The following is a 230,686-nucleotide window of genomic DNA, read 5'->3' as shown; positions in this document are numbered from 1 at the left end:
TATGAAATGCCTTGTTGGGCAAGTGTATCCGCAAGGCCGGCGGAGGGCCTGCCCGCCGCGAACAGCCGCTGCACCGAGTCGAGCGCGCGGATGGTTTCCGGTGGCGTCAGCGGAATCGAGTCACGCACACCCCACGGGCTGCTGCCGAGCACCTGCAGGGGTTCGTCGTGGCTGTTGCCCCACACCTGGGTCGCGAACGGGGCACCGGGCGCCACCAAAACGCGACCCCGATCGGTGTTGTGTTCGTCGAGCCAGTCGGCGGTCTGGTGCCAGTACTGCGGGATCGCGTCGAACGCGCCGGGTGGTGTGAGCCTGCCGGTCCACGCCAGCGACGTGCCTGCCGCCAGCGCTACCAGCACCACCACGCCGACCGCCACCCGCTTGTCGCGTTCAGGGTGCGCGAACGCGTACACCCATTCCCTGCGGGGTGCGCTGCCCGGCAACGGGATTCGGCCGAGCAGATGGGCGAGGCCGAGCGCCAGCGGTAACCGCAGCAACGGCTCGAGTTTGTGGATGTTGCGCAGCGGGGTGCCGTCGGCGTCCAGGAACGCCTGAACATGTTGCGCGACAGGCGATCCCAGCCCGCCCGAGTAGCCGAGCGCCAGCAGCACGACGCCGGTGAGCATGATGACGATGAGCCGGCTGCGCGCCGGCATCGTGCGCATCGCGAGGCCTGCCATGCCCGCGGCCGCCACCAACGTCGTCGCCAGCACCGCGACCGACCCTGTCACCAGCGAGGCGCCCGCCGTCGCGTTCGGCGCGACGTACGGCGTCCACGCGTCGGTGCCGCGCAGCATCTCGGTCAGCGACATCCATTGTGTGGTGACGCCGGAGGACTCGATGAAATCGAGGAACGGCGGGCTGATCCGGCCCAGCATGACCAGCGCGATCACCCACCACAACACGGCGAGCACGATGCAGACCGCCCACCACGCGGTGAAGCGCCACCACAACCGGTTCGGCCGGTGGCAGGCCAGCCAGATGGCGGCGGCCAGGCAGGCCGTCAGCGTCGCGACCGCGTTCACCGCACCCATCAGGGCGATGGCCACCGCGGACCGCGCGGCCAACACCCGCACCGAGGACTGCCCCCGCAGCGCCAGGATGACCGGCAGCAGCACCCACGGCGCCAGCATCATCGGCAGCGTCTCCGACGAGATCGCGCCCAATGTGGTCAGCACCCGGGGGGACAACGCGAACGCGGTCGCGGCGATCAGGCGCGACGTCGGGCTGCCGATGCCGAGCGCCTCGGCGACCCGCAGCAGCCCCCAGAATCCGACGGTCAGCAGCAGCGCCCACCACAGTCGCTGGGTCACCCACCCCGGCACGCCGAGCACGTCGCCGGCCAGAAAGAACGCACCGTGCGGAAACAGGTAGCCGTATGCCTGGTTCTGCGCCTGCCCGAACGGCAACTCGCTGTTCCACAGATTGAACGCCCGAGCCAGGAACCGCATCGGGTTCGCGGTCAGGTCGAGCTTGGTGTCGGGCGAGATCTTTCCCGGCGACTGGGCGAACGTCAGGATGAGCGCCGCAACCGCGACTACCGACAGCCAGCGCCGCGAGAGCGGCGCCCTCATCTACGTCCTGTCGCCGTACTCAACCCTGTTGAGCACTGACGATGCGGGATCGCCTGGCTGCAGCGGCGGCTTGGTGTCCTGCTGCACCATCAGGGTCACCCCGAAAATGGCGGCCGCTCCCAGCAGCAGCCCCACAACGACGCTGGCTGCGGCGGGAACGATGAACCGATCCATGCGGCCAAAGTAGCAGACGATGTTTTGCGTGCCCGCCGGCCGACGAGTCTTCTGGCGCCCTCACCTGCACGGTTGGGTTCTGCACCTAACGGGTGACGTGTTCGGCCACCCACGCGTCGACCCCGGTCCACGTCCGCTCGAGCCAGGGACCCAGTTGATCGGATGGGGGCAGGTCGGCAGCGGGCACCAACTCCGTGCGGACCAGCAGCCGACGGTTCATCGGCAGCCGCCACCACGCCCGGGCGCGGCCGTCGGGCGAGAAGCCGGTGTGGGTGAGCACCAGGACGTTGGCGTGCGGCGCTCCCGACAACGCCGCGGCGGTGCCGCCGGTGCGCGGGGGCAGCGTGTAGGTCTGACGCCAGGCCCGTCGTGCTTCGCGCAGCCGGCCGGTCGATCGAAGCCGCACGATCGCCTCCCGCCACCGCGCCCAGGTGAAGTTCCCGCCTTCGGGGAACAGCAGCAGCGCCTGCCCGCCGACCAACGACGCGGTGAGATCGCGAATCTGCTTGCGCGCCTTGCTGCCTCGGTGTTTCAGGAAGCACAGGCAACCCAGATCGTCGGCGAAATCGAGGACGGGTTCGCACCGCAGCAGTGACTTGAGCACGATCCGCAGCTGCAGCCCGTAATGAATGCTGAGCAGCCAGGCCACCAGCAGGGTGTCGCCCGGTCCGCAATGCCGCGCCAGCACGATCACCGGTCGGTCGCGCGGGAGTTGTTCTGGCGTGAGCGAGGCGTCGTCGAGTTGTACGTCGAGATGTAGAGTTCGGCGCCCGACGGTGTGGGCCCGTTCCAGCACGTCGCGCATGAAGTCGTCGCAGTCGAGGCCGCCGCGCATCAGCTGCCACAGCGCCCGCAGTTCGAGCAGCGCGTACGCCATCAGCACGCCCAGTGTCCGCACCGGAAGACTCGACCTGCCGATCAGTCCTGCGACGCCGCCGATGACCAGCAGCAGCGGCCACACCGCGAGGATGCCGATCATCACGACGGTCGCCAGCGGCACGGTGATCGCCCGGCGCAGCCACTTCATCGCAACGCCTCCAGATAGTCCTTGGTCGCTTGGTAGGCCAACTCGGCCCGGCGTGCGATGCGCCGGGTGTCGCGGTAGCGCAGGTTGGACCACGTCGCGGCCTGGCGCTGCGGTAAGCCGCTCGGAAGAACGTGGACGGTGACCCCGGGACCGACCCGCTCGAGATCGCTGTGGAACCGGTGCCTGCGGGAGATCTCGAACGCGGTGAAGCCGACCTCCCACAGAAACCGCGGCGGCGCGAGGGCCTCTTCGAGCCGGCCGACGTGCAACACCCAGATGGTGTCCGCACCGTGCTGCACCGCCCGGTCCAGCGGAATGCTGTTGACGAGGCCGCCGTCGAAGAAGTGCTCGTCGCCGATCCGCACCGGCGGGAAAACGCCGGGCAGCGCGCAGGAGGCCAGCACCGGTTCGATCAGGTCGCCGCTGTTGAACCAGTGCTCGCGCGCGGCCTCGATGCTGGCGGCGACGCATTCGAACGGCACGGCGAGCTCTTCGAAGGTGCGGGCGGGCAGGTATTCGTGCAGCAGCCGGCGGAGTTCACCGTTGCCGTGCAGCGACGTCCTGCGGCGCACCACCTCGGCGGCCCGTCGCAGCACCGATCCGTCGAGGGCGCCCTCGTTCGGCAATGCCGCCCAGAACGCCATCAACTGCTGCGCGCCGGCCGGTGTGGGATCCGCGGCGATGGCCGCACCGTTGATCGCGCCGACCGAGGTGCCGCACACCACGTCGGGCCGCACACCCGCATCCAGCAGCGCACTGGCCATGCCTGCCTCGGCGGCGCCGAGTAGACCACCCCCGCCCAGCACAAACGCCTGGCACGACATGCGTGGTGAATACCCACGAAGCGGCCGCTTGGCGCACATGACAGCATGGCGACATGGCTTTGCCCCGTCGACTTTCGGTCCTGGCTGCGCTGTCCTTGATTGTGGCGGCCTGCTCGACGCCCGCGGAGCAGCCCGCCAAACCGTCGGCGACATCCGCTCCGACCATGGCCGCGACCGTCGCCCCTGCACCCGCTGCCGATCCCGCCACACCGGCCTGCGGCAACGGGCCCGCGCTGCTGGCCAGCATGACGAACCGCGACAAACTCGCCCAACTGCTGATGGTCGGCGTCACCGGCGCGGCCGACGCCCGCGCGGTGGTGGAGAACCACCACGTCGGCGGCATCTTCATCGGAAGCTGGACCGATCTGTCGATGCTCTCGGACGGGACGTTGGCCAGCATCGAGCAGACGGGTCCGCTGCCGCTCGCCGTCAGCGTCGACGAGGAGGGCGGCCGGGTGTCGCGGCTTTCCTCGTTGATCGGCACTCAGCCGTCGGCGCGGGTGCTGGCCGCCACCCACACCCCAGACGAGGTGTACAACATCGCGCTCACCCGCGGCCAGGCGATGCGCAAGCTCGGCATCACCATCGACTTCGCCCCGGTCGCCGACGTCACCAACGCCCCCGACGACACCGTGATCGGCGACCGCTCGTTCGGCGCCGACCCGACCGTCGTGACCGACTACGCGGGCGCGTACGCGCGCGGCCTGCGCGACGCCGGACTGCTGCCGGTGCTCAAGCACTTCCCGGGCCACGGCCATGGATCCGGGGACCCCCACACCGGCAGCGTGACCACCCCGCCGCTCGCGGACCTGCAGGCCAACGACCTGATCCCGTACCGCACGCTGACCACCCAAGGCCCGGTCGGCGTGATGGTCGGCCACCTCCAGGTGCCCGGCCTCACCGGCAGCGACCCGGCCAGCCTGAGCCCGGCGGCGTACGCGCTGCTGCGGTCGGGCGACTACGGCGGCCCGCCGTTCGGCGGCCCGGTGTTCACCGACGACCTGTCGAGCATGCAGGCGATCAGCGACCGGATGGGCGTCGCCGAGGCGGCGCTGCGCGGGTTGCAGGCCGGCGCCGACGTCGCGCTGTGGGTGACCACCGACGAAGTCCCCGCGGTGCTGGACCGGCTGGAGAAGGCGCTGTCCGCCGGTGAGTTGACGCAGGCGCAGGTGGATGGGTCGGTGCTGCGGATGGCGGCGCTGAAGGGACCCAATGCGCGCTGCTGACGCTGAATCGTCGGCTATTGCTTACTCTTGAGTAATGGCCGGAGGCACCAAGCGTTTGCCGCGCGCCGTGCGCGAACAGCAGATGCTCGACGCCGCGGTGCAGATCTTCTCTGTCAACGGCTATCACGAGACGTCGATGGACGCGATCGCCGCCGAGGCCGAGATCTCCAAACCGATGCTGTATCTGTACTACGGGTCGAAGGAAGAACTGTTCGGCGCGTGCCTTGACCGCGAGTTGACGCGGTTCGTCGAAGATGTGCGAAGCAAGATCGACTTCTCGCAGAGTCCAAAGGATCTGCTGCGCAACGCTGTTCTCGCGTTCCTGACCTACATCGACTCGAACCGGGCGTCGTGGATGGTGCTCTACAACCAGGCCACCAGTTCGCAGGCGTTCGCCCACACCGTGCGCGAGGGTCGCGAACGCATCATCGATCTGGTCGGCAGGTTGCTGCGGTCGGGCACCCGCCATCCGGAACCGGACACCGATTTCGACATGATGGCCGTCGCGTTGGTGGGTGCCGGTGAGGCGGTGGCCACCAGGGTCAGCACCGGCGACGCCGACGTGAACGAGGCCGCCGAGTTGATGATCAACCTGTTCTGGCGCGGCTTGAAGGGCACGCCGTCCGATAAGGACACGCAGGCGGTGGCGTCAAACTAGGCTCGCCGAGTGGTGTGGCGCAGCCTGGGCCTGTTGCGGTCGGTGCGTGGCCTGATCGTGGCCCTGCTGGTTCTCGGTGTGATCGCCTCGGCGCTGCCGTACATCACGGCGGCTGCGTTCGGGCCCATGATGCAGGTCGTCGCCGACGCGGGTGCCAGTGGAAACCTCAGCGGGGTATGGGATTTGCGGGGGCCGTTGGTCGCCCGCGAGGACGGTCTGCTGGCCGCGCTGGCGGGTCCGGTGCCGTTCGCGGTGCTGCTCGCGACGTGGGGCGCCTCGCTGCTGCTCACCCAGTTCATGTATCTGGTGAACGCTGCGGTGCGGGTGAGGGCGCAACGAATACTCGTCACCGACATCCGGCAGCGGGTGCACGACCACATCCAGACGCTGTCGCTGGACTTCTTCGCCGGGTCGAGCAGCGGTGCGCTGATACCGCGGGTGACGGTGGAATCGGCTGGCGTGCAACGGCTTTTGATGGACTGCCTGCTGGCTCCGCTGATCGATGCGCTGGTGTTGGTGGTGGCGGTGGCTTATCTGCTGGCCATCTCGTGGCAGATGACGATCGCCGCGCTGGTGCTCACGCCGTTGGCGTTGGTGACGCTGAGGTTCGCGGGCCGTCATGTGCAGAGCGCGATACAGCGGGTGATCAACGCGGACCGGCTGATGTCCGCTGAACTCGAGCAGACGGTGAATGGGATCGCCGAGATCCAGACGTTCAATGCGGAGCCCATCCGCAGCAGGCGATTCCGCGAGGCGTCGGAGGCGGCGGCGGCCAGCGACGCGTCGAGTGTGGTCTGGATGCAGGCCACCGCCAACGGGTCTCAGGTGTTCGTCGCGCTCAGCACTGTGGTGGTGTTGCTTGTCGGCGTGGGCTTCAGTGCGGGCTTCGGGTTGACGTTCGCGGGCCTGATGGTGTTCGCGGGGATGGTCCCGACGATGTTCGGTGCGGCGCAACGGGTGATGGGCGCGTACACGACTTACCAGTCGGTGCTGCCGAGTGCGGCCTCGACGTACGAGTTGCTCGACACCCGCCCGAGCGTTTCGGACCGTGCCGGCGCCACCCCGATCGGTGAGGTACACGGCAATGTCGTGTTCGAGGACGTGACGTTCGGTTATGCCCCGGAACATGCCGTGCTTCAAGGGTTGTCGTTCTCGATCAGCGAGGGTGAGACGGTGGCGCTCGTGGGTGGCATCGGGTCGGGCAAGTCGACGGTGTTCAACCTGCTGCTGCGATTCCTGGATCCGCAGGGCGGACGGATACTGCTCGACGGGCACGACGTCACCGGTGTGACCATCGCGTCGCTGCGTGACCAGGTGTCCAAGCTCGCGCAGTTTCCGTTCTTCACCAAAGACACGATTCGGGAGAACATTCGACTGGCACGTCCGGACGCGACCGACGCCGATGTCGAGGAGGCCTGCAGGCAGGCGCATGTGCACGAGGTCATCACCGATCCGACGAAGATGCGCGACGGCTATGACACGGTGATGGATGTGCAGGTGCCGTCCGGTGGGCAGAAGCGGTTGATCGCGCTGGCGCGCTGCCTGTTACGCAAACCCGAGGTGTTGCTGCTGGACGAGCCGACAGAGAATCTCGACGCCGATCAACGGGCCAGGCTGACCAGTGTGATTCGAGATTATGCCCGCGACCGCACGTGCGTGGTGATCAGCCACGACATGGATTTCATTGCCGCGGTTGCGGATCGGATCCTGGTGCTCGAGAACGGGCGGATCGCGCAGGTGGGCGATCACCGCACGCTGATGGCGGCGGGCGGGCTGTACAAGCGGTTGTACGACGCGCAGAACGTCGACCCCGATCTGGTGTACCGATGAACGTCATCTGTATGGGGGCGCACATCCTCGATGTGCTGGTGCGTCCGGTCACGGATATACCGCCGGGGCAGGACACGGCGTTGGTCGAGCAGATACGGATGACGGCGGCGGGCACGGCCGCGGGCACTGCCTTGACGTTCGCCAAACTGGGTGCGGCGGTGAGTACGGCTGGCGCGATCGGCGAGGATCCTGCGGGTGACCTGCTGCTGTCGCTGCTCGCCCGCGCGGGTGTCGACACTCAGCTGGTGGTGCGCAAACCGGATGTGGCGACGTCGATGTCGGTGCTGCCGATCCGGCCAAACGGCGAACGACCGGCGCTGCATCTGCTCGGCGCCAACCTCACCTATGGTCTGGACGACGTAGGCTGGGGTGCTATCTCAGCGGCAGACCATGTCCACCTCGGGGGTGTGGAAATGCTCGGCTCGGACTTCGCGGCGCGAGTTCTGCAGCACGCCAAGGAAAATGGGGTCACGACGTCGCTGGATCTGATCGCGCCTGGCGGTATGGGAACGTTCGATCTGATCGCACGGGCGTTGGCGCACACCGACTATCTGTTGCCCAACGAGGATCAGGTGCTCGGGTTCACCGGTGCCACGGACCTCGACGAGGGTTGTCGGCGCCTGCTCGACGCGGGGGTGGGGTTGTTGGCGGTCACATGTGGAGCCGACGGGGTGCTGGTGGTCAGTCGGGAAGGCATGCAACAGGTTCCGGCGTTCGCGGTCGAGGCCGTGGACACGACGGGCTGCGGGGACGCGTTCTCGGCGGGCTTCGTGTGCGGCATGAGCTTGGGCAGGACGCCGGGTGAGGCCGCGGTGCTCGGTAGCGCGGTCGCGGCGCTTGTTGCGCAGGGCTTGGGTAGTGATCACGGCGAGTTCGACTTGGCGGCCGCGGACGCCTTTGCGGCTCCCACGGCCCGGGGGTGGATCGGCGAAATGCCCACGTACTGAGCGACAACTGACCGACAGCTGGTGTTGTCGCTCGCTCTGGCTGGGGTTGTGTGGTTTCCGCGGCCAGGGGGGTGGGTCGGCGAAATGCCCACGTACTGAGCGACAACTGACCGACACCTGGCGTTGTCGCTGTGTACGTGGGCAAAATGACAAGTGCCTTTCCTCGGGCCGTGCGGTGGAAGCGTTCGGGAAGGTCCCGTTCGGTACGGCGGCGTTGTCGCTGTGTACGTGGGCAAAACGACAAGTGCCTTTCGCCTCGCCGTCGAATCGTTATCGGAGCTTGCCTTCAGTGACACGTCGCGTCGCAAGAATGCGACGGAAGCTGGTTGGCGGACGAGAGGAAGCAGTGACCGACAAGGACCTGTACAGCGCGATCCTTAGCGTATTGCAGTCGCATTTCGACAGCACCGGGCAGCCAAGGTCGGCATCACAAGCCGTGCAAGCTCACCAGATCGGCCAAGACGCCATCAACGACTGGTTATCGGCGAAGATGCCGCCCTTGTGAGGTTCGCCAAGACACTGTGGCTGGGACTGGCAATGCTCAGCCTTCCCCTTGCCGCGCCCGCGGCAGCGGATCCCGCAGGCCAACCCGCCCAGTGGATCGTCGTCGGCGTGCCAGCGGCACACGCCACCACGGGAACTCTGACCGCCTACCAACGCGTCAGTCAGCAGTGGAAGGTGGTGCTGGGCCCGGTGCCCGCCAAAGTCGGTGAGCTCGGTGTCGGCGCTCCTGCCGACGGTGTGCATCGCACGCCCGTCGGGACGTTCAGATTCGACCAGGCCTTCGGCCGACAACCCAACCCCGGCACCAAGATGCCCTACTTCCAAGCCACCCAACAGGATTGGTGGGACGAGGACGCCCGATCACCCAGCTACAACACCCACGTGCGCCGCTCCGGCAGTCCCTCGTCGATCGCCGAGAACCTCTACGACTCCGGACCTGTCTACGACTACGCGGTCAACATCGCGGTGAATCCGCAACGCATTCCGGGCCGCGTCTCCGGAATCTTCTTGCACGTCACCGACGGCAGCCCGACCTGGGGTTGCGTGGCCATCAACCGCGACGACATGCGCAGCGTGTTGAACTGGCTCGACCCGTCGGCGTCGCCGGTCATCACCATCGGCGTCGGAAGCCCGACGCTATAGCGCCGTCACCGTTCCCGTCAGGTGCGGATCGCCCTTCTTCAGGTTGCGCAGCGTCAACTGCCACCCGTCGGAGATGCGGTCGACATGCAGACCGGCCTGTGCGGGCAGCACCACCGGCTTGGCGAACCGCACCGAATACTTCACCGCATCCGGCAGCTGCCCCTCGATGTTCGCCAAAACCGCTGCAGCGGTGAACATTCCGTGCGCGATCACCGTCGGGAATCCGAACAGCTTCGCGGCGATCGGGTTGGTGTGGATCGGGTTGTGATCCCCTCCGACCGACGCGTAGTGCCGGATCTGCCCCGGCGTGATGCGAAGCACCGCGTTCGGCGGACCGGGCTTGGGCTGCTTCTGCGGCGGCGGCTTCGGCTCGTCGGACAGGCTCGTCTTCTGCTGATGCAGAAATGTGGTCACCTGATGCCACGCCTGCTCGTTGCCGACCTTGATATCGGTGACGATGTCCACCAGTAGCCCGCGCCGGTGCTCACGAAGATTCTCGGCGTGCACCTGCGCGGACATGGTATCGGTCACCAGGATCGGCCGGTACTGCGTGATGTGGTTCTCGATGTGCACCGAACCCATTGCGGCGAACGGAAAGTCGAACCCGGTCACCAGCGCCATCACCGTCGGGAACGTCAACGCGAACGGATAGGTCAGCGGCACCGCATCACCGAACCGCAACCCCGTCACGTTCGCATACGCCGCGACGTTGGCCGCATCGATGCCCAACTCGTCGACCGTCAACGTGCGCTCCGGCAGCGTGTCGCCGCGCGGCACCAGCGGCAGCGCACCTGCCGCCGCGCGCACCAGGTTCATCAAGCCAGACGGTTGCGTCATGTCATGCACCCAACCATGCCTGGCCACACACCCGAATCGTATTGCCGGTCACGGCATTCGACGCGGGACTCGCGAAGTAGGCGATGGTCTCGGCAACGTCGACCGGCTGACCGCCCTGATACAGCGAGTTGAGGCGCCTGCCCACCTCACGGGTGGCCAGCGGAATCGCCTCCGTCATCTTCGTTTCGATGAAGCCGGGCGCGACCGCGTTGACAGTGATGCCCTTCGACGCGTACGCCTCGGACAACGTGTCGGTCAGCCCGATCATGCCTGCCTTGGTGGCCGCGTAGTTCGTCTGGCCGCGGTTGCCCGCGATGCCCGCCATCGACGACAGCCCGACGACCCTGCCGCCATCGGCGAGGCTTCCGTTCTCCACCAGCCCTTCGGTGAGCCGAAGCGGCGCAAGCAGATTCACCGCGATCACCGAATCCCAGCGCGCCTCGTCCATGTTGGCCAGCAGCTTGTCCCGGGTGATTCCCGCGTTGTTGACCAGGATGTCGGCGCGACCGTCATGCACCTCACGCAGATGCTCAGTGATCTTGTCGACGGCATCCTCGGCGGTGACGTCCAGCGTCAGCGCCGTGCCGCCCACCTTGGACGCGGTGTTACCGAGAGCATCGGCGGCGCTCTCGACATCGATGCACACCACCTTCGCCCCGTCCCGCGCGAAGACCTCCGCGATCGTCGCGCCGATGCCACGCGCCGCACCCGTCACGATCGCCACCTTGCCGTCCAGCGGCTTGTCCCAATTGGCGGGCGGCGCTGAATCGGCCGCGCCCACCCGGAACACCTGCCCGTCGACGTAGGCCGACTTACCGGACAGGATGAACCGCACCGTCGACTCCAGCCCCGTCGCCGCGGGCTTGGCCTCCGGCGACAGGTACACCAGGTTCACCGTGGCGCCGCGCCGCATCTCCTTGGCCAGCGACCGGGTGAACCCCTCGAGCGCCCGCTGCGCCACCCGCTCGTGCCCGCCGACGTCCTCGGGCGTCGTCCCGATCACGACGATGCGCCCGGACGGCCCGAGGTTGCGCAGCAGCGGCGTGAAGAACTTGTACAGCGCCTTCAGCCCGGCGGGGTCGGTGATGCCGGTGGCGTCGAACACCAGCCCGCCGAACGAATCGGCCCAGCGGCCGCCGAGGTTGTCCGACACCACGTCGTAGTCCTCGGCCAGCGCGACGCGCAACGGTTCGACGACGCGACCCTCACCGCCGATCAGCAGGGTGCCCGTCAGCGGCTGGTCGCCGGGCTTGTACCGGCGCAGCGTCTCCGGCTGCGGGATGCCGAGCTGCTTGGCGAGGAACGATCCGGGCGCCGAGTGGACGATTTGCGAATACAGATCGGTAGCCATGATGACGAACTTACTCCAGAGTAAGAAGGGTGCGTAGTATGGGGCTCATGGCTAGTGATACCCACCGACGCGTCGCCATCCTCGGCGGCAACAGGATTCCGTTTGCACGGTCGGACGGCGCGTATGCCAACGCCTCCAACCAGGACATGTTCACCGCGGCGCTGGGCGGACTGATCGACCGCTTCAACCTCGACGGCGAGACGCTGGGCGCGGTGATCGGCGGTGCGGTGCTCAAGCACAGCCGCGACTTCAACCTGATGCGGGAGTGCGTGCTCGGCAGCTCGCTGTCGTCCTACACGCCCGCGTTCGACATCCAGCAGGCCTGCGGCACCGGTCTGCAGGCCACCATCGCCGCCGCCGACGGCATCGCCGCAGGCCGCTACGACGTCGCCGCCGCGGGTGGCGTGGACACCGCCTCCGACGCGCCCATCGCGTTCGGTGACGACCTGCGCCGCGTGATGCTCGGACTGCGCCGCTCCAAGTCCAACCTCGAGCGGCTCAAGCTGGTCGGCAAACTGCCCGCCTCACTGGGCATCCAGATTCCCGTCAACAGCGAACCGCGCACCGGTCTGTCGATGGGCGAGCATCAGGCCATCACGGCCAAGCAGATGGGCATCAAGCGCGTCGATCAGGACGAGCTGGCCGCCGCCAGCCACCGCAACATGGCCGCCGCCTACGACCGCGGATTCTTCGACGACCTGGTCACCCCGTTCCTCGGGCTGTACCGGGACAACAACCTGCGCGCGGACTCGTCGCCGGAGAAGCTCGCCAAACTCAAGCCGGTGTTCGGCGTGAAGAACGGTGACGCCACCATGACGGCGGGCAACTCGACGCCGCTGACCGACGGCGCGTCGGTGTCGCTGCTCGCCACCCCGGACTGGGCCGCACAGCACGGCATCGAGCCGCTGGCGTACTACGTCGACGCCGAGACCGCGGCGGTCGACTACGTCAACGGCAAGGACGGTCTGCTGATGGCGCCCACCTACGCCGTGCCGCGGCTGTTGGCCCGAAACGGCTTGAGCCTCGGCGATTTCGACTTCTACGAGATCCACGAGGCGTTCGCGTCGGTGGTGCTCGCGCACCTGCAGGCGTGGGAGTCCGAGGAGTACTGCAAGGAACGGCTCGGCTTGGACAAGGCGCTCGGCTCGATCGACCGGTCGAAGCTCAACGTCAACGGTTCGTCGCTGGCCGCGGGGCACCCGTTCGCCGCGACCGGCGGGCGGATCGTGGCGCAGCTCGCCAAGCAACTCGCGGAGAAGAAGAAGGAGACCGGCCAACCGGTCCGCGGCCTCATCTCGATCTGCGCGGCCGGCGGCCAGGGCGTCGCCGCCATTCTGGAAGCCTAGGAAAAAACTTCCGCAGGGTTGTAACGGGCCGCAGCGGGCATTCGATACACCTCATAGCTCCGTATTGCCGTCTGACCCCCCGACCCGACGGTAATACGGGGCTCTTAATTTTCAGTGTCGAGTGCTTCGATGGTCAGCATGCAGATCAGCCTGACCCTCGTCGGATTACTCAACGACCCCGCCGGCGGTCCGCCCGTCGATTCCCTGGTGACGAACCTCGCGCAGCTACGCGACGAGGGGTTCCGGCGGGTGTGGATGGCTCAGCTGCCGTTCGACCCGGACCTGACCACCCTCCTCGCCGTCGCACTGCACGAGGTGGACACCATCGAGGTCGGCTCCGGCGTCATCCCGATCCAGGTGCAGCATCCGACGCAGCTGGCGCAGCGCGCGCTGACCTTGAACATGATCTCGGGCGGGCGCTTCACGCTGGGCATCGGCATGAGCCACCGGATGGTCACCGAACAGATGTGGGGCGTGTCCTGGGACAGGCCCGTCCGCCAGATGCGCGAATACCTCGACGGGCTGCAGCCGCTGCTGGCCGGACAGGCCGCCGACGCCACCGGCGAGTTCTGGACGACGCGAGGCGCGCTGCACATTCCCGGTGCGCCGACGCCGCAGGTGTACATCGCCGCGCTCGGCCCGCAGATGCTGCGACTGGCCGGACGGCGCACTGCGGGCACGCTGACGTGGATGACCGGGCCCAAGACGCTGGCCGAACATGTGGGCCCGACGCTTCGTCAGGCCGCCACGGAGGCGGGCCGACCCGAGACTGCGGTGCGGGTCGCGGCGTCGTTGCCGGTGGCCGTCACCGACGACGTGGAGGGTCTGCGGGCGCGGGCGGCCGAGGAGTTCGCCATCTACGGCCAGCTGCCGTCGTACCGGGCGATGCTCGACCGCGAGGGCTATCAGGGGCCCGAGGACGCCGCGATCATCGGCGACGAGAACACCGTCGGGAAGCGCCTCGACGAGCTGGCCGCCGCGGGTGTCGACGAGTTCGCGGGCGTCACGTTCGACCCCTCCGCGGAGGGGCGTGCGCGCACCCGCGCGCTGCTGCGGACGAAGGACAAATAGCGCCGAAAAGACTCTGGTGTGACCGCAATCACAAGCGTACGATCGAGCGCACGACGGGTTCGGGAGTGACCAGTCCAAAGTGCCGGTAAGAGGTGAAAGCCGGACGCGCGAGAATTAAATGAGACGCCCTCAAATGTCCTCCCGAACCCGCCCTATTTTTGTGTGAAGGTGTGGCTAGCCCCACCGAACATCCGCCTGACACCACCATGGAGTGCCAGCCCGGCGACGGGCCACGATGGTGACGTGACGACGACTGCTGTTGTGACCCAGTCCGATTGGTCCAGGACCTTGCTGACGCCCCTGCGTGCGCCTGCCTGGCGGGCCTATTTGTACTTCGTCCTGGCCAGCGTTCTGGCGATCGTAGGCGTGGCGTTCGTGTTCTTCGCCGGCCTCGGTTCGGGACTGCTGCTGCTCACCCTCATCGGCATCCCCCTGGGGGCCGGTGTGGTGCTGACCGGCAGGCTGTGGAACCGGTTGTATCGATCGCTGGCCCGGCTACTCGACGTGGACATCGATGCCCCGCCGCCGTTCGTGCGTCCGGCAGGGCGCTTGCAGACGATCCCCGCAGCGCTGACCGACGCCGTCGGCTGGCGCAGCCTCGGGTTTCTGGCGTTACAGGCGGTGCTGATGACGCCGGTCGGATACCTCGTCATCGTCGGTGTTGCGATGTCCGGCGCGCTGGTGATCTCGCCGGTGGCCTGGTTGGCGATGGGGGAGCCGTTCGTGACGCTCGGCGAGCCGGTGGATTCGCTCGGCGCATACCTGCTGTTGTCCCTCGGCGGCCTTGTCGCGCTCTACCTGTTGGGCTGGTTGATGCTGGGGCTCACTCGTGCACACGTGGGGCTGGCCCGCGCACTGCTCGCCCCGACCGAGCGGGAGCGGCGCGTCGGTCAACTGCAGCGCGCCCGTGCGGGTGTCGTCGATGACGCGGCCACCACGCTGCGCCGCGTCGAACGGGACCTGCACGACGGCACCCAGGCAAGGCTCATCACCGTCGCGATGGCGCTGGCACGCGCCGAGGAGCACTTCGCGTCGTCCAACGTCACCCGCGGCCGCGAACTGGTGTCCGACGCCCTCGCCAACACCAAGGACACCCTCGCCGAGCTTCGCGACCTCGTCCGCGGAATCCGGCCCCCGGCACTGGATCTCGGCCTCGGCGAGGCGGTGCAGACGCTGGCGGCTCGCAACCCCATCCCTGTCGACGTCGCGGTCCGCCTCGACGCGAAGCCGTCGATCGGTGTGGAGACCATGGCCTATTTCTGCGTAGCCGAACTGCTGGCCAACGTCTCAAGGCACTCGGGTGCCAGCCATGCCGCGGTGAGAATCAGCGGCGACCCCGCCGAGCTACGAATCAGTGTGGAGGACAACGGCTCCGGCGGCGCGACGATCGGCACCGGCTCGGGATTGACGGGATTGCGCGACCGGCTGGCGATGCTCGACGGCCGATTGCAGATCGACAGCCCACCGGGTGGGCCCACCGTCGTGACCGTGACGGTGCCATCTGGACGCGAACAGTGACCCGCGTCGTCGTCGCCGAGGACTCTGCGATTCTGCGTGAAGGCCTGGTGCAACTGCTCGTCGAACGCGGCCACGACGTGGTGGCCAAGATCGGCAATGCCGACGAGTTGCTCTCCGCCGTCGATGAATTCACCCCGGATGTCGCCGTCGTCGACATCCGCATGCCGCCGACGTTCACCGACGAAGGCCTGGTGGCGGCGGTGTCGTTACGACGGTCGCATCCCGACGTCGGCGTCCTGGTGTTTTCGCAGTGGGTCGAAACCCGGTACGCCACCGAACTGTTGGCGGGCAGACCGGAAGGCGTCGGCTACCTGCTGAAGGACCGGGTGACCGACATCGCGGAATTCGACGATGCGTTGCGCCGGGTGGCTGCGGGCGGCACCGCCCTGGACCCGGAGGTGGTGCGTCAGCTGATCGGCGGCAACCGCAAGGCGTCGGTGCTGGACCGGCTCACCCCGCGTGAGCGCGAAGTGCTCGAGCTGATGGCCGAAGGACATTCGAACAACGCCCTGGCTCAACATCTTTCGATCACCGAACGGGCTGTCGAGAAGCACGTTTCGGCGATCTTCACCAAGCTGGAACTGCCGCCGTCGCAGGCGCACCACCGCCGCGTGCTTGCGGTGGTCACCTATCTCAATTCTGATTCACCCGTGTAGCTACGCCAGCAACGGCGCCAGTTCGCTTCGGGGCACCGAGACCTGGTGGGGTCCGTCGTTGTCGGCGACGATCTCGTCTTCGCCGAAGAAGAAGATCACCGCGTCGTCGGTGATCGCGAAGTTCCGGTATGTGGTGGCGTCGAGACCGTCCAATTTGCGTCCGACAATCGAGTTGAGCACGGGAACGGGGTCGGTGCCCGGCTTGAACAGCGTGTCGACGGTGATCGGTACGTGCTTGGCCGCGTCGTAGTTGAACGCCTGGTATGTGGTGCCGGGGTGATCCTCGTGTCCGAGGCCGGTGTCGTCGTGGACGGTCAGCACCAGGGATTGCGTACCCGAGGACTGGTACTTCTCGGCGGTGACGTCGTGCAGGTATCGGCGATGACCACCACCGAACTCGGCGACCCAAGAAAGGAAATCGGCACGGCTCTGCTCGAGGTAGCCGGCCACGGCCTGCTCGTCGGGATAGCCCAGCGGGAAATCGATGTCCATCGAGTACGCCGCCGCGGTGGAGTGCACGTGACAGACCTGGTCGACGTCGACCGTCCCTCCGAGCTCCGCACACGTCAATTGCGCACTGGCTGAGGGCATTCCGGCGATCAACGCCGCACCCGCGACCGCTGTGATCAGTGCACTCTTCACGGTCGCCTACTCGTGTCCGGGGTAGAGTCGCGCGCTGCTCACACCGCCACCGTTGATCGGCGGTCCGAGCAGCACGGTGGAGGTGTTGGCGATCGGGTCAAAGATCAGCAGCGACGTCGTGCCACCGCATCCCACCTTGGCGAGCAGCACCAGCTTGTCTCCTGTCGCACCCACCAGTTCGCTGCTGTTCGAAACACCGGGGATGTCGACCCGGGTGGTGTGCATGTCAGGTGTCAAGCGGGACAAGAAGATCGAACCGCAGGCGCCCTGCGACTGAAGAAACGTCCCACTGGGCAGTTGGAAGGCGATCCCGTCGTCGAGGTCACCGCCGAAGCCGGGGTCGTCCTGCTGGCTCGAGTTGACGGCGGTGAGCGCAGTTGCAGCCCCACCGTCGACGGGAATCTCCCAAAGCTGTTTTCCCGCGTTGTTTCCGCAGTGCGCGAGGATCACGGTTGGAGTCCACCACCGCACAGGTTCGCATTCTGCGTCGGACATCGGCGATGGCAGCGTGCGGATGACCTTGCCGTCACTGTTCACCATGACCATGTCGCTGCCCGACGTCGTCGCGCCGGGACTGCCGATGGTCGTGGTCCCGAGGACGAGCTGCGTCCCGTCCGCCGATTGGAGATAGTGCCCGTTGAAATGACTTGCGCCGGCCGACGAATCCGCCTGGTAGGTCTGCTGCTCATGTCCGGAGAGATCGATGCGCGTCAACGTCGCCGGTTTGTCCACGCCATTGTCGGTCGACACCAGCAACGCGTTACCGTCTGGATGCGTATAGCGGGCGTAGCCCTTGACGGGAATCGTCGTCTGCGCACCGGTGTGCAGATCGATCGAGAGAACGGACGGTGATCTGTATCCCTGCGGCTCGATCAGAGCGTGGCTGCCATCGCCGGACCAGTCGATCAACTCGGGCTCAGCGCCGGGGCCGAAGGTCGTTATCGGATAGCGATTGCCCTGCGGGTCAACCAGATACAGCGTCGTGGTGGCCGCATCGCTCGTGGGATGGTCCGGGACCGGTGCCTCGCCCGGCCTGGTCGGCGTCACCGGGTTCCACATGGCGAGCATCCACCCAGCACCGACCTTCGACCAGGGCACACCGCTGGTCGCTGGCATCCGCCCCGCGTGCGGCGGCGGGCGGTGCTGGCGCCGCGGTGGGTGAACCGTTCGGCGACGAGCATCCGGCCAGCATCACTGCCGACACCGCGGCCAGTCCAATCGCAGTTCTGATTCGTTTCACGTTGTTTCCTTTGCGAATCTCATTGAGAGGTTGCGAGTTTCACGACACGCGCGTTACCGCTGTCGGTGACGTAGACCGCACCGGCGTTGTCAACGGCCACCGCTTGGGGACTGTTGAGTCCGGTGAAGGGCAGCGCGGAGACGGAACTCGACTCCGCGGCGATCCTCACCACACGGTTGTTACCGCGGTCAGCGACATAGACATCGCCTGCGGCGTCGACCGCGACACCGGCGGGGCTGTTCAACTCGGCCAATGCCAGCACCGTTGCGGCGCTCGATCCCGCGGCGAGCCTGAGCACCCGGTTGTTGCCGCTATCGACGACGTAGACGTCGCCTGCGGTATCGACTGCTACGCCCTGCGGGTCGCGAAGACCGCTGAACGGCAGCATGATCGGACTCTGCGCGCCGGTGACCAGCTTCCACACCCGATTCCCGGCCCAATCGGCGACATACAGGTTGCCCGCCTTGTCTACGGCCACAGCGGCCGGGTGCTCGATCCCCTTGAGCAGCAATGGAACTGGGTTGCTCGCTCCGGGCGCAAGCTTCAGCACCTGATGGTGGTCGAAGTCCGCGACATAGAGGTTGCCCGACGAATCGACGGCGGCGCCGACGGGATCGGCCTTGGCGCTGAAGGGCAGCGGTGCCGGCGTGTCTGCGCCTGCCGCGAGTTTCCACGCCCGGTTTTCGCCCTGGCCGGTGACGTACACGGTGCCCGCGCCGTCGACCGCCACACCGTTGGGGTACACCAGGTCGGTGAACGAGACGGTCGTGGTCATGCGAGCCCCAGGCTCCAGGCGCATCACCTTGCGCTCGCCGAAGTCGGTCACGACGAGTGTGCCGCGAGAGTCCACCGCCAACCCGGCGGCCTTGCTGCCGACGTAGATCGGCAGCGGCGCGGGAGTCGCCGCACCGGCGGCGAGCTTCAGCACCGGGTCGGGGTTCATCTGCAGCACATAGACGTTGTCAACGGCATCCACTGCTACCGCGGTCGGGTGGTGCAGCGAGCCGAAGGGCAGCATGACCGGCTGGCTCGCACCCGCCGCGAGCTTCAGCACCAGGTTGGCCGCGTTGTCCGTGACGTAGACGTTGTGCGCGGTGTCCACCGCCACGCCGACCGGGCCGCGCAGCGTGCCGAACGGCAGCACCGACGCGGAGGTTGTCCCCGCGGCGAGCTTCAACACCCTTCGGTTGCTGTAGTCGGTGACGTACACGTTGCGCTCGGCGTCGACGGCCACGCCATCGGGGTCCTCGAGGCCATCGAACGGCAGCGCGGTCAGATTGTCTGTGCCCGCCGCGAGCTCCCACACCTTGTCGGCGCCGTTGTCGGTGACATAGACGTTGCCAGCGCCGTCGACCGCCACACCTGTCGGATTCGAAAGGCCCTCTGACGGAAGAGGAGTCGGCGCGCTGGCGCCCGCCGTCAGTTTCATCAGCTGGTGGGAGGAATGGTCGGCGATGTACAGATTCCCTGCCCCGTCGACGGCCGCACCCCAGGGCTGACCGAGGCGCGTGAACGGCAGCACGTCCTGCGAGGTGTACGACACCGCTGAGTCGCGCGCCGGGTGTTGGGAGGCCATCGCCTTGATGCTGACGCCTGCCGCAGTCGCGACGATCACCAGCAGGCCGAACAACAGCGCGAGCGCCACGCCGCGGCTTGCACGCCCCACAGGCGGCGAAACAATTGTCATTGCAAGGGCCTTCCATCACTGACGCGTTGTTGCGATCAGCGTGCAGAAGCGACCTTGGCGATTTCTTGGTTACCCAACGCAAAAGGCCCCGGGAAGAGACCGGGGCCTGTCGCGTACGAAGGGGTTCCTTTAGAACGCCGCCTCGTCCAGTTCCATCACCTCGTTGTCGAGGTTCTCAATGATGCTGCGGGTGCTGGTCAGCATCGGCAGGAAGTTCTTCGCGAAGAACGACGCCACCGCGATCTTGCCCTCGTAGAAGGCGCGGTCGTCACCACTGGCACCGCCGTCGAGCGCCTCGATGGCCACCGCCGCCTGCTGGGCCAGCAGCCAGCCGAGAACCAGGTCGCCGACGCTCATCAGGAAGCGCACCGAACCCAGGCCCACCTTGTACAGCTCGGCGGGGTTCTCCTGCGCGGCCATCAGGTAGCCGGTCAGCGACGCGGCCATGGCCTGGACATCCTCCAGCGCGGTGGCCAGCAGCGCGCGCTCAGCCTTGAGCCTGCCGTTGCCCGCCTCGTTCTTGACGAACGACTCGACCTGGCCTGCCACATACGCCAGCGCCTGGCCCTTGTCGCGGACGATCTTGCGGAAGAAGAAGTCCTGCGCCTGGATGGCCGTGGTGCCCTCGTACAGCGAGTCGATCTTGGCGTCACGGATGTACTGCTCGATCGGGTAGTCCTGCAGGAAGCCGGACCCACCGAAGGTCTGCAGGCTCTCGGTCAGCTTGGCGTAGGCCTGCTCCGAGCCGACACCCTTGACGATCGGCAGCATCAGGTCGTTGACCCGCACGGCCAGTTCGGCGTCCACATCGTGCAGCGCCTTGGCGACCGCCGAATCCTGGAACGTCGCGGTGTACAGGTACAGCGCGCGCAGCCCCTCGGCGTATGCCTTCTGCGTCATCAGCGAGCGACGCACGTCCGGGTGGTGCGTGATGGTCACACGCGGCGCGGTCTTGTCGGTCATCTGGGTCAGGTCGGCACCCTGCACACGCTCCTTGGCGTACTCCAGGGCGTTCAGGTAGCCGGTGGACAGCGTGGCAATTGCCTTGGTGCCCACCATCATTCGAGCCTGCTCGATGACGTCGAACATCTGCGCGATGCCGTCGTGCACCTCGCCGACCAGCCAGCCGACAGCGGGAACGCCGTGCTGTCCCAGCGACAGCTCGCAGGTGGCCGAAACCTTAAGGCCCATCTTGTGCTCGACGTTGGTGACGAACACGCCGTTGCGCTCACCGGGCTCACCGGTCTCGGGGTCGAAGTGGAACTTCGGCACGAAGAACAGCGACAGCCCCTTGGTGCCCGGGCCTGCGCCCTCGGGGCGGGCCAGCACCAGATGCATGATGTTCTCGCCCAGGTCATCGGCGTCACCCGAGGTGATGAAGCGCTTCACACCGTCGATGTGCCAGGTGCCGTCGGGCTGCTGGGTGGCCTTGGTCCGGCCGGCGCCGACGTCAGAACCCGCGTCGGGCTCGGTCAGCACCATGGTGGCGGTCCAGCCACGCTCGGAGGCCAGTACGGCCCACTTCTTCTGCTCCTCGGTGCCGAGGTTGTAGAGGATCTGCGCCATGCCGGGACCCATCGCGTACATGTACGCGGCGGGGTTGGCGCCGAGCACATGCTCGATCAGGGCCCACTGCAGCGCGCGGGGCATCGGCATGCCACCGAGCTCCTCGACGAGGCCGATCTTGTCCCAGCCGCCGTCGAACAGCGCACGCATGGACTTCTTGAACGGCTCCGGCAGTGTCACCGAATGGGTCTTGGGGTCGAAGACCGGCGGGTTGCGGTCGGAGTCGGCGAAGGACTCTGCGATCGGACCCTCGGCCAGCCGGGCGATCTCTCCCAGCATCTCGGTCGCCGTGTCGGTGTCCAGGTCGGTGAAAGCACCCTCACCGAACGCCTTGTCCACGCCGAACACCTCGAACAGGTTGAATACCTGGTCGCGGACGTTGCTCTTGTAGTGGCTCACGGTTCCTCCTCGTCGAGTTAGCCACATGTGGTTGGGTACTTTGGACTAAGTTACCCACCAGTAACTCGCCCGAACTATACCCATCAGTAACTACAACTCAAACCCCCGCGGAGACATTTCCCCTGCCTAAGTAACCGGGTGGTTGGTCGGGAGCTCAAAACCGCAGTTGACAGGTGTCTGAGCAGGCGGTTTGACCCATTGTGAGGTTGATCACGCGGCCCGCCGATAGGGTGTCCGGATGCTTCGGGTGGCGGTGTGGGGAACAGGCAATATGGGGTCCACGGCAATCAGGTCGGCGGTGGCGTTTCCGGGTCTACGGCTGGCGGGTGTCATCACGTCCGCCGCCGACAAGGACGGTAAGGACGCCGCGACGTTCGCGCGCCTCGACGCGGACACCGGCGTCACGGCCAGCACCGACGTCGACGCGGTCCTGGCCGACTGCGACGCGGTGGCCTACATGGCGTCCGGCGACATCAGGCCCGACGACGCCGTCGCCGACATCGTCCGCTGCCTGCGCGCGGGTAAGCACGTCGTCACCCCGTCGCTGTACTCGCTCTACGACCCGCGGTCGGCGCCTGACGAATGGGTGCATCGGCTGGCCGCGGCCGCGGACGAGGGCGGAGGCTCGCTGCTCGTCAGCGGGGTGGACCCCGGCTGGGGCAACGACGCGCTGGCCGTCATCGCCGCGGGGCTGTGCACCCGGATCAAGACCATCCACTGCCAGGAGATCTTCGACTACTCCACCTACGACCAGCCGTACGCGGTCAAGGTGTCGTGTGGCTTCGGAACGGCCATGGGCCCAGAAGATCCTGTGCCGATGATGCTGCTGCCCTCGATCCCGACCATGGTGTGGGGCGGCAACATCCGGCTGATCGGCCGCGGCCTCGGCATCGAGATCGACGAGATCACCGAGGAGGTCGAGCGGCTGCCGCTTCAGCAGTCCGTCGACACCGTCATGGGGCGCTTCGAGAAGGGCACGCAGGGCGCGTTCTGGCTCAAGGTGATCGGCAAGTCGAAGGGCCGCGAACGCGTCGTCATCGACCACATCACCCGCATCCACGCGTCCTGCGCGCCGGACTGGCCCTATCCCGACGACGCCGATCGGGGTGGCGTCGGCGACCACCGGGTGTTCATCGACGGCGATCCGCAGCTGACCATCGTCAGCCGCGCCGACGTGCCCGGCGGTACCCGCGCCGACGGCGGCAACACCACCGCCGCCAACCGGCTGCTCGGCGCGCTGAACTGGCTGGCCGACCAGAAGCCAGGCATCTACGACGGCCTCGACGTGCCGATGCAGTCCGTGCTACCGCCCGAGGTGGAAGCTAGCCGGTGGGCTGACTGACCTCCGCGGGCTGCGCTTCCTCCGGCTGTTCCGCGTCGGGCAGCTGGTTCACCAGATACTCGGCGAGCCCACCGATGGTCGGGTAGTCGAACACCGCGGTCGCATTGATCGTGAACGCGCCGCCGAACTGGCTGTGCAGCCGGTTGCGGAGTTCGATCGCCATCAGCGAGTCCGTGCCGAGGTCCAGGAACCGACTGCTCGCGGCCGGCGGCTGCGCGAGTCGCAGGAAGTTCTGCACCTCGCGCTGAAGGAACTCGGTGACGAAGGCGGCGCGCTGCGGCACGGGGATCTCCTGCAACTGCTTGAGCAACTCGCTGTCCCCGGTCACCTCGCCGGCCGCACTCGGCAGCACCAGGTCGAGGATCGGCGGCCGCGAACTGCCGAGCACCTTGGCGGCGCGCTGCCAGTTGGCCTTGAGCACCGTGGCCTGTCCGGTGCCGTTGGCCACCACCTCGGCGAGTGCGCTGAGTGCGGCCGACGGATCCAGCGGTACCAGGCCCTGGGCACTGATGTTGGCGGTCGCGGCGTCCGACGACGCCATACCGCCCTGGCCCCACGGACCGAAGTTGATGCCCGTGGCGGGCAGCCCTTTGGCCCGTCGCTGCGCGACAAGGCCGTCGAGCAGCGCGTTGGCGGCCGCGTAGTTGGCCTGGCCCGGTGAACCGAACAAACTCGACACCGACGACGACACGATGAAGAAGTCCAGCGCGTCGTCCTTGGTGAGGCGATCCAGGTGATAGGCACCGAATGCCTTGGGCGCCAACGTCGTCCGGAACCGCTCCACGCTCTGCGTGGACAGCAACGCATCGTCGAGCACACCGGCCAGATGCACCACACCCGCCAGCGGTGGCAACTCAGCGCGGATCTTCTCCAACAGTGCCGCCACTTCGGACTCGTCGCCGACATCGGCGGAGCGCACGTGGATTCGGCACTTGTAGCGTTCGGTGATGTCGTCGATCGTCCGTTGCGCCTCGGCGTCGGGCGCCCGCCTGCTGGTCAACACGATGTCGCCTGCGCCGAGTTGGGCCAGATACGACGCCGTGTGCAGTCCGATCGCGCCGAGTCCGCCGGTGATCAGGTAGCTCCGATCCGGCCGCGGCTGAAGCGGATTGGGGATCTGCACCACGATCTTGCCGATGTGCCGCGCCTGCTGCATGCGGCGGAACGCGGTCCTGGCCTCCGTCAGCGGGTAGATCTCGACCGGCAGCGGCGTCCACTGGCCGTTCCCGAGTCCCTCCGACACCTCGATGAGCAGGTCGCGAATGCGGTCGGGATCGGTGAACATCACCGTGTCCAGTGCGACGATCTCGTAGGCGATGTCGGGACGGACCGCGGCCATCTGCTCCGGTGTCCAGATATCGCGTTTGGCGATCTCGGCGAAGCGGCCGTTCTTCGCGGTCGCCCTCAGCGTCGCCTCGATGAAACCCTCGCCGGTCAGGCTGTTGAGCACCACGTCCACACCGGCGCCGTCGGTGTCCGCCAGGATCTGGTCGGCGAAATCCGTTGTGCGCGAGTCGTACACGTGCTGAACACCGAGCTTGCGCAGCGTCGCGCGCTTGAAGGTGCTTGCCGTGGCGAACACCTCAGCCCCACACTCCTGGGCCATCTGGACGGCGGCCAGGCCCACACCGCCGCTGGCGGCGTGAATGAGCACTTTGTCACCCGGCTTGAGCTGCGCCCAGTCGAACGACAGCCGCACCGTCAGCGCCGCGGCGGGGATCGTCGCGGCCTCGACCGCGCTCACCCCGTCCGGGATCGGCGCCAGGAACTGGGCAGGCACGTTGAACCGGCTGGCGAACGCACCCTGCATGGAGCCGTAGACGCGCTGGCCCACCTCGAGCTTGACTCCATCCCGTCGCTCCGCTCGCCCCGAACCGACGCCCTCACCCAATTGCGTGACGACACCGGCGAAGTCGCCGCCGATCGGGCCCGGATCGCCCGGGTACAACCCGAGGACGTTGAGCACGTCCCGGAAGTTGAGGCCGGCGGCCTCGACCCGGACCTGCACGTAGCCCTCGTTGGGCGGCGCGACGTCCCGTTCGGTCAGCCGCAGGTTGTCGATCGCACCGCGCTCGGTGGGCGCCAGCGCGAAATCACCTGCACGCGGCACAGTGAGGTTGCCGCTGCGCGCCCACGGCAGCAGCCGCGACGCCAGCAACTTCCCTTGGCGCAGAGCCAGTTCCGGCTCGTCGACGGGCGTGCCCAGCAGATTGGACAGCAACTGCACGGCCTCCGGTGACCCGTCGCAGTCGACGAGCTTGGCGCGCAGCGCCGGTTCCTCGTTGATCGCCGTGCGTCCGAAGCCCCACAGCGCCGCCTGCACCGGGTCGACCGGCTCGCCGGACTCGGTGGCCACCGCCCGTTCGGTGACGATCCACAGGCCGCCGGGCAGTTTCAGGCCGCCCTGCACCGTGTGCACGGCGCTGAGCAGGTTGGCGATCTCGGCCTCCAGTCGGGCGGTGGCATCGGCGGTCGACTCGTCGGGGGTGGGTGCGCTGCTGCGCCAGACCACGCCGGAGAAGCCCATACCGCGCTCGTGCGCCTGCGCCAGCACCTGTCCCAGCGACTCCGTGTCGACGTTGCGATCGAACGGGATGCAGCCGGACACCTTGGCGGCCAACTCGTCGAACCCGGCGATCAGCCACGTGCCGTTCGCCGCGGCGGGCTCGTCGCCCGCCACCGGCACCTCGTGCCAGCCCAGGGTGTACAGCAGCCGGGTGGTGTCCCCGCCGAGGCCACGCAGCAATGCCTCGCGGGGTGCGCGTTTCACCGTGAACTCGCGAATCCCGCCCAGCTGCTTGCCGTTTCGGTCGAGATAGTCGATGTCGAAGACCTGGGTCTCGTTGTCCAGCGCGCTCTCGTGCCACCGGGCCCGGCAGTAGAACCGCCTCGGCATCTTCTCGCGCAGCGTCACCTGCCCGTACCGCAACGGCAGGAACAGATCGCTCACGCCCTGCTCGGCGGCGAGCAGCGCCGGGAACGCCGGGAAGGCGACGCCGGTGCACAGGTCCATCAGCACCGGGTGCATCGGCTCGGTGCCCAGTTGCTCCGCGAGTTCCTCGCCGACGAGGATGTCGCCGATCGCCTCACCCTCACCGAGCCACAGCGACTTCAGCGAACCGGACCACGTCGGCCCCCACGCCAATTCCAAATCGGCGAAGGTCTCGAACAGTTCCTGCGGGCGCATGCGTTCCAGGCGTTCGACGGCTTCGTCGACTGGCTCGTTCTCCGCCGGCTGCTCGTTCTCCGCGCCGGAGACGACGGTGCCTTCGGCGTTCAACGACCACTCCGCGCCGCGCTCACCGTACGGGCGGCTGTGCACCTGGAAGCGCAACTCGCCGTCGTGCTCCAGCGGATGCAGCGTCAGCTGCACCTCGCGAGAACTCTTCTCCGGCAGGATGATCGGCTCGTAGAAGAAGACGTCCTTGGCGTGGGCGGGGGTGCCGACCGCGGCCAGCGCCATCGCGGCATACGTCGCACCAGGTACCACGACGGTGCCGTAGATGACGTGGTCGGACAGCCACGGCTGCGACTTGACCGACAACCTGCTGGTGTAGACGGTGTCGCCGGAGGCCAGGTCTTTACCGGAGCCGAGGATCCCCGACGCCTCACCGACACCGCCCGTCACGGACATGCCTGCCGACTTCGGCCAGAACCGGCGGCGCTGGAATGGATACGTGGGCAGTTCGAGCGCGCGGCGCGAACCACGGTGCAGCGCAGCGAAATCCGGTCGGTGACCGCCGACGTAGGCCGCGGCCAGCGCATCGGCGATCTGACGTCGGTCGCCGACGCCCTTGCGCAGCGAGACGATCGCCCGCGGCGCGGCCAGATGCTCCGGCCACACCTGGACTGCCGCCCCGGTCAGCACCGGTTGCGGACCGATCTCCATCAACACCGTGCAGCCAAGCGCCGCCGCGGTGCGCACGCTTTCGGCGAACTGCACGGGCTGGCGCGAATGCCGCCGCCAGTACTGCGCATCCATCGGCGTCTGCGGTGTGAGCACGGCCCCGGTGCGGTTGCAGACCAGCGGCAGTGTGGGGGTGGCGAACTTGAATTGCGCCGCGTACGACTCGAACTCGTCGAGCACCGGGTCCAGCAGTTCGGAGTGGAAGGCGTGGCTGGTCTGCAGCCACGTGCAGCGAATCGCCTCCTCCTCGAACCGGGTGACGACCTTCTGCAGGTCCTCGCCTGGCCCGGAGAGCACGGTGTTGGGCCCGTTGTAGGCGCCCACCGAGATCCGCGGGAACTCGCTGGCGACCTCCTCGACGCGCGTGGGGTCGGCGAACACCGCCACCATGCGCCCGCCCTCTGGCAGGCTGCCGAACAACCGACCGCGCTCGGCGATCAGTCGGGCGCCGTCTTCGAGGCTGAACACGCCGGCCACACACGCGGCCGCGTACTGGCCGACGCTGTGACCGAGCACCACGTCGGGCTCGATGCTCCACGACTGCCAGAGCCGGGCGAGGCCCATCTCGACGGCGAACAGCGCGGGCTGCGCAAACGACGTGTCCCGCAAGGCATCTGACGCCTTACCCGCGGTCTCGCGATCCGTTGCGAACATCACGTCGAGCAACGGCCGCGGCAGGATGTCGTCGACGGCCTCCGCGCAGCGGGTCACGGTTTCGGCGAACACTGGTTCGGCGGCGAACAATTCGCGCGCCATGCCCGGATACTGGCTGCCCTGACCGGTGAACAACCAGGCGGTCGTCGGGCGGTTGGTGTGCTCGCCGCGGACGACGCCGGGCCGCAGGCGGTTCTCCGCCAGATCGGCCAGACCTCCGCGCGCGCTTTCGATCGAATCCACCACCAGCGCGGCGCGATGCTCGAAGTGCGAGCGGCCCGTGCCGGCGGTCAGGCACACGTCGGCCAGGTCGACATCCGGATGGGCGGCCAACCACGTCTCGTACCGTCGCGCCAACTCGGCCAACGCTTCCGGCGAACGGGCGGACAACGTCAGCACGTTGACGGGCTGCTGCGGTGTCTGCGGTTCCTCGTCGGCGACCGCGGGTTGCGGCGGTGCCTCCTCGATCAGCACGTGCGCGTTGGTTCCGGTGAACCCGAACGAACTCACACCTGCGCGGCGGGGCCGACCGTTGGTCTGCCACGGCGTGGCCTCGCTGACCACCTGCACCGGCAGCGAGTCCCACGGAATGTGCGGTGACGGGGTGTCGAAGTGCAGGCTCTGCGGCAACAACTCGTGCTGCAGCGATAGCACCACCTTGATCAGACCCGCTGCGCCCGAAGCGGATTCGGTGTGCCCGATGTTGGTCTTCACCGAACCCATCAGCAGCGGCGCCGCACGCGAGTCGCCGTAGGCGGCGGCGGCCGCCTGCACCTCGATCGGATCACCCAGCGGGGTGCCGGTCCCGTGCGCCTCGAGGTAGTCGACGTCGCCGCCGGTCAGGCCTGCGCGGGCCAGCGCCGTGGAGATCAGCCGCTGCTGCGCGCCGCCGTTGGGCACCGTCAAACCGCTGGACGCGCCGTCCTGGTTGACCGCGCTGCTCGAGATGACCGCGCAGATCCGATCGCCGTCGCGCTGGGCGTCGCTGAGCCTCTTGAGCACCAGGATGCCGCAGCCCTCGCTGCGGACGTAGCCGTCGGCGGAGGCGTCGAAGGTCTTGCACCGCCCGACCGGCGAAAGCATTCTGGCCCGCGAGGCGGCGATCACCGTCACCGGCGACAGCAGCACGTTCACACCGCCCGCCAGCGCCAGATCGCAGTCTCCTACGTGCAGCGCCTGACATGCCTGATGGACCGCGACCAACGCGGAACTGCACGCCGTGTCGACCGCCACCGCGGGCCCTTCGAGGCCGAGCGCGAACGCGACCCGGCCGGAGATCGCGTTGAGCGCGTTGCCGGTGATGAAGTAGGGCTCGATCTTGTCGACCGACTCCGACGACAGCAGGTGGGCGTACTCGTTGGCGGCCACGCCGGCGAAGACGCCGGTCCGGCTGCCGCGCAGTTCCGCAGGTGAGTAGCCGGCCCTTTCCAGCCCCTCCCATACGGTTTCGAGCATCAACCGCTGTTGCGGTTCGATCCAGACGGCCTCACGCGGGGAGATGCCGAAGAACTCGGGATCGAAGCCGTCGACTGCGTCGAGGAATCCGCCGAACCGGGTGTAGGTCTTGCCGGCAGTTTCCGGGTCCGGGTCGTAGAACTCGTCGATGTCGAACCGGTCCTCGGGCACTTCGCGGATCGCGTCGACACCGCCGGCGAGCAGGTCCCAGAACGCTTCCGGATCGGGCGCGCCGGGGAATCGGCAGGACACCGCGACGATGGCGATGGGTTCGTCGGTGCGGGTGGTCACCACCGACGCACGCGCGGGCGCGGACGCCTGCTCGCCGAGGCCGAGCACGTCGTGCAGCAGATAGTCGGCCGCGTCGGACAACCGCGGGTGATCCATCACCAGGGTGACCGGGATCTCCTTGCCGACGGCCTGTTCGATGCGGCGCCGCAGTTCGACCGCCATCAACGAGTCCATGCCGAGGTCGAAGAACCCGGCGTCCTCGCGGATCTCGTTGGCGTCGACCCGCGTCACCTGTGCGACCGCGTCACGCAAGTGGTCGGTCATCAGCTTCTTGCGTTGCTGCACAGGCGCATTCGACAGCCGCTGCACGAAGTCCGTCTTTCCTGACGGTGTCATCGCCGGGACCGCCTCGGGCACCTCGTGTTCCAGCTCGGCGAGGAACGCGCGCCTGCCTGCCTGCTGGTACAGCGGCAGGAAGCGAGCCCAGTCAACCCGCGCGACCACGCCCTGCGCAGACGAACCCGACGCCAGGATGTCGGCCAGGCCCGCCAGTGCGTCGGCAGGGGAGAGCGTGTGTATTCCGCGCTTGTCCAGTCGTGCGCGCGATTGGACGTCGGCCATCCCCGCCGACCATGGACCGAAGTTGACGCTGATGCCGGGGATGCCCTGTTCGCGCAGTCGCCAGGCCAGCCCGTCGAGGAAGGCGTTGGCCGCACCGTAGGCGGTCTGGCCGAAACCACCCCACACCGAGGCGATCGACGACGTGCAGACGAAGAAGTCCAGGTTCAGATCGTTGGCCGCCTCGGCCAGATGCCATGCACCCCAGACCTTTCCGGCGAACACCCGATCGAGTTCGCTGTCGTCCAGGTCGCTCAGCGGCGTGGTGCCGATCTCGCCCGCGGCGTGGACGATGCCTGCCAACGGTGGCAATTCGGCCTGCACCGTGGTGAGCAGGCGGGCCACGTCGTGGGCGTCGGCGACATCGGCGGAGACCACGCGGACTTCGCAGCCGTGCTGTTCACCCAACGCGGCGATGCGCTGCTGCGCGGCGTCGCCGGGCGTTCTGCGGCTGGTCAGCACCAGATGCCTGGCGCCGCGGGCGGCCAGGTAGCCGGCGATCTCCAGGCCGACGGAGCCGAGGCCGCCGGTGACCAGATAGGTTGCGTCCTGGCGCAATTGCACCGGCGTACCGCTGGGCGCCGCGTCCCGCCGGACCAGCCGGGGCACGTAGATGTGCTGACCGCGAAGCGCGATCTGGTCTTCTCTGGCCGTCGTGTCACGCGGCGTGTTGATCAGGTCGACGAGCCGGGACCATTCGTCGGTGCCGCCGTCCGCCAGGTCGGCCAGCCCGCCCCACACCTGCGGAAGCTCCAGCGACGCGGCGCGACCGAAGCCCCACAGGCAACTCTGATCCGGCGCCACGGTGTCGGCGTCGGTGACTTTCTGTGCGCCGCGGGTCACCACCCAGATGGGTCCGCCCGCTTCCGCGGCGGTCGCGGCGCGAAGCAGCCGCCGCGTGCCGCCAAGGACGCGATGCTGCATGCGCAGCAGCGACCGCATCGACGGTGCCGTGCCGACGTCGAGCGCGCCGACGTGCACAATGCGCAGCGTCGAGTCCACCGCCGCAGCGCGTAACGCGTCGGCAAGCTTCTCCTCGTCGGGATCCGACATCGGCAATCCGAGGATCCGGTGCTGGTGCCCCCGCGCCGTCAGCACGTCGACAAGGGGACGTATCGCGTCGGTGTCCTCGCCGATCAGGATCCAGGTGGATTCTGCGCCGTCCGCGCCGATCGGCGCACCGCTGGGCTCCCATCGGAATTCGTAGCGGTCGTCGGCGATCGATTGACTCGTTCGTTGCTGATTGTGTTGCGCGGCAAGCCTGGTCAGCACATCGATCGTCTGGCTGTCACCATCACCGAGCAGGGTGGCGAGTTCGTCGATGCGGCCGTCTTCGAGCAGGCGCACGGCGTGGGTGCGGGTGGCATCGGGCCGGGTTTGGCCGGGCCGGTCGGCGGCGAGGTTGTCGCGGAACCAGTACTGACGCCGCTCGAATGGATAGGTGGGCAGGTCGACCTTGCGCGCCTGCGGGTGTCCAAGAGCGGCGAAGTCAGGCCGATGCCCCATCACATATGCGTCGGCGACGGCTTCGGTGATCTGCCGTTGGTCGGCGATGCTCGGCCGCAGCGATGCGATCACCCGCGGTGCGGTCACCTGGTCGGGCCATGCGCCGAGGGCCGCGGCGGTCAGCACCGGTCGGGGGCCGATCTCGAGCAGCACCTTGCAGTTCAGATCGGCAAGCGTGCGCACACTCTTGGCGAACTCGACGGGTTGGCGCGCGTGCCGTCGCCAATAGGCACCGTCGAGTTTGACGCTCCTGCCCAGCGCGGCACCCGTGCGGTTGTCGATCAACAACCGTTGCGGCGCACGGTAAGAGAATCGGTCCGCATACGACTCGAACTCGTCGAGAATCGGATCGAGCAGCGCCGAGTGGAACGCGTGGCTGGTTTCCAGCCAGTCGCAGCGGACACCGTCGGCGGCCAGCGCCGCCACCGCTTTCTCCAAATCCGCTGCGGGACCTGACAATACGGTGTTCGCACCGTTGTAGGCGGCCACCGAGAGGCTCGGGAACTCGTCGGTCATCGCCTCGACGCGCTCGGCGTCGGCGAACACCGCGGCCATCCGCCCGCCTGCGGGCAAGCTGCCGAACAGCCGACCGCGTTCGGCTATCAGCAGCGCACCGTCTTCGAGACTGAACACGCCTGCCACGCAGGCCGCCGCATACTGACCGACGCTGTGGCCGAGCACCACGTCGGGCTCGAGGCCCCACGACTGCCAGAGCCGGGCCAGGCCCATCTCGACCGCGAACAGCGCGGGCTGCGCGTGCGCGGTCTGCCGCAGCGTGGCATCGCTGTCCGGGCCGTCCACCTCGAAAATCAAGTCCAGCAGCGGCTTTTCGAGAGCATCGGCGACCGCCGCCCCGCACCGGTCCACCGTCTCGGCGAACACCGGCTCGCTGTCGTACAACTCCTTGGCCATCCCCGGGTATTGGCTGCCCTGGCCGGTGAACAGCCACGCCGTCTTCGGCGTGTCGTGGGTTTCGCCCCGCACCAGGCCCGGTGCGGGCCGATCGTCGGCGAGCGCACCCAGTAGCTCGATGGCTGATTCCCTCGAGTTGACCACCAGCGCGGCCCGGTGCTCCAGATGCGCGCGCGCCGCGCCCGCGGTGAAGCAGACGTCCGCCAGCGTGGCCTCCGGGTGCGCGTCCATCCAGCCGCGGTAGTCGTCAGCGAGTTGCGCCAACGCGGCGGGCGTGCGGGCCGAGATGGGGAGCACGTGCAACCGGCGGTCCTCGGGTGCCGGGGTGTGCGGCGCAGTCCGCTCGGGTGCCTCTTCCAGGATCACGTGCGCGTTCGTCCCCGCGAATCCGAACGAACTGATCCCGGCGATGCGGGGCCTGCCGTTGCGTTCCCACGGTGTGGGCTCCTTGACGACGTCCACCGCCAGCCGGTCCCACGGAATGTGGGGCGACGGGTTCTCGAAGTGCAGGTGCTGCGGCAACAGCTCGTGTTCCAGCGACAGGACGACCTTGATGACGCCCGCGATACCGGCGGCGGCCTCCAGGTGCCCGATGTTCGTCTTGACCGAGCCCATGAGCAGCGGCTCGCTGGGATCGCGGCCCGCGCCGAGCACCTCCCCGGCGGCCTGGGCCTCGATCGGGTCGCCAAGCGATGTTCCGGTGCCGTGCGCCTCCAGGTACCCGACGTCACTGGGCCGCAGCCCAGCGCGCTTCAGCGCGTCGGCGATGACCCGTTGCTGCGCAACACCATTCGGTACCGTCAGGCCGCCGGATGCGCCGTCCTGGTTGATCGCACTGCCGCGGATCACGGCGCGGATCCGGTCGCCGTCGCGGATCGCATCCTCGAGGCGCTTGACGACGATGACGCCGCACCCCTCGCCGCGGACATAGCCGTCGGCGGCCGCGTCGAACGTCTTGCACCGGCCATCGGGCGCGAGCATCTGCGCGCTGGAGAACGTGATCATGGTCGCCGGAGTCAGCAGCACGTTCGCACCGCCCGCCAGCGCGAGGTCACATTCGCCGAGGCGCAGCGCTTGGCAGGCCTGGTGGATTGCCACCAGCGACGAGCTGCACGCCGTGTCAACGGCGACTGAGGGCCCCTGCAGGCCCAACCGGTAGCTGATCCGGCCTGCGGCCGCGGCATTCGACGTCCCGATGGCCATGTAGGCCTCGATCTCGGGATAGGTCAGCTCGTCAGATGCCATCCCCAGGTAGTCGTGGGTGGCCAGGCCGACGAACACCCCGGTGTTGGTCTCGGCCAGCGCGGTCGGCGCGATACCCGCGTGCTCGATGGCGCGCCATGCGGTCTCCAGCAAAATCCGATGCTGCGGGTCCATCAACCTGACCTCGCGCGTCGACATGCCGAAGAAGGGTGCGTCGAACCCGGTCACGTCGTCGACGAACCCGGCCCGGCGGGTCACCACCTTGCCGGGGGCACCGGGTTCCGGATCGAAGAACTCGTCGACGTCCCAGCGGTCCTTCGGGACCTCCGATATCGCGTCGCGGCCCTCGCGCAACACGTCCCAGAACTCATCGGCGTCGCGGGCGCCTGGCAAACGAGCCGCGTAGCCGATGATCGCGAAACGGGTGGCCGGCTCGAACGGATACCCGGCAGATCCCATGCCGTTGTCCTCCCTGCATCAGCGGTTGGAGGTGCCTCCTGTGGGACATCTGTCCCGCAGGAAAAAGGCCTATCCCCGACAAGTCTGTCGTCTCCTCGACCGACCACTATTGCATGCGCGCCTGAGGCATGCGCGTTGTCGCCGCCCGACCGGCAACCGGCGCGGGGCGTCGTTCGGGGACCGAGGGTATGTTGGCGCAGCAACGGGTGCTGCCGGACCCGAAACCTGGCCGAATAGGAGGACCGAACTTTGCGAATCGGGAAAGTCACGGTTGGCGCACTTGATGAATGGTCGTTGAATTCGGGCTCGGTCACCTCATGGCATCCGACGGCGGAGGCCGCCGAAAAAGCGCGCCGAGCCCCGGTGAGTTCCGTGCCGGTGAGCTATATGCAGCGCCAACATCTGCGCAACTACTGCGACCGCACCGACGCAGGGCTGACCTTTTCCCGGCAAATCATCGCCAGCTGCGAAGTACCCGGACAATGCGATATCACGGCGATGGATCACGCGGTCAACGCGTACCTGCGCCGGCACGACACCTTCCGCAGTTGGTTCGAACGAACCGATGACGGTGACTTCATCCGGCATGCCATCGAGGACCCGGCGGACATCGAATTCGTGCCGGTCGATCAGGGCCATCTGACGGTCGACGAAATCCGCGCCCACGCCGTGGACATACCGAATCCGTTGGAGTGGGGTTGCTTCACGTTCGGCATCATCCAGAACGAGAACCACTTCACCTTCTTCGCCGCCATGGACCACGTGCACGGCGATGCGACGCTGATCGGCACCACGATGCTGGAAGCCAACGGAATGTACTCGGCGCTCAGCGCGGGAGGTCAGGCCCTCACGCTTCCCGACGCGGGCAGTTTCGACGACTTCTGTGTACGCGAGCGTGAGCACACATCGGCGTTGACGCTGGACTCGCCCGGCGTGCGCGCATGGATTGAATTTGCTGAGAACAACACCGACGGGTTTCCTGAATTCCCGCTTCCGCTGGGTAATCCGCAGGAGTCCAACAGCAGTGGCATGACGTCGGAAATTCTGATGGATGCCGCACAGACGGAGCGCTTCGAATCGGCTTGTACGGCGGCGGGCGCACGTTTCGTCGGCGGCCTGTTCGCCTGTCTCGGGTTGGTGGAGTACGAATTCACCGGTGCGCTCACGTATTACGGTCTGACGCCGCGGGATTCGCGGACCGCCAGCGACAATTTCATGACGCAGGGATGGTTTACCGGTTTGATCCCGATCACCGTTCCGATAGCGGCGACCTCGTTCAGCGACGCCGCCGCGGCGGCGCAGGTGTCATTCGATTCCGGGCTCGACATGGCGCGCGTCCCATATTACCGCGTATTGGAGTTGGCGCCGTGGCTGAACTGGCCGCAGCCCAATTTCCCGGTGTCGAATTTCCTGCACGGCGGCGCCGCGCCCCTGAACGCCATTCTCGCGGCCGCCGATATGGGGTTGGCGAACAATATCGGCATTTACCCCGACGGCCGGTTCTCTTATCAATTGACCATTTACATATTCCGGTACAACGAGGGCACCTTGATGGCGATCATGCATCCCGACAATCCCATCGCCGACAAGTCGGTGACCCGCTACATGGAGGCGATGAAGTCGGTGACGGTACGTGTCGCCGAGAGCGGGGACTGGGGACGCGTCGCGTAGTGATGCGCGATTCGCGGACGAGGGTGAGGGCAATATGCGACGGCTAGCCGATCTTGTGGTGCGGTGGCCCTGGGTGGTGGTGGGGGTGTGGGTCGCGATAGCGGTCGCGCTCCCACTGACCCTCCCCAGCCTCAACGAGATGGCGCAGCGGCATCCGCTGGCCATCCTGCCCAACGACGCCCCGTCGAGCGTCGCCGCCAGGGAGATGACCGAGGCGTTTCACGAGTCGGGCTCGGAAAACCTTCTCGTCGTTGCCTTCATCAACCAATCCGGGCTCAAACAGGGCGACGAGGCCACCTACCGCAAGGTGGTCGACGCGTTGCGCGACGACGTCACCGACGTCGTGATGGTGCAGGACTTCTTCACCACGCCCCAACTTCGTCCGTTCCTGACGAGCAAGGACAAGACGACGTGGGTGCTACCCGTCGGCCTTGCGGGCGAGTTGGGCACACCGCGCGCCTACGACGCCTACAACCGGGTCGCCGACATCGTCAAGCACAACGCCGCGGGCAGTTCCCTCGACGTTCAGGTGACCGGGCCTGCGGCCACCGTCGCCGACCTGACCATCGCCGGCCAACACGATCGGCTGCCGATCGAGATCGCGATCGGCGTGCTGGTCCTTCTGGTCCTGCTGGTGGTGTACCGCAACCCGATCACGATGCTGCTGCCGCTCGCGGCGATCGGGGCGTCGTTGGTGACGGCGCAGGCCGTGGTGGCCGGGGTCTCGGATCTGTTCGGGATCGGGGTCTCCAACCAGTCGGTGATCTTCCTGAGCGCGATGATCGCGGGCGCAGGCACCGATTACGCGGTGTTCCTCATCAGCCGCTACCACGACTATCTGCGTCAGGGCGCCGATCTAAACGACGCCGTGCGGCGGGCGCTGATCTCGATCGGCAAGGTGATCACCGCATCGGCCGCGACCGTCGGAATCACGTTCCTCGGAATCAGTTTCGCCAAGATGGGGGTGTTCTCCACCGTCGGCGTGGCGTGCGCGATCGGCGTCGCGGTGGCGTACCTCGCCGCAATCACCCTGCTCCCGGCCATCCTGGTGCTGGCTGGGCCGCGCGGCTGGGTCAAGCCACGCCGCGAGTTGACCAGCCGGTTGTGGCGCCGGTCGGGGGTACGCATCGTGCGGCGCCCCAAGGCCCATCTGGTCGGCAGCCTGCTCGTCCTGGCGCTGCTCGCCAGTTGCGCCACGCTGGCGAAGTACAACTACGACGATCGCAAGGCCCTCGGGCCGTCGGCGCCCAGTTCGATCGGCTATGCGGCGCTCGAGCGACATTTCCCGATCAGTCAGGCCGTGCCCGAATACATCCTGATCAAATCGCCGCGCGATCTGCGCACCCCGCAGGCACTCGCGGATCTCGAGCAGATGGCGCAGCGGGTCAGCCAGCTGCCGAACATCGGTCTGGTCAGCGGCCTGACCCGCCCCACAGGTGAAGTGCCGCAAGAGTTTCGGGCCACCTACCAGGCGGGCATCGTCGGTGATCGGATGGCCACCGGTTCGGCGGTGATCAGTGACAACTCCAAGGATCTCAACCGCCTGACGGACGGTGCGGGCACACTGGCCGCCAGCCTCGGCGACGTGCGAACCCAGATCAACAAGATCGCGCCAAGCATGCAGCGGCTGATCGACGCGTTCTCGTCGATGCGAACCAACCTCGGCGGCGACAAGCTGGTCAAGGACGTCGAGACCGCGGCCAAGCTGGTGCAGAGCGTCAACCAGTTGGGCAACGCGATGGGCGTCAACTTCAGCACCGTCAAGGACATGTTCGCCTGGGTCGGTCCGGTGCTGACCGCATTGAACGGCAACGTCGTCTGCGACGCCAACCCGTCGTGCGCCGATACCCGCGCCCAGTTCCAGAAGCTGGTCGCCGCGCGGGACGACGGCCGCCTCGACGAGATCAACACGCTGGCCGGGCAACTGCAGGGATTCGGCGACAAGGAGTCCCTCAACGCGACGGTGAAACAACTCAACGACGCGATGGCGAACTTCAGTTCGGCGGTGCGGTCGATGGGCCTCGATCGGCCCGGCGGGCTGCAGGCGGGCCTGACGAAGGTCAAGCAGGACGCCAATCGGCTCGCCGACGGCAGCAAGCAGGTGGCAGGCGGAGTGGACCAACTCGTCGACCAGGTCAAGCTGATGGGCGCCGGACTCGACGAGGCGGCGGCGTTCCTGTTGGCGATGCGCCACGACGCGGCGGATTCGTCGATGGCGGGATTCAACCTGCCCGCCCAGATCCTGCAACTCGACGACTTCAAGAAGGCCGCGAAGATCTTCATCTCACCCGACGGCCACACCGCCCGGTACCTGGTGCAGACGAAGCTCAATCCGTTCAGCGCCGAGGCGATGGACCAGGTGAACCAGATCCTCGACACCGCCAAGGGCGCGCAACCGAACACCCAATTGGCCGACGCCCAGATTTCCATGGGCGGATTTCCTGCCGCGTTGCGCGACACCCGTGACTACTACGAACACGACATCCGGTTCATCATCATCATGACCCTGATCGTCGTTCTGCTGATTCTGATGGTGCTGTTGCGGGCGATCATCGCACCGCTGTATTTGGTTGGCTCCGTGGTCATCTCGTACTTCGCCGCGCTCGGGATAACCGTGCTGACCTTCCAGTACCTGCTCGGCCAGCAACTGCATTGGAGTGTGCCGCCACTGGCCTTCGTGGTGTTGGTCGCGGTGGGCGCGGACTACAACCTGCTGTTCGTATCGCGAATGCGCGACGAGTCGCCGCACGGCATGCGTTACGGCGTCATCCGCACGCTGACCTCGACCGGCGGGGTGATCACCGCGGCCGGTCTGATCTTCGCCGCCTCGATGTCCGGTCTGCTGTTCTCCAGCATCACCACCGTGGTCCAGGGTGGCTTCCTGATCGGCGTCGGCGTCCTGCTGGACACCTTCCTGGTGCGCACGGTCACGGTGCCCGCCATCGCCACGCTGGTGGGCCGGGCGAACTGGTGGCCGTCACGACTGAGCGCACCGCCCGTGGCACGGGCAACCGCAGGGAAGGCGGAGTAATGTCGCCGCAGTACGCAGGGGCAGTCAGCGAGGTGAAAACAGGAATGCGGAAACTACTCGCAGTGGCCACTGCGCTGGTATCCGTCGGCGCCGCAGGGTCTTTCGGCTCCGGGATCGCCGCAGCCGACGACTCGCAAGCCGGCTGGACACCGGACCACGGCGCACCAAGCGCCGGGCCGCCGCCGATCGGAACGCCGGGCAGGGGGTACGCCCTTGGCGGCGCGCACGTGCTTGGCATTCCCTACGACGAGTACATCAAGCGCACCGGCGCCGACTGGTTCCCCGGACTGAACCGGCAGATCGTCAACTATCCCGCCGGTCAGGTCCAGGGCCACACCCTGGAACGGTTGTTCCCCGGCATCGGCAGGCTGGACGACGGGTTCCCCGGCCTCGGTCTCGACGGCCCCAGCATCGGCGAATCGGTCGACGAGGGCGAGGGCAACCTGGAAACCGCGATCCGCGACGGTGGCCCCGGCACCGCGATCGGGTTGTCCGAAGGCGCGATGGTGCTCGACGCCGTTCAGGCCAAACTGGCGAACGATCCGACCGCGCCGCCGCCGAACACGCTGAGCTTCGCCACGTACGGCGACCCGTTGGCCACGCACGCGTTCGGTGCGAGCTTCCTGCGGCAGATGTTCCCCGTCGGCAGCGTCGTGCCCTCACTCGACTTCCGCATGCCCGCTCCGGTGGAAAGCCAGTACGACACTTATCAATTCGTGTCCGCCTACGACAGCATCGCGGACTGGCCGGACAGGCCGGACAACTGGATGTCGCTGTTGAACGCGGTGGTCGGCCTTGCGACCGGGCACACCGCGGTGGCGTTCACCAATCCCAAGAACGTGCCGCCGCAGAACATCAGGACGACCGTCAACTCCAAGGGCGCGAAGACGACGACGTACCTGATTCCCGAGCAGCACCTTCCGCTGGTGCTGCCCTTCAAATACCTCGGAGTGGACGAGGGCACCCTGGACCGGCTCGACGGCGTGCTGAAGCCGATGGTGGACGCGGGCTATTCCCGCAACGACGATCCACTGACCGCTCCGATCACGGTGGATCCGGTGCACGGGTACGACCCGGCGGCGGTCACGGCGCCGGCCACCCAGGCCGCCTTCGGCGGCGGCTCCGACCCGGTGTCGCAGCTGCTGTCCGGCTTCCAGTACGTGATGAACCACCGCGGCGGCTGACCACAACCTTGCGCCGACGAATACGAGTTACTACGGACGTGATGTGACGCCTTCGACTCAGTCGACCATTCTCTCGATGTTGCACGGACGCGCCAGCATGCGTCCGGACGACGTCGCATTCACCTTCACCGATTACACCGACGACTTCGCGGGCGTCTCCGAGAACCTGACCTGGTCGCAATTGTCGCGTCGCACAACGAATGTGGCGCGCGAGCTGAGCAGGCACGGGTCGGCGGCGGACCGCGCGGTGATCCTGGCTCCGCAGGGCCTGGACTACATCGCGGCGTTTCTGGGCGCCATGGAGGCCGGGCTGATCGCGGTGCCGCTGCCGCTGCCGCACCGCGGTGCGAGTCACGAGCGGGTGAGCGCGGTCCTCGTCGACACGTCACCCGCCGTGGTGCTGACCACGTCGGCAGCCGCCGCGGACGTCGCCGACTACGTCGACAAGGCGGCCCTCGAGGCGGTGCCGAAGGTCGTCGAGATCGATGCGCTGAACCTGGATGCAGTCGGCGAACCCCTCTCGCGGACAACCGATCTGCCCAACACCGCCTACCTGCAGTACAGCTCGGGTTCGACGCGAACGCCGACCGGCGTGATGATCTCGCACCGCAACCTGGCGGCCAACTTCGAACAGTTGATGCGCAGCTACTTCGTCGAGTCGCATCTCAAGGGTCAGTCGATCGACACGATCGTGTCCTGGCTGCCGTTCTACCACGACATGGGCTTGGTGCTGGGGGTGTGCGCGCCGATTCTGGGTGGCTTCCGCGGCGAACTGACTTCTCCGGTAGCCTTTTTGGAGCGCCCGGCGAGGTGGGTCCGTGCGCTGGCCGAAAACTCCCGGGTGTGGTCCGCGGCGCCCAACTTCGCATTCGACCTGGCCGCCCGCAAAACCACCGACGACGACCTGGCCGGACTCGACCTCGGCGGGGTGCTCGGCATCATCAGCGGTGCCGAACGGGTTCAGCCCGCCACCTTGCAGCGTTTCGTTGACCGCTTCGCGCACTTCAACTTTCGTGACAACATGGTGCGCCCGTCGTATGGGCTTGCGGAGGCGACGGTGTTCGTCGCAAGCGGCACTTGGAGCGAGGCATCGGAAGTGGCCCGCTTCGATCCCGACGAGTTGTCGGAGGGCCGCGTCAAACGGTGTGCGGCGGGTGCAGGCACCGAACTGGTGAAATACAAAGTGCCGCAATCGCCGACGCTGCGGATCGTCGATTCCGAGAGCTGCCGGGAAAGTCCCGACGATCGGGTCGGCGAGATCTGGGTGCACGGCGCCAATGTGGCAGAAGGCTATTGGCGCAAACCGCCGGAGGGGCAAGGGTTGTTCGGGGCGACGCTCGTCGATCCGTCCCCGGGAACACCGGACGGCCCGTGGCTGCGAACCGGTGATCTCGGCTTCATCTCCGGCGGCGAGCTTTTCATCGTCGGCAGAATCAAGGACCTGCTGATCATCCGCGGCCGCAACCACTATCCGGAGGACATCGAAGCGACGGTTCAGCAGATCACCGGTGGCCGGGTCGCGGCAATCTCGGTGCAGGTGAACAGCACTGAGGAGTTGGTCACCGTCATCGAACTGAAGAAGCGCGGCGACTCCGACGAGGAAGCGATGCGTTGGCTCAGCGGTGTCAGGAGCGACGTCACCTCCGCAATATCGAATCTGCACGGCTTGAGTGTCGGGGACCTGGTTTTCGTCGCACCCGGGTCGATTCCCACGACGACGAGCGGCAAGATCCGACGTGCCGTGTGCGTCGAGCAGTACCGGCAGGACCAATTCGCCCGGCTGGACGGCTAATCCGGCGGGTGCGCGTTTCCAGGAGATACCGATGTTGGTGACTGTCCTGGTGATGGCCCTTGCCGTCAGCGTCGAACCATTCCGGATCGGGATGACCGTGCTGATGCTGAACCGGCCGAGACCGGCCCTGCAACTGCTCGCATTCCTGTGCGGCGGTTTCGCGATGGGGTTGACGGTCGGCCTGGTGATCCTGTTCCTGTTCCGGCCGGTATTGCTGGGCACCCGCCACTTCACCCTGCCGAACGTTCAGATCCTGATCGGGGTGGTGGCGCTGCTGGCTGCGGTGTTCGTCGCGGTGCCCAGGCTGTGGAACTTGCGGCCGACGAGGCTGGCGAGGCCGGCCAGACAACTGCTGAGCGGACCATCGCTCGCGGTGGCGGGCGTCGCCGGTCTGGGAATCGCGTTGCCGTCCATCGACTATCTCGCCGCGCTGGCGGTCATTCTGGCTTCGGGTGCGGCGGCCATGACGCAAGTCGCGGTGCTGTTGATGTTCAACGTCGTTGCCTTCGCGTTCATCGAGATTCCCCTGCTGGCCTATCTGCTGGCGCCGGAGGCCACCGTCAGGCGGGTGGATGCGTTCAACACCTGGATCCGGGCGCGGCGCCGGGTCGAGGTGGCGGTACTGCTGGCAGTGGTTGGCGGTGTGGCCCTGGTGGCGGGCGTGGCCGGACTGTGAACGGCTTTTGCGCTCATCGAGATTTCATTGCTTCCGGCGCGCAGACCGGGCTACGGGCCGACGACCTGCCCGTGCGCAACCCGTGCCGCGTGTGAAGATGGAAGCGATGGCATCCAACGATCTGAGCCCCACCAGCCTGCGGGAGGCGTTCGGGTATTTCCCGGCAGGCGTCATCGCCATAGCCGCAGAAGTCGACGGTGTCCGGGTGGGGCTGGCGGCCAGCACCTTCGTCCCGGTGTCGCTGGACCCGCCGCTGGTTTCGTTCTGTGTACAGAACACCTCGGAGACGTGGCCCAAACTCAAGGGCCTGCCTGCGCTGGGCATCAGCGTGCTCGGCGAAGCCCACGACGAAGCCGCCCGCACACTGGCCGCCAAGACGGGTGACCGGTTCGCGGGTCTGGACACGGTGTCCAGGGATTCCGGCGCAGTGTTCGTCACGGGCACCAGCGTGTGGCTGGAAAGCGCCATCGAACAGCTGGTGCCCGCGGGCGATCACACGATTGTCATTTTGCGGGTCAGCGACATCACGGTGCACGCAGATGTGCCGCCCATTGTCTTCCACCGCAGCACATTCCGTCGGCTCGGCGCCTAGTCACGGGCGGGCGGCAAGCTCCTCGCGATAGCCCTGAATACGCCGCTCGAGTTCCTCGGCGTCCGCTGGCCTGCCCTCTTTGCGCGCCAACTCCGCCCGCGCGCTGAGCTCACGGATCGCCGTACGAATGTCGTTGATGCTGTGGGTCATACTGCTGCCTCTCGTCCTCGCGTTGATTGGCCGCTGTATGCAGGTTACCCGCGCTCAGCGCTCATCGGCGGAACAGTTTGCTTCCCAGCCACACCACGGGGTCGTACTTGCGGTCGGCAGCACGCTCCTTGAGTGGGATCAGCGCGTTGTCGGTGATCTTGATGTGTTCCGGGCACACCTCGGTGCAGCACTTGGTGATGTTGCAGTAGCCGAGGCCGTGCTCCTCCTGTGCCTGCACGGCACGGCGGTCATGCGTGTCCAGCGGATGCATGTCCAGTTCGGTCTGCCGCATCAGGTACCGCGGCCCGGCGAACGCCTTCTTGTTCTCCTCGTGGTCGCGGATCACGTGGCAGGTGTTCTGGCACAGGAAGCACTCGATGCACTTGCGGAACTCCTGAGACCGGTTCACGTCCTCCTGCATCATCCGGTACTCGCCGGGCTGCAGATCCTTCGGCGGCGTGAACGACGGGATCTCCCTGGCCTTTTCGTAGTTGAACGACACATCGGTGACGAGGTCGCGGATGACGGGGAACGTCCGCAGCGGGGTGATCGTGATGGTCTCGGTCGGGTCGAACGTCGACATCCGGGTCATGCACATCAGCTTCGGTCGGCCGTTGATCTCGGCTGAACACGAACCGCACTTACCCGCCTTGCAGTTCCACCGCACCGCGAGGTCACCGGCCTGGGTCTGCTGCAGGCGGTGGATGATGTCGAGCACCACCTCGCCCTCGTTGACGTCGACGGCGAAATCCTGCAGTGCGCCGCCGTCCTCGTCGCCCCGCCACACCCGCAGCTTCGCTTGATAGGCCATTCAGCTTCTCCTTGCCGGGTGGTTGACGAGCTCTTCAGCAGTGAAGTACTTCTCGAGTTCCTCGATGTCGACGAGTTCGAGCAGATCGTCCCGCATGGGCACCTGGTCCTCGCGGGTGATGGTGACATCGGGCACCACCTGGTCGCCCTCCGCGCGGCAGACCAGCAGCGTCTTGCGCCACGACGCGTCCATCGACGGATAGTCGTCGCGGGTGTGCCCGCCGCGGCTTTCGGTGCGCTCCAGCGCGGCCTTGGCGATGCATTCGCTGACCAGCAGCATGTTGCGCAGGTCGATGGCCAGATGCCAGCCCGGGTTGAACTGCCGGTGCCCTTCGACCTGGACCTTCTTGTAGCGCTCCCGCAACTCGGTCAACTTCTCCAGCGCCTCGGTCACCTCGTCGGCCTTGCGGATGATGCCGACCAGGGTGTTCATCGTGTCCTGCAGGTCGAGTTGCAGCGTGTACGGGTTCTCCGCGCGGTCGCCGTTGGTCGGCCCGTCGAACGGCGCCAGCGCCAGCTTGGCGGCATCCGCCAGTGCGTCCTCGGACACCTTCGGCCGCTCGGGCAGCGCCCTGACGTAGTCGGAGGCACCCAGCCCCGCGCGGCGGCCGAACACCAACAGGTCCGACAGCGAGTTGCCGCCCAGCCGGTTGGAACCGTGCATACCGCCGGAGCACTCACCTGCGGCGAACAGACCTGGCGTCTTCGCCGCGCCGGTGTCCGGGTCGACCTCGATGCCGCCCATCACGTAGTGACAGGTCGGACCGACTTCCATCGGCTCCTTGGTGATGTCGACCTCGGCCAGCTCCATGAACTGGTGATACATCGACGGCAGCCTGCGCTTGATCTCCTCGGCGGGCAGCCGCGACGCGATGTCGAGGAACACGCCGCCGTGCGGTGAGTTACGCCCGGCCTTCACCTCGGAGTTGATGGCGCGGGCCACCTCGTCGCGGGGCAGCAGATCGGGGGTGCGCCGCGCGGAGTCGTTGTCCTTGAGCCACTGGTCGGCCTCTTCGATGCTCTCCGCGTACTGGCCTTTGAACACCGGCGGGATGTAATCGAACATGAACCGGGTGCCCTCGGAGTTCTTCAGCACCCCGCCGTCGCCGCGCACACCCTCGGTGACGAGGATGCCCTTCACGCTGGGCGGCCACACCATCCCGGTCGGGTGGAACTGGACGAACTCCATGTTGATCAGCGTCGCGCCCGCCCGCAGCGCCAGTGCGTGCCCGTCGCCGGTGTACTCCCACGAGTTCGATGTGACCTTGTAGGACTTGCCGATTCCGCCGGTGGCCATCACCACCGCGGGCGTCTCGAACAGGATGAAGCGGCCGCTTTCCCGCCAGTAGCCGAAGGCCCCCGCGATGCGGTCACCATCCTTGATCAGGTCGGTGATGGTGCACTCGTGGAACACCTTGATGCGGGCTTCGTAGTCGCCGAATTCGGCCTTGTCCTCCTGCTGCAGCGAGACGATCTTCTGCTGCAGGGTGCGGATGATCTCAAGGCCGGTGCGGTCGCCGACGTGCGCCAACCGGGGGTAGGTGTGGCCGCCGAAGTTGCGCTGGCTGATCCGGCCGTCCTTCGTGCGGTCGAACAGGGCGCCGTAGGTCTCCAGCTCCCAGACGCGGTCGGGTGCCTCCTTGGCGTGCAACTCGGCCATCCGCCAGTTGTTCAGGAACTTGCCGCCGCGCATGGTGTCCTTGAAGTGGACCTGCCAGTTGTCCTTCGGATTGGCATTGCCCATCGCGGCCGCGCAGCCGCCTTCGGCCATCACGGTGTGCGCCTTGCCGAACAACGACTTACAGACCACCGCGACCTTCAAACCGCGTTCGCGTGCCTCGATGACCGCACGCAAACCCGCGCCGCCGGCACCGATGACGACGACGTCATAGGAGTGCCGCTCAACTTCCGCCATTAATGAACCTCACTATTGCTTTCGGAAAACCTTGTCAGCCAATGAATCTCAGGTCAGAGATGGTGCCGCTGGCCACCAGCATGATGTAGAAGTCGGTCACCATCAGCGTGCCGAGCGTGACCCACGCATACAGCTTGTGCCGGGTGTTCAACGCGCTCACCTGTGTCCAGAACCAGTAGCGGACCGGGTGCTTGGAGAAGTGCTTGAGGCGGCCGCCGACGACGTGACGGCAGGAGTGGCACGACAGCGTGTAGATCCACAGCATCACCACGTTGCCGACGAGAATGAGGTTGCCCAAACCGAATCCGAAGCCGGATGGCGATTGGAAGGCGACGATCGCGTCGTAGGTGTTGATCACCGAGATGATCATGGCGATGTAGAAGAAGTACCGGTGGGTGTTCTGGATGATCAGCGGAAAGCGTGTCTCGCCAGTGTATTTCGCGTGCGGTTCGGCCACCGCGCATGCGGTCGGCGACTGCCACACCGAGCGGTAGTAAGCGCCGCGGTAGTAGTAGCAGGTCAGCCGGAACAACAGCAGGAACGGCAGCGACAGCGCGGCGTAGGGCAGCCACCACACGTCGGGCAGGAACTGACCGAAGTGACTGGCCTCAGGGGTGCAACCGGTGCTGACGCAGGGCGAGTAGAACGGCGTCAGGTAGTGGTATTCGGGCACGTAGTAGTTGTTCTGCAGGAACGCCCGCACCGTCGCATAGATGACGAACGCGGCGAAGCCCAGGTCGACGATCAGCGGCGACTGCCACCACCGGTCGGTGCGAAGGGTGCGTTGCGGAATTTGGGCACGGCTCGGTGAAAAGACGCCGGTCGCTTTGCGGTCGGCGGTGGGTGCGCTCACTTTTCCCTTTCGGTGTGGTTATGTCCCGCTGAGAAGGCCGCGGCGCTAGCCGGCGACTCCTCTGTCGTCTTCATCGCCCCAGAAGGCGGTGTCGTAGGGGGTGTCGGGGATGGTGATCTTCTCGGCGCCGGGTTGGTGGCGGGTCACGCCCCTGGTCAGTTCGAGCTCTTCGGCGTCGATGTCGAGGCGGTCGATGTCGTTGAGGATGCGTTCGGCATCGTTGACAATCCGGCGGGTGGCAGGGCTGTCGCCATACTTCGATGCCAGCGAAGTGACGCACCGCCGCAGGCTTCCGATTAGCTCGTGCAACTCGGTAAGTTCGGTAGTGCTCGACATTTGACCTCCTTGGGCTGAAGGGTGTCTCGAATCACAGTACGACACCCGATGTTAGTTGCATCAGGGGGTTTGGAGTGAGACAGATCACGTCGCAGAAGCGGAGGTAGGTCCATGTCCAGCCAGGTTCTCGCGGAGCGTGCAGAGACATTGCTGGGGCTGCACCGGCCGGGCGATCCGGTGGTCCTCCCTACGGTCTGGGACGCGTGGTCGGCGCGGATGGCGACCGACGCCGGCTTCGTTGCGCTGACCGTCGGCAGCCACCCGATGGCCGATTCGATCGGCAAGGCCGATCAGGAGGGCATGACGTTCGACGACGTGGTCACTCGAGTCGGCCAGATCACCGCGGCCGTCGACGTGCCGGTGTCGGTCGACCTCGAATCGGGTTATGCGCAGTCGCCAGCCCGCCTGATCGAGGGTCTGCTGGAGGCAGGCGCGGTCGGCCTCAACATCGAGGACACCGTGCACTCCGACGGTGGGCGGTTGCGGTCGTCGGCCGAGCACGCCGAACTCGTCGGCGCGTTGCGCCAGGCGGCCGACGCTGCCGGGGTACATGTGGTGATCAACGCGCGCACCGATCTGTTTCTTCGTCAGGACGGCGACGAGGCCGACCGGGTCGACCGTGCCATCGCGCGCCTGAAGGAGGCCGCGGCCGCAGGCGCCGACTCGTTGTACCCGATCGGTCGGCTTGATCCGGATACGTTGCGGCGCTTGGCTTCTGAGTTGCCGCTGCCCATCAACGCGGTCGCGCTACCGGATCAGGACGACCCCGCGTCGTTTGGACCGCTCGGCGTCGCGCGGATCAGCTTCGGTCCGTTCTGGCAGTACGCACTCGCCGCCTACTCCAAAGAGATGTTGGCGCGTTGGGCTTAGCATTCCGCCGTGAGTCCTGACGACGACGGCAGTTGGCACAATCAGCAGTCGGTGATCGTGGCCGCGGGGGTGGCGGCAGTCGTGCTGATCGCGATCCTGGTGTGGGCGGTGCTGCGCACGGCCGATGATTCGTCGCGGCCACCGGCGCCCGCCGAGTTGCCTGCGTCGTCGGCGACGGCGTCGACGTACACCACCAGTTCGACGTCGAGCACGACTTACCCCATGCCGAGCGTGCAGACCAGCCAGGACAACCCGTCATTGACGGGTCCGGCCCCGTCGGCGCCGTCCGACGACGGCCCCGGCGGCGACGCGACCGACTCCACGGAGTCGAGCACCGCGACCAACGCTGGCCAGATCTGATCAGTCGACGTTTCGTACCGGTTCGAGTAACCGGTGCGGTCGGCTCAGCGCCCGGCTTACGGCGTCGGCGCGCTTCCGCGGCCTGCGCGGCGGATGGACGACGAGGTCGGCAGGCCCGGGCTGCTGACCACACCTGGAGCAGATCGCGTCGGCGCGGATGGTTCCGCCGCATCCGGCGTGCTTGAACGCGCGCCGGACCGGGCGCTCCAAGTAGTTCTCGTTGCCCCAGGCGATCAGGGACCACAGCGTCGGCCACAGTCGCCTGCCCTTGGGAGTCAGCACGTATTCGTCGCGGCGGCTGGCGGCCCCGACTCGCGCCAGCACGCCCTCGTCGACGAGTAGCGAGAGCCGTTGCGCCAAGACCGCCTTCGGAATTGCGAGGTGTTCGGCGAAGTCGCTGAACCGTCGGACACCGTAGAAGGCGTCACGCACGATCAGCAACGTCCATCGCTCGCCGACGATCTCGAGGGACCGCGCGATCGGGCAGCTTTCGGCGGCGTACTCGCGGGGCAGCGGCATGGAATGAAGTATCGCATTCGGACGGTTCAATGATTGAACCGTAGGAAAGGGATCGCCGATGACCGGACCATTCACAAGGCACGACCACACGATGACGCGGGTGGACGTGTCCACCGGTGTCGGCTTCGAGGAATTCCTCGCCGCGTTCGAAGCCGCGGCGCCGCCGTCTGATTCGGCGCGCGTTGCACAGATCGTCGGGTCCGGCGGCAGCTGGGACGACGTGCTCGCCCAGGCGGCAGGCAACGCGCCCAACGACCTGATGGTGTACGCCAAGCTGGACGCCACTGCAGTGATGCGGGCGGCGGGCCACGACGTCAAGGCCGTGGAGTACCTGCTCGGCAACCACACCATCGCGGAAACCATGTTCCGCCACGACCCGCGGGCGATGCTGTACGCACCACTGCGGGTGCTCGTGTACAGCGACCCCGACGGCAACGCCGTGTTCTCGATGGACCAGCCCGGTCCCGCGTTCGGCAGCCTCGGCATCGCCGACGTCACCGAGGTGGGCGTGGGCCTGGACCGCAAGGTGGCAAACCTGTTGCGGGTCATCGGAGTTGACCCGGGGGATGCCTTCGGTGCCTAGTAGGGTCGAGCAATGCAATCGTCGAAACTCCGCGCTGGCGCTGTCGCGCTGCTCGTCGCTACGGCGGGCATCGCCGCAAGCTTCACCGGCGCCGCGGCGTCCTCAGGTGGGCCCACCTTCGTGCCGTTCTCCAGCCTGTTCCGCACCTGCAGCCACGACCAGACGCACTGGGTGTCGGCCACCGGCTACGGCAGCGGCGGCGCGGAGATCGGCGTGGGCCCCGGCGGCGTCACCGCCGACGTTCGACTTGCCACCGCCCAACCCAACACGCGGTACACGGTCCGGCTGATCCAGGTGCCCAGGCCTTCGGAGCGCACATGCACCGCGGGCGACCCTGGAGTTGTTGTCGGCGACCTGTTCACCGACGCCAGCGGAAGCGGCACCACCAGGCTGGCCGGACCGGTCGCCGACGGAGCAACCGGCGCATGGGTGTCCGTCGACGGCCCGCCGAAACCCGGAAGGGTGATCGGCGACTTCTACACCTCGGAGTTCGTCGCGCCGCTGGGCTAGACGACAAATCCGGTGGAACCGCTTTGGTCCCACCGGATTTGGTCGCGAGGGTGTTACTTGCTCTCGATCGCGATGCGCTGCGCCTCGGCGCTCTTGTGCGCACCGGCGATGCGTACGCTCAGCACGCCGGCGTCATAGGACGCCGAGATCGCATCGCTGGTCACGTGGCCGGGCAGCTTGAACGACCGCCGGAACGATCCGTACCGGACCTCGCTGAGCGTGCGCCCGTCCTTCTCCTCCGAGTACTCGTCGCGGCGCTCGCCGCGGATCACCAGCTGGCCCCTGTCGACCTCGACGGTGACGTCCTTCGCCACGTCCACGCCCGGCAGTTCCAGGCGTACGACGGCGTCGTCCCCGTCCTTGACGACTTCGGCGGCCGGGCTGAAACCGGTGAACACACCCGGCTTGATCCAACGGTCGATCTCCCAGGTAGGCCTGGCCCACAACGTCACTTGGCTCATCGTTGACTCTCCTTCGTCACGCCGTGACCGGCACCACGCCGGTCGACTACCTGTAAGAACTTGAGTCACCTCCGCTCATGTTCCAGCTGGGCGTTCGCCGTTGGCGAACGGCTCACAGAGCGGCGCAAACATCGGTGAGAAGTCCGTGATGGGCGCTTCACACGAGGCGACATTGCGGCAATATCCGCTGCATAACCTCGGCGTCATGCGCTCTTCATCTCGCGTCGTGGTCGTCGGCCACGGCATGGTCGGTCACCGGTTCGTCGACGCGTTGCGGTCACGCGACGCCGAGGGCGAGTGGCGGGTGACGGTACTGGCCGAGGAGGCGGACGCCGCCTACGACAGGGTCGGCCTGACCGGCTACACCGAGCACTGGGACCGCGCGCAACTCGCACTTCCCGGTAACGACTACGCCGGCGACGACCACGTCGAGTTGCGGCTGGGCAGTCGGGTCACCGAAATCGACCGGGCGGCCAAGACGGTGTTGACAGAGGCCGGCGACCGCATCGGCTACGACGCCCTGGTGCTCGCCACCGGTTCGTACGCGTTCGTCCCGCCGGTGCCCGGCCACGATCTGCCGTCCTGTCACGTGTACCGCACCCTGGATGATCTCGATGCGATCCGCGCCGATGCGACCCGCGCCATGCAGGCAGGCGGCACCCCGACGGGTGTCGTGATCGGCGGCGGACTGCTCGGGCTCGAGGCGGCGAATGCGTTGCGGCAGTTCGGCCTTGCCACCCACGTCGTCGAGATGGCGCCGCGGCTGATGGCCCAGCAACTCGACGAAGCGGGCGGAGCGCTGCTCGGCCGGATGATCGGTGAACTCGGTATCACCGTGCACACCGGCGTCGGCACCGACAACATCGCGCCCTCGCAACGCAACCGGCCCGTGCGGCGCTCCGCCGAGACCGACTCGGTGCGGGTGACGCTGAGTGACGGCACGGTCATCGACGCGGGAGTCGTCGTCTTCGCGGCAGGCGTCCGTCCGCGCGACGAACTCGCTCGCGCCGCGGAGCTGCCGCTCGCCGACCGGGGTGGCGTGCTCACCGATCTGTCCTGTGGCACAAGGGATCCCAACGTCTACGCGATCGGCGAGGTGGCCGCGATCGAGGGCCGCTGCTACGGCCTTGTCGGTCCCGGCTACACCAGCGCGGAGGTGGTCGCCGACCGCCTGCTCGGCGGCACCGCGGAATTCCCCGAGGCCGACATGTCGACCAAACTGAAGCTGCTCGGCGTCGACGTCGCCAGCTTCGGCGACGCGATGGGCAGCACGCCGAAGTGTCTCGAGGTGGTCGTCAACGACGCGGTCAACCAGACCTACGCGAAGCTGGTGCTGTCCGACGACGCCAAGACACTGCTCGGCGGCATCCTGGTGGGCGACGCCTCCTCGTACGGCGTGCTGCGGCCCATGGTCGGTGAACCGTTGCCCGGTGATCCGATGGCACTGATCGCGCCGGCCGGATCCGACGGGGGCGCAACGGGACTCGGTGTCGGAGCACTGCCTGCCGCCGCGCAGATCTGCTCGTGCAACAACGTCACCAAGGGCGACCTGTGCGACGCCATCGCAGGCGGTTGCAGCGATGTCCCCGCACTCAAGGACTGCACCAAGGCCGGCACCTCCTGCGGTTCCTGCGTCCCTCTGCTCAAGCAACTGCTGGAGGCCGAGGGCGTCGAACAGTCCAAGGCGCTGTGCGAGCACTTCAGCCAGTCGCGGGCCGAACTGTTCTCGATCATCTCCGCGACGTCGATCCGGACGTTCACCGGGCTGATCGAACGGTTCGGCACCGGAAAGGGTTGCGACATCTGCAAACCGGTGGTCGCCTCGATTCTGGCGTCGACCAGTTCGGAGCACATCCTCGACGGTGAGCAGGCCTCGCTGCAGGATTCCAACGACCACTTCCTGGCCAACATCCAGAAGAACGGCAGCTACTCGGTGGTGCCGCGGTCACCCGGCGGCGAGATCACGCCGGAGCAGTTGATCCTGATCGGTGAGATCGCACGGGATTTCAACCTCTACACCAAGATCACCGGCGGCCAGCGCATCGACATGTTCGGCGCGCGGGTCGACCAGCTTCCGGAGATCTGGCGCAGGCTTGTCGACGGCGGCATGGAATCGGGGCACGCCTACGGCAAGGCGCTGCGCACGGTGAAGAGTTGCGTCGGCAGCACCTGGTGCCGGTACGGCCAACAGGACTCGGTCGAGATGGCGGTCAACATCGAGAAGCGCTACCGCGGCCTGCGTGCACCGCACAAGATCAAGATGGCCGTATCGGGGTGCGCGCGGGAATGCGCGGAAGCGCAGAGCAAAGACGTCGGTGTCATCGCGACCGAAAAGGGTTGGAATCTCTACGTGTGCGGCAACGGCGGTATGTCGCCGCGCCACGCGCAATTGTTGGCCAGCGACCTGGACGACGAGACGCTGATCCGCTACATCGACCGGTTCCTGATGTTCTACATCCGCACCGCCGACCGGTTACAGCGGACGGCGCCGTGGCTGGAGGCGATGGACGTCCCCGACAAGTCAGGCCTGGATCACCTGCGTGAGGTCGTGTGCAACGACTCACTGGGCCTGGCAGAGGAATTCGAGGAGGCGATCGCCCGCCACGTCGAGGGCTACGCCTGCGAATGGAAGGGCGTCCTCGAAGACCCGGACAAGCTGTCGCGATTCGTGTCGTTCGTCAACGCGCCCGACGTCGCGGACCCCACCGTCGAGTTCACCCACCAGTCGGGTCGTATCGTGCCCGTCGGAATGCCTAAGGTGCCGCAAAGATGACTCTTGCCAACGACATCGAGGTCTGGACGACCGCATGCGCGTATGACTTCCTGATCCCGAACCGCGGGGTGGGGGTGCTGCTGCCCGACGGTGCGCAGGCCGCGTTGTTCCGCCTCGACGACGGGTCGTTGCACGCGGTCGGCAACATCGACCCGTTCTCCGGGGCCGCGGTGATGTCACGAGGCATCGTCGGCGACCGGGGTGGCCGCGCGACGGTGCAGACGCCGATCAAGAAGCAGGCGTTCGCCCTGGACGACGGCACCTGCCTCGATGATCCCGAAGTCGCGTTGCCGGTATTCGCCACCCGCGTCGTGGACGGTCAGGTGCAGGTCGGCGCCGAGCTTTCCAGCGCGAGCAGACGCAGAATGTCACGAAATGCCGCGTTGCCGGGCCCTTCTGTGTCTGCTCGCCGCGGGAACTAGGGACTTTTGGCCCACGACTTCGCGTGCAGGTGTTACTTACAGTTACACCTATGACCTATGTGATCGGTAGCGCATGCGTCGACGTGATGGACAAATCGTGCGTCGAAGACTGCCCGGTTGACTGCATCTACGAGGGCGATCGCATGCTCTACATCAATCCCGACGAATGTGTGGACTGCGGTGCGTGCGCCTTCATCTGCCGGATGGACGCGATCTACTACGAGACCGATCTGCCCGCTGATCAACAGCAGTTCCTCGCCGACAACGCCGCCTTCTTCAGCGAGGTGCTGCCCGGGCGTGACGCCCCACTGGGTTCGCCCTGCGGCGCGGCGCAGCTAGGACGCGTCGGAGTCGACACCCCCTACGTGGCCGGGCTGCCACCCAACGAGGGTCACGGCTAGCCGGGAGGCGCGGTCGTCGTCACCGTTGCTTCCGTTGTGCTGGTGGTGGTCGTCGTCGCGCTGGGACTGGTCGTCGTCGTGGCCGTCGTCGGCGAGGTCGTCTCGGTGACCGTTGCGGGCGGGGCGGGCGGGGCGAGGCTGGGGGGGACGGTCGACGTCGGGATCGACGTGGGGACCGGTGTGCCGGGGGGGGGTGCCGGACGTGGCCCGCCCGCGGCGGGGGGGTGGGGGGGCCCCGCGTGGAGACCGATGTGCCGGTGGCGGTCGCCGGACTGAGCACGCCGCAGGCGATGCGTTGGTCGGACTCCGCGGTCTCGTGCAGCACGATGGACGAGCCCTGCGGGCCCTTGAGCTGATCCTGGGTGAAGCCGTCGGTGGTGGCGACGAGTTTGCCCGCGCCGTCGGAACGCACCAGCAGTGGTGGCAGGTCGCCGCTGGCGGGCTGGCCGGTGTGTCCGGGGGCTTGGAAGTGCTCCCCTGCAGACGCGAAGTCGCCCTCGCACGTGCCGACCGCGTGGATGTGCAACCCGTGGAATCCGGGCGTAAGCGCACCGTCGGCGGCGGTCTCGACGGTCACCGTGGCGTACCCGCCGGTGAAGTCGATGGTGGCGTTCGCGACGTGCCTACCGTCGGCCGTATTGAGCTGGGTCGTCAGCGCTTGGGCGTTGGGTGCCGAAGTCGTCGTCGTTGACGGATTTTCGGTCGACTGGTTGGCGCAACCACTTGCAACGGCGACCGGTGCGGCGAGCACGGCAACGGCAGCGACGAATTTCAACATGGGCGCGGCGTACCCCGCCGACCCCCGTGACAAACGGTCAGTTTGCGAAGCTTCAGGCCGCGGCCGCATACCGGGCGCGGCTGAACCGGTTCGCGATCAACCGGACCAGGCCGGGGTGGGTGCCGAGTGGCTCGGTCACCACGTCGGCGCCGCAGTCGCGCAGACGATCCTGAAACAGGCCCTCGGACAACAGGTACGACGCGACCACAACCCTGGTGGCGCCGCGTCGCCGTAGCGAGTCGACCGCGTCACCGACGCGTGGTGTGCCGGTCGCGGCGAACGCGAGTTCCACACGAGAGCTGGTGAGCGCCGACAACCAGGTCGCCATCATGTGCAGGTCACGCTGCGCACCAGGATCGGATGTACCCGCCGCCGCCAGGATCACCGAATCGTCTGGCCGCCAACCGGATTCGAACAGCCGGTCGGCCAGCACCCGCACCAGTTGCGGACCCGGACCCAGCGCCTGCGTCACCGTGACGTCGAGATGTCTGCTCGCGTCGACGTGCGCTGGGATGTCGCTGGTGACGTGATATCCGCGGGAGAGGAACGCGGGCACGACGATTGCCGATCCGGTCATCGACGCCAGCACCTCGGACGGCGTCGGGCCGAGCACGTCGACGAACGACACGTGCACCGTCTGCCCGAGTGTCTGCGACACCCGCTGCGCGAGCTCACCCACCATTGTGACGCCCTGTCGCTTGCGGGTGCCGTGCGCGACCAGCAATAGGCTCATTGCGTGTGCGCCAAATCGTCGTCGACCGCCAGTCGGTAGCCGCGTTTGACCACCGTCGACACGATGTTCTTGTCGCCCAACGCGGTTCGCAGCCGCAGCACCGCGGTCTCGACGGCGTGCGTGTCGGTGCCGGTGCCGGGCAGCGCCCCGAGCAGATCGAACCGTGACACCACCGCGCCGGGATGATGCGCCAGCGCGCGGATGGTCGCCATCCCGGCAGGCGAAACCGCCTTCACCACACCGTCGACCATCACGCAGGTGCCCCGGATCTCGAGGATGTGGCCGGCCACCCGCAGCGTGCGCGACTGCAGCAGCGGTAGTTCGTCGGTGATGTGGCGGGCCAACGCGCCCAACCGCATCCGCTCCGGTGACGACGTCGGGACACCCAGGCGGACCAGCGGCCGCGCGGTCACCGGTCCGACGCACATCGCGTGCACGTCAGTTCGCAACGACGACAACACCTTGTCCTCGATACCAAGCTCCACCGCACGCATCAGCACCGATGCGACGGCAGGCGCCGAGGTGAAGCTGACGGCGTCGAACTTGCCCTCCGCGATGCCCGCGACCAGTTGGTCGAAGTCGCCGTTGCGGGGTGCGGGGTGCCAGCGGTACACCCGGATCGGCACGACTTCCGCACCGGCGGAGCGCAATTCGTCCAGGAACTCAGGGAACGGGTCCCATTCGTCGGTGGCGCCGTGCAACTGCACCGCAATGCGTTTACCCGCGATACCGCCATCGACCAGATAGTGCAGCACTTCCCGCGACGACTCGGATTCCGGCGACCACTCCTCCGGCAATCCCGCCGCCCGCAATGCCCCGGTCGCCTTGGGGCCTCGTGACACGATGCGCGCGTTGCCAAGTGCGCGCAGCAGATCGTCCGAAAGGCCCCAACCGTCGGCGGCGGCGAACCAGCCGCGGAACCCGATCCCCGTGGTGGCCACCACGATGTCGGGCGGTTCGGCGATCAACGATTGAGTGTTCGCCCGCAACTGCTCGTCGTCGGGCAGTGGCACCATCGCGATCGCGGCCGCGCATGTCACGGTGGCGCCGCGGCGCTCCAGCAGGGCGGCCAGTTCGTCGGCGCGGCGGGCGGAGGTCACCGCCACCCGAAAACCGGTGAGCGGTGCCCATTCGGGCTCACTCATGCGCCATGTCTACGTAGGTCATGTTTCCGCCCCGTTACTCAGCCATTGCCGAGCGGTCACGCCCTGGCGAGGTCGGTGGCAGGCTCGGCGCTGCCGACCGGCGCCGAGACCGGCCTGCGCACGTACATCGCCCAGGTCACCGCGCACGCCACCACATAGAACGCCAGGAAGATCCAGAACGCCGCGGTCGCGGAGTGACTGCTCAGATACGACTGCCGCAGCGCCATGTTGATGCCGACGCCGCCGAGTGCGCCGATCGCGCCCGCGAAGCCGATCAGCGCCCCCGACATCGCGCGTGACCAGGCCACTCGGTCGGCCTCGGGGACTGTCAGGGAGCGACTGCGGGCCTCGAAGATGGACGGGATCATCTTGTAGACCGACCCGTTGCCGATGCCCGACAACAGGAACAGCACGATGAAGCCGACGACGTAGCCGGTCATCATGGCGCCCGTCGCGGCGCCCTTGGTGTGGTCGTCCAGGGTGCTGACGGCGACCAGGATCCCGGCGCCGAAGATCATGCCCGCGAACACCGCCAGAGTGACCCGACCCCCGCCGACACGGTCGGCCAGTTTGCCGCCGTACACCCGTGACAGCGACCCGAGCAGCGGTCCGACGAACGCGATCTGCGCGGCGTGCAGCGAGGCCGAAGCCGCGCTCTGACCGCCGGCCGCGAAGTTGATCTGCAGCACCTGGGCGAAGGCGAACGCGAAACCGATGAACGAGCCGAAGGTGCCGATGTAGAGCAGCGAAATCACCCAGGTATCACGCACTTTGAGGATCGCGCCCATGGCCGTCAGGTCGATCTTGTGCTGTTCGAGATTGTCCATGTACAGCGCCGCACCGATGCCGGCCACGGCCAGCGCCACCAGGTACACCGCGCACACCCAATACGGCTGACGGTTTCCGAGGGTGGCGATGACGAGCAGGCCGACGATCTGGACCATCGGCACGCCGATGTTTCCGCCGCCGGCGTTGATGCCCAGCGCCCAGCCCTTCAGACGTTGCGGGTAGAACGCGTTGATGTTCGTCATCGAGGACGCGAAGTTGCCGCCGCCGAGGCCCGTCAGCGCCGCGCACACCAGATACGGCCACAGCGGCAGCCCGGGGTGGGCCAGCAGCCACATGGTGCCGACGGTCGGGATCAGCAGGACGAATGCCGAGAACACCGTCCAGTTGCGGCCGCCGAACGTCGCGGTGGCCAGTGTGTACGGAATGCGAAGGCACGCGCCGACAAGGGTCGCGGTGGCGCCGAGCAGGAACTTGTCGCCCGCGGAGAAGTGGTAGACCGATTCGGGCATGAACAGCACCATCACCGACCAGAGGGACCACACCGAGAAGCCGATGTGCTCGGCCACCACGGACCAGATCAGGTTGCGACGCGCGACGTACTTGTTACCGGCTTCCCAGGCTGCGACGTCCTCGGGATCCCAGTCTGTGATGCGTTTCGACATGGCGCCAACGCTAGGAACGCTTTATTGCGCACAAACGCCCCGCGATAACCCCGCCGTGAACTTCCGCTCACGTGCTGTCCGGCCAGGGTGTGAGATCTACCAGACGTCGCCTTCGCGCCAATCGCAGGTGATTTCCGCCGAGGTGTCCAGGTCGACGCTGATCGGCAGCACGAACAACCCGTTGTCGTCGTCGGGGGTGCGGGTCAGACCCGCGGGCGCCAGCACCGACGTCGGCCCGCGCCACGGCAACCAGCCTCGCGAGGTGTACATGTGCCTGCCCGCCTCCGAGGCGCTCAGCGCGCCCAGTTGGTAGGCACCGCGCAGCACTTGTTCGGCCGCGTCCATCAATGCGTGCGCCAGTCCCTGCCCGCGCCAATCTTCGCGCACCGCCACACCTTCGATGTAGCCGCAGCGCAGCGCGGTGCCGCGGTACAGCAGTCGGCGCTGCACCACGGCGGCGTGTGCGATCAGCGCGCCGTGGTGACAGATCAGGGCGTGCATGCCGCCGAGCGCGTGCTCCCAGTCGGCGTCGGTGAACTCACCGCCGAACGCCTCGATGACCATTCGGCGGGCATCCTCGCGGGTCTCGTTGTCGAGGTCGGAGGTGTGGACCAGGCGAGCGGTGTGGACTGCGCGGGTGCGAGGTTCCTGCGTGTGCACACTGCCTGTCTACCAGGATCGCGCCCTCCCCGGCTCGTCGAGTGTGAAGTTATTGCACAGTTTTCGGCCTCAGGTTCAAGGGGTGATTGCAACGGCTCCTAGCTGAGGAGTTGTTGATGCGTCCGTCGCGTTATGCCTGTGTTGGTCGTCAGTTCTGGGGTCATGTCGGCGATGGCACGTCGGTGGTGGAGGCGGCGCAGGCAGTCGGTGTGTCGGTGCGCACCGGCTGGCGCTGGTTTGCCGATGCTGGCGGGGTGAGACCCAAATTTCCTGATGAGACCGGTGTGCGGAAGTGGTCGCGGCTGGGCGAAGACGAACGTAACGAAATTCAAGACGGCATTGCCAGAGGGGAAAGCATTCGGCAGATCGGCAGGCGGCTGGGCCGCCCGGCCTCGACGGTCATGCGTGAGATCGACCGAAACGCGTTCTGCCGTGGACGATATCGTTCGCGGTACCGGTTCGGGGCGCAACGGCACGGCGGCTGGGATGCCACGCCGAGGTATCGGGCCGGCGTCGCACAGGCGCGTGCTCACGCGCGGGCTCGACGCCCGAAACCGCGCAAGCTGGCCACCAATGAACGGTTGCACCTTGAGGTGCAGAATCGGCTGCTAGACGACCACAGTCCTCAACAGATCGCCAACCGGCTGCCGATCGAATTTCCCGACGATGCGGAGATGCGGGTGTCCCACGAGACCATCTATCAGTCGATCTACGTGCAGGGTAAAGGAAATCTGCGCCGTGAGCTGCACAAATGTCTACGCACTGGGCGGGCGTTGCGCAAGCCTCAACGACGCGGTAACCAGCGCCGAGGGCAAATCCGCGACATGGTCAACATCAGCGAGCGTCCACCGTAGGTCGAAGACCGTGCCGTACCCGGCCACTGGGAAGGCGACCTGATCATGGGTAGCACCGCATCGGGTTCGGCGATCGGCACCGTGGTCGAACGCATGACTCGGTTCGTGCTGCTGCTGCATCTGCCTGACGACCACGGTGCCCTGGCAGTGCAAGAGGCCATCGTCGCGAAAATGGCTCAGCTGCCGGCGATTCTGCGTAAGACACTGACCTGGGATCAAGGCAAAGAGATGGCCAATCACGCCGCTATCGCCGCAGCGACGGAATTAGATATCTACTTCTGTGATCCGCACTCACCATGGCAGCGCGGGACCAACGAGAACACCAACGGACTGCTGCGCCAATACTTTGCTAAAGGCACCGACTTGTCGATCTTCCCGGCAGACTATCTGGACTACGTCGCCGCCAAGCTCAACAACCGGCCCCGGCAAACCCTGAGCTGGAAGACCCCAGCCGAAACCCTCGACGAACTACTCTCAAACCCGTCAAAACCACCCGCTGTTGCAATCACAGCGTGAAACCGCCGGCTCAATGCGTGTCATAAGTTCACACTCGCCGAGGGCTACTCCTCGAAGGGCTTGCGCGGGCGCGACCAGTGCAGTCGCACGGTCTGCCCTGGCCGGATCTGGGCCACTTTGTCGATGTCGTCGTCGGTGACGACGCCGATCACCGGGTAGCCGCCGGTGACCGGGTGGTCGGGTCCGAGGATCACCGGAAAACCGTTCGGCGGCACCTGAATTGCGCCGCGGGTCGCGCCTTCGCTCGGCAGCTGGCGATCGGGCCAGCGGTACTCCAGCGGCATGCCGATCAGGCGCATGCCCACCCGGTCGGTCCGGTTGGTCACCTGCCAGTTGGTTCGGATCAGGATGTCCGGGTCGACGAACCAGTCGTCGCGCGGGCCCGGCACCACCCGCAATTCGAGCACCTCGTCCTCGATGGCGGCCACCGGCGCCTGGTCGAGTTCCGGGAGCTCGCCGCTGTGCTCGCCGACCGGCAGCACGTCGCCGGGTTGCAGCGGCAGCGGACCGATCGCCGACATCACGTCGTACGACCGGGAGCCCAGCACGGGCGAGACGTCGATGCCACCGCGCACCGCGAGGTAGGTCCGCAGACCGGTGCGTGGCGCGCCGAGCGAGATCACTTCGCCGTCGTGAGCGTAGTGAATGCTGTTGGTGCCGAACAGTTTCCCGCTCACCGACGGGTCGGTGTCCGCACCCGTCACCGCGATCGCGACGTCACCGCCGCGGACCCGCGCGGAGAACCCGCCGAACGTCACCTCAATGGTGGCGTGGTCGTTGGGGTTGGCCACCAGCCGGTTGGCCAGCTGGTGGGAGCGACGGTCGGCCGCCCCGGAGTGGGACACGCCCATGTGCGCGAGGCCCGGCCTGCCGAGGTCCTCGATCAGCGCCAGCGGCCCGGTGCGCAGCACCTCGAGTGTGACGCTCATGACCGCACCTCCCGGAACTGGACCCACATCCCGGGCTGCAGCAGCGCCGGGGGTTCGGAATCGATGTCCCACAACGCGGGCACGTCGTCGGTGATCCGCCCGATCAGCTGCCAACCGCCTGGCGATTCCCGCGGATAGATGGCGCTGAACTCCCCGGCCAGCGCAACCGATCCGGCAGGCACTCTGGTCCGCGGCTCGGACTGGCGCGGCACGTTGAGCCGTTCGTCCCCGCCGATCAGATACGCGAAACCCGGTGCGAAGCCGCCGAAGCCGACGCGCCACGGGGTGGCGGTGTGGGCGGCGATCACCTGGTCGGTGCTCAGCCCGGTCAGCCGGGCCACCTCGTCGAGGTCGGCGCCGTCGTACACCACGCCGATCTCGATGTCGGCACGCCCGTCCGCCGGCGTCGCCGCGGCCAGCGCCTCGGCCGTCACCCGCAGCTTGCCAAGCCGCTGCCGGGTCGGCGCCTGATAGCGCGGGCCTGCCAGTTTCAGCAGCACCGTGCGCGACGCCGGGACGATGTCCAGCACGCCGAGCAGTTCGGCCTCGCGCAGCGTGTCTGCCCACGCCAACACCTCGGCGGTGCTGTCGAATTCGAGCAGCAGCGCCTGGTCGCCATAGTCACGTACGGCGCCGAGTGCACGTACGTCCATCACATCCGCGGTCACGCTCATATAGTGGAACTTACCCGTGGGTAGCTAAGCAGGAACCAGCTCTATGAGCCTTGCCAGAGAAGGCTTAGCGATAGCTCATATTGCCGCGCCGTACGTCGGTTCGTGGCGCTTGACGTACGCGATCACCCGGTAGGTCACCGGAAGCATGAAAACCTCGACGGCGGTCTTGTAGAACCAGCCCAGCGCCGTGTAGGTGACGAAGTCGGCGAACGTGCTGATGCCGATCGCACCTGCCGCGATACTGCAGAACACCAGCGTGTCCCCAAGTTGGCCCGCGAAAGTCGAACCGACCAACCGGGCCCATAGGTGCTTCTCTTTGGTCTTCTCCTTGATCCGGACCACCACCCACGCGTTGATGGTCTGGCCGACGATGAAGCCGGCGAGGCCCGCGATGATCAACTGGGTGTAGGCGTGCACAACGTTCTCGAAGTGCTCCTGATTGGTGTAGAAATCCGCCGCGGGCAGATAGATGGTGATCCAGAACGTGAGGGCGGCCAACCCGTTCATAGCAAACCCGAGGAAGATCGCCCGCCGAGCCGCTTTGAACCCGTAGACCTCGGACAGGACGTCGCCGATCACGTAGGTCAGCGGGAAGACGATGAACCCACCGTCGGTGATGATCGGCCCGAACGCGACGCCCTTGGTGGCGGTCACGTTGGAGATGATCACCAGCGCCGTGAAGACCGCGACGAAGATCGGATAGTACTTCGACCCCACCTGCGCGAAAGCTGCGTGCTGTGCTTCGGTCGTGGTTTGGTCGCTTGTCACCCGGTAATTAGATCAGGACAGCGCCTTCGAGATCAGCGCCGGCAGTCGGTCGGCCACCACCGGATACGACAGCGTCGATGCGAACGCGATCGCCCCCGACAATTCCTTGCCGGTGAAGACGTTGCGGTTGCCCACGGTGGCTCGCAGCTTTGCGACGAGCGGGTCGGCAAGGAGGGCGGCCTGCTCGTCGTCGCTCTCGGTGGTCCAGATCAACACATCCGCGTCGTCGAGCACCGACGCCATCTTGTCCCGCTTCACCAGAGTGGCGCCGGGATCGGGATCGGTGAACCCCATCTTGGTGAGGAACTCGGTGCGCCAACCGGGTGTGGTGATGCGCACGCTGTCGTCGTAGAACGTGCCGCCGAGCAATAGCGCCTTCTTACCGGCGAACTGCGGGTTGTTCTTCGCGACGGCCGCGAACTTCTCGTCGACGGCGGCCACCAGTTTGGCCATCTCGTCGGCCTTGAACACGGCCTGGCCGATCAGCGTGGCCTGGTCCTTCCACGGTTCGAAGAATGCATCCGGACCGGACTGCGCGATGGTGGGCGCGATCGCCGACAGTTTGGTGTAGGTGTCCTGGTCCAGTCCGGCGTTCGTGGCGACGATCAGGTCGGGTTTCAACGACGCGATCTGGTCCACCTGGATGCCGTCGTTGAGGTTGAGTACCACCGGCTGTGCGTTACCCAATTTCGGTTGCGCCCATGGCCATACGCCGAACGGCTCGCCGCCGAACCAGTCGGTGATCGCGACTGGGACGACCCCGACCGCCAACAGGTCGTCCTGTTCGGTGAAGCCCGCGCTGACGACACGCTTGGGCGGACCGGGGATCTTGGTTTCGCCGAAGATGTGCTTGACCGTCACCGAGCCGTCCTTGGCGATGGTGCCCGGCTTGGGTGAACTGCAGGCCGCGACCAGTGCCGCGCTCGCAGTCATGGTGAGGAAACCCCGGCGGGACAAGGCAGCTCGCACGCCGCGAGCCTAGTCGCTAACCGATTCCGAAGTTACCGAACAACACGCTGGCCAGGCCAAACGCAACGACGATGTTCACCACCGTCGCCGAGGCGAACACCGCGACCGGCCGCCAGCCCGCCTCTTTCAGCCCCTTCAGCGAAAACTCCAAGCCGATTGCGACGAACGCGAAGATCAAAAACCACGTGCGCAGATCGTTGACGGTCGCGATCTCCGCTTTACCGCTGGGCACCCACTGCAGATACAGGGTGCCGATCACCGAGGCGGCGATGAAGCCGAGCACGAACTTCGGGAAGCGTTCCCAGAACTGGCCGATCGTGGGCCTGGCTTCGGCGGCGGATTTGCGTTCGATCTTCAGCGCGAAGTAGGCGGTCAGCGCGATCGCCACGACGCCGATCAGGGCGTTCTGCGTGGTCTTGACGATGGTCGCGATCTGCAGGGCCTCCTCGCCTGCGATCGCACCCGATGCCGCGACGGCGGCGGTGGTGTCGATGTTGCCGCCGATCCAGGCGCCTGCCACCGCATCCGACAGGTGGAACACGTCGGCGAGCCACGGCAGCAGGAAGATCGACGGCAGCGCGAAGGCGATGACAAGCGACGCGGCGTAGGCCAGTTGTTCGCGCTTGGCCTGCACCGCACCCGCGGCCGCGATCGCTGCGCTCACCCCGCAGATGGACACCGCCGAGGCGAGCAGGGCGCGCAACTTGTCCTCGAGCCCGAGTCGGCCACCGAACCACCAGGTGAAGCCGAACACGGCGGAGATCAGCAGCAGCGCCTGCAGGATCGCCGGGCCGGCCGCGGTGACGAGCACTTTCAGGTTGATCGACGCACCGAGCAGAACCAGGCCGGTCTTGATGAAGAACTCGGTGCGGAATCCCCTCGCGAGTGCGTCGCGCAGCGCCAGCTTGCTCAGTACCGCGTTGCCGATCAGGCCCAAAGCGATTGCGTAGAACGGGAATTCGATCGACTTGGCGACTTTCGCGAACGGCGTGCCCGCCGCCCACACCGGCACCTGGTGCTCCAGGAACCGGGTGGCCGCGCCGAGCGCGACCACCACGAGCACCCCGGCGACGGCGTAGCCGATTCCGCCGGAGCGCGCCTCGTCGCGCCGGGTTTCGGTCTCGGTCACGGGACCAGGCTTCCCGGAATCGCGCCGACGAGCACGAGCGCCAGCAGCGCGAGGCCGACGATGACGGCCAGCCAATCCTCGTTGATCACGCCCGCAACATATGTACAGCGACTTCTCAGGTCACCAGTTGCGATCAGTGCGAACCGAACATCGGATTGTGGTGCCATAGAGCATGGCCTTCTCCAGACTCGCGCCAAGCGTCAGACCCGGCGAGCACGGTGAGGAGCTGAACGTGGGTGCGTTCCGGTTCTGGTTCGTCGGCCAGCGTTGGGAGTGGTCCGACGAGGTCGCCCGCATGCACGGCTATGAACCCGGCACCGTCGAGCCGACCACCGAGTTGCTGCTGTCGCACAAACACCCCGACGACCGCCAGCACGTGCAGGACCTCCTCGACCAAGCGCTCCATCAGGGCGGGTCGTTCTCCAGCAGGCATCGGTTCGTCGACACGTCGGGTCGCGAACACACGGTGCTCGTCCTCGCCGACCGGATGTACAACGACCAGGGGGCGGTCGTCGGAACGGAAGGCTTCTACGTCGACCTGAGCGACTCCGTCGATCAGACTCGGCGCAAGGTGCTCGACGCTGTGCTGCCCGAATTGTTTGAGGCCCGCGCGGCCATCGAACAGGCCAAGGGCGCCTTGATGGTGGTGTACGGGGTCGACGCCGACCAGGCGTTCGCGATGTTGCAGTGGCGCTCTCAGCAGACGAATACGAAGTTGCGTGCGCTCGCGGTGCAGATCGTCGCGGAACTCGGCACGCTGCAACACCAACCGGACGCGTTGCGCCGTGAATTCGATCATCTTCTACTCAGCGTGCACCAAAGGGTGGTGCGCTGAGCCCCGGTGAAACGGGGTGGCGTCGAAGTAGGGGACCGGATCAGCAGTGCCAAATCTGGAAATCACGCAGGATGTGCGCGACTCAGCGGTCGTCGTCACGGTGGCGGGTGATATCGACACCGCCACGGTCGACACACTGGCCCGCGATCTCGAGGCCGCGATGCACGTGGCGTCGACGCGAGCGCACAAACTGCTCGTCGTGGATCTCGGCGACGTGACGTATTTCGGCAGCGCCGCTCTGAACGCCGTGCTCGGGTGCTACGAAGCGGGGGCGGCCAACGGCGTCACGGTGCGGTTGGTGGCCAACGCCGCTGAAGTGCTGCGCCCCCTGCAAGTGACGCAACTCGACTCGGTGCTCCGGCCGTATGCGACGGTGCCGGACGCGCTCGCCGACGCCGCCGACGACGGCGGTTGACGGCAGCCGAGGATGGGTATATCGCGTCTTGCAATCGCCGCTGCCCCACTGTCTTCGGGGCCAGCACACTGACGGGAGTGACGATGGGGGCGGACGACATCACGCAAGACCCGTCGCAGGCGGTGTTCAACGCGGACCCGGAGATCGGCCGTGACCTGGCGGCCGTCGATTGGGCGCGCACCCCACTCGGAGCGCCGGCAGCGTGGCCGCAGAGTCTGCAGACCGCGGTCAGCATTCTGCTGTCGTCGCGGTTCTCGATGTGGATGGCGTGGGGTCCGGAGCTGACGTTCTTCTGCAACGCCGCCTATCGCCGTGACACGCTCGGCCGCAAATATCCGTGGGCGCTCGGCCGACCCGCCGGTGAGGTGTGGGCGGAGATATGGCCCGATATCGGTCCACGCATCGACGGCGTGCTGGCCACCGGACGCGCCACGTGGGACTCTGCGCTGCTGCTCTTCCTCGAGCGGTCGGGTTATCAGGAGGAGTCGTATCACACGTTCTCCTACAGCCCGCTGCGCGACGAACTCGGACACGTGGTGGGCATGCTGTGCGTCGTCAGCGAGGACACCGAACGGGTGATCGCGCAGCGCAGGATCACGACGTTGCGCGACCTTGGCTCGGATCCCAGCGTCGTGCGCACCGAAGACGAAACTCTGGCGCACGCCGCACGTCAACTCAGCCACAATCCGCGCGATCTTCCGTTCACGTTGACCTACCTGTTCGACGACGACGGTGGCGCGCGGTTGGCGTCCGCGAGCGGCATCGAACCCGGCCATCCGGCCGCGCCCCCGAGCCTGTCGCCAGACGGCGGCGCACTGTGGCCGTTGACCGAAAGTGCCGGCGGGGAACAGGTTCTCGTCGAACTGGACGGTGACCGGTATCCGGAGCTGCCGACCGGCGACTGGCATGAGCCGCCTACTCAGGCGTTGGTGACCCCGCTGGTGCAGCAGGGTGGCGCACCGGCAGGATTTCTGGTCACGGCGATCAACCGCTACCGCGCGCTCGACGAGCACTACCGCGACTTCGTGACCCTGGTGGCCGGGCACATCGCCGCCGGAATCGGCAGTGCGCGTAGTTACGCCGCGCAGCAGCGACGTGCAGAGGAACTCGCCGAGCTGGACCGTGCCAAGACGACTTTCTTCTCCAACATCAGCCACGAGTTCCGCACCCCGCTGACGCTGATCATGGCGCCGGTGGCTGAAATGCGTAGCGCCACATCGGGACTCGACGAGGTCGCACGCCAGGAACTCGAGGTCGTCTACCGTAACTCGCTGCGACTGGCCAAGCTGGTCAACACGTTGCTCGACTTCTCCCGTATCGAAGCGGGCCGCGCGCAGGCCCGATATGAACCGGTCGACTTGTCCGCGGTGACCGCCGAACTGGCCAGTGTGTTCCGGTCTGCGATCGAACGGGCGGGGCTGGCATTCGAGGTGGACTGCCCGCCGCTGGATGAACCGGTGTACGTCGATCGGGACATGTGGGAGAAGGTGGTGCTGAACCTGCTGTCCAACGCGCTGAAGTACACCTTCGACGGGAGCGTGTCGATCAGCGTTCGCCAGCAGGACGGCAACGCCGTTGTCACCGTGCGCGACACCGGCATTGGGGTGTCGGCCGACGAGATCGGCCGGCTGTTCGAGCGATTCCATCGGATCGAAGCCACCCGTGCCCGCTCCAACGAGGGCAGCGGAATCGGCTTGGCACTCGTCAAGGAACTGGTCTCGCTGCACGGTGGAACCATCGAGGCGCACAGCAGTGAAGGGCAGGGCACCACCTTCACCGTTTGCCTGCCGTTCGGGTCCGCGCACCTGCCTGCCGAGGAAGTCGTCACGCTGGCGCGCGAACCGGCGCCGTCCGGCCTGGCCGAACCCTATGTGGCCGAGGCGCTGCGGTGGCTGCCTGACGGATCCGACACTGCCGACCTCACTCAGGGGGTGGTGACCGCCGATACGGAAGTCGGTACGACGTTCGCCGCATCGGGGCCGCCCGCGCGGGTGTTGATCGCCGATGACAACGCCGATATGCGCCAGTATCTTTCGCGTCTGCTGCGCAGCGCAGGTTACGTCGTCGACGCGGTGACCGACGGTCTACTGGCTCTGGAGAAGGTCCGCGAGAACGTGCCTGACCTGGTGGTCAGCGACGTGATGATGCCCCGCATGGACGGCCTCGCGCTCGTCGCGGCGTTGCGGACGGAGACACGCACCGCGGCCGTACCCGTCCTGTTGCTGTCGGCGCGTGCGGGTCAGGAAGCCTCCATCGAAGGCCTGCAGGCCGGGGCGGACGATTACCTGGTCAAACCGTTCGCCGCCGCGGAACTGCTCGCCCGGGTGCGTGCCAACGTCGAGCTGTCCCGGCTGCGCAACCATCATTCGCGTTGGCGCACAGCACTTGTCGATGCGTTGCAGGAGGCGTTCTTCGTCTGCGACGAGCGCGGCGCTGTCATCGAGATCAACAGGACGTTCACCGACATCCTCGGGTATGGGCCGGAACAACTGCCGTACGAACCGATCCATCCCTGGTGGCCGGACGAGAGCACCGACCCGGACGGTTACCGGCGGGTGCAAGCTGCGTTCGACACACTGTTCACTGACGGCAGCGGGGCGGGCACCATCCCCGTCATCCACCGGGATGGCCATCGGCTCTGGATCCGCTTCAGCTTCAACCAGACCGAGGACCCGGACACCGGACGTCGTGTGATCGTCGGTTCCTTCCGCGACGTCACCGCGGAACGTTACGCCCTGCAACGTGATACCGCCCTGGCCGAGCTCACTGAGCGACTCGCACAGGCCGACACTCTCGATGACGCGGTCGCCGCGGCCACGGAGGAGTTACGAAGACTCTGGCACGCCCGCACGGTGTTGGCCGCCACGTTCGCCGTGTCGTCGACGGATTCCGGCCAGGACGCGCCGCGGATCCACTCGGCGGGATCCTCGACACAGTGGTCGGACATCTCCGAACTTATCCGCCGCCGACTGGCCGCGGTGCGTGACGGCGACCTGCTGGTCAGCGACACGACAACACCGGGGACGGCGGCCATTGCGCTGCAACATCCGCACGGAATCCTCGTGCTGTACCTCGAGTTGGCCGAGCGGCGGCCGTTCACCACCGAAGACAGCACCCTGCTCACTGTGCTCGCCAGCCGGCTCGGTCAGGGCCTGCAACGGGTGTATCACCTTGACCAGCAACGGGAAACCGCATTGGCTTTGCAGACCGCCATTCTCGGACCTGCCGTGCTGCCGGGCGGATTCGCTGCGCGGTACCAACCCGCGACAAGGCCGCTGCAAGTCGGCGGCGATTGGTACGACGTCGTCGATCTCGACGACGGCCGCATCGGGCTGGTGGTCGGTGACTGCGTCGGTCACGGCCTCGGTGCCGCCACCGTCATGGGGCAGCTCAAAAGCGCATGCCGGGCGCTGCTGCTGGAACAGCCAAGCCCGTGCGCTGTGCTGACCGCGTTGGACCGGTTTGCCGGCCGGCTGCCTGGCGCGCGAACCACCACGGCGTTCTGCGCGGTGCTGAATCAGGACACCGGCGAGTTGGTGTATGCGAGTGCAGGCCATCCCCCGCCGGTGGTGGTGCACGCCGACCGAAGCGTCGAACTGCTCGACGGCGGCCGCGCCATTCCGCTCGGTCTGGGATTCAGCGGCGTCCGCACCGAGGCTCGTCGGATGCTGCCGTTCCGGTCGACGCTGCTGCTCTACACCGATGGCCTCGTCGAGCGGCGGCGTGAACCGCTGGATCGCGGAATCAACCGGGCTGCGGATCTGGTTGTCGACAACCGTGAGGCAGCTCTCGACGAACTCGCCGACTCGATCATGTCGCGCATCACGCCGGGCGACGGCTACCAGGACGACGTCGCCATGCTGCTGTACCGGCACCCGCCGCCGTTGAGCATCGCGATCCCTGCCGAAGCCGACCAGTTGGCACCGATCCGCACGGCGCTGCGCAGGTGGCTGACCCAGGCGGGGGTCAGCCAGGATCAGGCGGTCAATGTGCTGGTGGCGACCGGCGAAGCGCTGGCTAACTCCATCGAACACGGGCACCGTGACGACCAGGAGGGAGTGGTGCGCCTGCATGCCACAGCGTCGGGAGACAGTCTGCACGTGACCGTCGCCGATGCCGGATCGTGGAAGACGCCGCAGCCCGCGGCCAACCCCGACCGGGGGCGCGGCATCATGCTGATGCGCGGATTGATGCACACCGTGGACATCTCGCCCGGCGTCGAGGGCACCACGGTGGCGATGAACATGAGGATCGCGTGATGGCCACGCCAATGACGGTGTCCACCAGCCGCGGCCCGGACGGCCAGATCGTCGTCACCGCAACGGGTGAGTTGGACATGAGCAACCTGGACCGGTTCAACGACGCGCTCACCGGCGCGCTGGCGCAAGCGGACGGCCAGCCGGTGAGCCTGGATCTGCAAGGCATCGAATATCTGGACAGTGGCGCGATCAACGCGCTGTTCGCGTGCGGCGATCGCGTTCGCGTGGTGGTCAATCCGATCCTGATGCCGGTGCTCAAGATCAGTGGAATCGCCGACGTGATGAGCGTCGAGGTGGGTGGCTGACGCTCAGACGATGAACGGCGACTCGCCGGACCCAGTGAGCACCGAACCGCGGTCGAGTAGTGCCTTGTCGACATCTCGGAAGAGCACGCCGATGCTGTCGACGCGCGCGTCGAGTTTGCCGTCGATCCGCACGGTGTCGCCGACACGCAGGACACCGCTTTCCACCCGGCCCGTCGCGACAGTGCCGCGGTTGCGGATGACGAACACGTCCTCGACTGTCATTCGGAACATGTCAGGAGTGTGCCAGTCGCTTGTTGGCCAGCCGGATCACCCACGCCGGGGAGAATCGGGAAGCCGCGGCCATCATCTTGGTCTGCGAGCCGACCGGAAAATGGACCTGGTGGATGGCTCGGCGCAGCCGGGACGGCGTAACGGCCTTGGCGATCGCGTCGGCGACGTCCTGCGCGGTGAGCCGGATGCCGAGCGATTCCGTTGTGCCGGTTCGGATGTGGTCCGTCATCGCGGTCTGCACGTACAGCGGCCACATCGAGATCACCCGGATGCCGTGGCGCTGCCATTCGAGGTCGAGGGCCTCGGTGATGCCACGGACGAAGAACTTGGTGGCGCTGTAGTTGGCCAACTCGGCCTGACCGTAGATCGCTGACGCGGACGCGAGGTTGACGACGACCGAGTCGGCGGTGTCACGCAGGTACGGAAACGCGGCATGTAGCCCGTTCACGACACCTTTGGTGTTGATGTCGATCTCTTTGAGATGTCTGCTGACGTCGATCTCCTCGAACCGTCCTGCCAGCAGGATGCCAGCGTTGTTGATCATCACGTCGAGTCGACCGCCTGCGGCGTCGACGAATTCGTCCACCCGCTGCGCCATTTCGGCCGGGTCGGTGACGTCGAGGTGGCCGACGACGGCGGTACCGCCCAGGCCCTCGATCTCGTCGGCCAAGGCTTTCAGACCGACCTCGTCGATGTCGTAGCCACCGACGGTGTAGCCCTTCTTGGCGAAGGTCAGCGCGGTCGCGCGGCCGATGCCTGCGGCGGCTCCGGTGATGAATACGGTTCTATTCGGCATGAGCCATCATCGCCCATCGGCGTCACTTCATGACCGCCAGGTTGCGCCACAGGTTGCGCAGGCTGTCGGTGCCGCCGAACAGCGTGGTGAAGTGCGTCGAGTCGATCAGCACGATGTCGCCCGCGCGCTGACCGCTCGGCGGCATCCAGATCAGCGCGTTGAATTCGGTCTCGCCTGCCTCGGTGAACGGGTGCGGCCTGTTCGGGTCGACCCGCTGACGGCCGAGTACCTGAACATCCTTGCCTTCCGGTGCCGTCAACTCGTAGTGCGGCAGGTGGGGATGGAAGTTGAAGGTGGTGACGTTGTCGAGCAGTCGCGGGGTGTCGAGGTCGCGAAAGCCGGTGAGCGGCGCGATCTCCTTGCTGCCCTCGACAACGGCAGGACGCAGCCCCCAGATGTTGTGCACAGGGACGTCGAGCGCCTGCATCAGGGACCTGGTGTACTGGCCGAACCGCTGCTGGCGTGGAACCAGTCGGTCACCGTGGTGTTCGTATTCGATCTGCTGCTGGGCGGGATCGTCGGTGAAGCCGACGTCATGGTGGGGCGCCAGCAGCAGGCAGGTGCCTTCCCGCTCGAGCCATGCCTTGATGGCGGCGATCTCTTCAGGCGCGGCTTCTTGCTGGGACAGCAGATGGTCGAGCCCGAACACCATCAGCGTGTCGGTGTCGGCGAGGATGCGCTCGTCGATCGGCAGCTGGTAGCCGGCCTGGTCGATGCGCTGGAACACGGCCACCGGGTGGCCGGTGGCCTCCTCGGCCAGTTCCTGGAACGACAGCGTCGAGCGGTGGAACAGTTCGAGTGTGCCCGCGATGCCCTGGAGGAAGTTCGCGGCGTCGTACTCGGGCGTCTCGTAGGCAGGCCATGCCACGCTGCGCACTTCGGTCATGGTGGAGAACCGGTTGTAGATGACCGCCGGATCCCGTTGCGACTCCCAGGGATAGCTCCACGTCCAGTAGATGCTGATGCGCCTGCGTCCGTCGTGGCTGCGTGCGACGTGGCTCTGGTTGTAGGTGCGTGCCCGCATGATCGGTCCTTCTAGAGCGTGGCGAGATAACGGATGGCGTTGATGCCTGGTAGGAAGAAGTACGCGCCACCCCTGAGCGTGGTGAACGCTGGAATTCCCTTGTGTACCTTGCGGATCGGCCGCTTGGGCACGGTGTAGTCCAGCGTGCCGTCCTGGGTGCCGCAGATCGGGTCGTGCTCGTTGCCCAGTTCGTGGAACGTTTTGTCGTTGATCCAGACGTTCTGCGCGAACTCGAACTGTCGCACCAGGTCGGCGCAGATGATGAATGCGGCGATGCCGCGGTCGACGCCGTCGTCGGGCGCGCCCTCAGGCAGCGCTGGCCCGTAGGTGGCGCCACGCCGGATCATCCGGCGCCGGTTCATGTAGTGCGCGGTATCGCGTGGATTGAGCCTGCGGGCATGTGATCCCAGTGGACAGGCATATCCGAAGGGGTCCATCTCTTTGTAGTTGTAGTCGTTGTTGCGCATCGGATCTGCGCCGAGTTCGGGATCGTCCTTGTCCGGGGCGAGCACCAGCGGCGCGCCGCTTCGCCAGCGGCCCATGAACTTGGCGGCCAGTAGTTCCTGCGCTTCCGGGGTGTCGGCGTTGGCGCGCAGGTAGTCCCGGAACGTTGCGACGTGCTCCTGCAACCGGCGGTACGCCATGTAGCTTCCGTTGCGGGACAACGCGGCTGGTTCGGGAAGATTGGCGACGGGGCCGTTCTCGTCGGGGTATCCCAGGATGAACTCGCCCGGTTCGAGCGGATCCCCGGAACCCGGCGTGGGTTGTTCACCGGAGCCCTTGATCACGGGCTGTGACAGCCGGTCGCGGAAGCCGAAATGGTCGTGGGCGTAGTTGAACGGGGGAGTGGCGTTGAGGTCGAGATACGACAGTGAGCGCACACCGTCGGTCCGCGCCAACAGCTTGTCGTGTTCTTCGATGGAGCGCTGGCACTGTTCGTCGGTGCGGGAGAACAAGATCGCGATCGCGTGCAGGTCGTCACCGGCCAGCCCGCCGACCCAGTGTTCGGGCGCGGCTGGGCCGGTGTCGCCGAGGATGCTGGCGCGCGCAGCCATCCCTTCGCGAAACTCTTCGGGGAAGGTGGCCAGCGATTCCTCAGGCACGCCAAGGGCTTTGAGCCCGTTCCAGGTGAATGCCAGGGTGACCCAGCGGTCCGACGCATCCATCGTCGCCTGCACGTCGGCGGCCGACTGCACCTTGTCCTGCAACTCGGACAGCCAGGCTCGGCCGCCTTCCGGGGAGTCGAACGTCAGGAACTCGTAACGTCCTGTGATCGCAGGCGTGCGGGTCAGCAGGATGTGTTGGATGTCGTCGAACTCGAGCACTGCTACTGCTTGCCCTTCGTCCACGCCCATGCCGCAATGCGCCAGCCGTCAGACCGCTGGTGAAGCGCCACCGTGAAGAACGCTCCGGTCTGGGTGATCCTGTTGCCTTTCGCGGTGAACGTCATGGTCGCGGGAACCGCCACATAGGCGCTGTCTGCGGTGATGTTCTCGTGCAGCGGGTCGCCGAGCGTCACGAAGTAATCGGAAGCATCGTGCGACTGGCCCTCGATCAGCACATCTCGGTACCAATCCTGAGCGGCCGTCGGTCCCTGCCACACGTGTGGTGGCATTCCGTCGAGGATCGAACCGGGGACGTCGAAGGCCGCCGCCATCGCCTCGGCATCACCGTTGTTGAAGCCGTCGATGTACCGCTTCACGGCGTCCAGCGGCGTCGACGTCATTGCATCTGGTCGAGCATGGTCGAGAACGCCGCCTTCAGGCGCAGCGCCTTCTTGATCTCGTCGGCGGTGACGTACGGGTACTCGCCGTACTCGAGAAAACTCGGGCACTGGTGATCGCGTACGAACTTGATGAACGCCTCCGGGTTCTCCTGCCAATCCTCCGGAAAACCTTCAAGATTCGTGAAGACGGTGGTCACTCCGGTGGCGGTGAACAACTGCACCGCGTCTTCGGTGTACTTGTCGAAATCGGTGTCGAAGATGCCCTGATATTGAAAGTGCAAACCCGACCCGACGTCGAACAGCACCCACCGCAGATAGTGCAGGCGCAGCGGCGCCAAGGCCTCCGGGCTCTTCGCGATCGTCTCCTCGATCGTTTTCCCGTAGGCCCGGACGGCCTCCTCTCGACCCTCCTTGACTTTGGCGATGATCGAGAAACCGTGACAGGCCGGTGTGCGCGGGAAAATCGGGCCGTACCGACCGCGTTCCAGCTCGAAGTACCCCTCCTTGGGGATCGCCATCGCCGCGGGTTTTGTCCAATCTTGATTCGGCATTTTGAGCCTCGATTCAGCCGTCCGATGAGGCGAACGTACACCGGCTACCGCGGCGGAAATCGTCGTTTGACCGGACGTGAGACGAAATCGAGTCGTCCGGACAGCGAAGCTAAGTTGTTGATCGTGATCGTTCTTGAAATATGCCGATAACCGCTCGCAACGCCGTCAGGAGATTTACGCTTCGCGGATAGGTTCCGGTCGTCGGGGGGAGTTACCGTGCGAAGAATCAAGCGCTACCTGGTGTTGGGGTTGGCATTGTCGGCGGTCCCCTTCGGCATTGTCTCCGCCGCGCCGGCCTTGGCGGATTGCACGAACGCCGGCAATGCCACCGTGTGCGCGCAGGGCACCGTCCGCGGCGGTGGGCCCAGTGCGCCGTCGGCGGGACCGTACTACCCGTCCTACTGTGCCGACCCGTGGTACTGCGACGACGGTTGGGACGTCGATGTGATCCTGCCGCCTATCCGCCCCGGCCGGCCTGGTGGTGGCGGCGGCATCGGCGGTGGCGGCGGTATCGGGCCGCGTTGAGCACAGTTTGTCAATCACTTACGGAAGCAAGGAGTTTCATATGTTGATCCGCAGCTTGATCGGCGCCGGAGTGATCGCCGGGTCGATGCTCGTCGGCACCGCGGCAACCGCGGCGGCCGATCCACCGAACTGCACCGCCGCCGACCTCGCGGGCGTCATGTCCGGTGTGAACGCAGGGATGTCCAGCTACCTGTTCACCCATCCGGACGTGAACGCGTTCTTCACCGGGCTCAAAGGCAAGCCCAGGGACGAAATGCGGACCGAGATCACGAACTACTTCGACGCCAACCCACAGGTGGCCGACGAGATAAGGGGCGTCCGGCAGGCCGCCTCCGATTTCCGCGACCGGTGCAACGCACCCATGCCGGAAGGACCTATGGGTTAGACACCCGCACGGTCCGAAGGCGCCGGCTGAAGCCTTACTTCGCGGCGTCTTCGGACCGGGATTCCTTGTCCGCCTTCTTGGTTCCTGCCTTCTTGGTTTCGCGCTTGTGTGAATCGCCGCTCTTCTTGCCGGCATCGGCCTTCGGCGACTCACTGGCGTTTTGATCGGGCTTCGTTGAGTCGTCCTTGTGCTCTTTCGCGGCCGACTTGCGCGTGGTTTTCGGGCCGGCTTCGGCGCTCGCCGATTCCTTCTTCTTCTCGGTCGACTGGTCGACGGCGACCATGGTCGTCTTGCGGGACAGATCGGGGACGTCGGTCGCCTCAGTGCGGAACGCGGTAGCCGACGTCGCGGGCTTGGCGGCGAGTGCGGTCGCGATCGTCTTCTGTGCGAACACGATTGAGTCAACGATGTCTTGACCGCCGTCGACCAGCGACCCGGCCACCAGCTGGGTGCCGCCGACCACGGCGTTGACCAGATTGCCCAGATTCGGTGGCAGTAGCGCGTCCACGACCCCTTGTCCGGCGATGATCGATGCGCGCAGCACACCGTCGACCGCGACGAAGACTCCGGTGCCCAGCCCGATGAGGGCCGTCGGGAAGGCTGCCTGCATCGCCTCGCTCACCGCGAGCACGCGCTGGCGTCGTTCGATGATCGCGGCCAGGGTCGGTTCGCCAACGGCGACAAGGCTTCCCACCAGATAGGTTTCGACGGTGGTGAGCGCGCCGAGCAGGTCACCGGTGAGCACCTGCTGTGTGGTCGTCACCAGTGTCGAGGGAATCGCGGCGATTGATTGGCCCAATCCTGCTGCGGATCCTGCCAATCCGAGGCCGAGGGTGACCGCGTCGTCGATCTGATTGAGGACGAACTGCTGAAAGGCGGGGAACGTGAAGATCTCGGCGATCGACGCCGTCAACTGCACCTGCGGCAACTGCACTTCGGGAATGTGCACCTGCGGGGTGAGTTCCTGGGGCGTCACGGCGACAGGCGTCACCGCAATAGCGCTGGCGCCTACCAATGCAACGCCGGCCGTGGCCAGTGGACGAATGGCTGCGTGCATGATGCCCCCCGATCGACAGTTGTCTGCCTAGGAAACTACCTGACGCACGCGTAAATCGATTGAAATAACCAGAGTTTGGTCAGGATCGTCCGTCGACTGACCTCAACGGCATACCGGCTTCCATAAAGTCGAGTGCCCGGAACATGCGGTCGGCTACACCGGATGCCTGGTCGATGACCGCCATCAATCCGCCCGCCAATGCCCCGACGAACACGCGCACCTCGAAATCATCGGGTTCGCGACCGGTCCGTCGGCAGTCGGCCTCGGTGAGCGCCGCGACGGTGCGGCGGTATTCGTCGAACTGTGCCGCCTTGAGTTCGGGTATGGACAGCACCGTCCGAAGTCGTGCCCGTTCGAACTGCCACTCGTCTTCGGACAGCGTCGCCATCGTGATCTCGAGTGCGCGGCGAAAAGCCTGCAGTGACGGGAGTTCCGGGGGCTGCTGGGCGAGCGCGTCGATGGTGACTTGGTCCAGATCGTTGGCCATCAGGACCATTTCCTTGGACGGGAAGTACCGGAAGAAGGTGCTGGGCGACACCTCGGCGGCCTCCGCGATCTGCTCGATCGTGGTGTTGGCGTAGCCGTTCTCTTCGATCAGCCGCAGGGCTTCACGGCGGATGGTGTCGCGCGTCTTGATCTTTTTGCGATCCCGCAGTCCAAGGATCTGGTCGGTGACCCCCATGGGGTCATTGTGTCGACGAGAAACTGTCAGGACAAGGCCAATGACGCTCCGAGTCCGATCATCATGACCGCGATCAGGCCGTCGAGGATGCGCCATGTCAACGGGGTGGCGAACAATCCGGCCAGCCGTCGCGCGCCGAAGCCGAGGCTGACGAACCAGACCGCGCTGGCGGTGACGGCGCCGACGCCGAACAGCCAGCGCTCGTTCTGGTGCTCGTTGGCCAGCGTGCCGAGCAGCACGACGGTGTCGAGGTAGACGTGCGGGTTGAGGAATGTCATCGCAGCGCAGGTGAGGAGCACGTCGAGCAACCGGGCGGGTGCGGCTTCGGCGGGCGTCAGCGCAGACGGCCGCAGGGCGCGGCGCGCGGCCAGCAGGCCGTAGCCGGTGAGGAACAGCGCGCCGCCGAATTTGGCGATGGCCAGCGCGCTGGGGTGCGCGCTGATCACGGTCCCGACACCGGCTATGCCCGCCGCGATCAACACGATGTCGGACACCGTGCACAGCGCGACGACGGGCACCACGTGCTCGCGTCGGATGCCCTGGCGCAGCACGAAGGCGTTCTGCGCGCCGATCGCGGCGATCAGCGTAAAGGAGGCGATGAAACCGACGATCAGGGGCGAGCTCATGAAGGCGACGCTAGAAGCCGGCGCTAGATCAGTCCAACTAATGGTTCTTCAGTAGCATTAGCATTCCTAATGTGAACCTGGACGGTCAGCAGCTTGCCGCGTTCGCCGCGGTGGTGGAGTTGGGCAGTTTTGATGCGGCGGCGGAGCGGTTGCATGTGACGCCGTCGGCGGTCAGTCAGCGGATCAAGGCGCTCGAGCAGCGGGTGGGTCAGGTGTTGGTGCTGCGGGCGAAGCCGTGTCGTGCCACTGCGGCGGGGGTGCCGTTGTTGCGGTTGGCGGCGCAGGTGGCGTTGTTGGAGGGGGAGGTGCTGGCGGAGATGGGTGGCAGCGACGGTGTCGCGCCGCGGGTCGCGATCGCGGTCAACGCCGATTCGATGGCGACCTGGTTCACCACGGTGTTCGGGGCGGTCGGTGAGGTGTTGTTCGACGTTCGCATCGAGGATCAGGACCACTCGACGCGGCTGTTGCGCGAGGGTGTGGTGATGGGGGCGGTGAGCACCGAGCGTCATCCGGTGCCGGGGTGTCGGGTGCAGCCGCTGGGGGTGATGCGTTATCTGCCGGTGGCCACGCCGGCGTATCGAAAACGCTATCTGGCAGGCGGGTTCACCGCGCACGCGGCGGCCAGTGCGCCGTCGCTGGCCTGGAATCGTGACGATGCGTTACAGGATATGTTGGTGCGTAAGGTTTTTCGTCGTGACATCGTGAGGCCGCAGCATTTTGTGCCGACGGCGGAGGGTTTCGGCGCTGCGGTGCACGCCGGGTTGGGGTGGGGCATGTTCCCCGAGCAGTTGGCGGCGAGGCCGCTTGCCGATGGTTCGGTGGTGCGCATCTGCGATGCCCATCTCGATGTGCCGCTGTATTGGCAGTGTTGGAAGCTCAACAGCCCGATGATCACCCACATCAGCGACGCCGTGCGCTCAGCCGCATCGGGTCTGCGGTCGCGAGTCCAGTGACACCGCCGGTAACGTCGTTGATGTCCTCCGCAAAGAACCAGTAGATCGAGACGTGACCACAGACACCCCGGCAGACGTAGTCGAGTCCGTCGACCGCCCGCGGCGACGGTGGCGGCGCATGGCCGTCGTCACAGGCGTCTTGTTGCTGTTGTTCGGTGTGCCCTGGTGGGCGTTGTTGTGTTCGGGTGCGGCTTGGCCGCTGCCCGTTTTCATCGGCGGCACAACGGTTTTCGTGGTCATGCTCATTGCGCTGCCGGTGCTGCTGAGGCTGGGCCACGGCCACCGGCATCTCGACTGGGCCGCCGCCACCGGACACGCTCTGCTCGGCCTGGCGTGGGTGCTGTTCACCTGTTCGGTGCTCGGCCAGATCGTGCAATTGGCGTTGCTGTTCGCGGGGTTCGACAACCCGTTGCGGTCCCGGGTGGTCGCGGCGACGGTCGTGGTCATCGCGGCGGGACTTCTGATCTGGGGCTATGCCGAGGCGATGCGCGTCCCACGGGTCAAGAAGGTCGACGTCGCCATAGCCGGACTCGGCGCTGGCCTTGACGGTCTGCGGGTGGTGCTGATCACCGACACCCACTACGGGCCGATCGACCGCTCCCGATGGTCAGCAGCCGTCGCCGCGCGGGTGAACACGCTCGACGCCGACGTCGTCGGCCATGTCGGCGACATCGCCGACGGCACCGTCGACATCCGCGAGACGCAGGCCAGCCCGCTGGCGTCGGTGCGCGCCACCTCGGCTCGGGTGTACGTCACGGGTAACCATGAATACTTCAACGAGGCGCAGGGCTGGCTGGACTACATGGACAGCATCGGCTGGACGCCCCTGCACAACCGGCACGTCGTGGTCGAACGCGGCGGTGACCGACTGATCGTCGCAGGCGTCGACGACGCGACCGCGCAGAGGTCCGGTGTGCACGGGCACGGCGCGAATCTGGACGCCGCCCTCGCGGGGGCCGACCGCACCTTGCCGGTGTTACTGCTTGCGCACCAACCCAAACAGGTCGCCCACGCCGTTCACGCCGGCGTCGACCTCCAGGTGTCGGGCCACACCCACGGCGGACAGATCTGGCCGTTCCATCTGCTGGTCCGCCTCGAGCAACCGGCGGTACAGGGGCTCAGCCGACACGGCGGACGGACCCAGCTCTACACGAGTCGGGGAACCGGCTTCTGGGGCCCGCCTTTTCGCGTGTTCGCGCCCAGTGAGATCACCCTGCTGACGCTGCGGACCGCCCGGAGTCGACCTCAGGCCGCGGACTGATCACCTCGACGATGTACAACAGGTCTGGTCAGCTCGTCTGCATTGCGACGCAACGGCTTTACTTCGGCCGTGGCAGCGACTGAGCGGTTGCGCCGTTGGCGGCGCTCGTCACGCGCGAAGCGGCGGTTGAGGATTCGTTCCTCACGGCTTGTCAGCGAGCGGCCTTTCTCGGCCAGCAGGTCCAGCTGTTGCCAGCTGAGCCCGTCGAGATCGCCGTCAGAATCATGAGTGGCGACAACGACGTGGCCACGCAACAACGGGACCGTCCGCGCGGTGAAGGACGTCGTGGCCAGCAGCAGTTCAGTGGCGATCCGGTTGGCGCGGCGTTGGCAGCGGCGCGTCGAGGAGGTGAACCAGAAGTCGTACTGCCGGTCGGTGCTGGTCAGGCACTGCAGACCGTGGTTGTTGACGAGTTCGGCGATGTCCGCGGTGGTGTACGCGCGGGTCTCATAAGCGGACCCGCTGGGGCTGAAGTACAGGACAGTGTTCATTGCGATGTTCCATTCATCTCTTTCTTCGCTGTGGACGGTGATGTGCCACCACACCACTGGTACCACTGTTACCCAAGTGACAACTGAGACAAACCTGAATAACAATCGAGAAACGTTCCACCCGAGCCGTTGAGGAGACCGATGACGCACGAATCCGACGAACCGCTTTCCAGCCAGTTGTGGACTGCCAGCGCCGATTTGGCCGCCGACGTGCTGGCCCATCCGTTCGTCCGCGGCATCGGCGACGGCTCGCTGCCGCGGGCGCTGTTCGCCGGCTACGTGGCGCAGGACGCATTCTTCCTCGAATCCTTCGCCCGCGCATACGCGATGGCGTTGGTCCGCAGCAAGGACACCGCGACGCTGCTCACCTTGGCGGATCTGGTCGCGGGCGTGCGTACCGAACTGGGCCTGCACTCCTCCTACGCGGCGCAGTGGGGGATCGACATGGCAGACGTCACGCCTGCGGCCGCGACGCTCGCGTACACGGAATTCCTGCTCGCCACCGCGTGCAGTCGAGGGCTGGACGAGATCTTCGCGGCGATGACGCCGTGCATGCGGTTGTACGCATGGCTGGGGTCGTCACTGGACGCGAGCACGGCCGGGCCGTACGCCGAATGGGTGCAGACCTACGCCGATCCGGCATTCGAGGACATCGCGCGATCGTTGGAACGACTGCTCGACGAACAGGGCGGCGACACCCCTGGCGTGCGCACCGCGTACCGCCGCGCCATGGAACTCGAACTCGCGTTCTTCCAGGCGGCGTACGCACCCGAAAGCTGACATGTTCTTCGTCGTCCTCGTCGCGGTCCTTGCGCTGATCCATGCGTATCTGTGGATGCGTCTGGTCAAGGACACGACGCGACCCGGACGCACGCGGTGGGCGTTGACGGCCGCGCTGATGGCAGCCGCAGCGCTATTAGTCGCAGCGCTCGTGCTGCCGCGCGCCATCGGCCCCACCGACGCGGCGTGGGTCGCCTGGCCCGGCTACCTCTGGTTCGGCCTGGCCGCCTACCTGTTCCTGATCCTGCTCGCGACGGAACCGGTCCGGCTCGCACTGTCGTGGCGGCGACGGCGCACGACTGCCGAGCAGGCGATGAGCCGACGGCTGTTTCTCGCCAGGACGACGGCGGCAGCGGCCGGGGCGGCGTCGGTGGGCCTGATCGGTGTGGGCGCTCGCATCGCGTTGGGTCCACCTGAACTGCTGGCTGTGCCGGTGCGACTGCGCCGCCTCGACCCGGGTTTCGCCGGTTTCCGGATCGCGGTCGTATCGGACATCCACCTCGGCCCGATGGCGGGTCGCGCGCACACCGAGCGGATCGTCAGGATGATCAACGAATCCGCACCGGACCTCGTCGCCATCGTCGGCGATCTGGTGGACGGCACGGTCGAGGAACTCGGCTCGGCGGCAGAGCCGTTGGCCGACTTGGTTTCTCGCGAGGGTGCCTACTTCGTCACCGGCAACCACGAGTACTTCGTCGACGACACCTCGGCGTGGCTGCGCGAGCTGGAGCGGCTCGGAGTACGGCCGCTACACAATGAGAACACCGCGATCCGGCGGGGCGCGGCGGCGTTCGATCTGGTCGGCGTCAACGACGTCGCAGGCGGGAAACACGCGGACGGGCCCGATTTCGATCGCGCCATGACCGGAACGGACTCGTCGCGTCCGACCGTGCTACTCGCCCATCAACCGGTGCTGGTCCGAGAAGCCGCCGCCCGCGACGTCGATCTGCAACTATCCGGACACACCCACGGAGGCCAGATCTGGCCGTTCCACTACGTGGTCCGGGCGGCGCAGCCCAGCCTCGCGGGGCTGTCCACGGTGGACGGCACCCAGTTGTACGTCACGCGCGGCGCCGGATTCTGGGGTCCGCCCGTACGGATCGGCGCGCCGCCCGACATCACCGTGCTGACACTTCAGGCGGGCCGCTGAGGCGCCGTGGTGCTGGGCAAACCTGTCCCTCCGGTACGGTTGTTATGCAGTTCAGCGCCGGAAAGAAGTGATGTACGCGTGACCGATCGGGATCAGAGCAGCGGCCCTGCGGTCGATGTTGCGACGCAGCGCGCCTTCGGCCGCCCAGACGGGGTGGACAGCTCCTTCCTGCCCGCCGATGACCGCGACCAGGGCGAGTACACGCCGACCAACCAGCCGCCGCAACCGGTGCTGGCCGAGGCCTTCGGCCCATCGCTGACCGCCGACCCCGACGACGACGAACCGGTGCAGGCCGGCGAGGCGGTGCCAGAGCCAGTCGCGGCAGAACCGCCGCCCGCGCCGCCGCCGCCGTCGTTCCCGACGCAGAAGCTCGGCGTGCGCGACATTCTCTTCGGCGGCAGGGTTTCCCGGCCCGCGCTGGTGATGCTGGCGGTCGTCGCGATACTGATCGGCCTCGTCGGCGGCTGGATGGGCCGCAAGACCGCGGAGGTCATCGAGGCCTTCACCATCCCGAAGGTCACCCTCAACACCACGGACACCGACCACCTGCCGACCGGGCAGATGGCCAAAGTCGCTGCGGTTATTGGTGATTCGGTGGTGACGATCCAGGCGATCAGCGACACCGAGGGGTCGCAGGGCTCCGGAGTGGTCATCGACGGCCGCGGCTACATCATCACCAACAACCACGTGATCTCGGAGGCCGCGGCCAGTCCGGACAAGTTCAAGCTGTCGGTCATCTTCAACGACGGCAAGCAGGCGCCTGCCAATCTCGTCGGACGCGATCCCGAGACCGACCTGGCCGTGCTCAAGGTCGACAACATCGACAAGTTGTCGGTGGCGCGCTTGGGTGACTCCGACAAGCTGCGGGTCGGCGATCAGGTGATGGCCGCAGGCGCACCGCTCGGCCTGCGCAGCACCGACACCCAGGGCATCATCAGCGCTCTGCACCGAGCGATCCCGCTGTCCGGTGAGGGGTCGGACACCAAGACCGTGATCGACGCCGTGCAGACGGACGCGTCGATCAACCACGGCAACTCGGGCGGACCGCTGGTCAACATGAACTCCGAAGTGATCGGCATCAACACGGCCAGCAAGTCGCTATCCGACAGCGCCAGCGGACTCGGCTTCGCGATCCCGATCAACGAGGCCAGGGACGTCGTCGAGACGCTGATCCGCGACGGCAAGATCGCGCACGCGACGCTGGGCATCACCGCCGAGTCGGTGAACGACAGCGGAACCGGCGGCGCGCGGGTCACCAAGGTGAACCCGAACAGCCCGGCCCAGCGCGCAGGCCTCGCTGAGAAGGACGTCATCGTCAAGATCGGCGACCGCAAGATCAACAGCCTCGACGAGCTATCCGTCGGGGTTCGGCAACTCAAGGTCGGTCAGGACGCGCCGATCGAGGTGCTGCGCGACGGCAAGACGATCACGCTGACCATCAAGCCGGACGCCAAGAAGTCGTCGTAGTCACCGCTGCGTGAGCGCGACGAACATCGCGTCCAGCGAGCGCAACAAGCGCTTGTGGCTGTACTCGTCGGGAGCCACCAATAGCAGTCGCCCCGATTCCCACAGCGCGGCCACCAGGTGGTGGGCCAACAGTTCGCGGTCGGCCTGTCTGCCGCCCGCGCGTGACTTACGCAGCGCCGCTTCGCAATCCCGCACCATGTGCGCACGGATCCTGGCGATGCTCCTACTCAGCGTGGGCGTCCAACTCGGGGCGATCATGAAGATCGACCGCCATCGCTGCGGCGCTTCGGCGACCGCGGTCAAATATGCGTCGAACAGGCGGTGAAACGCCTCGGCGGTGTCCGCACCGTCGCCGGGCATGGCGTCCAGAATCTGCGCCAGGGCCCGCTGTTCCTCGCGGTCGAGGCAGGCGCGCAACATCGCGTTGGCATCGGTGAATTGGCCGTACACCACCGGTCGGGTGACGCCTGCGCGGCGGGCGACCGCATCCATGCTGACCGCGCCGACACCTTCGGTGTCGATCACGTCGAGCACGATGTCCAGCAGTTGTTCGCGGCGTTGCTGGGGCGACAGTCGGGGGGCGTAGGGCCGATTGCGCCGTTGCGCGGCCTGGGCCATCGGCACCTCCTTGACAGTCGCCCTGCCAGTGAAGCTACAGTGCCGTAGCTTTAAGCTACAGCAGTGTAGCTCTCGGAGAGGTCGTGGACAGTTGGACATTCACGGGCGTGCCCGACAGATCGCCGATATGGCAGCCGGTTTGGGGCCGCAGATCGATGCCGAGCGCCGGTTGCCCGCCGAACTCGTCGACGCGTTGCGCGACGCGGGCCTGCTGCGGGCAGGCGCCCCCGTCGAAGTGGACGGTCCCGAGTTGGACCCGGGCACCGCGCTGCGTTGCGCCGAACAGATCGCCCGCGGCGACACCTCGGCCGGGTGGTGCGTCTCGATTGCAACGACGGCAAGCCTGCTGGTCGCGTACCTGCCGTCGACCAGTCGGGAGGAGTACTTCGGCGGCGGACGTGGCGTGGCGGCGGGAGTGTGGGCGCCGCAAGGCAAGGCCCACAGGGTGTCCGGCGGCGTGGTGGTGTCGGGGCGGTGGGCGTTCTGCAGCGGAATCACCCACGCCGACATCCTCTTCGCCGGATGTGTGCTCGACGACCGGCCCGCTGTGGTCGCATTGCCCACCGCGCAACTGCAGGTGCTCGACACGTGGCACACCCTCGGCCTGCGGGGCACCGGAAGTCACGACGCGGTGGCCGACGACGTGTTCGTTCCGGATGACCGGGTGCTGTCGTTGTTCGACGGGCCGGTGATCGACCGGCCGTTGTACCGGTTCCCGCCCTTCGGATTCTTCGCGGCGTGCATCACCGCGGCCGCGATGGGCAACGCCCGCGCCGCCATCGACGACTTCGTCGTGTTGGCCGGAGCCAAGAAGGCGCAGGCTTCCGCCCGCACGCTCGCCGAACGTCCGACCATCCAGGCCGCTGTCGCCGGGACCGAGGCGGATCTGGAGAGCGCGCGGGCGCTCTACTACCAGGCAGTCGAAACAGCTTGGCAGGCAAGCGAAGCAGGCCCATCGGTGCCGGTGGAGGCGCGCACCCGGTTGCGGCTGGCCGCCACCCACGGGGTCCGCGCGGCGGCCGATGTGGTGCGCACCATGTACGACCTGGCCGGCGGCAGCGCGATCTACGACGGAGCACCGCTGCAACGCCGGTTCCGCGATGCGTTCACCGCCACCGCGCATTTCCAGGTGAACCTGGCCTCACGTGAACTCCCTGGCCGGGTTCTGCTGGGGCAGCCGACGGAAACGGCGATGTTGTGAGGGCCTCGATCGAAGCGGTGCTTCCGTTCTGGCTGGACCGTCCCGACGGGGAGGCGGTCGACATCGCGCAGGCCGTCAACAACGCTGGGCTGAAACGCCTTTGGATCGGGGAGATGGTCAGCTTCGACGCGTTCGCGCTCGCTACTGCCATTGGCCTGCGGGCACCGGGCATCCGACTGGCCTTGGGGCCCTTACCGATCAGCGTGCGGACCCCGGCCGCCATAGCGCTGGGGGCGAGTTCGGTCGCAACGTTGAGCGGCTGTGCCGTCGACGTGGCCCTCGGCGCTTCCAGCCCGGCCATCGTCGCCGGGTGGCACGACCGGGACTGGCGGCACAGCGCCGCCCGGATGCGCGACACCATCGACTGCCTGCGCCCTATACTGCGCGGCGAGCGCACCGACTTCGACGGACGCCACGTCCGCAGTCACGGATTTCGACTCCGTCAGGCGTTGCCGCACAGCAGCATTGGCGTCGGGCCGTTCGGCCCGGCGATGACCCGGTTGGCGGCGCAGACCGCCGACGAGGTGGTGCTGAACCTGGCCACACCGGAGCGCGTCGCCAACGTCCGGGAAAAGGTGAACGCGGACGCCGCCGCGGTGGATCGCGAACCGCCCCGCCTGACGGTGTGGGTGCCCGCCGCCCTGCGGCCAGGCGAGGCGGCGGTGCGACAGGCTGCCGGGCAGTTGGCCGTCTATCTCGGGCCGCCCGGATACGGTGAGATGTTCGCCGGTCTCGGCTATGCGGACCTGGTCGACAAAGCCCGTGCGGGCGTGCGCCGTGCGGAGTTGGCGGCCGCGATTCCGCTCGACCTCCTCGAGCAAGTCGGCGCGTTCGGCGACCGCAAAGAAGTCACGGCGCGACTGCAGGCCTACCTGAGCGCAGGTGCCGACACGGTGGCGGTGGTTCCGGTTACCGCCGAAGACCCCGCGGGCCAAACGGTCCTGGACTGCGCCGCCGCCACCAACCGACAGCTGTCGACGATTCAGGAGCCGAGCCAGTGAAAACCGCCAACACCCAATGCCGACTCGCCGCCCGCCCGACGGGGCCGATCAAACCCGGCGACTTCACCTTCGTCGAGGAACCTGTTCCGGCTGCCGGTGAAGGCCAGTTCGTGGTCGCGGTCGACTACCTCTCGATCGATCCGGCGATGCGCACATGGATGAACGCCGGACGCTCCTATGTACCGCCGGTGGCCGTCGGAGACGTGATGCGCGCCTTGGCAATCGGGCGCGTCGTCGAGTCGCGTCATCAGGATTACGCAGTGGGAGACGTGGTATCGGGCCTGTTCGGTGTTCAGGACTTCGCCGTCTCCGACGGGGCGGGTGTCAGCAAGGTCGACACCTCGTTGGCGCCGCCGAGCACGCATCTGGCGGCGCTGGGTATCAGCGGCCTGACCGCCTACTTCGGCCTGCTCGACATCGGCAAGCCGGCGCAGGGCCAGACGGTGTTGGTGTCCGGGGCGGCCGGGTCGGTGGGCAACGTCGTCGGGCAGATCGCGCGGATCGCGGGCTGCCGAGTGGTCGGCATCGCAGGCGGCGAGCAGAAGTGTCGGTGGCTGGTCGACGAGGTCGGATTCGACGCCGCGATCGACTACAAGACCGCTGACCTGCGCGCCGAGTTGAAAACCCATGCGCCCGACGGCGTCGACGTTTTCTTCGACAATGTCGGCGGTGTCACCTTGGAGGCCGCGCTCAACAGGCTGGCGCACGGGGCCCGGATCGTGCTCTGCGGCGCGGTATCGCAATACAACGACGCCCCGCGCGGCCCCGCGAACTACATGCAGTTACTGGTTGCCAGGGCGTCGATGACCGGCTTCGTGATCTTCGACTACGCCGGCAGATACCCCGAAGGTATTGAGCGCCTTGCGGATTGGTTGTCCACGGGCCAACTCACGTCCTACGAGGACGTCGAAACCGGTGCCGTCACCGACTTCCCTGAAACGCTCCAGGCCCTGTTCAACGGCGAGAACACCGGGAAACTGATCCTGGCGGTCTGACCGCTGCAATATTTGCTGGTCGGCGGAACAGCCCGCTGTTATTCTCGACCTATGACCGGTTTCGGCCACGACCACGCCTTGCTCACCGGGACGCCCGCGTCCGCGGTGGTGTTGTCGTGCGGCCAAACGCGCGGCGCGATAGCCGCAGTCCGGAATTCGAAGCGTCGCGCCTCGAGGCGACCCGGTTGCTTCCGGCTGTCCAGCCGATCTTCCGTCACATCTGTTGGCGTGCGCCCCGGCCGGAAGCACGGGCCCGAAGAAAAGTCTCATAGAAATCTCAACGTCGCTGTTGTCCCAGCCAGGAACGTCAACTGACATTCCTGTAGCGGATTACGCCTGATTACGTTGCAGCACAGCGGTTCTGATCGAAATACGGTGCACCGTTCTTAACGCGGTGCACACTGAAATCGTCTGTACCGCCGGAATGTTCAGAACTGCACACTGGTGTCATCTGCGCTCGGATCCCGCGCCGTTAGCTGAGTTGGCATAGCACCAGATTCTTAATCTGGGGACGGGGGTTCGAAACCCTCACGGCGCACCCTTGCGATTTGTGTGCGTTTTCGAGCGCTCAGCGCGCCTCAAGGCACACAAACCACCCCAAAGCCCTTGTAGCACAACGGATAGCGCGCTGGTTTCCGGGACCAGGGGTTGCAGGTTCGAGTCCTGCCAAGGGCGCACACCCCTGTAGTTCAACGGACAGAACGCCAGTTTACGGAGCTGGGGGTGGGAGTTCGATTCTTCCCAGGGGTACTCGCAGATGTCTTGCCTCCGTAGCTCAACGGACCGAGCAGCGAGCTTCTACCTCGCCGGTGTGCGGGTTCGAATCCCGCCGGAGGCTCCGAGCATGACGTACTAGCTTGATGAAATGCGTTCCGTTGCCTTCCGTAGCTGTGCGGTTGCTGTGACCACCGCGCTGGCCCTGGCCGGGTGCACCGCCGACGAACACACAGGCGCCGCACAGTTTCCCGGTCATGCCGGACGTGGGCCCTGCGCTGTCACCAAACAGTCCGACGTGCCGGCCACGATGCGCGACGGCACCGTCCTGCGCGCCGACGTCTACCGACCGCGGACCACCGACCCGGTACCGGTGATCCTGATGCGCACCCAGTACGGAAAATCGGATGCGCAGGCGGGAAACCGCTACCAGCCACCGGATTGGTTCGCGTCGCACTGCTATCTGGTGGTCATCCAGGACGTGCGCGGCCAAGGCGCCTCAGGCGGCACCTTCAACGAGTTCACCCACGAGATGTCCGACGGCTACGACACCGTCGAGTGGGCGGCCGGGTTGCCGGGGTCCAACGGCAAGGTCGGGATGTACGGCTCGTCATACGTCGGCGCCACACAATGGCTGGCCGCGGTGGCCGCGCCGCCCCACCTCGTCACGATCGTGCCCGCCAACACCGCCTCGGACTACTACGATGGCTGGACATACGAGGGCGGCGAGTTCCGCCTGGCGTTCGTCGAACCGTGGGCCGTCGGAATCGCCAACACGGCCGCGCAGAACCGCAACGACCAACCCGCAGTCGCGCAACTCACCGCAGCGCACGCCGACCCCACGCGATGGATGGATTTCCGTCCCTACCAAGACCTGCCGCCGATGCAACCCCGGAATCCGGCCGTTGCCCCGTGGTACTTCGACTGGCTCAAACACTCCAGCCGCGACGGCTTCTGGCAACAGATCAGCATCAGGGACCGCTACCCCTCGGTGCAGGTGCCGGTACTCGACTTCGAGGGGTGGTACGACGCGTTCCTTGCCGGCGGCACAGAAAATTTCGCAGGCATGGTCGCCCACGGCGGCACCGACCTCGCGCGCACCAATCAACGTCTGGTCATCGGCCCGTGGGACCACGTCGACTGGGGGCGACCGGACGCCACGCCTGCGCCTCTGCTCAAGACGATCGGCGCCGTCGGCGACAGCCCGATCAACGACTTGATGCTGGCATGGTTCGACCACTTCCTCAAAGGCGAGAAGAACGATGTCGCGGGAAAACCGCGGGTCGACTACTTCGTCATGGGTGCCGACAAGTGGAAGTCGGCAGCCAGTTGGCCGCTGCCACAGACGAAGTGGACGACGTTCTATCTGTCGGGGCCCGGCGGTATCGAGGATCGCAAGGGCGAGTTGACGACTGCTCCGCCTGCCGCGCAGCAACCGGACGTCTACACCTATGATCCGGCATTTCCGGCACCGAGCCTGGGTGGTCACTCCTGCTGCGACGCACAATCCGGGCCGCAGGGGCCTTACGACCAAACCCCCGTCGAGCAACGCTCCGACGTATTGGTGTACACCAGTTCGCAACTCGACCACGACACGGAGGTGACCGGTCCGATCTCGGTTCGCCTGTGGGCCCAATCCACCGCACCCGATACCGATTTCACCGCGAAGGTGGCGGTGGTCAAACCCGACGGCGAAGTCATCAACCTGAACAACGGCATCGTGCGCACGTCGTTCCGTGACTCGTTGGCGCAGCCGACACCGACGACACCCGATCACCCGTATGAGTATCGAATCCAGGTGTGGCCAACGAGTTACGAATTCGGCAAAGGTGATCGCATCCGGTTGGAGATCTCCAGCAGCGACTATCCGCAGTTTGCTCCAAACCCCAACACCGGTGCGCCGTTTGGCACCGACGCGGCCACCCGGCCTGCGTCACAGACCATCCTGCACGACGCGCAGCATCCGTCTGCGGTGACGCTTCCCGAGATCCCTGACTGAATTCGGGTTTAAAAGTCATTCCTGTGGCGCACTCTATGAGGTGGCGTCGATCACAGGAGGTCACTCGATGGGTGTTGGAAACGACGGCGTAGTAGGCACGGCGCAACTGGATCCGAATCATCGACAAGTTCAAGTTCGGCGCGCGGCGATGGCCAGCGCGATCGGCACCACCATCGAGTGGTACGACTTCTTCCTCTACAACACCGCTGCCGCACTGGTGTTTCCGCACCTGTTCTTTCCCGAGTCCAGCACCTACGCCGGCGCGATGCAGTCCTTCGCCACCTACTTCGTCGGGTTCGCCGCCCGCCCGATCGGTGCGGCCATCTTCGGACACTGGGGCGACCGAATCGGCCGCAAGACCACGTTGATCATCACGCTGCTGGTGATGGGCCTCGCGTCCGCCGTCATCGGCATCATGCCCGGCACCGAAGCCATCGGCGTCGCCGCGCCGCTGCTGCTCGTCACGCTTCGTGTGCTGCAGGGCATCGCTGTCGGCGGCGAGTGGAGCGGTTCTGTGTTGTTGACGATGGAGTGGGGCGATCAGAAGCGGCGCGGTCTGCTCGGCAGTTTCGCTCAGGTCGGCGTCCCGGTCGGGCTGGTGTTGGGCACGGGCGGCATGACGCTGCTGTCCGCCACGATGTCGGACGAGGCGTTCAACTCCTGGGGCTGGCGAGTGCCGTTCCTGGCAAGCCTGGTGCTGGTCGCTATCGGCCTGGTCATCCGGCTGAAGATCCTCGAGACGCCGATGTTCAGCAAGGTCCTCGACGAAGGCAAGACTGCGAGCACGCCGGTCGCGGAAGTGGTCCGCAGGCACTGGCGGGAGATCCTGCTGTCCGCGGGCCTGCGGTTCGCCGAGCAGATGCCTTTCTACCTGTTCACCACATTCGTCTTGACCTACGTCGTGCAGCGCCACCACTACGGCAAGACCTTCGTGCTGACCGCGGTGCTCGTCGGCGCCACGGTCGAACTCGCGACGATCCCGTTCTTCTCGCATCTTTCGGATGTGGTTGGCCGAAAACGGGTTTACCTGGCCGGGGCGGTTGCTGCCGGCGTCGGCGCGTTCCCGTATTTCATGGTGCTGACGCACGGCGGGCAGGTGTCGATCTTCCTGGCGGTCGTGTTGTCGATGGTGGTGCACTCGATGATGTACGGGCCGCAGGCAGCGCTCATCGGGGAAAGCTTCCCCACACATCTGCGCTACGGCGGCGCGGGCCTCGGCTACCAACTGGCGTCGGTATTCGCGGGTGGACCGGCCCCGCTGCTGGCCACGTGGCTGCTCCACGAAACCGGCACGCCCTACTCGATCTCGATCTACATCGTCGTCGCGGCCGTCATCACCGTGCTCTGTTGTGTTGCCCTGCCTGACCGTTCGCGTGCCGACATCGACGATGCGGCGATCTACAGCCGCGCGGCGGTGTGAGACCTTCGTTGCAGCCGGGAAACACAGTGACATCAATGGGGAAACGCCGGCGTCATTCACTGGCCGCATGGCAACCATCTACACCCAGATCGGCGGACACGAGGCGCTCGAGGCCGTCGTCGCCGACTTCTACGAACGCGTCCTGGCCGATGCTGCGCTGGCGAGTTTCTTCACCGGTGTCAACATGGCTCGGCTGCGGGGCAAACAGGTCGAGTTCTTCGCTGCCGCACTAGGCGGGCCTGACCCGTACACCGGCGCCCCGATGCGCCAGGTGCATCAGGGCCGCGGCATCACCACCCATCACTTCACCCTGGTGGCCGCGCACCTGGCCGACAGCTTGGCCGCCGCAGGTGTGCCCGCTGACACCATCCACGAGATCCTCGCGGCGATCGCGCCGCTGCAAGACGAGATCGCAACCGCCAGTCCCGTGTAGCTGCGCTCGGAACCCTTATCGAACACGACCGTCTACGGAGAACCAAGAGCGGCGGGAGGCGCCGTTTACGGAATGCCATGGAGTCCCGGATGTTGGCCGGGCCGGACTGTCGGTGCTGCGGGCGCGTGAATGCGCGGCGTGAACAGGTTGCCTCCGGTGGGATTGGCGTCTTTGGCGGTGGGAGTCGGTGGCGGTGGCGCGGACGGGCGCGACGGCGGGGTGGGTGGTGTTGTGGTCGACGTCGTGGTGGGCGTTGTTGGTGTGGTGGTTGGCGGTTGTTCGCCGCTGCTTTGGCAGCCGGCAGCGAAAATGACAGCGATGGTCACGGTTGCGGCGAGGGTCGTGATGTGCCGCTTGGTGCGGTTGGCCATGACCACTCCTCGGGTTCGGTCGGTCTAACGCGTTGTCGCTAACGCATTTTCGGTATGGGCACGAACCTCTGGGGTGTCGCGGTAGGCCTCCAACAGCTTCAGCCAGATTTCGCTGATGGTGGGGAAGCAAGGTACGGCGTGCCAGAGGCGTTCGACGTGTATCTGGGCGGCTACGGCGATGGTGGCCGAGTGCAGTAGTTCGGCGACGCCGGGTCCGACGAAGGTGACCCCGAGGAGGTGGCCGTGGTCGAGGTCGACGATCATGCGGGCGTGGCCGGTGTAGCCGTCGGCGTAAAAGTTCGCGCCGGGGACGGTTTCGCCCATGTCGACGTCGACGATCTTGATGCGGTGGCCTTCGCGCTCGGCCTGTGCGGCGGTCAGGCCGACGGATCCGGCTTCGGGATCGGTGAAGAAGACCTGGGGCACAGCGTGGGTGTCGGCGGTAGTGACGTGGGCGCCCCATGGTGCGGTATCCAGTGGTTTCCCGTGGGCGCGGGCGGTGATGGCGTTGGCGGCCATGCGTGCTTGGTATTTGCCTTGGTGGGTCAGTAGGGCTCGGTGGTTGGCGTCACCCATGGTGTAGAGCCAGTTGTCTTCGACGCCGCGTACCAGACAGGTGTCGTCGACGTCGAGCCAGGAGCCTGGTGTGAGGCCGATGGTTTCCAGGCCGATGTCGGCGGTATTCGGTGTTCGTCCGATCGCGAAGAGGATCTCGTCGGCTTCGATTTTGTCACCGTTGTCGAGCTCGACGGTGACTGGGCCGTTACTGCAGGGGCGGTGCAGTTCATTCACCGTGACGCCTGTGCGGACGTCGACGCTGGCCTGGGTGAGCCCACGGATGACGTGTTCGCCGACGAAGGGCTCCATGCGGGGCAGCAGCGATGAGGTGCGTGCCAGCAGTGTCACGTCGGCGCCCAGACCGTTCCATGCGGTGGCCATTTCCACGCCGACTCCGCCTGCACCGACGACGACAAGTCGTGGTGGTACGGCGCTGCTGTCGGTGGCTTTTCGGTTGGTCCATGGGTTCGTTTCGGCTACGCCGGGGATGTCGGGAACTGTTGCTGTGCTGCCGGTGCAGATCGCGACTGCGTGGCGTGCGGTGAGCAGAACGATGTCGTCGTCGGTGGTGATCGCGACGCGGCGGGGGCCGTCGAGGCGAGCGTGACCCCGGTAGAGGGCCGCGCCGAGTCCGTCGATGAACGCGGCTTGGCCGGCGTCGTCCCAGTTGGTCACGTAGCGGTCTCGGCGTCCGAATACCCCGGTAGCGTCGATGGGGCGGCCAATGGCTTGGCGGGCGCCGTCGATGCGGTCCACGTCGGCCAGGGCGATCACCGGACGTAGCAGTGACTTGCTCGGGATGCAGCCCCAGTATGAGCATTCTCCGCCGACGAGTTCGCGTTCGACGACCGCGACGGTGAGGTCTGCGGCGCGGCAGCGCGCCGCGACGTTTTGGCCGACCGGGCCGGCGCCGAGGACGATGACATCGAAGGTTTCGGGCATTGTCGTTATTTCCCTTCGTGGTTCGGTTGTGATGACAGTTATGGGGCGATGGCAACCGCACCGCCGGTGGCGTGCAGCACCGCGCCGTTGATGTAGCTGGCAGCTGGCGAGGCGAGAAACGCTACTGCTGCGGCGATTTCCTCGGCGTCTGCGGCTCGCCCCAGAGCGGTCGTCTCGGCGAGGGCATCGACAAGCCGGGGCATTGTCCGTGTGCCGGGGGTGACGGTGGGTCCGGCGGCCACGGCGTTGATGCGGACCCCGGAAGGTCCGAACTCATCAGCCCAAACCTTGGTGAGCAGCTCCAGTCCAGCCTTGGTGGCTCCGTAAACTCCGGCGGTGCGCGCGGGGGTGGAGGCGGCGACGGTACTGAGGTTCACCACCGCGCCGCAGCCTCGTGCGGCCATGTCCGGAACGAGCTGCTGGACGAGGATGTAGGGGGCTCGCAGGTTGATGTTGACGTGATCGTCGAAGAACGTGTCGTCGGTTGAGGCGGTGGCTGCGAACCCGTACACGCCGGCGTTGTTGATGAGGATGTCGATGGGTCCTGCTTGTTGCGCCAGCTGACGAACGCCATCCGGCCGGGCCAGGTCGGCTGCGACGAATCGTGCTGATACGCCGAGTGATTCGACATCTCGAATCACCTCGGTACCGCGATCGGCGCTGCGGCCGTGGACCACGATTCCCGCGCCTAGGACGGCCAACTGCCAAGCGATCGCTCGACCGATTCCTGAGGTGGAGCCGGTGACGAGGGCGGTGCACCCGGTCAAAGCTGTTGTCATGGTGCTCTGTTCCGATCGTTCGGCAGTTTCTGTGCGCGCCACGGGGAAATGTCACGCCGGAGTCTGGGCAACTGATGGTGGCTGCTACGGCGACTGTGTCGCCGAAGGACAGGGCGTGGTTTGATCTCTTGGCGGTGCCACATCGCCAGTGACGCGGCCGCTGTCAGTATGCACGCGCGGAAGGGGCACGGTGTGTGGATATGCTTATGGCCGTCATTGACTGAACTTATTAATGAGCCGGTCGTTGCTGATGGTAGTAACTGTGTACCAGTGCAATTGGGTACTCGGCGAGAATACGGCGACGGTTTGTGAGAGCCAGGGTTCAACGATACCGCGGTGTGCACCATGGCCGCCGTGCCGAACAAGATTGGTTGTCAGTTGTGAAATATCGTTGCGGGCCGCTGCGTGCATGCGAGGCGCCGGCTTGTACCCACTCTTCATCAAAGAGCAATGCCGTGAATGGTTTTCGCCACTCGACGGTAATCGTGCACGTCTCCCACGCCATGTCCAACGCCAGCGCAACCGCTGACGAAAATTTTGGATCGGCCAGGCCGCGTGCCGTCTCTGGAACGGCCGTTGATTGGCCCTCTGGCTAGACGACTCTTGGCGCAGAGCGCGATGACGTTGTGCCGCAGGGTGATAGAGGATGACCGGGGCGTGCTGACCGGACGCCGCTGCTTAGGCGGGAGTTGACTTCTGCCATTGAACGATCAATTGCCGCCAGCTGAAATTTTGGCCCGCGCGGGTTGGTTACAGCTGACAGACCGGCGCGAACAGTTTCCTCTGGCCGGTAGTGCGTCCCAACATTCAGTCGAAGGAAGTGATCTTCATGAAGAAATTCGGAGTAGCCACCATGATTGCCAGTGGCGTCGTCGGCGCGCTGGTGGGGCTGGCGGCGCCCGCCGCGGCCGCCACTTCTGACCAGGCTCCCGCGGGGATCTCTTCAGTCACCATTGCAGCTGACCACCATGGCGGCTGGATCTGGATCTTTCCGATCCAACCGCACGTGTACGTTCCACACGTCAGTACCGAGGTTCATCAGAGCCGCTGAGTAGACCGCCATTTCCACAAGAGGGGCTGCCTTATCGGGAGCCCCTCTTGTGGTGTGCAGCACTCGATCGAGGCGAATGTCGCTACTCTGCCGCCAGGATCCTCACGACCCGGCGGTAGATGCGCCAACTGTCGTTATCGTCTCGTACGAAGATGTCATGCAGCAGAGTATGGGCAGCCGGCATGCCGAAGCGCTCTGGGCCCAGTGTGGACACTTGAATCAATGTCTCCATCTCGGCGATGTCCGCGGACACCAGCCGGAATGAAGCCTCAGCCGGAAAATGCCTACGCTGGACGCCGGCGGATCCGCGTCCGCTCATGGCTTCAGCCAGTGTGGCGCCACGGAAGGTTCTCCCGGCGGCAATCAGCAGTCCGTCTGGAGTGAAAAGCTCCAATGTCTTTGAGGCCTGGCCGCTGTCGACGAGTAGAAAGAATCGTGTGACGACATCAAGACACGCCGCCCGCGCCTGAACGACAGCGAGGTTGGGTTCGCTACCGGTCGCCGATACTGCTCGTGGGAAGGTCACCATGTGCGACCCGCCGGTTTCGCGTCGTCGCCCCGAATTCCGTCGAGACACCGCCAGGGCACGAACCGTGGCGCACCGGGCCGGTACGCGTACCAGGCCGCTACGGAGGTCCCAGCGTGGCCGACGAACGCGGATGCGTGTTGTCCTTGGTTGCTACGCGGCGCTGCGCACGTCAGATCCACCTTGAAAATCATTGCTTTCTTTAACCTTTCGATGCCGCCGCAGGGGTCGGTGAGTGTTTTCCGCAGGTCTCGCGGGGCGTCCTCTGGTCTAGGCCCAGTGCCGCCCTCGCGGTAACAGTCCCGCGGGAATCGACTCTGTATGGCTGCGGACGTGGTCATCGGCGACCTCGCAAGCCTCGCGTGCGACGCACTGCGGCAACGCGTTGTTGTTGGCGCGCACAGTGGAATCGTGCTGCAATCACCGTTCGGATTCAGAGCCGACAGTGATGGTCAGGTTCGGCGCCTCGTCGTTCCCGAATCGGCGCGGTCAGGCCCGCCAGGCGTGCAGTCGGAGGTCGTCGGGGCGAAATCCGTTGTCCGGAGCGGGCTGAGCCGGGAAGTCAGTTACTGCAGGGCCATCATCGACAGCTTCACTCGGCGGTGGTGCGTCTCGGTCGGCAGCCTCGAGGATGAGTTCGGTGAGCGACAATGGCATCGACAGCTGGGGTAGGTGGCCCGAAGGTAGGTGCCGGCGGTAGGACGCGCGTCTCGCGAAAAGGTCCTGGCCATGTGGGATCGCTCTGTCACGTTCGGCCACAATGTATGTGGACGGGACCGTGTGCCAGGCGGCGGCGGTGAGTGCTTGGTTGGTCGCTTTCAGCGTGAACGGTTTGAGGCGGGCGATCGCCTGTGCGGCGAGCTCGTGCGCCACATCGTGGAAAAACAGCTTCAGGGGATCTTTCGGGGTGACGATGTCGTCGTCGATGAGCCACCAGTTCGGGGCGGCACCCACGACGCCGAGGATGGACTCGCCCACATCGAGTTGGAAGGCGCAAACATAGATCAAGTGGACCACGTTGGGCAGGCCAGCGGCGGCTTGGCTGACGACCGCGCCGCCGTAGGAGTGCCCGACGACGACCACAGGTCCGTCGATCTGCTGGAGTTTGGTGCGCAGGTGCGCGGCGTCGTCGAAAAGATCGAAGCGAGGTTTGGCACGGTAGGCGACGCTGGGCAGGTCGACGGTGCGAACCTCCCACTCGGCGGCGGCGAGCCGCATCCGGACTGCCTCCCAACTCCATGAGCCAAACCAAGATCCGTGGACAAGCACCAGTGTTGGTCTCGGTGGATTCATACTTGGCGTTTTGCTCACAGACCGGGTTCCTCTCGTGTTCAACTCCGGACGATGCTAACGGCGAGCAATCCGTCGGAGTTATTGGAAGATTCGATTCCGGTCATAAGTTGACTGCCGTAAAGCACTGTGGGACAAGGCAGTACGCTCAGGTTGGGTATTCAGGTGCGCCGTGCGGGTGGCGGGCGGTGTACACCGCTATGCCTGGCCGCTAACCGGTTCTTCCTTGCATGATATGGGCGAGTTCGGCGCGCGACCTCACGCGTAGCTTCGCGAAGATGTTGCGGACGTGGGTTTTGACAGTGTGCGGTGACAGGTGCAGTCTGTCGGCGACATTTCGGGTGGTGGCTCCGTCTTGGGTGATGAGATGTGCGATTTTGATTTCGGTGTCTGTCAAACTGTCCCAGCCGGTTCGTGCGTGTCGGCGGACCGGCAGCCGCCGAGTGACGCCCAGCCCGCGCAACTCGCGACCGACCAGGCGCGCGTCGGCGACTGCGCCGCGGTCAGCGAGGGTATCGAAGGCGGCTTTGAGCGCCTCGACGGCTTCGGGGGTGCGGCCGGCATGTTTGAGCTCACGGGCCGCATCCTGTGCCGCGCATGCGTACAGCAAGGGTCGTCCGTGCGTGTTGATCTGCTGGCCGGCTGCCAAGACGGTGTCCGGATCGCGGTCCAAGATCGCCTGCGCGTACTGGCACACCGCGGCGACGAGCGGCAGGCGGGGTCGCTCACGGCTCAACGTGTCGAGGGCTGCAAGTACGCGCGCTCGGAGGCCAGCATCGCCGGCTGCCGAGGCTATCCGCGCCGACAGAATCAAATGGTCGTGGAAGTAGGAAAGCACCGGCGCCGTCAACAGGGGGGTGTCACCTGCCAGCCACCGCATCGCGTCATGAAGATCGCCTCGGTTCCACGCGGCAAGCGCCAGGATGGCAGCGGCATCCCGGCGCGTGGCCGGCGAGCTGCTCTCGGTCGCTGCCCTGGCCCGGATCAGCATCTGTTGAAGGAGTTTGTGATCACCGACGCGCCCGGCAATGTCGGCGACGATGACAGTGCGGGCGATTCCGAGCACGGTTGTCGCCGGCCGGTCCGGGGGCGGCGCCATTTCGATGGCTGTCTGCGCCTGCGAGATTTCTCCTGCGGCCATGCGGGAAAGCGCAGCCTGTGTGGTCGCAATCTGCAGCAACATGTCGTTGCGCTCGTCAGCGAGACTGTGTATCGCGTGGTCGGTGACGGCAAGGGACTCCTGGACACGCCCAGCGAACGTGAGCAGGTTAGCTGTGTGGTAGGCGGCGATATCGTCTGCGGGAGTGGCCTCTGCGCGGCTGGTGACCTGGTGTAGCTGTTTCATTCGGCGTACCGCGCGACCGGGATAGCCGGCGGCGCATTCGAGCACCGAGCGGGTGGTCTCGCACAAGATTGTGCTTTCGCGGTCCTCGACAGCCATCGTCGCTGCCGTGGCCTCCTCCAGCGCGTTGTTGTTCTGCGGGTCTTGGCCGTGAATGGCTTCGTTGTACGCGAGCCAGGACAGGTTGCGCGCTTTCATGACGTCGCTGATGTCCGTGAGCGCGAGCACGCGACGGTTGTCGTTGATTCGTTGTTGGGTCGTGTCTCTGGTGATGGCCACGAGCCGAAGGCGAATCGCAGCCTCCTCCTCGGCAGGTAGCGCGGCCGAAAGCGTATACGCCGCGAGCGTGCGGGCTTCGTCATAGCGTGCCGCGCGGTTGAGCAGCACCACCGTCTCGGCGACCAGCGTTCCGCGCTCGGGGTCCTGGGTGCCAAGAAGATCCAGAACTTGCATACTGAGATCGGCCGCGGTGCTGGGGTCGGCGTCGGCCACGGCGTAGACGGCCTGACGCAGAGCGGCGATGGCGGTGCGGTCGCCGACTTCTGCGCTTCGCGCCAACTGCGTCGCCACTTCCTGCGGTGCGGCTCCAGCGTCGAGCATTGCGCTGACCGCTTGACGCTCCATGGCGCGGCGCAACGATTGCGGCATGGACTGCCGAGTGGCCTCGCGAAGCAGGTGATGTCGGAATCGGAGCCGGTCATCGTCCTCTACCAGCAGGTCAGAACGCACTGCCTGGTCGATTGCGGACGCGAGAGTGGTTGGCGGGCGACCGATCACAGCGGCCAGCGTTGTTGCCGAGAATCTGTCCGGCAGAACCGACGCGATCCGAACGACTTCGCGTGCGGCATCGGAGAGTTCGTCGAGGCGTTGTTGCATGCCGATCGTGAGCCGTCGTGGCAGGGCGTTGCCGGTAACCGTGACCTGGCCGGCCGACAGGATCAGTCGATGTTCGTCGTGCAAGCCGCGAAGCAGTTCCATCAACAAGAACGGGTTGCCATGGGTCTTCGCGGCAAGATCGAGAAGCGCCGGCGCGGCCCGTGCCTGTACCGCGTCTTCGGTGATGTCGGCGATCGCGCGCTCAGTTACTGCATCCAGGCGCACAATCATCGCGCCGTCGCGCTCGAACGCCGTGAGTGTCTCACTCACGGCCCGGCCGCCGACCCCGGTGCGTGCGCTGATGACCCAGAGCACCCGTGACCTGAGTCGTGCAGTCATCGTTCGAAGGGCCAACAGCGTGGCGTTATCAGCCCAGTGAATGTCTTCCAGGAGAAGCGCCAGTGGTTGGTACCGCGACGCCGCCTCGATCGCAGCATGCAGTTCGTGCATCACCCAGTATCGAACGTCGGTCGAAGTGCCAAGGCTACGAAGGGATTCCGCATCAACAATTGGCGGACTGGCCTGCACTGTTGCCATCATCAGGGTGTAGAAGGGCACGGTCCGCTGATACTCGAACGCCTGACCAAAAAGGGTACGCACCTCGGCGGTGCGGGCGAGAAGGCCGACTTCTTCGAGCAGGCGGCTCTTGCCGATACCCGGCGGCCCTTCGATCACCACGACACCGCCACACCCGCGCTCAAGGCCGTCGACAAGCGAGCTGACAAGTGCGAGTTCCGCGGCCCTGCCGCGCAGAGCAGGCGGTTGTAAACGCGCGCCTTGACCATGAAACCGGCTATCAGAAGGTTTCACAGCGAGAGTCTACGCCGTCCTGTGACCGAGGCTGCTTCGAAGATCCTCGCGCAGCCGTTGTTTGTGCAAAACACGCCACCTTTGCGCGACGTCGGCTGCGCCGGTACGTCTCATCAACAGCGTCACGAACACGGCGGAGTTGGGTCGCGTGGCTTCGGCATACCACTGCCATTGGCTCGAAAATCCCTCGATGGGCGATGGTGCGGCGGATCTGCAGGGTGCGAACGTAAGAGTCAATGAGTGGCTCGGGAAGCGGCGTGGGCCAGGTAGATCCATGAGGCTGCGAAGGAGACTGTGATGGCAACCGCTGATCGTGGGAAATGGCAAGGAGCCCGGCACAGCTTCTTCTTCACACCAACCAAACTCGAGGTTTTCCTTGTCGTCGCTGAAGAAGGCGGGTTCTCGGCCGCAGCACGTCGGCTGTCTATGAGCCAGCCAGCCCTGTCCCAGACCATCAACTCCATCGAACGCCGACTCGGCTTGAAAGTGTTCGTCCGCAGCACGACCGGTGTCACGTGTACCGAGGCAGGCCGGGCGCTGCTCGATGAGGCGCGGGCAATCCTGGGAAGCTACAGACGCCTGCTACCGGCGATGGCTCGGTACCGCGGCGAGGGAGAGGGCGTCATCCGCCTCGGCGTGCCGCATGAGCTCGGATCCGAAGTGTTGCGGGGGCTGGCGGCGTTCGCCGCGGATTTTCCAGAAATCACGCTGCAGCCCCGCCACTTGCCCATGGCCGAGCAGCTAACCGCCCTACGCATCGGAGGGCTCCAGGCGAGCTTGATGCTCCAAGTGCCACCCGGCAACGACGTGGAAAGCATGCTGGTGGCGCGAGAAGAACTCGGCGTGCTCGTCTCCGACACAGTGGCAGCGCGATTCGCCGATGGTCACGGCGTACGGCTGGATGCGCTGTCCGGGCTGAACTGGATGATGTTTCCTCGGTCCGACAGTCCCGCATGGTTTGACGAACTCGCCGCGATCCTGCGCACGCACGGCGTCGATGTCGCACCGACCGATCGAGCTCAAAGCCCGGTTCTGTCAGAGTTTTTCACTGCACTTAGTTTCGGAACCGCCTTCGCGCTCACGCCGCAGCAGCCGTCGTATCCCGCCATCGATTCCCTGGTGTGGAGACCGCTGGCCGACCGCCCGATCATTCGCCACACCTGGGCGGTATGGCCTGCGGGCTCGCGGCGACGCGACGTCGCGCGGCTCATCGCCGCCTTTGACCAACCCGACGGCGCGGATAACACAATCGACTTCCCGATCAAGATCGCATGCTCGCGCTGAGCACACCGACGAGCTACACCGCGCCACGGTTGACTGCGCCGTAGGTCCCCGCGCGGTCAGCGGCCGCAGGAGTGGCGCACCCGTGCGTTACCGAGGATCCGATGCGTGACGAGATGCCTCGAAGGTGGCAATGAGTTGCCCGATATCGCGCCTGCGGGTCCGACCATGCCAAATCACCCACGTCCGCCGCACCACCGGGTTTCCTACCAGTGGCGAAAACACCACTGATGGGGGTAGCCGGGCAGCGAGGTGGACCGGAGCGAGTGCGAACGCCCGGTTGGCTGCGACAGCAGCGAACTTGATCGCAGCAATGAGCTCGAGTTCGTCATGCGCCGGTAGCCCAATGTCTATGCCGTGGCTGCGAAGCGTGGCAGTCAGTTCGTCAAACCACGCCGGGCTATCACCGCGGGGAAAGGCCACCCATTTCAGACCACGTAGCCGCTCCAAGCGTACTCCATCAGGGCCTACGCGCTCTGCGGCGATATCGGCAGCCAGGAGGGCGCCGAGGTTCTCTTGTGCGACCAGGACGGCGTCGACGTCCGCCTGCTTCGGCAGTTCGCGCACGAGGCCTATATCCAACCGTCCGCCTAGCAGCGCATCGATCTGGGCGGCAGATGACAGCCGGCGCGGAACCAGTTGTGTCTCAGGAAGTCCTACTGAGAAGGCAGTCAGACTTTCGGTCAGGAAGTCGAAATCGATCTCCCGGGGAACACCGATACGGATGACGCCGGCGGTGCTGGTGCTGAACTCAGACAGTGCCCGCACAGCCTGGTCGCGCCGAGCCAGGACGGCGCGTGCTTCCTGAGCCAACAACAGTCCTGCCTCGGTCGGCTGGACCCCAGAAGTGCTACGCACGAAAAGCTGGACCCCGAGCTCGCGTTCGAGGGCGGTCACGGTTTGGGACAAAGCGGGCTGGCTTACGTGGAGTCGCCGGGCAGCCGCTGAGATTCCGCCTTCCTCCACCACGGTCACCAACGCGGCCAGCTCGCGAAGCTCCATATCCTATAACCACCAATGCAATCTGACTGAGCAAGACGGAACAACATCGAGCACCAAGGCATCGCTGCCGAGCGCTTCGTCGTGGGATGTGACCTCGTGACGACACCCCAGACTTCGATGCTTGTCTGCTCGGACATAAGGGGAACCGGTAGCGCCCATTGACATTCCGCATACCCGTGCCGATGTGAGCTGGCCGCACGCGTTGTGTGTCAACGGATCTGCACTCGTTGAGATCCATCGATGCCGACCACCGGTGCGGCTCTCGGGCACGCCGACCGGCCGCACCGGCCACTGTAGGGAGATTTCTTCGCGTTCGAACCACGTTCGAGTGGACCAACTGTCATGCGTAGGTGGTTCACGGGTGCAACGTCCTCGTGGATGCTGAGTTCTGTATGGGGAGACGACTGAGAAGTAGGCCCGTGCGGCTAGGGAATTGGCACACAGGCCTACTTCTCAGGCTCTGCCGATTTCTGCTGAGAAATGGCAGTGCGGGCCGACTTTCGCTGTCAACACGCTCCGTCGGCCGATGCAGACACTAACCGTGGATGCCATCTTTGTCGAACTCATTTGTCCCTGACTTGACCCCAAGTCAGGACTCGATATGGTGTATACCGAACCACCGCAAGGGTTTACAGGAGACCGCAAGGAGTAACGGTGTAGCCACGATACGTGCATCACTGGTCGCAGCAGTCTCGTCGTCACTGCAGGTCAGCGTCGGCACGAAATACCAGACCCCGCAACGACATACCAGGTGGACCCGGGGCCCCGGCATCCCGGGAACGCACGACTTTGCGACGAACGGACCAACGGCTAACCGATCCTCGAATAACGGATATATCAGATTGTTCTAGCCGCAAAGCACTTGCGAGCCCCTGTCTGCCTTAGCACAAGTTGCGTTAAGAGAATTTTCTGCCTCGGTGGACTGCATGCACGCAGTGGGATCGATTGCGTGTCCGTTCTCATGGTTCTCCAGCGGCAACGCGTCAGAAATGTCCCTTCGCGGTCCCGTCAATGGAGTCAAATATCCACAGGGACAACTCATTTCAGTCATTGACGAATGCGACTACGGCCTGAGCTAGGCCAGCATCGCGATCTTTGACGATCGGAGCCACGAAGCTGGCCCCAGCGATAGCGGTGCTGGGGGCGACATTTCGGCGGGCAACCTGTTGCACGCCCCGACACGAGTAGGGATTTATGAGGGTTTTCAATCGAGTGTTGGCCTCGCTCCTTGCCGCAGGTGCACCACTGTTCCTCGGGCCGGGAACCGCGCACGCTGGCCTGGACAACGAGATGAGCCAGCCAGACCACCAGGGACGTACACTGACGATTCAGCAGTGGAACACGCAGCTTCAAGATGTTCCTGCGCTCGATCGCAACGCACTAACCCGGGAATGGTTTCACTCTGGCAAAGCCGCCTACGCCGTGTCCGGTAACGGGGCGGATGACTTTGCGGGCAAGTTGGAACTGGGCTACCAGATCGGATTTCCTTGGACGCTGAGTGTGGACATCAAGTTCACCTACAGCACGCCGAACATTCTGCTCGACGATGCAGATACCAACCCGTTACGTGACGAGTTCAACCCGCTCGGCTCGGTGGTCTCGACCGACGTCATCCCGCATGCCTCGATCGACGTAGACCTTGGCAACGGTCCACAGGTCGAGGAAGTGGCAACCTTCTCCGTCGAGGTTTCAGGGGCAAAGGGCAGCGTGGCCGTGTCCAACGCTCACGGCACCGTCACCGGTATCGCCGGCGGCTTGCTACTCCGGCCGTACGCCCGTCTGACCTCCAACGACGGCGACAGCGTCACCACCTATGGCGAGCCTCGGCATATGGACTAGATACACCGGCGCCCACCCAATGGCCCGGCTTCGCCACAATGGGGCCGCCCCACCGAATTTCCACGCGCTTGTAGGATGGATTCGCAACTAACCGGGTGGCGTCACGGCTTCACGTGATAACGGGCCGTCGGTGAGAACGCCGAGACTAGGTACCCCTGCGCATGTCAACATCGACATCGCGCTTGTCGTCTGATAAGAGTGCTCAATTGATGACAAGGTTACTGCGGTCATGAGGCCTCACAAGCAAGTGCCGTTGCCTCGCGGTGGGCGTCGAGCCGCGATTGTGACCGTCGCCGCAGATCTCTTCGCCGCCAAACCTTACGACGAGATTTTCATCAGCGACATCGCCAAGGCGGCCGGTGTCGCACATGGCCTTCTGTTCTATCACTTCACGGACAAGCGCGGCCTGTACTTGGAGGTCCTCCGGCAGGTGCTCGACGACGCGGTCGAGCTGCACGAAGCCAGACCCGACGAGACCTCCAAGGCGCAACGACTCAAGGGTGCGATCCGCCGTCAGATCGAGTACCGCCGAGACCATGCGCAGACATCACTTGTGCTGATGCGTCCCGCAGGAGCCGACCCTGACATCGATGCAATCTTCGAACAAGCGCGCCAAAGTGGGGCCGAGTTCCTGCTGGACCTGCTCGAGATCGCCAGCAACGAGGTCGATCCCGCCTTGCGCGCCGCCATTCGCGGATGCATGGGGCTGACCGACGAGATGGTCATCGACTGGCTCAACCATGGCTGCGACCTACCGATTGAGCAGCTCGTCGACCTCAGTTACACGACAACGATTGCGGTGCTGGCGAGCATCGCTGCTGAGTATCCGACCGTGCGCAGCGCCGTACGCAAGCTACGCAACGGCCGGCGATAACGTCGTATGCGTCGGCCCTGCCGACAGTGATTCGACCTTCTGGTTCCAACCCACGCGTGCGGGCATGCCCGGGCGCCGAGTTGGTGCGGTGGTCACTCCCTGGGCCGTCGATGCAGGTTCAAGCTGCCACGCCCGACCGCGCTACGTCGAGAGCGGTTGCCCACCAGTGTAATTCGTCGATCATCGAGTCCAGTGCCGAATTCAGCGGTGCGAACAACCCGGGGTTATAGGCTTCCGCCCTCATCGCCGGCACCATGACGTCGGGCAGAACGTGGACGGCTGGACGGATCGGCGCCATGCCGAGTTCGATCGACACCGTCCGCAACTGCTCGATCGCCCGCGCTCCGCCGACGTTGCCCCATCCCACAAACGCCACGGGCTTGCGATCCCACTCCACATAAAAGTGGTCGAGGGCGTTCTTGAACACGCCGGTGTAGCCGTGGTTGTACTCGGCGGTGAGGACCACGAAGCCGTCGGCGGCGTCGATTCGTCGACCGAGCGCGGCGATGGCGTCGGTCGGGTATTGGCGGGGGGGGTGAAAGGGGGGGGGGGGGGCCGGGGTGGGGGGGGCGGGGGGGCGGACGGCCGGTTGTTCGGGCTCCCCCCCCTTCCCACGCCAGCGGGGGGTGTCCCACGCGGGCGGGCGATCGGGGAGGCGCTGTGGGGGGGGGCTGGGGCGGGGTGTAAATGGGGGCGGGGGCGTCGAAGCTGGGCAGGTCGTGGTCGCGCATGTCGATTTCGTCGACCTCCACCCCTTCACGACGCAATCGGTCGGTGACCCACGCAGCCGGACGATCGGCGAAGCGCTTGGTGCGGGTGCTGGTGAGAACGACGGCGATTCGGGTCATGTTTACACTCCTAGTGGGGAAGATTCCCCGTTTATGGCGGACGTTAGCATCTAACGGGGACAGTTCCCCGGGTATTCCCGATCGGCGGGAGAGGGGTTGGCATTGGTGCGTACTGACGCGCAGCGGAACCGCTCAGCGGTCTTGGCGGCGGCGGCCTCGGTGTTCGCCGAGCATGGTCTCGACGTGTCGCTCAACGAGATCGCACGCCGAGCCGAGGTGGGCAACGCAACGTTGTATCGCCATTTCCCCACACGCGAGGCGCTCGTTGCCGAAGTGTTCGCCAACCAGTTGGAGCATTATTTGGGCGTCGCCGAGCGGGCAGCCGCCGCCGAGGATCCGCTGGTCGCCTTCTGCGAGTGCATCGCCGCCACGTGCGAGCTGCAGAGGCCCAACCGTGCGCTCGCCGACCTGCTGGTGTCGCTACACCCGGTGTCACCTCGGGTCGATGAGTTGAGAGACCGCCACTACGAAGCGATCAGCACCGTGATTGAGCGTGCCGTGGATGCTGGGGTGGTTTGGGCCGATCTTCGACCCGCTGACGTCGCCGTGCTGTTGATGGCCAACGCCGGCCTGGTGCGGCGGACAATTGACGACGCGCCCGGGGCGAGCGCTCGAATGGTCGCCGTGTGGCTAGCCGGCGCTACGAGGCCAGATGCGCAAATGGGTCCACCGGCGCCGAGCGAGCGTGAGGTTGCGCAGGCGTTGCTGCGTCAATGACCCAAGAACTCAGGCAGCTCACCGATCTGGTCGGCGACATTCTGCCCAGCTGCCGGATCCGCTACGCGTTCTGACGCCTCAGCTGACTTGTTGGACCGCTTCGAGTTCGAGGCCGGTGCTGCGCGGCCCGAGCAGCCCGACGTCGAGGCAGAGTAGGACGATCAGCACCGCCGACCCCGAGAACACGGCAACCGGTCCCAGCGCCGCCAACGCGGGCACGGCGATGAACGGCAGCACGGTCGAGGTGGCGCGGGACAGCGAGTAGCAGATGCCGCTCGCGGTGCTGCGGATCGCCGTCGGGAAGATCTCGGCTTGATAGATGTGGAACGCGTTGGAGAAGATGTTCGAAATGGCGGTGAGCAGGAATCCCGCCACCACGATCAGCACCACGTTCTCCGCCGCGGCAAACACTATGCCGCACACGCCGATTCCGAGTGCCGAGTAGATGATCAAGAACTTGCGCTCGAAGCGCTCGACCAGCGGCACCGAGATCAGCGATCCCAGCGGATAGCCCGCAAACGTCAGCGCCGCGTAGCCGAGCGACTGCGTCACTTCAAAACCCTTGCTCACTAGCACAAGTGGGGCCAGGGTGCCGAAACCGTAATACGCCACCGTCTGCAGCACCTGAAAGTTCACCAGCATCACCGTCCGTTTGCGGTAATCCCGGAACGCGATCCGCAGCACGTCACGGACGGTGCGCGCATCGTCTTCGCCGAGGGCCGTGTCGGCCTGGCTCGGCGGCAACGCGGTGCCCGGTGCGACCTTGGCGACGATCGATGCCACCAGTGCGCTTGCCTCTGCGTTGCGGCCGCGGCTTTCCAGCCACCGCGGCGACTCCGGCAGCATCGTCCGTACCGCCAGCACGAACACCGCGCCCAGCGCGCCGAACACCAGCAGCCACCGCCACCCGTCGATGCCGAACAGGTGACGCTGCGCGACGAGCTTGCCCCCGAGCAGCGCCGCAAGCGGGACGCCGACGAACCCCAGCGTGTAGGCCCACGCCGTCAGCCTGCCGCGGACCCTGGCTGGCACGAACTCGGCCAGGTAGGTGTCGACGAGCACCAGTTCGGCGCCGAGTCCGATGCCGGCAAGAAAGCGCAGCACCAGAAACGTCTCGATATTCGGTGAGAACGCCGCCATCAGTGAAAACAGCGAATAGACAAGCAGATTGAGGATGAACACGCGTCGGCGTCCGAGCCGGTCGGCGACGATCGACAACACGCTCGCGCCGACGAACATGCCGGCGAACCCGCTCGAGATCACCATCGCCTTGCCTGCGGTGCCGAGGTGGAACTCACCTGCCAGCACGGGTGCCAGCACGGCGCCGAGGAAGACCTCGTACAGGTCGAAGAAGGTGCCGAGCCCGACGATTACCACCAGCCGCCAATGCCAGCGGGTGACGGGCAGCCGTTCCAACACCGACGTTGCCGCCGTCACTTCGGTACCGGTCACGGACTCCTCCTCGCCGCCCTGGCGCGGCGCTTCCCTTCGTGCATGGCGGCCACCCTGGCGACAGGAATCGTACGGCCGAACTCGATGAGGTCGCGCGGCAGGCGTTGTGGCGCAGGCATCGCGTGTGCCCACGGGTCGCGCCCGCAAAGCGCGTCGACCGCCGTGTGCAACGTGAAATCGGCGGGCGTGACGGCGTCGAGGTTCGCCCAGTCCACTGGAAAGGACACCGGTGTGCCCGCGCGAAGGCGCGGACTGTAGGCGGCGACGATCGTCGCACCGCCTGCCCGAGTCGAATCGACGAACACCTTCCCCTCGCGGTCCTCGACGATGAAAGCCGTTGTGGCGATGGCAGGGTCCAGCGCCTCGGCCTGCGCGGCCAGTGCCCGGGTGGCCGCCGCGACGTCGTCGCCCGGCGCGCTGTCGTCGACGGGAACGAAGATGTGCAGTCCCTTCGCGCCGCTGGTCTTGACGGCACCGGAAAGGCCGTTGTCTGCCAGGGCTTGCCGCACCAGCTTGGCGACAGCAACGACAGCGCGAAAAGCGTTGTCGCCAGGCGGATCCAGATCGAGCACCAGATGCGTCGGCCGATACATGTTGTCGGCCAGCCCCAGCGACGGGTGATATTCGACGGCACGCTGGTTGGCCAGCCACAGCAGAGTGCGCCGATCGTTGCACAGCGGATAGTGCACTTCGCGTCGGGACGCCTCAGCCCAGATCGAGACGGTCTTCACCCAGTCGGGGGTGTACTTCGGCGCGTTCTTCTGCATGAACGGCGCCTGCCCACGCAACACCCGCATCACGGTCAGTGGCCGGTAGGCCAGGCCGGGCAGCATCCGGTCGGCGACCGCATCCAGATAGTCGACCAGATCACGCTTGGTCGCGTTCGACACCGGGCTCAGCGGCTGATCGAGATTGGTCAGCGCTACTCCGGCGCGCTGCTCTGCGCCGCTCATATTCCGACCCTATCCGCGTTTGGATCGCGCGCGACTGGCTAACCCGGGTGGACCGCCAACCAAGAACGAGAGGTTTTCACGTGGCTGTTCCAGGATCACAAGGCACTCCGGTTGCAGCGCCCACGGCGCGGCGCGCCCCGGTCCAGTGGGCGGCGCTCGCGATGGGCGCGGTGTTCCTGCTCGTCGGGGTGCTGGGCTTCATACCGGGCATCACGACGAACTACGACATGCTGACGTTCGCAGGCCACCATTCCGACGCGCAGTTGCTTGGCATCTTCAACGTTTCGGTGCTGCACAACATCGTCCACCTGGCCTTCGGCGTGGCGGGACTGGCGCTGGCACGAACCTTCAACGGCGCCAAGGGCTACTTGATCGGCGGCGGAATCATCTACGCGGTGCTGTTCCTGTACGGGCTGCTGATCGACCACGGTTCAGGAGCCAACTTCGTGCCCGTCAACTCGGCGGACAACTGGCTGCATTTCGCGTTGGCCGTGGTGATGCTCGCGCTGGGGTTCCTGCTGGGCCGCACCGATGCACCCGACTTTCCCGCACGTCGTTGATCGACGTCAGTGTCGGACACCACATCGGGTTTTGGCCCGCCCGATACGAGGAATGCGTGCGAGTAACCGATGAAGGAGGGGAACTGGGATGACCGATTCCGGAAAAGCCGACCAGGCTCGTAAGGGCTTGATCGACTCCGTGAAAGGTAAGGCCAAGGAAGTCGTCGGCGCGGTGACCGGTAACGATTCGCTGACCGCCGAGGGTCAACTCGAGCAGACCGAGGCGCAGCAGCGCAAGGAGGCCAGCAAGGTCGAGGCCATCGCCGACGCCGAGGCGCGCGAGGCGCGCGCCCAAGCTGTCGAGGCCAAGCGCGAAGGCGCCGCGGAGCGCAGCGCCGTGCACGCCGAAGCGGCGGCTGAGGAAACCGAGATCCGCGCGGATCAGGCCGCGCAAAAGCAAGCCGCGGAGCAGGCCGCACATCAGGACCTGGTGAAGCAGAAGGCCGACGCGGAACGCGACGCACAGCAGCGGATCGAGCAGGCCAAGGCAGAGCAGCGGGAGGCCACCCAGGCCGCGGACGAGGAAGTCGCCGACGCGCTCGACGACCACAAGGATGCGGTCCGCGAGTCCGCCAGGGCGCGTGCTGAGGCGGACCGACTCAGGGCACAGGCCGAAACGAGGAGTGACCGATGAGCATCACCGATATCCCGTTCGCAGTCCTCAAGATGCAGTACCGGCTGGCGCGCTTGCCGCTGCAGTTGGTCGACGAGCGGGTGTTCAGCCGGATGGAGTCTGACGCGCCGGCGCGGCTGTTCTTCGAACGTTCACTCGGCATGCTGGACATGACCGTCGGGAATGCGCTGCGTGTCCCGGAACTCGAACAGCGCGGCGCCGAACTGGTCGAACGCAGCGACGCGCTGCGGCAGGCGGCCAAACTCGACGAGGCCGCAAGCGAGAACATCAAGGCCGCCGGGGCCAATGTCAGGGCCAGCCGCGAGAAAGCGGCCCAGGAACGCGAACAAGCGCGGGCCGAGGAGGAGTCCGAAGCCAAGAACGCGCGCGCGGCGGCTCAGAACCGCAAACGCGCCGCGGTCGACAGCGCCGAAAAGCGCATCGCCACAGGCCACAAGCGGGCCGACGAGGCCGCAGCACAGCGCGAAGGCGCGGCCGAAGCGGCCAAACGCGAAGAAGAGGCGATGATCCGGGCGGCCGAGCAAAGCGCAGTGGCGGCAGCCGATGCGAAGCTTGACGACGCCAAGGACAAACGTGACACCGCGGCCAACAAGGTCACGCGCGCCGACCGGTTGGAGGAACTGGCCGACACCGAGAAGCAACGGCGCCGAAGCTAACGATTTTGTTGTGATTCGGCGTCGACGCTCGCGTTAAAACGCCCCGCCGTGCTGTCGTGAGAATCGATGACGTCTCCGAGAGCGCGGACAGCGCGACTGGCCTTCGCCACGGCGGCATGCGTGGCATGTGCGGTGCTGCCGTCGGCTGCCGCCGCGCCGTCGACCGACAGTCAGGGCTACGTCGACTCCACCGCGCGGTGCGCCTCGCCCAGCACGGCCGTCCTCTACGGCAGCACCGATACCTCGCGGGTGGCGATCTGCAAGACGCCGGACGGGCGGTACGAGTACCGGGGCGTGCGGGTGCGCGACGGCGCCAAGCTGATCCTGCCCGCTGCGCAGTCCGGTGACGGCTACGTCGTCGACAACGACGGCATCACCTACACCGTCACCGCGGAGTCGCTGGTGATCAGCCAGGGCGACAACGTGATTCGCAAAGAGCAGTTGGTGGACACCTACCGCGCTGACGCACCCGCAGGCCCCGGCCCCGGCCCGGCACCTGACACGCCTACACCGACGACGCCGTTGCCGCCACCGCTACCCGCCGAGGTGGGCGGCAACAAGCGGTAGCGGCAACCGGCCTACGAGGCCTGCTTGGTCGGCATGATCGTCAGCTGCTGAATGTTCACCCGCGCCGGCTGTACGGCCAGGAAGTTGACGGCCTCGGCGACGTCGGCAGGCGCCAGCCAATCAATCTGACCCCTGGTGCTTTCCAGCCACTCCTGCGCTCCCGCGTCGGTCACGTGACCTTGTAGCTCGGTCTCCACGATGCCCGGCTCGATGGCCGAGACGCGGACGTTCTTGGCGCCGAGTTCGGCACGCAGTGTTCGCGACATGTGGGTGACGTACGCCTTGGTGCCCGAGTACACCGCGAAGTTCGGGAAGATGTTCTGCGCGGCGATCGACGACGTGTTGATCAGATCGGCGACGCCCTTCTCAGCGGCCGCCGCAATCAGCTGCGGCACGAACGCGGCGATCGCGTTCATCAACCCGCCGACGTTGATGTCGATCTGGCGCTGCCACTGCTCGATCGGCAACTCGTCGACGGGGGCGGGCAGCATGACGCCTGCGTTGTTGAAAAGCAGGTCCACGGTGCCCAATTCGGTCGCGATCCGGTCGGCCGCGGCGCGCAGCGCTTCGGCGTCGGTCACGTCGGCGGCGATGGCGAGCGCCGTCCCGCCGGATTCCTCGATCTCGTTGACGAGCTTCTCCAGACGGTCGGCGCGCCGCGCGAGCACGGCAACCTTCGCGCCGGATGCGGCGAGCCGCTTCGCGGTGGCTTCACCGATGCCACTGGACGCACCGGCCACCACGGCGACGCGGCCTGCCAGCTGAGCTGCGGTGTCGATCGAACTGGTCATCTGTGCACTCTCCTTGTTGTGTCGGTAGCGGCGGTGGTGCCGCGTATTCGAGACAACAAGGGAAAACCGGTCCACGACGTCCCTAAATCGGGCCGCGCTCAACCTAGGTCCAGCAGACCTACGTTTAGCTGGGCACGAAACCACTGCTGCCCTCAGACTGGGGAGGTGGAGCAGAACGCGGAACTCAGGGAGTTCCTGCGCACCCGGCGTGCGCGTCTGAGCGTCGACGATGTCGAGGTCGGCGGCACGGGGCGCACCCGTCGGGTGCCCGGACTGAGGCGCGAAGAGGTCGCCCAACTGGCCGGCGTGAGCGTCGACTACTACAGCCGGTTGGAGCAGGGCCGTCATCTCAACGTCTCCGACGAGGTGCTCGACGCTGTGGCCCGCGCGCTGCGACTGGACGACACCGAACGCGCCTACCTGTTCGAGATCGCGCGCAGGAATCGTCGCGCCCGTCGCCGCCCGCCTGCGCCTGCGCAGCGGGTCCGGCCGGGAGTGCAGCGCATCCTCGAGACACTCGACGACATCACACCCGCGTTTGTGTTCGGTCGGCGGATGGACGTGCTCGCCGCCAACCGGCTGGCCCGCGCGTTGATGGCCGACTTCGATGCGATGCCACCGCGTGACCGAAACCTGTTGCGGTACACGTTTCTTGACGAATCTACCCGCGAGCTGTTCGTCGACTGGGAAGAGGTGGCACGCGACAACGTCGCGATCCTGCGCCTCGACGCAGGACGCCACCCCGACGATCCGCAGCTTGTCGAGTTGGTGGGTGAACTGTCGGTCAAGAGCCAGGAGTTCCGTCGGTGGTGGGCCGATCACAACGTGCGCGAGCGCACCAACGGAATCAAGCGATACCACCATCCGGTCGTCGGCGATCTGACCGTCAACTACGAATCCGTTGCGGTGCTTGGTGATCCAGATCAGACGTTGTGCATCTACACCGCGGACGCGGGCTCACCGTCGGAGACGGCGCTGCAGTTGCTCGCCAACTGGACCGTCACAACCCGATGAGGGTTTCGATCCACCCGCGCGCGAAATAGAGGACGAAGCCGGCCGCCACCACCCACAGCAGGGGGCTGATCTCACGTGCCTTGCCCGCCGCGGAGCGCAGCACCACCCATGCGATGAAGCCGACGCCGATGCCGTTGGCGATCGAGTAGGAGAACGGCATCACCGCGACGGTGAGCACCACCGGCACCGCCACCGAGAATTCGGAGATGTCGATGTGGCGCAACTGCGACATCATCATCACGCCGACGATGACCAGCGCCGCCGCCGCCACCTCCGTCGGCACGATCGACGCCAGCGGTGAGACGAACATGGCGGCCAGAAACAGCACGCCCGTAACAAGACTCGCCAGCCCGGTGCGTGCGCCCTCCTCGATGCCCGCACCCGATTCGATGAACACCGTGTTGGACGACGACGACGTCGCACCGCCCACCACCGCGCCCGCGCCCTCGACGATCAGCGCCGACCGCAGCCGAGGGAAGGTGCCTTGCGCGTCGGCCAGGCCCGCCTCGCGTGCCAATCCGGTGAACGTGCCCATTGCGTCGAAGAAGTTCGCGAACACCAGCGTGAAGACCAGCATGACGGCGGCCAGCACGCCGATACGGCCGAAGCTGCCGAAGCTGAAGTCGCCTGCGAGCGACAGGTCGGGAAGCGCGAACGGCGAACCCGACAGAGTCGGCACCGAAAGGCTCCATCCGCCGGGATGTTCGGTCGCCGAGCCGAGGTGCCAGATCGCCTCGATGGCGACCGCGAGCAGCGTGCCGATCACGAGTCCGATCAGAATTCCGCCGCGCACCCGACGCACGACGAGGATGCCGGTGACAAGAAGGGTGAACACGAAAACGACCGCGGGCACGGTGTTGATCGAGCCGACGCCGCCGTGGCCGAGACCGACGGGCGGTGACGGTTGTCCGGTGGCGCCGATGAAGCCGGCGTCGACCAGTCCGATGAACAGGATGAACAAGCCGATGCCTGCCGTGATCGCGAGCTTGAGTTGCAGCGGCACCGCATCGAAGACCAACCGGCGCAAGCCGGTGGCCGCAAGCAGCACGATGATCAGCCCGTCGATGACCACCAGGCCCATCGCCTCGGCCCACGTCACCGACCCCACCACGGTCGTCGCCAGGAACGAGTTGATCCCGAGGCCTGCGGCGAACGCGAACGGCAACCGCGCGATGACGCCGAACAGGATCGTCATGACGCCGGCCGCCAGCGATGTCATCGCCGAAACCTGGGCGAATTGCAGCTTCTGGCCGGTGACGTCCGGCGCACTGGACAGGATGATCGGGTTCAACACGATGATGTAGGCCATCGCGATGAAGGTGACGACCCCGCCGCGTAGTTCGGCAGCAACCGTCGACTGTCGTTCCGAGATCTCGAAGAACCGGTCCACGCGCTCGACCCTAAGGCCAGTTCAGCGGGGACGGCTCGGCGGGTTACCGGCGGTGCTCAGGCAGCGCCGGAGTCGTCGTCATCCGCGCCCTCGGAGCTCTCGGGTGGTTTCGTCGTGTCGTCCTGGGTGGCTTGCGGCATCGTGGTGTCGGCATCGACCGTGCTCTCCTGCGCCGACGTCTCGGCCCTGGTCTGCGGTGTCACCTTGTTGCCGTCGGTGACGCGCTTGCGTGGCCCCTTGCCTTCTGCCTTGGTGTGTGGCCGTTGCGGCTTTACGTCGGTGGCCGCCTTTGCCTCTTCGTTCGTCGCTTCTTGTGCGTCGACGGCGGCGGTCTCGGCTACCGAATCGCGCGCCTGGACTTGTTTGTCGGGCACCTGTTGTGCCGTCGCTGAGCGTCGCGTCACCGCGGGTTCGGGGTCTTTCTCGGAATCCACTGTGACGGAGAGGGTTTGAACTTCCACCGGTTCCCTGTTGGCCGTGGCCGCGACGACGGACTGGCCGCCTGCGACCGACGTCACCGCGGCAAAGACCGGGGCCAACAGATCCTTCACGAATTCGACCGGCACCGCCGCGAACGGGACCACGGCCTTCACCACACCGAGGATCTGCTCGATGAGCAACGCCAGCCTCGGCACGAAGCCCACCTTCGGCACCGGGGGCGGCTCGGTGGGCCTGATGCCGTCGAGCCAATCCTCGATGAACTCCGCGGCCGCCTTCGGGGTGCCGTCCTGGGTGAAGATCCCCAGTGTTCTGTCGCTCCAGAAGCTGCCCGTGTCGCGCGTCGTGAAGACGAACGACGGACCGGTGTAGGACTGGCTGGACCACGCGTACAGGAAATCGGCGATGAAGGCCGCCTGGCCCTGGTTGCCTGCGACTGAGGAGGGTTCGCCGTACTCGGTGGCCCAGATCAGCTTGGCGCCATCGCCGTATTGCACCATCAGTTCACGCATGCCTTCCAATTGCGCGAGCGGCGCGTTGGCGTTCGAGCCGCCCTGCGAGAACGGCAGCGTGTAGTGATAGGGATGGAAGGACAGCGCGTCGAAGTTGTCGTGCGCACCGGCCTCGTACATCTTGCGAAGGAATGTCACCGGGTCCATCGTCAGATTGCCGAAGCTGACGAGCGGGGCGGTTACCGCGCCGATGACGACCGCGTCGGGATCGGCAGCCTTGATCGCCGGATAGGCCGCCTTCAGCAACTCGGTGTAGGCGGCCGGATCCGGCCCGGTCGACCAGAATGTCTTGCTGTTCGGCTCATTCCAGACCTCGTAGCCACCCACCTTGCCTGCGTAGCGCGCGGCGACATCGGCTGCGAAATCGGCGAATTTGGTCGGGTCTGCCGGTGGCCCGCTGATCGCGGGCGTGCCGGGCACCGTGGCCCATCCCGGGGTCGAGTTCAGGGCGGCGAGAACTCCCATGTTGCGTTCGGCCGCGGCGTTCACGATCAAGTCGATCTGATCCCAGTCGTAGACATCGTCTTTCGGTTCGACACCCGCCCAGAAGATGACGATTCTGACGTCCTGCACGCCCAGCGCCTGCATCTCGTCGAGCGTCTTGTCGATGTCCGCAGCCGACATTCCGTACAGGTACGGATCGGCGATGCCGACGTTGGTGTTCGAGGTGTCGATGGCGACGGTTTCCGTCACCGCGATGGTCTGCTCGACCGGGACACCCAACTGCGCGGCAGCGCCGCAGGCAATGACGAGCGAGAACACCGGAATCGTCGCGCGGACCGTGTGCCGCCGGACAGACGAGTTCGAGATCATGACAACCCCTTCCCCCAGGGAGGCCGCCTTTGCAGCAACTTGAACGTACTCAGTAATTAATTTGCTGTTAACGTATTCGTCAATAAAGATCACGGGTATGTGCCGAGGGAAATACTCCACGTGACACGGGCCTCGCTACCGGCCGCCCGCAGCTACTTTCACGATCAAATACATCGTTGTGCTGCGGTTACCGCTCCGAGAGGGTCACCACCACCCGCGGCGCAGGTCGTCACTTGCGCGGACCATAGCGAAACCGCTCGGGCGTCAGTCGGATGGCTTACAACGGTCAACAGAAATAGCGAGAAGCTAACTTACATGTATCCAGCAACCATCGCTGGAGGAGGTGGGCGCTGGATCGACAGGTTGTGCTGGCAAGAATTCGGCCCGTCGGTCAACTCGGCAGGAACCCGACCAGCACCTTGCTCATCGCCGGGATCGCGTCGCGTCGAATGACTTCGTATCCGTGCGTGCTCAGCGTGGGAAGGCACAGCAATCCGGCCCGCGCGGTCAAACCACCGGCCTTTGCGTGCGAGGCATCGGACTCGAACGCACCGAGCACAGCAGGTTGCGGAGCTAAGCCTAAATCCGTTGCCACAGAGAACAATTCGTCGGCGACATCCTTGTCGTACACACACTGCGCGTCGCTGTAGCCGACGATCGGTCCGCCGCCGACAGTCGTGCCGTATTCCGCCTCGGTCGGACCGACCTCGAGCGCGAGGGTCAGATCGCCGGGCAATGTCCGACTGCCATACGACCCGCCGATGCCGCCGATCTCTTCGTCCGTGGTGAAGACCAGGTAGACGTCGCGCACCGGGCGCTTTCCCGCGGCCCGCATCTGCCGCGCGGCGTCGAGCAGCGCGACGATCGCCGCGCGGTCGTCCATGAAGTAACAGCCGAGGTAATCGCCGAACTCGACGAGTGTTCTCTTGCTGTTGTCCACGCATACCCGCGTGCCGGGGCGTATCCCCGCGCGCGACAACTCGTCCGTGGTGCGGCCCGTGAAGACGTAGACGTGTGTCCAGTCCAGCGCCTTGTCGCCGCCGTCGGGTTTGGTTTCCCAGATCTGCCGACTCTCACTGGTCGTGTGCTCCGAGCCCAGCGTGAGTACTCCGCACAGCGTCTCCCGGTCGCCGAGCACGGCCACCGGACCGAGACCGAAGTTGCCGGGATACATCGTCCCCAATTGCGTGAGGTGCAGGGTGCCGTCCGATTCGACCCGTTTGACCAGCATCGACAACTCGTCCATGTGGGCCATCACGCGGATGGGCGCTCCGCCGCCACCGCCGCGGATCAGGCCGACCAGATTTCCCGCTTCGTCGACATGGGTTTCGTCGACCAGTGGGGTGAGTTCACGCCTGCACACATCGCGGACCGCATCCTCTTGTCCGCACGGGCCGTAGGTGAAGAGCAGTTCCTGCAACAGGTCGCGCGAGAACCCTTGATCGGTCACCACGGTGACGTACCCAGGGCCGCAGTGAGGCACTCCACAGAACTGGGACTTACCGGGGGGTAAGTATCAGTGTACGGTTGTTCACCGAATCAGAAAGGACGGTTGGGCGTGTCGTTTTCTCTTGAACTGTCTGAAGACGTCATCCAGATCAGGGACTGGGTGCATGAATTTGCGGCCGACGTCGTGCGCCCTGCCGCCGCTGAGTGGGATGAGCGTGAGGAAACCCCGTGGCCGATCATCCAGGAGGCGGCCAAGATCGGGTTGTACTCCATGGAACTGTTCGCCGCCCAAGCCGCCGAACCGACCGGCCTCGGGATGCTGACCGTATTCGAGGAACTGTTCTGGGGCGACGCCGGCATCGCGCTGTCGATCCTCGGCACCGGACTTGCCGCCGCGTCGCTGTCCGCCAATGGCACACCCGAACAACTCGGCGAATGGCTGCCGCAGATGTTCGGCACGCCCGACGAACCTCTGCTCGCGTCGTTCTGTTCCTCAGAGCCCGCCGCGGGTTCCGATGTGGGCGCCATCCTGACCCGTGCCCGCTATGACGAAGCCAACGACGAGTGGGTGCTCAACGGTGTGAAGACGTGGGCCACCAACGGCGGAATCGCCAACGTGCACATCGTCGTTGCGTCGGTTCATCCCGATCTGGGCAGCCGCGGTCAGGCGACGTTCATCATCCCGCCCAACACTCCTGGCTTCAAACAGGGACAGAAGTTCAGCAAGCATGGGATCCGCGCCTCGCACACCGCGGAGGTGATCCTCGAAGACGTCCGCATCCCCGGTCGGTTGATCGTCGGCGGTAAGGAGAAGTTCGACGAGCGCATCGCCCGCAGCCGTGAAGGCCAAAGCGCCGCAGCGCAAGCCGCGATGAAGACGTTCGAACGCACCCGCCCCGCGGTCGGCGCGATGGCGCTCGGGGTGGCCAGGGCCGCCTACGAGTACGCGTTGGACTATGCACAGCAGCGAGAACAGTTCGGCCGCAAGATCGGTGACTTCCAGGCGATCGCGTTCAAACTGGCCGATATGAAGACCCGCATCGACGCGTCGCGGATGCTGGTGTGGCGGGCGGGTTGGATGGCTCGCAACAACAAGCCGTTCGTCAACGCCGAAGGGTCGATGGCCAAACTGGTGGCCAGTGAAACCGCCGTCTACGTAACCGATGAAGCCATCCAGATTCTCGGCGGTAACGGCTACACCCGTGACTATCCGGTGGAGCGCATGCACAGGGACGCCAAGATCTTCACGATCTTCGAAGGCACGAGCGAGATCCAGCGACTGGTCATGGGCCGCGCGATCACCGGGCTGCCCATCCGCTAGCCGCTAACCCGTCGCGGTGAACGAGAACACCAATACGAGGAACGCGGCGATCAAAAGCAACCAGGCGACGACCGGGACCACAACCCCGCGACGGTGCCGTGCGGTGAAGAACGACAACGCCACCGCGGCCACGGCGACGACGGGTGCGCCGTACTGGATGAGCGTGAAACCCAGCTCGCCCGGACCCTGTCGCGGGCACGGTTGGTGGTTGCATCCTGCGGTGCCGAGCACCTGCATATAGAGGAAGACCACGACGACGATGGCGCCCGGCACCGTCGCCAAGGCCAGGATCCAATTGCCGGTACGCCCCATGGCCGCCGCTTACCCGACGGCGGTAGGCCTCAAACCGCGCGAATCCCGATGGGAATCAACAGGTCAGCGAGCCGTGATAGCCAATGGCCGCGAACGCGGCTTGTGACGACCGTGCACCAGATAGGCGAGCCACCGAATGTCGAGTATCACTGTGCGTCGTCCCTGTCTCTAAGCGCTCTTCGTGAGGAGCGGAAGGAGCCGACGGCGTTCAGCGATGGCGTCGGCGAAGTTGTGCAGTGCGTCGGCAACCGACTCCACAGTCGGCAGCTCGAGGCGGGCGTCGAAGGAGTGGACCGCGCGGCTGACCGCTGGGCTGGCGATCAGCGACCACTCGACCCCTGCGGCGGTGCAGGCGTCGTCGAGCTCGGACAGCAACGAAATGATGTGCGAAGTCGCCGAACTCACGCCGCTCAGATCCAGCACCATCGGCTTCTCCTTGAGGACGAAGCGCTTGGTGTACTGGCTGACCTTGTCGAGGTTCACATCGTTTAGATCCCCGGTGACAGTCACCACGGTGGCCAACTGGCGGCTACACGCCCGCACCTGGGCGCCGTCATATTCGATTGCCGGATTGCCGTACATCTGGCGCCTCCCCTCGATTCCTTAACTGGTTACGAAGTTACGGAGCCGATATAAGGCAACGGGGAGTAACGGCTAATACTTTATTAAGAACCGGTTTTGGGTCGGTCAGCAAACCCGTCAGTCGCGCATTTTCTGCCGGCCGGAATAGTTCTCCCAGGGGGAGTAGTCGGCGAGCAGGGCCTCCTGCGGCGGCCGCTGTTTTTCCGGCACATGCTGCAAATTGATCCGGATCCGGTACCAGATGGAACTCGGGCCCCGCATGCCGTCGACCAAAACATCTGCCGGCTTGAGCATTTCGGCTACCGACGGGTAACGCGTGCGCCACTGGTCGAGTGCGGCCATCGCCTCGTCCTTGGTTTTGGTGCGGGCGATCTCGATCAGCGGCTTCACCGATTGGCGCCTGCCCGTCGGATTCTGTGCGGTTTTGCGGGCACCGCGCGGCGCCTTCTCCGCAGGCCCCAACTTCTCGGCGAGTTCGAGCAACGCATCCAGGGTGCCTGCGTGGTCGTCCATGCTTTCCCACGGATCGCCGTTTTCCTCGAAGCGTTTGGGCACGGTCGCAATCGTGAAATCCGCCGGATCGCAGTTCGCCACCTCGTTCCAGAAGAGCGGGGTGGACACCCTGGCGTCCGGGGTGGCGCGGACGGAGTACGCGGACGCGACGGTGCGGTCGAAGGCGTTCTGGTTGAAGTCGACGAACACCTCTTCGCCGCGCTCCTCTTTCCACCACCGTGCCGTCGCCTGCCCCGGCGCTCTGCGTTCCACCTCGCGGGCCACCGCTTGGGCCGCCAATCGGACGAACTTGAAGGGCCACCGCCGCTCGATGCGGGCGTAGATGTGAAATCCGCGGGAGCCGGACGTCTTTGGCCACGCCGTGAGGCCGTGCTCCTCGAGCACCTCGCGGGCGACCATGGCCACGTCGACGATCTGCCGCCAAGCCACGCCGGGCATCGGATCCAGGTCGACGCGCAACTCGTCGGGGTGGGCCAGGTCGTCGGCGCGCACCGGATGCGGGTTGAGGTCGACGCAACCCATGTTGATCGCCCACGCCAGGCCGGCCGCGTCGCGGATGACGGCTTCCTTCGCCGACGTGCCGGACGCGTACTTCAGCTCGGCCACGTCGACGAAATCCGGCCGCTTCTCCGGGGCCCGCTTCTGGAACACCGCCTCCTCGGTGATGCCCTTGACGAACCGCTTCAGAATCATCGGCCGGTCGCGCACACCGCGCAGCGCGCCCCCGGCGACGGCGAGGTAGTAGGTGACCAGGTCGAGTTTCGTGATTCCGATATCCGGGAAAACGACCTTGTCAGGGTGGGTTATCGCGACCTGCCGACCGTCCACGTCCAGCGACATGGGAGAGGCCATAGGTGTCATGGTAATTTCCCGGTCGAGTCGAGACGCCCGTCACTAGTGTGGGGTCATGCCTAAGCTCACTGATCTTCCGTCGCAGGCAGTCGCCAAAGCGCAGCAGCTCGTCGAGCGCGGCTCAGCAGAGCTGCATTACGCGTACAAGATGTTGGAGGCGGGCGCCTTCAAGCTCGAGCCGCCGCAGAACGTCGCCGCCATGATCGCCGACATCCGGCGGTGGGGCGAATTCGGGATGATCCCCGCGCTCAACGCGCGCCGCACCCCGAACCGGACCGCGATCATCGACGACTTCGGCGAGATCACCTTCAAAGAACTCGACGACGCCGCCCACGAGGTGGCCAACGGGTTGTTGAAGAAGGGTGTCAAGGGCGGGGACGGGGTGGCGATCCTGGCGCGTAACCACCGCTGGTTTTTGATCGCGGTGTACGGCTGCGCCAGAGCGGGTGCCCGCATCATCCTGCTGAACAGCGAATTCTCCGGACCGCAGATCAAAGAGGTCTCCGAGCGCGAAGGCGCCAAGCTGATCATCTACGACGACGAGTACTACGACGCGGTGTCGAAGGCCGAACCGGAGTTGGGCAAGCTGCGGGCGTTGGGCGTCAACCCCGACAAGGAGGATTCGGCGAGCACCGACGAGACGCTTGAGGACCTGGTCGCGCGCAGTTCGGGCAAGCCGGCGCCGAAGGCGACCAAGCATTCGTCGATCATCATTCTGACCAGTGGCACCACCGGAACTCCCAAGGGCGCCAACAGAAGTACGCCGCCGACGCTTGCCCCGATCGGTGGCGTGCTGTCCCATGTGCCGTTCAAATCCGGTGAGGTGACGGCTCTTCCGGCGCCGATGTTCCATGCGCTCGGCTATCTGCACGCCACCATCGCGATGATGCTCGGCACGACGTTGGTGTTGCGGCGCCGGTTCAGGCCTGCGACGGTGCTCGAGGACATCGAGAAGCACAACGTGACCGCGGTGGTCGTGGTGCCGGTCATGTTGTCGCGCATGCTCGATGCGCTCGACGCGATGGAGCGCAAGCCGAACCTGTCTTCGCTGCGGATCGTGTTCGTATCCGGGTCGCAGTTGGGTGCCGAACTGGCGCAGCGCGCGCTGAAGGATCTAGGCCCGGTGGTCTACAACCTGTACGGGTCGACGGAGATCGCGTTCGCCACCATCGCAAGGCCGAAGGATCTGTCGATCGATCCCGCCACCGTCGGGCCGGTCGTCAAGGGGGTGAAGGTCAAGATCCTCGACGACAACGGCAACGAGGTGCCCCAAGGTGAGGTGGGCCGGATCTTCGTCGGCAACTTCTTCCCGTTCGAGGGCTACACCGGCGGCGGCCACAAGCAGATCATCGACGGCCTGATGTCCTCGGGCGATGTCGGCTATTTCGACGAGAACGGTCTGCTGTACGTCAGCGGCCGCGACGACGAGATGATCGTGTCGGGCGGCGAGAACGTGTTCCCCGCCGAGGTCGAAGACCTGATCAGCGGTCACCCGGACGTGGTGGAGGCCACCGCGCTCGGCGTCGAGGACAAAGAGTGGGGCCACCGGTTGCGGGCGTTCGTCGTCAAGAGCGACGGCGCCAGCCTCGGCGAGGACGACATCAAGACCTACGTGCGCGAGCATCTCGCCAGGTACAAGGTGCCGCGCGAGGTGATCTTCCTCGACGAGTTGCCGCGCAATCCCACCGGCAAGGTGCTGAAGAGGGAGCTCCGGGAAATGGCCGTCGGCGGAGCCGACGATAAGGCAGGGGTCGACGGAGCCGACGATAAGGCAGGGGTCGACGGAGCCGACGATAAGGCAGGGGTCGGCGGAGCCGACGACAAGGCAGGGGCGGAATAGTCCGCCGCGCTCGGTGGTAGTACCACGGCGTGAACATTGATCTGAGTGGAAAGACGGCCCTCGTCACAGGGTCGACCCAGGGCATCGGGTTGGCCATCGCGGAAGGGCTGGCGGGCAGCGGCGCCCGTGTCGCGGTCAACGGCCGCACTGCCGAGCGGGTCGACGAGGCGGTCGCGAAGTTGACCGGTGATGTCTTCGGTATCGCTGCCGACGTGTCGACCGAGGACGGCGCGGCGAAGCTGCACCGCGAGTTGCCCGACGTCGACATCCTGGTGAACAACCTCGGCATCTTCGGCGCCGTACCGGCGCGCGAGATCACCGACGAGCAGTGGCGCACCTATTTCGACGTGAATGTGCTTGCCGCCGTTCGGCTTATCCGCATGTACCTGCCGGGCATGACCGAACGCGGTTGGGGCAGGGCCATTCAGATCGCCAGCGATTCGGCGTTGGTGACGCCCGAGGAGATGATCCACTACGGGGTGTCCAAGACGGCTCTGCTGGCCGTGTCGCGCGGCTTCGCCAAGGACGCGGCGGGCACCGGCGTGACCGTCAACTCGGTGATCGCGGGGCCGACGCACACCGCGGGCGTCGAGGATTTCGTCTACCAGTTGGTCGACAAATCGCTGCCGTGGGACGAGGCGCAGCGCGAGTTCATGCGCAAGCACCGACCGCAGTCGCTGCTGCAACGGCTCATCGAACCCGCCGAAATCGCCAACATGGTCACGTATCTCGCTTCACCGCTGGCATCGGCTACCACCGGCGGCGCGTTGCGCGTCGACGGTGGATACGTGGATTCGATCGTGCCCTAGTAGGCCATCATCGCGGCGCCTGGAATGGCCAGGCTGATCAGCATCAGCGTCAGCAGGAACCACCCGGCACCTTGCCAGGCAGGCCAGGCGCCTTCGACTTTCCAGACGCGGTAGGTCTTGACGAATGCGCCGATGCCGCCACCGAACAGGATGGCGGGCACCAGCGAAGCCGCGATCACCGAATCCCGTGCGAAGAAAGCCCATGCGGCGAAGACCAGGCCCGCCACCGCGACAATCGCACCGACGTACATCGCCGCCTCATGGAACGTGCCGGGGTGGTCGAAGCGCTTCTCGACGTCGTGGGTCATGGCTGCCGCCTACGGGCCGCCGTTCACGTACCACGACAGGCAGCCGGGATGGTTACGGCAGGCGATGATCGCGTTGGCGTCCGGGGCCGAACCACGGACCCGTGGGCCTACCGGACCCGGGGCCGTACAGCTTGGCACGAACGGACCCCACGGGACGACGCCGTTGTAGCAAGGTTGCGCTGACGCCGGCGGAGCGCTGACAGTCGAGAACGCCGCGGGGCCGGCCAGGACCGCCATGGCCGCTGCTCCGCCGACGAAAAGGCGCATCGAGCGTCGCCGGAAGTTATTCATAACTTGTCTAACGATCTATGAAGACCATCTATTTCGATCGTAGACCTGATTAGACGCGACCGTCAGTAGTCAATTGCCTCGATCAGCGGCGACGGCTCGTCCATCAGCGCCCAGAACCGGTCGCGGATGGCGACGGTGAGCGGACCGGGCGTGCCGTCTCCCACGGGTTCGCCGTCGAGCGTGTTGATCGGCGTCACGCCGCCGGCGGTGGTGACCGCCATCAGTTCGTCTGCGTCGTACAGTTCGTGGCTGGTGACGTCGCGCAGCGTCGCCTCGATGCCCATGGCGTCAGCCAGTTCGAAGACGGTCTTACGGGTGATCCCCGGCAGCGCGTTGCGGGACGGTGAGGCGAGCTTGCCGTCCTTGACGATGACGACGTTGAAGCCGGGGCCCTCTGCCACGCAGTTGTCGGCGTCCATCAGGATCGCGGTGCGGGCGCCGCGGTCCTTGGCCTCGAAGCTGGCGGCGGTCAGGTCGCCCCACTGGTAGTTCTTGATGGTCGGGTCGACGGTGTTGCGGCCCGCGCGCCGCACATGCCGCGGGACGATCGCCGTCGTACCGAAGATCTGCTCATGCGGGGGAAACGCCCACAGGTAGGGGATCGCGTAGATGTACACCTGATGGGTCAGCTTTGACAAGTCCTTCTCGCCCTTGCGTTTTCCGTATCCGCGGGTGACGGTCAGGTTGACGAACGACTCGCGCAGCTGGGACATGGCGACGCAGCGTTTGGTGATCTCCGCCAGTTCGTCCTTGCTGTAGCCCGGGTCGAGGCGCAGCTTGTGCGCGCCGTCGAGCAGCCGGTCGAGGTGGTCACCGAGCCGGAAGATGTTGCCGTGCCACACATGTGCCACGGTGTAGGTCAGATCGGAGTGGCCGAACCCGGTGTCGAAGATCGAGATGCGGGCCTCGGATGCGGGGATGTATTCGCCTTCGATCCACGCGACGCCGCCCGCGTACGGACTCGAGGTATCCAGTTCGTAGTCGCTGTACTGGATCACCGAACCGGGTGGGGTGTCCTCGCGGATGGCGCCGGGTTCGACGGCGACGAGGTTGCTGGTGCCCTGGTCTACGACAGTCATTGGGGTACAGGTCCTTTCGAGGGTTTCAGGAGAGGTGGGTCTTGGCGTAGTTCGGGCCTGCGTCGCCGTTGCGCAGTCGGGTGCGCAGCCCGGTGACCGCCCACAGCGCGGCGAGCACCACGAGCCCGAGGAACACATAGCCGTTGCCCGCGAACTGCGGAAGGAAGATCAGCGCCGCGCACACCAGGCCGAAGGCGATCAGCGCCAGCACGGCGACCGGCACCCGGGCCCGGCCGAGATCGAACGTCCCTGGCTCCGGCGCGGGAATGGTGCCGCGGCGGTTGGCGATCAGCACGGCCACCGTCTGCAGGAAGTACATGGCGCACACCGCCAGCGACGAGAGGCCGATGATCAGGAAGAACGCTTTCTCGCTCACCAGTGCGGACAGCAGCAGGATGGTCGAGAGGCTGAACAGTCCGAGCACGGCGTAGGTGGGCGTCCGGTTGGACACCGACACGTGCCGCCAGACATGGGAGAACGGCAGCATGTTGTCGCGGGCCATCGAGTAGGTGAGCCGGGTTGCCACCAGGATGTTGGCCAGGATGCACGCCATGATGTTCGTCATCGCGACTGCCACAACGATTCTCGTCACCACCGGGCCCACCTGCTGCGTGATGATCTCCTCGATGGGCGCCGCCGTGGCGGCCGCGACGGCGTCCTGGTCCCTGATCGCCAGCACGTAGACGACGTACATCGAGAACTCGATGACGATCGATGCGGTCAGCGCATAGAACATCGTCCGCGGAATGACCCGGCGGGCGTTCACGGTCTCCTCGGCGATGTCTGCGCTGGCCTCGACGCCGATCAGGCCGAAGAAGGGACCAAGCGATGCGGCCAGCCACGCCAGGATGTAGGCGCTGTGCTCGTCGTTGGTGCCGCCGGTGAACAGGACCGAGATCGGTTGGTGGTTGTCCGGGGAGGAAAAGGCGACGACCGCGACCAGCAGTGTCGCGCCGACGGTGATGACCAGTTCGAGGCCAACGCCGATGTTGTTGACCATCGTCGCGAAGCGCACGCCGTACAGGTTCACCAGCATGCAGACCGCCATCACGCCGATGGCGACGAGGATCTGGGCGGTCTGGCTCATGTTCCAGCCGAACAGGCTGCCGAGGTAGCCGGACAGGATGAAGCCGACGCCGGTCATGCCGCAGACCCAGCCTGCGAGTGCGAGCACACCGGTGAACCAGGCGAGGATCGAGCCGTGGATGCGGCTGGTCCACTGATAGGCGTAACCGGCCAGCGGGATCTTCGCGGTCAGGTCGGCGGCGATGAAGGTCCAGATCAGGAACACCGCCGCGGCCAGCAGAAGCGTCCAGACGAAGGGGCCGCCCGCGGTGAAGTAGCCTGCGCCGAACCCGGTGAACACCGCGGTGGTGGCGCTGATGGTGGCGAAGCCGAGGGCGAAGGACGCCAGCCGGCCGACCGAGCGATCGAGTTTTTGCGAGTACCCGAACTGGGCCAGCCTGGCGTCCTCGTCGTCGCTCGGCGCCGTCGGCATCACGGGTGAGGCGGTGTCAGTCATGAAGTGAGGAAACCCGACCTGGGCGCCGCGGCGGAAGTTGCAGTTTCTGATGTACTTATAAACCCGCGTTATCAGTAGTAGGTCGCCGGCCGTTCGATCGCCTGGCCTTCGCCGAAGCTCCACTCCTCGCGGACATGCTTGACCAGTTGCGCCGCCTCGTGGGACAGCCCGGCCGGATGCCAGGCCAGCGCCGTGTAGTTGCGCGGGCGGTCGACGATCGGCACGTAGGCGATGCCCTGCCTGTTGTACAGGCGCGCGCTGGCCTCGCTGGTGAAGCTGATGCCGAGGCCGCGCGCGATCGTCGTGGTCTCCTCTTCGTAGGTGGCCGCGACGGCGGCGATGGTGGGCGGTTGGCCGCCGCGGGCGTCCATCGCCATCCAGTAGTCGCGCCACCGGCCCGCGCTGGCAGGCGCAACCACGATCGGGTCGTCGAGCAGTTCGGCGATGTTCAGTTCGGAGCGGCTCGCCAGCGGGTGGTCACGCGGCAGGCACGCGACCCAGTTCTCCGCGTCGAGGATGAACATCCGGTGTTCGGGCAGATCCACCGGCGGCCGGATGATCGCCACCTCCGTGCTGCCGTCGGCCAGCCCGGCAGTCGGATCGGAGAAGTCGAATTCCCTTGGCTCCAAGGTGATTTCCGGATACTTGGCCTCGAAGTGGCGGAGCAGTCGGAACAGCAGGTCCGCGCCGGTGCCGATCAGATAACCCAACCGGATGCGACGGTAGTGCGCCGACAGTGCGATCAGGTCGTCGACCGCGGCGTCGACTCCGCGCAGCGCGTCGCGCACCTTCGGCAACCAGGCCTGGCCCAGTTCCGTCAGCGCGACCTCGCGGGTGCTGCGGGTGAACAGCATGACGCCCAGCTGATGTTCGAGCTGTTTGATCGCCGTCGACAACGCGGGTTGGGTGATGAACAGTCGCTCCGCGGCGCGCCGGTAGTTCAGCTCCTCGCCGAGCACGGCGAAGTAGCGCAACTGTCGCAGCGTGAAATCCGCGCTCGTGGGCGTGCCCTTTCTTCGGCGAGCAGACGCAAAATGTCCCGACACGCCGAGAAATTGGGCCACTTTGCGTCTGCTCGCGCGGGGAAGTTTACGGGTCGCGGGGCAGTCCCAGCAGCCGCTCGGCGATGATGTTGAGCTGCACCTCCGACGTGCCGCCGTAAATCGTCGTGGCCCGGCTGGCCAGCAGCATCTGCGCCCACTGGCCCTGAGGCTGGTCGGGGTCGCCGATGGCGCCGTCGGTGCCGAACGACGACACTGCAAACTCCGCATACCCCTGGCCGGTGCGCATCGACAGCAGCTTCGAGATCGCGGCGGCGGGCATCGGATCGCCGCCGGCCAACGTCAGCAGTGTCGAGCGCATGTTGAGCAGCTTGGCCGCATGCCCCTCGGCGATCAGCCTGCCCGCGTGGTTCTGGTCGATCTGGTCGAAGTGCCCGTCGCGGATGAACTCGACGAAACCGTTGAGGTTGGCCAGGAACGGCGCCTCACTGCTGCCGATGGACACCCGCTCCGCGGTCAGCGTGGTGCGACTGACCTCCCAGCCGCGGTTCACCTCGCCGAGCACCAGGTCGTCGGGGACGAACACGTCGTCGAGGAACACGGTGTTGAACATCGCGTTGCCGGTGAGTTCGCGAAGCGGCTTGACCTCGACGCCCTCACTGGACATGTCGAGCAGGAAGTAGGTGATGCCGTTGTGTTTCGGTGCGCTCGGATCGGTGCGGGCCAGCAGCATGCCCCACTGCGACAGCTGCGCCCCGGTGGTCCAGATCTTCTGGCCGGTGATCCGCCAACCGCCGTCGACCTTGGTGGCCTTCGTGCTCAGGCTGGCCAGGTCCGAGCCGGATCCCGGCTCGGAAAACAGCTGACACCAGATCATTTCGCCGCGCAGCGTCGGCGGCAGGAAGCGCTGCTTCTGTTCCTCGGTGCCGAACGCGACCACCGAGGGAATCAACCACGCCGCGATGCCCATGTTGGGTCGGCGCACCTTACCGGCGGTGAACTCCTGGGCGATGATGATCTGCTCGACGGGACTGGCCGCGCGACCCCAAGGCTTGGGCAGGTGGGGCACCACCCAACCGCCCTCGGCCAACGCGATCGTGCGCTGTTCCCGCGGAATCGCTTTCAGCGCAGCGACTTCCGCACGGATCTCGTCGCGAAGCTTCTCGGTGTCCTGGTCGAGGTCGATGTCGATCTTGCGAACGCCGGTGGTGGTCGCGACGTCGACCACCTGCTGCGGGTAGTCCGCGGCGCGGCCGAAGCAGGCCGCCAGCATGATCGCGCGCCGGTAGTAGACGTTGGTGTCGTGCTCCCAGGTGAAGCCGATGCCGCCGTGCACCTGGATGCAGTCCTGGGTGCAGTGCAGCGCCGCCGCGGGCGCCAACGTCGCGGCGACCGCTGCGGCGAACTCGAAAGCACTGTCCTGCGAACCGGTTTCGCGATATTCGTCGATGGCTCGGGCGGCGTCCCACACCGCGGCGGTGGCCCGCTCGGTGTCGGCGATCATCTCCGCGCACTTGTGCTTGATGGCCTGGAACTGGCCGATCGGCCTGCCGAACTGCTCGCGGATCTTCGCGTATCCCGACGCGGTGTCGGTCGCCCACCGCGCGACACCGATGGACTCGGCAGACAGCAACGTCGACATCAGCGCCCGAGCCAGGGTGCGGCTCAGGTTGTTCAGCACGCGGTCGTCGCCGACCTCGACGGCGTTGGCCCGCACATGCGCGATCGGCCGAAGCGGATCGATGCTCTGCACGGGTTCGATTTCCAACTGGTCGGCGTCGAGCACCAGCCACTCTTCACCGCTGTCGATGGCGACCGGCAGCACCAGCACGGACGCCTGGGCGGCGGCGGGCACCGCCCGCACCTCGCCGCGGATGACGAGGCCCTCACCGTGCCGGGTGGCGGTCAGGCCGGAGTCGATCGCGTATGCGGCGATGACGTCACCGGAGGCCAGGTCATTGAGCAGCTTCGCGTCGGGGTCGTTGGCAGCGATCAGCGCGCTGGCGATCGCGGACGGCACGAACGGTCCCGGCACCGCGCCGTAGCCGAACTCGGCGAGCACGATGGCCAACTCGAGGATGCCGAAACCCTGTCCGCCAACCGATTCCGCGAGGTGAACGCCTTGGAGGCCCTGCTCGGCAGCGGCCTTCCAGAACGGCGGTGGGTTGGGGATCGGATTCTCCAGCGCTTCGTGCAGCACCTCCGACGGAGCCACCCGCGCCACCAGAGACCGGACCGAATCAGCCAGGTCGTTGTGTTCCTCTGTGATTGCGATGGGCATGTATCCGCCTCCAGGCAGGGCCGAAGTCTTCCCGATTAACCGGTCGGTTGGGAGTCAGATTACTCGTTGACAACATCGGCCAGACTCCGGCCGTCACTGATCCGCCTGCAGTTGTCCAGTGCGTGTTCCAGGTAGCGCCGCATGGTGTCGGCGGTGTACCAGGTGACGTGTGGGGTGAGCACCACATTGTCGAGAGTGAGCAGTGGATTGTCGGCGGGAACGGGTTCTTCCGAGAAGACGTCCAGACCCGCAGCGGCCAGGCTGCCGGTGCGCAGCGCGTCGACGAGCGCCGCTTCGTCGACTACGCCGCCTCGTGAAGTGTTGACCAGGACGGCGCCGGGCTTCATCCGGCCCAGCGCGGTGCGGTCGAACATGCGCGCGGTCGCGTCGGTCAGCGGCAGATGCAGCGAGACGATGTCGCTGGCGGACAGCAGATCGGGGAGCGGGCGCCAGGCGGGGTGGCCGTCGTCGCGGGTGCTGGTGTGCAGGACCTGCGCGCCCATCGCCGACACGATGTGCTCGACGGCCTTCGCGATGTTGCCGTAGCCGACCAGGCCCACCGTGCACCCGCCGATATCGCGCACGGTGTCGCCGAGGGTCGGGTCCGTCGGCCATCCCCTGCCGTCCCGGGTCGCGCGATCCAGCGCGGGTAGCCTGCGCAGCGCGGCGAGCATCAGCAGCACGGTGCCCTCGGCGACCGACGGCGCGTTGGCACCGGGCATGTTCGCCACCGCGATGCCCAGTCGGGTGGCGGTGTCGACGTCGATGGTGTTCACCCCGGCGCCCATCTTGTGTACGAGTTTGAGGTTGGCCGCCTTTTGGAGGTCGTCACCGGAGATCGGCCGCAGCACATGCCAGATGACGTTCGCGTCGGGTAGTTCGCGGTAGAACGTGGCGTCGTCGTCCTCGGCACAAAACCGAACGTCAAGCCAATCCGCTTCTGGGGCAAGGAATTCGATGTCCTTGGGGCCGGGAACGAAGTGGGCGAGAACCCTTAGCGCCACCGCTTGGTGATCCACTTGGCGATCGTATCGGCCTTCTCGCTGCGTGCTCCCGGCGTGGTGAAGTAGTGGTCGGTGTCGATGGCGCACTGTGACTTGTCGGAACTGGCCAAGGCGTCGTAGATGCGTTGGGCATCGCTGGGAAAGACGCCGGTGTCCTGTTCTGCGTTGATCACCAACGCGGGACAGTCGATGCGGGCCAGGTGCGGTTCGGCGCGCGTCTGTGCGTGCCGAAGGCTCCACATGCCCAGCCAGTTCCGCAGCGTGCAGGCGGCGGCGATGCCGTGTGCCGACCGGTTGGCCTTGACCGGCGGTCCCGCGTAACACATGTTGGCGGGCCGTTTGGTCGGCTCGATGGCGGGATCGACCATGCGCGGGTCCGCCCACGTCCGATGCACCGTGAACGGGCGGTCCGAGAAGCCCGCCGCATGCACCCGCTTGAGTTCGGTCTCCGCCCAGTCGGTGATCGCATGGTTGCGGGCGATCTGCGCCGACCGGTAGCGCTCGATGAATTCCTTGGAGTACGGCGGCCCGTTGTGTTCGTTGAACAGGTCGAGATCGGGATCCGCTGCCAACGGGTCGTTTTCGTCGATCACCGACGCGTCCATCCAGGCGGTCAGCACGTCGGGCCGCCCGGGATGCGCAGCGCTCGCCACGTAGCCGTCGGCGGGCGGCAGGTCGGCGAGGCCCGCCGCGGGCCGCATGCCAGGCAGTGGCGTCACGTGCGGGTCGACCGCTTGGGCCTGATAGGCGGCCATCAGCGAACCACCGCCGGAGTTACCAAGCAGCACAATGGTTTCCACACCTTGCACCTCGCGCAGCCATCGGACCCCGACACCGATGTCGACGAGGGCGTGGTCTAGCAAAAAACTGCTCTCATATCCGCGATAGCGGGTGTTCCAGCCGAGGAAACCGATGCCGCGGGTGGCCATGTAGTCGGCGAGATAGTGCTCGGAGAAGTCGATCTGATAGTGCGCGGCGATCATCGCGACCTTCGGCTTGCGTCCGACGCCGCGGTGGTAGAGGCCTTGGCACGGATGGCCGCCGGAACCGGCGCGCCGCGCTGTCGGTGAGTCCAAACCGACGAATTCGCGTGTGACGCCGGGAGTTCCGGATGACGTCGCGGTTCTCGTCATGGCAGGCCGGCCTCCTTGGGGTAGATCGTCCGGTAGAAGATGTTGGCCAGCGTGGTGATACACGAGTCGTCGTCGACAGCACGCGCGTCGCCGGACAGTTGCGTATAGCAGAATTGGTTGAGCATGGACACCATCGCAACCGCAACCAGATGCGGATCGTCGTCGGCTGGGCAGAAGCCCTGCCGCTGAGCTTGTTTCACCATGTCGGTGATCAACGCTATGGGCAGCGAGCAGATGTCCGCCCAGTATTCGGCGAAATCGTCGCTGATCATGGCCAGTTGCGAGACGCTGATGATCTCGGCGAGCCTGTTGCGATAGGTGTGCCAGTGTGCGGCGGCCGCCTGATACGCGCGTTCCCAGTTGGTCAGGCCTGGCTGCGCGGCCGCCCGAGACCGCTTCCGCGCCTCGTCGCGAAATCGCACGGCCCACTGCAGGACCATGGCTTCCTTGGAGTCGTAGTAGTTGTAGAACGACGCCGTCGACTTGCCCGCTTCTGCGGCGATGTCCGAAATCGTCGTCGCCAGAATGCCCTTGCGCGCGATCACCCGCCGTGCCGCCGCGTCGATGGCGGCCTGCGTCTGCCTGCCACGCACTGTCGGCAACTGCTCGCGGGGGCTGACGGTCACGGGGCTCCTCGGCCGTTGATCCAAACTGAATCTGATGTTAGATTCAGATTTCGAGCTTGGCTAGAGGAGTTGCGAACGTGATCAAGCCATCCAATCCCAATTCCGAATTCGACCTCGGCGGCATCAACCACGTGGCCCTGGTCTGCTCCGACATGGCGCGCACCGTCGACTTCTACAGCAATGTGCTCGGCATGCCACTGATCAAATCGCTGGATCTGCCGGGCGGCATGGGGCAGCACTTCTTCTTCGATGCGGGCAACGGCGACTGTGTCGCGTTCTTCTGGTTCGCCGATGCGCCGGACCGGGTGCCTGGCGTGTCGTCACCGGAGGCGATACCCGGGATCGGCGACATCGTCAGCGCCGTCAGCACCATGAACCACCTCGCATTCCATGTGCCCGCCGAGAAGTTCGACGAGTATCGGCAGCGACTCAAGGACAAGGGCGTGCGCGTCGGCCCGGTGCTCAACCACGACGAGAGCGAAGCCCAGGTGTCGCCGACGGTACATCCAGGTGTGTACGTGCGGTCGTTCTACTTCCACGATCCTGACGGCATCACACTGGAGTTTGCCTGCTGGACCAAGGAATTCACCAAGAACGACGCGCAGACCACGCCGAAGACCGTGGCAGATCGCAGGCCGAGGGTGCCCGCAGGCCGCTAATCGGTATAGAGGTCGGGCACGGCGAGCGCGTCGATCATCGTGGCCAGTTGGTCCACCAGTTCGTCGTTGTCCAGCGACACGTCGCCTTCCAACCATGACGTGATCATCTGGGCGACACCGCCGACCACGAAATGGGATCCGGCCTTGAGCCGGTCGGTGTGGCGGCCGCCGACGGTGCTGGCATGCTGAAACGTCAATAACGCCATCAACGCGAACGACTCCGTGCGCTTGCGCACCACGACCGGGTTCGACAGCTGCGAACTGAACAGCAACCGGCCCACCCGCGGGTCTGCGGCGATGCTCCGAACGATATTGGCCATCCCCGCCCGACTCTGCTCGGGCACCGGCGCCGCCGCGACCGCGGCCTGCGTCGTCGCGGCGAGGTCGGCGATCACCCAGTCGTACACCGCGGCGATCAGGTCGTCCTTGTCGGCAAAGCTCTCGTAGAAGTAGCGCAATGCGAAGCCGGCCCGGCGGCAGATGCCGCGCACGGTCAGTTCGGACAAGTCGGAATCGGATCCGAGGATGTCCAGACCCGCTTCCAGGAACCTGCGGCGTCGCTCGGCGACCCGGTCGGCCGCCTCAATGCCCCGGTAGGGCCGCACTTGAGCCATCGGATCCATCTTGACACCGGCGTCGAGGTACGGGCAAGATAATCTGGAAACAAACGTTCTCACATTTGCCGAACACTAGGTGGGTCAATGACGATCAGTGAGCCGGTGGCACAGGTCGAGCGGCCAGTCTGCGATGCCGCCGTCGGGACTCCGACGACGCCGCGGCGCCGCGGCGCCAATTTCGACGACGGGTTGATGGGGGTGGCGCTGCTGGCAGGCCCGGCCAACGTGATCATGCAGTTGGCCAGGCCCGGGGTCGGCTACGGCGTGATGGAAAGCCGGGTCGAGAGCGGCCGGGTGGACCTGCATCCGATCAAGCGTGCGCGCACCACGTTTACCTACCTCGCGGTCGCCACTCAGGGTTCGCCCGAGCAGAAGGCGGCATTCCGGCGCGCGGTGAATCGTGCACACGCCCAGGTCTATTCGACCGATAAGAGTCCCGTCACCTACAACGCATTCGACCGCGACCTTCAACTGTGGGTGGGGGCCTGCCTGTACAAGGGTGCGGTGGACGTGTACCGGTTGTTCGTCGGCGAAATGGACGAACAGACCGCCGAGCGGCATTACGCCGAGGGGTTACCGCTCGGAACCACTTTGCAGGTACCCGAGGACATGTGGCCGAAGGACCGTGCGGCCTTCGACCGGTACTGGCAGGAGTCGCTCGAGCAGGTCCATATCGATGACGCCGTCCGCGACTATCTGTGGCCGATCGCGGCGGGCCGCATCCGTGGCGTCAAGTTGCCGACACGGGTGCAGCGCAGGCTCGACGACTTCAACTTGATGATCACGACGGGCTTTCTGCCGCAACGGTTCCGCGACGAGATGAAGCTGGAGTGGAATGCGGCGAGGCAGCGTCGCTTCGACCGCACCATCCGTGTGCTTCGCTTCCTCAACAACCTGATGCCGCGTTTCATCCGGCAGTTCCCGTTCAACGTGCTGCTGAAGGATCTGGACTGGCGGATCAGGACCGGCCGCCCGTTGGTCTAGGGTTTGCCGCCGACCCAGCCTGAGAGAACCGCCCAGCATCAGAGCGTATAAACGCGTACGTGCGTACCGATAACGACACCTGGAACATCACGACGAGCGTCGGCAACACTGCTTTGTTCGTCGCCGCGGCACGGGCTTTGGAAGCGCAGAAGGCCAACCCTGCGGCAGTGGACCCGTACGCCGAGGTATTCTGTCGCGCCGTCGGCGGCGAGTGGGCGGACCTGCTCGACGGCGGCGTCCCCGAGCACGCACTGCGGACCGAGTTCGGGGATTACTTCATCAACTTTCAGGGTGTTCGGACCAGGTACTTCGACACGTACTTCGCCGCGGCCGCCGAAGCGGGAGTGCGTCAGATCGTGTTGCTGGCCGCCGGGTTGGACTCGCGCGGCTACCGGTTGCCGTGGCCCGACGGCACCGTGGTGTTCGAACTCGATCAACCGCAGGTGCTGGAGTTCAAACGCCAGGCGCTGTCCGCCCACGGCGACACCCCCACCGCCGACCGCAGGGAGATCGCTGTCGACCTGCGCAACGACTGGCCGAAGGCGTTGCGCGACAGCGGATTCGACCCGTCGAAGCCGTCAGCGTGGATCGCCGAAGGCCTGTTGATCTATCTGCCCGCCAGCGCACAGCACCAGCTGTTCACCGGCATCGACTCGCTGACCGCTTCGGGCAGCCACCTCGCTGTCGAAGAGTCGGAGCCGCTGGACGCCAACATCTTTGCGGCCAGGCGCGACGAGGAGGTCACCGGCGCCACCGACCGCACCTTCTTCACCCTGGTCTACAACGAGCAGCACGCACCCGCACACGAGTGGTTCGGCAGCCGTGGCTGGCAGGCGGTGGCCACCCCGTTGGCGTATCAGCTGCGCTCGTTCGGCAGGCCGGTCCCGGCGCCCGACTCCGAAGCCGGCGCCATGATCGGCAACATCCGCCTGGTCAGCGCCGTCAAGCACTGACCAGCGGCCGCAGCGCCTCGCCGACCTTTGTGATCAGTCCCGGCTGGTAGCGATGCGTCGGCAGGTTGATGATCACGCCGTCGATGCCGACATCGAGCACCCGGCGCTTGATCTCGTCGGCGATCTGTTCGGGTGACCCTGAGACGGCGCGGTCGCCGCGGGCCTCGTCGATGGTTCGATGCGACTCGAACCCGTCGACCACGGCGGTCAGCAGGCAACTGGTTTCCAGCGTCGACGGATCGCGGCCGGCTTCGGCGCACCGGTCATGCAACGCGCGCAGCTTGCCTGGAAGCTCCGGCATGCCGGCGATGATGTTGAGGTGGTCGGCGTACTGCGCGGCCATCCGGAACGTCTTCTTCTCGCCACTGCCACCGAGCATCACCGGAATGTGGTCCCGCAACCGGGGCTCGTTGACGGCGTTCTCGGTGTGATACCACTTGCCCGAAAAGCTCGGCCGCTCACCGTGGGTCATCGGGATGATGATCTGCAGCGCCTCCTCGAGCTTCTCGAACCGCTCCGTGAACGTGCCGAACTCGAAGCCCAACTGCTGGTGCTCGAGCTCGAACCAGCCCGCGCCGATACCCAGGATCGCCCGCCCGCCGCTGACCACGTCGAGCGTGGTGATCTCCTTGGCCAGCAGCGTCGGGTTCCGGTAAGTGTTGCCGGTGACCAACGTCGAAAGCTGCACCGTCTCAGTCGCGGAGGCCAGCGCACCCAACAGCGTGTAGGCCTCCAACATCGGCTCGTCGTGTTCGCCCAGCGTCGGCAGTTGGTAGAAGTGGTCCATCACCAGCACGGTGTCGAAACCGGCGTCCTGGGCCTCCTTGGCTTGCGCCTTGACGGCCGGGAAAAGCTCGGCGACAGGTGTGCCGTAGGTGAAGTTCGGGATCTGCAGTCCAAGTCGAATAGTCACGCTCTGTGGTGACGGCGGCGGGGCCGCGTTTATTCCGTTGGCAGCCGGACGTACGTCTCGACACTTAGCTTATGCAGTGCTAACTTCACCCAAGTTAGCTAAGGCATGGCTAAGTAAGGGGACGCCGTGGAGAGTGACACTCTGTCGGTCCCCCATGCCTCCACCAGGGCCGACCGCGACGTCGTCGGCCGATTCGCCACCTGCTGTCGCGCCCTCGGTCTGTCGGTCCACGACCGGCGGCGCCCCGCCGATCTGACCGCCGCCCGATCCGGGTTCGCCGCGTTGACGCGTGTCGCCCACGAACAATGCGATGCGTGGACCGGCCTCGCCGCGGCGGGCGAGATCAACGCCCGTGTCGTCGAATCGATCTGGCGGACGGTGGGCACGGCGGGACTGCTGCAGCGCGAGATCGGCCTCGCGCCCGACGCGCTCGGGTTCACCTACGACACCGGTCTCTACCTACAGTTGCGCGCCACCGATCGCGACGATTTCCAATTGGCCTACGCGGCAACGCTTTCCGAAGCAGATAGGTTCGCTGACGCCGATCGGCTGATCGGCGACGTGCTTGTCCGGCGACCGGACTGGCACAGTGCGACGTGGCTGCGCGTGGCCCTCTGCTACCGCACCGAACGGTGGTCCGATGTGGTGCGGTTGCTCACCGGTGTCGTCAACGACGGTTCGCTCGACGAGGTCTTCCGACACGCCGCGCGGGTGACGCTCGGCATCGCGTTGGCCCGCCTCGGCTTGTTCGCGCCCGCGCTGTCGCACCTGGAAGAACCCGACGGGCCCATCGCGGTCGCAGCCGTCGACGGCGCGCTGGCGAAGGCGCTTTCGCTGCGCGCCCAGGGGGAGGACGACGACGCCGACGAACTGCTGCAGGACCTCTATGCGGCCCACCCCGAGAATGCGAACATCGAAGAAGCGCTGTCGGATTCGTCGTTCGGGTTGGCCACCACCACGGCCGCGCGGATCGAGGCGCGCACCAACCCGTGGGATCCGGACTCCGAGCCCACCGAAGCGGAGTTCGTCGATCCCGGCGCCAAGGAGCGGAAGGCGCATCTGCTCATCGAGGCGGAGGCCGAACTCGCCGAGTTCATCGGTCTCGAGGAAGTGAAGTATCAGGTGGCCCGGCTCAAAAGCTCGGTGGCCATGGCGATCCGGCGCCAGGAGCGCGGGCTGACAGTCGCCCAGCGCACCAACCATCTGGTCTTCGCAGGGCCGCCCGGCACGGGTAAGACGACGATCGCCCGTGTCGTCGCCAAGATCTACTGCGGACTCGGCCTGCTGAAAAAGGAGACCGTGCGGGAGGTGCACCGCGCCGACCTGATCGGTCAGCACATCGGCGAGACGGAAGCGAAGACGAACGCGATCATCGACAGCGCGCTCGACGGTGTGCTTTTTCTCGACGAGGCCTACGCGCTCGTCTCCACCGGCGCCAAGAACGACTTCGGCCTGGTCGCGATCGACACGCTGCTGGCCAGAATGGAGAACGACCGCGACCGCCTCGTGGTCATCGTCGCCGGTTACCGCAAGGACCTTGACCACTTCCTCGACACCAATGAAGGGCTGCGGTCGCGCTTCACCCGAAGCATCGACTTCCCGTCGTACTCCGCGACCGAACTCGTCGAAATCGCAACCAGGATGGCAGAAAAGCGGGACAGCGTGTTCGAACCGGCGGCACTCGCCGATATGGAGAAACTCTTCGGCCACCTCGCGGACGCCACCACGCCCGACGCGGCAGGGGTGGCGCGGCGCAGCCTCGACATCGCAGGCAACGGCCGATTCGTCCGCAACCTCGTCGAGCGGTCCGAGGAAGAACGTGAATACCGCCTCGACCACTCCGACTCGGCAGACTTCACCGACGACGAATTGATGACCATCATCGCGGATGACGTGAACTCCTCTGCCGCGTCACTGCTTCGCGGCCTCGGCCTGCCGGTGCCGAATTGACCGGGCAGGACCGGCGGGAGTTCGCGTCGCGGACACCCGTGAACGACAACCCCGACAGGGTGGTGTACCGCCGCGGCTTCGTCACCCGCCACCAGGTGTCGGGTTGGCGGTTTGTCATGCGCCGCACCGCATCCGGCGTCGCGCTGCACGACACCAGAATGCTGGTCGACCCGCTGCGCACGCAGACCCGTGCCGTCCTGGTCGGGGCGCTGATCCTGATCACCGGCCTCGCCGGCTGCTTCGTCTTCTCGCTGATCCGGCCGTCGGGTGTGGCGGGTAACGACGCGGTGCTGGCGGACCGGTCGACCGCTGCGCTCTACGTCAAGGTCGGTGATCGCCTGCATCCGGTGCTGAATCTGGCCTCCGCGCGGTTGATCGCCGGGCGGCCGGACAACCCGACCAGTGTGAAGTCCAGCGAGCTCGACAAGTTCGCGAGGGGTAACCTGCTCGGCATCCCGGGCGCCCCAGAGCGGTTGGTGCAGAGCACATCTCGCGACGCGCAGTGGACCATCTGCGACGACTCCACCACGCCAGGGGTGACGGTGATCGCGGGGCACCTCGGGACGGGCGGCGGACGGGCCACCGAACTGCCGTCGGCGCACGCCGTTCTCGTGCAACACGACGGCCGCAGTTGGCTGCTGTGGAACGGCAGGCGCAGTGCGGTCGACCTCGCCGACCGTGCCGTCACCGATGCACTGGGCCTCGGCGCGGACATTCCGGCGCCGCGCCCGATCGTCACCGGGCTGTTCAACGCGATTCCTGAGGGCGCCGCCCTGACTGCGCCCGCAATCCCGCGTGCCGGTGAACCGCCGCAGTTCCCGCTGCCGTCCGCAGCGCCGGTGGGCGCCGTCGTCGCGGCCTACGAAGCCGACAACACCATCAGGCACTACGCGGTGCTCACTGACGGCCTGCAACCCATCTCCGAGGTGCTCGCGTCGATCCTGCGCAACACCAACTCGTTCGGTCTCGAACAACCGCCGCGCCTCGGCGCCGACGAGGTGGCGCGACTTCCGATGGCGCGCGGCATCGACACCGACGCATACCCGACCGACCGCGTGACCATCGTCGACGCCGCAGATGATCCCGCGACCTGCCTGCAATGGACGAAACCGCAAGGTGCGACGGCCAATTCACTGACGCTGCTGTCGGGCTCCACCGTTCCGCTGCCTGACGGGCTGCACACCGTCGCGCTCGTCGGCTCCCCGAACCGGGTGGCCTTGTCGCCGGGCGCAGGCTATCTCGTGGACAGCGCCGGCTCGCTGTTCTGGATCAGCGACACCGGCGTCCGGTATGGCATCGACGACGCGAAAGCCGCGGCCGCGCTCGGCCTTGGCGCCGAGCCGCTGCCGATCCCCTGGTCGATGCTGTCGCAATTCGCGGCGGGACCCACTCTGTCGCGCTCCGACGCACTGTTGGCACACGACGCCCTGCCCAGTGACCGGAGCGAAACACCGTGAGCCGTCTGATCTTCGAAGCACACCGCAGGTTGCCCGCGCCGGCGACCCGTGCGGGGGCCATCACCATCGAACCGCCGCCGGAATTGCCGCGACAGGTGCCGCCGTCGCTGCTGCGGCGCGTGCTGCCGTATCTGATCGTGATCCTGATCGTCGGGATGATCGTGGCGCTGGTGGCCACGGGCATGCGGCTGATCTCCCCGCAGACGCTGTTCTTCCCGTTCGTCCTGCTGTTGGCGGCCACCGCGCTGTACCGCGGTTCGGACAACAAGCTGCGGACCGAAGAGGTCGACGCCGAGCGCGCCGACTATCTGCGGTACCTGTCGGTGGTTCGCGACAACGTGCGCGCACACGCAGGCGCGCAGCGGGCCCGCCTCGAGTGGTCGCATCCGGAGCCGTTGGCGCTGACCGCGATTCCCGGCACCCGGCGGCAGTGGGAGCGCGATCCGCACGACGACGACTTCCTCGTGTTGCGCGCCGGCCTGCACGACGTTGCGCTCGACACCGCGCTGCGGGTCAAAGACAGCGCCGACGAGATCGACCTCGAACCGGTCTCGCACAGCACGCTGCGGGGGCTGCTCGATACACAGCGCACCCTGCACAACGCGCCCGCAGGCATCGACGTGACCAAGCTGTCGCAGATCACCGTCCTCGGTGACGTCGACGACGTGCGTGGCGCGCTGCGCGCGTGGCTGGCGCAGGCGGTCACATGGCATGACCCCACCGTGCTCGGGATCGCCTTCGCGGGACCGGATTTGGAGAGCTCCGACTGGTCCTGGCTGAAGTGGTTGCCGCACGTCGACGTGTCCGGCGAAGTCGACGGCGTCGGGGCCGCCCGCCATCTGAGCACCGACGTGTCGGGCCTGCGGATGCCTGCCGACAGCGCCAAGCACTGGCTGGTCATCCTCGACGATCCCGACGCCGATCCCGGGCCGGTGCTCGCCGCGGGCGTCACCGTCATTCACCGGACCACGACACCGCCGCACCGGGAGCAGTACGCAGACCCGGAGCGGCCCGTATTGCACATTGTCGACGGCGCGGTCCAACGCTGGCACAGCGGCGGCTGGCAGCCTTTCATCGACACCGCCGACCACCTCAGCGCCGACGACGCGCGCCACATCGCCAGGCGGTTGGCGCGCTGGGACACCCACCCGAACCAGTCGCGGGCGGCCAGCACCGGCAGCGCCACCTTCACCACGTTGCTCGACATTCCCGACGCCTCGGCACTCGACATCGCCACGCTGTGGGCGCCGCGCAGCCGCGACGAGGAGCTTCGGGTCCCGATCGGTGTCACCGCGACCGGCGAACCGCTGTACTTCGACCTCAAGGACGAAGCGGAAGGCGGCATGGGCCCGCACGGCCTGATGATCGGCATGACCGGCTCCGGCAAATCGCAGACGTTGATGTCGATCCTGCTGTCCCTGCTGACGACGCATCCGGCCGACCGGCTGATCGTCATCTACGCCGACTTCAAGGGCGAGGCGGGTGCCGACATCTTCCGGAACTTCCCGCAAGTGGTCGCGGTCATCTCCAACATGGCCGAGAAGCGCTCGCTGGCCGACCGGTTCGCCGACACGCTGCGCGGCGAGGTGGCTCGCCGCGAACAGTTGTTGAAGGAAGCGGGCAGACGGGTGCAGGGCAGCGCGTTCAACTCGGTGACCGAGTATGAGAACGCTATCGCGGTGGGTCACGATTTGCCGCCGCTGCCGACGCTCTTCGTGGTCGCCGACGAGTTCACGTTGATGCTGGCCGACCACCCCGAGTACGCCGACCTCTTCGATTACGTTGCCCGCAAGGGTCGTTCGTTTCGGATCCACATCCTGTTCGCCTCGCAGACATTGGATGTGGGCCGGATCAAGGACATCGACAAGAACACCTCCTACCGCATCGGTCTGAAGGTGGCCAGCCCCTCCATTTCGCGTCAGATCATCGGCGTCGAAGACGCCTACCACATCGAGTCCGGCCGCGAGCACAAAGGCGTCGGCTTCCTGGTGCCCGCCCCCGGCGCGACGCCGATCAAGTTCCGCAGCACCTATGTCGACGGCATCTACGAACCGCCACGCGCCGACAAATCGATTGTGGTGCGGGCCGTTCCACAGCCTCAGGTGTTCACCGCCGGGCGCGTCGAGCCGGAACCCGACACCGTGATCGTCGACGAAGCCGACATCGAGGTGCTGCCTCCACGCAAGTTGATCGCCACCATCGGCGATCAGTTGGCGCACTACGGGCCGAAGGCGCCACGGCTGTGGCTGGAGCCGTTGGACGAGCCGATCAGCCTCGACGACGTACTGCAGCGGTCGGCGGTGCCTGCCACGCAGTGGCGGTGGCCGCTCGGTGAGATCGACAAGCCATTCGAGATGCGGCGCGACCCGTTGGTGTTCGACGCCACCTCGGCGGGCGGAAACCTGGTCATCCACGGCGGCCCGAAATCCGGCAAATCGACTGCCCTGCAGACGTTCATCCTGTCCGCGGCCGCGTTGCACTCGCCGCGCGACGTCACGTTCTACTGCCTCGACTACGGCGGCGGCCAGTTGCGCGAATTGCAGCACCTGGCCCACGTCGGCAGCGTGGCATCGCCGTTGGAGCCTGAACGGATCCGCCGCACCTTCGGTGAGCTGGAACAGCTGCTGCGGGCGCGGCAACTGCGGGGCGCCTCGGACCGCGCTGACGGCTACGGCGAGGTGTTCCTCGTGATCGACAACCTCTACGCGTTCGGGCGTGACAACACCGACGCATTCAACACCCGCAATCCGCTGCTGGCCAAGGTGACCGAACTGGTCAACACCGGCATGGCCTACGGCATTCACGTGGTCATCACGACCCCGAACTGGATCGAAGTGCCACTGGCCATGCGGGACGGTCTCGGACTGCGACTGGAGTTGCGGCTCAACGACTCTGCCGACAGCAACGTCCGGCTGCCCGGCGCGTTGCGCAGGCCGGCCGAGACGGTGCCGGCTGACCAGCCCGGCCGCGGACTCACCATGGCCGCCGAACACTTCCTGTTCGCGCGCCCTGCGCTCGAGTCGATCGCCGCGATCAACGCCGAGTACCCGGACGTCACAGCGCCGGAAGTCAGGCTGCTGCCCGCTAACCTGTCCCCGGCTGCGGTCGCGCCGCTGTATCCGGCCACCGATCGTGTGGTGATCGGCCAGCGCGAAGAGGACCTGGCGCCGGTCGTCGTCGACTTCGCCGACAACCCACTACTGATGGTGTTCGGTGACGCGAAGTCCGGCAAGACCACACTGCTGCGCCACCTGATCCGGACCATTCGGGAGCACTCCCGGCCCGATCAGGTCGCGTTCACGGTGATCGACCGGCGACTGCAACTGGTCGACGAACCGCTGTTCGCCGACAACGAATACACGCCGAACGTCGACAGGATCCTGCCGGCCATGCTCGGCCTGTCGGCGCTGCTCGAAAAGCGCCGTCCGCCAGCCGGATTGGACACCGGCCAGCTGCGCGGCTGGACGTACGAGGGCCACACGCACTACCTGATCGTCGATGACGTCGATCAGATCCCGGACAGCCCCGCCGTCGCAGGGCCCCACGTCGGGCAGCGGCCATGGACGGCGCTGATCGGTCTGCTGGCGCAAGCCTCGGACCTCGGGCTGCGGGTCATCGTCACCGCACGCGCGGCGGGGTCGGCGCACGCGGTGATGACGGCGCCGCTGCTGCGCAGGCTCAACGATCTGCAGGCCACCACCATCATGCTGTCGGGCAATCCGCACGACGGCGGCAAGATCCGCGGCCACCGGTTCAGTCGACTGCCCGCAGGCCGCGGCATGCTGCTCACCGACGCGGACCATCCGACGTTCGTCCAACTCGTCAATCCCCTTGTTGCCGAACATGCTTCGTACGGAAAGGAATACCGCTGATGACGTTGCGTGTCGTCCCAGAAGGCCTGACCGCGGCGAGCGCCGCCGTCGAGGCGCTGGCCGCCAGAATGGCCGCCGCGCACGCCGCCGCCGCGCCGTTGGTCACCGCCGTCCTGCCGCCCGCCGCCGATCCGGTATCGCTGTCCACCGCCGCGGCGTTCAACGCGCACGGTTCGCAGCAGCAGGCGATGGCGACGCAAGGCGTCGCAGAACTCGCCCGCTCCGGCGTCGGCGTCGGCGAGTCAGGTGTCAGCTACGCCACCGGTGACGCCCTCGCGGCAGCGTCGTATCTGATCGCGCGCGGTTGAGCATGACCGCCCCCGTCTGGATGGCGCTGCCACCCGAGGTGCATTCGGCGCAGCTGTCGAGCGGCCCTGGACCCGGGTCGCTGCTGGCCGCCGCAGGGGCGTGGCAGTCGCTGAGCGCCGAATACGCCTCGGCGGCAGCCGAACTCACCGGTGTGCTCGGCACCGTCGCCGCCGGGTCATGGGAGGGACCCAGCGCCGACCAGTACGCCGCCGCCCATACGCCCTATCTCGGCTGGCTGGCAGAAGCCGGCGCGAACAGCGCCGCCGCGGCGGCACAGCACGAAACCGCGGCCGCGGCGTACACCACCGCGCTCGCAGCCATGCCGACGCTGGCGGAACTCGCGCTCAACCACACCACTCACGCGATCCTGCTGGCGACGAACTTCTTCGGTATCAACACCATTCCGATCACACTCAACGAAGCAGACTACGTCCGGATGTGGATTCAGGCGGCCACCGCGATGGCCACCTATCAGGCCGTCGCAGGCGCCGCGGTGGCCGCCACGCCTGCGACGTCGCCTGCACCGTTCGTGCTGACTCCCGGCGTCGGAGAGGCGGGGCGCGCCGCGGCGGACGGCAGCCAGTCTGCGGCCCAACTCCAGGCCGCCGACGCCGGCGCGGGCCAGAACATCGCAGACCTGATCGCCCAACTGCTGAAGTGGGACTCCGACTACACGTTTCGGCTGTTCGAACCGATCATCAACTTCCTCCAGGACCCGATCGGCAACTCCTTCCAACTGATCACCGACTTCCTGACCAATCCGTCGGAGGCGCTGGTCACCTGGGGACCGTTCCTGTTCGCCGTTGCCTACCAGGTGTTCTCCTGGGTCGGCGCGTCGCTGACGTATCCCCAGTTGTTGATCCAGCCGCTGTTGGCAGTCACGCTGGGCGTGATCGGCGGGTTGGCGCCGCAGTTCCTCGAGCAGACAGCGCCGCCAGCGGACGCGCCCGCAGACGCTCCCGCGCCCGCCCCACCCGCGCCGGCCCGCGCGGACCAGCCGGGCGTCTGGCCGGTGGCCGGTGTCGCCCCTGATAAGATAGAGTGAGTTGGTGCCAGAATCATGTATAGACATAAGTCAGTAATAAGTATATATAATATGATTTTTTATCAAAGCTACAACGACACACAAGAGTACGCCGGGTAGGAGCGTGGGCGGCGTAAAATATATAAAAAAGACCGCGGCGGCGTCGAGTGCTGCGCCGCCCCGCGAACGGCGTCGTGCCCGCAAGAAGCGGGGTGCCATCGCCCGCCACTACGGCGACGAGTACATGGACATGGACGCAGGACCCGACCCGGTCGAGGCACCGGGCGCGAAGGCATCCACCCGCGGGGCCGGCCCGATGGGCTTCTCCGGAACCCGGCCCACAACCACCGCGGCGGCGGCCGGATTGACCACGCTGCAAGGTGATTCGTTCGGCGGTGGACCCGTCAACCCGATGCTGCCGTCCACGTGGGACGACCACGACAAACCCGAGAGAAAGGAAGATCAATGAGCATGCTGGACGCACACATTCCGCAACTGGTCGCCTCAGAGGCGGCGTTCGGCGTCAAGGCCGCGCTGATGCGCAGCACCATCGCACAGGCCGAACAGGCCGCTTCGTCCGCGCAGGCCTTCCACATGGGCGAATCCGCCGCCGCATTCCAGGCCGCGCACGCCCGGTTCGTCGAGGTCTCCGCGAAGATCAACACGCTGCTGGACATCGCGCAGGCCAACATCGGCGACGCCGCGGGCAGCTACACGGCAGAGGACGCCGCCGCCGCCAGCACCTACACCGCCATCTGAGGAAAGGACTCTCAATGAAGAAGTCAAGCCGCCGATTTGGTGATCGGGGGTGAGTCAGGTTGCCAGGTGCGGTTATCACGGATGAGGGCGTAGAGGACGTTGGTGCGGCGTCTGGCCAGGCAGATAGTGGCCGGGATCGGCCGCTTCCCCTCGTCGCGTTTGCGTTGGTAGTAGGCCCGGGAATGCGGGTCGCAGCGGATCGCTGTCAGTGCGGACATGTACATCACCCGGCGCAGTCGACGGCTGTAGCGCTTGGGGGTGTGCAGTCGTCCGGTGCGTTTCCCCGAATCTTTGGGCACTGGAGCCAATCCGGCCCAGGCGGCCAGTTGGTCAGCCGATCCGATCAACGCGGGATCACCGACGGCGGCCAGGAATTCGACGCCGAGCCGAAACCCCATGCCGGGCAGGCTGGTGATCACCTCGGCCAGGGGATGGCGGCGAAATCGGTCCTCGATGTCAGCGTCGGCGGCTTTGATGCGGTCATCGAGGTCAATCACCCCCTGCGCGAGTTTCGCCACCAGCCCAGCGGCGACCTCTTCGCCCGGCAGTCGGACAGTTTGAGACTTGGCGGCTGCCACGGCCGCCGCCGCGATCGTCGCAGCGTTACGCACCCCGGCGTCAGTGAGAACCCGGGTCAGCCGCGTGATGCCGCTCTGCCGAATGGCTTTCGGGCGTTGGTAACGCGCCAGCAGCACCACCCAACCGCGATCCTGGGTCATCGCAGCGGCTCTCTCCAACGCCGGACACACCGCAACGAGCTGGTGGCGCAGCCGGTTGATCGTGCGGGTACGGTCAGCCACCAGATCAGCGCGATGAGCGGTGAGCATCCGCAGTTCGGTGATCAGCTCGTCGTCGGGATGCAACACCGGCAGATCGGCCCCGCGCATCCGCGATTGATCGGCGATCACCCGGGCGTCTTTGGCGTCGGTCTTGGCCTCACCGCCGCGATAGATCGTCGAGGCCTGCCAGACCGCGCGGCCGGCCAGATAGCGCACCGACTTTCCGGCATCAGCCAGCACCGTCAACAACAAGCTCGCATACACCGTGGTCAAATCCACCGTCCACGACACCCGCTCGGCAAGTTGGTCCACCTCGGTGACGAGATCACGGATCTGCCGCTCGTCGTTGACGAGCTTGCGCGAGAACACCATCGCGCCCTTGTCGTCGACCACGGCTACCCAGTGATGCTCCTTGCCGATATCCGCACCAGCCCACACCTGGCCTGCTGTCATCGAACCTCTTTTCACTTGTCTGCCAACACGATCCCCACGGACAACCCCGCCAGCATTTCCTTAAACAAGCGATCACATCGCAGATCTCAATCAGCGGCCAGAGGAAGTCCAGGCGGGCCGGGCGGCCAGTCCTTTCAAGCCGCACCAACGAGGCCGGCAAACGACCATCACCTCACCCGACCCACCCGGGTCACAGCACAACGTAACAACACGAAGTAACTGCACCTACGAACTTAAGGAACACCCATGTCTCAGATCATGTACAACTACCCGGCCATGCTGGCGCACGCCGGCGAGATGGCAAGCTACGCAGGCGCTCTGCACGCCGTCGGCGCCGACATCGCCAGCGAGCAGGCCGCGCTGGCGAGCGGATGGCAGGGCGACACCGGGATGACCTACCAGGCGTGGCAGGCCCAGTGGAACGCCGCGATGGAGGAACTGGTCCGCGCATACGGCGCGATGGCGACCACACACGAGACCAACACCATGTCGATGAGCGCCCGGGATCAGGCCGAGGGCGCCAAATGGGGTTGAGTGAGCGCGAATGCAGTTGAGCTGACCGTCGACTCGGCATGGTTCCTCGCCGAGGCGTGCGGCGCAGGCTCGTTCCCGTGGGTGCTGGCGATCACCCAGCCGTACACCGACCACGCGCACCGCGCCGCGTTCGTGGCGGCACAGACCGATGAACTGAGTCGGCTGGGCGTGGTGGCGGCAGACGGCACCGTCGATCCTGCTGTGACGCAGTGGATTCGGGCCACCTGCCGGCCCGCTTCGTGGCTGGAAATGCGGTTCGTCAGGCGCCGCGGCGAGATGCTGCGTGGCGTGGTCTCACGCACCGACGGCAGGACGGTCGTCGCGCTGCGGTCCGCGGATCTGGTCACCTTCACCGCGATGGACATCGACCATCCGCACGCGCTGGTGCCTGTTCTGACGGCGGGGCTGGACGGCAAGTCGCCCGCCAGCTTCGACGAGTTCACGCTCCCGACTCGCGCAGGCGCACGTGCAGACGAACGACTACGGGCCGGGGCCGACCTGCGAGACACGATGGAGTTCCTGGCAATACCGTCCTCGGCGCGAGCCGCAGTGGAAGCGGCGTTCGACTGGCGCCGGACCCACGTGGAGATCGTCGCCGGGCAACACCGCGACGGTCACCACATCACCACCGACGTCGGCGTGAGCATCGTCGACACCACCGAAGGCCGCATCCTCGTAAGCCCGTCACGGGCGTACGACGGGGAATGGGTGTCGACCTTCGCCTCCGGCACCCCGACAGCGATCGCCGCTGCGGTCGACCGCCTCACCGCCACGCTTCCCGACGGGTCATGGTTTCCCGACATCAACCTGGCCCGAGACTTCGACAGAACGGAAAACCGATGCCCGACACCGCTGTAATGCCGATCGTGCGGGTCGCCGTGCTCGCAGACGCCGACGACGGTGGCCGGATGACCGAACTGGCGCTGCCCGCCGAGCTACCGCTGCGCGAGATCCTGCCCGCGGTGCAACGCATTGTGCTGCCGGTCGGCGAGGACGCGGACCCGCCGGGTCTGCTCAGCCTCGCCCCCATCGGCGGCGCGCCGTTCAGCCTCGACACCACCCTCGACACCGTCGGCGTGGTGGACGGTGATCTGCTCGCCCTGCAGCCGCTGCCAGCGGGTCCGTCAGCACCACGCATCGTCGAAGACATCGCCGACGCCGCGGTGATCTTCTCGGCGGCGCGGGAACGCCCATGGGGTACAACGCATATCCAGCGCGGCGCCGTCATCTCGGTGATCGGGCTGATACTGGTGATCACCGGTCTCGGGGTAGCGCACCGTTTCGCGACCGGTACGGCGCTCGGACAGTTCGTGGTCAGCGCGGTGGCCGCCGTCACGGTGCTTGCCGCGCTCGTCAGCCGCCTGCGGTCACCGCGGCTCGCCGCTTGGCTGGCGGTGACGGGACTGGTGCCGGTGTGCGCGGCGTTCCTGCTCGCTGTGCCAGGCGAATTCGGGTCGGCTCAGCTGATGCTGGCCGCCGCAGGAGTGACGGCGTGGTCGATCGTCGGCATCACCATCGCGCAATGCGCGATCGCGGTGTTCACTGCCACCGCAGTGGTCGGCCTCGGCGTGCTGCTTGCCGCCGCTGCGGACACGTTGTGGGAGTTGCCGATTGCGACGCTCGGCTGCGGCCTGGTCTTGTTGGCACTCCTGGTCACTGTGCAGGCCGCGCCGTTGGCGGCGCTGTCGGCCCGGTTCCCGCTGCCGGTCATCCCCGCGCCCGGTGATCCCGCTCCGACGGTGCAGCCGCTTTCGGTGCTCGAGGATCTGCCGCGCCGGGTCCGGATCAGCGACGCGCACCAGACCGGGTTCATCGCCGGTTCGGTGCTGCTGTCGGTCACCGGATCGCTGGCCCTCGTCGGTCCGTCCTCGGCGTCACCGTGGGCGTGGTACGTGGCGGGTGCGGCAGCTGCGGGTGCGACTCTGCGTGCGCGAGTGTGGGATTCGGCGCCGTGCAAGGCATGGCTGCTCGGGCATTCCTATTTGCTGACAGTCGCGCTGTTGGTGACGTTCGCCGTCACGGAGCGCTACGACGCGGCGTGGTGGGCGGTGGCCGCGCTGGCGGTGCTGGTCGCAGTGTGGGTGGTGGTCGCGCTGAACCCGTCGATCGGCTCCCCGGACAGCTATTCGCTGCCCATGCGGCGGTTGGTCGGGTTCGCCGCCTCGGCGATCGACGCGTCAGTGATCCCGGTGATGGCGCACCTCGTCGGCCTCTTCGCGTTGGTGCTGAACCGGTGATCCAGCGGGTGATCGGCTTACTGGCCGTCGTTTTCGCCCTGGCGGTGACTGCGGGGCCGCCTGCGGGTGCCGTCGCGCCGCCGGAAGTGGCTCAGGACGCCGCCCCGCCGACTGGCAACGCCGGACCGGTGGTGCCGATGGCGCAGCGCGGCCAGTGCGTGACGACAGGCGTGCTGCCGAACACCGATCCCCGCACCGCCACACCAAACCAGCTGTCGCTCAACCTGTCCGAAGCATGGCGGCACAGCAGGGGAGACGGTCAGACGGTCGCCGTCATCGACACCGGCGTGCAACCGGGACCACGACTGCCCAACGTCGAAGCGGGCGGCGACTTCCTCGAATCCACCGACGGCCGGACCGACTGCGACGGTCACGGCACCCTGGTGGCCGGCCTGATCGCGGGTCAACCCGGTGACGACGGCTTCTCCGGTGTCGCGCCGGGCGCGCGGTTGATCGCGATCCGTCAGACGTCGGCCAGGTTCGCACCGCGCAGCCCCGGCCCGGACCCGGCGTCGGCGCGGGCGGCTGTGGAGGTGGCGAGCCTGGCCCGCGCGGTGGTGCGGGCGGCCGACCTCGGTGCGCGGGTGATCAACATCTCCGCGGTGACATGCCTGGCCGCGAACAAGACGGTCGACCAGACGGAACTCGGGGCCGCCCTGAAATACGCGGCAGTGCAGAAGGACGCGGTGATCGTCGCCGCGGCAGGCAACATCCGCGGTGGGCTGACCGCGGGATCGACGTGCGAGACGAACTCCGGCGGCTGGGCTGACGTCACGTCGGTGTCGATCCCGTCGTGGTGGCAGCCGTTCGTGTTGTCCGTCGGCTCGGTCGCGGAGAACGGGATGCCGTCCGAGTTCAGCATGGCGGGCCCGTGGCTCGGCATCGCGGCGCCCGGTGAGCACATCGTCTCGCTGAGCAACGCGCCAGGCGGCGGGTTGGCGAACGGGCTTCCCAACGAACAGTCGGAGCTGTTCGGAATCAGTGGCACCAGCTTTGCCGCGGCCTACGTCTCCGGTGTTGCGGCGTTGGTGCGCAGCAGGTTTCTCGATCTGACGGCGGCCGAGGTGATCCACCGGATCACCGCCACGGCGCGTGGTGCGGCGCGGTCACCGTCGAATGTGGTCGGCGCCGGCCTGGTGGATGCGGTGGCCGCACTCACCTGGGACGTCACGCAGAGCCCGCGGTCCGATCCGGCGGCGGTCAGGCAGGTCGCGGCGCCGCCGACACCGCCAGAGGCGGACACCACGCCGCGCAACGTCGCGTTCATCGGCGCGGCAGTGCTGCTGTCGGCTGCAGTTGTTGCCGTCGGCATTCATCGACGAAAGGAGTCGGGCCGATGACGGCTCGGATGGCGCTGGCGTCGTTGTTCATCGTCCCCGCCGCGATGGCGTACCCGTGGCGGTCGACGGGCGAACGCTGGCTGCTCGCGGTCGCGGTGGTCGTCGTGTGTGTGCTGTTCGCTTCGTGGCGAGTCGCTTTCGTCACGACACGGTTGCGCGGTCGGTCCGCGGGCGCGCATCAGTCGTCGCTGTTCACCACCGTGCTGCTACAGGTCGACGGGCCGGACCAGATGCCCGTTGGCTTGATCGCAGGCTATCTCGACCGCTACGGCGTGCGGTGCGACAAAATCCGGATCACCAGCCGCGACCTCGACGGTGTGCGAACCAGGTGGATCGGTCTGACGTTGGGCGCCGTCGACAACCTCACCGCCCTGCGGGCCCGCTCACCGCGAATCCCTCTGCACGACACCGCCGAAGTGGTAGGCAGACGGTTGGCGGCACACCTGCGTGAAGCGGGGTGGGACGCCGTTCTGGCCGACTCGGCCGACGGCCCTGTGCGCCCTGGCGCGAAGGAGAAATGGCGCGGACTTCGTGACGACGCAGGCTACCTCGCCGCCTACCGGGCTCCAGATCTCGAAGGCATCCGTGCCGTGCCGACGGCAGAGTTGTGGACTGCGCTGGAGATCAGCGGCAGCGCAACCGATTTGCGCACCACGACGGTATGCGCGATCCGCACGCCGGACAAGCCGGTGGGTATCGCAGGCCTCACCCCGTTGAACGGCCGTCACCGTCCCGCACTCGACGCGCTGAGTCCTTCGTCGACGCAACGAATCGACGCGCTCATTGGAACATGAACTCGCCCATGAACTTCGTCATCCGGCGCAGATAGTCGGGCTGGCTGACGTGCAGGATGTGGTTGCCAGGGAACCAGTGGAACGCGCACCGGTCCCAGTGCTCCCACAGCATCTCGGCCTGTTCGGGCGGCGCCAACCTGTCGCCGAGGCCGGTGATGATCAGCCGTCGATCCTTCGGCACCAGCGGCGGGTAGTTCAGCGGCGACGGGTACTTGGTGGCCTCCCGCACCACTTCCTCGCCCGCGCCCGCGATCAGATCGCGTAGCCGGACCGCGTAATTGGCGGGAAACCACTCGTCGACGGTCCTGTCCGGGGTGACGACGGGGACGTTCGGGATCACCGCCTGAATGCGGTCGTCGACACAGGCGATCAGCGCCGAGGTGTATCCGCCGAGTGACATTCCGGTCAGCGCCACCCGGTCCACGCCGGTGAACTCCAGATAATCGATGAGCGACCGGAAGTCGTGAACGGCCTGCGCCATCGCCTCCGCGAATCCGGCGAAGCCGTGCGCGAAGAAGCCGTAACCACTGAAGGGTGAACCTTTTTCCGCCCGCGCACCGTGAAAAGGCAAGGTGTACAACAGGACGTCGTAGCCGGATCGGTAGAACCACGGCAGCGAGAAGAACAGGCCGTTGAACAGATACGGCGATCCCATGAACCCGTGGATCACGCACAGGGTGGGGTGCGGGCCGTCGTCGTGCACCCAGTGTTGTGCGCGTACCACGTTGTTGCGGACATTCCCGCGGCAGTGTTCGCGCAGCGCGGGATTGACCGCCTCGAAGCTGCTGTCGAAGCGGATGTTGTTCACCCGGCCTTTGGCCATCCATTCGGCGACGGGGTTGGCGGGCCGCGACGAGATCCGAGGTGCCTCGGTCGGCTTCGGAAAGGACAGGTCCGGGTCGCGCACGCTGGCCAGTTCGGCGTAGAAGCGCAGGTGGTCGCGCTCAGCTCGGGCCTGCGACCGGCGCAGGGCCGACGCGAGCAGGGTCGGCACCATCGTGACGCTCAGCAACGACGCGATCGCCGTGCGCAGGCCGATGTCGGCCACCGCGGACGAGTCGACGATCAGCCGTTGTCGCAGCGTGAGGTCGATGCGCCGGGGCAGTCCTCGCGCGGACGCGTCCGCGCCGGGCACATCGGGGACGGGGATGGGCGGATCGACGGGCACGGTGTCGGAGTCCCGCGAACTGGCCACATCCGCATGGTAGCGCTCAGTTCAGGCGGTACACCGTCGATCCGCCGACGAATGTGCCGGGATAGTTCGCGTCCACCCAGTCGGCGATTTCACGGGTGTGCGACGTGGTGTGCCGTGTGCTGTGGATGACCTCGCCGTGCACACCCGGTGAGGTCGGACCGCGGCCCGCCTCGACGTAGTACGTGATCTTGTGCGCGTGGACGGCGTCGATGAACTGCTGCAGCGTTGGCGCCGGGTCGCCGCTCCAGCCACCGACCGCCATCACCGCAGTGCCCGAGGCGATTTCGAGAGCCGCGGCCGACTGCGAGCCGTTGGTGGCCGCCGACCACGGGGTGTGCGTTGCCGCCAGCAGCGCTGCCAGTTGCGGATTGGTGGCTTCGTCGTTCATCCAGCCGCCTGCGACCACCGACGAGCGCACCGCCGTCGGCATCGTCCCGTGGTGGGCGGTGGCGGCCGTGGCGAAGGAAAATGCGACCGTGCCCGCGAGTCCCGCGACGGCCGCGGCCGCCAGTGCCGCCAAAGGCGGCCGGTGCCACAGCAGGGCGAGGGCGCTGACCACCGCGACGACGACGACCGCCAACGGCAGCCAGCGTGGGCCAAAAACGTTGCGGTGCAACAGCACAGCGGACGGTATCGCAGCCAATGCGACCATCGTGAACAGTGCGAAGCGGCCGTCCCATCGGGACCTCCGTCGCCATGACCACACCGTGCCGATGCCCACCAGCGCAGCGATCGCGGGCGCCAACGCGACCGTGTAATAGGGGTGGATCATCCCGCCCATGAAGCTGAGCACCACCGCGGTCACCAGCAGCCACGTGCCCCACATCAGCCACGCGCACAGTTCAGCGCGGTCCAGCGCGTGACGCAGGGCCAGATACCCGCCGAACGCGACGACGAACAGTGCCACCACGATCAGCCACGAGATCTCGTTGGCCATCTCGCCGGTGAACAGCCTGTGCAAACCCGTGCGACCACCGAACATCGGACTCGACCCGCCCCAACTGCCCGATGGCCTGCCTGCGCGACGGTGACCGAGCAGCCGATTGAATCCGTTGTAGCCCAGCGCCAGATCGAGCACGGTGTTGTCCGTCGACCCGCCGATGTATGGCCTTGCACCGGCAGGAATCAGTTGCACTGCAAGCACCCACCAGCCCGCCGACACCATCATGGCGCCGACGGCGCCGAGAAGGTGAAGTAGGCGCCTGCCCCACGAGGTCGGCGCCACAAGCAGATACGCCAGCCCGAACCCGGGCAGCACCAGGAAGCCCTGCAGCATCTTGGTCAAGAACGCGGCGCCCAGCACGGCGCCGACGGCCGTCAGCCAGCGCCACGACGCGGTGGTCGCCGCGCGCTGGAGGCAGTAGGCGGCGATGGTCAGCAGCAGCACCAGCAGCGCGTCGGGGTTGTTGAAGCGAAACATCATGGTGGCCGCGGGCGTCACGGCCAGCACCGCGCCTGCCAGCAGTCCCGCCGCGGCGCCGTGATCGGGGTTGGTGAAGGCGCGTCGCACCGCGCAGTAGAGCACCGCGACGGCCGCGACACCCATCAGCGCCTGCGGCGCCAACACCGACCAACTGTTCATGCCGAACAGGCGCACCGAGAGTCCGCTCACCCACAGCGAGGCAGGCGGTTTGTCGACCGTGATGAAGTTCTGCGAGTCGAGCGATCCGAAGAACCACGCAGACCAACTCTTGGCACCGGCCTGCGCGGCGGCGGCGTAGAAGGTGTTGCCGTACCCGCTGGCCGACAGGTTCCACAGGTACAGCACTGCCGTCGCCGCCAACAACGCGCCCAACAGCCAACGCGACCAGCGTGCAGCAGGAGTGTGCGCGGAGGTCCCCGCGGACGCCGGTTGCTCGACGACGGTTGTCACCCGCATACCGTGCCGGTATTTACCAGGCGCGGTGCTGTGCCGCGGCTGCGAACCCACTGTGAGTCGCGTTGGTGCGAGACTGGCGTCATGTGGAATCCCGACGTCTATCTGGCCTTCGCCGACCACCGCGGGCGGCCGTATTACGACCTCCTGTCGCGAGTCAACATCCACAAGCCGCGCCGTGTGGTCGATCTCGGTTGCGGCCCCGGCAATCTCACTGCGACCCTCACCCAGCGCTGGCCGGATGCCGTCATCGAGGCGTGGGACAGTTCACCGGAGATGGTGGACGCGGCAAGACAGAGAGGCGTCGACGCCCATGTCGGCGATGTCCGCGAGTGGGCGCCGAAACCCGACACGGATGTGGTGGTGACCAACGCGACGCTGCAGTGGGTACCGAACCATATCGAGTTGCTGGTTCGGTGGGCCGGTCAACTGCCGCAGCAGGCGTGGATCGCCATGCAGGTGCCCGGCAATTTCGACGCGCCGTCGCACCGAGCCGTACGCGAGCTCGCCGGACGTGCGAAGTGGTCAGAGCCGTTGCACGACTTCCCGTTTCGGGAGGGACAGGTCGAAGGGCCGGAGGGCTATGCCGCATTGCTCAGTGACGCGGGTTGCACGGTCGATGCATGGGAGACCACCTACATTCACCAGCTGAGCGGTCAGAATCCGGTGCTGGACTGGATCACCGGCACTGCCCTCACGCCGGTGAAAAGTCGTCTCGACGAAGAACAATGGCAGGAATTCCGCGGCGAGCTGATCCCCTTGCTCGACGAGTCTTACCCGGCGCGCGCCGACGGTACGACGTTCTTCCCGTTCCGTCGGATATTCGTGGTGGCTCAGGTCGGCAGCCCGTCACGTGCCGCGTCGGCCCGATAGCGGTCCACCCATTCGTCCGAACGTTGGTCGGCCTGGCGTTCCAGCACGGGGGAGGGCGCCAGCCGCCGGTCCTGGCCAAGCGCTTCGAGGATGTCGCCGACGATGTCGGTGAGGTTGCGCCACAGCACCGGGTAGGAGATCTCGATGGGCTCGACGTTCTCCTCGTCGAACCATGTGCGCCAAGCTTTTTCCTGCTCTTGCAGCATCGTCACCACGTGCGCGATCGCCCCGGCGTGGTACTCGGCGCGCGAGTCGCGCACCGGGTCCGGCCTGCCGCGCCAGACGCGGGTCTGAACCGCTCGCCAGAACGAAACCGCTTGTGACACAACGTCGGGGCGGTAGACATGGATGAGTATCGGGTCGCTGCCGACGACGTCGCGGATGGTTGAAAGCAGACCAGTGCCCGAGCGGTCGGCTAGACCGTTGGCGCGTTGCAGCAGCAGTGGGGTCTGGTTCCACATCAGCTTGCCGCCCCAGATCCCGTTGGGGGTGCGTCCTACGGTGCGGATGTAGTCACGCCAGATCGCCGGCGGCGCGAGGTCGGGCTTGCCCTCGTCGAGCGGATCGAGCAGTCGGAGGATCGATTGGTCTGCGACGCCCTCGAACCACTGTCGCGGTTGCGGCGACTGGCTGGTGGTCGGAAGGTACTGGAAGAACTCGCCTGGCTCGCCCGCCACCCCCGTGGCCCGCAGCGACTCCACGAGAAGTGTGCTGCCACTGCGCTGCGAGGCGAGCACCAGATACGCGGTCGGATGCGACATGCGCGTGAGCCTAACGGCAATCAAATAGCCTGGCAGCGCTGATGATTGCGATCTCAATGAGTAAATCTATGGACCGCTGCGGCGGTCGTGCTCGACGCCGCGTTCGGACGCGATCGCAGATCGGCTGGTAACGGTCAGGCCGTGGATGCGGAGGTAGGTTTCGGTGTAGCGCTCGGCGATTCGAGTGCCCGCGAATTCGGAAGGGATGACGTCGTTGGTCTCGTGGCGCCAGTCGTCGAGGAGCAGGGCGAGGTCGTTCGCGATGTCCTCGGTCTTGTCGGAGACGTCGGCCGCCAGCAGGTTGTGCGACTCGGTCGGATCCTCGACGAGGTCGTAGAGTTCGCGTTTGGGCCGCGATGTGTGCACCAGCGGCTCCATGATCCGGCCTGGCGCGCTTTCGGCGATGTCCCAGGGCAGGTCGAGTAGCGGACGCTCGGCGTAGTTCTCGATGTAGCTGTACTCCTTCGTCCGGATGGCGCGGATGGGGTCGAAGGAGTCGTGATAGGTCTTCGTGGTGTAGACCTCGGTGCGCACCGGCGCGCTGTCCACGGTGCGCAGGCTGCGGGCATGCGACAGGCCCTCGACGTCGGCAGGAATGTCGACGCCGAGCAGTTCCAGCAGCGTCGGCAGCAGATCGACGCCGCTGAACAGCTCGTCGTAGATCTGAGCTTCGATGGCCGCGGTTCTGGGGGGTCGCACAATCAGTGCGATACCGGTCCCCGCGTCGTAGAGCGTCGACTTCGCGCGCGGTAGTGCAGGACCGTGGTCGGTGATGAACACGACCCACGTCGACTCCGCCAGTCCCGTCTGGTCAAGCGTGTCGAGCAGTCGGCCCACCGCGGCGTCGGCAACCGAGATCGCACCGTAGAACTCGGCGAGGTCGCCGCGGACGTCGTCGGCATCGGGCAGGTAGTCCGGCACCACGACGTCGTCGGCGTCGGCGGGCTGATAGCGGTCACGGGGATACGGCCGATGTGTCTCGAAGAAGCCGGCGGTGAGCAGGAACGGCTGCCGCGGTGCGTTGGTGAGCCATTCGGCGGCGTGCTCGACGACGTACTCGCAGTAGGAGTTGGAGACGTCGAACTCGTCGTAGCCGAGCTTGGCGGGATAGGACGTCTCGTGCTGCATGCCGAACAGCGCTGTGTACCAACCAGATTCGGACAGATAATGAGGCAGTGTGCGGACGCCTGCGCGGTACTCCCAGCCGTGGTGAGCGAGGCCGACCAGGCCGTTGCTCTGCGGGTAGCGGCCCGTGAACAGCGATCCGCGCGATGGCGAGCACAGCGGCGCGGTCGCGTGTGCGCGGGTGAACAGGATGCCTTCCGCGGCGAGTTGGTCCAGGCGCGGACTCGAGACGTCGGTGTGGCCGTAGGCACCGAGGTAGCGGCCGAGGTCATGCCAGTGCACGAGCAGCACGTTGTCCCGTCGTGCGGTCACAGCCTCTCCCTTCTCGTCGGTCCACCGAAACAGGGCGCACCGCGGTTCGGCAACCCTTTGGCTCACTGACGAAGTTATCCCCAGGCTTGGTTCGTGGTGGTGGCGGATTCGTCGGGTGGCTGAATATTGTCGAAAGTATGTTCGAATCGTTGGTTGCGGCGGCGGTGGGTGCCTCGGGTGCCGCCGCGGTGGGGGCGTGGGCGCGGGTGGAAAACGTCGCCTGCGCGCGACGCCTGGCGGCCAGCGCCGACATGCTGGAGGCGCGGTTGTCGGCTGCCGGGTCTGCCGAGCGTGATCAGTGGTGTCTGGACAACTGGGATTCGGTCAGTGCCGAGGTGGCCGCCGAGCAGAACGTCTCCAATGGGGTGGCCTCGCATCAATTGTTGGTGGCGATATCGCTGCGTGAGCGGCTGCCGCGGGTGGAGGCGGTGTTCGCCACCGGGGCGCTGTCGTATCGGTTGGTGGCCGCGATCGTGTCACGTACCCGGTTGGTGCGCGATCGGCAGGCCCGCGCCGAGTTGGATGCCGCGATCGCCGCCGCGGCCGAGAGTTGGACCAGGTTGTCGGCGACCAAAACCGAGACCGCCATCGACGCGTTGATCGATCGGATCGATCCGGGTGCGTTGCGGCGCACCGAGCGCAGCGCCCGTGGCCGGCATCTGGACATTGTGGATGGCGATGACGGCAGCGGCCTGGACAGCATCGAGGGCAGCCTGCTGGCCCCGCACAGCGCCGCGCTCAAGGAGCGGCTGCGTGCGCTGATCGGCTCGGTGTGCGGTAAGGATCCGCGCACCGTCGATCAATTGCGCGCTGATGCGATGGGGGCGATGGCCACCTACGCCGAGAAGCTGGGCTGTGAGTGCGGTGATCCGCACTGCCCCGCCGCGGCGGCGGCGTCTTGGGGTGGGGGGGTAATTCATGGGTCCGCGGAGCAGTCCAGCTTGGCGGATGACACCCCGGTGCAGTTTGACGGTGCAGCCCCGCCGTTGTTCGATTCGGATAAGCCGTTGCGGGAACGCACGATTGACGAGGTGAGCGCCCCGGAACCATTGCCAGGGCCGGCGCACACCAACCCGGCGGCGATCATTGGCGGCGGGATCCTGCCCGCGCCGCTGCTGGCGGCCAAACTGGCCGCCACCGCGGTGATTCGGCCGCTGATTCACCCCGGGGACGCGCCGCCTGAACCGCGCTACACCCCCTCGCGGGCGCTGGCCGATTTCGTCCGGTGTCGCGATATGACGTGTCGTTTCCCGGGCTGCGATGAGCCGGCCTACCGCTGCGATCTGGACCATACGATCGGCTATCCGGTCGGGCCGACGTGTGCGTCGAATCTGGCCTGTCTGTGTCGAAAACACCATCTGCTCAAGACGTTTTGGGGCTGGTCGGCGCGTCAACTGCCCGACGGCACCCTCATCTGGTCGGCGCCCAACGGGCGGACCTACACCACCTATCCGGGTGCCCGGTTGCTGTTCCCGCAACTGTGTGCACCGACCGCGCCCATCGCCACACCCACGGTCGCCCCGCCAAAGGCCACCGGGCTGACCATGCCACGGCGCACACACACCCGCGAACAGCAACGCCAACACAGCATCGAAGCCGAACGCCGCCTCAACGACCCCTACATCGCCGAACGCAACAAACCCCCACCCTTCTGATATGGGGTGCTGGTTTGTCAAGAGGCAAGGTGAAGCGGCGGCCGTGACGGTTGCCGCGGCCGCCGCTTCGTTGACCAGATGGACTGGCTTGGCGTCGTGTCGACGCTGGGTCAGTCTGATATGCGCGGGTTGGCTACCGCAGGACGGGACTTTCGGCGTGAGCGGATCGCTTGTCTAGCATCGAGGGTAAACACGTTGCAGGACAACGTGTCTCCTCATAGAAGGGACGCGGGTCGCTCGGTCTGACGCGTGCCTGCACCGGTGGTTCCATCTGGACGATTGTGTCGGCGCTCAATCCTCGAGCACCGCCCGCTACCCGCACCAGCCTGCCAGCTCGCGCGCGATCGCGGCGTTGGCGATCACCGGACGTTTGCGGCGCTCGTCGAAGCGCACCCACCGGGTGTGCAGCCGACGATTGGCGGCGTGACTACGGGCACGGACGGCTGGTGTGGCCCTGTCCCAGCAGCGGCGCAGCCGCGGTCCGGGTTGATAGCGCTTACGGTGATGCCAGGCCGATTCGATGAGTAAGCGGCGCACGTGACCGTTGCCGGTCTTGGTCAGACCACCCTGCGTGCGGGTGACTCCCGAGGAGTACTCGCTAGGCACCAGACCCACGTAGGCGCCGATCGTGCGTCCGGTGAAGCGCTGCCAATCGCCGATCTCGACAGCCAACCCGAACGCCGTCAGCGTGGAGATCCCCCGAAGACACTGCAGGCGGTCGGCGACGGCAGTGAACTCCGAATCCGCGGCCAGAGCCGCGATCGCCGTGTCGAGGCGGTCGCGGCGGTCCACGGTGCACAACATCGCATCGAAAGCGGCGTCGAAAGCGGCCTGCAGAGCGCGGTCCTCGAAACGCTTCCGGCGCAACCACAATTCGTGCTTGCCCGTCCACGCCTCACCGCCGTAATAGACGATGCCCTGACGAAGCAGCAGCTTCGAGACCCGATGCCGCGCAGCCATCAGGTCACCGCGGCAATCATCGCGAGCACGGACGAGGTCGCGGGCAGCTTCCTGCTCCACCGTCGGCACGGCGACCGACACCACCTCGCCCAGATGCACCATTCGAGCCAGATGCCGCGCGTCGCGTTTGTCGGTCTTCACGCGATCCCCAGAGGGACGGATCAGTTTCGACGGTGCCGCCACGAGACACTCGGTCCCTGCCGCCGTGAACGACCGCGCCAACCCGAACCCCGTCGGACCCGCCTCGTACACCACCCTCACGGGCCCGGGCAACGACTGCGTCCACCCGATAATCTCCTCGTGGTCAGGGGTCATCCGGCGCTCCACGACCTCACCGGTCTCACCATCCAACGCACACCCAAACACCGAACGCGCGTGCACATCCAAGCCAACACTCGTACGCTGACGGATCACTGGGGCCTCCCAAATCTGTGGCTCTACCGGCCAGGACCACACTCCTGACGGCAACCCACGATCACATTTGAGTGAGGCCCCAGCCCCCCATACCGTCTAGACGGCGACGATCGGGTCGACTACGGGTGGTAGGGCACGCCCACCGCGCGGAAGATGTACTCGGGCGGTACGTCGAACGCCAGCGATCGGCGGGGTAGCCGCATGAGCAGATCCTCGGGCAGCGGCTCCTTGTAGTGCAGCGACAGCTGACCGGAGCAGCGGGCGTCGACTTCTGAGACGTCGACGTCGAGCACCAGACCCGTGGCGGACAGCTCAGCCTTCACACTGCCCTGCTGCGGGGCGTCCCAGCGCTGATCTATGGTGCGGCCCGCCAACTTCGGCACCGACGACAACGTGCCGAGCACTCGTTGATTGGTCAGCACCAGCGAGCCGACGTAGCTCGAGATGCTGCCCTTGGACCGCATGCCGGGCACCCGCCCGGTGAACCGCCGCGTGACGGGAACGAACTCGGCGATGTGCAGGATGCCCTCGGCCTCGACCTCGGCGCGGACATCCTCGGGCAGCTTGCCAATCCCCAGCATCTTCCGCAGAAAGACAGCCATGTACAGCAACCCTACTGGCAGTTCGCAGCGCGGCAGATCGTCCAGGTGGTAGTCCTGGAAGGGTGGTGACACCGCGTAACAACTGGTTGATCGCATCGGCGGTGCTGGGCGTCGCGGTGTTCGCCCTGATGTGGGTCGGCTTCGTGCTGAACTGGGGCTGGCTGGCGGCCATCGACTCGTCGACGCTGAGCATCGGCCACGACTATGCGCTCGGACATCCCGGCTGGGTGACCGCATGGAACGTGTTCTGCACCGTGCTGGGACCGACGGCCTTCCGCCTCGTCGCGTTGGTGTGGATCGTCTTCGCGCTGGCGCGCCGCAACGTGCGTGTCGCGATGTTCCTGTTGATCAGTGTGGAGCTGTCCGGGCTGCTCACCGAGATCGCCAAACTCGCGGCGAATCGGCCCCGCCCCACGACGGCATTGGTGCACGCGCTTTCGACGTCGTTCCCGTCCGGGCACGCGCTCGGCGTGACGGTCGGTGTGCTGGCGCTGCTGACCATCGTGCTGCCCATCGTGAGTCCCCAGGCGCGGGTGTGGCTGATCGCGCTGGGCGCGGTCCTCGTCATCATGATCGGGGTGGGCAGGGTGGTGCTCAATGTTCACCACCTTTCCGACGTCGTCGCCGGATGGGCGCTCGGCTACGCCTATTTCGTCGCGTGCCTGCTCGTGGTGCCGCCGACGCCGCCCGTCACGGTAACGGACGAAACACCGGCAGCGCTCGGTACTTCACGCTGAACGATGCCTCGCTGACCTCCGTGCCGACTTCACCGTCGCGGGCCAACACCGTCGGCCCGTCGACGGCCTTGAAGCTGAACTGCGGCACCCGCATCTCGTGGTAGAGCGGGCTGCGCTCCAGCCGGCCCAGCGCCAGCGCGACGAGGATGCGTGTCCTGCTCAACCGTCGACCGGTCTCCAGGATCCGAACATCCAACAGCCCGTCGTCCATTCGGGTGCGCCGCGACGGCGCGAAACCCGACGGCAGATACGTCGAGTTGCCAAGGAAGAACAGCGAAGTCTGCAGTTCCTTGTTGTCGTAGGCGATGCGCACCGGCTGGTCGTGCCGAAGTGTGTGCAGCATCGCGTACAACCCGGCAAGCGGCTTTCCGATCTTGTGCTCGAGCTTTTCGCGCGTCTGCACGAACGTCGGATACGCGCCGACGCTGGCGGTGTTGATCACCATGTGCCCCTCGTTCAGGCACACCAGGTCGACGCAGGCGACGCATCCGCGCTGCACCGCATCGACGGTCTTGCCGACCGTGTCGCAGCCGATGTCCTTGGCGAAATGGTTGAACGTGCCGCCGGGAAACACCGCCAGCGGTATCCCCGCCTGTAACGCCACACCCGCCGCGCACGCCACCGTCCCGTCACCGCCGCCGACCGCGAGCACTTCGGCGCGCTCCGCCGCCTTGCGCAGCACTTCCTCCACATCGTCGTCTTCACCGAGTTCGACGATTTCGGTCTGCGGCAACGACTCTCGGACCTCGTCGATGATCTTCACGCCGGTGCCGCCGCCCGATGCGGGATTCACCACCAACACCACACCGGCGCCGTCCGGCCGTTCCGGTGTGTCGACCCGCAGCGGATCGGCCGCCGGGATCTTGGTGACCACCACCGGCGGCACCACCCGCCCGCCCAGTACCGCGATACCCGCGCCGATGCCGAACCCCGCGAACACGTCGCCCGGATAGTGCGCGCCCGTCGCCACCCGGGACAACCCGACCAGACCGGCCAGCAACGCCAGGCCCAACCCCAGCGGCGGGCTCTCCAGACCAACTCCGACCGCGAACGCCGCCGCGCTCGCCGAGTGGCCCGACGGCAGCGAGTTCGACGTCGGCGATCGCCGGCCACGCCTGGCGATCGGCACCGACAACCGGTTCGGCCTCGGTCGTACCCAGATCCGCTTGGCCACCTGATTGGTCACCAGGCTGGTCAACGCCAGCGAGACGACTCCGCGCGTCGCGCCGCGCCTGGCTGAAGGGCCGCCGACCGCCCCGATCAGCACCGCGAGCGCGAACCACAGTTTGGAGTGGTCGGCCGTCCTGGTCAGCCTGGGCATGGTGGCGTCCAGCAGCGGACTCGGCGACTCGGCGATCGCCTCGAATACCTCGCGGTCCAAGGTCCCCAGACCCTGTCCGATCTGCCGGACACCACGTAGGCGCCCACGCAAGGGCAGCAAGCTCATGATCTCTACTTATCCCCATCTCGGGGTTCTCAATCGTGTCTGAACCTTGACTTGACCCTAGCTGTGGCACCACTGACCATGGAGGACGTGCGCCGACTGCTGGCTCTGCTGTGCGCGGGAGCCGTCTACCTGACCGCGGCGCCCGTGGCGCTGGCCGAGTACACGCCGTGGTTCGCCCCGCAGGTGGGCAACGCCACGCAGGTGATTTCCGTTGTGGGAGCGGGCGGTTCGTCAGCGAAGCTGGACGTCTTCCAGCGCGGTCCGAACGGATGGCAGCCGCTGCGCGCGGGCATCCCCGCCCACGTCGGCGCGAACGGATTCGCACCTGCGACCCACGACGGCCAGATGAAGACCCCGCTCGGCATCTACACGCTCGACTTCGCGTTCGGCACCGCACCCAATCCGGGCGGCGGCCTGCAATACGTCCAGGTGACACCGGATCACTGGTGGGACGGCGATATGAAGAGCGCGACCTACAACACCATGCAGGTCTGCAAGAAGCAGGACTGCCCGTTCGACACGGCGCCCGCCAGTGGCACCGAGAACCTCGACATCCCGCAGTACAAGCACGCTGTCGTGATGGGCGTCAACAAGGCCAGGGTGCCCGGCAACGGCGGCGCGTTCTTCCTGCACAGCACCGACGGCGGTCCGACTGCGGGCTGCGTGTCCATCGACGACGGCACGCTGGTGGAGATCATCCGCTGGCTTCAGCCAGGCGCGCTGATCGCGATCACCGAGTAGCGGTCAAATGTTAAGCGCGCGACCAGTTTTCAACTTGAAGTTGAGGTTCTCGGTCGACATGGTGGCGTCGTAGGTCCGGTCGTAGCCGGTCTTGCTGATCTTCCATCCGTCCGCGGTCCTGCGGTACTGATCGTGGTAGAACGCGGCGCCGATCAACATGAAGTTGAAGTCCGGCACGATCACCCGGTCCTGCAGGTACCACGTGCCCGACGCCTCGTCTCCGTCGACGGTGATCTCGGGGTGGGTGACGCGGTGCTCGGTGATGATGTTGGCGGGCATCGAGGTCCGCATGAACTCGACGAGTGAGTCCCTGTCGGTGAAGTGGTGCGACTCGCCGATCGATGCGTCGTAGTCACCGATGATGTCCTCGGTCAGCGTGTCGGCGAAGTCGTCCCAGTGCTTGGTGTCGAGCGCACGCAGGTACCGGTACTTGACTTGCTGGATCTCCTCGATGTCGCCCATGGCGACAGGCTACTGAGCAGCAGTCAGATTCCGTGTCGCGGGGCCCTCGAGCAATGTGCCGTCTGGTGCGAAGCGTGAACCGTGCAGCGGGCACTCCCACGACTGGTCGGCGTCGTTCCAGTTGACGATCCCGCCGAGGTGCGGGCACACCGGCGACACCCGATGCTCGACGCCGTCGACGACGCTGCGTGCCTCCAGATCCCATGGCGGGCCGCTGACGACACCACCGCTGTCCGGTGTGCGGTTGCCGATTCGCGTCACCGGGGTGATCCAGCCCCTGGCGAGGTACAGCCCCACTTCCATGTTCAGTTGCATGGCCTTCGGGATGCCCGACAACTCGTGCGGGCTCCAACTGGCGAAAGCCTGCGCCCAGTCCATCCGACCGCCAAGGATGATGCTGGACAACGCCAGCGCCGCAGCCGTGCCGTTGGTCATCCCCCATTTGTCGAAACCCGTTGCGACGAAGATGTTGCCGTTGCCGGGAAGGATCGGACCCACATACGGCAATTCGTCGATCGGCGTGTAGTCCTGCGCCGACCAGTAGTGGGTCTGCATGGCTCCCGGATACGTCTTCTTGGCCCACGCGTCCAGTTCCTGCACCGAGCAGGCCGGGCTCTTCTGATGGCCGACGGGATGCCCCGCGCCGCCGACGATCAACCGATCACCGTCAGCGGTGGGCGCGTAACGCACCGAGCGGGTCGGCGAGTCCGCCGAGATGTACATGCCGCGCGTGATGTTGCCTGGCACCTTGTACGCCATGCAGTACGACCGGCTCGGCTTGAGCCGGGCGAAGAACCCGCCGCGGTCGAGGATCGGGATGCCCGTCGCCAGCACGCATTGCTTGGCCTGTACGTCGAATTCGTCACCGTCGGAGGTGCGTACGCTCAATGTCAGCGCATCGTCCTGGCCCGAAACCTTTTGCACCCGAACGCCTTGCACGAGTCTGCCGCCTCGCTCGTCGAGTTCGACGATCAGACTGTCCAGCAGGGGCATCGGGTCGAACTGCGCTTGGTGGGCAAGCCGGACACCGCCTGCGAACGCGAACGGCACGTCTGCTTCGTCCACCCAGTCCACATCGAGGCCGGCAGCCTTGCAGGCCTCCAACTCCTGACGCACCGACGGCACACCCTTCTCCGACTGTGCATAGGTGTAGGCGTCTTCGCGCTGCACCGAGATGCCGTGCGCCTCGCAGTGGCCGATCAGCCACTCCTGGCCCTCGCGGTTGCCGTCGACGTACTGTTGCGCAGTCTTCGCGCCGTGCTTGCCGACGATCTTCGACATCTTGGTGCCTTGGAGCAGGCTGATCTTCGCGGTCGTGTTGCCGGTCGCGCCCGCACCGGCGGTGTGTGCCTCGAGCACCAGGACGTCCTTGCCTGCCCTGGCCAACAGCACCGCCGTGATCAGGCCGGTGATCCCTGCGCCGACCACCGCGACGTCCACTTGCCGGTTTTCCTCGATGAGCGGATTGGGTGGTTGGGGCTTCTCGATGCGGTTGGCAAGCCACAGTGAACTCATGGTCAAGCCTGTACCCAGGACGGCAAGGACGAAACCCCGGCGCCGGTGGTAGCTCGGTAACTCTCCGATGTGAGCGGACGCGATCGTCGCCGCTGAAACACCCGTCAATTCAAGTCCGGCCATGGCGTCCAATGTCGTTGCTGCACAGCGTGGCAATGTTCACACGCGGTGAACGAGAACACCGAATCCTGTGCGGCAGCTATGCGGTTGACTCCAGCCGGCTGGCAAAGCAGCCCAAAAAGCGGAGTGTCTAACGAGATTGGTGTTGTCGGCCCGCTATGGTGTCCTCCGTTATGAGCGACCCGTTGGGGTTGTCGATCGGGACGACCAACCTGGTCGCGACACTAGTCGGCAATCAACCAGTGATCAGGCGCTCGGTGTTGACCGTATTCGGCAACGCTGCGCCAGAAGTCGGCGTGCTGTCAGCGCACGCCGGCGGCATCGTGCTGAGCGGGTTCGTGGAGCGGGTCGGCGATCGGGTGCCACTGGTAGCGCCCGACGGGTCGTCGCATTCCGCCGATTCGCTACTGGTCGACGCCCTGCAGGCGATGGTGGTGGCCACCGGCGGCCAACCGTCGCCGCAGACCGCGATCGCGGTCCCGGCGCACTGGGGCACGTCGACGATGTGGGCGCTGCGCAACGCGCTGCGGGCCAACTCGACGTTGTCGCCCAACGGGGTGCCTGCCCGGTTGGTCTCCGACGCCGTCGCGTCGCTGACCGCTCTGCACGCCAACCCGGGCCTGAGCGCCACCGGCGTGGTGGCGCTGCTCGACTTCGGCGGCGGCGGCACCAGCATCACGCTGGCGGACGCATCGGCGGGGCTCGCACCGATCGAGGACACCACCCGCTATGCCGACTTCTCCGGTGATCAGATCGATCAGGCGCTGCTGAACCATGTGCTGGCGGGCATCGCCGCCGCGGGCGGCATCGATCCCGCCGCCACCGCCGCGGTCGGCTCGCTCGCCCGGTTGCGGGAGGAGTGCCGCGGCGCCAAGGAGCGACTGTCCGCCGACACGGTCACCGAACTGATCGCCGACCTGCCGGGGTACCGGTCGGGTGTGCGGGTGACGCGCTCGGAACTGGAGAGCCTGATCGCCGATCGGCTGTCCGGCGCACTCGCCGCGTTGGATAATGCGTTGGAGCGCAACAGGATCGGCTGGCCCGATGTGTCGGCGGTGGTCACCGTCGGCGGTGGTGCCAGCATCCCGATGATCACGCAAAGGCTGTCCGAGCATTCACGGGCCCAGGTGATGACCACACCGCAACCGGCGCTTGACGCGGCGGTCGGGGCCGCGCTGATCGCGGCCTACGGCGCCGAGTCCGACCTGCAGACCGGGATGGCGCCGGGCATCCCCGCGGAGGTCACCGCTGCGCTCGATGCGCCGGCGTCGTCGACGTTCCGCGCGCTGGCATGGTCGCAGGACGACGACAGCACCGACGATGTCGTGCCCTACACCGGTGATGTCTACGACCCACCGACCACCGGCGCGCGTCCGCAGGTGCAGTACGTACCGCCCACCGAACCCATCGAAGAGCAGCGCAGCAGCTGGAACCGACTGCCGCAGTTGATCTTTGGACTGGCCGCCGTGGTCGCGGTGATAGCCGTCGGCGGGGTGGCGGTGGCATTGACCAGCGCCAGCGACAGCACCAAGGCCACCGATCCGCCGAAGACCGCCACCTCGGCTCCGCCGCCGCCACCACCGCCCACCAGTGCTGCACCGCCGCCGCCGTCGGCTCCGCCGCCGACCGAGACCGTCACGGTGACCAGCGAGGCACCGCCGCCACCGCCGTCCACGACGACGTACGTACCGCCGGTGACGACGACGACGCATTTCACCACCACGACAACTCCGCCGACGACAACCACGACCACCACCACGTCGCCGACGACGACTACCACCACCACGACGACGACCACCACCACCACGACGACCACCACGACGGTGCCGATGACCACGACCTACATCAAGGTGCCGTTCGTGCCGGTTCCGATCCCGATCCAGGTGCCGCAGACGCAGACGCCGCAATACCAGCCGCCGCCGTACGAGCAGCCTCCGTACCAGCAGCCGTATCCCTATCCGCAGGAACCGCAGTACCTGCAGCCTCCGCAATTCCCTTAGACGGCAGCCTTTTCGACGTTGCGGGGATGGTGGCATGCCGCGACGTGTGCCGCGGCATGTTCGAGCAGAGCGGGCTCGTCGGTGGTGCAGACCTCAGTGGCCCACGGACAGCGGGTGTGGAAGCTGCAACCGGGCGGCGGATCGATCGGGCTTGGCACATCGCCCTGCAGCACGAGGCGCTCGCGCGCGGCGTTGAGTTTCGGATCGGGGATCGGCACCGCCGACAGCAGCGCGTTCGTGTACGGGTGTATCGGCTTGCGGTAGAGGTCCTCGGTCTCCGAGTTCTCGACCACCTTGCCCAGATACATCACCGCGACGCGGTCGGATACGTGCCGGACCACGCCGAGATCGTGGGCGACGAACAGATATGACAGACCGAACTCGTCCTGGAGTTCCTTGAGCAGGTTGATGATCTGCGCCTGCACGGACACGTCGAGCGCCGACACCGGTTCGTCGGCGACGATGAACTTGGGCTGCAGCGCCAAAGCCCTTGCGATACCGATGCGTTGCCGCTGCCCACCGGAGAATTCATGCGGGTAGCGGTTGTAGTGCTCGGGGCTCAGCCCCACTCGGTCCAGCAGTTCCTGCACTCGGCGTTTCAACGCGGCACCCGTGGCGATGCCGTGCAGTTCCAGCGGATCGCCGATGATCTGGCCGACCCGCTTGCGCGGATTCAGCGACGCGAACGGGTCCTGGAAGATCATCTGCATCTGCCGTCGCAGCGGGCGCAGGTCGCGCCGCGACCGGCCCACCAACTCCTCGCCGAGGAACCGCACCGACCCCGACGTGGGATGCGTCAGTTGCAGGATTGCCCGGCACAGCGTCGACTTGCCGCATCCGGATTCGCCGACCAGACCGAGGGTTTCACCCTCGCGCAGCGAAAGACTGACACCGTCGACGGCGCGTACCCTGGCGACTTCGTGGTCGACCACCACCCCGGCCTTGATGGGGAAGTGCTTGACGAGGTCGGTGACCTCCAGCAGTACATCGCCCTTGCTCACGGAATCACCTGCGTCCGACGCGATTTCTTGTCCTCGGGGTCCAGCCAGCACCGGTCGAGATGTGTTCCACCCGCCCGCGGTTCCAGCGTCGGGAGTTCTGCGCACTTGTCGAACTCGTGCGGACAGCGCGGTGCGAACCGGCAGCCTGTCGGCGGGGCCAGCAGTGACGGCGGCTGTCCCGGAATCTGGGCCAGCCGATCGGTGCGGGTCTGGTCGAGACGCATCAGCGAGCCGAGCAGCCCCCACGTGTAGGGGTGCTGCGGGTCGTAGAACGTCTCGTCAAGCGTTGCGTTCTCGACGATCTGGCCGGCGTACATCACCAGCACCCGGTCGGCGATCTCGGCGACCACCCCGAGGTCGTGGGTGATCAGGATGACGGCGAGGCCGCGCTCGCGGTTGAGTTGGTCGAGCAGGCGCAGGATCTGCGCCTGCACCGTCACGTCCAGCGCGGTGGTGGGTTCGTCGGCGATCAGCACATCCGGTTCGAGCGCGAGCGCCATCGCGATCATCACGCGCTGCCGCATGCCGCCCGAGAACTCGTGCGGATAGTGCCGGACGCGGCGTTCGGGGTTCGGGATGCCCACCGACCGCAGCAGTTCCACCGCGCGTTCCGCCGCTTCGCGTTTCGACACGTCGCGGTGCGCCCGGACCATCTCGGCGATCTGGTCACCGACCCGGTAGACCGGGTTCAGCGACGACATCGGGTCCTGGAACACCATCGCGATCTGCTCGCCGCGGATGTCCCGCAGTTGGTCGTCGGACATGCCGTTGAGCTCGCGGTCGCGGTAGCTGACCGATCCGGTGATCCGCGCGTTGGGTGCGCGAGTCAACCCGGTGATCGTCTGCGCCGTAACACTTTTCCCGGAACCCGATTCGCCGACGATGGCCAGCACCTCGCCGGCCTGCAGCTCGAACGAGACGCCGCCGACGGCTTGCACCACACCGTCTTCGGTGGCGAAGCTGACCTTCAGATCGTCCACCTTGAGGATGGTGCTCACGCTGGGGCCGCCTCTCCGAGCCGGATGCGCGGATCGAGCACGGCATACGCGATGTCGACGATCGTGTTGAACAGCACGATGAAGAACGCGCCGAACAGCGTCACGCCGATCAGCGGCGGCAGATCCAGGCTGCGGATCGCCTCACCTGCGTAGAGGCCGACACCGTTGAGGTTGTACACCGTTTCGGTGAGGATGGCGCCGCCGCCCACCACCATGCCGAAGTCGAGGCCGAACAGCGTGACGACCGGGATCATCGAGTTGCGCAGCACGTGCCGGATCCGCACCTGCCGCTCGGACAGCCCCTTGGCGCGCGCTGTGCGCACATAGTCTTCGTTCATCGCGTCGAGCATGTTGGAGCGCAGCAGTCGGCTGTAGAACCCGACGTAGAGCACGGCGAGGGTGAGCCACGGCAGGATCAGGTGGTACGCCCACTGCGCGGGATCGTCGGTCAGCGGCACATAGCCGCCGGTCGGGAACGCCTGCACTTTGAACGTGAAGAAGTACAGCAGGATTGCGGCCAGCCAGAACACCGGCATCGAGATCCCGACCAGCGACAGGATGGTCAGCGCGCGGTCGGTGATCTTGCCCGCGTGTACCGCGCTCATGTAGCCGAAGATCACCGCGAGCACCATCCAGATCACCGCCGCCCCGATGCAGAGCGAGAACGTCGCGGGCACACCGTCCCAGATCTGCTGGACGACGTTGCGGTCCTTGGCGTACGACATCAATTGTCCGGTGAATATCTGCCGCATCATCGTCAGGTACTGAATCGGCAGCGGCTGATCCAATCCGAGGTCGGCACTGACCCTGGCGATCAGCGCCGGATCGGCGTTCTTACCCGCGATCCGCGCCGCCGGGTCGGAATTGGGAATCACGTTGAAGATCAGGAACACGATCACCGAGATCGCGAACAGCACCGCGATCATGCCGAGCAACCGGCGGGCGACGAAACGAGCCATCAGTGCTCCAGCCGGATTTTCGCGCGCGGATCCAGCGCATCACGCAGCCCGTCGCCGAACACGTTCAGCGACAACACCGTCGCGATGATCATCAGACCGGGGACGATCGTCAGATGCGGTGCGGTGTAGATCATTTCGTAGCCGTCAGCGATCATGGTGCCCCACGACGCGTTGGGTGGGCGGACGCCAGCGCCGAGGAACGACAGTGCGGATTCGAGCAGCATGTTGTTGGCGATGTTCAACGTGAAGAACACGATGATCGTCGAGATGACGTTCGGCAGCAGTTCGGAGAACATGATCCGCAGCGGACCCTTGCCCTGTGCGACGGCGGCCTCGATGAACTCCTTCTCCCGCAGCGCCAGGATCTCGCCCCTGATCGGTCTCGCCATGTACGGCACGTACACGAAGCCGATGATCAGGATCGGGATCCAGATCGAATCACCGGCGATCGCAAGGGGTCCGAGCTTCAGCCCGCCGATGGCCAGCGTGGTGCCCAACGCGATGCCGAGCAGCAGCACCGGGAAGGCCCAGATGACGTCCATCACCCGGGACAGCACCGAGTCGATCCAGCCGCGGTAGTAGCCCGCGAGCAGCGCGACGATCACGGACAGCACCGTGGTGACGGCGGCGGCCGCAAGCCCGATGTAGATCGACGTGCGCCCGCCGTACATCAGCCGCACCATCACGTCGCGACCGTTCTGGTCAGCGCCGAGCAGATACTGCCCGTGCAGGCCCGGCCCGATCGGGGTGCCGTCGGTGCCGACCACGTTCGTCGGCTGACCGTCGATCAGCACCTTCTCGGTGATGTGGTTCTCGTTCGGGCCGGTGTGCGCGACGTGCTGCGCCCACAGCGGTGCGGCCAGGCAGAACAACACGATGAGCATGAAGACGCCGCCGCAGAACAACGCCATCTTGTTGCGCCGCAGCCGAAGCCAGGCCAGATACCAGGGGCTGCGCCCCTGGATCTGTGAGGCGGGCACACCGGAGGGAAGCGGCGGTTCTCCTGGGATCTCCAGTTCGCCGACAGTAGCCGTCATCTTCTACTTGATCTACTTGATCGCGAAGGACGAGTAATCCTGGTTGAACAGCAGATGGTGATAGGACTTGTCGAAGTCCATCCGCTCCGACAGGAACGTGGTGAACTGCTCGTTGCCGTACGGCGCCCAGACCGCCTGCTCCATGTATGCCTTGTCGAGGTCCGCGTACTGCTGCTCAACGCCACCGTCGCCGATCAGCTTCGTCAACAACTCGTCCTGCTTGGCGTTGTTGGCGGGGATGTTGACCCGCGAATAGTTGTTGCCGTTGGTGGGCAGGATGCTGTCGCCGTGCAGTAGCGGGCGGAAGAAGTCGTCGGGATGCGGGAAGTCCTGGAACCAGTCGGCGAATCCGGTGTCCACATCCGGGGTCGACTGGTTGCCGATGGTCGTCCAGTACACGTCGCCCGCGATCACCTTCAACGTCGCGTTGAAGCCCAACTGAGTGAGCAGGTCGTGGTAGTACTCGCCGATCCGCTTGCGGTCGGGTTCGTCATCGGTCCACACCGTGATGGTGCGGTCGGTCGGATTGGCCTCTGCGATCAACTGTTTGGCCTTGTTCATGTCGGGGCCGGGATACAGCTTGTACTCGGAGTACCCGGGCATCCCTGGCGGCAGGATCTGCTGAGTGGGATGCAGGCGGCCGCCGAAGATGCGGTTCAGCGCCTCGGGGTCGATGGCGTAGTTGATCGCCTGGCGCACCTTGAGGTCGTTGAACGGCGCGCGTTCGGTGTTCATGAAGAAGTAATAGGTGTTGATCGAGTCTTCCATTCGGAACCGATTGCCGTAGCGCGACTTGACCTCCTGCAGGCGGTCCGACGCAGGCGGATCGACCATGAAGTCGACCTTGTTCTGCTCGATGTCGGTCACCTGCGCGCTGTTGTTCTTGTTCTCGGTGACCGTGATCTTGTCGACACCTGCGTCGGCCACCTCGGTGGCGCCCGCGTCCTTGACGGTCTTGAAGTTCGGGTTGCGCTCCATGGTCAGCGTGCGGGGCGCGTCCACCTTGCTGATCATGAACGGGCCACTGGAGGGCGGCGGATTGTTGGTCGCGTCCTTGTCCAGCGGCGTCGTCTGCGGGATCGGTGCGGCGAACATCAGTCCCAGGATGTTCTCGAAAGTGCCGTTGGGCTCGGTCAATTCGATGGTGATGTCGCCGGTGTTGTCGTCGGTCTTGATGCCGCTGATGGTCTGCGCCTTGCCGTCGGCGTAGTCCTTGGCGCCGACGATGACGTCGTAGAACACCGAACCGCCGGAATCGGCCTTGAACAGCCGCTGAATCGCATAGGTGAAGTCGGAAGCCTTGATCGGCGATCCGTCGGAGTACTTCATGTTCGGCCGCAGTTTGAGCTTGTACGTCTTACCGTCGGGCGAGATGTCGGGCATCTTCTCGGCCAGTCCCGGCACCACCTGGGTGCCTTCCTTGCCCTTGGCGTGCTTGTAGGTCAATAGCGGGGTGTAGACGTTCCACAGCACCTCCCAGCCCTCGAGGGTGTAGGAAAGCTGCGGATCGATGTAGTCAGGGAACGATGTCATCGCGACGTTGATATCGCCGCCGCCGCCACCCCCGCCACCGCCCTTGTCGCTTCCGCATGCCGCGACACCGAACGCTGCCAGTGGGGTTATGCAGGCAATTGCGACAACTTTGCGCAGTGTGTTCATCTCGCTCCCTGTGGCTCACGTGTGGGGTGACTCCCCTAAAGCTGTACGCCTTTTCATCGGCTGAGAAGCCATCTTGGAGGAAAATTTCCTGAGGGCAAGTCGAGCGTTTTCGAACATTTCTTGTGTTCGTTTGGCCCACCACCAGCGTCAATTTTTCGGTATTTCAGTCCGGCGAAGTTAACTGTGTCATGATCACCGCAGGGCTACGCCGAGTTCCTCGGCGGCTACCGGTTGTCAGAAATCGGCTAGTTGCGAGGCCAATAGATAGGAAAGAACATGGAGTCATCCCGCTTGTCTCGCCGACTTGCGGCTGTTGCCGGAGGGGCGGCCATCGTCGCCATGGTGGGCCTGACGGCGTCGTGCGCCAAGGAGGAGGAAAAGGCGCCCGAGACCACCACGACCACGACGACGACCACCACCGCACCGGCAACCACGGCGCCTCCGACCGCTCCGCCACCGACGACTGGCGAGAAGAGCATCGACCCGACCGGCGGCAACCTGTTCACGCCGCCGGTGAAGGCACCGCCGGCCCCGACCGAGCCACCCGGCGTTCACCGGAACAACGGATAGGACCGCATCATGGCAACACTTTTCTCGACTCGCCGATTCGCCGCTGTGGCGGGCCTGTCGGCGATCGTCGCAATGGGTGCGATGACGGCCGCATGCGCCAAGGAAGAAGTCAAGGCGCCCGAAACCACGACGACGACCACCACCACGACCGCAACGACCGCCACCTCGGGAGCGGGCGCGCCGTCGGCGCCGTCGGAGAAGAGCATCGACCCGACCGGCGGTAACCTGTTCACTCCGCCCGTTCAGGCCACCCCGGCGCCGAATGTTCCGCCTGGCCAGCATCCCGGTATCAACGGCGTTCCGTAAGCGCCGGATTCGGGTGCGTCACCGCCTGCTGGCGATCGTCGCGGCGGGGGTGCTGGTGCTTGCCGCCGGTGTCTATACGCGGGTTCCCGACCAGCAACCGGGTATTCGTGGCCCGATGGCGTTGTTGCTTGCCAGTTCAACGGATCTCGGGCCGTCCCGGGACGGTAGTGTGCAACTGACGGCTGCGCTGTCCGACTCGGTTCGGCCTGCCGCGTTGTTCGAATGGGCCGGTGCACAACGCATGTGGGTGCGGTGGCGGCCCGGCGACGCGTGGGCGGTCATCGAGGGTGCGGCTCAGGATGTGGCAACCGCGTTCGGTGTGCCGGTGCACGACTACCGTGGACGCAAGGGGCAGGTGTTCTACGCGTCGCCGCAACAGCCCGCGGTGCCCGAACCGGTGCGCGGCGTGGTCAGCGAACTGGGCCGCATCCTCGGCTACACCCCGCACCGCGAGGCGTCGCCGGGGATTTTGCCGCTGGATGTGCCGAGCGGCGGGTTGGGGCCGAAGGCATTGCTGGAGGCCTACAACGCCAACCCCCTTGCCGCCGCTGGCTTCACCGGCAAGGGCGCGACCATCGTGTTCTTCGAATTCAGTGGATACGACCAGAAAGACCTCGACGCGTTCGCGGACTCGTCCGGACTGCCGCGGTTCACCCCTGTGCTGGTCGGCGGTCAGCCGGGACCGTCCGGCGCCGAGACCGTGATGGATCTCGAAGTGGCACATGCCATTGCGCCCGACGCGACGAAGGTGGTGGTCAACGCCAGACCCACCGTCGAAGGCGACGGGGCATACGAAAAGATCGGGCAGTTGTTCGAGTCAGTCGATCGGCAGTTCCCCGGCGCGGTGTGGAGTCTGTCGATCGGCTGGGGGTGTGATGCGCTGCTGAAGGCCGCGGACCTGGCTCCGGTGGAGGGCGCGCTGGCCACCGCGCAGAAGCACGGCACGTCGGCGTTCGACGCTAGCGGCGACACGGCGAGCCTTGAGTGCAAGGGCGGTGACGAGTGGGCATCGCCGCCCGGCCCGGATGACATTGGACTGGATGCGATTTCGTCGCTGCCCGCGATGACGTCGGTCGGCGGGACCACCCTGTCGACCGACCAGAACGGCGGTTGGATGGGCGAACGCGCCTGGGTCGATTCGCCGCTGTCCCAAGGCACCAGCGGTGGCGTGTCGGCGCTGTTCAACCGTCCGGCGTGGCAGCGCAACATTTCGGTGGAACGCGACATCAAGCAGCGTCGCCTGGCCCCTGACGTGTCCGCCGTCGCCGACCCGTTCACCGGTGTGCGGATCGTGTTCAATCAGCAGGACGCGGTCGGCGCGGGCACATCACAGGCCGCACCGATCTGGGCCGCGCTGACGGTGTTGATGAACCAGTACCTGGTCGCCAACGGCGGACACCAGCTGGGCAACATCAACCCGCTGCTCTACCGGGTGGCCGCCGGTGCGAACCGTCCTGCGTTCCGCGACATCAGTTTTGGCGGCAACGCCGTCGACCTGTCGCAACCCGGATACGACATGGTGACGGGTCTCGGCAGCCCCAACGTCGACTTCCTGGTCCGGGATCTGCTGGAGATCCAGAGGGGCGTCGCGCCGCGATGATGCACTGCCCGGTCTGTGACGCGGAGGTGCCTGCGGCCGCGTTCTGCGGTACCTGCGGCACACACCTTCCTGCGGAGCGCGGTGAGCGCAGGGGCCGCCTGCGCATGAGCGCATCAGCGGCGGCACCGGGTGAACACGTGCTGCGGTTGTCGATTGCGAGCACCCTGTTTCCGCATCTGCCGCACCGCTCGCGGGCACCGTTTCGGGCGGCGATGGCGCTGGCGTTCCTGGCGTTGGTGGTATTCGGGCTGCTGCGCTGGCAAGCGCCCCTGATCGCGCTGTCCGCTCTTGCGCTTCCATTGCTGTTCGCCATGTACCTGCGCGCGGCGGATGTCGACGACGATCTGCCCGCCATGGCGTTGATCCTGACTGTGCTGCTCGGGGTGGGGTTCGGAGTGGGTTGGGGGGTGCTGAGCGGAGGACTCATCGCCGAGCGCTACGACGTCGCATTCGGCGACGTCGAGGTCGACGCCGCCACCGTCCTCACCGGACTCGGGGTAGCGCTGCTGACCGCCGTCCTCTCGTTGCTGCCCGCGGTCGTGGTGCGGTTGACCCGGCCGCCAGCGCGAGAGTCGTTGAACGGGTTCGCCATTGGCGCGTTGGGAGCCATCGCGTTCACCGCGGCGGGCACCCTCACCCGGTTCGCGCCCCAATTCGCCACGGGCCCGAAGGTGGACGCCGCGCGGCCGATCACCGAACTCCTTGTTCAGGCGGCGATTCTCGGCGTCGCCCTCCCGTTGACCGCCGCGGCGCTCGGCGGACTGTTCGGCGGGGCGCTGTGGTTCACGCCGCCCGCGGGCAGCAGTCGGCGACCGGCGGTGGTGCTGCTCGCGGCGAGTGCCGCAGCGGCCCTGCTGCTGTACAGCCTTCTCGGGGTGATGGAGTCACTGCCCTTCTTCGAAGGACTGCATCTCGGACTGCACTTGGTGATCGCGGCGATCGCCTTGCTGGCCCTACGGATCGGGCTGCAGGCGATGCTGCTGTACGAGGAGCGCGACCCGCAGGCACCCGATCGGCATGTGTTGTGCCCGCACTGCGACCATGTGGTGCCGGACACGGCTTTCTGCCCGAACTGCGGGGTGGCCGCGCGTGCCTCGTCGCGGACGGCGCGCCAGCAACGGCGCGCACCCCCAAGCGCACCCGTGACCCGACCGGGTTACGCGATGCCGGCGGGCTCGTATGAGACCGCGCCGACCCGACACATCACTCATGCCAGGGTGTTGACGGGTCTGGGGGTCGGCACTGCCGTCGTGGCCGCCGCGGCGGTCGCGGTGTCGGTGCTGGCGACGCCCGAGTCGCCGAAGTTCGTGTGTCCGCCCGATTGTGGGCAGCCGCCGATCGGCGAACCCGTCGAAACGAACCCGTGGTTCATGTCGAGCGACGGCAGGTTCTCCGTCCAATATCCCCGCGCGGGGACGGCGTATGAGGTGACGTTCGATCCCGACGGGGTGAACGTGGACTTCACCGCGGGCGACACCGGCAGGATGCAGTTCTTCGGACTTCCCGCCAACGGGCGCACTTCCAAGCAGATCGCCGAACAGCTGATCGGGGAGAAATATCCGGACGCCACAACGGATTACGAGATACCCAACGCCATGGTCGGCTATCAGCCCGGCTACGGGGTGGTCAAAGACGCCTACCCGCAGGACTCGGCGGGCACCTTCACACGGCTGAGGCTACTGGTGATGGTGGCGATCAAGAAGAACTACGCGTTGGTGGCGGCGGCGATCGGCCCCTACCACGAATTCAGCCCGAGCTTCGGCAGCGGCCACCCGTCGGGGGTCAACATGCAACTGGCTCTGGACATGGGCAAGTACGTGAACAGCTTCATCTGGCGCGACAACTCGCACCGTTAATTGCCGTAGCCGTACTGCGGTTCGTGGAATCGGTTGATGATCGGGATGCGTTCGATGATCCGGTCGCGCAACCGCGGCTGCGGCGGCGGCGCTGGCGGCACGTAAACCGGCGCGGGCGCGGGCGGTACGTAGTTCGGCGCGGGCGGCACGGACGCCGGTTCGGGCGCAGGCGCTGCGGGCGGCGGTACGACCATCGGGATGGCGTCCGGCACATCCGGCAGTGGCGCTGCGGCCTCGACGATGGGATGGGCCTCCGGAACCGGCTGCGGCGCAGCGGATGCGGGCGCAGCCTGAGCGGAAGGCGCGGCGGATGGCTTCGCGGGCGGCTCGACCGTGGCGGCCGCATCCCGTTGTGCCACAACCGTTTCCCGGTCGGGCGTCAGCCCGATACCGAGCACGGCGGACAGCGAAACGACTAACGCGACGGCCGCCGCCGCCACCACCGACGTCAGCGCGGCGGTCCGCGACGGCATCCGCCACTTTCGAGACGGGGCGGTCAGAGTGTTGACCGCCCCGGCCGACGCCAGCGCGGCGCCCCTGGCCAGCGCGAGGTCGGCTTCGGCCGCGGTGATCACCGGCACGCCCGCCCCGTCGAATGACGCGGCGATGGCATCGAGGTCGCCTGCCGAACCGAGCACGAAGATCGACTCGGGTCGGGCGGCGTGGCGGTCGAGGGTGGCGAAGATCTCGTCGGCCGTCGGTTCGACCCGGTCCGTCGTCACCCCGGCCGCACCCACCACGGTGAGCAGTGCGCCGTCGGGTTCGAACAGGCAGACAGCCACGTCGGTGAAGCCGCCCCGATCGGCGATACCCGCCGCCAGCGCGTCGGCGGCCTCCTCGTCGGACACGGTGATGACGTTGTACAGACCGCGTTCGGTCAGCGCGTCGAGCAGGGTGGATGCGGCCGCCTCGGCCTCATTTGCCCAGGTGATCCCGACGGCGTGCAGTCTGTTGTCGCCCACTGCGGTCAGCACGTCGTCGAGGGTGTCGAAATCCACCGCGTCGCGACTGATTGTGGCGCCCTCGGCCGACGTGCCTTCTACCAGCACCCATCGGACGTCTGCCGAGCTGATCGACAGACCGAGTACGAGGTCCACCTGGTTTGCTCCCCGATCCGGACAAATCGGTTCCGAGCCTACCGCTCTAATCAAATTCTCAAAAACCGTCGGTAAATCGCGCGCGGCCCCGCGTTGTGCCTCTAGGGTTCGAGTCGTGCCTCAGATGGATCGTCGCAACCTGATGTTGATGGCCGGGCTCGGTGCGCTGGCCGCCGCTATCCCCCTACCGGAAGCCGGGGCCGCGCCGCCAAGCGGTGATCCCGGCCGGTACATCTTCTCGGACGAGTTCGACGGACCCGCCGGATCGGCGCCGAACCCGGCGAACTGGACGGTGCAGAGCTGGCAGGACGATGTCTTCCCGCCGGTCGAGGGCATCTACCGCGACGACCGCCGCAACGTGTTCCTGGACGGCAACTCCAACCTGGTCCTGCTGGCCACCCAGGAGTTCGGCAACTACTACAGCGGCAAGGTGCGGGGCAACTGGCGGGTGCCGATCAACACCACCTGGGAGGCGCGGATCAAGCTCGACTGCTTGTTCCCCGGGCTGTGGCCCGCGTTCTGGGCGGTGAACGAGGATCCGCTGCCCGACGGCGAAGTCGACATGTTCGAGTGGTACGGCAACGGGGACTGGGCGCCGGGAACCACGGTGCACGCCGCGTCCAATGGCAAGACCTGGGAAGGAAAGTCGATTCCCGGGATGGTCGACGGCGCCTGGCATACCTGGCGGATGAATTGGGGCGAGGACGGTTTCAAGTTCTGGCGGGATTACACGGACGGCGCGAAGCCGTATTTCACGGTGCCGAACAAGCCGATCCCCGTGCACGGCAATGTGACCGACCTGCGGTGGCCGTTCAACAATCCCGGCTATTGGCTGTCGCCGATGTTCACCCTCGCGGTCGGTGGGGTCGGGGCAGGCGACGCCGCGTTGGGTACCTACCCGGCCGCGTATCTGGTGGACTACATCCGCGTCTGGTAGCTATTTGGTCGCCTTGATCACCTGAACCAGGTTGAACGACCAACGGTCGACGAACTGGAAGCCGAGGCTGTTGGGCACCGCGTATGCGGGCGTATCGGAGAACCGCTGGCCCGGCGTGTCCGCCTGGGTGATGATCCACACGACACGGCAGTCGCTGAGCGGTCCGGCGGTGGCCTCGGGGATCAGGTTGGTGTCGAAGACGTTGTTGAGGTCGGTCGCTCGCTGCCACAGGCTCAGGTCGACCAGCTTCCGGTAGGCGTCAGGCCGCGCGGCCAGCAACGGCCGCATCGGTGCGGGCATGAACGTCACGGTGTCGTTGACGAGCAGGCAGTCACCCGCGGTGGCTTTCGCGGCGATCAGGTCGGCCACCTGGCTGTAGTCCATTCCGTACTTCGCGTACGGACCACGTTGCACGAGAAGGTAATTCGGCGCGGCAGCGATCGCCAAGACGCTCACCACAGCCGCCGCCACCCACGGCTTGACGGCCAGTGCGCCGATGCACACCCCCAACACCAATGCGACCGCAGGCGCGGTGAAGCACAAGTAGCGGGGGGTGTAGATCGGGTTCACGACCGCCGACCAGATGAGGATCACGGCGGTCGGAAGCACCAGCCATGCGGCCGCCAAGGCGAGTAGCCGCCGGTCTGGCTCCGCTGAGGTGAACAGCCACACCGCGACCGCCGTCGCCACCACGAGCGCCGACACGATCGTGAACGGCGGGCTCCTCTCGAAATACTGCTGGATCGTCACGTCCTCGAGCGTGCGTCGGCCCACGGGCGCGATCCAGACGATCTGGTGCACCTGACCGAACGCCTCGCGCACGAAGGGGGCCAACACCACACACGCCAGGCCCGCCGCGACGCCGAACCGTATCAACGTCTTGCGGCCGGGTCGGTATAGGCAGAGGAATGCGATGTGCGCCAACAACATCAGCGCGAGATAGATGTCGAGCAGAGTCGAAGCCGCGAACGCGATGCCGTACGCCACCCAGATCCGCGCGTCGTCGCGGCGAAGAGCGACGACGAACAACAGCGTCAGCCAGACCGCGGCCGCCATCGTCATCGCATACGGCCTGGCTTCGATGCCTGCCCACGTCGATCGGGGCAGGATTCCGCAGATCACTCCTGCGCTCACCGCGACGGTGCGCGACGAGAACTGCTTGGCCAACACCACCACGCCTGCCGCCGCTGCGCCGACGGCCAATCCGCTGGGCGCACGCGACCAGAACTCCGTTGGCGGAAACAGTTGGAACCAGCCGTGCATCACCAGGTAGTACAGGCCGTGGACGGCATCCACATTGCCCAACATCTGCCACAGCGCAGGCAGCGACCGGCTGTAGGAAGCCGAGATGGTCGCCGCTTCGTCGTACCAGAACGACGGTCGGCCCGCACCTGCCAGGCTCACCGCGGCGGCCAGCACCCCGACGACCAGTGGGTCGAGCACGGCCGGCCTCAGTCTCATCAGACGGCTATGTTGCCAGAGCCTTCGTCGTAGCCTGAGTGCGTGGGGAGGAGGCTGCGAATCCTCGTCGTCGGCGCTGGCGTCGGCGGCATCTCCGCAGCCAGGGGATTACTGCGCGACGGACACGACGTCACCGTCGTCGAACAGCGCCCGGACACCCAGCCCGGCGGCGGGGCCGTCACGATCTGGCCCAACGGTGCGACGGTGCTGCAGCAGCTCGGTGTCGACATGACCGGGGCAGGCCAGCGGCTGTTCAGCGTGCGGGTGATGACGTCGACGGGCCGCCCGCTTGTCACGCTGGACCTGACGGCGATCGTGCAACGGCTCGGCGCGTCGGTCCGGATGGTGCCGCGGCGCGTGCTGCTCGAACGCCTGCTCGAGGGCTTCCCGACCGACCGGATCCGATTCGACCGGCGCGCCGCCACGATGTCCGCATCTCGCGACGGGGTGCGCGTGGAGTTCGAGGACGGCGGTGCGGCAGATGCTGATCTGCTCATCGGCGCGGACGGTCTGCATTCGAAGGTGCGAGACGTCGTCGGGGCGCGCGACGCGGAGCCGACGGGTTGGTGTAGCTGGCAGGGGTTGGCCACCCTTGCCGACCTCACCGACAAGCACGTCGCACTTTTGGTCATCGGCGAGCACGGGAACCTCGGGCTGTGGCCCGCGGGCGGATCCGAGGTGCAGTGGTGGTTCGACCTGCCGTGGTCGTTCGGCTTCGTCAGACCCGAATCGCCGATAGCCGTTCTCCGCCAACACTTCACCGGATGGTGCGACGCGGTCGACGGGTTGCTGGCCACGCTGACCGACGCCGATCTGGCCGATTCGCCGTACCCGCACTTCCGGCATCCGGTGCCGGGGCCAGGCCGCGGTCCGCTGACGCTGCTTGGCGACGCCGCGCACACGATGCCGCCGACACTCGCGCAGGGCACCAATCAGGCGCTGCTCGACACGATGGTGCTGTGCAAGGCGCTCGCGGATGTGCGCGGCGATCCGTCGAAAGCGTTGCGCTGGTACGAAAAGACGCGGCGACGCAGCGTATCGGCGGTGTCGCGGGTGACCGCACTGCAGGTGTCGCACACCGAGGCGGTGCTCAGGCCGGCGGCGGTGATCCCGGACCGCTACATGACGTGGGCGCTGACGACCTTCCTCGGCTCGGTGAGTCACCGCCGGATCTCCGCGGAGGTCAGCAGGGATCTCGCGGCCATGCCGAGCTCATGACCGCCGACCCGGTGACGGTGCGCGGCGCCATCGATGCGCCGTCGCGCTGGCTCTGGTTGGTCAAGTGGTGCGTGCTTGCGGTGCCGCACTACCCGATCTTGATCGGCCTGTATCTGGTGTATCCCTTCTCGACTTTCGTTGCAGGCGTGGCGATTTTGTGCACGGGCCGCTATCCGCGCCGGATCTTCGACTTCAACGTCGGGGTGCTGCGGTGGTCCTGGCGGGTGATGAACTACCGATTCCCGATGAACACCACCGACAAGTACCCGCCGTTCACTCTTGCGGCCAGGCCCGACTACCCGGGCGACCTGGACGTCGACTATCCCGATCGGCTGGACCGATGGTCGGTGCTGGTCAAATGGTGGTTGCTGGGCCTGCCGCAGATCGTGCTGTGCTGGGCGATGGAGGCTTTCCTGCAGGCGCTGTGCGTGATCAATGCGGCGTGGTTGTTGGTCAAGGGCTCGATCCACGAAGGCATGTTCGATCTGTTGATGGGGATGGTGCGCTACCGCTACCGGGTGGCTGTCTACGTCTCGTTGATGCGAGACGAATATCCGCCCTTCCGTATGGATTTGGGCATGCCGTGACCCGGCGCAACCCGTTGTTCCCGTATGTCTACCGGCTCGGCACACCGGTGTTCGGGAAGCTGTTCTACGACCGGTATCGCCGCGAGGCGATGAGCTACGCGACCGGTCGGCTGTTGATGATCGGTATCGGACCCGGCACCGACCTGGCGTTCGTGCCGCGGGCGGTGACGTCGATCGCCGCCGTGGAACCGGAGGCGGCGTTTCGGCGGATGGCGTCGACTGCCGCGCGCCGCCGCGGCCTGGTGGTTGACGTGGTGGCCGGGGTGGCAGAGTCGATCCCGTTCCCGGACAACAGCTTTGACTCGGTTCACGTCGGCCTGGTGCTGTGCTCGGTCGACAACGTGCACGTGGCACTCGACGAGATCCGGCGGGTGCTCACGCCGGCGGGACGGTTGGTGGTCCTCGAGCACGTCCGCGGCGACGGTGTGATGGGCCGGTTCCAGGATCTGATCGCCAGGCCGTGGGCCGCGGTGGCGTCCGGGTGCCATCCCAACCGCAGGACCGTCGAGGCTATCGCCTCGGCAGGCTTCGACACCGCGGGCCTGCGCCGCATCCGCCGCACAGCCGTGCCGCCGCCGTGCACACCGCAGCTGCTCGGTTTCGCGACGTCGGCGCACGGTTGAACTTCCCGCGAGGGCGCTTCGTGACTCCTATAGGGGAAAGGGAGCGACCCATGACAAACGCACACAAGATCGGATGCATGTGGGCCCTGGCCATCGCGCTGGGCGTCGGGTTGGCGGCGGTGAGCACGCCGGCGATCGCGGCGGCGGATTCAAAGAAGGGGGAGTCGTCGCAGTCGTCGCATCCGCCGTCGGCCAAGAAGAGCACGGCGTCGACCAAAAACGACAGCCCCAAGCCGCATCGGCGTGCGCCGAAGAAGAAGGCGCCTTTCACCAAGGTGTCAGCACTGCAGGTGCGCTCGACGGCCGCTGCACCCAAACCGAACGCCGACCCGGGTTTCATCAGCTCGACACACGGCTTCTTCGGCCTGTTCTCGGTGACCTCGGCCGCCGATCCCGACGACAACTATGTCGCGTTCGTGCTTCGCACACCGTTGTTCACCAACGTGCTGACGTCGGGCACCGACCCGGAGAACAACCTGGGCTTGGGGCGCGCGAGCACCGGTGCGGCCGGGCATACGGTGAACACGTTCATCGGTCCGTTCGCGACCTTCTCGCTCGCGATCCCGGTCGAGGACCCGTTCGCTCCGCTGTTCACCGAGCTTGTGCGGGCCGGCTTTTGATCATTCGACGCTGACGGCCATCGAAAGCGACGTTTTGCAGGGGAAGTGCGAGTAGACCGCTGCAAAACGTCACTTTCGCGGAATCACTCGACGCTGACGGCCTCGATGATGTTGAGCCGCGCGGCCCGTCGCGCGGGCGGCACCGAGCCGAGCAGGCTGATGGCGATCGCCCCGAGGGTGAAGGCGAGCGCCATCGGGCTCGGCCGGAACTCGACGGTGAAGTTCATGATGTCGCCGCTGACGAGGCTGTAGAGCCATTGGTCGGCCAGCCCGAACATCAGCCCGAGCACGCCGCCGACGACACCGATGGCGGCCGCTTCGGCAAGCACCATGCCGAGGGTCAGTCTGCGGCTGGATCCCATGGCGCGCAGCACGCCGATCTCCCGGCGTCGTTCCAGCACCGACAGCGTCAGCGTGTTCAGCAGCGCGACGGCGGCCACGAACGCGACGATGATCCACACCGCGTTGGCGATGAACATGCTCTGCCGCATCGGTGCTTCCATGCCTGCCAAGGCCGCCGCACCGTCGTATACGTAGTTCTCGGGGGGCACGACTTGTCGGATGTCTCGCAGAACCCCTGGGGTGCCGGCTATTTGAAGCGTGGTGGCGGCCGGCCGGTCGAACCATGCGCGCATCTGACCGAGTTCCATTCCGACGGTGCCGATTACGGTGGAGAAGTAGGGCACCAGCGCCAACACCGTCACCTGCTGCACACCGTGCGGCGTCTGCATCCGCAGCGTGTCGCCGGCCTTGACCTGAAGTGACCTGCCCAGGTTCTGGGTGAGCACGACACCGCGACCGGCGAGCACCTCGTCGCGTGTCCGGGCGTCGAGCGCCTGGTACAGCGGATCGGCGGTGCCGGGGGAGAATCCGTCGAGCATGACGCGGGTGCCTGACACGTCGGCGAAGGCGAACGAGCCCTCGACCACCCGGTGGACTCCCGGCACCGCGCGCACTTGATCCGAAAGGCCCTGCGGCAGAGGGGTGGTCGCGTACCGGTCGGGCGAATCCGCGCTCACCCAGACATCGACGCCCGCCACGGGTGCGAAGATGGCGCGCGCCGAGCGGATCATGTCGGTGTTCGTGCCCGTGATGAGGACCGTGGTGACCACCGCGATCAGCACGGTCATGACGGTGGCCCACACCCGCCGCGGGGAGCGCTCGATGGTCGCGGAGGCCAGCGACCCGGCGGAGCCGAGCATCCTGGCGACGACGGCGGTGGCCTTGACGATCGACGCCGCGACGGCGAAGCCGATGGCGATCTCGGCGCAGAACAAAGCGGACATCGCAGCGACGGCGATGGTGCCGCTTCGGCCGAGGACGATCATGATCGACACGGCGAACACCGCGATGGCGCCGACTCCGACCGCGACGCGCAGCCACCTCGGCACCCGGTCCGCCGCCGACACGCCGACCGGTGCCAGCGCCTCGATCGGTGACACCTTGTACACCTGCCTGGCCGCCGTGGCCGCCGCGACGACACTGGTGAGCACCGTCGTCGCGAGGGCGATCGGAATCGCGTACCCCGGCAGCCAGTACTGGACCCTGGCCTCCAGCCCCTGGGTCAGCGCCGGGGGCAGTCGTCCAATCGCGATGCGGCCCAGCGCTATTCCGGCGGCTGACCCGATGGCACCGCCGATGACGCCGAGCCCCGCCGTCTCGGCCAACATGTCGCGCACGATGGTGGCGCGCCTGGCGCCGATCGCGCGGAGCATGGAGAGCACGGGTCGGCGCTGGGTGATCGCCATGGTCATGGTGGTGTAGATGAGGAACGCGCCGACGATGAGCGCGACCACCGCGCCCATCAACGCCATGTAGTTCATCATCTTGACGCCGTCACCCGCCCGTGCCGCCCGCATGCTCGGCGGCGCGACGATCGCACGGCCGTCGACGGCCTTGTTGACCGCGTCGCGCACCACCGCGAGGTCCACGCCAGGTCGGGTGGTGATCAGGATCGAGTCGAGTTGGCCTGTTCTGCCGGTGACGTTCTGCGCCAGCGCGAGCGGGGCGAGCACATACTGCCCGCTGTTGAGGTCGCTGAGTTGCTCGCCTTCGAGCACATCGGTGACGGTCACCTCGCCGGCGCCCAACTGGAATTTGTCGCCCTTGGCATAGCCGACGCCTGGCCCGACCTGCACACCGTCCGGTGTCTGCGCCAGCTGCTCGACCGGTTGGGCGACAGCGTCTTTGAGCGCGCCGCCCAGTTCGGCGCTGCTCTTGTCGGCGCCGAACAGCAGGACCGGTCCGGATCGCGTCTGCGCCGTCATCCGGATCATCGGCGCGGCGGTGGCGACGCCGGGTATCGCGGCGACCTCGGCGGTGATCGAGTCACCGAACCCGGCGTCGGTGATACCCGACACCTCGAGGGCGGCGATACCGGCGACGCTGTCGGCGAGCCGGCTGACTGATCCGGTGATCGACCCGAAGATGCCGAAGACGGCGACGAGATACATTGCAGAAACTGCCATTACGGCGATCGAAGCGACGGTCCGTCGACGATGCACGACGAGCTCACGCAGACTGAACACCCGCAACCGGCTTGCCGCGGCGGTGATGGTCACGGCAGTACCGACATCTCGTCGGACGTGAGCCGCCCGTCCTGCAATGTGATCACCCGATCGGTGACGGCCGAGGCGTCGGGATTGTGCGTCACCATCACGACCACCCTGCCGCGGCCCTGTTCGTGCGCGACCTCGGCGAGCAGCGCCAAAATCGCAGCGCCCGTTGTGGTGTCGAGGTTTCCGGTCGGCTCGTCGGCCAGGATCAGCGGTGGATCCATCATCAGGGCCCTGGCCACCGCGACCCGCTGCATCTGCCCGCCGGACAGTTCGGACGGGCGGTGCTCGATCCTGTCGCCCAGTCCGACCCGGTCCAGCAGCCTTAACGCGTCGGGTTTGGCCTTGCTCAACCGGACCCCGTCGAGAAGTTTGGGGACCGCGACGTTCTCCCATGCCGACAGCGTCGGCAACAGGTTGAAGAACTGGAAGACGAAGCCGACGCGGTGGTGCCGGAACGCCGACTGCTGTTCGTCGGTGAGGGCGCCGATCTCGTCGCCGTCGAACGTGATCGAACCGGAGTCGGGGGAATCCAGCGCGCCGAGCACGTGCAGCAGGGTGCTCTTGCCCGCACCCGAGGGCCCGACGATGGATATGAATTGGCCGCCGGCCAGGCGCAGGCTGATTCCGTCGAGCGCGCGAACCGGTTGACCCCCGACCGTGTATTCACGGACCACGTCGCGCAGTTCGATGGTCAGTTCTGCAGCGTCGCTCATGGCGGGTCACCCCTGCTCGGGCAGCTTACTCGGGAGCAGACTTCTCAACCTGCGATTTCGGCCCCGTAAGCAGCGGCGATGCCTACAGTTGATGACCTCTGGTGTGAATAACCGGAGACTTCAGAAAGGAGCGGCGATGACTCTGCAGCTTTCGTCGCGGCGATCCATCCTTCTCGGCGCATTCGCCCTCGCCGTTGCCGCGGCGCCGGCGGTTGCCGCCGTAGGCGTTTCATCGACGCTGACGCACGTCGCTGAATGCCCGCCCGGTTACGTCACCGAGGAGACCAGCGGGGCGTGCGTGATGGGCGGCGCGCCTGCGGGCGGGGAATCGGCGGTGCCCGGCAACCCGGCCATGCCCGAGGTCGACGGCATTCCGTGCACCGGCGCGAACACCGGCGAATGCATCGGATTGCAGGAATCCCAGGGTGGGGGCGCCGCTCCGATTCCGTGATTGTTCACACGTCGACCGAGACTCTGTGATCGGCGGCCGTAGGTGCCTGACCTGCGGAAATGGTGCACGCGTCGGCTGGGGGTCCGAACCGCGTGACCCCCGTTCTGTGACCGCGTCGTGACAACTTCGTGACATTTGCCCCTGGTATTTCGTATCGTGCTTGCGTGGGCCGGCACTCATTAGCCATCCAGCGGCGTAAGCCACCTGTGGCGCTGGCTGCGCTCATCGCCCCGGCTGCCATGTTCTTCGCCGTCGCCGCGGACGTCCATCCGTTGGCCGCCGAACGCGAGATCAAACCGGTCGCGCCCAAGCCCGCACCCGCCCCCGAACCGCCCGCGCCGTGCTGCTTCGAGATCGTCGCTGCGCCGCCCGGACTGCCGTCAGTGGTGCCGCCGGGAGCGAATCCCGCACCCGCGCAATTCGTTTCGGCGGCGTCGCGGTACCGGGTGGTCGACCGTGCACTGCCAGCGGGCGTCGCACCCGAGAAGGGTCTGCAGGTCAGGACGATTCTGACCGCGCGCCATATCAGCGCCGACTTTCCCGAGATCCGATCGATCGGCGGCGTCCGACCGGATGCGCTGCGGTGGCATCCCAACGGGTTGGCGCTCGACGTGATGATCCCCAACCCGAGTAGTGCCGCGGGTATCGCGCTCGGCAACCAGATCGTGGCGTACGTGCTGCAGAACGCGAAGGTCTTCGGGATCCAGGACGCCATCTGGCGCGGGGTCTACTACACCCCGGGCGGCGCCAAGAGCGGCGGCTACGGCCATTTCGACCACGTGCATGTCACCACCACGGGTGGCGGCTACCCGACCGGCGGTGAGACCTACTACCGCTGAGGCTCACGGGCGGAAGGTGACGCCGCCGTCGACGCTGATGGTCTGGGCGGTGATGAAGCTGCCGTCGTCGGACAGCAGCAGCGCACCCAATGCGGCCACGTCGTCGGGTTTTCCGAAGCGAGACTTGATCATCTGGCGTGCCCTTGTCTGTTCGACGATGTCGTCGGGCATCCACTGCTCGTCGAACTTGTAGTGCCAAATCAGGCCTGGCGCAATGGCATTGGCGCGGATGCCCTTGGGTCCGTAGCGGCGCGCGATGTGGCGCATCAGCGCGAGTTCGGCGGCCTTGCTCATGGCGTAGGAGACGCGGGTGCCTGCGCCGTTGTAGGCGTCGATGGATGCGGTGAACACGATCGACCCGCCGCCGGCTTCGATCATCGGCGGGATCGCGTGCTTGGCGCAGATGACGAACCCGCGGGTGTTGACGCGCATGACTTCGTCGAACGCTTCGAGTGGCAGTTCGACGACGCCCCCGGGCTCATAGGCGTCGGCGGCGTTGGTGAAGTTGACGTGCATGCCGTCGAGGCGGCCGAAGGTGTGAACGGCGAGGTCGACGATCGCTTCGACCGAGTCCTCGTCGGCACCGTCGAGCGGTAGCCCTTTGACGCGCGCACCGGACGGGTCGACCTCGGCGGCCACCCGCGCGGTCAGGTCGGCGTCGAGGTCGCCGATCACGAGCAGCGCGCCCTCGTCGGCGTAGCGGTGCGCCAGGCCGTTGCCGATGCCGCCGAGGCCGGCGACGATGACGACCTTGTTCTCGAGTAGTCCCGCCATGGCTCAGATGCTTCCTTATTGACCGCGGAGGCGACTGCAACGGTGGGACGATTCGTGGATGTCGTTCCGGCGTGCGCGAACGGTGCTCAGGGCCGAACTGGCGGCGATTCGGCGCCGCGACCCCGACGTGGACGCCGGCGACATCACTCTGTTCACGCTGGCGTTGGTGGTGCGCGCAGCGGGGTTGGCGGTCATCGGTGTCGTACCGCTGCTCGTGGTGCGCAACGGTGCAGTCGAAAACTCGCAGTTGGTGCCGATCATCGGGTCGGTCGCGCTGGTGATCATCTGCGCGGCGGTGGTGGCATGGCTGATGGCGATCGTCATCTCCGGCCTGATCGTGATGATCCTCTACCGCACGCGGCCCGCCGCTTCGTCCCAGCTCGTTGCTCGGATTCTGACCGACTCGTTCATGCGCATCGACGACTCGACGTCGGCGCTCGCGCTGGTGGCCCTGTTGGCGGGGCTGGTGTCACTGGCGTTCGGGCTGCCGACCAGATCAGGGGACGAGTTGTCCAACCCGGTGCTCGATGATTTGCTGACCGCTCAAGTCGGGGTGCTGTTGGCCGTGTTGGGCATCGCGTTCGTCGGCGAGGCCATTCGGTCGTCGGCGGACATCGTTGACGATCAGTCGTTGATGTTCGCATGGCCCTGGGCGCTGCTGATCTCGTGCGTCAGTTGGGCTCTGGCGACGGTCGCTGGTCCGTTCGAGGCCACCCGCATGTTGACGATCCTGCTCAACGAATGGTTGCCCGCCACCGTCGACGGTGTGCCTCGCAGCCAGCTCATCGCGGAGTTGGTGCCGCCGTCCGCACGCTGGTGGGTGGCCTTCGGACCGTTGCCGATCATCGCCGCGATCTGGGCATATCAGGCCAGGCGGCATGGCGGATTCAAGCAGTTGCGGGAGTTCCTCGCCGGCGATCCGTCGCCGTCGTGATGAGTTTCGCGCGCTAGTGCTGTCTGTACAGGAGGAGAAAGGGGAGCCTCATGGCCAAGCCACCGGTTGTCGACGTGCAGACCTGGCGTAAGGAGCTCGACGAGTTGCGGCGGCGGGAGAAGGCGGCCACGCGGGAGTTGGATGCCATCGCGGCGCAGCGGCGGCGGCTGCCGATGGTCGAGATGGGTGAGTACACGCTGATCGGCGAGGAGGGCCCGGTTCGGCTGGTCGACGTGTTCAAGGGCCGTTCGCAGCTGATCGTCTACAACCACATGTGGGAGGACGGCGCGAAGTGGCAGTGCGGCGGCTGCACGGGGTTCACGTCGCAGTTCACCCGGCTGGAGTTCCTGGACAACTACGACGCGCGGTTCGTGATCGTCACCAACGGACCGATCGACGAGGCGCTGGCGTACCGGGACAAGGTCGGCAACAAGATGGAGTGGTACTCGTCCTCGGAGAGTTCGTTCTCCGCTGATGTCGACGCGCCGCCGGGTGGCGGGTTCGGGGTCAATGTGTTCCTGCGTGACGGCGACACGGTCTACCGCACGTGGCACACGAATGGCCGTGGCACCGAACAGCTGAGCCATACGTTCGGGCTGATCGACATCCTGCCGTTCGGGCGTCAGGAGGAGTGGCAGGACTCGCCGGAAGGCTGGCCGTCGCGACCCACGTACTCGGGGTGGCTGGACTCGCCGGACATCGCGAAGGCCTACGGCCGCCCGTAGCTGGCGCGCCACTTGTCGAGGAGCCTGCGGTCGCGTTTGGTCGGCCGCCCGGCGCCGCGATCACGAACGGCGACAGGCACATACGGCGTCGAGGGTGGTGCGGGCGAGCGGTCGAGGTAGCAGGTGACGGCGTCGGCGGCGCCGACCCGCTTGTGGATCACGCGGGTCACTTCGACGATGCGGGTGCGGTCGCCGATGCGGGCGTGCACGGTGTCGCCGGGCGACACGGTGGTGGCGGGCTTGGCGGGTCGGTCGTTGACCCGGACGTGCCCGCCCCGGCATGCCGCAGCGGCGTCGGGGCGGGTCTTGGTCAGCCGGACCGCCCACAACCACTTGTCGACGCGGGTCGCTTCCATGGCTTCCATTGTGATGGAGCCGATGACGTGAATCGAACCCGCGTATTCAGCTTGGGAAGCCTTTTCTACGTCCGAACAGGTGAGCGATAGCCGCTGGTCGGAGCGCTGACGACTAGCACCGTTTGCGCTGCTAGAAGTGGTTTCGGTACGGGTCGCGGCGCGCGCCGGTACGGCCTAGGTACGCCCTCGGTTCGGCTGCGTCTACGGGACCGTTACGGGACCATTTGGACACGCCCGCCGACACGCCAAGATGTGTCGGAGCGCGGCCGCAGAATTGGCTCTATGAGCGAGGCCCCTGCTGAGGACGTCGGCGAAGGAACGTCCGAGACGATCTACACCAACCCGTGGATTGCCGAGTACAAGCGGCGCCAGGCGATGTTGATGGAGATGCGGGCGTTCGAGGTCATCGCGATGATGAAGGATTTGAACCTGACGTCGTACGCCTTCAGCAGGAACGCGGAGGAATTGCAGGCTCACATTTGGCGATATCCCGAGATCGGCCAAAGCCAGCCGTTCAACCCCGACGTGGGCGACCCCTTCGGCATCGAGCTGGCCCGACTCCTCGCGAACTTTCTCGGCTCGGTGAAGTCGCTCATCTCGGGTCAGCGAGCAGTCCTACGCGACATCTGGCCGAGCATTGGCAAACAGCTGTCCGAGTTCGAGCGCGGCGAGTACACCAAAAAGCGCCTCGCCGTGTTCGAAGCAGACGAAGCGAAGCTGCTCGTAGAACTGCGCAACTATTCCCAGCACAAGTTTCTTCCTTATCTGAACCCGGCATGGCAGTTCTCCCAGACGGTACCCATGGCGGAGTTCCAGTTTCGGCTGCGTGTTGAGCCGTTATTGAAGTGGGACGCCCTGAACGCAGAGGTACGTACTTACCTTGAGCAGCAGGGCAAGTCGTTTGACCTACAGCCGATTGTCGGCCGGTACACAGCAGCGGTACGCGAGTTTTACAAATGGTTCTGGGAAAAGGTTGACGAGAAGATGGCACCAGAGCGCGTCGAATACGACGCGCACGTAGCCGAGTTGACCATGTACGGCGAGGAAGTGTTCCTGACGCCGGATTGGTTCCGACAGCCTGGCGGCGAAGCGCCACCGGGATGGAACGGTGCTCGTTGGCGGCGGCGGTCGTTGGCCGAGATTCGGCAACGGCGTTGGGCTCTCGGTCACCGGTCGTTCCGCGGTATCACCGTCGACAGTCAAGGCGTCGCGGAGGTCGGCGAACACCCGTGGACACCGATTCTGTTGCGAGTCAACTAGCGCGCCGCAGAGGCAGCCGGCCACTGGGCGTCGAAAGGCAGTAACTCCGCCCCGTGACCGGGCCGTCTAGGGGTGCGGTTGCTGCGACCTGCACGGGGCGTAGGCATGTTGCGACGGCACGGCGAGGGTTACCCGACCCGCTCGCCCGCATAGCCGCGCGGCGGGTCGCCGCGACTCCATCGGGTTTCTCGGACCTGCACGCTGAGGTCCGCGCTGGGGGTGAGTTCGACCGGCGGGCATTTCCCCCGATACACCCCGCCATCGGGTATCGGCGCGGTCTCCTTGCCGGGCAGCACGAGCCCCGGTTCCATGCCGAACTCAGACTTGTCGCGGTAGTCCTTCTCAGGGTCGCGAGAGAGGCTGTAGCGCTCAAACATGGTTGGTGGCCTTATGTCTGGATGGTCGGCGCGGTGTAGACGGCGCTTTCCGTCACCTGGATGACGACAGCTGCGCCTCGGTGTCGAACGCCAACCCCGAACCCGCGCGCATAGAAGCTGTCCGTCAGCGGGTACGGACCACGACCCGGAATATGGCGCAGCCCCTGATACGCCGGATTGACGTGCTCGCGGAAGCCGACCGGGTTGCGGTCAGAGTCGAGCCCGCCCGTCGCGGCCACGATTACGTACCCCATTGGCACGTAGTGCGACTCGATGAGCCAGGCGTCGCCGTAGCTGCCGAGCACCTGGAGCCCCTCGAACTCGCTCGGTGCGACCGCGCCGACGAGGTGCTCCGTGGTGAAGTAGGCCGGGGCGGCTTGTGACGGCACGAAGTCGAACTTGGGCACCTTGCCGGCGGCGTACTCGACGCCCGCCCGCCACAACGTCATATCCTCGATCTCGTTCGGGTGGGCGAGGATGATGAGCTGCCCGCCTTGGTTACCGAAACGACCGTAGCCGTGTTCGGTGACGTGGCGGATCATGTCCTCGACGTCCTGCGAGTCGATGTGCGTCGAACCGGACGTCAGGTAGTGAGTATGGTTGCCGTCGAAAGACTTTCCGAGGTGTGCGGGCGGGACCATCGAGTCGCCCGACCAGAGCCCGTAGCAGGTGTGCTGCCATTCGTTGAACCGAGGCGCGGGGTCGAGCAGTCGGCGCAGGATCGTGCCCGTGACGAGACGGTTGTCGGCCTCGAAGATGCGCGTGACCTGAGCCTCGACCTGTTCGGCCGTTGCTGACCTCAAAAATTTCCACGAAGCCGACAGACGCTTGTCGTAATCCTGAAAGTTGTAACCGAGGCGCAGATAGTCAGCAGGCTCGCGCAGAGCGGTCGGAATGCCCATTTCCGTTGCCACCTCGAAGGATTCACCCTCGACGCTCTGGGGGATGACGTCAGCGACGGCCGTTGTCGGATACGAGAGCAACCGCACGATCGTAGAGCGGTGTTCGTTGTAGACGCCCAGCGCCGCTTGTATCTCGTTCCAGATGTCGTTGAGGTTGACGCCGTCGGCGGTTTCGTTGACGAGCACATCGCCCGCCACGCTGACGCCCTTGCGTCGACCCTCACCGCCCCAGATGTGCAGTCGTTCCAGAGTATTTGACATCTCGTATTCCGTTCGTCGGGTATCCGTTTCGACCGAGGGTAGCGCCGCGACGAGCGAGTGCGCTCGAATAACGATACAGCGCAACGGTATTGGCACCTGATGCGGCCGTCTTAAGTCGGCGGAGGTACGGTTCCGCCGCCTAAACTCGGAAATACCGAGGAGAGGCGAAAACTATGGCAAGAGTGGATATTCCGGTACCAGTGCCCGACCCGCCAGCGCACTTGGACGTGTCCCCCGTCCCAGACAAGACGGCCGCTGATGCCGTCGCTTGGTACGCGGGCATCGGCGTCCCGGTCACCGAGCGATGGATCAAGACGGTAACCGACCGGCGCGAACTGGCTTGCCGGATCGTTGCAGGACGGCGCATGTACACGACCGAGGAACTGTGGCGCTTCATCGTCACGCGGCCTAGCCGCACCGCCGGGGCGGCGCGCTACAACCGGAAAGGAAATCGAACAGCATGAATATCAACGAGATTGAGCGCGCGAGGATCATGGCGAAGTTCCCGGCCATCGAACAGCCCCCGCAGCCTGATCACCCCACGGTCACGGCGATACTTGACGCCCAAGAGATCGTGAGCCGGCAGGGGTGGGCGCGGCGGATGGTGGTCTGGGATGATCCCGACCGATGCCCGCCGATATACAAGGTCGTCGCCAAGGCGCATCGCAACCTCCGTCTGGCCATGGCCGCTGATCAGATCACTTACGACGATCATGCCGCCGATGGTGCCTCATACGACCCCGACGACCTGAACGCTTCTGCAGCGCTGATCCACTTCGTCGGTAGCAACACGGTTATGGTCAGTAAGCGACGACTGCCGGGAAAGGCTGAGCGCGGCGTCGACTATCACGCTGGTCTGCTCCAGTTGTATGCGCAGGTGTATGACTTCCACAGCCGAGGCGACTGCCAGATCGTTCTGGCCGACGAATGCGGTGTCGGTCGAGTCGGCGGGCTCACCAACATGATGGTCGCGAGTCGCGACCCGTTCGTGTTCGTGTTCCGCTGCTGCGAATCGTGCGATCTAGCGGCGCGAGAGTTGGAGCGGACTCGGCTCCGTGAGGCTTTGGTGTGGGCTCAAGGCCACCTACCACCCGGCGCGCGGATCGACCCTCGGTCCCCGGTTCGACCGGTCCCTTAGCGACCGCCGTCCGGGCCGCTCATCGGGACGGAGACGCGATGCGGGCCGTTCGGCGAGGGATCGGATGCGACGAACGCGGCATCGGCCTACGGGGCTGGACGGGGTGCGGGTCCTTGGATACCATCGTCGTCACCAACGGTGGCCGACAGCCGTTCGGTTCAAGGTCAGCTCAAGTCACGATCACCGAGCGCAAGCGTCGAAGGTTAGCCCCAGAAGAGTCCTTCACCAAAGGGGTGGCCCTCCGGTGTTTGCGCTCTTTTTGTCGCTCTCGCAAAGGGTCTGCTACTTCAACCCCAATATGAGGAGAGACCCGTGGGACCGACCACATGGAAGGACTGCGCCAAGGCGAGGGTGGACAGCCTTGTGCAAGAAGCTGGCAGCGAGCACCGCGACGAACTCGCTGCCGTGCTGCGGGCGACGCTGCACGCGCTGATCGACGTCACGCCGTGCGAGGAGCTACGGCGACGCAAGATCATCCGGCTTACCGACGTGCCGGTCGTGAAGGGCGGCCACATGTACCGCTGCCTTGGCTGCGGCGAGCAAGACCGCGGCAATGACAACGACAGAAGGCACATGGAGTGGCGCGAACGGCATTGGGCCAACTGCTGGCCTGAGTGAGTCACAAAATGGCTGCAGCGTAACCACTTTCGGGCCGCGCTTACGTCGGCGATCCGGCGGCGGTTCGGGTAGGCTCTCGGTAACTCGCCTCCGAGGGGCGGGGCGATAATTGAATCAACAGAAACGACCGGCGGGAGCTTGGAGCCGTTGGCCGGCGGGATTGCGCTGAACACCCATGACACCTGGCGTGCGTTGAAGGAGAACCTTCAGCGTAGGCCAGGTGTTTTGTGTTTGAAGGAGCATCAACGTGGACCCGAACCCTGATGATGTCGCAAACCTCAACCAGGAGGCGGCATTTCAGAAGTTGCGCGAGTGGGGGTACCCGATCACCCGCCGCACGATCAAGTACGCCGTTCTACGGCGGGAGCTGGAGCCGACTCGATTCGGAAACGGGAACTACTTCAGCGTCAATGACTTACGGCGCTGGGTGGAGTCGCGTCGTCAGGCGAGCACGTACCGACTCGCTGAGGGTGCGCCCCGATGAGGGCTGGAGAGCCTGTTGCCCGGTCAGCCGTGTAAGCCAACCGGGCAACAGAACAACCCACCCGAGGAAAGGGACGTGCATGCCGAGGAACGTGAACGACCCGCGACCCGTAGGACGCGACGATGAGTCTAGCGAACGAACCCCGAACCCGAAAGCGGTTATCCCGCAACGGTAGTGCAGCGATAGCCAGCGATGGTACTGGCCTGGGTGCTGACGAGTTCCGCGCTGCCGCTGATGTTTTGATGAGGAACGGCCACCACCCCCTCCCCCTTGGTCGCGTCGCGACCGAAGGCAAGGACGGCCGAAAGGTTCCCTGGTTCCGGGGCCTGTTCGGGCGTGACGGTGTCGATGCGACGCCTGAGCATGTTGATGCTTGGCCGGCCAGGGTCGAGGGCTGCATCCGCGATGGCGCCGTTGGCAGCCTCCAGATCGGTGTGCGGATGCCGGTCGGTGGCGTCGGGCTCGACGTCGATGGCTACGACGGCAAACGTGGCCTGTCGACGCTCGCCGAACACGAGGACCGCCTTGGCGTTCTCCCGCCGACGTGGCGTGTGACCGCGCGTGGATTCGACTGCGGCAGCGGAATTCGCCTTTTCCGCGTGCCCAATGGTTGGGAAGGCAAGGCGGCTCTGAAGTCCGGTGACGGCGGCGACGGTCACATTGACCTGATCCAACGACACCTTCGGCTCATGGTGGTACCGCCGAGCTACCACCGGAACGGCGAACGATACAAGGTCTACGACGAGCGCAGCGGCAACGAGGTACTGGGCGGGGTGATACCGCCCCTCGCGGAGTGGCCTGAGCTTCCCGAAGCGTGGCTCGACGGGTTGCGTGTCGACCCCACCAAAGCCAGTGCGGGTGAGGCGACCGACGAGCAAGTGGGGCGGTTTGCCGCCGAGCACACCCGCAGCGAGCAGACCTGGCACCTGACCGAGTACATCGTGCCCTCGGTGCGGAACGCGGAGGGAAGTACCCGCAACGCCGCGTTCAAAGCCCTGCAAGAGGCTGCCCGTGATGCGCTGGTCGGCTGGTGCTCCTGGGCCGAGGCCGCGAAGCAAATCGAGAAGGCGGCGCGGCACAGTTACGCCGAGCGCGGCGACACCCTCGACCCGGCTGACTTCGCACGGTCGGTAAGCGCTGCGGTGTATGCGGCGAACGCCGAGAACCTGCCCGAGTTGGAGGCGCGTTATGCGAAGCGGCTTGCCTATGAAGATGCCAAGACGCGAGCCGTGGCGGGCATCGAGGACTGGCTTGCGGGTGTGCAAGGGATCGACGCAACCCCGACAGCAGCCAATCGGTTCCGACTCGTCTCCGCGCGGGAGCTTGGCCAGCCGATTAAGCCGATGCGCTGGTTGGTCCGGGGTATCTGGCCTGAGCGGTCGGCGGGTGTGCTTGGTGGCGACAAGAAGGCGTTGAAGACGTGGAACCTTCAAGCGATCGCGCTGGCGGTCGCGACCGGCTCGGCATTGTTCGATGAGTACCCCGCCACGTCGCCGGGGCCAGTCCTCTACCTCTGTGGTGAGGGCGGTCAGGACACCTTCGCAAACCGACACCAGGTGATTGCGGCGCGATATGGGATCACCTCGGACGCGTTGCTGGATATACCGCTCGGCGCTGAGTTCGGCGTCGGCACGCTGACCGAGGGCGAGTTCATCCAGGCCGTGACGAGACACCTTGACGAGTTGCAACCGAAGCTCGTGGTTCTCGATCCGCTCTACGCCTACCACCCGAACGACGTGGAAGTCAGCAATATCTACGCGCGGGGGCCGATGCTCGCAAACTTGCGGATGTTGGTCGGCGGCGAGGCCGCGTTGATCGTGGGCGACCACTTCAACAAGACGGCGAGCGGTCGTCTGGACCTGGACAACATCGCCCAGGCGGGGATGGCGCAGTGGGCCGACTCATGGATCCTCCAGAAGCACCGGAGCGCACCTGATCTGGAGAACGGCAAGTTTCTTCTTGAGGTCGAGACCGGCAGCCGCCGAGGCGGTGGGAGGCGCCTTGAGGTCGATTGGACACTTAACCGCGACGACAGCGACCCCGACGCGATCGTGTGGTCGTCCGTCGAATGGGAGGCGAGGCAGTTCGGCGGCCAGACCGCCACGGGCCAGAGTCGGACCGATAAGGCCGTGGATCAGATTCTGCAGGTCGTTCGAGACAACAACTTCGATCTGACCGAGACCGGTGTGGCCGAAAAGGTGGGCGGCAACCGCGAAAAGACGCGGGAAGTCCTGAAGCAACTGAAGGTCAACGGGAGGCTTGTGGTCAAGAACTGCGAGCGCAACGAAGGCTCGCGGATGGTGAAGCGCGACCGCGTGGGTCTGGGATCGGCGCGGAACGGATTCGGCGGCGCGGGAACGGGTTCGGAAGTCGTTCCCGAGGCCGGAACGGGTTCGGAACGGGTTGAATCGTGAACGGGCGAAAGTACCTGTTAGAGGGCTATTTCCGAACTCGTTCCCGAGGCCGGAACGGGTTGCGTCGCCGAGGCGGGACGCGGCCGGGAGGGGAACTCGTTCCCTCCCGGACCGCCTATAGGGAACGGGTTCGGTTCCCTAGGTCACCGGACACCCGCCCTGGCCTTGTGTGGAGACCAAGAGCAGACCGCAGGAGATCACGACCTATGGAGGATCGAAACGGCCCGATTCAGCAGCCTCACACACCCGGAACTGCCTCGAAAACCATCGAAAGCGCAAAACGGCTGCATAACAACAACATTGAAACACCATGTAAACCAACGAGATTGGAGGCCAAGGCATGCCTAGTGAAGACGTGTACTCGGACGATTGGTGGCTCGATCGCAACGATCAAAATCGTTGCGTAGCAGTACGGAAGAACGGTGAGCGGTGCCTCAAGCCAGCCAACCGCGGCATGACCGTCTGCCGAACACACGGTGGCGCAGCCCCGCAGGTCCAGCGCAAAGCCAAGCAACGGCTGGAGCTTGCCGCCGACCGGATGGCCCGCGAACTGCTCGGCATGGCGACCGGTGCTGAATCAGAAGCGGTGAAGCTCAACGCGATTCGCGACGCACTCGACCGCGCGGGCCTTGGTGCCAAAACCGAAGTCTCCGTGGAGGTTAAGCCGTGGGAGCAGCTCATGGACGACATCACCGGCGTCGCCACCATATCCCGCGCCGAGCACCGTGCCCAGCAAGGGCGCCCATTCATCAGCACGCCCGCCCTGGCTGCCCCGCTCGATGTCGAGGTAGTCGAGCCCGCCGAGGAGAGCGGCCCCGCCGCGCCGCCCGAGAGTCCTGAGGACGAGATGCGCGACCCCGGCGAGGGGAACGACGGCGGCGACGATATGCCGCGCGATACCGGGCTGATGACCCTGGAAGAGGCTGCGGACACCGCACGCCGCGAGCGTGGCTACGGCCGGTAAAGAACGAGGCCAGAGCAATTAATGAGTTTGCTGTTGGCGTAGAATCGAGGCGTAAGGCGGAACCGAACGGTTACGCCCCAACCCGAGGGAGACGACATGGAATCGAAGCTGTACTTCGGCTACTCGCGTGTGAGCACCGACGAGCAGGCGGACAGCCGCAACGGCCTCGAAGCGCAGCGGTCGGCCATCGACGCCGAGGCCGCACGGCGGGGCTGGACGGTGGAGCACCTCGCAGATGAGGGCGCGAGCGGCAAGTACATCAACGCCAACCTGCAGGAGGCGTTGCAGCTGCTCGCCTCGGGCCAGGGCGACGGGCTGATCGTGGCGAAGCTCGACCGACTAGCACGATCAATAGTCCATGCTGCCAACATCATTGACGCAGCGCAAGCGCAAGGTTGGTCGCTCGTCGTGCTCGATATCAACTTGGACCTGTCGACCGCTGCGGGTCGCATGATGGCGCGGACGGTCGTCAACTTCGCCGAGTACGAGCGTGAACTCATCAGCGAGCGCACGAAGGCAGGCCTGGCCGCCAAGAAGGCACGCGGTGAGCGCATCGGACGACCACGACTCGCGACCGCTGGCGTCGTGCGGCGCATCGTGCTCGACCGCAACGCGGGCCTGAGCTTCGGCCGCATCGCCCGCGCCTTGGAAGCCGAGGCGATCCTGTCGCCTGCTGGTCGGCCAACCTGGCAGCCGTCCACCGTGCGACGCATCTATCAGAGTGCCACGGCTACAACCGAATTGGAGGCGGTTTCATGAAGGCTACGTACTACCCGCCACGCAGTCGCGTGGTCGTGTTGTTACCGCGCGACCCGCACACCGGCAAGCGCGGCATGGTCGACAGCACGCGCAACGTCGGCGGCGACATGGAGCACCGCGTGCGGTTCGCGGACGGCGCCACAGCCATCTACTACGCCGAGGAACTGCTCGGCGCTGAAGGCACCCCCGGTCGGGGACAGGGGTAGGGGTGTCGATGGCGGGGCTGCCCTCCCCGCGTAGCGTGCACGAATTTTCCATCAGTAGTTAGCAAGGAGCGAGGACCAATGGCAGGGATTCAGAAGCGCGTACGCGCCAGCGGCACAACAACGTACGTCGTCCGGTGGTACGCCGCAGACGGCACCGAGCGGAGCAAGGGCGGGTTCCGTACCCGCAAGGACGCCAAGGCGTTCGCGGCCAAGGCCGACACCGAGACGTTGACGGGCATGGACTTCGATCCCGGCAAGGGCAAAATGCTCTTCCGCGACGCGGCGGCGATCTGGTTGGAGTCCCGCAAGGCCGACACCCGCAACAACGCCGAGAACCACCGCTACGCGCTCGCCCCGGCCGCAGCCCGACGCGGCGACGGCAAGACGCTCGGCATCGATGCGGTGTTCGGCGGCTACCCGCTCAACAGGATCACCCGCGAGTACATCCAGGCGTGGGTCAACCGGCTCACCGAGGCGGGCAAGAAGCCGAGCACCGTGCGCCACGCGTTCTGGACCGTTCGCATGGTTCTGGAGCAGGCCGTGGTGGATGGCCGGCTGCCGAAGAGCCCCGCCGAGTACATCAAGCTCCCCACAGAGACAGGCACTAACGGGGGTCAAGTCGGTGTAGTCGTTGATCGGGCGCAATTCCTCACGCCCGCACAAGTTTCGGCTCTCGTCGCAGCGACGCCCTGGCCCTACGACGTCCTGGGGCACGTTGCCGCTTGGGCGGGTCTGCGGGCGGCGGAACTCGGCGGGCTAACCATCGCCAACGTCGAACTGCCAGACCCGCCGTTGAACCCAAACGCCCCGGCTAAGCCTGGCGTGCTGCGAGTCGAGCAGGCCGCGCGGGCGAAGGGTGCGGCCATCGAGTACGGCCCGCTGAAGACCAAGCAGAGCTACCGCCGCGTGCCGCTCACCGCCGAGACGACCGAGTTGCTGCGGGACTACCTCGCGGCACATCCGCGAGGCGACGAGCCCGACGCCCCGCTGTTCCCCGGCACGACGTTGACGCGTCCCCGGCCTACCGGCGTACCCGCGACGGCCCCCGCACCGAGAGAGGCGACTACGGGTGCAGAAGACATGCCGCCGAAAGCCACCGCGAAGGCCCGTGCACGACGGCAGGCCGACGCCTTGGCTGATCTCACCGTGGCCGAGGCCAAGAAGCGATTGGTCCTCGATTGGGCGACGCCGCTGCGCCACGCGACGTTCTACAAGGCGGTCTACCGACCGGCGGTGCTGCGCGCGAACCGGCTCACGCCGACCGCGAAGATTGACCCCGAACAGTCGTTCCACTCGCTGCGGCACACGTACGCGAGCCTGTGCCTTGCGGCGGGCATCCGGCCGATCGACATCGCGGAGTTGATGGGGCACCGGGACGTCAAGACGACGCTGACCGTGTACGCACATCTCATCAACACCGACGACCACACCGGCAACATGGCCGCGCTCGGCGCACTCGCCGCCCCGGCCCAGGAGCCCAGCTACAGCAATGTGATTCCGCTACACGGCTGAAACGGGCGGCTTGGACACGCCTGTCGCAGCGCCGCTGAGGTGTCGGTCGCTCAAAGTAGAGTTCGTTTACCGGCGGCGTAAGACGGAGGAGAACCAGGTGAGCGACTTGACGTTGGACCGCATCGAGCTGGGTGACTGCCTAACTTGGCTCAAGGATGTGCCTGATGAATCGGTCGACTTAGTTGTCTCGTCACCGCCGTACAACATCGGGAAGGAGTACGAGACCAGGCGCGCCCTGGACCTGTATCTTTCCGAGCAGGCGGATGTATTGACGCACTGCGCGCGCGTTCTCAAGCCGACAGGCTCCATTTTCTGGCAGGTCGGCTCGTACTCGATCAAGGGTCAGCTGATACCCCTTGACGTGAAGTTCTTCCCAATTCTTGAGGATCTCGGCCTACAGTCGCGTAACCGCATCGTATGGGTACGCCAGCACGGTTTGCATGCCAAGAACAAGTTTTCCGCGCGGCACGAGACGATCCTGTGGTTCAGCAAGTCGGACAACTACAAGTTCAACCTCGATCCGATACGAGTTCCGCAGAAGTATCAAAACAAGAAGTCATGGCGTGGCGACAACAAGGGCGAGCTCACGTGCAATCCGCTCGGGAAGAACCCAGGCGACATCTGGTCGTTCCAGAATGTCAAACACAACCATGAAGAGCAGACGATTCACCCGGCTCAGTTCCCGGAGGCGATGATCAGTCGGATCATCCTGGCGACGACCGACCAGTCGGATGTTGTGCTCGATCCCTATATGGGTACCGGCACTGTGGCAGTAGCTGCAAAGGATCTCGAGCGACATTACGTCGGCACGGAAGTTGACGAGCGCTACTACGAGCTTGCCCTGCAGCGCATAAACATCAAACCTGATGCCGATGGTATCTTCCCCAACCTAAAGACCTTGCGCCGCTACGCATCTGAAACGGGCACTCCCGCATCGGGGTACCGGTTTGCCGTACAGGTAGGTGCGTCGGCCACAGACAGGACCAAGGCGAAGATATTTGACGAAGCGCACCATCTGGCCGACCTGGAGCATCGGCTGGAACTTGAAGAGACCGCCTTCGCCGATCGCTTACTTGGAATTGAGGCGCCAGCGAGTGAAATCTCAGCGCCTGCGCCAACACTATTTGAGTGAGAACGAGGCGGTGTAGTTGCCGTGCTTAGCGGGCCGCCGACTCCATGCAATGTCGAATCTGCGGAGTTCGCGGCTGGCGGGAGTCCGGTCGTAGCGGGTGTTCGCGTAGGCGTTCCACATGGCCTCGACTTCAGTCGATGAATGCGGAATGGCAAGGCCAACAAGGCGAATCGGAACGGTAAACGAGTTGAAGCTCATCGCAGCTTGAAGTTGAGCTCTAGCTTGCTCATAGTAGAGCGTGCTATTCGACGCGGGGAATAGGCCGCACTTGGTAACGACAATTAGCGCCTCCACCCCGTCCATGCCAGCCAATTCGATATCCGAGATGTAGACGCCTTGAGTGCGGATGACATTGTTCCAAAGAAACGGGTAGTTTGAGAACTGCCACTCAGCAAGCGTCGTCCGTTTCCCTGCGTCCCAATCTAAGCCGAACTCTTTAAGCCCGTCCGGCACAGGGATTTTCTTCCAACCTAAGGCCGCAGCTCTGTCGGTCAATTCCCTATTCGTCGCCTTTGGATCGAAGATTGGACGATGATTCAGACCGGCTTGGTCACTGGGCTGAAACTGCGGTGTAGTCCCATCCAGCACCGACGCGATCTCTTGCCACTCATGTTCCCCCGGTCCCTCGAAGAACTCTTTAGCACCTGCGAAATCACTGACTTCGTATTGCACGGCCCGTTTGTCCCCATCCCTCCAGCGTTGCAGCGTGCTGCACGCTAGGGCTTGGAGGGTCGGATGTCCAGGAGGCGTGGCGAGTCGCCCGGGGCTCTCAACCGTCGTCAGCACCCGATGGCACACTTTCCCGCCATGAGTACAGCCAAGGTGAAGTTCACGGTCACGGTCCACGACGTCGATCTCGCTGCGTATGCGAAGGCAAATGACATCCCAGAGAGCGATGCTGCCGAGGAATTTTGCATCGTGGCGTCGGAGCACGTAGCGGACGCGCTTCACGCGAAGTTCGACGGCATCACGATTGCGACCACGCGCGAGGACGGGTCGTTGCTATTTACAGAACGTCCCGGCGATTTCCCCGACTGAGTACGGGACCGTTACGGGACCGCGAGCCGCTCGTATCGAGAGCAATCGCATGAAAGCCCTGGTAGAGGTGGAGCCGATGACGGGAATCGAACCCGCGTATTCAGCTTGGGAAGCTGATGTTCTGCCATTGAACTACATCGGCATTTTGGTACTGGCATGTTCGACCACGAAGGCTAACATCTGGGCGGCTACGCTCGCCTGGTGCTTCTCTCCGATCGTGACATCCGTGCCGAAATCGCCGCAGGACGGCTGGGCATCGACCCGTTCGAGGAAGGCCTCGTGCAGCCGTCGAGCGTCGACGTCCGGCTGGACAACCTGTTCCGCGTCTTCAACAACACCCGGTACACGCACATCGACCCGTCGACCCGTCAGGACGACCTCACGTCGCTGGTCGAGCCGAAAGAGGGTGAGCCGTTCGTGCTGCATCCCGGCGAGTTCGTGCTCGGCTCGACGCTGGAGCGCTGCACGCTGCCCATCGACCTGGCGGGCCGGCTCGAAGGCAAGTCGTCGCTGGGTCGCCTCGGCCTGCTGACCCACTCGACCGCGGGCTTCATCGACCCCGGCTTTTCCGGCCACATCACCCTCGAGCTGTCCAACGTCGCCAACCTGCCGATCACGCTGTGGCCGGGCATGAAGATCGGCCAGCTGTGCCTGCTGCGGCTGACCAGCCCCGCCGAGCATCCTTACGGCAGCGCGCAGGCCGGCTCGAAGTACCAGGGCCAACGCGGCCCGACGCCGTCGCGGTCGTATCAGAACTTCATCAAGTCCAGCTGAGTGGCCACTTATGCCACGCTTCGTCGCCTCAGGTTCAAGGGGTGATTGCAACGGCTCCTAGCTGAGGAGTTGTTGATGCGTCCGTCGCGTTATGCCTGTGTTGGTCGTCAGTTCTGGGGTCATGTCGGCGATGGCACGTCGGTGGTGGAGGCGGCGCAGGCAGTCGGTGTGTCGGTGCGCACCGGCTGGCGCTGGTTTGCCGATGCTGGCGGGGTGAGACCCAAATTTCCTGATGAGACCGGTGTGCGGAAGTGGTCGCGGCTGGGCGAAGACGAACGTAACGAAATTCAAGACGGCATTGCCAGAGGGGAAAGCATTCGGCAGATCGGCAGGCGGCTGGGCCGCCCGGCCTCGACGGTCATGCGTGAGATCGACCGAAACGCGTTCTGCCGTGGACGATATCGTTCGCGGTACCGGTTCGGGGCGCAACGGCACGGCGGCTGGGATGCCACGCCGAGGTATCGGGCCGGCGTCGCACAGGCGCGTGCTCACGCGCGGGCTCGACGCCCGAAACCGCGCAAGCTGGCCACCAATGAACGGTTGCACCTTGAGGTGCAGAATCGGCTGCTAGACGACCACAGTCCTCAACAGATCGCCAACCGGCTGCCGATCGAATTTCCCGACGATGCGGAGATGCGGGTGTCCCACGAGACCATCTATCAGTCGATCTGCGTGCAGGGTAAAGGAAATCTGCGCCGTGAGCTGCACAAATGTCTACGCACTGGGCGGGCGTTGCGCAAGCCTCAACGACGCGGTAACCAGCGCCGAGGGCAAATCCGCGACATGGTCAACATCAGCGAGCGTCCACCGGAGGTCGAAGACCGTGCCGTACCCGGCCACTGGGAAGGTGACCTGATCATGGGTAGCACCGCATCGGGTTCGGCGATCGGCACCGTGGTCGAACGCATGACTCGGTTCGTGCTGCTGCTGCATTTGCCTGACGACCACGGTGCCCTGGCAGTGCAAGAGGCCATCGTCGCGAAAATGGCTCAGCTGCCGGCGATTCTGCGTAAGACACTGACCTGGGATCAAGGCAAAGAGATGGCCAATCACGCCGCTATCGCCGCAGCGACGGAATTAGATATCTACTTCTGTGATCCGCACTCACCATGGCAGCGCGGGACCAACGAGAACACCAACGGACTGCTGCGCCAATACTTTGCTAAAGGCACCGACTTGTCGATCTTCCCGGCAGACTATCTGGACTACGTCGCCGCCAAGCTCAACAACCGGCCCCGGCAAACCCTGAGCTGGAAGACCCCAGCCGAAACCCTCGACGAACTACTCTCAAACCCGTCAAAACCACCCGCTGTTGCAATCACAGCGTGAAACCGCCNATGGCAGCGCGGGACCAACGAGAACACCAACGGACTGCTGCGCCAATACTTTGCTAAAGGCACCGACTTGTCGATCTTCCCGGCAGACTATCTGGACTACGTCGCCGCCAAGCTCAACAACCGGCCCCGGCAAACCCTGAGCTGGAAGACCCCAGCCGAAACCCTCGACGAACTACTCTCAAACCCGTCAAAACCACCCGCTGTTGCAATCACAGCGTGAAACCGCCCGCGATTTGCGTGCAATAACTGGCCACTCGGCGCAACCGCACAACAGCCGTGAGCTTTCGGTAACTCCGCCGAAACACGAAACATGCCGGTAACAGATTTGCCGCGTGGCTGAAACGCGGGACCGACATTCTCGGGCGAACCGTGCAAAGGAGCCCGACTTGGACGCCATCGACCCTGCCGCCACCGCGTGGCTGCTCGCCAGCACCGCACTCGTCCTGCTGATGACGCCGGGCCTGGCCATCTTCTACGGCGGCATGGTCCGCACCACCGGCGTGCTCAACATGATCATGATGAGCTTCATCTCGATCCCGCTGGTGACGGTCGCGTGGCTGCTGGTCGGCTACAGCCTGGCGTTCACCGGCGATGCGGGCGGCTTCATCGGCGGCCTCGAACACATCGGCATGCTCGGCATCAACCCGGACACGCTGCACGGTCACGTGCCCGAATTGCTGTTCGCCACCTTCCAATTGGGCTTCGCGATCGTCACCGCCGCACTGGTCAGCGGCGCCATCGCCGACCGCGCCAAGTTCGCCGCCTGGATGGTGTTCGTCCCGCTGTGGACCGTCGCGGTGTACTCCGTCGTCGCGCACTGGGTGTGGGCCCCCGGCGGCTGGCTGTTCGAATTCGGCGCGCTCGACTACGCGGGCGGTCTGGTCGTCGAGATCGTCTCCGGCATGTCGGCGTTGGCGCTGGCGCTCGTCCTCGGCCCCCGCATCGGCTTCAAGAAGGACGCCATGCGCCCGCACAACCTGCCCTTCGTGCTGCTCGGCTGCGGCCTGCTGTGGTTCGGCTGGTTCGGCTTCAACGCAGGCTCCGCGCTGGCCGCCAACGGCATGGCGTCCGCGGTCTTCCTCAACACCCTGGTCGCGGGATGCCTCGGCATGCTGGGCTGGATCGTCGTCGAGCAGATCCGCGACGGCAGGCCCACCACCTTCGGCGCCGCCTCTGGCGTGATCGCCGGCCTGGTCGCCATCACCCCGTCCTGCGGCACCGTGAACACCCTCGGCGCCGCAGTCGTCGGCATCGCCGCGGGCATCGTCTGCTCGTTCGCGGTGGGCGCGAAGTTCCGCTTCAACTACGACGATTCGCTCGACGTCGTGGGCGTGCACTTCGTCGGCGGTGTGGTCGGTGTGCTGCTGATCGGCCTGCTGGCCACGCCGGTGATGACCGGCGGCGCGCACGGTCTGTTCTACGGCGGCGGCCTCGGCCAACTCGGTAAGCAGGCGCTCGCTGCGGTGGTCGTCGGCGCCTACGCATTCGGGGTGTCGTATCTGCTCGGCAAGATCATCGACCGGGTGATGGGCTTCCGGATCAGCGCCGAGGACGAGACCACCGGCGTCGACTTCACCCAGCACGCCGAGACCGCGTACGCCGAAGCCGTGCACGGATACCAGCCGTCGCGCCGGCCGACCACCTTCGGCGACTTCGGGGTTCCCGGGCCGCGGCCCGAGACCGCCGAAGAAGGCTGACGCGTCTCTTCGCAGCGGAATTTGAACGGGCCGACGCCCGTTGTCGTTGACCCGAGTAGGGTTTTATTACCGGCGCAGGTGACCGCTTCTCAGCTAACGCCGCGGGATGTAACGGCCAGGCTGGCTGCGACGATGAATCATCGGGTCGTCGGCTCGTATTTGGTGAGGCCTGAACGGAAATCTAGATAGCGTAGCAAACACTTTTGGAGGGTCAGTGGACATCGTATTAGGTGTGTCAATGACACCTACGACGGTCCGCATGGTGCTGGTTGAGGGCGAGAAGGCCGACGGCGCGATCGTCGATCACGACGCTTTCGACGTGGCTGCTGTCGACGGCTCAGCAACGTCTGCCAACGCGGCAGAACAGGTCGTCGAGGCCATCCTCGGCACCAAGGAGAGCGCCGCCGCAGGCGGTCATCATCTCAAGTCGATCGGCGTCACGTGGAGCGACCACGCCGAGGCGTCCACACTGCGCGACACACTGGCCGCCCGCGGCATCGACGACGTGATGCTGGTCTCCGACGGCCACGCCGCCGGGGCCCTCGCCCAAGCGGTGGGACGCGCCGTCGGATACGCCACCACCGCGCTGCTGTTCATCGATCGCGACACCGCCACCCTGTCGGTGGTGCAGACCGAGGACGGTTCGATCGTCAAGGTGCTGAGTCGCTCGCTGCACAGCGGTGACGCGATGGCCGTGCTCGCGGACATGGCCGCCGCCGTCGACGCGCAGGACTCGCCGCCGCAAGGCATGTTCGTCGTCGGCTCCGGCGTCGACGTCAGCGCCGTGAAGGCGCATCTCGAGCACCTCGTCAGCATCCCCGTCAGCGCGCCTGACGACGCCGACGTCGCGTTGGCCCGCGGCGCGGCGCTGGCCTCTGCGCACGCGCCCGCTCTCGAAGCCTCCACCGTCGGCCTTGCCTACTCGCAAGACCCCGACGGCACCACCGCAGGCAATGCGTACACCGCGCTCGCCGCGGCCGAGACCCAGATGGCACCCCTCGATGCCGACGCGCGGACCGACCTCGAGGAAGTAGCTCCCGAAGAGGGACGTAAGCCATTCCTGCTCGTCGGCAGCGCGCTGACCTCGATCTTCGTGATCGGCGTTGTGGCACTTGTTATTTCGCTGGCCGTGAGCATCCGGCCGACGGTTGACCAGCGACCCGATCCCGGGCCGAACGCCATCGCGCCCACCAAGGTGGCCCCGCCCGCCGCACCGGCCCCGGTGCAGGCGCGCCCTGATCGGAGAGGCCGGAGGTGGGAGAGGTGCTACTGCCGTGGCCCAGGGACGCCGGCCCGCGGTTGGACCGGCACCCGACCCCGGGCCGACAGCCCGCGCGCCCCCCAGGGGCGCCCCCCGCCGCCGCACCGGCCCCGGTGCAGGAGGCACAACAGCCCATCGCGCCGCCGGCACCCCCGCCCGCGGCCGAGACCATCAAGCCGCCGGTGCCGGTCGCCGTGCAGGAAGCGCCCGCGCCCAAGCAGGCGCCGCGTCAGGTGTTCGTCGAGCAGGCGCCCGCCCCGCAGGCGCCGCCGCCCGCACCGGCCGCACCGCCGCCCGCTCCCGAGGCGCCGCCCGCGCCGCCTCCTGTGGCGCCCGCGCCGGTTCCGTACATCCCGCCGCCGGTGTACAACCCGCCCATCTACAACCCGTACATCCCGCCGCCCGCGTACTACCCACGGCCCAAACCGCCGTGGAGTCCGCCGTGGCAGCACGACGAGCCGGACTATCCGCAGTCACCCGGGCACGGAGGCGACTACCCGGGCCCCGGTGGCGGAGGCAATTACCCCGGCAACGGTGGCGGATACCCCGGCGGCGGATACCCGGGCTCCGGCGGCGGTCACGGCGGTCGCGGACCCAGCTGCTTCCTGATCTTCTGCCGCGGCTGACCGTCGAACACCACTGGTAACCCAGCGTTGGTCTGACGCTTGGGTTCACGTAGCGGTTAGCTCATCGCGGCTGCATATAGAAGCAGTATGCGATGCACCGTATTCGGCACGGGCTATCTCGGCGCGACACACGCCGCCGGCATGGCCGAACTCGGCCACGACGTGATCGGTGTCGACATCGACGCAGGCAAGGTCGCCAAGTTGTCCTCCGGCGACATCCCGTTCTACGAGCCTGGTCTGCGGAAGGTGTTGAGCGACAACATCGCTGCGGGCCGGCTGCGGTTCACCACCGACTACGACGAGGCGGCGGACTTCGCCGACGTGCATTTCCTCGGCGTCGGAACACCGCAGAAGAAGGGCGAATACGGCGCCGATCTGCGCCACGTGCACGCCGTCATCGACGCGCTGGTGCCGCGGCTGCGCAGGTCCGTGGTGATCGTCGGCAAGTCGACGGTGCCCGTCGGCACCGCCGCCGACCTCTCGCACCGCGCACGCGAGCTTGCCCCTGCGGGGGTCGACGTCGAGATCGCCTGGAATCCCGAGTTCCTGCGTGAGGGCTTCGCCGTCTACGACACACTGCATCCGGACCGCATTGTGCTTGGCGTGCAACGTGATTCGACCCACGCCGAGGACGCGATCCGCGAACTGTACGCCCCGCTGCTGGCCGACGGCGCGCCGTTGCTGGTCACCGATTTGCAGACCGCCGAACTGGTCAAGGTGTCGGCCAACGCGTTTCTCGCGACGAAGATCTCGTTCATCAACGCGATCTCCGAGGTGTGCGAAGCCGTCGACGCCGACGTCACCCTGCTTGCCGACGCGCTGGGCTACGACCCCCGCATCGGGCGTCGATTCCTCAACGCGGGCCTCGGATTCGGCGGCGGCTGCCTGCCCAAGGACATCCGCGCGTTCATGGCCCGCGCCGGTGAACTGGGCGCCAACCATGCGCTGACGTTCCTGCGCGAGGTCGACAGCATCAACATGCGGCGCCGCACCAGGATGGTGGAGTTGGCGACCAAGGCGTGCGGCGGGTCGCTGCTTGGCGCCAACATCGCGGTGCTCGGCGCCGCGTTCAAGCCGGAGTCCGACGACGTCCGTGACTCGCCCGCGCTCAACGTCGCGGGCATGCTGCAACTCAACGGCGCCACGGTCAACGTCTACGACCCCAAGGCGATCGAGAACTCGCAGCGGCTGTTCCCGACGCTGAACTACTCGACGTCGGTGGTCGAGGCCGCGGACCGCGCCGACGCCGTGTTGGTGCTCACCGAATGGCGCGAGTTCGTCGAACTCGACCCCGCCGCACTGGCCGGCACCGTACGCGCGAAAGTCATTGTGGACGGCCGCAATTGCCTCGACACCGGACAGTGGGCCAACGCGGGATGGCGGATCTACTGCCTCGGCAGGAGCGTCAGCCTGCCGACGCCTGTTTGAGCATGCCGTCGAAGCCCTGCCACAGCAGCATGTAGACGAGTTCGACGACCCGCTCGCGAGGCACGTCGCGGTTCTCGTACCACCAGGTGGCCACCCCTGAACACGCCGACTGCGTGGCGCGGGCCAGGATCCAGGCCGCGTCGTCGACGGTGATCCCCTTCACCGACTTCGCGTCCGCCGCCCCGAATCGGATCAGATCGGCGATGGCCGCGGTGCCCCGGTCGGCGATCTCCTGACAGACCGCGGCGACCTCCGGATCGGCGGGCGGATCGCGGTGCAAAAACCGCCACATGAACGGGTCGTGCTCGACGGATTCGAAGTAGCTTTCGATGCTCGCCCGGACCAACTGCTGCGCCGACGCGCCCTCGACGTGCCGCAGCGAGCGGTTCCTGATCTGCTCGGCGTGCTGTTCGAGCAGCGTGATGTGCAGTTCGCGTTTGGAGCCGAAATGGTCGTAGAGCACCGACGGCACCACGCCCGCGCGGGCGGCGATGTCCTGCATCTTCGCCTCGGCGAAACCGTGCTCGGCGAAGGTCTCGACCGCCGCATCGAGGATGCGGGCCCGTCGCTGTGCCGCCGGAATCCGCGTCCTTGCCATACCGAATTGTAATTCGGTAAGCTCGCAGAACATAACCGAACCACAATTCGGTTGGAGGAGTCGCATGGGCGTCATCAAGCACCGCATCCGCTGGCTTGCCATGCACGGCGTCGTCCGTGCCACCTCGCGGAGGCTCGCCCGTCGCGGCGACCCGCAGGGCCGGCTCATCTCCGATCGCCAGTTGCGCCGCAACCCCGTCCCGTTCATCGACGAACTGCGCGGCATGGGGCCGATCGTCAAGTGCCGGCTGATGTACATGACCGTCGACCACAAGATCGCCAACGACCTGCTGCGCTCCGACGACTTCCGTGTCATCGCATTCGGGTCCACCCTGCCCAAACCGCTGCAGTGGGTGGTCCGGCACACCGATCCGGGGCTGCTACATCCGGTGGAGCCGCCGTCGATGCTGTCGGTCGAACCGCCCGACCACACCCGGTACCGCAAACTGGTGTCGTCGGTGTTCACCACCAGAGCCGTTGCGGCGCTGCGGGATCGGGTGCAGGCCACCGCGGATCGGTTGCTCGACGAACTGATCGACGATGGGGGCACCGTGGACATCGTCGACCGGTATTGCTCCCAGTTGCCCGTCACCGTGATCGGCGACATCCTCGGCGTGCCCGACGAGGCGCGGCCACGCATTCTGGAATTCGGTGAGCTCGGCGCACCGAGCCTCGACATGGGGGTCAGTTGGCAGCAGTACCGCCAGGTGTACCGCGGCATCGAGGGCTTCAACAACTGGCTGTCCGATCATCTGGATCATTTGCGGCGCAACCCCGGTGACGACCTGATGAGCCAGCTGATCCAGGCGTCGGCAAACAGCGCCGAAGGCGCGCGGCTGAGCAACGATGAGCTGCTGGCCACCGCAGGCCTCGTGCTGGCGGCCGGCTTCGAAACCACAGTGAACTTGCTGGGCAACGGAATTCGGATGCTGCTCGACGCGCCCGAGCAACTGGAGAAGCTGCAGGCGCAGCCGGAGTTGTGGCCCACCGCGGTCGAGGAGATTCTGCGCCTGGAGTCGCCGGTCCAGATGACGGCCAGGGTGGCGGCCGTCGACACCGAACTGCCCGGCGCGGTGGTCCGCGCCGGCGAGGGCATCATCATCTACCTGGCAGGCGCCAACCGCGATCCGAAGGTGTTCGCCGATCCGCACCGCTTCGACGTCGAACGCGAGAACGCGGGCAAGCATCTGTCGTTCTCCGGCGGCAGGCACTTCTGCCTCGGCGCCGCGTTGGCCCGCCAGGAAGGCCAGGTCGGGCTGCGCACGTTCTTCGAGCGCTTCCCGGATGCGCGACTTGCCGGCAACGGCAGCCGTCGCGACACCCGGGTGTTGCGGGGATGGGCATCCCTACCGATCACACTTGGAAGGGCGCGCACCGCTGTAGGTTCGTAGCGTGGATTTTCGAGCGGCGCTGCGCGATCAGACCCGGGACTTCGGCGAGCTCATCCGTGGAGCGGACCCGTCGACGCCCGTACCGACCTGCCCCGACTGGACGATCAAACAGCTGTTCCGCCACGTCGGACGCGGAAACCGTTGGGCTGCACAGATCATCGCCGACCGCAGATCCGAACCGTTGGACCCGCGTGATGTCCGCGACGGCAAACCACCCGACGACATCGACGGCGCGATCGACTGGCTGAACGCGAGCGCGGACCTGGTCATCGACGCGGTGGACCGCGTCGGACCAGAGACCCGGGTGTGGACGTTTCTGGGCCTACGTCCGTGCGGCTGGTGGATCCGTCGGCGACTGCACGAGGCCACCGTGCACCGCGCCGACGCCGCAATGGCGTTGGGGGTGGATTACGACCTGCCCGCTGAGGTGGCCGCCGACGCGATCAGCGAATGGATCGAGCGGGTCAGCGTCGAAGCAAGACCGCGCGCGTTGCCCCTCGCCCTCGGGCAGACGCTGCACCTGCACGCGACCGACGACGGGCTGGGCCCCAGCGGGGAGTGGACCATCACCAGTGACGCCGAGGACGGCATCACCTGGTCGCACGAACACGGCAAGGGCGACGCCGCACTGCGCGGGGCGGCCAAGGATCTGTTGCTGGCCATCGTGCGCAGGCGCACCGCCGCCGACAGCGGAATCGAGGTGTTCGGCGACGCCGCCGTCTGGGACGGCTGGCTGGAGCACACACCGTTCTAGGAAGGCGTACGTTCTCGACATGACCACATCGGAGATCGCCACCGTCCTCGCCTGGCATGACGCGCTCAACGAGCAGGATTACGACACCCTGGCGCAGGTGTCCAGCGACGACATCGAATTCGGTGACGCCAACGGCGCGGGCCAGGGCCATGAGGCGTTGATCCAGTGGGCGCAGTCGTTGTCCGTGACCGCCGCCGACCCTGGCCGGATGTATGTGCGCGACGGCGTGGTGGTCGCCGAGGAGCAGGACGGCGCAGGCGTGGCCTTCCGGGTGGTGCACGACCATGTCACCTCGGTCTTCCGGCACCCCGACCTGGCCAGCGCGCTCGCCGCGACCGAGTTGACCGAAAAGGATCTCGCAGGCTGATGCGCGGGATCATCCTTGCCGGCGGATCGGGCACCCGGCTGTATCCGATCACCAAGGGTGCGTCGAAACAGTTGATGCCCGTGTACGACAAGCCGATGATCTACTACCCGCTGTCGACGCTGATGATGGCGGGCATCCGCGACATCCTGGTCATCACCACACCCGAGGACGCGGAGGCGTTCCAGCGATTACTGGGCGACGGTTCGGATTTCGGGATCAACATCAGCTACGCGGTGCAGCCGAAACCCGACGGTCTGGCGCAGGCGTTCGTGATCGGCGCGGACCACATCGGCAACGGCCCGGTGGGATTGGTGTTGGGCGACAACATCTTCTACGGCCCAGGTCTGGGTACCAGTCTGCACCGCTTCCAAACCATCAGTGGCGGAGCGATTTTCGCCTACTGGGTGGCCAACCCGACGGCCTACGGCGTCGTCGAATTCTCGGCGGACGGGACGGCGCTGTCCATCGAGGAGAAGCCGGCCACCCCGAAGTCGAACTACGCGGTGCCGGGATTGTACTTCTACGACAACGACGTCATCGAGATCGCGCGTTCGCTGAAACCCTCTGCGCGAGGCGAATACGAGATCACCGAGGTCAACCAGACGTATCTGAACCAGGGCAGGCTGAAGGTCGAGGTGCTGGCCCGCGGCACCGCGTGGCTGGACACCGGCACGTTCGACTCACTGCTGGACGCGGGCGACTACGTCCGCACCATCGAACGCAGGCAGGGGCTCAAGATCAGCGTGCCCGAAGAGGTGGCATGGCGCGTCGGCTTCATCGACGACGACCAACTGGCCGCCCGCGCGCGCACCCTGCTCAAGTCCGGCTACGGCGCCTACCTGCTGGAGTTGCTCGAGCGGCCTCCGGGGTAGCGAGCACGGCGGCGATCGCCGTCGTCAACGGCACCGACAACGCCAACGCGATACCGCCGACCGCCGAACGGGCGACCTCGATGGCCACGCTCTCACTGGTCAACACGTCGCCGAGCGACCGGTTGGCCACGCTGAACAACAGCAGCAGCGGCAGCGCGCTACCCGCATAGGCCAGCACCAGTGTGTAGACGGTGCTGGCGATGTGGTCGCGGCCCACCCGCATGGCACCGAGGAAGATCGCCCTGCGACTGACCCCGGTCTCGGCCAACTCGAACACGGTCGACGCCTGGGTAACCGTGACGTCGTTGAGCACACCGAGCGAGCCGATGATGAACCCGGCCAACAGCAACCCTGTGATCGACACGTTGCCCATATACGCGGCGACCTCGTTGTTCTGATCCTCGGACAGGCCGGTCAGATGCGCCAATTCGATTGCGCCCCACGACAACAGGGCGGCGAGCAGCAGCGCGGTCAAGGTACCGAGCAGTGCCGCGCTGGTGCGCAGGCTCACCCCGTGAGCCAGATAGATCACCGCGTACAGGATGGCTGCCGATGCGACGAGGGCGACCGGAATCGCCGACGCGCCGTCGCGCAGGGCGGGCAGCAGGAAGACCACCAGCACCACGAACGCGACGACGATGCCGATCATCGCGCGCAGCCCGCGCCAACCCGCCACCGCGACGATGACGACCGCGAACACTGCCGCCAACGCGATCAGCGGCCACGTCCGCTCGTAGTCGTAGAACGCGTAACTGGTCGCGCCGCCGGCATCGACCTGACGGCTGATCCGGACGTGGTCGCCTGCGGCGAGGTGCGGCTGGCCGGGTCCCTGACTGAACTCGAGCATTGTGTTGGCGCCCTTGTTGGGGCCGGAGTCGATGCTGATCAATGACTGCACACACGGGCCGCCGCCCTCCGGCCCCGGCGCCGGGTCGGCGGTCAGCACGGCGCCGTTCGACGGGCTGCCGCATGACGCCACCTTGCTGGACAGCACATGTCCGGCCTCGGTGGTGACCGATCCGCCCGCGGCGTTCTGGAACGGCAGCGGGATGTCGACCTTCTCGTGGCTGGGCCACAGCCAGACCGCGCCCGCGAGCACCGCGACGCCGATCGCGATCAGTGCCCCGATCACGACTTTGGCGGCGGTGGGCCCCAAGGGGGCCTGGCCGCCCATGGAGTGCGAATGGGCGTGCGAGTGCGTCACGCGCAACAGGGTAGACGCGGGGGCTGGGCGTGATTTACAACATGTCGATGAGTAGGGACATCGAGACGCGGGTCGCCGACGACGGAGTCGCGACGCTGACGCTGGCGCGGCCGGAGCGGCGCAACGCGCTGTCGATCAAGTTGCGTGACGAGATCACCGCGCAACTCGACGACTGGGCCGCGGACGCGGGCGTGCGTGTGGTGGTGCTGACCGGGTCGGGGCCGACCTTCTGCGCGGGCTTCGACCTCAACGAGTTCGGCCAACGCGAGCTTGCCACCCAGATCAAGGACAGCTCCCGTCGATATCACCGTGCGGTGTGGAACTTCCCGAAGCCGCTGGTGGCCGCGGTCAACGGGCCCGCGATGGGCGGCGGGATGGACCTCAGCGTGCTCTGCGACTGCAGAATCGCTTCCACCGCAGCGGTTTTCGGGCATCCCGAGATCAAGTTCGGCGCTGCGCCGCTGTTCACACCGCTGCAGTGGATCGTCGGGTTGGGCAATGCCCGCGAACTGTGCCTGACGGGACGGCGGATCGACGCGGCAGAAGCGCTGCGCATCGGCCTGGTCACCCGCGTGACCGAACCCGACGAGTTGCACAGCGAGGCGTTCGCGATGGCGCGGTCGATCATCGAGGCCCCGCAGGCCGCGCTCGAAGCCGCAAAGCGTTACCTGATCAGCAGTGCCAGCGCGACATTCGACGAGGCCTTCGCCGTCGAGCATGACAAGGTGTTCGACGACTTTCTGATCGGCCCGGCGGGGTGATCGTGCGCGAAACTGGAGTTGCCGTGGAAAAGTTCGAGTGAGGCCCACGATAACTACAGCCTCGCGGAAACGGGCTTACTGCCGGTACGACGACAGGAAGTTGCCGAGCCGCTCGATCGCGTTGGCGAGGTCGCGTGACCACGGCAGCGTCACGATGCGCAGGTGATCCGGTGTCGGCCAATTGAATCCGGTGCCCTGGGTGACCAGGATCTTCTCCTGCAGCAGCAGGTCGAGCACCAGCTGCTCGTCGTCGTGGATGTCGTAGACCTCGGGATCCAGGCGCGGGAACGCATACAGCGCGCCCTCGGGCTTCACGCACGACACCCCGGGGATCTCGTTGAGCTTGGCCCATGCGACGTCTCGCTGCTCGCGCAGCCTGCCGCCGGGCAACACCAGATCCTCGATGCTCTGGTGGCCGCCGAGGGCAACCTGAATGGCGTGCTGCGCAGGCACGTTCGGGCACAGCCGCATGTTGGCCAACAGGCTGATGCCCTCGATGAAGCTGGCCGCATGTTCCTTGGGACCGGTGATGACCAGCCACCCGGACCGGTAACCGGCGACCCGGTATGCCTTCGACAGCCCGTTGAACGTCAGCGTCAGCACATCGGGCGCCACCGACGCCATTGCGATGTGCTTGGCGTCGTCGTAGAGGATCTTGTCATAGATCTCGTCGGCCAACAGCAGCAGCTGATGCCTACGCGCGAGATCCGCTATCTGCGTGAGAGTTTCGCGGCTGTATACCGCACCCGTCGGATTGTTCGGGTTGATCACCACGATCGCCTTGGTGCGGTCGGTGATCTTCGACTCCAGATCGGCGATGTCGGGCATCCAGCCCTGCGTCTCGTCGCACATGTAGTGCACCGGGGTGCCGCCCGCCAGCGACGTGCACGCCGTCCACAGCGGATAGTCCGGCGCGGGAATCAGCACCTGGTCGCCGTTGTCCAACAGCGCCTGCAACGTCATCTGGATGAGTTCGGACGCGCCGTTGCCGAGGTAGACGTCATCGACATCGAACTTCGGGAAGCCGTCCACGAGTTCGTAGCGGGTGAACACCGCGCGACGGGCAGGCATGATGCCCTTGGAATCCGAGTAGCCCTGCGCGTAGGGCAGCGCGGAGATGATGTCGCGCATGATCACGTCGGGCGCCTCGAAGCCGAACGGCGCGGGGTTGCCGATGTTCAACTTGAGGATGCGGTGACCTTCGGCCTCCAGTCGTGCCGCGTGATCGTGCACCGGACCGCGGATCTCGTACAGCACGTCCTGCAGCTTGGACGACTGCGTGAACGTGCGCGGCCGCGGATGATGCCCGGTGGTCTGCCACGGCACATGGTGGGTGGTCACGTGGTCCATGATCGCACCGGAGTCCAATTAATTAGCAAAGACGCTGGTTATCGCTTACCAGGCGGACGTGCGCCCTTGGCGATACCCAGGCCCTTCACGGGCGGCTGTGGCTTCTCGCCGTTGCCATCGGTGGAAGGCTCAGGCGCAGCGCTGGATTCACTCTCTGACGGCGATTCTGGTTGCGGCGCAGCCGGTTTCGGTGCCGCTGCGGCCTTCTTGGCACCCGGTCGACGGGCGCCGGGCGCGATGCCCAGACCTTTGACCTCCGGCTCGGGCTTGGCGGGTTGCGCCTCGGCCGGTTTCTCGGCGGCAGGCGCGGCAGGCTGGGCCTTCTTGGCCCCGGGCCGCTTGGCGCCCGCGGCGATGCCGAGGCCCTTGACCTCGGGTTCTGCCTTGGCAGGCGCCTCCGCGGTGGACGCCTCGGGTGCCGCGGCCTTCTTCGCACCGGGACGCTTCGCGCCCGCCGCGATGCCCAGCCCCTTGGCGGGCGCAGCGGGTGCCTCCGCACTCGGCGCGGCCTTCTTCGCGCCGGGGCGCTTGGCACCGCCCGCGATGCCGAGGCCTGTGACCGGCTTCGTCTCGGCAGGCTCAGCCTTGGGCTCCGGCTTGGCTTCGGGTTCGGCGACCGCCGTCGACGCCTCCACCTTCGGCGCCGCCTTCGCCGCACGCTCCTCGGCTTCCTTTGCCGCCGTGCCCTTTTCGGGCAGCGTGACGCCGCTCTTGTCCAGCGACCCCAGCAGCAGCTGGGCCACGTCGAGCACCTCGACCTTCTCGATGTCCCTGGCGGCGGAGACGTCGTCGACACCGTCGGTCATCATCACCCGGCAGAACGGGCAGCCGGTCGCGATCGCCGACGCGCCGGTGTCGATCGCCTCCTCGGTGCGCTCGGCGTTGACGCGCTTGCCGATGTGCTCTTCCATCCACATCCGCGCGCCGCCCGCGCCGCAGCACAGGCCGCGGTCGGCGTGCCGGGGCATCTCGGTCAGCTGGGCGCCCGAGGCCCCGATCAGCTCACGCGGCGCCTCGTACACCTTGTTGTGCCTGCCGAGGTAGCACGGGTCGTGATAGGTGACGTCGCGTCCGCCGTCGGGCGCGGTGACCGGCACCAGCTTCTTGTCCCGGATCAGCCGGTTCAGCAGCTGGGTGTGGTGCAGCACGGTGTAGTTGCCGCCGACCTGCGGGTACTCGCGGCCCAGCGTGTTGAAGCAGTGCGGGCAGGTGACGACGACCTTGCGGTCCACCCGCTCCACACCTTCGAAGAGGTCATTGAGGGTCTCGACGTTCTGCGCGGCCAACTGCTGGAACAGGAACTCGTTGCCCGACCGGCGGGCCGAGTCGCCGTTGCAGGTCTCGCCCTCGCCGAGCACCAGATACTTCACGCCCGCGATCGCGAGTAGTTCGGCGACGGCCTTGGTGGTCTTCTTCGCGCGGTCCTCGTAGGCGCCCGCGCAGCCGACCCAGAACAGGTACTCGTAGCCCTCGAAGGACTCGACGTCCTTGCCGTACACCGGCACGTCGAAGTCGACCTCGTCGATCCAGTTGGTGCGGTCCTTGGCGTTCTGACCCCACGGATTGCCCTTGGTCTCAAGGTTTTTGAACAACACGCCGAGTTCGGACGGGAACTCCGACTCCATCATCACCTGGTAGCGACGCATGTCGACGATGTGGTCGATGTGCTCGATGTCCACCGGGCACTGCTCGACGCACGCGCCACACGTGGTGCACGACCACAGCACATCGGGGTCGATGACGCCGAGTTGTTCGGCCGTGCCCACCAGCGGGCGGGTGGCCTGCAAAGGGCCGGAGCCCAGCACCCGTTCGAAGCCGGATTCAGGAACGTGGTGCTGCTCGTCGTGCTTCTCCCCGCGCAGTTCTTCGCCGAGACCGCCCTCGGGCGTGTTCTCCAGCGGCGTCTCCTTGTCGCCGAGGATGTAGGGCGCCTTGGCGAACAGATGATCGCGCAGGTTCATGATCACGAGCTTGGGCGACAGCGGCTTGCCGGTGTTCCACGCCGGGCACTGCGACTGGCAGCGACCACACTCCGTACAGGTGGTGAAGTCGAGGTAGCCCTTCCAGGTGAAGTCCTCGATCTTGCCGCGGCCGAGCACGGCGTCCTCGGCGGGATCCTCGAAGTCGACCGGAACACCGTTGGACTCGACCGGCAGCAGCGGCCCGAGGCCGTCGGGCAGTCGCTTGAAGGTGACGTTGATCGGCGCGAGACCGATGTGCAGGTGCTTGGAGTGCAGCACGATCAACAGGAAGACCAGCATCACGCCGATGTGCAGCAGCAGCGCGATGGTCTCGATCCATTCGTTGGCGGTGTGGCCGAGCGGATTGAGCACCGCGCCCATCAACTGCGAGAAGAACGCCCCGTTGCCGTACGGCAGGGTGTCGTTGTTCACCGCGGCGCCGCGCACCAGGGCGTAGGTCCAGATGACGTTGAAGATCATGAACAGGATCAGCCACGCGCCGCCGGTGTGCGAGCCGTAGAACCGCGACTCGCGGCCGTGCTGCTTGGGCTCCTGCATCACGCGGATGATCGCGAACGTGATGATGCCGAGCAGCACCGCGACGGCGAAGAAGTCCTGCAGGAAGCCCAGGGCGTCCCAACGGCCGATGAACGGGATGTGGAAATCGTCGACGAACAGCAGGCCGTAGGCCTCCAGGTACACCGACGCGAGGATGAAGAAGCCCCACATCGTGAAGAAGTGGGCGATACCGGGGATCGACCAGCGCAGGAGCCGGGTTTGCCCGAAGACTTCTTCGATCTGGGTGGTGATGCGCTTGCCCAGGTGGTCCTTGCGGTTGTTCTCCGGGCTGGTCGGGGCACCGGAGCGGATCAGCTTCGTCAGCCACAGCACCCGTTTGGCGGCGAACACCAGCACGAGTGCCGTCAATCCGAGGCCGACGACGAGCCTGATCAGCATCTGGGTTTCCACCGCGTGCCTCCCGTTTCGCAAGTTACCCAAGGGTAACTTATCCCATGTTACTGGCCAGTAACTTTCGCTGGATGCCAGCTCATAGTTGCATCCAGCCGGGAAACGCCGCTACAAAGGCTCCCCTAACTACGCCTCGGGGGTGGTCGAGGTGCCGCCGTCGCCGGTGCCGGCGGCACCCGTCTGCGAGCCGGGTCCGCTTGTCTCCGTTCCGGTTCCGGTACCACCGGTTTCGGTACCGCCGGTCCCGGTGCCGGTGCCGGATCCGTCGCCGGGGCCTGGATCGATCGGCGGGGGCTTGGGCGACGTCGGCGGCTCGGGCGACGTGGGTGGAGTCTCGGACGTCGGCGGCGGAGTGGGATCCGTCGGCTCCGGCGTCTCTGGCGTCTCGGATGTCGGGGGAGGGGCCACCGGCGGTTGATGCGGCACGGGCGCCTGCGGCTGCACTCGCCGCGGCGCCTGAAAGCGGGGCGCGGGTTGCTGCACCACGACGGTGGTGATTTGAGGGGCCTGCGGCGCCGGGGTAGCTGGGAGAGTGGCCGGCGCCGCAGGCGGTTGGGGGGTGGTCGTGGTGGTCGACGTGCTTGCCGCGTCGACCGGTGTCGTCGCGGTGTCGTTGAGGAGCGTGAAGCCGAACACCGCTGCGGCGACGGCCGCGGCGACCGCCGAGAGCCCGAACAACACCAGCGGACTGCGCCGCGGTGGCTCGTCGTCGCGCCACTGCTCGCGGCGGAAGGACACCTCGGGGCGGGACTGGGTCGCGTCGCTGTAGGGCAGCACGTCCTGGCTGACGTCGCCCTCGGACCAGGCCAGCGGCTGCGCGGCAGGCACCAGTGCGGTGGCGGTCGGCGTCAGCACGGTGGCTTCGTCGACGACGCGGCTTCGGTGCGCGATCAGCGCGGCGCCCTCGGCGGCGGTCAGCGCGGGCGAACGCGTGGTGACGACGGGGGCGCGCAGATGTTCGGACAGCCGCTGGGTGATCAGCGGTATCCGCGCTCCGCCACCGACAGTGGCGACGGCAGTGACACTGGCTGCGGGCACGCCGTAGCGCTCCAGCGTATCGTCAAGTGCGGCAAGGAAATCCGTGAGTGGCGCCCGCATCAGGTCCTCGAGTTCGGTGCGGGTGACGCGGATGTCCGCGCGTTGGCCGGGCAGGTCGGCGACCACCGCCGTCGCGGTTTCCGCGGACAGTCGCTCCTTGGCCCGCCTGCATTCGTCGCGCAACCGCACCAGCGAACCGACCATCGCGGTGCCCGACGGGTCGATGTCGGCGAGTCCGCCGACCACGTGCGCCAGCAGCGCCTGATCGATCAGATCGCCGGAGAAATCGCAGAATCGGACCGTCTCGCCGAACACCGAGAAGTCCCGTGCCGCATTGGCCAGCGTGATGCTGGTGCCGCTGCCACCGAAGTCGCACAGCACGATGACGCCGTGCGTGGGCAGGCCCGGGTTGTTGCGCAACGCCGTCAGCGCCGCCGTCGCATCGGACACCACCGGCAGCTTGCCGCGCAGGTTCCTGCGCAGAATGTCGGCGATCGACGGACGCCAGTGCGCGGGCACCGTCACCGCGGCGTCGGTCACCGGCAACCCGTCGGTGATCGCGTCGGCCATCGCGGCCAGTGCGTCGGCGAGCAGGCGCTCCGACCGGTACGTGGCGCCGTCGGGTGCGATCAGCGGCACCGGGTCGCCGACGCGGTCGACGAACCCGGTCAGTCGTTGACCGTGCAGGGTCAGCTCGGCGGGACGCAGGATGGCGGCATACCCGTCGCGGGTGCCGGCGAGGTTCGTCGCGCCGACCGACAGGCCGATCGAACGGCCGTGGTTGCCTGGCGAATTCAACATGCGATCGACGGTATGGCGAACGGCGTTACAGCAAATCCGGTGCCGCACCCGTCACTGGGCCGGGCCCGATAGGGGATCTTGGTTAGGGGATTGCGCCGCGTTGGGGGTTACGACTGAGACGTCAGCATGGCGCGCAGCATCGACAACATCTCGGAGCGGGATTCGGCGCCGAGCCTGCGCCGGATCCGCGCCACGTGATGTTCGACGGTCTTGGCCGAGATGAACAGTTGGCTGCCGATATCGCGGTACGGCATCCCGAGCAACAGCAGTTCGGCGACTTCGCGCTCACGGTCCGACAGCCGCGACGACGTGGGCCGCGGCTTGCCTTCCGCGACGGGCGCCGTCGGCTCCAGCCCTGGCGGCTCGTCGACGGCAGCGGTCTGTTTGAGGTCGCGGGCCAGTTGCAGCATCGCGCCGGAGACGCGACCATCCGGCGTCTGCAGCGCGGCCTGGCTGGCCAGTCGGGTGCCGTCCCATGTCATGCCGAACTGTGACAACCCGCGCGCCGCGGAGGTCACCTCGTCCACGTCGACGTGGTTGGCCAGTACCCGCAGCCAGGTGCGGCCCGCCTTGGCGAGCGCCTTGGCGAACGCGCTGTGCGGCGCCGCGGCCGTCAGCGCCTGACCATGGGGCGCAACGGCTTCCGGCGAATTGGCCAGGATGCCCGCGTGCACGCCCGCCCAGTGCAACGGCACTGACCACAGCACGGGATTGTCGAGCGACTCGAGCAGTCCGAACGCCTCGGTCATCGTGTGTTGCAGCCGATCGACCAACCGCATCCTTGCGGCGGCCACCCACAGTTCGCCCAGCGGCAGCAGGCAGAACAGGTCGGGTGAGTATTCGGCAAGCACTTCCATCGCGGCATACCAATGCTTCTGCACGCCGCCGGTGTCGCCGCTGCGTCTGGCGATCGCGGTCTGCAACGCGGCGGCCCACAACGCGTCGCGGCGGTGCAGCGCAACATCGGCCGTCGACGCGACGTCGGCCGCCGCTGCCGACAATTGACCGTCCTGCATGCGCACCCAGCCGTGCAGCAGGCGGTGCCGATGCACGGTGAAGGGTTCGTCTGCCCCAGTGCGGACGGCACGGCCGATCACGCTGCGGGCGCGCACCGGATCGCCGCCGTGCAGCGCGGCCAACGTCACCAGCGCCGCGGGGGTGTCCGGTGCGACACCCGTCGGGAGTTGTTCGGCGGTGATCGACTGGCTGAGCCGCGCAATGGCAGTGGGGAACGGTTGGTCCAGCGACAGCAGCAGCCCTTCGGCGAGGCTGCGGGCGGCGCGGGCGGTGGACGTCGGTGGCCCGGCGGTCTCGGCGCTCAGCGCGGTCCGCGCCGCCTCGGCGTCACCCGCGGCGATCGCGACGACGGCCCCCGCCGCACTGATGAAGGTGTCCGGATACGGCCCCAGCCAACGGAACAGGTCGGCCGCCTGGGTGGCGCTGCCGTCGTGCATCGCGATGCTGGCGGCGATGCGGACCGCCGCCACCCGCTCGGCCATGTCCTCGGACCCGAGCAGTTCGTCGGCCAGTCGGCCCGCGGCGGTGCAGTCACCGGTCTGTGCCAGCGCGTCGGCAAGCCGGGCGGACAGCGCCGTCGCGCCCGCGTCGGCGGCGGCCCGGTACAGCCGGGCGGCGCGCGCCGGGTGACCATGGGCGCGGGATGCGAGGTCGGTCAGCGCGGCCGCAAGCCGGTCGTCGCGCAGCCCGTGTTCGGCCATCCGTAACGCGAGATCACTTGACAGCGTTGATGATTCGAGTTGGGACACCAGCAGTGACAGCTCGGTGTCGTGGTGGCGCGCCGCGCCGATGATGCCCGCGATGCAGCGGTGCACCGACCGGATGAAGGTCTGGCTGTGCGACGGCTCGATCAGCCCGCTGGCACGCGCGCGGTCGACGAGATCCTGCGCCTCCTCGGCGCCGACCCGCAGCGCCGCCGCGACGTCGTCAGGTCCCAGATCCGGGCTCAGCGACGACACCAGCAGCGTGTCGAGCAACGGTTCCTCGAGGTGGCGCAGTCGCTCGATCAACGCGAACCGCGCGGCCTGCATGATCGCGTTCGCAGGGGCCTCACCGTCGGGTGAGACCGCCGCCGCGATCGCTGGCCGCAGCAGGAACGGCAGCCCCGCGGTCGCGACCATCAGCGACCGGATGATCTCGGAACTCGTTGAGCTACCCAGTGTTTCGGTCGTGAGCCGGTTGACCTCGGCCGGGCTGAACGCGCCAAGCGAGACGACAGGGTTCTCCCGCTCGATGGCGATGCGCAGCGTCCGCAGCGCCTGCCGGTGGGCGAGGGGTTCGGCGGCGACGACGACTGTCGATACCGGATCGGCGACCAGGTCCGCGACGACACCGAGTTGTGTGTCGTCGAGCAGGTGCGCGTCGTCGATGACGACCGCCGACGCCGTCTCGTCGCCATTTCTCGGCGGCCGGGTCAGCACCGCGACCTCCGCGGTGCGCAACGCCGACCGGATCGCTGCGAGTACCGAAGTCTTACCGGTGCCGATGCCGCCGGAGACCAGCACCTTGACCGGCGCGGTCGGCGCGGCCGTCACAGCCGCGACCACGTCGCGTGCGGCCGGCGGGATGTCGGTCAGCGGATCGGACGCCGGGCTGGTGACCATGGCTCACGGTGTGGTCGTCACCGGCGACAACGCGGCGGCCGTGGTGGTGGTCTCCTGCTGTTGTGTGGTCGTCGGCGGCTGGGTGGTCGTGGTCGGAGGCTTGGTCGTGGTGGTGGTCGGCGGGGTGGTCGTCGTGGTGGTGGTGGTCGTCGTCGTTGTCGTGGTAATCGTGGTGGTGGTGGTCGTCGGGCTGGTGGTTTCGCTCGGCGACGGCGGCGGCGACGGCACGACCGTCGTGCTCGGCTCCCCGTTGGGGCCGGTGACGGTGACCGTCACGGGTGCGCCCTCGGTGACCGGTTCGGTGGGCTTGGGCCCGGTTTCGCCCTGCGTCGCCGTCTCGGTCACCGGGTTGGAGCTGCCGCTGCCGCTGGTCAGCGTGATCGCCAGCCCGCCGATCGCCAACAGCACCGCGGCGGCCGCCGCGCCGAACAGCACGGGCGGACGCTTGTACCACGGCAGCGGGCCGGTCTCGGGCCCGTAGCCCTCCTCTTCGTGCGAGAACTCCATCTGCGGCCGCGCGCCGGTGACGCCCTGGTCGAAGGTGTAGTCCTCACCGGAGTACGGCACCGGTTCGCCGGGCGTATCGTCCTGCGACCACGCCAACGCGCGGAAGGTGGAGGATCCGGCGTCGTCAGCCGCCGCCACGCCCGCCGCGCCTGCCGCCCACCCGGCTGCGGCCATGCCCGTCGGCGCATCGGCGGCCGGCGCCAAACCCGTGGGCGCCATGCCGGTCGGGGCGTCGGCCTCCAGGCCGCGTTCGGCGGCCAGCGCCGCGCCGGTCGCGATGTTGACCCCGGACTGCGGCGTGGTGACGACGGGGGCGCGTAATCGCGCCGAGAGCTGCTGGGTGACCAGCGGAATGTTGGCCCCGCCGCCGACGGTCGCCACCGCCGAGACGTTCGCCACCGCAATGTTGTTGCGCTGCAACGTTTCTTCGATGGTATTGAGCAGCCCGGCGAGCGGCTCGGCGATGATGGTCTCGAGTTCGTTCCTGGTCACCCTGACGTCGGAGTTGAACCCGGGCAGTTCGACGGGCACGACGGTCGCGGTCTCAGCGGACAGCCGCTCCTTGGCCAACCTGGCGTCCTCGCGCAACCGGGCCAGCGAGCCAAGGCCCAGCGTGCCGGTCGGATCGGCATTGCTTGCGTCGGCGATACCCGCCAGCACGTGGTTGAGCAATCCCTGGTCGATCTGGTCGCCGGAGAAGTCGGGATACCGGACGGTCTGACCTATGGGGGCGAAGTTCGCGGCCGCGTCGGCCAGCGTGACGCTGG

204 protein-coding genes, 5 tRNA genes and 5 pseudogenes (2 of these 214 cut by a window edge) are annotated in these 230,686 nt (G+C 66.4%); 114 read left to right on the top strand and 100 right to left on the bottom strand.

Translation table 11 applies throughout. The features are described 5' to 3' along the window. The 4 genes from C1A30_RS23630 to C1A30_RS23615 all read right to left on the bottom strand — a co-directional run. A protein-coding gene (locus C1A30_RS23630) for an alpha-(1->3)-arabinofuranosyltransferase (RefSeq protein ID WP_101950782.1) crosses the window boundary here: on the bottom strand, positions 1-1,574 show its 5' portion. 2,692 nt of this gene lie to the left of the window's left edge; 1,574 of the gene's 4,266 nt are visible here — the first part of the coding sequence; it begins with the start codon at positions 1,572-1,574; its stop codon lies beyond the left edge, outside the window. Beyond that, positions 1,575-1,748: a DUF2613 domain-containing protein gene (locus tag C1A30_RS23625; RefSeq protein WP_067809229.1), complete on the bottom strand. Its 174-nt coding sequence runs from the start codon at positions 1,746-1,748 to the stop codon at positions 1,575-1,577. It abuts the gene before it with no gap. An 85-nt stretch (positions 1,749-1,833) separates the two neighbouring features. Then, a complete protein-coding gene (locus C1A30_RS23620; RefSeq protein ID WP_101950781.1) occupies positions 1,834-2,775 on the bottom strand; it encodes a lysophospholipid acyltransferase family protein in 942 nt (313 codons plus the stop codon). After that, a complete protein-coding gene (locus tag C1A30_RS23615; protein WP_101950780.1) occupies positions 2,772-3,599 on the bottom strand; it encodes a patatin-like phospholipase family protein in 828 nt (275 codons plus the stop codon). Before C1A30_RS23615 ends, C1A30_RS23620 begins: the two co-directional genes overlap by 4 nt. 53 nt (positions 3,600-3,652) lie before the next feature. Between C1A30_RS23615 and C1A30_RS23610 the strand changes: the two genes are divergently transcribed. From C1A30_RS23610 to C1A30_RS23590, 6 genes are all read left to right on the top strand, one after another. Next, a complete protein-coding gene (locus C1A30_RS23610) occupies positions 3,653-4,825 on the top strand; it encodes a glycoside hydrolase family 3 N-terminal domain-containing protein (RefSeq protein WP_101950779.1) in 1,173 nt (390 codons plus the stop codon). 34 nt (positions 4,826-4,859) lie between these two features. Then, positions 4,860-5,483 carry a TetR/AcrR family transcriptional regulator gene (locus tag C1A30_RS23605; RefSeq protein WP_067809223.1) on the top strand — a complete coding sequence of 208 codons (624 nt, stop codon included), beginning with the start codon at positions 4,860-4,862 and terminating at the stop codon, positions 5,481-5,483. Between the two features lie 9 nt (positions 5,484-5,492). Beyond that, positions 5,493-7,313 (top strand): ABC transporter ATP-binding protein, encoded by a 1,821-nt coding sequence (locus C1A30_RS23600; protein ID WP_235010168.1) that lies wholly within the window; start codon positions 5,493-5,495, stop codon positions 7,311-7,313. Beyond that, a complete protein-coding gene (locus C1A30_RS23595; RefSeq protein WP_101950778.1) occupies positions 7,310-8,260 on the top strand; it encodes a carbohydrate kinase family protein in 951 nt (316 codons plus the stop codon). The genes C1A30_RS23600 and C1A30_RS23595 overlap by 4 nt, the downstream gene beginning before the upstream one ends. Before the next feature lie 346 nt (positions 8,261-8,606). Then, the gene (locus C1A30_RS35660; RefSeq protein ID WP_156752459.1) at positions 8,607-8,765 is read left to right on the top strand and encodes a hypothetical protein; all 159 of its coding nucleotides are present in this window, start codon (positions 8,607-8,609) and stop codon (positions 8,763-8,765) included. After that, positions 8,762-9,406, top strand: a complete 645-nt coding sequence (locus tag C1A30_RS23590; protein ID WP_369974176.1) for a L,D-transpeptidase — start codon at positions 8,762-8,764, stop codon at positions 9,404-9,406. Before C1A30_RS35660 ends, C1A30_RS23590 begins: the two co-directional genes overlap by 4 nt. Here C1A30_RS23590 and C1A30_RS23585 read toward each other — a convergent pair. Continuing rightward, a complete protein-coding gene (locus tag C1A30_RS23585) occupies positions 9,401-10,243 on the bottom strand; it encodes a MaoC/PaaZ C-terminal domain-containing protein (RefSeq protein ID WP_101950777.1) in 843 nt (280 codons plus the stop codon). The two genes, C1A30_RS23590 and C1A30_RS23585, sit on opposite strands and share 6 nt — an antisense overlap. A gap of 1 nt (position 10,244) precedes the next feature. Then, positions 10,245-11,594: a 3-oxoacyl-ACP reductase gene (locus tag C1A30_RS23580; RefSeq protein ID WP_101950776.1), complete on the bottom strand. Its 1,350-nt coding sequence runs from the start codon at positions 11,592-11,594 to the stop codon at positions 10,245-10,247. Between the two features lie 38 nt (positions 11,595-11,632). Between C1A30_RS23580 and C1A30_RS23575 the strand changes: the two genes are divergently transcribed. The 4 genes from C1A30_RS23575 to C1A30_RS23560 all read left to right on the top strand — a co-directional run bounded on the left by C1A30_RS23575 (position 11,633) and on the right by C1A30_RS23560 (position 16,185). Further along, positions 11,633-12,940: an acetyl-CoA C-acetyltransferase gene (locus C1A30_RS23575; RefSeq protein ID WP_200828410.1), complete on the top strand. Its 1,308-nt coding sequence runs from the start codon at positions 11,633-11,635 to the stop codon at positions 12,938-12,940. Positions 12,941-13,069: 129 nt separating this feature from the next. Next, complete coding sequence (locus C1A30_RS23570) at positions 13,070-14,011, top strand: TIGR03564 family F420-dependent LLM class oxidoreductase (protein ID WP_101950775.1); 942 nt, start codon at positions 13,070-13,072, stop codon at positions 14,009-14,011. A 243-nt stretch (positions 14,012-14,254) separates the two neighbouring features. Next, positions 14,255-15,529 carry a sensor domain-containing protein gene (locus C1A30_RS23565; RefSeq protein ID WP_101950774.1) on the top strand — a complete coding sequence of 425 codons (1,275 nt, stop codon included), beginning with the start codon at positions 14,255-14,257 and terminating at the stop codon, positions 15,527-15,529. After that, a complete protein-coding gene (locus tag C1A30_RS23560; protein WP_101950773.1) occupies positions 15,526-16,185 on the top strand; it encodes a response regulator transcription factor in 660 nt (219 codons plus the stop codon). The genes C1A30_RS23565 and C1A30_RS23560 overlap by 4 nt, the downstream gene beginning before the upstream one ends. On the opposite strand, the gene C1A30_RS23555 is transcribed toward C1A30_RS23560, so the two are convergent. The 4 genes from C1A30_RS23555 to C1A30_RS23540 all read right to left on the bottom strand — a co-directional run bounded on the left by C1A30_RS23555 (position 16,186) and on the right by C1A30_RS23540 (position 21,719). Then, the gene (locus C1A30_RS23555; protein ID WP_235010166.1) at positions 16,186-16,827 is read right to left on the bottom strand and encodes an esterase; all 642 of its coding nucleotides are present in this window, start codon (positions 16,825-16,827) and stop codon (positions 16,186-16,188) included. It abuts the gene before it with no gap. 6 nt (positions 16,828-16,833) lie between these two features. Continuing rightward, positions 16,834-17,943 carry a hypothetical protein gene (locus C1A30_RS23550; RefSeq protein WP_235010165.1) on the bottom strand — a complete coding sequence of 370 codons (1,110 nt, stop codon included), beginning with the start codon at positions 17,941-17,943 and terminating at the stop codon, positions 16,834-16,836. Between the two features lie 143 nt (positions 17,944-18,086). Next, on the bottom strand, positions 18,087-19,754 hold the full coding sequence (locus C1A30_RS23545) for an NHL repeat-containing protein (RefSeq protein WP_142392656.1): 1,668 nt from the start codon (positions 19,752-19,754) through the stop codon (positions 18,087-18,089). A 129-nt stretch (positions 19,755-19,883) separates the two neighbouring features. Next, positions 19,884-21,719 (bottom strand): acyl-CoA dehydrogenase, encoded by a 1,836-nt coding sequence (locus C1A30_RS23540; RefSeq protein WP_101950771.1) that lies wholly within the window; start codon positions 21,717-21,719, stop codon positions 19,884-19,886. 238 nt (positions 21,720-21,957) lie between these two features. Here C1A30_RS23540 and C1A30_RS23535 point away from each other — a divergent pair, with 238 nt between their 5' ends. Beyond that, complete coding sequence (locus C1A30_RS23535; protein WP_101950770.1) at positions 21,958-23,061, top strand: dihydrodipicolinate reductase; 1,104 nt, start codon at positions 21,958-21,960, stop codon at positions 23,059-23,061. Here the strand turns inward: C1A30_RS23535 and C1A30_RS23530 are convergent. After that, positions 23,042-34,006 (bottom strand): type I polyketide synthase, encoded by a 10,965-nt coding sequence (locus C1A30_RS23530; RefSeq protein ID WP_101950769.1) that lies wholly within the window; start codon positions 34,004-34,006, stop codon positions 23,042-23,044. The two genes, C1A30_RS23535 and C1A30_RS23530, sit on opposite strands and share 20 nt — an antisense overlap. A 249-nt stretch (positions 34,007-34,255) precedes the next feature. Between C1A30_RS23530 and C1A30_RS23525 the strand changes: the two genes are divergently transcribed. From C1A30_RS23525 to C1A30_RS23500, 6 genes are all read left to right on the top strand, one after another. After that, positions 34,256-35,677, top strand: coding sequence for a condensation domain-containing protein (locus C1A30_RS23525; RefSeq protein WP_101950768.1), 1,422 nt, complete (start codon positions 34,256-34,258; stop codon positions 35,675-35,677). Positions 35,678-35,711: 34 nt separating this feature from the next. After that, positions 35,712-38,708: an RND family transporter gene (locus tag C1A30_RS23520; RefSeq protein ID WP_101950767.1), complete on the top strand. Its 2,997-nt coding sequence runs from the start codon at positions 35,712-35,714 to the stop codon at positions 38,706-38,708. 44 nt (positions 38,709-38,752) lie between these two features. Further along, positions 38,753-39,892: an acyltransferase PE gene (gene pe, locus C1A30_RS23515; protein ID WP_101952833.1), complete on the top strand. Its 1,140-nt coding sequence runs from the start codon at positions 38,753-38,755 to the stop codon at positions 39,890-39,892. 43 nt (positions 39,893-39,935) lie between these two features. Next, the gene (locus C1A30_RS23510) at positions 39,936-41,684 is read left to right on the top strand and encodes an AMP-binding protein (protein ID WP_101950766.1); all 1,749 of its coding nucleotides are present in this window, start codon (positions 39,936-39,938) and stop codon (positions 41,682-41,684) included. A 31-nt stretch (positions 41,685-41,715) separates the two neighbouring features. After that, a complete protein-coding gene (locus C1A30_RS23505; protein ID WP_101950765.1) occupies positions 41,716-42,360 on the top strand; it encodes a GAP family protein in 645 nt (214 codons plus the stop codon). Between the two features lie 106 nt (positions 42,361-42,466). Continuing rightward, on the top strand, positions 42,467-42,952 hold the full coding sequence (locus tag C1A30_RS23500; protein WP_101952832.1) for a flavin reductase family protein: 486 nt from the start codon (positions 42,467-42,469) through the stop codon (positions 42,950-42,952). Here the strand turns inward: C1A30_RS23500 and C1A30_RS35825 are convergent, their stop codons facing one another. The 5 genes from C1A30_RS35825 to C1A30_RS23480 form a co-directional block, all read right to left on the bottom strand. Further along, entirely contained in the window at positions 42,953-43,102 is a 150-nt protein-coding gene (locus C1A30_RS35825) for a glycoside hydrolase family 92 protein (protein WP_142392655.1), read from the bottom strand. It lies immediately after the preceding gene. Positions 43,103-43,163: 61 nt separating this feature from the next. Next, positions 43,164-43,913 (bottom strand): succinate dehydrogenase/fumarate reductase iron-sulfur subunit, encoded by a 750-nt coding sequence (locus C1A30_RS23495; protein WP_101950764.1) that lies wholly within the window; start codon positions 43,911-43,913, stop codon positions 43,164-43,166. Next, on the bottom strand, positions 43,914-45,827 hold the full coding sequence (locus C1A30_RS23490; protein WP_101950763.1) for a fumarate reductase/succinate dehydrogenase flavoprotein subunit: 1,914 nt from the start codon (positions 45,825-45,827) through the stop codon (positions 43,914-43,916). It abuts the gene before it with no gap. A gap of 34 nt (positions 45,828-45,861) precedes the next feature. After that, positions 45,862-46,680 carry a hypothetical protein gene (locus tag C1A30_RS23485; RefSeq protein WP_101950762.1) on the bottom strand — a complete coding sequence of 273 codons (819 nt, stop codon included), beginning with the start codon at positions 46,678-46,680 and terminating at the stop codon, positions 45,862-45,864. A 45-nt stretch (positions 46,681-46,725) separates the two neighbouring features. Then, on the bottom strand, positions 46,726-47,016 hold the full coding sequence (locus C1A30_RS23480) for a hypothetical protein (protein WP_101950761.1): 291 nt from the start codon (positions 47,014-47,016) through the stop codon (positions 46,726-46,728). A 111-nt stretch (positions 47,017-47,127) separates the two neighbouring features. Between C1A30_RS23480 and C1A30_RS23475 the strand changes: the two genes are divergently transcribed. Then, positions 47,128-47,886, top strand: coding sequence for an isocitrate lyase/phosphoenolpyruvate mutase family protein (locus tag C1A30_RS23475; RefSeq protein WP_101950760.1), 759 nt, complete (start codon positions 47,128-47,130; stop codon positions 47,884-47,886). Between the two features lie 9 nt (positions 47,887-47,895). Further along, complete coding sequence (locus C1A30_RS35435; RefSeq protein ID WP_142392654.1) at positions 47,896-48,246, top strand: hypothetical protein; 351 nt, start codon at positions 47,896-47,898, stop codon at positions 48,244-48,246. Here C1A30_RS35435 and C1A30_RS23470 read toward each other — a convergent pair whose 3' ends face one another. Beyond that, entirely contained in the window at positions 48,247-48,765 is a 519-nt protein-coding gene (locus C1A30_RS23470) for a helix-turn-helix domain-containing protein (protein WP_101950759.1), read from the bottom strand. A gap of 58 nt (positions 48,766-48,823) precedes the next feature. Between C1A30_RS23470 and C1A30_RS23465 the strand changes: the two genes are divergently transcribed. Both C1A30_RS23465 and C1A30_RS23460 read left to right on the top strand, forming a co-directional pair. Then, a complete protein-coding gene (locus C1A30_RS23465; protein ID WP_101950758.1) occupies positions 48,824-49,348 on the top strand; it encodes a DUF302 domain-containing protein in 525 nt (174 codons plus the stop codon). 12 nt (positions 49,349-49,360) lie between these two features. Further along, entirely contained in the window at positions 49,361-49,858 is a 498-nt protein-coding gene (locus C1A30_RS23460; RefSeq protein WP_101950757.1) for a hypothetical protein, read from the top strand. Positions 49,859-49,911: 53 nt separating this feature from the next. On the opposite strand, the gene C1A30_RS23455 is transcribed toward C1A30_RS23460, so the two are convergent. Next, positions 49,912-50,319, bottom strand: coding sequence for an Hsp20/alpha crystallin family protein (locus C1A30_RS23455; protein WP_101950756.1), 408 nt, complete (start codon positions 50,317-50,319; stop codon positions 49,912-49,914). A 205-nt stretch (positions 50,320-50,524) separates the two neighbouring features. Between C1A30_RS23455 and nirB the strand changes: the two genes are divergently transcribed. The 3 genes from nirB to fdxA are packed head-to-tail and all read left to right on the top strand — an operon-like array spanning position 50,525 to position 53,915. Further along, on the top strand, positions 50,525-53,092 hold the full coding sequence (gene nirB, locus C1A30_RS23450; protein WP_101952831.1) for a nitrite reductase large subunit NirB: 2,568 nt from the start codon (positions 50,525-50,527) through the stop codon (positions 53,090-53,092). Continuing rightward, entirely contained in the window at positions 53,089-53,514 is a 426-nt protein-coding gene (gene nirD / locus C1A30_RS23445; RefSeq protein ID WP_235010161.1) for a nitrite reductase small subunit NirD, read from the top strand. Before nirB ends, nirD begins: the two co-directional genes overlap by 4 nt. A gap of 50 nt (positions 53,515-53,564) precedes the next feature. Continuing rightward, entirely contained in the window at positions 53,565-53,915 is a 351-nt protein-coding gene (gene fdxA / locus C1A30_RS23440; RefSeq protein WP_101950755.1) for a ferredoxin, read from the top strand. A 19-nt stretch (positions 53,916-53,934) separates the two neighbouring features. Here fdxA and C1A30_RS23435 read toward each other — a convergent pair whose 3' ends face one another. The 5 genes from C1A30_RS23435 to C1A30_RS23415 form a co-directional block, all read right to left on the bottom strand. After that, positions 53,935-54,693, bottom strand: coding sequence for a superoxide dismutase family protein (locus C1A30_RS23435; RefSeq protein ID WP_369974175.1), 759 nt, complete (start codon positions 54,691-54,693; stop codon positions 53,935-53,937). Between the two features lie 52 nt (positions 54,694-54,745). Beyond that, entirely contained in the window at positions 54,746-55,426 is a 681-nt protein-coding gene (locus C1A30_RS23430; protein ID WP_101950754.1) for a sirohydrochlorin chelatase, read from the bottom strand. After that, positions 55,423-56,571, bottom strand: coding sequence for a uroporphyrinogen-III synthase (locus C1A30_RS23425; RefSeq protein ID WP_101950753.1), 1,149 nt, complete (start codon positions 56,569-56,571; stop codon positions 55,423-55,425). The genes C1A30_RS23430 and C1A30_RS23425 overlap by 4 nt, the downstream gene beginning before the upstream one ends. A 56-nt stretch (positions 56,572-56,627) precedes the next feature. Continuing rightward, positions 56,628-58,022 carry a NarK/NasA family nitrate transporter gene (locus C1A30_RS23420; RefSeq protein ID WP_101950752.1) on the bottom strand — a complete coding sequence of 465 codons (1,395 nt, stop codon included), beginning with the start codon at positions 58,020-58,022 and terminating at the stop codon, positions 56,628-56,630. 96 nt (positions 58,023-58,118) lie between these two features. Beyond that, positions 58,119-58,682, bottom strand: coding sequence for a GNAT family N-acetyltransferase (locus tag C1A30_RS23415; protein ID WP_101950751.1), 564 nt, complete (start codon positions 58,680-58,682; stop codon positions 58,119-58,121). A gap of 116 nt (positions 58,683-58,798) precedes the next feature. On the opposite strand from C1A30_RS23415, the pseudogene C1A30_RS23410 reads away from it, so the two are divergent. Then, positions 58,799-60,052, top strand: a pseudogene (locus C1A30_RS23410) (IS30 family transposase). Between the two features lie 44 nt (positions 60,053-60,096). Here the strand turns inward: C1A30_RS23410 and C1A30_RS23405 are convergent. From C1A30_RS23405 to C1A30_RS23385, 5 genes are all read right to left on the bottom strand, one after another. Beyond that, positions 60,097-60,981, bottom strand: coding sequence for a 5-oxoprolinase/urea amidolyase family protein (locus C1A30_RS23405; protein WP_101952829.1), 885 nt, complete (start codon positions 60,979-60,981; stop codon positions 60,097-60,099). After that, positions 60,978-61,655, bottom strand: a complete 678-nt coding sequence (locus C1A30_RS23400) for an allophanate hydrolase subunit 1 (RefSeq protein WP_200828408.1) — start codon at positions 61,653-61,655, stop codon at positions 60,978-60,980. The genes C1A30_RS23405 and C1A30_RS23400 overlap by 4 nt, the downstream gene beginning before the upstream one ends. A 75-nt stretch (positions 61,656-61,730) precedes the next feature. Next, the gene (locus tag C1A30_RS23395; RefSeq protein WP_200828407.1) at positions 61,731-62,423 is read right to left on the bottom strand and encodes a queuosine precursor transporter; all 693 of its coding nucleotides are present in this window, start codon (positions 62,421-62,423) and stop codon (positions 61,731-61,733) included. Positions 62,424-62,435: 12 nt separating this feature from the next. After that, complete coding sequence (locus C1A30_RS23390; protein ID WP_101950750.1) at positions 62,436-63,392, bottom strand: ABC transporter substrate-binding protein; 957 nt, start codon at positions 63,390-63,392, stop codon at positions 62,436-62,438. 16 nt (positions 63,393-63,408) lie between these two features. Further along, positions 63,409-64,521, bottom strand: a complete 1,113-nt coding sequence (locus tag C1A30_RS23385; protein WP_101950749.1) for a YeiH family protein — start codon at positions 64,519-64,521, stop codon at positions 63,409-63,411. 172 nt (positions 64,522-64,693) lie between these two features. Between C1A30_RS23385 and C1A30_RS23375 the strand changes: the two genes are divergently transcribed. The 4 genes from C1A30_RS23375 to C1A30_RS23360 all read left to right on the top strand — a co-directional run bounded on the left by C1A30_RS23375 (position 64,694) and on the right by C1A30_RS23360 (position 70,335). Then, a complete protein-coding gene (locus C1A30_RS23375) occupies positions 64,694-65,356 on the top strand; it encodes a PAS and ANTAR domain-containing protein (RefSeq protein WP_101950747.1) in 663 nt (220 codons plus the stop codon). Positions 65,357-65,402: 46 nt separating this feature from the next. Then, a complete protein-coding gene (locus C1A30_RS23370) occupies positions 65,403-65,771 on the top strand; it encodes an anti-sigma factor antagonist (protein WP_101950746.1) in 369 nt (122 codons plus the stop codon). Between the two features lie 83 nt (positions 65,772-65,854). After that, positions 65,855-70,030, top strand: coding sequence for a SpoIIE family protein phosphatase (locus tag C1A30_RS23365; RefSeq protein WP_101950745.1), 4,176 nt, complete (start codon positions 65,855-65,857; stop codon positions 70,028-70,030). After that, positions 70,030-70,335 (top strand): STAS domain-containing protein, encoded by a 306-nt coding sequence (locus tag C1A30_RS23360; RefSeq protein ID WP_101952827.1) that lies wholly within the window; start codon positions 70,030-70,032, stop codon positions 70,333-70,335. The genes C1A30_RS23365 and C1A30_RS23360 overlap by 1 nt, the downstream gene beginning before the upstream one ends. Positions 70,336-70,338: 3 nt before the next feature. On the opposite strand, the gene C1A30_RS23355 is transcribed toward C1A30_RS23360, so the two are convergent. The 6 genes from C1A30_RS23355 to C1A30_RS23330 are packed head-to-tail and all read right to left on the bottom strand — an operon-like array spanning position 70,339 to position 74,663. Beyond that, entirely contained in the window at positions 70,339-70,566 is a 228-nt protein-coding gene (locus C1A30_RS23355; protein ID WP_101950744.1) for an EF-Tu/IF-2/RF-3 family GTPase, read from the bottom strand. A gap of 1 nt (position 70,567) precedes the next feature. After that, on the bottom strand, positions 70,568-71,362 hold the full coding sequence (locus C1A30_RS23350) for an SDR family oxidoreductase (RefSeq protein ID WP_101950743.1): 795 nt from the start codon (positions 71,360-71,362) through the stop codon (positions 70,568-70,570). Between the two features lie 22 nt (positions 71,363-71,384). Continuing rightward, positions 71,385-72,386, bottom strand: coding sequence for a hypothetical protein (locus C1A30_RS23345; RefSeq protein WP_101950742.1), 1,002 nt, complete (start codon positions 72,384-72,386; stop codon positions 71,385-71,387). 11 nt (positions 72,387-72,397) lie between these two features. Continuing rightward, positions 72,398-73,711, bottom strand: a complete 1,314-nt coding sequence (locus C1A30_RS23340; RefSeq protein ID WP_101950741.1) for a peroxidase — start codon at positions 73,709-73,711, stop codon at positions 72,398-72,400. A 2-nt stretch (positions 73,712-73,713) separates the two neighbouring features. Beyond that, positions 73,714-74,112, bottom strand: a complete 399-nt coding sequence (locus tag C1A30_RS23335; protein ID WP_101950740.1) for a nuclear transport factor 2 family protein — start codon at positions 74,110-74,112, stop codon at positions 73,714-73,716. Next, positions 74,109-74,663 carry a hypothetical protein gene (locus tag C1A30_RS23330; RefSeq protein ID WP_101950739.1) on the bottom strand — a complete coding sequence of 185 codons (555 nt, stop codon included), beginning with the start codon at positions 74,661-74,663 and terminating at the stop codon, positions 74,109-74,111. The genes C1A30_RS23335 and C1A30_RS23330 overlap by 4 nt, the downstream gene beginning before the upstream one ends. 216 nt (positions 74,664-74,879) lie before the next feature. Here C1A30_RS23330 and C1A30_RS23325 point away from each other — a divergent pair, with 216 nt between their 5' ends. Then, positions 74,880-75,188, top strand: coding sequence for a hypothetical protein (locus C1A30_RS23325; protein WP_101950738.1), 309 nt, complete (start codon positions 74,880-74,882; stop codon positions 75,186-75,188). 40 nt (positions 75,189-75,228) lie between these two features. Next, positions 75,229-75,573, top strand: a complete 345-nt coding sequence (locus C1A30_RS23320) for a heme-binding protein (RefSeq protein ID WP_101950737.1) — start codon at positions 75,229-75,231, stop codon at positions 75,571-75,573. A gap of 34 nt (positions 75,574-75,607) precedes the next feature. Here C1A30_RS23320 and C1A30_RS23315 read toward each other — a convergent pair whose 3' ends face one another. The 3 genes from C1A30_RS23315 to lysE form a co-directional block, all read right to left on the bottom strand. Next, positions 75,608-76,630, bottom strand: a complete 1,023-nt coding sequence (locus tag C1A30_RS23315; RefSeq protein WP_142392653.1) for a hypothetical protein — start codon at positions 76,628-76,630, stop codon at positions 75,608-75,610. Between the two features lie 79 nt (positions 76,631-76,709). Then, positions 76,710-77,312, bottom strand: coding sequence for a TetR family transcriptional regulator (locus C1A30_RS23310; RefSeq protein WP_101950735.1), 603 nt, complete (start codon positions 77,310-77,312; stop codon positions 76,710-76,712). Between the two features lie 26 nt (positions 77,313-77,338). Then, positions 77,339-77,938, bottom strand: a complete 600-nt coding sequence (gene lysE / locus C1A30_RS23305; protein ID WP_101950734.1) for an L-lysine exporter — start codon at positions 77,936-77,938, stop codon at positions 77,339-77,341. Positions 77,939-78,000: 62 nt separating this feature from the next. Here lysE and C1A30_RS23300 point away from each other — a divergent pair, with 62 nt between their 5' ends. Both C1A30_RS23300 and C1A30_RS23295 read left to right on the top strand, forming a co-directional pair. Then, positions 78,001-78,891, top strand: a complete 891-nt coding sequence (locus C1A30_RS23300; protein ID WP_101950733.1) for a LysR family transcriptional regulator ArgP — start codon at positions 78,001-78,003, stop codon at positions 78,889-78,891. A gap of 118 nt (positions 78,892-79,009) precedes the next feature. Beyond that, entirely contained in the window at positions 79,010-80,152 is a 1,143-nt protein-coding gene (locus C1A30_RS23295; protein ID WP_101950732.1) for a metallophosphoesterase, read from the top strand. On the opposite strand, the gene C1A30_RS23285 is transcribed toward C1A30_RS23295, so the two are convergent. Beyond that, complete coding sequence (locus C1A30_RS23285; protein ID WP_235010160.1) at positions 80,137-80,643, bottom strand: hypothetical protein; 507 nt, start codon at positions 80,641-80,643, stop codon at positions 80,137-80,139. The genes C1A30_RS23295 and C1A30_RS23285 overlap by 16 nt on opposite strands. Positions 80,644-80,784: 141 nt before the next feature. Between C1A30_RS23285 and C1A30_RS23280 the strand changes: the two genes are divergently transcribed. The 3 genes from C1A30_RS23280 (at position 80,785) to C1A30_RS23270 (ending at position 84,040) form a co-directional block, all read left to right on the top strand. Further along, complete coding sequence (locus C1A30_RS23280) at positions 80,785-81,423, top strand: TenA family protein (RefSeq protein WP_101950731.1); 639 nt, start codon at positions 80,785-80,787, stop codon at positions 81,421-81,423. Position 81,424: 1 nt separating this feature from the next. Next, positions 81,425-82,573, top strand: a complete 1,149-nt coding sequence (locus tag C1A30_RS23275) for a metallophosphoesterase (RefSeq protein WP_101950730.1) — start codon at positions 81,425-81,427, stop codon at positions 82,571-82,573. A gap of 78 nt (positions 82,574-82,651) precedes the next feature. After that, positions 82,652-84,040, top strand: a complete 1,389-nt coding sequence (locus C1A30_RS23270; RefSeq protein WP_101950729.1) for a S1C family serine protease — start codon at positions 82,652-82,654, stop codon at positions 84,038-84,040. On the opposite strand, the gene C1A30_RS23265 is transcribed toward C1A30_RS23270, so the two are convergent. Continuing rightward, positions 84,041-84,658: a TetR/AcrR family transcriptional regulator gene (locus tag C1A30_RS23265; protein ID WP_160112783.1), complete on the bottom strand. Its 618-nt coding sequence runs from the start codon at positions 84,656-84,658 to the stop codon at positions 84,041-84,043. 127 nt (positions 84,659-84,785) lie between these two features. On the opposite strand from C1A30_RS23265, the gene C1A30_RS23260 reads away from it, so the two are divergent. From C1A30_RS23260 to C1A30_RS23210, 10 genes are all read left to right on the top strand, one after another. Then, on the top strand, positions 84,786-85,859 hold the full coding sequence (locus tag C1A30_RS23260) for an acyl-CoA dehydrogenase family protein (RefSeq protein WP_101950727.1): 1,074 nt from the start codon (positions 84,786-84,788) through the stop codon (positions 85,857-85,859). Continuing rightward, positions 85,856-86,860, top strand: coding sequence for an LLM class F420-dependent oxidoreductase (locus C1A30_RS23255; protein WP_101950726.1), 1,005 nt, complete (start codon positions 85,856-85,858; stop codon positions 86,858-86,860). Before C1A30_RS23260 ends, C1A30_RS23255 begins: the two co-directional genes overlap by 4 nt. Then, positions 86,857-87,855 carry an NADP-dependent oxidoreductase gene (locus C1A30_RS23250; RefSeq protein WP_101950725.1) on the top strand — a complete coding sequence of 333 codons (999 nt, stop codon included), beginning with the start codon at positions 86,857-86,859 and terminating at the stop codon, positions 87,853-87,855. The genes C1A30_RS23255 and C1A30_RS23250 overlap by 4 nt, the downstream gene beginning before the upstream one ends. Positions 87,856-88,321: 466 nt before the next feature. After that, a tRNA-Lys gene (locus C1A30_RS23240) sits at positions 88,322-88,393 on the top strand. A gap of 64 nt (positions 88,394-88,457) precedes the next feature. Continuing rightward, positions 88,458-88,530: transfer RNA gene (locus C1A30_RS23235), tRNA-Arg, on the top strand. A gap of 3 nt (positions 88,531-88,533) precedes the next feature. Beyond that, positions 88,534-88,605: transfer RNA gene (locus tag C1A30_RS23230), tRNA-Arg, on the top strand. A 14-nt stretch (positions 88,606-88,619) separates the two neighbouring features. After that, positions 88,620-88,693, top strand: a tRNA-Arg gene (locus C1A30_RS23225). 27 nt (positions 88,694-88,720) lie between these two features. Further along, entirely contained in the window at positions 88,721-90,568 is a 1,848-nt protein-coding gene (locus C1A30_RS23220; RefSeq protein ID WP_101950723.1) for a CocE/NonD family hydrolase, read from the top strand. Positions 90,569-90,635: 67 nt separating this feature from the next. Continuing rightward, the gene (locus C1A30_RS23215) at positions 90,636-91,988 is read left to right on the top strand and encodes an MFS transporter (protein WP_101950722.1); all 1,353 of its coding nucleotides are present in this window, start codon (positions 90,636-90,638) and stop codon (positions 91,986-91,988) included. A 67-nt stretch (positions 91,989-92,055) separates the two neighbouring features. Then, on the top strand, positions 92,056-92,421 hold the full coding sequence (locus tag C1A30_RS23210; protein WP_101950721.1) for a group 1 truncated hemoglobin: 366 nt from the start codon (positions 92,056-92,058) through the stop codon (positions 92,419-92,421). A 65-nt stretch (positions 92,422-92,486) separates the two neighbouring features. Here C1A30_RS23210 and C1A30_RS23205 read toward each other — a convergent pair whose 3' ends face one another. The 3 genes from C1A30_RS23205 to C1A30_RS23195 are packed head-to-tail and all read right to left on the bottom strand — an operon-like array spanning position 92,487 to position 95,071. Then, on the bottom strand, positions 92,487-92,792 hold the full coding sequence (locus tag C1A30_RS23205; protein WP_101950720.1) for a hypothetical protein: 306 nt from the start codon (positions 92,790-92,792) through the stop codon (positions 92,487-92,489). A 24-nt stretch (positions 92,793-92,816) separates the two neighbouring features. Then, a complete protein-coding gene (locus tag C1A30_RS23200; protein ID WP_101950719.1) occupies positions 92,817-94,292 on the bottom strand; it encodes an NAD(P)/FAD-dependent oxidoreductase in 1,476 nt (491 codons plus the stop codon). A gap of 38 nt (positions 94,293-94,330) precedes the next feature. Next, positions 94,331-95,071: an SDR family NAD(P)-dependent oxidoreductase gene (locus tag C1A30_RS23195; protein ID WP_101952826.1), complete on the bottom strand. Its 741-nt coding sequence runs from the start codon at positions 95,069-95,071 to the stop codon at positions 94,331-94,333. 793 nt (positions 95,072-95,864) lie between these two features. On the opposite strand from C1A30_RS23195, the gene C1A30_RS23190 reads away from it, so the two are divergent. Then, positions 95,865-96,122 carry a hypothetical protein gene (locus C1A30_RS23190; RefSeq protein ID WP_369974174.1) on the top strand — a complete coding sequence of 86 codons (258 nt, stop codon included), beginning with the start codon at positions 95,865-95,867 and terminating at the stop codon, positions 96,120-96,122. Between the two features lie 82 nt (positions 96,123-96,204). On the opposite strand, the gene C1A30_RS23185 is transcribed toward C1A30_RS23190, so the two are convergent. The 3 genes from C1A30_RS23185 to C1A30_RS23175 all read right to left on the bottom strand — a co-directional run bounded on the left by C1A30_RS23185 (position 96,205) and on the right by C1A30_RS23175 (position 100,966). Continuing rightward, positions 96,205-96,651 (bottom strand): nuclear transport factor 2 family protein, encoded by a 447-nt coding sequence (locus tag C1A30_RS23185; RefSeq protein ID WP_101950718.1) that lies wholly within the window; start codon positions 96,649-96,651, stop codon positions 96,205-96,207. Positions 96,652-97,137: 486 nt separating this feature from the next. Continuing rightward, positions 97,138-97,941, bottom strand: coding sequence for an alpha/beta fold hydrolase (locus C1A30_RS23180; protein ID WP_101950717.1), 804 nt, complete (start codon positions 97,939-97,941; stop codon positions 97,138-97,140). Between the two features lie 208 nt (positions 97,942-98,149). Continuing rightward, on the bottom strand, positions 98,150-100,966 hold the full coding sequence (locus tag C1A30_RS23175) for a LuxR family transcriptional regulator (protein ID WP_101950716.1): 2,817 nt from the start codon (positions 100,964-100,966) through the stop codon (positions 98,150-98,152). Between the two features lie 297 nt (positions 100,967-101,263). Here C1A30_RS23175 and C1A30_RS23170 point away from each other — a divergent pair, with 297 nt between their 5' ends. Further along, positions 101,264-102,250 carry a LysR family transcriptional regulator gene (locus C1A30_RS23170; RefSeq protein WP_101950715.1) on the top strand — a complete coding sequence of 329 codons (987 nt, stop codon included), beginning with the start codon at positions 101,264-101,266 and terminating at the stop codon, positions 102,248-102,250. An 87-nt stretch (positions 102,251-102,337) separates the two neighbouring features. Here C1A30_RS23170 and C1A30_RS23165 read toward each other — a convergent pair whose 3' ends face one another. Continuing rightward, complete coding sequence (locus C1A30_RS23165; protein ID WP_101950714.1) at positions 102,338-103,249, bottom strand: LysR family transcriptional regulator; 912 nt, start codon at positions 103,247-103,249, stop codon at positions 102,338-102,340. A 1,194-nt stretch (positions 103,250-104,443) separates the two neighbouring features. Between C1A30_RS23165 and C1A30_RS23160 the strand changes: the two genes are divergently transcribed. Both C1A30_RS23160 and C1A30_RS23155 read left to right on the top strand, forming a co-directional pair. Further along, a complete protein-coding gene (locus C1A30_RS23160) occupies positions 104,444-105,088 on the top strand; it encodes an MspA family porin (protein WP_101950713.1) in 645 nt (214 codons plus the stop codon). Between the two features lie 283 nt (positions 105,089-105,371). Continuing rightward, complete coding sequence (locus C1A30_RS23155) at positions 105,372-105,962, top strand: TetR/AcrR family transcriptional regulator (protein WP_160112782.1); 591 nt, start codon at positions 105,372-105,374, stop codon at positions 105,960-105,962. A 118-nt stretch (positions 105,963-106,080) separates the two neighbouring features. Here C1A30_RS23155 and C1A30_RS36150 read toward each other — a convergent pair whose 3' ends face one another. Both C1A30_RS36150 and C1A30_RS36540 read right to left on the bottom strand, forming a co-directional pair. Continuing rightward, complete coding sequence (locus C1A30_RS36150) at positions 106,081-106,722, bottom strand: NADPH-dependent FMN reductase (protein WP_101950711.1); 642 nt, start codon at positions 106,720-106,722, stop codon at positions 106,081-106,083. Next, a pseudogene (locus C1A30_RS36540) lies at positions 106,667-106,810 on the bottom strand (NADPH-dependent FMN reductase); the annotation flags it as partial. The pseudogene C1A30_RS36540 and the gene C1A30_RS36150, both read right to left, overlap by 56 nt. A gap of 105 nt (positions 106,811-106,915) precedes the next feature. Between C1A30_RS36540 and C1A30_RS23145 the strand changes: the two are divergent. Next, the gene (locus C1A30_RS23145) at positions 106,916-107,527 is read left to right on the top strand and encodes a TetR/AcrR family transcriptional regulator (protein ID WP_255413247.1); all 612 of its coding nucleotides are present in this window, start codon (positions 106,916-106,918) and stop codon (positions 107,525-107,527) included. Positions 107,528-107,605: 78 nt separating this feature from the next. On the opposite strand, the gene C1A30_RS23140 is transcribed toward C1A30_RS23145, so the two are convergent. Then, entirely contained in the window at positions 107,606-108,979 is a 1,374-nt protein-coding gene (locus tag C1A30_RS23140; RefSeq protein ID WP_235010158.1) for an MFS transporter, read from the bottom strand. Next, entirely contained in the window at positions 108,976-109,932 is a 957-nt protein-coding gene (locus C1A30_RS23135) for a DNA polymerase domain-containing protein (RefSeq protein WP_101950709.1), read from the bottom strand. The genes C1A30_RS23140 and C1A30_RS23135 overlap by 4 nt, the downstream gene beginning before the upstream one ends. Before the next feature lie 161 nt (positions 109,933-110,093). On the opposite strand from C1A30_RS23135, the gene C1A30_RS23130 reads away from it, so the two are divergent. From C1A30_RS23130 to C1A30_RS23115, 4 genes are all read left to right on the top strand, one after another. Continuing rightward, entirely contained in the window at positions 110,094-110,492 is a 399-nt protein-coding gene (locus C1A30_RS23130) for a DUF4383 domain-containing protein (protein ID WP_101950708.1), read from the top strand. Between the two features lie 88 nt (positions 110,493-110,580). Next, complete coding sequence (locus tag C1A30_RS23125) at positions 110,581-111,126, top strand: CsbD family protein (RefSeq protein WP_101950707.1); 546 nt, start codon at positions 110,581-110,583, stop codon at positions 111,124-111,126. After that, on the top strand, positions 111,123-111,782 hold the full coding sequence (locus C1A30_RS23120) for an IF2 family translation initiation factor (protein WP_101950706.1): 660 nt from the start codon (positions 111,123-111,125) through the stop codon (positions 111,780-111,782). The genes C1A30_RS23125 and C1A30_RS23120 overlap by 4 nt, the downstream gene beginning before the upstream one ends. Before the next feature lie 66 nt (positions 111,783-111,848). Then, complete coding sequence (locus tag C1A30_RS23115; RefSeq protein ID WP_101950705.1) at positions 111,849-112,349, top strand: hypothetical protein; 501 nt, start codon at positions 111,849-111,851, stop codon at positions 112,347-112,349. Positions 112,350-112,360: 11 nt separating this feature from the next. Here the strand turns inward: C1A30_RS23115 and C1A30_RS23110 are convergent, their stop codons facing one another. Next, a complete protein-coding gene (locus C1A30_RS23110; protein WP_101950704.1) occupies positions 112,361-113,140 on the bottom strand; it encodes an SDR family oxidoreductase in 780 nt (259 codons plus the stop codon). 165 nt (positions 113,141-113,305) lie between these two features. Here C1A30_RS23110 and C1A30_RS23105 point away from each other — a divergent pair, with 165 nt between their 5' ends. Next, positions 113,306-114,154 carry a helix-turn-helix transcriptional regulator gene (locus C1A30_RS23105; RefSeq protein WP_101950703.1) on the top strand — a complete coding sequence of 283 codons (849 nt, stop codon included), beginning with the start codon at positions 113,306-113,308 and terminating at the stop codon, positions 114,152-114,154. Here C1A30_RS23105 and C1A30_RS23100 read toward each other — a convergent pair. From C1A30_RS23100 to C1A30_RS23090, 3 genes are all read right to left on the bottom strand, one after another. After that, positions 114,141-115,544: an NCS2 family permease gene (locus C1A30_RS23100; protein WP_101950702.1), complete on the bottom strand. Its 1,404-nt coding sequence runs from the start codon at positions 115,542-115,544 to the stop codon at positions 114,141-114,143. The two genes, C1A30_RS23105 and C1A30_RS23100, sit on opposite strands and share 14 nt — an antisense overlap. Positions 115,545-115,600: 56 nt before the next feature. Continuing rightward, positions 115,601-117,400, bottom strand: a complete 1,800-nt coding sequence (locus tag C1A30_RS23095; RefSeq protein ID WP_142392652.1) for a cellulase family glycosylhydrolase — start codon at positions 117,398-117,400, stop codon at positions 115,601-115,603. A 298-nt stretch (positions 117,401-117,698) separates the two neighbouring features. Further along, entirely contained in the window at positions 117,699-118,757 is a 1,059-nt protein-coding gene (locus C1A30_RS23090; RefSeq protein ID WP_101952823.1) for a M42 family metallopeptidase, read from the bottom strand. A 108-nt stretch (positions 118,758-118,865) separates the two neighbouring features. Here C1A30_RS23090 and C1A30_RS23085 point away from each other — a divergent pair, with 108 nt between their 5' ends. After that, positions 118,866-120,077, top strand: coding sequence for an acyl-CoA dehydrogenase family protein (locus C1A30_RS23085; protein WP_101950700.1), 1,212 nt, complete (start codon positions 118,866-118,868; stop codon positions 120,075-120,077). Between the two features lie 3 nt (positions 120,078-120,080). Here C1A30_RS23085 and C1A30_RS23080 read toward each other — a convergent pair whose 3' ends face one another. From C1A30_RS23080 to ligD, 3 genes are all read right to left on the bottom strand, one after another. After that, the gene (locus C1A30_RS23080; protein ID WP_101950699.1) at positions 120,081-120,389 is read right to left on the bottom strand and encodes a hypothetical protein; all 309 of its coding nucleotides are present in this window, start codon (positions 120,387-120,389) and stop codon (positions 120,081-120,083) included. A 168-nt stretch (positions 120,390-120,557) separates the two neighbouring features. Further along, positions 120,558-120,971, bottom strand: coding sequence for an STAS domain-containing protein (locus C1A30_RS23075; protein ID WP_101950698.1), 414 nt, complete (start codon positions 120,969-120,971; stop codon positions 120,558-120,560). Positions 120,972-121,088: 117 nt separating this feature from the next. Further along, the gene (gene ligD / locus C1A30_RS23070) at positions 121,089-122,345 is read right to left on the bottom strand and encodes a non-homologous end-joining DNA ligase (RefSeq protein WP_200828406.1); all 1,257 of its coding nucleotides are present in this window, start codon (positions 122,343-122,345) and stop codon (positions 121,089-121,091) included. Between the two features lie 46 nt (positions 122,346-122,391). On the opposite strand from ligD, the pseudogene fadD2 reads away from it, so the two are divergent. Together fadD2 and C1A30_RS23060 are read left to right on the top strand one after the other, a co-directional pair. Further along, a pseudogene (fadD2, locus tag C1A30_RS23065) lies at positions 122,392-124,056 on the top strand (long-chain-fatty-acid--CoA ligase FadD2); the annotation flags it as partial. Positions 124,057-124,205: 149 nt separating this feature from the next. Continuing rightward, a complete protein-coding gene (locus C1A30_RS23060; protein ID WP_101950695.1) occupies positions 124,206-124,985 on the top strand; it encodes an SDR family NAD(P)-dependent oxidoreductase in 780 nt (259 codons plus the stop codon). Here C1A30_RS23060 and C1A30_RS23055 read toward each other — a convergent pair. The 8 genes from C1A30_RS23055 to C1A30_RS23015 all read right to left on the bottom strand — a co-directional run bounded on the left by C1A30_RS23055 (position 124,982) and on the right by C1A30_RS23015 (position 134,230). Further along, a complete protein-coding gene (locus C1A30_RS23055) occupies positions 124,982-125,293 on the bottom strand; it encodes a hypothetical protein (RefSeq protein ID WP_101950694.1) in 312 nt (103 codons plus the stop codon). The two genes, C1A30_RS23060 and C1A30_RS23055, sit on opposite strands and share 4 nt — an antisense overlap. A gap of 353 nt (positions 125,294-125,646) precedes the next feature. Beyond that, entirely contained in the window at positions 125,647-126,663 is a 1,017-nt protein-coding gene (locus C1A30_RS23045; protein WP_101950692.1) for an aminotransferase class IV, read from the bottom strand. A 25-nt stretch (positions 126,664-126,688) separates the two neighbouring features. Continuing rightward, positions 126,689-128,185 (bottom strand): APC family permease, encoded by a 1,497-nt coding sequence (locus C1A30_RS23040; RefSeq protein ID WP_101950691.1) that lies wholly within the window; start codon positions 128,183-128,185, stop codon positions 126,689-126,691. Between the two features lie 71 nt (positions 128,186-128,256). Further along, a complete protein-coding gene (locus C1A30_RS23035; protein ID WP_235010156.1) occupies positions 128,257-129,159 on the bottom strand; it encodes a LysR family transcriptional regulator in 903 nt (300 codons plus the stop codon). 115 nt (positions 129,160-129,274) lie between these two features. Further along, complete coding sequence (locus C1A30_RS23030) at positions 129,275-131,467, bottom strand: acyl-CoA dehydrogenase (protein ID WP_101950690.1); 2,193 nt, start codon at positions 131,465-131,467, stop codon at positions 129,275-129,277. A gap of 59 nt (positions 131,468-131,526) precedes the next feature. Further along, entirely contained in the window at positions 131,527-132,486 is a 960-nt protein-coding gene (locus C1A30_RS23025) for a 2-hydroxyacid dehydrogenase (RefSeq protein WP_101950689.1), read from the bottom strand. Beyond that, entirely contained in the window at positions 132,462-133,604 is a 1,143-nt protein-coding gene (locus tag C1A30_RS23020; RefSeq protein ID WP_101950688.1) for an alpha/beta hydrolase, read from the bottom strand. Before C1A30_RS23020 ends, C1A30_RS23025 begins: the two co-directional genes overlap by 25 nt. Further along, complete coding sequence (locus tag C1A30_RS23015; protein WP_101950687.1) at positions 133,601-134,230, bottom strand: TetR/AcrR family transcriptional regulator; 630 nt, start codon at positions 134,228-134,230, stop codon at positions 133,601-133,603. The genes C1A30_RS23020 and C1A30_RS23015 overlap by 4 nt, the downstream gene beginning before the upstream one ends. A gap of 77 nt (positions 134,231-134,307) precedes the next feature. On the opposite strand from C1A30_RS23015, the gene C1A30_RS23010 reads away from it, so the two are divergent. Continuing rightward, complete coding sequence (locus C1A30_RS23010) at positions 134,308-134,889, top strand: VOC family protein (RefSeq protein WP_101950686.1); 582 nt, start codon at positions 134,308-134,310, stop codon at positions 134,887-134,889. Here the strand turns inward: C1A30_RS23010 and C1A30_RS23005 are convergent. Then, positions 134,886-135,512, bottom strand: a complete 627-nt coding sequence (locus C1A30_RS23005; protein ID WP_369974173.1) for a TetR/AcrR family transcriptional regulator — start codon at positions 135,510-135,512, stop codon at positions 134,886-134,888. The two genes, C1A30_RS23010 and C1A30_RS23005, sit on opposite strands and share 4 nt — an antisense overlap. Before the next feature lie 78 nt (positions 135,513-135,590). On the opposite strand from C1A30_RS23005, the gene C1A30_RS23000 reads away from it, so the two are divergent. Both C1A30_RS23000 and C1A30_RS22995 read left to right on the top strand, forming a co-directional pair. Continuing rightward, positions 135,591-136,490, top strand: coding sequence for an oxygenase MpaB family protein (locus C1A30_RS23000; RefSeq protein ID WP_101950685.1), 900 nt, complete (start codon positions 135,591-135,593; stop codon positions 136,488-136,490). Positions 136,491-136,549: 59 nt separating this feature from the next. After that, positions 136,550-137,443 carry a class I SAM-dependent methyltransferase gene (locus C1A30_RS22995; RefSeq protein ID WP_101950684.1) on the top strand — a complete coding sequence of 298 codons (894 nt, stop codon included), beginning with the start codon at positions 136,550-136,552 and terminating at the stop codon, positions 137,441-137,443. Here C1A30_RS22995 and C1A30_RS22990 read toward each other — a convergent pair. After that, positions 137,433-138,356 (bottom strand): LLM class F420-dependent oxidoreductase, encoded by a 924-nt coding sequence (locus C1A30_RS22990; RefSeq protein WP_101950683.1) that lies wholly within the window; start codon positions 138,354-138,356, stop codon positions 137,433-137,435. The genes C1A30_RS22995 and C1A30_RS22990 overlap by 11 nt on opposite strands. A gap of 126 nt (positions 138,357-138,482) precedes the next feature. Here C1A30_RS22990 and eccA point away from each other — a divergent pair, with 126 nt between their 5' ends. The 6 genes and pseudogenes from eccA (at position 138,483) to C1A30_RS22955 (ending at position 147,727) form a co-directional block, all read left to right on the top strand. Beyond that, a complete protein-coding gene (eccA, locus tag C1A30_RS22985; protein WP_200828405.1) occupies positions 138,483-140,306 on the top strand; it encodes a type VII secretion AAA-ATPase EccA in 1,824 nt (607 codons plus the stop codon). Next, positions 140,303-141,763 carry a type VII secretion protein EccB gene (gene eccB / locus C1A30_RS22980; protein ID WP_101950682.1) on the top strand — a complete coding sequence of 487 codons (1,461 nt, stop codon included), beginning with the start codon at positions 140,303-140,305 and terminating at the stop codon, positions 141,761-141,763. The genes eccA and eccB overlap by 4 nt, the downstream gene beginning before the upstream one ends. Then, complete coding sequence (gene eccCa, locus C1A30_RS22975; protein WP_101950681.1) at positions 141,760-145,635, top strand: type VII secretion protein EccCa; 3,876 nt, start codon at positions 141,760-141,762, stop codon at positions 145,633-145,635. Before eccB ends, eccCa begins: the two co-directional genes overlap by 4 nt. Further along, complete coding sequence (locus tag C1A30_RS22970) at positions 145,635-145,943, top strand: PE family protein (RefSeq protein ID WP_101950680.1); 309 nt, start codon at positions 145,635-145,637, stop codon at positions 145,941-145,943. The genes eccCa and C1A30_RS22970 overlap by 1 nt, the downstream gene beginning before the upstream one ends. Positions 145,944-145,945: 2 nt before the next feature. Then, a pseudogene (locus C1A30_RS22965) lies at positions 145,946-147,437 on the top strand (PPE domain-containing protein). Then, complete coding sequence (locus C1A30_RS22955; RefSeq protein WP_101950677.1) at positions 147,434-147,727, top strand: type VII secretion protein EsxS; 294 nt, start codon at positions 147,434-147,436, stop codon at positions 147,725-147,727. The pseudogene C1A30_RS22965 and the gene C1A30_RS22955 overlap by 4 nt, the downstream one beginning before the upstream one ends. Before the next feature lie 23 nt (positions 147,728-147,750). Here C1A30_RS22955 and C1A30_RS22950 read toward each other — a convergent pair whose 3' ends face one another. Further along, on the bottom strand, positions 147,751-148,959 hold the full coding sequence (locus C1A30_RS22950; protein WP_101950676.1) for an IS110 family transposase: 1,209 nt from the start codon (positions 148,957-148,959) through the stop codon (positions 147,751-147,753). A 246-nt stretch (positions 148,960-149,205) separates the two neighbouring features. Here C1A30_RS22950 and C1A30_RS22945 point away from each other — a divergent pair, with 246 nt between their 5' ends. The 5 genes from C1A30_RS22945 to eccE are packed head-to-tail and all read left to right on the top strand — an operon-like array spanning position 149,206 to position 153,864. Then, positions 149,206-149,493 (top strand): WXG100 family type VII secretion target, encoded by a 288-nt coding sequence (locus tag C1A30_RS22945; protein WP_101950675.1) that lies wholly within the window; start codon positions 149,206-149,208, stop codon positions 149,491-149,493. Continuing rightward, positions 149,494-150,351 carry an ESX secretion-associated protein EspG gene (locus tag C1A30_RS22940; RefSeq protein WP_101950674.1) on the top strand — a complete coding sequence of 286 codons (858 nt, stop codon included), beginning with the start codon at positions 149,494-149,496 and terminating at the stop codon, positions 150,349-150,351. After that, positions 150,333-151,730 (top strand): type VII secretion integral membrane protein EccD, encoded by a 1,398-nt coding sequence (gene eccD, locus C1A30_RS22935; RefSeq protein ID WP_101950673.1) that lies wholly within the window; start codon positions 150,333-150,335, stop codon positions 151,728-151,730. The genes C1A30_RS22940 and eccD overlap by 19 nt, the downstream gene beginning before the upstream one ends. Beyond that, complete coding sequence (gene mycP / locus C1A30_RS22930; RefSeq protein WP_101950672.1) at positions 151,727-153,070, top strand: type VII secretion-associated serine protease mycosin; 1,344 nt, start codon at positions 151,727-151,729, stop codon at positions 153,068-153,070. The genes eccD and mycP overlap by 4 nt, the downstream gene beginning before the upstream one ends. Continuing rightward, on the top strand, positions 153,067-153,864 hold the full coding sequence (gene eccE, locus C1A30_RS22925) for a type VII secretion protein EccE (protein WP_235010154.1): 798 nt from the start codon (positions 153,067-153,069) through the stop codon (positions 153,862-153,864). Before mycP ends, eccE begins: the two co-directional genes overlap by 4 nt. Here eccE and C1A30_RS36140 read toward each other — a convergent pair. Further along, a complete protein-coding gene (locus tag C1A30_RS36140; protein WP_142392651.1) occupies positions 153,851-155,059 on the bottom strand; it encodes a S9 family peptidase in 1,209 nt (402 codons plus the stop codon). The two genes, eccE and C1A30_RS36140, sit on opposite strands and share 14 nt — an antisense overlap. 16 nt (positions 155,060-155,075) lie before the next feature. Next, positions 155,076-156,938, bottom strand: a complete 1,863-nt coding sequence (locus tag C1A30_RS22920; protein ID WP_101950671.1) for a glycosyltransferase family 39 protein — start codon at positions 156,936-156,938, stop codon at positions 155,076-155,078. Positions 156,939-157,019: 81 nt separating this feature from the next. Between C1A30_RS22920 and C1A30_RS22915 the strand changes: the two genes are divergently transcribed. Beyond that, positions 157,020-157,808: a trans-aconitate 2-methyltransferase gene (locus tag C1A30_RS22915; RefSeq protein WP_101950670.1), complete on the top strand. Its 789-nt coding sequence runs from the start codon at positions 157,020-157,022 to the stop codon at positions 157,806-157,808. Here C1A30_RS22915 and C1A30_RS22910 read toward each other — a convergent pair. After that, positions 157,769-158,569 carry a Stf0 family sulfotransferase gene (locus C1A30_RS22910; protein WP_101950669.1) on the bottom strand — a complete coding sequence of 267 codons (801 nt, stop codon included), beginning with the start codon at positions 158,567-158,569 and terminating at the stop codon, positions 157,769-157,771. The genes C1A30_RS22915 and C1A30_RS22910 overlap by 40 nt on opposite strands. Positions 158,570-158,635: 66 nt before the next feature. Beyond that, positions 158,636-160,006: a sulfatase gene (locus C1A30_RS22905; protein ID WP_101950668.1), complete on the bottom strand. Its 1,371-nt coding sequence runs from the start codon at positions 160,004-160,006 to the stop codon at positions 158,636-158,638. Between the two features lie 137 nt (positions 160,007-160,143). On the opposite strand from C1A30_RS22905, the gene C1A30_RS22900 reads away from it, so the two are divergent. Then, positions 160,144-161,661 carry an HNH endonuclease signature motif containing protein gene (locus C1A30_RS22900; protein ID WP_101950667.1) on the top strand — a complete coding sequence of 506 codons (1,518 nt, stop codon included), beginning with the start codon at positions 160,144-160,146 and terminating at the stop codon, positions 161,659-161,661. 312 nt (positions 161,662-161,973) lie between these two features. On the opposite strand, the gene C1A30_RS22895 is transcribed toward C1A30_RS22900, so the two are convergent. Together C1A30_RS22895 and C1A30_RS22890 are read right to left on the bottom strand one after the other, a co-directional pair. Next, entirely contained in the window at positions 161,974-163,035 is a 1,062-nt protein-coding gene (locus C1A30_RS22895; protein WP_200828404.1) for an IS110 family transposase, read from the bottom strand. A 119-nt stretch (positions 163,036-163,154) separates the two neighbouring features. Continuing rightward, positions 163,155-163,637 (bottom strand): hypothetical protein, encoded by a 483-nt coding sequence (locus C1A30_RS22890; RefSeq protein WP_101950666.1) that lies wholly within the window; start codon positions 163,635-163,637, stop codon positions 163,155-163,157. 65 nt (positions 163,638-163,702) lie between these two features. Here C1A30_RS22890 and C1A30_RS22885 point away from each other — a divergent pair, with 65 nt between their 5' ends. After that, positions 163,703-164,374 carry a phosphatase PAP2 family protein gene (locus C1A30_RS22885; RefSeq protein WP_235010355.1) on the top strand — a complete coding sequence of 224 codons (672 nt, stop codon included), beginning with the start codon at positions 163,703-163,705 and terminating at the stop codon, positions 164,372-164,374. Here C1A30_RS22885 and C1A30_RS22880 read toward each other — a convergent pair. After that, positions 164,328-165,821, bottom strand: a complete 1,494-nt coding sequence (locus C1A30_RS22880; RefSeq protein WP_101950665.1) for a bifunctional phosphatase PAP2/diacylglycerol kinase family protein — start codon at positions 165,819-165,821, stop codon at positions 164,328-164,330. The genes C1A30_RS22885 and C1A30_RS22880 overlap by 47 nt on opposite strands. An 87-nt stretch (positions 165,822-165,908) precedes the next feature. Between C1A30_RS22880 and C1A30_RS22875 the strand changes: the two genes are divergently transcribed. After that, entirely contained in the window at positions 165,909-166,562 is a 654-nt protein-coding gene (locus C1A30_RS22875) for a L,D-transpeptidase (protein ID WP_200828521.1), read from the top strand. 3 nt (positions 166,563-166,565) lie between these two features. Here the strand turns inward: C1A30_RS22875 and C1A30_RS22870 are convergent, their stop codons facing one another. Beyond that, entirely contained in the window at positions 166,566-167,024 is a 459-nt protein-coding gene (locus C1A30_RS22870) for a nuclear transport factor 2 family protein (protein WP_101950664.1), read from the bottom strand. Between the two features lie 9 nt (positions 167,025-167,033). After that, complete coding sequence (locus tag C1A30_RS22865; RefSeq protein WP_101950663.1) at positions 167,034-168,539, bottom strand: FAD-dependent oxidoreductase; 1,506 nt, start codon at positions 168,537-168,539, stop codon at positions 167,034-167,036. Between the two features lie 293 nt (positions 168,540-168,832). On the opposite strand from C1A30_RS22865, the gene C1A30_RS22860 reads away from it, so the two are divergent. Beyond that, positions 168,833-170,659: an Hsp70 family protein gene (locus C1A30_RS22860; RefSeq protein WP_101950662.1), complete on the top strand. Its 1,827-nt coding sequence runs from the start codon at positions 168,833-168,835 to the stop codon at positions 170,657-170,659. On the opposite strand, the gene C1A30_RS22855 is transcribed toward C1A30_RS22860, so the two are convergent. Genes C1A30_RS22855 through C1A30_RS22835 form a run of 5 tightly spaced genes read right to left on the bottom strand, consistent with a single transcriptional unit; the run spans position 170,656 to position 176,313 of the window. Next, a complete protein-coding gene (locus C1A30_RS22855) occupies positions 170,656-171,660 on the bottom strand; it encodes an ABC transporter ATP-binding protein (protein ID WP_200828403.1) in 1,005 nt (334 codons plus the stop codon). The two genes, C1A30_RS22860 and C1A30_RS22855, sit on opposite strands and share 4 nt — an antisense overlap. Next, a complete protein-coding gene (locus tag C1A30_RS22850; RefSeq protein ID WP_101950661.1) occupies positions 171,657-172,658 on the bottom strand; it encodes an ABC transporter ATP-binding protein in 1,002 nt (333 codons plus the stop codon). The genes C1A30_RS22855 and C1A30_RS22850 overlap by 4 nt, the downstream gene beginning before the upstream one ends. Beyond that, positions 172,655-173,617 (bottom strand): ABC transporter permease, encoded by a 963-nt coding sequence (locus C1A30_RS22845; RefSeq protein ID WP_101950660.1) that lies wholly within the window; start codon positions 173,615-173,617, stop codon positions 172,655-172,657. Before C1A30_RS22845 ends, C1A30_RS22850 begins: the two co-directional genes overlap by 4 nt. Then, positions 173,617-174,654 carry an ABC transporter permease gene (locus tag C1A30_RS22840; RefSeq protein WP_101950659.1) on the bottom strand — a complete coding sequence of 346 codons (1,038 nt, stop codon included), beginning with the start codon at positions 174,652-174,654 and terminating at the stop codon, positions 173,617-173,619. Before C1A30_RS22840 ends, C1A30_RS22845 begins: the two co-directional genes overlap by 1 nt. Positions 174,655-174,666: 12 nt before the next feature. Beyond that, complete coding sequence (locus C1A30_RS22835) at positions 174,667-176,313, bottom strand: ABC transporter substrate-binding protein (RefSeq protein ID WP_101950658.1); 1,647 nt, start codon at positions 176,311-176,313, stop codon at positions 174,667-174,669. Between the two features lie 276 nt (positions 176,314-176,589). Here C1A30_RS22835 and C1A30_RS22830 point away from each other — a divergent pair, with 276 nt between their 5' ends. The 4 genes from C1A30_RS22830 (at position 176,590) to C1A30_RS22815 (ending at position 180,645) form a co-directional block, all read left to right on the top strand. After that, positions 176,590-176,883 (top strand): hypothetical protein, encoded by a 294-nt coding sequence (locus C1A30_RS22830; protein WP_101950657.1) that lies wholly within the window; start codon positions 176,590-176,592, stop codon positions 176,881-176,883. A gap of 9 nt (positions 176,884-176,892) precedes the next feature. Beyond that, positions 176,893-177,189, top strand: coding sequence for a hypothetical protein (locus C1A30_RS22825; protein ID WP_101950656.1), 297 nt, complete (start codon positions 176,893-176,895; stop codon positions 177,187-177,189). Continuing rightward, positions 177,146-178,789: a S53 family peptidase gene (locus C1A30_RS22820; RefSeq protein WP_101950655.1), complete on the top strand. Its 1,644-nt coding sequence runs from the start codon at positions 177,146-177,148 to the stop codon at positions 178,787-178,789. Before C1A30_RS22825 ends, C1A30_RS22820 begins: the two co-directional genes overlap by 44 nt. Positions 178,790-178,893: 104 nt before the next feature. After that, on the top strand, positions 178,894-180,645 hold the full coding sequence (locus C1A30_RS22815; protein WP_235010152.1) for a zinc ribbon domain-containing protein: 1,752 nt from the start codon (positions 178,894-178,896) through the stop codon (positions 180,643-180,645). On the opposite strand, the gene C1A30_RS22810 is transcribed toward C1A30_RS22815, so the two are convergent. Then, the gene (locus C1A30_RS22810; RefSeq protein ID WP_101950653.1) at positions 180,642-181,742 is read right to left on the bottom strand and encodes a hypothetical protein; all 1,101 of its coding nucleotides are present in this window, start codon (positions 181,740-181,742) and stop codon (positions 180,642-180,644) included. The genes C1A30_RS22815 and C1A30_RS22810 overlap by 4 nt on opposite strands. Before the next feature lie 124 nt (positions 181,743-181,866). Between C1A30_RS22810 and C1A30_RS22805 the strand changes: the two genes are divergently transcribed. Then, complete coding sequence (locus tag C1A30_RS22805; RefSeq protein ID WP_101950652.1) at positions 181,867-182,679, top strand: family 16 glycosylhydrolase; 813 nt, start codon at positions 181,867-181,869, stop codon at positions 182,677-182,679. Here C1A30_RS22805 and C1A30_RS22800 read toward each other — a convergent pair whose 3' ends face one another. Then, a complete protein-coding gene (locus tag C1A30_RS22800; protein WP_101950651.1) occupies positions 182,680-184,140 on the bottom strand; it encodes a glycosyltransferase family 39 protein in 1,461 nt (486 codons plus the stop codon). A 42-nt stretch (positions 184,141-184,182) separates the two neighbouring features. Here C1A30_RS22800 and C1A30_RS22795 point away from each other — a divergent pair, with 42 nt between their 5' ends. From C1A30_RS22795 to C1A30_RS22780, 4 genes are read left to right on the top strand one after another with little or no spacing between them, the layout of a single operon-like run. Further along, positions 184,183-185,358: an NAD(P)/FAD-dependent oxidoreductase gene (locus C1A30_RS22795; RefSeq protein ID WP_200828402.1), complete on the top strand. Its 1,176-nt coding sequence runs from the start codon at positions 184,183-184,185 to the stop codon at positions 185,356-185,358. Positions 185,359-185,375: 17 nt separating this feature from the next. Further along, a complete protein-coding gene (locus C1A30_RS22790; RefSeq protein ID WP_101952814.1) occupies positions 185,376-185,945 on the top strand; it encodes a DUF4389 domain-containing protein in 570 nt (189 codons plus the stop codon). Next, the gene (locus C1A30_RS22785) at positions 185,942-186,568 is read left to right on the top strand and encodes a class I SAM-dependent methyltransferase (protein WP_101950650.1); all 627 of its coding nucleotides are present in this window, start codon (positions 185,942-185,944) and stop codon (positions 186,566-186,568) included. Before C1A30_RS22790 ends, C1A30_RS22785 begins: the two co-directional genes overlap by 4 nt. A 50-nt stretch (positions 186,569-186,618) precedes the next feature. Continuing rightward, positions 186,619-187,188: a hypothetical protein gene (locus tag C1A30_RS22780; RefSeq protein WP_101950649.1), complete on the top strand. Its 570-nt coding sequence runs from the start codon at positions 186,619-186,621 to the stop codon at positions 187,186-187,188. 83 nt (positions 187,189-187,271) lie between these two features. Here the strand turns inward: C1A30_RS22780 and C1A30_RS22775 are convergent, their stop codons facing one another. Further along, positions 187,272-189,656, bottom strand: a complete 2,385-nt coding sequence (locus tag C1A30_RS22775) for an FtsX-like permease family protein (protein WP_235010353.1) — start codon at positions 189,654-189,656, stop codon at positions 187,272-187,274. A gap of 89 nt (positions 189,657-189,745) precedes the next feature. After that, on the bottom strand, positions 189,746-190,441 hold the full coding sequence (locus C1A30_RS22770) for an ABC transporter ATP-binding protein (RefSeq protein ID WP_101952813.1): 696 nt from the start codon (positions 190,439-190,441) through the stop codon (positions 189,746-189,748). 154 nt (positions 190,442-190,595) lie between these two features. Between C1A30_RS22770 and C1A30_RS22765 the strand changes: the two genes are divergently transcribed. Then, a complete protein-coding gene (locus C1A30_RS22765; RefSeq protein WP_101950647.1) occupies positions 190,596-190,910 on the top strand; it encodes an intersectin-EH binding protein Ibp1 in 315 nt (104 codons plus the stop codon). A gap of 164 nt (positions 190,911-191,074) precedes the next feature. After that, a complete protein-coding gene (locus C1A30_RS22760) occupies positions 191,075-191,749 on the top strand; it encodes a hypothetical protein (protein ID WP_101950646.1) in 675 nt (224 codons plus the stop codon). A 3-nt stretch (positions 191,750-191,752) separates the two neighbouring features. Here C1A30_RS22760 and C1A30_RS22755 read toward each other — a convergent pair whose 3' ends face one another. Further along, positions 191,753-192,523, bottom strand: a complete 771-nt coding sequence (locus C1A30_RS22755) for an SDR family NAD(P)-dependent oxidoreductase (RefSeq protein ID WP_235010150.1) — start codon at positions 192,521-192,523, stop codon at positions 191,753-191,755. Positions 192,524-192,581: 58 nt separating this feature from the next. On the opposite strand from C1A30_RS22755, the gene C1A30_RS22750 reads away from it, so the two are divergent. Both C1A30_RS22750 and C1A30_RS22745 read left to right on the top strand, forming a co-directional pair. After that, complete coding sequence (locus C1A30_RS22750) at positions 192,582-193,457, top strand: hypothetical protein (protein ID WP_101950645.1); 876 nt, start codon at positions 192,582-192,584, stop codon at positions 193,455-193,457. A gap of 50 nt (positions 193,458-193,507) precedes the next feature. Continuing rightward, positions 193,508-194,182, top strand: a complete 675-nt coding sequence (locus tag C1A30_RS22745; RefSeq protein ID WP_101950644.1) for a DUF899 family protein — start codon at positions 193,508-193,510, stop codon at positions 194,180-194,182. On the opposite strand, the gene C1A30_RS22740 is transcribed toward C1A30_RS22745, so the two are convergent. Next, entirely contained in the window at positions 194,167-194,538 is a 372-nt protein-coding gene (locus C1A30_RS22740) for an RNA-binding S4 domain-containing protein (protein ID WP_101950643.1), read from the bottom strand. The genes C1A30_RS22745 and C1A30_RS22740 overlap by 16 nt on opposite strands. 282 nt (positions 194,539-194,820) lie before the next feature. On the opposite strand from C1A30_RS22740, the gene C1A30_RS22735 reads away from it, so the two are divergent. Continuing rightward, positions 194,821-195,798 (top strand): hypothetical protein, encoded by a 978-nt coding sequence (locus C1A30_RS22735; RefSeq protein ID WP_101950642.1) that lies wholly within the window; start codon positions 194,821-194,823, stop codon positions 195,796-195,798. Between the two features lie 128 nt (positions 195,799-195,926). Here C1A30_RS22735 and C1A30_RS22730 read toward each other — a convergent pair whose 3' ends face one another. Next, complete coding sequence (locus tag C1A30_RS22730) at positions 195,927-196,175, bottom strand: hypothetical protein (protein WP_101950641.1); 249 nt, start codon at positions 196,173-196,175, stop codon at positions 195,927-195,929. 11 nt (positions 196,176-196,186) lie between these two features. Next, positions 196,187-197,338: a hypothetical protein gene (locus tag C1A30_RS22725; protein WP_101950640.1), complete on the bottom strand. Its 1,152-nt coding sequence runs from the start codon at positions 197,336-197,338 to the stop codon at positions 196,187-196,189. Between the two features lie 173 nt (positions 197,339-197,511). Here C1A30_RS22725 and C1A30_RS22720 point away from each other — a divergent pair, with 173 nt between their 5' ends. The 4 genes from C1A30_RS22720 (at position 197,512) to C1A30_RS22705 (ending at position 199,578) form a co-directional block, all read left to right on the top strand. Next, positions 197,512-197,802 (top strand): hypothetical protein, encoded by a 291-nt coding sequence (locus tag C1A30_RS22720; RefSeq protein ID WP_142392650.1) that lies wholly within the window; start codon positions 197,512-197,514, stop codon positions 197,800-197,802. Beyond that, positions 197,799-198,476, top strand: coding sequence for a hypothetical protein (locus tag C1A30_RS22715; RefSeq protein WP_101950638.1), 678 nt, complete (start codon positions 197,799-197,801; stop codon positions 198,474-198,476). Before C1A30_RS22720 ends, C1A30_RS22715 begins: the two co-directional genes overlap by 4 nt. A 312-nt stretch (positions 198,477-198,788) precedes the next feature. Then, positions 198,789-199,094 (top strand): hypothetical protein, encoded by a 306-nt coding sequence (locus C1A30_RS22710; protein ID WP_142392649.1) that lies wholly within the window; start codon positions 198,789-198,791, stop codon positions 199,092-199,094. Positions 199,095-199,341: 247 nt separating this feature from the next. After that, entirely contained in the window at positions 199,342-199,578 is a 237-nt protein-coding gene (locus C1A30_RS22705; protein ID WP_101950636.1) for a hypothetical protein, read from the top strand. A 158-nt stretch (positions 199,579-199,736) separates the two neighbouring features. Here C1A30_RS22705 and C1A30_RS36535 read toward each other — a convergent pair whose 3' ends face one another. After that, the gene (locus tag C1A30_RS36535) at positions 199,737-200,258 is read right to left on the bottom strand and encodes a hypothetical protein (RefSeq protein WP_369974172.1); all 522 of its coding nucleotides are present in this window, start codon (positions 200,256-200,258) and stop codon (positions 199,737-199,739) included. Positions 200,259-200,267: 9 nt separating this feature from the next. Between C1A30_RS36535 and C1A30_RS22700 the strand changes: the two genes are divergently transcribed. From C1A30_RS22700 to C1A30_RS22675, 6 genes are all read left to right on the top strand, one after another. Continuing rightward, entirely contained in the window at positions 200,268-201,992 is a 1,725-nt protein-coding gene (locus tag C1A30_RS22700; RefSeq protein WP_369974171.1) for an AAA family ATPase, read from the top strand. 340 nt (positions 201,993-202,332) lie between these two features. Further along, positions 202,333-202,956, top strand: a complete 624-nt coding sequence (locus C1A30_RS22695) for a hypothetical protein (RefSeq protein WP_142392648.1) — start codon at positions 202,333-202,335, stop codon at positions 202,954-202,956. A 96-nt stretch (positions 202,957-203,052) separates the two neighbouring features. Then, a complete protein-coding gene (locus C1A30_RS22690) occupies positions 203,053-203,715 on the top strand; it encodes a recombinase family protein (protein ID WP_101950633.1) in 663 nt (220 codons plus the stop codon). Next, positions 203,712-203,921 (top strand): hypothetical protein, encoded by a 210-nt coding sequence (locus C1A30_RS22685; RefSeq protein WP_101950632.1) that lies wholly within the window; start codon positions 203,712-203,714, stop codon positions 203,919-203,921. The genes C1A30_RS22690 and C1A30_RS22685 overlap by 4 nt, the downstream gene beginning before the upstream one ends. Before the next feature lie 78 nt (positions 203,922-203,999). Next, the gene (locus C1A30_RS22680; protein WP_101950631.1) at positions 204,000-205,433 is read left to right on the top strand and encodes a tyrosine-type recombinase/integrase; all 1,434 of its coding nucleotides are present in this window, start codon (positions 204,000-204,002) and stop codon (positions 205,431-205,433) included. Between the two features lie 97 nt (positions 205,434-205,530). After that, positions 205,531-206,565: a site-specific DNA-methyltransferase gene (locus C1A30_RS22675; RefSeq protein ID WP_101950630.1), complete on the top strand. Its 1,035-nt coding sequence runs from the start codon at positions 205,531-205,533 to the stop codon at positions 206,563-206,565. Here the strand turns inward: C1A30_RS22675 and C1A30_RS22670 are convergent. Then, positions 206,554-207,237 (bottom strand): restriction endonuclease, encoded by a 684-nt coding sequence (locus C1A30_RS22670; RefSeq protein WP_101950629.1) that lies wholly within the window; start codon positions 207,235-207,237, stop codon positions 206,554-206,556. The two genes, C1A30_RS22675 and C1A30_RS22670, sit on opposite strands and share 12 nt — an antisense overlap. 135 nt (positions 207,238-207,372) lie before the next feature. Between C1A30_RS22670 and C1A30_RS22665 the strand changes: the two genes are divergently transcribed. Further along, positions 207,373-207,603, top strand: coding sequence for a hypothetical protein (locus C1A30_RS22665; protein WP_142392647.1), 231 nt, complete (start codon positions 207,373-207,375; stop codon positions 207,601-207,603). A 68-nt stretch (positions 207,604-207,671) separates the two neighbouring features. Here the strand turns inward: C1A30_RS22665 and C1A30_RS22660 are convergent. Next, a tRNA-Gly gene (locus C1A30_RS22660) sits at positions 207,672-207,745 on the bottom strand. A gap of 59 nt (positions 207,746-207,804) precedes the next feature. Here C1A30_RS22660 and dcd point away from each other — a divergent pair. The 6 genes and pseudogenes from dcd to C1A30_RS22630 all read left to right on the top strand — a co-directional run bounded on the left by dcd (position 207,805) and on the right by C1A30_RS22630 (position 214,726). Next, positions 207,805-208,377, top strand: coding sequence for a dCTP deaminase (gene dcd, locus C1A30_RS22655; RefSeq protein ID WP_101950627.1), 573 nt, complete (start codon positions 207,805-207,807; stop codon positions 208,375-208,377). 75 nt (positions 208,378-208,452) lie between these two features. After that, positions 208,453-209,706 carry an IS30 family transposase gene (locus C1A30_RS22650; RefSeq protein ID WP_235010148.1) on the top strand — a complete coding sequence of 418 codons (1,254 nt, stop codon included), beginning with the start codon at positions 208,453-208,455 and terminating at the stop codon, positions 209,704-209,706. Positions 209,707-209,715: 9 nt separating this feature from the next. After that, positions 209,716-209,934 (top strand): annotated as a pseudogene (locus C1A30_RS36135) (transposase); the annotation flags it as partial. Between the two features lie 166 nt (positions 209,935-210,100). Beyond that, positions 210,101-211,411 carry an ammonium transporter gene (locus C1A30_RS22640; protein ID WP_101950626.1) on the top strand — a complete coding sequence of 437 codons (1,311 nt, stop codon included), beginning with the start codon at positions 210,101-210,103 and terminating at the stop codon, positions 211,409-211,411. Positions 211,412-211,625: 214 nt separating this feature from the next. Further along, positions 211,626-213,281 carry a hypothetical protein gene (locus C1A30_RS36130; protein WP_235010147.1) on the top strand — a complete coding sequence of 552 codons (1,656 nt, stop codon included), beginning with the start codon at positions 211,626-211,628 and terminating at the stop codon, positions 213,279-213,281. A 104-nt stretch (positions 213,282-213,385) separates the two neighbouring features. Next, positions 213,386-214,726, top strand: coding sequence for a UDP-glucose/GDP-mannose dehydrogenase family protein (locus tag C1A30_RS22630; RefSeq protein WP_101950625.1), 1,341 nt, complete (start codon positions 213,386-213,388; stop codon positions 214,724-214,726). Here the strand turns inward: C1A30_RS22630 and C1A30_RS22625 are convergent. Next, the gene (locus C1A30_RS22625; protein ID WP_101950624.1) at positions 214,704-215,324 is read right to left on the bottom strand and encodes a TetR/AcrR family transcriptional regulator; all 621 of its coding nucleotides are present in this window, start codon (positions 215,322-215,324) and stop codon (positions 214,704-214,706) included. The two genes, C1A30_RS22630 and C1A30_RS22625, sit on opposite strands and share 23 nt — an antisense overlap. Before the next feature lie 64 nt (positions 215,325-215,388). On the opposite strand from C1A30_RS22625, the gene C1A30_RS22620 reads away from it, so the two are divergent. Genes C1A30_RS22620 through rfbA form a run of 4 tightly spaced genes read left to right on the top strand, consistent with a single transcriptional unit; the run spans position 215,389 to position 218,707 of the window. Beyond that, positions 215,389-216,714, top strand: coding sequence for a cytochrome P450 (locus C1A30_RS22620; protein WP_101950623.1), 1,326 nt, complete (start codon positions 215,389-215,391; stop codon positions 216,712-216,714). A 1-nt stretch (position 216,715) separates the two neighbouring features. Next, entirely contained in the window at positions 216,716-217,468 is a 753-nt protein-coding gene (locus C1A30_RS22615) for a maleylpyruvate isomerase family mycothiol-dependent enzyme (protein ID WP_101950622.1), read from the top strand. 19 nt (positions 217,469-217,487) lie between these two features. Then, complete coding sequence (locus C1A30_RS22610; protein ID WP_067808917.1) at positions 217,488-217,835, top strand: nuclear transport factor 2 family protein; 348 nt, start codon at positions 217,488-217,490, stop codon at positions 217,833-217,835. Then, the gene (rfbA, locus tag C1A30_RS22605; RefSeq protein ID WP_101950621.1) at positions 217,835-218,707 is read left to right on the top strand and encodes a glucose-1-phosphate thymidylyltransferase RfbA; all 873 of its coding nucleotides are present in this window, start codon (positions 217,835-217,837) and stop codon (positions 218,705-218,707) included. Before C1A30_RS22610 ends, rfbA begins: the two co-directional genes overlap by 1 nt. Here the strand turns inward: rfbA and C1A30_RS22600 are convergent. Further along, positions 218,652-219,911, bottom strand: a complete 1,260-nt coding sequence (locus C1A30_RS22600; protein ID WP_101950620.1) for a YibE/F family protein — start codon at positions 219,909-219,911, stop codon at positions 218,652-218,654. The genes rfbA and C1A30_RS22600 overlap by 56 nt on opposite strands. Before the next feature lie 47 nt (positions 219,912-219,958). Between C1A30_RS22600 and C1A30_RS22595 the strand changes: the two genes are divergently transcribed. Further along, on the top strand, positions 219,959-220,672 hold the full coding sequence (locus C1A30_RS22595) for an enoyl-CoA hydratase/isomerase family protein (RefSeq protein WP_101952811.1): 714 nt from the start codon (positions 219,959-219,961) through the stop codon (positions 220,670-220,672). A gap of 75 nt (positions 220,673-220,747) precedes the next feature. Here C1A30_RS22595 and C1A30_RS22590 read toward each other — a convergent pair whose 3' ends face one another. The 5 genes from C1A30_RS22590 to C1A30_RS22570 form a co-directional block, all read right to left on the bottom strand. Then, positions 220,748-222,022 carry a pyridoxal phosphate-dependent aminotransferase gene (locus C1A30_RS22590; RefSeq protein ID WP_101950619.1) on the bottom strand — a complete coding sequence of 425 codons (1,275 nt, stop codon included), beginning with the start codon at positions 222,020-222,022 and terminating at the stop codon, positions 220,748-220,750. Positions 222,023-222,060: 38 nt separating this feature from the next. Further along, positions 222,061-224,952, bottom strand: coding sequence for a heterodisulfide reductase-related iron-sulfur binding cluster (locus tag C1A30_RS22585; RefSeq protein WP_200828401.1), 2,892 nt, complete (start codon positions 224,950-224,952; stop codon positions 222,061-222,063). A gap of 126 nt (positions 224,953-225,078) precedes the next feature. Next, entirely contained in the window at positions 225,079-226,791 is a 1,713-nt protein-coding gene (locus tag C1A30_RS22580) for an Hsp70 family protein (protein WP_101950618.1), read from the bottom strand. A 107-nt stretch (positions 226,792-226,898) separates the two neighbouring features. Further along, complete coding sequence (gene iniR / locus C1A30_RS22575) at positions 226,899-229,412, bottom strand: isoniazid response ATPase/transcriptional regulator IniR (RefSeq protein WP_101950617.1); 2,514 nt, start codon at positions 229,410-229,412, stop codon at positions 226,899-226,901. A 3-nt stretch (positions 229,413-229,415) separates the two neighbouring features. Further along, on the bottom strand, positions 229,416-230,686 hold the 3' portion of the coding sequence (locus tag C1A30_RS22570; RefSeq protein WP_101950616.1) for an Hsp70 family protein. The gene runs 502 nt beyond the window's last position; 1,271 of the gene's 1,773 nt are visible here — the last part of the coding sequence; its start codon lies beyond the right edge, outside the window — the gene reads right to left on this strand; it ends in the stop codon at positions 229,416-229,418.

The sequence above is a fragment of the Mycobacterium sp. 3519A genome, from assembly GCF_900240945.1.
Lineage (GTDB): Bacteria > Actinomycetota > Actinomycetes > Mycobacteriales > Mycobacteriaceae > Mycobacterium.
Note: the sequence above shows the minus strand (reverse complement) of the source record. Positions and strands in the feature narration are given on the sequence as shown.

Excerpts from the sequence above, each read along its gene's own strand:
- C1A30_RS23260 (WP_101950727.1), top strand. The coding sequence starts at position 84,786 with ATGGCAGCCGGTTTGGGGCCGCAGATCGATGCCGAGCGCCGGTTGCCC.
- C1A30_RS23165 (WP_101950714.1), bottom strand. The coding sequence starts at position 103,249 with ATGGAGCTTCGCGAGCTGGCCGCGTTGGTGACCGTGGTGGAGGAAGGC.
- C1A30_RS23605 (WP_067809223.1), top strand. The coding sequence starts at position 4,860 with ATGGCCGGAGGCACCAAGCGTTTGCCGCGCGCCGTGCGCGAACAGCAG.
- C1A30_RS23045 (WP_101950692.1), bottom strand. The coding sequence starts at position 126,663 with ATGACTGTCGTAGACCAGGGCACCAGCAACCTCGTCGCCGTCGAACCC.
- C1A30_RS23375 (WP_101950747.1), top strand. The coding sequence starts at position 64,694 with ATGGCCTTCTCCAGACTCGCGCCAAGCGTCAGACCCGGCGAGCACGGT.
- C1A30_RS22700 (WP_369974171.1), top strand. The coding sequence starts at position 200,268 with ATGGTGGTACCGCCGAGCTACCACCGGAACGGCGAACGATACAAGGTC.
- C1A30_RS23285 (WP_235010160.1), bottom strand. The coding sequence starts at position 80,643 with ATGAACACTGTCCTGTACTTCAGCCCCAGCGGGTCCGCTTATGAGACC.
- C1A30_RS22725 (WP_101950640.1), bottom strand. The coding sequence starts at position 197,338 with ATGTCAAATACTCTGGAACGACTGCACATCTGGGGCGGTGAGGGTCGA.
- C1A30_RS22880 (WP_101950665.1), bottom strand. The coding sequence starts at position 165,821 with ATGAGCTTGCTGCCCTTGCGTGGGCGCCTACGTGGTGTCCGGCAGATC.
- C1A30_RS22800 (WP_101950651.1), bottom strand. The coding sequence starts at position 184,140 with ATGAGACTGAGGCCGGCCGTGCTCGACCCACTGGTCGTCGGGGTGCTG.
- C1A30_RS22750 (WP_101950645.1), top strand. The coding sequence starts at position 192,582 with ATGTCGTTCCGGCGTGCGCGAACGGTGCTCAGGGCCGAACTGGCGGCG.
- C1A30_RS23460 (WP_101950757.1), top strand. The coding sequence starts at position 49,361 with ATGCAATCGTCGAAACTCCGCGCTGGCGCTGTCGCGCTGCTCGTCGCT.
- fdxA (WP_101950755.1), top strand. The coding sequence starts at position 53,565 with ATGACCTATGTGATCGGTAGCGCATGCGTCGACGTGATGGACAAATCG.
- nirD (WP_235010161.1), top strand. The coding sequence starts at position 53,089 with ATGACTCTTGCCAACGACATCGAGGTCTGGACGACCGCATGCGCGTAT.
- C1A30_RS23350 (WP_101950743.1), bottom strand. The coding sequence starts at position 71,362 with ATGCCGAATAGAACCGTATTCATCACCGGAGCCGCCGCAGGCATCGGC.
- C1A30_RS23570 (WP_101950775.1), top strand. The coding sequence starts at position 13,070 with ATGGTCAGCATGCAGATCAGCCTGACCCTCGTCGGATTACTCAACGAC.
- C1A30_RS22650 (WP_235010148.1), top strand. The coding sequence starts at position 208,453 with ATGCGTCCGTCGCGTTATGCCTGTGTTGGTCGTCAGTTCTGGGGTCAT.
- C1A30_RS23490 (WP_101950763.1), bottom strand. The coding sequence starts at position 45,827 with ATGGCGGAAGTTGAGCGGCACTCCTATGACGTCGTCGTCATCGGTGCC.
- C1A30_RS23520 (WP_101950767.1), top strand. The coding sequence starts at position 35,712 with ATGCGACGGCTAGCCGATCTTGTGGTGCGGTGGCCCTGGGTGGTGGTG.
- C1A30_RS23435 (WP_369974175.1), bottom strand. The coding sequence starts at position 54,693 with ATGTTGAAATTCGTCGCTGCCGTTGCCGTGCTCGCCGCACCGGTCGCC.
- C1A30_RS22955 (WP_101950677.1), top strand. The coding sequence starts at position 147,434 with ATGAGCATGCTGGACGCACACATTCCGCAACTGGTCGCCTCAGAGGCG.
- C1A30_RS22950 (WP_101950676.1), bottom strand. The coding sequence starts at position 148,959 with ATGACAGCAGGCCAGGTGTGGGCTGGTGCGGATATCGGCAAGGAGCAT.
- C1A30_RS23475 (WP_101950760.1), top strand. The coding sequence starts at position 47,128 with ATGTCCAGCCAGGTTCTCGCGGAGCGTGCAGAGACATTGCTGGGGCTG.
- C1A30_RS22840 (WP_101950659.1), bottom strand. The coding sequence starts at position 174,654 with ATGACGGCTACTGTCGGCGAACTGGAGATCCCAGGAGAACCGCCGCTT.
- C1A30_RS23580 (WP_101950776.1), bottom strand. The coding sequence starts at position 11,594 with ATGGCTACCGATCTGTATTCGCAAATCGTCCACTCGGCGCCCGGATCG.
- C1A30_RS22815 (WP_235010152.1), top strand. The coding sequence starts at position 178,894 with ATGAGCGCATCAGCGGCGGCACCGGGTGAACACGTGCTGCGGTTGTCG.
- C1A30_RS23185 (WP_101950718.1), bottom strand. The coding sequence starts at position 96,651 with ATGGTGACCTTCCCACGAGCAGTATCGGCGACCGGTAGCGAACCCAAC.
- C1A30_RS22610 (WP_067808917.1), top strand. The coding sequence starts at position 217,488 with ATGACCACATCGGAGATCGCCACCGTCCTCGCCTGGCATGACGCGCTC.
- C1A30_RS23080 (WP_101950699.1), bottom strand. The coding sequence starts at position 120,389 with ATGGGGCGTACCGGCAATTGGATCCTGGCCTTGGCGACGGTGCCGGGC.
- C1A30_RS22765 (WP_101950647.1), top strand. The coding sequence starts at position 190,596 with ATGACTCTGCAGCTTTCGTCGCGGCGATCCATCCTTCTCGGCGCATTC.
- C1A30_RS22730 (WP_101950641.1), bottom strand. The coding sequence starts at position 196,175 with ATGTTTGAGCGCTACAGCCTCTCTCGCGACCCTGAGAAGGACTACCGC.
- C1A30_RS23210 (WP_101950721.1), top strand. The coding sequence starts at position 92,056 with ATGGCAACCATCTACACCCAGATCGGCGGACACGAGGCGCTCGAGGCC.
- C1A30_RS23020 (WP_101950688.1), bottom strand. The coding sequence starts at position 133,604 with ATGACGAGAACCGCGACGTCATCCGGAACTCCCGGCGTCACACGCGAA.
- C1A30_RS23545 (WP_142392656.1), bottom strand. The coding sequence starts at position 19,754 with ATGACAATTGTTTCGCCGCCTGTGGGGCGTGCAAGCCGCGGCGTGGCG.
- C1A30_RS23205 (WP_101950720.1), bottom strand. The coding sequence starts at position 92,792 with ATGGCCAACCGCACCAAGCGGCACATCACGACCCTCGCCGCAACCGTG.
- C1A30_RS23550 (WP_235010165.1), bottom strand. The coding sequence starts at position 17,943 with ATGCCAGCGACCAGCGGTGTGCCCTGGTCGAAGGTCGGTGCTGGGTGG.
- C1A30_RS23180 (WP_101950717.1), bottom strand. The coding sequence starts at position 97,941 with ATGAATCCACCGAGACCAACACTGGTGCTTGTCCACGGATCTTGGTTT.
- C1A30_RS23170 (WP_101950715.1), top strand. The coding sequence starts at position 101,264 with ATGGCAACCGCTGATCGTGGGAAATGGCAAGGAGCCCGGCACAGCTTC.
- C1A30_RS23335 (WP_101950740.1), bottom strand. The coding sequence starts at position 74,112 with ATGACGTCGACGCCGCTGGACGCCGTGAAGCGGTACATCGACGGCTTC.
- C1A30_RS23615 (WP_101950780.1), bottom strand. The coding sequence starts at position 3,599 with ATGTCGTGCCAGGCGTTTGTGCTGGGCGGGGGTGGTCTACTCGGCGCC.
- C1A30_RS22580 (WP_101950618.1), bottom strand. The coding sequence starts at position 226,791 with ATGTTGAATTCGCCAGGCAACCACGGCCGTTCGATCGGCCTGTCGGTC.
- C1A30_RS22755 (WP_235010150.1), bottom strand. The coding sequence starts at position 192,523 with ATGGCGGGACTACTCGAGAACAAGGTCGTCATCGTCGCCGGCCTCGGC.
- pe (WP_101952833.1), top strand. The coding sequence starts at position 38,753 with ATGCGGAAACTACTCGCAGTGGCCACTGCGCTGGTATCCGTCGGCGCC.
- C1A30_RS22630 (WP_101950625.1), top strand. The coding sequence starts at position 213,386 with ATGCGATGCACCGTATTCGGCACGGGCTATCTCGGCGCGACACACGCC.
- C1A30_RS23320 (WP_101950737.1), top strand. The coding sequence starts at position 75,229 with ATGTTGATCCGCAGCTTGATCGGCGCCGGAGTGATCGCCGGGTCGATG.
- C1A30_RS22720 (WP_142392650.1), top strand. The coding sequence starts at position 197,512 with ATGGCAAGAGTGGATATTCCGGTACCAGTGCCCGACCCGCCAGCGCAC.
- C1A30_RS22595 (WP_101952811.1), top strand. The coding sequence starts at position 219,959 with ATGAGTAGGGACATCGAGACGCGGGTCGCCGACGACGGAGTCGCGACG.
- C1A30_RS23125 (WP_101950707.1), top strand. The coding sequence starts at position 110,581 with ATGACCGATTCCGGAAAAGCCGACCAGGCTCGTAAGGGCTTGATCGAC.
- C1A30_RS23215 (WP_101950722.1), top strand. The coding sequence starts at position 90,636 with ATGGGTGTTGGAAACGACGGCGTAGTAGGCACGGCGCAACTGGATCCG.
- C1A30_RS22625 (WP_101950624.1), bottom strand. The coding sequence starts at position 215,324 with ATGGCAAGGACGCGGATTCCGGCGGCACAGCGACGGGCCCGCATCCTC.
- nirB (WP_101952831.1), top strand. The coding sequence starts at position 50,525 with ATGCGCTCTTCATCTCGCGTCGTGGTCGTCGGCCACGGCATGGTCGGT.
- C1A30_RS23345 (WP_101950742.1), bottom strand. The coding sequence starts at position 72,386 with ATGCGGGCACGCACCTACAACCAGAGCCACGTCGCACGCAGCCACGAC.
- iniR (WP_101950617.1), bottom strand. The coding sequence starts at position 229,412 with ATGGTCACCAGCCCGGCGTCCGATCCGCTGACCGACATCCCGCCGGCC.
- C1A30_RS23465 (WP_101950758.1), top strand. The coding sequence starts at position 48,824 with ATGACCGGACCATTCACAAGGCACGACCACACGATGACGCGGGTGGAC.
- C1A30_RS23220 (WP_101950723.1), top strand. The coding sequence starts at position 88,721 with ATGCGTTCCGTTGCCTTCCGTAGCTGTGCGGTTGCTGTGACCACCGCG.
- C1A30_RS23495 (WP_101950764.1), bottom strand. The coding sequence starts at position 43,913 with ATGGCCTATCAAGCGAAGCTGCGGGTGTGGCGGGGCGACGAGGACGGC.
- rfbA (WP_101950621.1), top strand. The coding sequence starts at position 217,835 with ATGCGCGGGATCATCCTTGCCGGCGGATCGGGCACCCGGCTGTATCCG.
- C1A30_RS23030 (WP_101950690.1), bottom strand. The coding sequence starts at position 131,467 with ATGCCCATCGCAATCACAGAGGAACACAACGACCTGGCTGATTCGGTC.
- C1A30_RS22665 (WP_142392647.1), top strand. The coding sequence starts at position 207,373 with ATGAGTACAGCCAAGGTGAAGTTCACGGTCACGGTCCACGACGTCGAT.
- C1A30_RS23265 (WP_160112783.1), bottom strand. The coding sequence starts at position 84,658 with ATGGCCCAGGCCGCGCAACGGCGCAATCGGCCCTACGCCCCCCGACTG.
- C1A30_RS23355 (WP_101950744.1), bottom strand. The coding sequence starts at position 70,566 with ATGTTCCGAATGACAGTCGAGGACGTGTTCGTCATCCGCAACCGCGGC.
- C1A30_RS23005 (WP_369974173.1), bottom strand. The coding sequence starts at position 135,512 with ATGGATCCGATGGCTCAAGTGCGGCCCTACCGGGGCATTGAGGCGGCC.
- C1A30_RS22835 (WP_101950658.1), bottom strand. The coding sequence starts at position 176,313 with ATGAACACACTGCGCAAAGTTGTCGCAATTGCCTGCATAACCCCACTG.
- C1A30_RS22680 (WP_101950631.1), top strand. The coding sequence starts at position 204,000 with ATGGCAGGGATTCAGAAGCGCGTACGCGCCAGCGGCACAACAACGTAC.
- C1A30_RS23620 (WP_101950781.1), bottom strand. The coding sequence starts at position 2,775 with ATGAAGTGGCTGCGCCGGGCGATCACCGTGCCGCTGGCGACCGTCGTG.
- lysE (WP_101950734.1), bottom strand. The coding sequence starts at position 77,938 with ATGAGCTCGCCCCTGATCGTCGGTTTCATCGCCTCCTTTACGCTGATC.
- C1A30_RS23160 (WP_101950713.1), top strand. The coding sequence starts at position 104,444 with ATGAGGGTTTTCAATCGAGTGTTGGCCTCGCTCCTTGCCGCAGGTGCA.
- C1A30_RS22805 (WP_101950652.1), top strand. The coding sequence starts at position 181,867 with ATGGATCGTCGCAACCTGATGTTGATGGCCGGGCTCGGTGCGCTGGCC.
- C1A30_RS23405 (WP_101952829.1), bottom strand. The coding sequence starts at position 60,981 with ATGAGCGTCACACTCGAGGTGCTGCGCACCGGGCCGCTGGCGCTGATC.
- C1A30_RS22745 (WP_101950644.1), top strand. The coding sequence starts at position 193,508 with ATGGCCAAGCCACCGGTTGTCGACGTGCAGACCTGGCGTAAGGAGCTC.
- C1A30_RS22915 (WP_101950670.1), top strand. The coding sequence starts at position 157,020 with ATGTGGAATCCCGACGTCTATCTGGCCTTCGCCGACCACCGCGGGCGG.
- C1A30_RS23135 (WP_101950709.1), bottom strand. The coding sequence starts at position 109,932 with ATGAGCGGCGCAGAGCAGCGCGCCGGAGTAGCGCTGACCAATCTCGAT.
- C1A30_RS22740 (WP_101950643.1), bottom strand. The coding sequence starts at position 194,538 with ATGGAAGCGACCCGCGTCGACAAGTGGTTGTGGGCGGTCCGGCTGACC.
- C1A30_RS23365 (WP_101950745.1), top strand. The coding sequence starts at position 65,855 with ATGGGGGCGGACGACATCACGCAAGACCCGTCGCAGGCGGTGTTCAAC.
- C1A30_RS23310 (WP_101950735.1), bottom strand. The coding sequence starts at position 77,312 with ATGGGGGTCACCGACCAGATCCTTGGACTGCGGGATCGCAAAAAGATC.
- C1A30_RS22910 (WP_101950669.1), bottom strand. The coding sequence starts at position 158,569 with ATGTCGCATCCGACCGCGTATCTGGTGCTCGCCTCGCAGCGCAGTGGC.
- C1A30_RS22860 (WP_101950662.1), top strand. The coding sequence starts at position 168,833 with ATGAGCGACCCGTTGGGGTTGTCGATCGGGACGACCAACCTGGTCGCG.
- C1A30_RS23420 (WP_101950752.1), bottom strand. The coding sequence starts at position 58,022 with ATGTCGAAACGCATCACAGACTGGGATCCCGAGGACGTCGCAGCCTGG.
- C1A30_RS23315 (WP_142392653.1), bottom strand. The coding sequence starts at position 76,630 with ATGCACGCAGCCATTCGTCCACTGGCCACGGCCGGCGTTGCATTGGTA.
- C1A30_RS23610 (WP_101950779.1), top strand. The coding sequence starts at position 3,653 with ATGGCTTTGCCCCGTCGACTTTCGGTCCTGGCTGCGCTGTCCTTGATT.
- C1A30_RS23110 (WP_101950704.1), bottom strand. The coding sequence starts at position 113,140 with ATGACCAGTTCGATCGACACCGCAGCTCAGCTGGCAGGCCGCGTCGCC.
- C1A30_RS23575 (WP_200828410.1), top strand. The coding sequence starts at position 11,633 with ATGGGGCTCATGGCTAGTGATACCCACCGACGCGTCGCCATCCTCGGC.
- C1A30_RS22775 (WP_235010353.1), bottom strand. The coding sequence starts at position 189,656 with ATGGCAGTTTCTGCAATGTATCTCGTCGCCGTCTTCGGCATCTTCGGG.
- C1A30_RS22695 (WP_142392648.1), top strand. The coding sequence starts at position 202,333 with ATGCCTAGTGAAGACGTGTACTCGGACGATTGGTGGCTCGATCGCAAC.
- C1A30_RS23040 (WP_101950691.1), bottom strand. The coding sequence starts at position 128,185 with ATGACTGACACCGCCTCACCCGTGATGCCGACGGCGCCGAGCGACGAC.
- C1A30_RS23195 (WP_101952826.1), bottom strand. The coding sequence starts at position 95,071 with ATGACAACAGCTTTGACCGGGTGCACCGCCCTCGTCACCGGCTCCACC.
- C1A30_RS22970 (WP_101950680.1), top strand. The coding sequence starts at position 145,635 with ATGACGTTGCGTGTCGTCCCAGAAGGCCTGACCGCGGCGAGCGCCGCC.
- C1A30_RS22685 (WP_101950632.1), top strand. The coding sequence starts at position 203,712 with ATGAAGGCTACGTACTACCCGCCACGCAGTCGCGTGGTCGTGTTGTTA.
- C1A30_RS23200 (WP_101950719.1), bottom strand. The coding sequence starts at position 94,292 with ATGCCCGAAACCTTCGATGTCATCGTCCTCGGCGCCGGCCCGGTCGGC.
- C1A30_RS23585 (WP_101950777.1), bottom strand. The coding sequence starts at position 10,243 with ATGACGCAACCGTCTGGCTTGATGAACCTGGTGCGCGCGGCGGCAGGT.
- C1A30_RS23115 (WP_101950705.1), top strand. The coding sequence starts at position 111,849 with ATGACGTCTCCGAGAGCGCGGACAGCGCGACTGGCCTTCGCCACGGCG.
- C1A30_RS22690 (WP_101950633.1), top strand. The coding sequence starts at position 203,053 with ATGGAATCGAAGCTGTACTTCGGCTACTCGCGTGTGAGCACCGACGAG.
- C1A30_RS23275 (WP_101950730.1), top strand. The coding sequence starts at position 81,425 with ATGTTCTTCGTCGTCCTCGTCGCGGTCCTTGCGCTGATCCATGCGTAT.
- C1A30_RS23430 (WP_101950754.1), bottom strand. The coding sequence starts at position 55,426 with ATGAGCCTATTGCTGGTCGCGCACGGCACCCGCAAGCGACAGGGCGTC.
- C1A30_RS23595 (WP_101950778.1), top strand. The coding sequence starts at position 7,310 with ATGAACGTCATCTGTATGGGGGCGCACATCCTCGATGTGCTGGTGCGT.
- ligD (WP_200828406.1), bottom strand. The coding sequence starts at position 122,345 with ATGACACCTATGGCCTCTCCCATGTCGCTGGACGTGGACGGTCGGCAG.
- C1A30_RS22900 (WP_101950667.1), top strand. The coding sequence starts at position 160,144 with ATGTTCGAATCGTTGGTTGCGGCGGCGGTGGGTGCCTCGGGTGCCGCC.
- C1A30_RS22870 (WP_101950664.1), bottom strand. The coding sequence starts at position 167,024 with ATGGGCGACATCGAGGAGATCCAGCAAGTCAAGTACCGGTACCTGCGT.
- C1A30_RS22865 (WP_101950663.1), bottom strand. The coding sequence starts at position 168,539 with ATGAGTTCACTGTGGCTTGCCAACCGCATCGAGAAGCCCCAACCACCC.
- C1A30_RS22735 (WP_101950642.1), top strand. The coding sequence starts at position 194,821 with ATGAGCGAGGCCCCTGCTGAGGACGTCGGCGAAGGAACGTCCGAGACG.
- C1A30_RS23075 (WP_101950698.1), bottom strand. The coding sequence starts at position 120,971 with ATGTACGGCAATCCGGCAATCGAATATGACGGCGCCCAGGTGCGGGCG.
- eccD (WP_101950673.1), top strand. The coding sequence starts at position 150,333 with ATGCCCGACACCGCTGTAATGCCGATCGTGCGGGTCGCCGTGCTCGCA.
- C1A30_RS23400 (WP_200828408.1), bottom strand. The coding sequence starts at position 61,655 with ATGAGCGTGACCGCGGATGTGATGGACGTACGTGCACTCGGCGCCGTA.
- C1A30_RS35825 (WP_142392655.1), bottom strand. The coding sequence starts at position 43,102 with ATGACCCACAGCATCAACGACATTCGTACGGCGATCCGTGAGCTCAGC.
- C1A30_RS22830 (WP_101950657.1), top strand. The coding sequence starts at position 176,590 with ATGGAGTCATCCCGCTTGTCTCGCCGACTTGCGGCTGTTGCCGGAGGG.
- C1A30_RS23625 (WP_067809229.1), bottom strand. The coding sequence starts at position 1,748 with ATGGATCGGTTCATCGTTCCCGCCGCAGCCAGCGTCGTTGTGGGGCTG.
- C1A30_RS22715 (WP_101950638.1), top strand. The coding sequence starts at position 197,799 with ATGAATATCAACGAGATTGAGCGCGCGAGGATCATGGCGAAGTTCCCG.
- C1A30_RS23360 (WP_101952827.1), top strand. The coding sequence starts at position 70,030 with ATGGCCACGCCAATGACGGTGTCCACCAGCCGCGGCCCGGACGGCCAG.
- C1A30_RS22620 (WP_101950623.1), top strand. The coding sequence starts at position 215,389 with ATGGGCGTCATCAAGCACCGCATCCGCTGGCTTGCCATGCACGGCGTC.
- C1A30_RS22845 (WP_101950660.1), bottom strand. The coding sequence starts at position 173,617 with ATGGCTCGTTTCGTCGCCCGCCGGTTGCTCGGCATGATCGCGGTGCTG.
- C1A30_RS23120 (WP_101950706.1), top strand. The coding sequence starts at position 111,123 with ATGAGCATCACCGATATCCCGTTCGCAGTCCTCAAGATGCAGTACCGG.
- C1A30_RS22920 (WP_101950671.1), bottom strand. The coding sequence starts at position 156,938 with ATGCGGGTGACAACCGTCGTCGAGCAACCGGCGTCCGCGGGGACCTCC.
- C1A30_RS23130 (WP_101950708.1), top strand. The coding sequence starts at position 110,094 with ATGGGCGCGGTGTTCCTGCTCGTCGGGGTGCTGGGCTTCATACCGGGC.
- C1A30_RS22590 (WP_101950619.1), bottom strand. The coding sequence starts at position 222,022 with ATGGACCACGTGACCACCCACCATGTGCCGTGGCAGACCACCGGGCAT.
- C1A30_RS23055 (WP_101950694.1), bottom strand. The coding sequence starts at position 125,293 with ATGACCCACGACGTCGAGAAGCGCTTCGACCACCCCGGCACGTTCCAT.
- C1A30_RS23530 (WP_101950769.1), bottom strand. The coding sequence starts at position 34,006 with ATGGGATCTGCCGGGTATCCGTTCGAGCCGGCCACCCGTTTCGCGATC.
- C1A30_RS23330 (WP_101950739.1), bottom strand. The coding sequence starts at position 74,663 with ATGCCGAATCAAGATTGGACAAAACCCGCGGCGATGGCGATCCCCAAG.
- C1A30_RS22945 (WP_101950675.1), top strand. The coding sequence starts at position 149,206 with ATGTCTCAGATCATGTACAACTACCCGGCCATGCTGGCGCACGCCGGC.
- C1A30_RS23295 (WP_101950732.1), top strand. The coding sequence starts at position 79,010 with ATGGCCGTCGTCACAGGCGTCTTGTTGCTGTTGTTCGGTGTGCCCTGG.
- C1A30_RS23535 (WP_101950770.1), top strand. The coding sequence starts at position 21,958 with ATGCTTCGGGTGGCGGTGTGGGGAACAGGCAATATGGGGTCCACGGCA.
- C1A30_RS23280 (WP_101950731.1), top strand. The coding sequence starts at position 80,785 with ATGACGCACGAATCCGACGAACCGCTTTCCAGCCAGTTGTGGACTGCC.
- C1A30_RS23505 (WP_101950765.1), top strand. The coding sequence starts at position 41,716 with ATGTTGGTGACTGTCCTGGTGATGGCCCTTGCCGTCAGCGTCGAACCA.
- C1A30_RS23425 (WP_101950753.1), bottom strand. The coding sequence starts at position 56,571 with ATGAGTGAGCCCGAATGGGCACCGCTCACCGGTTTTCGGGTGGCGGTG.
- C1A30_RS22825 (WP_101950656.1), top strand. The coding sequence starts at position 176,893 with ATGGCAACACTTTTCTCGACTCGCCGATTCGCCGCTGTGGCGGGCCTG.
- C1A30_RS23500 (WP_101952832.1), top strand. The coding sequence starts at position 42,467 with ATGGCATCCAACGATCTGAGCCCCACCAGCCTGCGGGAGGCGTTCGGG.
- C1A30_RS22890 (WP_101950666.1), bottom strand. The coding sequence starts at position 163,637 with ATGGCTGTCTTTCTGCGGAAGATGCTGGGGATTGGCAAGCTGCCCGAG.
- eccE (WP_235010154.1), top strand. The coding sequence starts at position 153,067 with ATGACGGCTCGGATGGCGCTGGCGTCGTTGTTCATCGTCCCCGCCGCG.
- C1A30_RS23480 (WP_101950761.1), bottom strand. The coding sequence starts at position 47,016 with ATGTCGAGCACTACCGAACTTACCGAGTTGCACGAGCTAATCGGAAGC.
- C1A30_RS22820 (WP_101950655.1), top strand. The coding sequence starts at position 177,146 with ATGTTCCGCCTGGCCAGCATCCCGGTATCAACGGCGTTCCGTAAGCGC.
- C1A30_RS23000 (WP_101950685.1), top strand. The coding sequence starts at position 135,591 with ATGACGATCAGTGAGCCGGTGGCACAGGTCGAGCGGCCAGTCTGCGAT.
- C1A30_RS23470 (WP_101950759.1), bottom strand. The coding sequence starts at position 48,765 with ATGCCGCTGCCCCGCGAGTACGCCGCCGAAAGCTGCCCGATCGCGCGG.
- C1A30_RS22780 (WP_101950649.1), top strand. The coding sequence starts at position 186,619 with ATGACAAACGCACACAAGATCGGATGCATGTGGGCCCTGGCCATCGCG.
- C1A30_RS23455 (WP_101950756.1), bottom strand. The coding sequence starts at position 50,319 with ATGAGCCAAGTGACGTTGTGGGCCAGGCCTACCTGGGAGATCGACCGT.